The following is a 228404-nucleotide window of genomic DNA, read 5'->3' on the forward strand; positions in this document are numbered from 1 at the left end:
ATGTGCGACAGCGGGTTGAGCTGCTCGTGGTGCGAGAGAATGGTTTCCAGCTCGCGCTGGTAGCCCGCCGTGGTCGCCAGCTTGCCCGGCTCCATCAGCGGCGAGCTGCCGTCCTCGGCCGCGACGCCGGGGAAGCCGGTGAAGGTGTCGAAGCCGACGATGCGGCGATGCCGGTTGAACGGCTCGTAGATGCCCCGGAAAGACGTGAACAGCGCCGCGTTCTGGCCCCAGCGGGTGCCGAAGTCGAACACCACGCCCTGCACGTCCAGGATCTGCCGGTACAGGAAGTCCATGAACAGGATGCGCGACAGGTTCTTCGCATCCAGGAACAGGCCCAGGTTGGCGAGCAGCTGGTCGTTCGGGATGGTGGTGTTCTTCAGGCTGTCGACCAGCCCGCCGCGGGATGCGGACTCGGCCTGGCTGGCCCAGGTCACGTCGGCGACGAGGTCGGCGTTGACGGCGTTCATGCGGTGGCTCCGTTTGCGCTGCCGAAGGGCTGTCGACGACGCGGCTCAGTAGATCATGTTGTGGTCGCGCAGATAGCCCTGCACGGTGCGGATGTTGTCGAGGATCTCCCGCCGCGACAGGGCCGGGCCGAACGGGCCGTCGGGCTCGTATTCGAACGGCAGCCCGACCTCCTCGTCGTCGCCGTAGCGGTAGATCAGGTGGGCATGGTGCTCGAGGCTCTGGTCGATCCAGCGGATGCCGTACTTCTCCGGCTCGGTGTGGAACGGCGAGCCCGGCACCGGGTCGAAACCCGACAGCGACACGAAATCGGGCTGCACCTCCTCGAGGAAGCGGACGGTCCGTTCCACCACGTGGCGGCTCTCGCCGGGCAGGCCGAAGATCAGGCAGACCTTGACCTTGATGCCGTGCTTCTTCAGCAGCTCGATGTAGCGCTTGTTGGCGTCGATGCTCTGCGACGGCTTGTTGGAGATCTCCAGCACCCGGTCGCTGTCGACGCTCTCGATGCCGAGCGCGAGCTCCTTGCAGCCGCTCTGCGCCGCCAGTGCGATCGCCTCCTCCTTGCCCAGCGGCACGGTCTGGCCGCGCCAGATCACGCCGGCCTCGCCGATGGCGCCGATATAGTCGCGCGCCTGCTTGAGGTTGACGGGCACGCAGACCTCGTCGCGCAGGTTGACGCCCTGGATGCCGTACTCGGCCTTGAGATAGGCCAGCTCGGCGGCGATCTGCGCGCCGGTGCGGTACTCGAACTTGCCGGGCGTGTTGTAGATGCAGAAGCGGCAGCGGAAGCTGCAGCCGCGCGAGAAATAGGCGCCGGTTCCCGGCGCCCCGCCGTGCTGGGCGAAGTGCAGGGTGTTGACGATCCGCTCCTTCGGCAGGAAACCGCGGCGGGCGTGGCCGTAGTCGCTGAACGGATGGGGGAGGGTGCCGCGATAGACCGGTTCCAGCCGGCCGGCCTGCCAGTCGGCGATGGCCTGCGCGATCTCGGGCTCTGCGGTGCCGGTGAACACCGTGTCGAAGATGCCGGCGCATTCGTCGGTCTTGTGGTCGACATGGGTGCCGCCGGCCATGTGCACCGACTTCGGATGCAGCATCTTCAGGCCGCGGGCCTGGGCATAGAGTTCAGGCGCGTCGGCAGATTTCATGATCCAGTAGAAATAGAGGTCGCACGCCGGCAGGTCGGCCGGATCCGGCACCTGGCCGTGCCCGCGCGTGTCGATGACCTGCACGCGGGCCTGCGGGAAGCGATCCTCGATCAGGGTCGCGTAGTAGAGCTCCCACAAAGGCTGCAGCTTGGTCGGGTTGGCCCAGTAGGACCACGAGGGAACGACCACACCGATTTCGAACACGTCAGGCTCCAATCCGTTCCGCGTGCGCCGACACTGTTGGATCAAGGTTGAGTTAGGGTTAACCGGCGGTTTGCAGGCCCGCGCGATAGCCGCGCAGGGTGCGGGCCAGGCCGTCGTCCAGGCCGACCGCGGGCTCGAAGCCGAGCTCGGACCGCGCGCGCGCGACGTCGATGCGGCGGCGGGCGGCCGAGCCGGCGCGGTCGTAGCGGTGTGCGATCTCCGCGTCCGCGAAGCCGTCGGCGGCGATCAGGGCGTGCAGGATCTGCAGCACCGTCTGCGAGCGGCCGGCGCCGACGTTGTAGGCGCGGAAGCCGCCGCCTGCGCGGCGCAGCGCCAGCAGGGCCGCGCGGGCGACATCGTCGGCGTGGACCAGGTCGCGCTCGGCGCTGCCGTCGCCCCAGACCTCGATCGGCCGCTCGCGGGCGACGACCCGGCGCATCAGCGCGGGCAGGAAGTGCGCGTGGGCGTCGTCGAAGCGGTCGCCGTCGCCATAGACCATGCTGGGTCGCAGCGCCGTCACCTGCATCGCATCCGCGCCGCCCGCGGCGCACAGGCGCGCCATCGCCTCGACATAGCGATAGGTCCAGCCGATGCCGCGCCAGGGCGTCGGCGGCTCGCCTGCCAGGAAGTCGTCCTCGCGGCTGGGCGCCTCGCTGTCCGGGTAGCCGGTGATGCTGCTCATCACCACCAGGTGGCGGCAGCCGGCGGCGACGGCGGCGCGCATCACCCGGCATGCCATCGCCGCATTGGCGACCAGCGGGCCGACCGGATCGCGCGCCAGCACCGGCGCACTGGCGACGATCCCGGCACAGTGGATCGCGAATTCGGCGCCGCCGATCGCCGCCTGGGCGGCTGCCGGATCGGTCAGGTCGGCCTGCGCCGCGTCGACGTTGTCCGGCATCGTGGCAGGGCGACGGCGGTGGAACACGGCACGGACGGAAACGCCCGGCGCATCGGCCAGCCGCGCCAGCACATGCGAGCCGATCAGCCCGGCGGCGCCGGTCAGCACATAGCGACCGGGCGGGGGCGGGTCAGGCGGCGGAACGGCTGTGTCCGCCATCGCTGACCAGCTGGGCCGGAATCGGCCGGTCGTCGCCGTGCGCGATTACCCAGGCCCAATAGCGCAGTTGGCCTTCGACCAGCCGATAGCGGCCGCCGGGTTCCGCCGGCGGGCACACCTTGATCGGCTTCAGCAGGTCGCCGGACGCCATGTCGCGCGCCAGTTCCGCCGGGCTCGGCACCAGGCCGTGGACGTTGTCCAGCGCTTCCTCGCGGGTGCGCATGACCTTGCCGTGATGCGAGGCCTCGACCGCGATGTCGGCGGGGCGCAGGTCGCGAACGGTGCTGCGGAACAGCGCATCGATCTCGTCGGCGACCCCCGATGGCAGGACCACGTCGACCGCGGCCGCATTGGCGATCAGGTTGGTCTCGCGGCTGGTCATCGGGATCGGCACGACGGCTTCGTCGTGCAGCAGCCACGCCAGCATCGCCTGCGCCGCGGTCACGCCCACGTCGGCGGCGATCCGCGCCAGCTCGACCATGCGCGGGTCCGGGCCCGACGTCCGCCCCTGGCCCAGCGGGCTGTAGGCGATCAGCGCCACGCCGTGGGCACGGGCCCAGGGCAGCACACGCCGTTCGGCGAAGCGCTCGTGCAGGCTGTAGTCCTGCTGGATCGACGCCAGGCAAGGCCCATTGGCCAGCGCGGCGGTCGCGGCGGTCGCGTCATGGCCGGTGCAGTTGCTGAGCCCGATCGCGCGGACCTTGCCTTCCCAGACCAGGTCGGCCATCGCGCCGATGGTCTCTGCGATCGGCACCGCGGGGTCGGGCCAGTGGTTCTGGTAGAGGTCGATGCAGTCGACGCCGAGCCGGCGCAGGCTGCCCTCGCAGGCGGCCTTCACCGCCTCGGGCCGGCTGTTCGCGGCGGAGAACTTGGTGGCGATCACCGCCCGGTCGCGCCGGCCGCGCAGGGCGGCGCCGAGAATCTCCTCGCCATGGCCCTCGCCATAGACCTCGGCGGTGTCGAACAGTGTGATGCCGAGATCGAGCGCGCGGTGGATCAGCCGGCAGGCATCGCGCTCGCCGCCGTCGACCCGCTGGTAGCGGCCGCCGAAACCCATGGTGCCGAGACCGATGCGCGAGACGCAGAGCCCGCTCGCGCCGAGGGGACGGTACAGCATCGATTCAGGCCGCCGCGCGGGGTTGCCGGGCCAGCGCCTGCTCGATGGAAGCGGCGATGGCGGCCTCGGTCAGGCCGGACCGCGCGTGCGCCCACTCCCGCGTCGCCGACAGCATGTAGTGGTCGGCGTCGAGCGCGATCGGGTTGAAGGCGACGCCGCGACCCTGACGCGCCAGCATGTCGCCGACCAGCGAGCCGAGCCCGCCGACAGGGGCGTTCTCCTCGATCGTCACCACGGCGCGGGCCGGGCCGATCGCGGCGAGCAGCGCCGGTGCGTCGACCGGCTTCAGCCGTACCAGGTCGATGACGCGGATCGCGCGGCCGCGCGCGGCCAGCGCCGCCAGCACCGCCAGTGCGCGAGGGCTGAGGAACCCGGAGGAGATCAGCACCGCCTCCGCCGGTCCGCCGTGCACCAGCATGCCGGCGGCGATGTCCGTGCTGCCGCCGTACAGCGGCACGTGGGCTTCCTTGTCCAGCCGGACATAGCCGGGGCCGCGCCGGCGCAGGGCGTCGGCGATCGCCAGCTCGGTGGTCGTCGCGTCGGACGGATCGTAGATCGCGATGTTCGGCAGCGGCCGCAACGCGGCGATGTCGTGCACGCCGTGATGGGTCGGGCCGTCGTTTCCATAGGCCAGCCCGCTGCCGACGCCGACCAGCACCACCGGCAGGCCGGGGCAACAGACGTCGTTGCGGATCTGCTCGTAGCAGCGGCCGACGATGTGGGCGACGATGCCGTAGCAGAAGGCGATCTTGCCGGCGAGCGCCATGCCGGCCGCCACGCTGATCATGTTCTGCTCGGCGATGCCGACGTTGATGGCGCGGTCGGGCCAGGCCTTGGCAATGCTGTCGAGCCCCAGCGCGCCCATGTCGTTGGTCAGCACGACAATGTCGGGGTTGAGGTCCATCGCCCGCTCGATGGCGTCGAAGGCGGCGTCCCGGAACTGGATGGTGTTGCCCATGTCGGGGTGTCCTGGATCAGGCCGCGGCCAGCGCGGCACGGGCGGCGTCGATCTCGTCGCCCTTCGGCATGCGGTGGTGCCAGTCGGGATGGTTCTCCATGAACGGCACGCCCTTGCCCTTGACGGTGTTGGCGATCACGACGGTCGGCGCCGCGGCGGCCGCGTCGCGCACGCGCAGCAGCGGTGCGAAGGTGTCGATCAGGGCGGCGTGGTCGTGGCCGTCGACCTCCACCACCCGCCAGCCGAAGGCGCGCCACTTGTCGGCGAACGGCTCCAGCGCGACGATGGTCTCGGTGAAGTTGGTCGCCGACAGCCGGTTGCGGTCGACGATCGCGACGAGGTTGGACAGCCTGCGGTGGCCGGCCAGCATCGCGGCCTCCCACACCGAGCCCTCGTAACATTCGCCGTCGCCGAGCAGCACCACCGTGCGCCAGTCCTTGCCGTCGAGCCGGGCGGCCAGCGCCTGGCCGACGCCGATGCCCAGCCCGTGCCCGAGCGAGCCGGAGACCAGCTCGGCGCCCGGGATGTTGGTATCCGGATGGCCGGCCAGCATCGCGCCATCGGCGGCGAAGCGGTCGAGCTCGGCCCTGTCGAAATGCCCGATGTCCGCCAACGCCGCGAACAGGGTCAGGCAGGCGTGTCCCTTGGACAGCAGGAATCGGTCGCGTTCCGCCCAGTCCGGCGCGCCGGGGCGATAGCGCAGCATGTCGCCGTAGAACAGCACCGCGGCAATGTCAGCCCACGAGAAGGCAGGGGGCAGGTGACCCTTCTTCGCCTTCAGCGCCGCTTCCAGCGCCATGCGGCGCAGCATGGCCGCCTTGGCGGGCAGCGCATCGATGTCGTTGATCATGATCCCGTCTTCTTCAGAGGTTCGGCCTCGCGGGCCGCCGCCGTGCGGGCCAGGGCGGCACGCTCGGGCGACCAGTCGCGGGTGCCGAAGCGCTTGAGCACCCGCAGCAGTTCGCGGTCCTGCGTTATCGCCGCGCTGTAGCCGCAGCGTTCGCCTGCGGCGACACGCAGGACGGATCCGCCGTCGCCGGCGGCCTGTTGCAGCAGGCGCAGCGTCGCCTGCGATCCGTCCTCGTCGACCTTGTGGCTCGGGGTGACGACCGCGCCGGAAAAGCCCCAGGGCCCTGGCTTGAGCACGTGGTGCACGCCGTTCAGGTCGGAGACCACGACCGGCACGAACGGGCTCGTGAACAGCGAAGGCAGCGCATTGTCGTCGATGCCGAGCAGCGGAAATTCCTCCGCATCGACAAAGATGCAATTGGAGACCAGGTGCGCGGCCAGCCGGTAGCCCTTCTGCTGGGCCAGCTGCACCATAGCCAGCGCACTAGACCCCATCTGCATGCCTTCGTCCTGCTGCACGAAATAGACGTCGGGGCCCATGCTGGCGTTGACCTCGATGATCACCACGCGCGGGCGATAGGTCTGCAGGCCGTGCCAGAGCCAGAAATCGATTCCGTCGACGTCGATCGAAAGCAGGTCGAAGCGCTTCGGGATCAGGCGTGCGCGCGAGCAGGCCGTCGATCGGGTCTGGGCGACCATCTGGTTCATGCAGTGCACGTCGTCGCGCCCGCGATAGACCTTCTGCAGGTCGACGAAATAGTCGCGATAGCCCTCGACCAGCACGCCCGACCAGCCCCGGTCGCCGCACCAGTAATGGGTATTGAGATCGTGACGCCGTCGCCCGCGCCGACGTCGACACACCAGCGGCTCAGCTCTCCGATCCGGTCGAAGATCGCGGCAACGACACCGTCCTCGCCATGCTGGGAGTAATGGTTGTCGCGGTGGTCGTAGAGCCAGGGAAGCTTCATCAGAACGGTCCCTTGAAGTGCTTGTAGACGTCGGCCATCGACGTCTCGCCCGGCAACGGGATGCCGTGGCCTTCGCCGCGGACCAGGGTGGCGGCGCAGTCGACGAAGCGGTCGAGCGACGGATAGAACAGGTCCTCCAGCGCCTTGGCGGTCGGACAGGGGCAGGGCTGCATGCCGAGCGAGCGAACCGGCGCCAGCAACAGGCGCGGGTCGGTCTCCGCCACGATCCGCGACAGCTCGGCGGCGACGCCGAACGCCTGCCAGCTGGTGTCGGCGACCAGCAGCCGGCCGGTCTTGGCCAGGCTGGCCAGCACCAGCTCGCGGTCGATGTGCGAAACCGCGTTGAGGTCGATGATCTCGCAGTCGATGCCGTGACTGGCGAGGTGCCGGGCCGCACGCTTCGCCTCCAGCACCATGATCGAGGTAGCCGCAATGGTGACGTCGCGGCCGCGGCGGACCAGGCGTGTCGCCATCGGCGGGAACGCTTCGTCGCCGTCCTCGTCTTCGAAGGCGAGGTCGTACATAAGCCGGTGCTCGATCGCGACGACCGGGCCGCGGTGGTGCGCGATGGCATGGGCGTAGTCGGTCAGGATCGCGCGCGGGCTCGACGGCATGATCACCGTCAGGCCGGGGTTGTGGGCGAACAGCGACTGCGGGCTCTGCGAATGCTGCGCGCCCTGGCCCCAGCTGCGGCCGACCACCATGCGCACCAGCATCGGCACCTCGTAGAGGCCGCCGAACATGTAGCGGTACTTGGCGGCCAGGTTGACCAGCTGATTGACAGCAAGCAGGCCGAAATCGGCACGGATGTGGGTGTTGATCGGGTAGAGCCCGTTCAACGCCGCGCCGATGCAGATGCCGGTGACGGCATCTTCCGCCAGCGGCGTCTCGATCATCCGTTCCGGTCCGAAGGCGTCGAGCAGGCCGGTGGTTGTGCCGAAGATGCCCTTGTGATCGGTGACCCCCTGGCCAAGGATCAGCGTGTGGTCGTGGTCGGCCATCGCGCTGCGCATGGCGGCGGCGAGGGCGTCGCGATAGGTGTTGCCGGCCGGCGCCGTTTCCGGCGCGGCGACGGCGTCAAGCGGCAAGGCCATCGACATCGGTCAGCAGATCCTCGGCGGTGGGGAAGGGGCTGTTCTCGGCGAAGGCAACCGCCGCATCGATTTCCGCATCGATCGCCGGAGCGAAGCGGGCGACCAGGTCGGCGCGCTGCTGCAGCGGGTCCTGGCCCTGCCAGGCGCACAGGCCGTCGCGGCCGCGATAGCCGGCGTCGAAGTCGAGGCCGGGGCCGACATGCTCGTGCGCCCGGAAGGTGTCGACCACCACCAGGCGCGGCCGGGCGTCGCGGCGCATCTCGTCGACGATCCCGCGGCACACGTCGCGGACCATCACGAAGTCGGCGCCGTCGGAAATCGTGACCGCACCGACGCCATAGCTGCGCGCATGTTCCACCAGTCCATAGGCCTGTCGCTCGTGGCGGTGGGCGTGCACTGCCAACTCGTTGTTCTCGCACAGGAACAGCACCGGCAGGGCGTGCAGCGCGGCGAAGTTGAGCGACTCGTGATAGACGCCTTCCTCGGTCGCGCCGTCGCCGAACACGCACAGCGTCACCTGGCCGCTGCGCCGGTTGCGGGCCGCCAGCGCGCTGCCGACGGCATGCGGGATGGTGCTGGCGACGATGGCCGACGCGCCCATCAGGCCGACATCCGGCGCGGCGAGGTGCATCGAGCCCGCCTTGCCCTTGGCCATCCCGTCGCGGCGGCCATAGAGCTCGGCGAACATGGCGTTGAGATCGCCGCCCTTGGCCAGGTAGAAGGCGTGGCTGCGATAGGTGACATAGGCGGGGTCAGACCGGCGCAGGCCATCGCAGGCGCCGACGGCAACCGCTTCCTGTCCAATCGACAGGTGCACCGGGCTCTGGATGCGGTCGCTGGGGTAGATGTCGATGATGCGCTGCTCGACGCGGCGGATGCGCAAGGTGGCGTAGAACAGGCGCTCGTAGTCGGAGAGCGTGGACGGATCGAGATGACTCGGCATGGCAGGTCCGTTGCTGGGGCGCGCCGGCACCGCCGCGGCGCTTTTCTCGGGGCCGTTAAGGTTAACTGCACGTTGCGCGTGAAAGTTTAAGCAACGCTTAAGTGCAGACCCGTTCGCGGCCCGCGCCGGCAACCATCGCTCAAGTCGTCGCGACGGCCTGTTCCAGCGTCACCGCCACGCCCGCTCCGGCCAGCCTGGCGCGGGTGGCATCCGGGTCGTCAACGAGCAGGCGAACGCCGAACTTCATCTCGAGCAGCGCCAGCGCGCTCAGCGCGGCGGTGTGCTCGAACATGTCGGTCCGTACCCGCTCGACGAAGCGGGCGCGCGACAGCAGCATCGGCCGCGTCGCCTCGTGCGGCTCCCAGCCCGGCACCCGGCGGGCGCCGATGCCGAGCACGAAGAAGTCGCGGTGATCGGTCCGGTTCAGCAGCATGCGCCCCGGTGCGACCGAGACCCAGAAGTCGCAGACATGGCCGGTCTCCTCGAAGGTCTCGCGCGCCGCGGCCATCTGCTCGGTCTCGTGGGCCTCGCGCTCGCCGGCCGGGAACTCCAGCGTGGTCGCCCGCAGCGTCGGCCGGTACTGCTCGACCAGCACCAGTTCGCCGTCGGCGGTCATCGGCAGCGCAACGACGCCGTCGCCGCAGACCAGCCGGTAGTAGGGCGGGTCCATCGAGCCGTCGCGGTCGGGCACCGCCTCGATCGAGAACCAGGGCGTGGAGAACGCAATCGTCATGGTGCGGCGCGGGTGTGGCGGTGTCGGGCGGTCAAGCGACCGCTGCCGGCAGATCGCCGGTTTCCGCCAGCGCCGGGCGGCCCTGCAGGAGGCGAATGGACGACACCTCCAGCCTGCTCGCCTCGCCGTCGGGGGCGAGGTCGCGAATCATCAGCCACTCGGCCTTCGGCGACATGATGGCGAGGTGCACGCACTGCAACCCGTCGTCGGCGACGACGCTGGGCGCTTCGAGCATGGTGCCGTCGCAGACGACGCCAATCTGGATCTTGCCGGCCAGAACCCGGACGTTCGCCGTGATCCATAGCGGCGCCTCGGCAAAGGCACGTGCGACATAGCCGGTATCGAGCGGAATCAGCGTCATCCGCGGCGCGCGTTTCGCCGCGCCGATATCGAGGCCGCCGGGCAGGGCGCGCGCATCCCGGTCGGGAAATTCGCGCACGGTGCGATACTGCGGCAGGGGCACGTCGAAGCTGTCGGGCGGCGTCGCCTTGCCGTTGTCGAACCGGGTGGCCAGCCCGACCAGCTCGGTCGCCAGGTCCAGTTCATAGGCGTCGCCGCGCGCAATCGGCAGGGCGCAGGCGATCGCCCGGTTGACCCCGGCCGGCATGTGGTGCAAGGGGGCCAGCTCGGCGACAAGAGCCTGCAGTGCCAGCGCATCGAACGCCAGATCCGCCGGCTCGGACACGTCGGGCAGCAGGGCCGGCGACAGCTCGCGCCTCAGCCGCACGTGCAGCCGCGCGTACCGTCCGTCGTACAGGGCTTCGATCAGTTGCCGGCATCGTGCCGTCGGCTCGACCTGTGCCGGGGCAAGCAACGCTGCCGCGGATGCGCTTTCGGAAAGGTCGTAGCGCAGGATCGTGCCGTTGCGGGCCCGCAGCACATTGGCGTGGCGGCCGGTCGGAAGCCTTGCGTCCACGAGCGAACCGTCGTCGCCGAACAGCTCGGCGGAGATCCGCCGGCGCAGGAATTGTCGCTTGTCCTCGATCGCCGGGCGCGTTGCCGTGGGCCAGAGCTTGCGCAGGATGCCGGTGGTGATCGAGTCTTTGAAATACGAGTTGTAGAACGCGATATGCCGGATCACGGCGTCGAACAGACGGCGCCGGAACTGCTCCCAATCCTGCGGCGGCTCGCCCACGTCGGAGAGGGCGGATTCGACCAGCGCGCAGAACGCGTCGAAATCCGCACGAAAGCCATCGCGGACGAGGCACAGCCGCTTTTCCTGGAACCGGTTAGCATTGTTGCCCTCATGCAGCCCGCGAACCACCGACAGCCGGTCGATCACGCCGATCTTGCCGCCGATCGCCATCAGCAGCGAATGCAGCGGCTCGCCCAGCACCTCGTCGCGCTTAAATATCTCGAACGCGCGGCAGGCATCCTGCTTGGCCTTGGTACGCCAGGTGGCGAATTCGCCGCTCCAGAAACTCGCCAGGTGGCCGGTGAAGCGCTCCAGCGCCGAGTCCTGCTCGACGGCCCAGTTGTGGCCGACGCTCAGCAATGCTTGGTCGGAATCGTAGCCGAGATAGGACAGCCGGCCGGCACAGGCCGCATGGCCGGGCCGGTCGCGCAGCCAGTCGACTGCATGGCCGATGAACGCAGGCGCAATGAAATCGTCGTCGGCGCAGAACGTGACATAGGGTGTGTTCACCGCCCGGGCGGCGACCTCGTGCAGGTCGATCACCGACAGCGCGTGGTCGCACAGCATGTGTTCGACCGCCAGCCCGCTCGCCGCGATGGTCCGTGCGTTGCGCGCCTTGACCGCGTCGCTGCTGGCATCGACCAGCAGTATGCGACCGACCGAGACATCGGACCGCAGCAACCGCAGCAGGCGATAGACGTAGGTCGGGCGCTCGTAGGTGGTGACGAGAAGCGTATGCTCGTCTCGCAGCGGGTCGCTCATGACGGTCAGGCCGCCTGTCCGCGCCGTTTCTTCATCAGCATCTGCGTTTCCACCGCGCCGGGCAGGTGGTTGGGGCCGGCGTCGTGGATGATCGACGTGCCGGATGCTTCCAGCCGGAACGGGACCTGCAGGAAATGGCGCAGCGCGTGGCAGATCGACTGCCGCGCCGACGGCGGCGCGTCGAACAGCATGAACCCGGAGTTGCCGGCGCCGAGCAGCTTGCCGCCGACGGCGCCCGCGGCACGGGCCGTCTCGTAGATGTCGTCGACCAGCGATGTGCTGACCTGCCGGCTGAGCGAGCGCTTCAGATGCCAGGTCTCGTCGAGCAGCCGGCCGAAATCGTCGAGGCTGCCGGTGACCAGCAGGTCGCGGCCGATCTCGACCATCGCCATCATCTTGCGAACGACCGCCTGCTTGGCCGACAGGTTGTCGATCACGTCCTTGGCGACCTGGCCGCCGAGCCGGCTGACGCCGGTGTAGAACAGCAGCAGCCGTTGCTCGATCGCGCGCTGGCGCTCGGCGGAAAGGATCACCGGCTCGATGTCGATGGTGCCGTCGGTGTTGAAGCGGAACACGTTCAGCCCGCCGATCGCGGCGGCCATCTGGTCCTGGCTGCCGACCGGGTCGCCCATCACGTGCTGCTCCAGCTCGATCGCCTTGGCGGCGAGCTCGCGCTGGGTCAGGCGCTGGCCGCGGAGCGTCAGCAGCGCGTTGATCAGGCCGACGGCAAAGCTTGAGCTGGAGCCCATGCCGGAGCGCGCCGGCAGGTCGCCCTGGTACTGGATCTCCAGCCCGGTGTCGTCGTCGAAGCCGAAGTGGCGCAGGCCCTCGCGCACCGCCGGGTGCAGGATCTCGGAGATCGAGTTGACCTGCTCGATGTGCTTCCAGACCACGCGGTGGCGCACGCCGAAGAACGGCGGCAGGAAGCGGCAGCTGATATAGCAGTACTTGTCGATGGAGGTCGACAGCACCGCGCCGCCCTCGCGCAGATACCATCCCGGATAGTCCGAGCCGCCCCCGAAGAACGAGATGCGGTACGGCGTGCGCGAGATGACGATGGACATCACGCCACCTGTTTCATCGGCTGCGGGATCGCGCGGCCGGCGATGCGGTCGCGGTGGTAGTCGAGCAGGTCGGCGAGAGTCTGGCGCATGGCGATGCGCGGTGCCCAGCCGGTCTCCTGCTGGAACTTGTCGATCGACGGCACCTGCAGGGTGACGTCCGACGGGCGCAGGCGTGCCGGGTCGACCCGGTGCTCGATCGGCACCCGCGCCATGCCCTTCAGGGTCGCAAGAATCTCGCCGACGGTCGTCACCTCGCGGCCGCCGATGTTGTAGACCTCGCCGGCCCGGCATTTCTCCAGCAGCAGCCAGTAGGCACGCACGGTATCGCGCACGTCGGCGATGGTGCGCACGCTGTCCAGGTTGCCGACCAGCACCGGATTGGGCCGCACGCCCGCCTCGATCTCGGCGATCTGCTTAGCGAAGGCGCTCTCGGCGAAGACGTCGCCGCGGCGCGGGCCGGTGTGGGTGAACATGCGGGTGCGCACGATGTGCAGGCCGTAGGACAGGCCGTACTGCAATGCCACCATGTCCTCGCCGACCTTGGAGACGGCGTAGGGGCTGGCCGGTCGCATCGGGTTGTCCTCGCGGATCGGCAGCTCGTCCTCGCGCACCTGGCCGTAGACCTCGGACGACGAGCAGATGTGGATGCGCGGCCCGCCGTTGTCCCAGGGCCCGCAGATCCGCACCGCATCCAGCAGGTTGGTGGTTCCGATGACGTTGGTGTGCAGCGTGTCGGCCGGGGCGCGGAAGCTCTGGTCGACATAGGACTGCGCGGCCAGATGGAAGATCCGGTCGGGCCGCACCGCGCGCATCAGCTCGATCAGCGAGTTGAGGTCGCGCAGGTCGCCCTGGTGCAGGGTGACGCGGTCGAGGATGGCGGCGATGTTGTCGCGCGGGCTGCGCCAGCGGATGAGCCCGTGGACTTGGCAGTCGGGATGCTCGGCAAGCAGGTGTTCGGCCAGATGGCTGCCGACCATGCCGGTGATGCCGGTGATCAGGATATTCATGCCGCAGCATCCTCCCTGAGGAACGAATGGGCGCGGAAGTAGTTCTCGGGCGTGCCGATATCGAGGAACGCCGCCTCATCGACCCAGCCCGCGAGACCCTTGCCGACCATGGCCGGCAGCACGTCGCGCTCCAGCGACACCACCCGGTCGGCAGGAATGCCCGCCAGCACCGAGCGCGAGAAGACATAGGCGCCGGCGTTGACATAGCCGGGCCCGATGCCGGCCTGCTTCTCGCGGAACGCCACGATCTGGCCGGCGTCGTCCAGCGTGACGCCGCCGAAGGCCTCGCGGTCCTCGCGCCACGCCAGCAGCATGGTGGCCTGGGTATTCGGCCGCGTCGCATGGGCCTCGACCAGCTTGCGCAGGTCGGCGCCGGAGAAGCTGTCGCCGTTCAGCACCAGCACGGTGCTGGCTTCCAGAGCCGGCAGCGCCTGCCGCAGCGCGCCGCCGGTGCCGCGCAGCGGCCAGTCGCGGATATAGCGCAGCCGGGCGCCGTGGCAGCTCGCGCCCATCTTCTCCACGATCATCTGCGCGCCATAGCCGACGCACAGCAGCACGTCGCGGATGCCGGCGCGGGCGAGATGGGCGATCTGGTAGTCGAGAAAGGGCCGGCCGTTGATCTCGGCCAGCGGCTTCGGCCGGTCGGAGACCGCCGACTTCAGCCGGGTGCCGTAGCCGCCGGCGAGGATGATCGCGGTGGTCGCGACGAGCGGGTTGGTCTTGGCCATGATGATGCTTTCAGGCGGCCGCGGCGACACGGCCGGGGCCGTCGCTGCGATACCAGGCGATCGTCTGGGCGATGCCGGCGTCGAGCGGGGTTGTTGCGTGGAAGCCAAGCAGCCCCGCCGCCTTGGCGGTGCTGAACTGGCGGGCGCGGATGGTGCGCGGCTTGCTGGCATCGAAGCGCACGTCGGCATCGGCATAGCCGTCGACGTCAAGCGCGGTCTGCAGGATCTGCCGCACCGAGACGCTGGTCCCGCTGGCGATGTTGACGGCGAGATGCTGCGCCGGGTGGCGGAAGGCCGCGAGCAGGCCGGCGACGAAGTCGTCGATGTAGATCAGGTCGCGCTCGTCGAGGCCGTCGCCCCAGACCTCGAGCGGGTCGTGCCGCTCGATCACCCGGCGGATCAGCGCCGCCGTGACGTGGCTGGCGCCGAAGTCGAACTTGTCGCCGGGGCCGTAGACGTTCGACGGCCGCACGATCACCGTCTGCATCGCCGGCGTGATCTTCTCGGCATAGGTCCGGCACAGCACTTCGGTGTAGCGCTTCATCCAGCCGACCGGGAAATAGACGTCGGGCGGGTCGGCGAGGAACATATCGTCCTCGGCGAGCGGCCGGTCGCCCAGGTCGGGATAGGCCGCGCCGCTGCTGACGAACAGGGAAGCGGCCGACGCCGGCCTGGTGGGCGGCCTCGAGCAGGCCTGCGTTCATGAAAACGTTCGGGTTGACGTGGACCATCGGCGTCCGGGTCATCACCGCGGCGCCGGCGGTGTTGGCGGCGCAATGGATGACCGCGCCGACGCCCTTCACCACCGCGGGGCTTGCGGCGGGATGGGTCAGGTCGGCGCGAACCCAGTCGACCTGGGGATGGTCGAAGGCCGGCGGCCGCTTGCAGTGGTGCGCCCGCACGCGATGGCCCTGGGCAGCCAGGGCACGGGCGACCGCGCCGCCGATGAAGCCGGTCGCGCCGGTGACCAGGATGGGGTGGGGACTTGTCATGCTGCTGTGCTTCGCGGGTTCTGGTGGCGGACAGCCCGGCAGGACGGCGGTGTGGACTGCCTTTGAGGCAATCTGTCGAGCCTAGGGTTAAGTTTGTCCTAAGCCACCGCCGCCTGTGCGCCGGCATCGGCGAGCTCCAGCAGCTGGCGCGCCAGCGGCGTGCCGCGGGCGGCATCCATCACCGCCGCGACGTCGCCGGCATGGGTGGCAAGAAGCGTGGCTTCCTCGGCATTCACCGTGATCCGACCGTCGGCGCTGAATCGCATCCGTGCCTTTACCCGCAGCCAGCGGCGAAGCATCAGCCCGGCCAACCGAGGCCGGCCGAGCCGGTCCGCCAGACCGACGGCAAGCGGGAGATAACGCAGCGCGAAGACCAACGCGTCGCGCGCACAGGCGAGATAGAGGCCGAGCGCGCGCGCCTGCACCGCGCTTTCGTTGCCGAGGTTGATCGACAGCAGCAGCACATATTCCAGCGTCTCGGTGTCGCGCGGCGCGAAGCCGACGGCCGCCGACATCCGCCGCAGGGCTGTCGCCGCGTCCTGCCGGCGAAAGGCCAGGAAGGCCGCCATGGCGGCGGCCCGCGCCCGCAGCGCGCGCTGCGCCCGGCCGTCGGGTGCGGCGGCGGCGCATCGTGCGTGCGCGGCGTCGCCGCCGGCGAGGACGTCGCGCATCAGTGCGTCGACGAAGGGAAATCGTCGAACTCGTGGGTCAGGCCGATCAGATAGGGCCGCCGGTCCAGCGTCGGTGCCGCGCCGTCGGCGATCGCGGCCAGGACCCGCTCCGCCAGCCGATGGCGGTTGCGGGCCAGCAGGAAGCGGCCGATCTCGAACCAGACCGCCAGGCTGTCCGGTGTCGCTTTCCGCGCCCGGTTGAGCGCCTGCATGACCCGGCCGCGAACCCGCGCCCGGCCGGCATCCTGCAGCCTTAGCAGGTGGGACGAGGCGTCGCCGATCGCCGCATAGGCGGCCGCGGCGATGCGCTCGGCGACCTGCGGCATGGCCGGCGGTCCGTCAACGGTTGCGCGTACCGCCGAACGCAGCAGCGTCGCGCGATGCGGCCCTTGATAGCCGGTCAGATGCACGAACTTGACCACTGCGCAGCCTGCCTCGGACCGCGCCGGCGCGCGCACGCGGCGGCGTGCCGTCCACGATCTCCTCCCAGCGCAGCCCGCTGCGCACCATCGCCGCCAGGAACTGCAGGTAGCGGCGCAGGCGCAGCACGCCGGCGGCACCGCTCGGATAGGCGCGGTCGAGTGCGGCGCCAAGAGCCGGCGCGGCTGGTCGAAGGCATCGCGGTGTGCCGGATAGGCCGCCAGTGCGGCTTCCACGTCGCGCGCGACCCGGCCGTCGCGGTAGGGCAGCAGCCCGCATTCCGCGCTGTCGAGCAACAGCGGCAGGGCGGAATGCTCCGGCGCCAGCACCAGCGTGCCGCGCACCAGCGCGTCGACCTGGCGGCCGAGCAGGGCGTGGCTGGCACGCGACGAGGTGAGCGCAAACTTCGCCTGGGCAAGCAGGCCGAAATAGGTCGGGCGGTCGAAGGCGCGCCCGAGCAGCCGCACGTCGTGCCGGTCCGCGACGCGGGTCGCCTCGGTGTAGCGGCTGTGCTTGTCGGGGAAGAAGGCGCCGTCGATGCTGCCGGTCGCCAACAGGTCGATCGGCCGCGGCGTCGCGGCGAGGCCGACGGCGAACGGCGCCTCCGGCAGATCGGTCAGCGCCGCCACCCGCTGCAGGATTTGCGTGCCGGTGCGATAGCCGAGCTCGGCGTGGTCGCCGGAATTGCCGGTCAGGATCACGTCGATCGCGTCGAGTTCGCCGCCGCGGGCGGCCCAGTAGAACTCGATGTCGGTGGTCAGCGCCACCTTCGGCGCGGGCAGCTGCAGGATCGCGCGCGGCAGGATCGACAGCTGGTCGATCAGCACCAGCTTCGGCATCGCGCCCAGCACGCGCGCCAGCGCCTCCGGCGGCGTATCGATGCCGATGCAGATGTCGACCTGGCCGGGATTGTGGCCGACGACGGTGACCGCCGTGCCGAAGCTGCGCTTCAGCCGGTCGGCGAACGCGTTCCGTACCGCGCTGGTGGTGTAGTAGAGCAGCGGACCGTCCGGCGCGCCGCGTGCCGCCGCCAGCAGGCCGATGCCCGGGTGCGACGGTGCCACGGCCGCCAGCCGCCGGCTCCAGCGATCGGCGGCGGCGTCGCCGCCGGTCAGCCAGCTGGCCAGCGCCGCCACGAACAGCGTGACCGGCGTGGCGCAGTCCGCCGGCACGGCGTCGAGCCCGGCGGCTTCGTTGCCGGCCATCGCCAGCGCGGCCGCGCGGATGTCCGGCCGGTCGGCGGCGAGCCGGATCGCGGACAGGAAGTCGGCGGCGCGCAGCGCCTGCAGCGCGCCACCGTGGCGCGCAAGCATCGCCTCGGGCGAAATCCGATAGGAGAACATGGGTTATGGATGCGCGGCCGGGCTTTCGGCTTGGTTAACCACGACGGCCGCGGCGCAGAGCGCTCTGCCACGATCTGCGGAATTCGAGACTTCTTTGAGACAGAATCGAAACGAATTGTCTTTCGCGTTTACGGACCGATCAAAAGTTGTGGGGCAGATATTCGTCATGCGTGGGGCACTGGGCGACTGGTGAAGGCATGGATCAGTTTTTGTTAGATCGGTCTGCGGGTGTTTGGCATAAGTTCCAAATGAACCCGAACGGGAATGCCAAGACGGTGACGCGCCTTCCGATGCTCTCCCGCTCCGCGTCGGCGCCCGTCATCGCCGTTGTCGACGACCGCGCCACCAATCGCGCCGTTCTCGGCCGTCTCGCCGCCAGCCTCAGCCCGCGGGTCCAGGTCCGCCCGTTCGACAATCCGGTCGACGCGCTGGAATGGATGGCGACGTCCGACGTCGACCTGGTCATCACCGACTTCAAGATGCCGGCGATGAACGGCGCCGACTTCATCCGGCGCCTGCGCTCGCTGCCCAAGTGCTACGACGTGCCGGTCGTCGTCGTCACGGTCTATGAGGAGCGCGAGCTGCGCTACAAGGCGCTGGACGCCGGCGCCACCGATTTCCTGATCAGCCCGCTGGACCACCGCGAGTTCCGCGCCAGGGTCAGCAACCTGCTGATGCTGCGCCAGCAGCAGGAGATCATCCGCCGCCGCGCCGCCAGCCTGGAAGAGCGTCTGCAGCTGACCAACCAGCTGCGCGCCGACGAGCACAGGCTGTCCAGCATCAAGATCAACGCCATCGTCGACGCCTTGCCGGCGATCGTCACCGTGCGCACCGGCAACGGGGTGATCGTGCTGGCCAACAAGGCGTGCCGCAACCTGTTCGGCCGCGACATCCAGATCGTCGGCCGGTCGTGGAACGACCTGCGCGCGCTGATCGACGGCAGCGACCATTCGCTCTACGACGAGCGCATCCGCCGCGGCGAGCTCGGCTGCTCCTTCGAGGAGGAGATGGTCGATGCCGGCGGCCGCCGCGCCGTGTTCATGACCAGCAAGGTGCCGCTGAAGATCGAGCCGGAGAGCGAGGTCCACATCCTGACCGTGTCGTGGGACATCACCGACCGCAAGCAGGCCGAGCACCAGCTGCTGGCGGCGAAAACCGCGGCGGAGGCGGCGAACCGCAGCAAGAACGAGTTCCTGGCCAACACCAGCCACGAGCTGCGCACGCCGCTGAACGCCATCATCGGCTTTGCCGAGATCATCGCCTCGGAGCTGCTCGGGCCGATCGGCAACAAGCGCTACCAGGAATATTCGCGCGACGTGGTCGGCAGCGCACGCTTGCTATTGCAACTGATAGACGACATCCTCGACATTTCGCAACTTGAGGGCGGCAGGCTCTCGCTCAACGAATCCTGGGTGCATCTCGGCGACGTGGTCGCGGCCGTGGCGGGCGGCTTCGCGCTGAAGGCCGACGAGACGCAGATCGCCCTGGAACTCGATGTCGAGGAAGGCCTGATGCTGTTCGGCGACGAGCGAAGGCTGAAGCAGATCTTGAACAACCTGCTCTCCAACGCGTTCAAGTTCACCCCGCCCGACGGCCGGGTCACGCTGCGCATCGCCCGCGACGCCGCCACGTCCGGCGTGGTGCTGAGCGTCGTCGACACCGGCGTGGGCATCGCCGAGCGCGACCTGGGCACCGCGATGGCGCGCTTCGGGCGTATCGGCCACGCCGACCTGGCCGCGGCACCGGGAACCGGCCTGGGCCTGCCGCTGGCCAAGGAACTGGTCGAACTGCACGGCGGCACGCTGACGATCGAGAGCGAGGTCGGCGTGGGCACCCAGATCCGCATCGAGTTCCCGCCCGACCGCGGGCTCTGGCACGCGGAAAACGGGTCAGAATAGCGCGTCTGATGTTCAGCCTGGTCACCAGGAAGCTGCGGGAACGCCCGGACAGCGAGCACGAGCAGGCGATCGTCCGCCTGGTGCTGGTGTTCGTGCTGTGGGCGTATCTGTCGGTGATCGGCAACCTGACGCCGTTCGAGCACGGCTCCTACCTGCTGACCATGATCGTCGCCGGGGTCTATCTGGCGCTGTCCGTGGTCTATCTCGCCCTGATCTGGATCCGGCCGCAGCCTTCGCCGCTGCGCCGGCTGGCCGCGATGGTCACCGACATGACCACACTGGGGCTGGTCATCCACTTTTCCGGAACCAGCGGCGCGGCGCTCTATCCGATCTATCTGTGGATCACCTTCGGCAACGGCTTCCGTTACGGCAACCGCTACCTGGCGGCCTCCGCGCTGGGCAGCCTGGTCAGCTTCGCGCTGGTCTTCGCCTTCACCGATTTCTGGCTGGAGCGGCCGTATCTGTCGGGTGGACTGATGCTCGGCCTGCTGGTGCTGCCGGCCTATGTCGCCAGCCTGATCCGCAAGCTGACCGAAGCCAAGGCCCAGGCCGAGGCGGCCAACGTGGCCAAGAGCCAGTTCCTGGCGACGATGAGCCACGAGCTGCGTACGCCGCTGAACGCGATCATCGGCATCGGCGGGCTCCTGCAGAAGACCTCGCTGAACGCCGAGCAGAGCGACATGACGCGCACCATCGGCGCCTCCGCCCGCGCGCTGCTGTCGCTGATCGACCGCATTCTCGACTTCTCGCGCATCGAGGCCGGGCGGATGCCGCTGGAGGTCGTCGACTTCGACCTCTACCGCGAACTCAGCGACCTGGAGCGGATGATCCGGCCGCAGGCCGAGGCCAAGGACCTGGCGTTCCAGGTTCTGGTCGATGCGCATACGCCGTACCGCGTCCGCGGCACCACCGCCTGCCTGCGCCACATCGTCACCAACCTGGCGGCGAACGCGGTCAAGTTCACCGAGTCCGGCCATGTCCGCATCGCGGTCTCGCCGGTCGAGGTGGCGCCGGAGCGCGCCCTGCTGCGCATCGAGGTGATCGACACCGGCATCGGCATCTCGGAAGAGGCGGTCGACCGCATCTTCGACCAGTTCACCCAGGAGGACCAGGCGATCGCACGCCGTTTCGGCGGCGCCGGTCTCGGGCTGGCGATCTGCAAGCAGCTGACCGAGCTGGTCGGCGGCCGCCTCGGCGTCGACACCAAGCTGGGCGAGGGCAGCCGCTTCTGGGTCGAGCTGCCGTTCGGCCTTGCGGCCGCGAACGACAGCCGGCCGGCCGCGGTGACGCCGATCTGGGTCGGTACCGCCGTTCCGGCGCAGGCCGAGGACGTGGCCGCCGGACCGGTCGTCGCCGTCGAATCGGTCGAGGCGGCACTGGCCCAGCGCGACAGCCTGGCCGGACGGAGCAAGGCCGCGGTGATCGTCGAGCCGGCGGCGCGCTGCCGCAACCATGCCCGCGAACCGCTGGTGGTCGCCGACGCGGCCTTCGAGGCGCGGGCCGGGGGTGCCGGGTGGAGCGGCATGCGCTGCATCCTCACCGGGCCGGCCGATGCGGAGCAGTTGGCCAACGCCGACCACTTCTGCCGCACCTTCGGGCGCGGCGAGGGCCGCGCCGATGCGATCGGCCCCGACCAGGATGGCGCGGAGGCCGTGCCGACCCGCATGCTGCGCATCCTCGTCGCCGAGGACAACCCGGTGAACCGGCGCGTGATCGCGATGATCCTGCGCCGCGCCGGCCACCAGGTCGACCTGGCGGTGAACGGCGACGAGGCGTCCGACCTGCTCGGCGGCGCGCGCTACGACATCGCCATTCTCGATGTGAACATGCCGGGCATCAGCGGCGTCGATGTGGTCCGGCTGTTCCGGTTCCAGGAACTCGGCAGCCAGCGCACCCCGATCCTGGCGCTGACGGCCGACGCCACCGAGCAGACGCGCGAGACCTGCCTGGCCGCCGGCATGGACGAGGTGCTGACCAAGCCGGTCGAGCCCGACGCGCTGCTTGCCTGCGTGCACCGGCTGACCGCGACGCCGGTCCGCGCGGCGCAGGCCGAGGATTATGCCGCCGCGCAGGACCGCGATGCCGCCCAGGCCAGCGTCACCGACCTGACCGCGCATCCGCGCTTCCGCGCCGGTCAGACGCCGGTGATCGATCGGCCGGCGGTCCAGGCGCTCAATGACCTCGACACGACCGGCGTGTTTTTGCGCGAAGTGATCGACGAATTCCTGGCCGACGCGGCCCAGCTGATCGAATCGATGGGCCGGTCGGCCGACGAGCGCGACGTGGCCGCGCTGCGCGACACCGCCCATGCGCTGAAGAGCAGCGCCGCCCATGTCGGCGCGCTGCGCATGCAGTCGATCTGCTCGGCGTTCCAGCGCGCCAGCCGGCGCGAGAACCTGGCGATCGCCGGCGAGACCGTGGAGACGCTGCGCCAGGAACTGGAGACGTACCAGCGGGCGATCGGCAGCGAACTGACCGGCATGACCGAGGGCGACCAGCGGCTGTAGGGGTTCAGCCGCGGTCCCCCGCATGCATCGGATGTCGCGCTCGGGCCCCCCGGCCGCCTCCCGTTCCCGCGCTTCGCCCCGCGGGAGAGGCCGCGCTCAGCAGATCCCGGCGCTGCGCTTGTCCTGCGCCGCCGCCAGCCGCTCCATCTTGCGCACGTCGCGCTCGTCCACCTGCAGCGCCACGTCGACCCAGCTCTCGGTGATGTCGACCAGCTCGCGGTGGGTCACCGGCTGGATGGTGTTGCGCGCCGCATAAACCGCCGCACGGGCGTGGAACTGCCGTTCGCGCCGCGCGATGAACTGCGACACCGCTTCCTCGCCTTCGCCGTCCTCGGCCAGGATGTCGACCAGGCCCATGCCGTGCAGCTGCTCGGCGGTGTAGATCTCGCCGCTCAGCACGATCCGCTCGGCGAGCGTCTGGCCGACGCGCCGGGTCAGGAACGTCAGCGCGCCCATGCCCGGGAACATGTTGAACAGCACCTCCGGCATGCCGAACTTGGCGCTGCGTTCGGCCACGATGATGTCGTTGGCCAGCACCGCCTCGAAGCCGCCGCCCAGCGCGTCGCCCTGCACCAGCGTGATGCTGACGTAGTTCTGCGCCCGCTTCATGGCGCGGGCGAACTGCACGTCGATGCACAGATGCGCATAGGCGCGCAGACCGGCGCGGTCGCGGTTGCGGATCAGGCTGGCGATCCGCGGCAGGTCGCCGCCCAGATTGAAGATGCCCGGAATCGCCGAGGCGGTAACCAGATAGCGGATCGGCACCTCGGTGGCCCCCGGGTGCTGGAAATGCCGGTCGAGCCGGTCGAACACGCGCAGCATGTCCTCAAGCAGGGCCGGCGTGGAGCTCGGCCGATCGGTGGGGTTCAGATACTGCCACAGCGCCTGCTGCTTGGAGTCGTAGAGCAGTTCGAGCTGCGACAGCCCGCGCTTCTCGAGCAGCCAGGGCAGGATATGCCGATCCGCCTCCTGGCCCGGGTCGTGCTCGCGGACGACCGCCGGGCCCGGCATGACCGGCATGACCTGCTCGGTCGGCACAGCGGATGTGACACCGCGTGGCGTGATTGCATTCATGGTTGTTCCCCTATTGCTAATCGATCCCAGCATCACAACCATGGGGCGGTGCGCCCGGCGAAATCAAGAGTTCAATTTATTTCAAATTGTATGTGACACTCCCGTAATTTAGTAATGGCACGCTCTCGTATGTCAGCCATTAACCTATTGATCTTGCGGGAAACCAATATTTCGGAGCTGTAATGCAATTTCCGTTAGTACATCGGGGTCGTCGATAGTGGAAGGTGACTTGTACGGCTGGCCATTTGCAATTTTTTGCATCGTTCCACGCAGAATCTTCCCTGACCGTGTCTTTGGTAAACGTTCGACAATTCCGACATGTCGAAAGGCTGCCACCGGCCCGATTTCATTGCGCACCCGTGCGACAAGTTCGTCTGCTACCGTGTCTGCCCCGTGCTGTGCGCCATCCTTCAGCACGACAAGGCCCAGCGGCAACTGGCCTTTGAGGGAATCGTCGACCCCGAACACCGCGCACTCGGCCACCGCCGGATGGGCGGCCAGCACCTCCTCGATCGCGCCGGTCGACAGCCGATGGCCGGCGACGTTGATGACGTCGTCGATACGGCTCATGATGTGCAGATAGCCGTCGCCGTCGACCAGGCCGGCGTCGCCGGTCAGGTAGTAGCCGTCGTAGCGGGCGAGGTAGGACTGGCGATAGCGTTCGTCGGCGTTCCACAGCGTGGGCAGCGTTCCCGGCGGCAGCGGCAGGCGGATCGCGATGTTGCCGATGTGGTCCGGCGCCACGGCGCCGCCGTCCTCGTCCAGCACGCGCACGTCGTAGCCGGGCACCGCGACGGTGGGCGAGCCGGGCTTGACCGGCATCGGCTCGATGCCTAGGCAGTTGGCCGCGATCGCCCAGCCGGTCTCGGTCTGCCACCAGTGGTCGATCACCGGCACGCCGAGCTTGGCCTGCGCCCAGGTCAGGGTGTCGGGGTCGCAGCGCTCGCCGGCCAGGAACAGCGTGCGGAACCGGCCCATGGCGTAGCGGCCGAGGTGGCGGCCGTCGGGATCCTCCTTCTTGATCGCCCGCAACGCCGTCGGCGCTGTGAACATGACACGGATGTCATGTTCGGAAATCACCCGCCAGAAGGCGCCGGCATCGGGCGTGCCGACCGGCTTGCCCTCGTACAGCAGCGTGGTGCTGCCGTTGATCAGCGGCCCGTACACGATATAGCTGTGCCCGACCACCCAGCCGACGTCCGACGCGGCCCAGTAGACCTCGCCCGGACGCACGTCGTAGATGTGCCGCATCGACCACGCCATGGCCACCGCGTGCCCGCCGTTGTCGCGCACGATGCCCTTCGGCTGGCCGGTTGTGCCCGAGGTGTAGAGGATATACAGCGGGTCGGTCGCCCGCACCGGCACGCAGTCGGCAGGCGCCGCGGCCGCCTCGGCCTCGCGCCAATCGCGGTCGCGGCCCGGCACCATCTCCGCCGCCAGCCGCTCGCGCTGCAGCACGATGCAGCGGTCGGGCTTGTGGCGCGCCAGCTCGATCGCCTTGTCCAGCAGCGGCTTGTAGGCGACCACGCGGGTCGGCTCGATGCCGCAGCTGGCCGAAACGATCACCTTCGGCGTGCAGTCGTCGATGCGGTGGGCCAGCTCGGCGGCGGCGAAGCCGCCGAACACGACCGAGTGGACCGCGCCGAGCCGTGCGCAGGCCAGCATCGCAATCACCGCCTCCGGCACCATCGGCATGTAGACGATGACCCGGTCGCCCTTGCCGACTCCCTCGGCACGCAGCGCGCCGGCGAAGCGCGCCACCCGGTCGCGCAGCTGGGCATAGCTCAGCACCGACTTGGTGCCGGTCACCGGGCTGTCGTGGATCAGCGCCGGCTGGTCGCCGCGGCCGGCGGCGACATGCCGGTCGACCGCGTTGTGGCAGGTGTTGAGCTCGCCGCCGACGAACCAGCGGTAGAACGGGGGATTGCCGTCGTCCAGCACCCGGTCCCAGGGCCGCGACCAGTCGATCGCGTCCGCGGCCTCGGCCCAGAAGCCTTCGGGATCGGTCAACGAGCGGCTATAGGCCTCCGCATAGGCTCCCATGGCGCTTTCCTCCGCATCGATTCTTGGTCTTGCTTCCGGTTCGCTGACGGTCGGGCAGGGGGCTGCGGCACGCGCGGGACCCCACGCGCCCTCAGCCCCGCGCCGCCAGCGGCGTCACCGGCCTCTGCTCCGCGCCGCGATAGGCGCTGAGCGGGCGGATCAGCTTGTTGTTGGCGCGCTGCTCGAACACGTGCGCGGCCCAGCCGGTGATCCGGCTCATCACGAAGATCGGGGTGAACATCGGGATGTCGAAGCCCATCAGGTAGTAGGCCGGCCCGGTCGGGAAATCGAGATTGGGGTGGATGCCCTTCTCGGCGATCATGGTCTCGGCCAGGGTCGTCGACATCCGCACCCACTTGTCGCCGCCCTTGATCGCCGCCATCCGGTGAAAGGCCTGCGTCATCGTCGGCACCCGGCTGTCGCCGCTGCGGTAGACCCGGTGGCCGAAGCCCATGATCTTGCGCTTCTGCGCCAGCGCGTCGAGCATCCACTCCCGTGCCCGGTCGGGGTCGTCGATCTCCAGCATCATGTGCATCACCGCCTCGTTGGCGCCGCCGTGCAGCGGCCCCTTCAGCGCGCCGATCGCGCCGGTGATCGCCGAATGGATGTCGGATTCGGTCGAGGCGATCGTGCGGGCTGTGAAGGTCGAGGCGTTGAACGAGTGTTCGGCATAGAGGATCAGCGAGATGTCGAAGCAGTTGACCACGTCGGCCGGCGGCACCTCGTCGAAGCACATGTGGAAGAAGTTCTCCGCCATCGACAGGTCGGCGCGCGGCGGGATCGGGCTCAGGTCGTTGCGCAGGCGATAGTCGGTGGCGATGATGGTCGGAATCCGCGCCAGCATCCGCATCGCCTTGGCCATGTCGGCCGCCGGGCTGTTGTCGCCGGCCTGGGTGTCCTCCACGCCGAGGAAGCTCACCGCCGTGCGCAGGGTGTCCATCGGGTGCGCGTCGTTGCGGAAACGGCCGATCACCGTCTGCAGTTCGTCGCTGATCTGGCGCTCGGCCCGCTCGGCCCGGCAGAAGGCGTCGAGCCGGGCGCGGTCGGGCAGGTCGTCGTGCAGCAGCAGGAAGGCGACCTCCTCGAAGCTGCAATGGTCGCTCAGGTCCTGCACCGCATAGCCGCGATAGGTCAGCGCGTTGGTCTCGACCATGACCTTCGACACCGCGGTGACGTCGGCCACCACCCCGGCCAGGCCGTACTTGATGTCTGCGTCGTCGGTCACGGCAGGTCCTCCCCCGATCGTTCTTTCATTCTGCCTGCCGCGCGTCCGTCCGAGTCATGCCCGGGCTTGTCCCGGCCATGACGAAGAGCACGTGGACCGGCTTGCGCGGCTACACCTTGAAGTTGAAGATGGACTGGTCGAAGTCGTTGTAGTCCTCGTAGCGCAGCAGGGCATAGAGGTCGCGGCGGTGCTGCATGCGGTCGAGCAGGCCGGACTGCGTACCCTTCTCGATGATCTCGCGCAGGCCGTCCTCGGTCGCCTTCATCGCCAGCCGCAGCGTCGTCACCGGATAGATCACGACGTTGTAGCCGAGGTCGGCGAGCTGGTCGGCGGTGAGCAGGTCCGACTTGCCGAACTCGGTCATGTTGGCCAGCAGCGGCACGGCCAGCGCCTTGCGCATCGCCGCGAACTCCGAGGCGTCGGCCATCGCTTCCGGAAAGACCATGTCGGCGCCGGCATCGACATAGGCCTTGGCCCGATCGATCGCCTTGTCCAGCCCCTCGATGGCGCGGGAGTCGGTGCGCGCGATCAGCACGAAGTTGGGGTCGCGCTTGGCGTCGGCGGCGGCGCGGATGCGCCGCACCATCTCCGCCGTCTCGACCACCGCCTTGTTGTCGAGGTGGCCGCAGCGCTTCGGCGCGACCTGGTCCTCCAGGTGACAGCCGGCCAGGCCGCGCTCCTCCATCGTCCGGATGCTGCGCGCGGCGCTCATCGGCTCGCCGAAGCCGGTGTCGCAGTCGACGATCGCCGGCAGGTCGGTGGCGCGGGCAATCTGCTCGGCCCGGCCGGACACCTCGGTCAGCGTGGTCAGGCCGATGTCGGGCAGGCCGAGGTCGGCCGAAAGCACCGCGCCGGAGACGTAGACGCCGTCGAAGCCGATGTTCTGGATCGACATCGCGACCAGCGGCGAGAAGGCGCCGGGAAAGCGCAGCAGCCGGCCGCTGGCCAGCGCGGCGCGGAAGTCGGCCCGCTTCTGCCGGGCGTCCTTGGTGGTGAACAGCATCAGAACAGCCCCTTCGCCGGGTTGGACTGCAGGCGGCCGGGCGCCAGCGCCACGTTGAGCTCGCCCATCCGCGCGGCCGGCACGTCGGGCAGCGCCTCGACCGCGGCCAGGAAGCGGTCGCGCTCCGCCTTGTCGACCACGCCCTCGGTCAGCGTGTCGAACTTGCCGATGTAGTCGGGCCGGCGGAACGGCGCGGCGCCCAGCGAATGGGCGTTGGCCACGGCCAACTCGTCGACCAGCTTGGAGCCGTCGGCGAAAGTCACCTCCAGCCGGCCGCCGAACGCCTTCTCCTTCGCGTCGGTGGCGTGGTAGCGCCGGGTCCATTCCGGCTCTTCAACCGTGCGGATCTTGTGCCACAGCCGCACCGTGTCGGCCCGGTTGGCCCGCTCGGGCGCGTAGGAGCGGACGTGGTGCCATTCGCCGTCCTGCAGCGCCACCGCCAGGATGTACATGATCGAATGGTCCAGCGTCTCGCGGCTGGCCTGCGGGTCCATCTTCTGCGGGTCGTTGGCGCCGGTGCCGATCACATAGTGGGTGTGGTGGCTGGTCCTGAGCAGGATATCGCCGACCTTGTCCCAGTCGCCGCCGGTGCGCGCCCGGATCTCCTTGCCGACGCGGAAGGCGAGGTCGATCAGTGCCTGGCTCTGATACTCGGCCGAATGCTGCTTGGTATAGCTGTCGAGGATCGCGCGCTTCGGCTCGCCCGGCTCCGGCAGCGGCACGTGATACTCGGCCTTGGGCCCGTCGAGCATCCAGGCGATCACGCTGTCCTCGCCCTCGTAGATCGGCGAGGGCGCGCCTTCGCCGCGCATGGCGCGGTCGACCGCCTCGATCGCCAGCTTGCCGGCGTGGCTGGGCGCGAACGCCTTCCAGCTGGAGATCTCGCCCTTGCGCGACTGGCGCGTGGCGGTGGTGACGTGCAGCGCCTGCTGCACCGCCTGGTAGATGGTGTCGACGTCGAGGCCGAGCATGGCGCCGATGCCGGCCGCCGCCGACGGGCCCAGGTGGGCGACGTGGTCGATCTTGTGCTTGTGCAGGCAGATCGCCTTGACCAGGTCGATCTGCACCTCGTAGCCGGTGGCAAGCCCGCGCATCAGCGCCTTGCCGTCGCAGCCCATCTGCTGCGCCACCGCCAGGATCGGCGGGATATTGTCGCCGGGATGCGAATAGTCGGCGGCGAGGAAGGTGTCGTGGAAGTCGAGCTCTCGCACCGCGGTGCCGTTGGCCCAGGCCGCCCATTCGGCGCAGAAGCGGCGGTCGCCAGGGAGGCCGAACACGGTCGCACCGCCGGCGCGCGGATGCGCCTCCGCCTGCGCGCGGGCGGTCATCACCGGGCGCCGGTTGACCGAGGCCATCGCCACCGCCGCATTGTCGATGATGCGGTTGACGATCATCTCGGCGACGTCGTCGTCCACGTGCACCGGGTCGGCCGCCACCTGCGCGATCTTGTAGGCCAGCTGCCCGGCCTTCGGCAGGCGGTCCTTTTCCGGGTGGACGGTGACGACATGGGTCTTCATCGGCGTTGAATCCTGATCGCTGAGGGGCGCTTGCATCTTCCGGCATTCGGGCGCGAAAGCAAATCCGGATTGTGCTGAAACGGCCAGTCTGTAAAGTTCGCACGATACGCAGTTGCGATTTTGCGAAGTTGTGAATCGATGGACGATGCCAAGCTGTTTCTCGGCCACAAGCTGAAGGCGCTGCGCGACGAGCGCCGGCTGACCCAGGCCGATCTCGCCGGCCGCCTCGGCCTGTCGCTGAGCTACGTCAGCCAGTTGGAGAACAACCAACGGCCGGTGACGGCGACCGTGCTGGTGGCGCTGAGCCGCGCCTTCGGCATCGACGTCGGCGAGTTCGCCGAGGACGACCACGAGCGCATCGTCGCCGACCTGCGCGAGACGCTGGGCGACCCGATCTTCGCCGGCCAGGCGCCGGGGCTGCAGGAGATCAAGCAGGTGGCCGCCACCGCGCCCAACGTCGCCCGCAGCCTGATCGTCATGCATCGCGAGACGCGGCGCCTGCGCGAGCGGCTGCGCGCCGTCGACGACAGCCTCGCCTCGCCCGACGGCGGCCAGGAGGGCGCGCTGCTGCCCTATGAGGAGGTCCGCGACTACTTCCACTACCACAACAACTACGTCGACGGGCTCGACCGCGCGGCCGAGCTCATGGCCGAGCAGATCGGCATCGGCGGCGAGGACAACGGCCGGCTGCTGGCCGACGTGCTGCGCCGCGAGCTGGACGTGCGCGTCGCCATGAACCTGGACGACCCGTCGGCGCAGCGCTTCTGGCGTTTCGACCGCAGCGCCGGCGTGATCGCGATAAACCCGGCGCTGGACCGGCCCAGCATCGCCTTCCTGCTCGCCCACCAGGTCGGCCTGCTGCGCCACGGCCGCGAGATCGACGCCATCGTCGCCGGGTCGGAGCTGGTCAGCGCCGACGCGCGCGCGATCTGCCGGATCGCGCTGGCCAACTATTTCGCCGGCGCACTGCTGATGCCCTATGGCCGGTTCCTGCAGCAGGCGCGCGAGCTGCGCCACGACCTGGAGCGGCTGCAGCTGGCGTTCGGCACCAGCCTGCAGCAGGTCGCCCACCGGCTGAGCACGCTGCAGCGGCCGAGTGCGCGCGGCGTGCCGTTCTTCTTCGTGCGCGTCGACCAGGCCGGCAACATCACCAAGCGGCACAGCGCGACCTCATTCCAGTTCGCGCGCTTCGGCGGAACCTGCCCGCTGTGGAACGTGCACCAGGCCTTCGTGACGCCGGGCCGCTTCCTGGTCCAGCTCGCCGAGATGCCCGACGGCAAGCGCTATCTCTGCATCGCCCGCAGCGTGGTCAAGCGCGGCCGCGGCTATCTGGAGCAGGACCGGCGCTACGCCATCGGGCTCGGTTGCGAGTTCGCCCATGCCGGCGAGCTGGTCTATGCCTCCGGTCTCGACCTCGACGACGCCCGCTCCTACGTCAAGATCGGGGTCAACTGCCGCATCTGCGAACGGGTCGAATGCCCGCAGCGCGCCTTCCCGCCGATCGACCGCGCGATCCTGCTTGACCCGAGCCGGCGCGACGCGGTGCCCTACGCGTTCTGATCGCGTCGGCCGGGCGGAGGGTCGCGGCAAGGGAAGGGGGGGAGGCTGCGTGCCGGAGCTGCCCGACATCGAGGCCTATCTGCACGCGTTGCGGCCGCGGATCCAGGGCCGCACGTTCAAGGGCCTGCGCATCGCCAACCCATTCCTGCTGCGCAGCGTGACGCCGAAGCCGGACGCGCTCGCCGGCCAGCCGGTGGCGGTGCTGCGCCGCATCGGCAAGCGCATCGCCATCGGGCTGGCCAACGACCACTGGCTGGTGCTGCACCTGATGATCGCCGGCCGGCTGCAATGGCGCGATGCCGAAGGGGCGGCCATACCGGGCGGCCGCGGCGGCCAGGCGGCGTTCGATTTCGACGGCGGCACGCTGCTGCTGACCGAAGCCGGCACCAAGCGGCGCGCCGCGCTGCACCTGGTCGCGTCGGCGGCCGAACTCGCGGCCCACGATCCCGGCGGCATCGAGCCGCTGGCGTGCGGCCGCGACGCCTTCGCCGCGCGGTTGCGCGCGGCCAACCACACGCTGAAGCGGGCGCTGACCGATCCGCAACTGTTCAGCGGCATCGGCAACGCCTATTCCGACGAGATCCTGCTGCGGGCCCGGCTGTCGCCGGTGACGATGACCGCGAGCCTGGACGACGCCGCGGTGGCGGCGCTGCACGACGCCACGGTATCGACGCTCACCGAATGGCGCGACCGGCTGTGCGCCGAGGCCGAGCGGGCCTGGCCGGCCAAGGTGACCGCCTTCCGCGACGACATGGCCGCCCACGGCCGGTTCGGCCGGCCCTGCCCGCAATGCGGCGCGCCGATCCAGCGCATCCGCTACGCCGACAACGAGACCAACTACTGCCCGCGCTGCCAGACCGGCGGCAAGGTGCTGGCCGACCGTTCGCTTATCGCGCCTGTTGAAGCAGGACTGGCCGCGCACGCTGGAGGCGCTGGAGCAGGCCGGGCTGGCGAAGCGCGGCGGCGGCCGCTAAGACGACGTCTGCGATGTTCGCCTTCTCTCCGTCATTGCGAGGCGCGACGCGACGCGGCCATCCGGCGGACCCGCTGGAGGGCCGGTGCGCCGGCCCGGCTTGCCGCGCCGCCGCCGTCGGCGCGCAGTGACGGCAGACCAAGTGGCAGGGACCGTAACCGCATGAACCGACCCAACTTCCGACACGGCGGCGCGCTGCTGGCCGAACAGCTGGCCCGGCTCGGCTGCGAACGCGTGTTCTGCGTGCCGGGCGAAAGCTATCTCGCCGCGCTGGACGGACTCTACGACCAGGCCATCGACGTGGTCACCTGCCGGCACGAGGGCGGGGCGACGGTGATGGCCGAGGCCGACGGCAAGCTGACCGGACGGCCCGGCGTCGCCTTCGTCACGCGCGGCCCCGGCGCCACCCACGGCAGCGTCGGCGTGCACATCGCCCGGCAGGACTCCACGCCGATGATCCTGTTCGTCGGCCAGGTCGGCCGCAGCATGCTCGACCGCGAGGCGTTCCAGGAGGTCGACTACCGCCTGTTCTTCGCGCCGCTGGCCAAGTGGGTCGCGCAGATCGACCGCGCCGATCGGATCCCCGAATATGTCGCCCGCGCCTGGTCGGTCGCCATGGCGGGGCGGCCCGGCCCGGTGGTGCTGGCGCTGCCCGAGGACATGCTGAGCGGCCCCGCCGAGGCGCCGCTGCGCCCGCCGGTGCCGACGCCGGCGGTGGCGCCGGCGCCCGACGCGGTCGCTGCGGTGGCGGAACGGCTGGCTTCGTCCCGCCGGCCGGTGGTGCTGCTGGGCGGCAGCCCGTGGTCGGCGGCCGGCCGCGACGCGATCCAGCGCTTCGCCGCGGCGTGGTCGATCCCGGTCGCCGCGGTGTTCCGCCGCCAGGACCATATCGACAACGCCCATCCCTGCTATGCCGGCGACTACGGCATCGGCGCCAATCCGAAGCTGGTCGAGCGGGTGGCGCAGTCCGACTGCGTGCTCGCGCTGGGCCCGCGGCTGGGCGAGATGACCACCGCCGGCTACAGCCGCTTCGACCCGGCCCGCACCGCCGAGACCCTGATCCACGTCCATCCGGACCCGGCCGAGCCGGGCAGCGTGTTCCCGGTGGCGCTGGCGGTAGCTGCGGCGCCCGACGCCTTCGCTCGGGCGCTGGCCGATGTCGCGCCGCCGCAAGCGGTTGCCTGGGCGGGCGCGGCAGACGCGGCGCATGCCGAATACGCGCGCTGGAATGCGCCGGTCGACAGCCCGGGCGACGTCAGGCTCGCCCACGTCGTCGCCTGGCTCGCCGCCAACCTGCCGGAGGACACCATCGTCGCCAACGGCGCCGGCAACTACAGCGCCTGGGTGCACCGATTCCACCGCTATCGCCGCCATGGCTGCCAGCTGGCGCCGACCAACGGCTCGATGGGCTACGGCCTGCCCGCCGCGGTCGCGGCCAAGCTGCGCCACCCCGACCGCACCGTCGTCGCATTCGCCGGCGACGGCTGCTTCATGATGGCCTCGCAGGAACTGGCCACCGCGGTCCAGCACGGCGCGGCCATCGTCGTCGTGATCGTCAACAACGGGCTCTACGGCACCATCCGCATGCACCAGGAGCGGGCCTATCCGGGCCGGCGCATCGCCACCGACCTCGCCAACCCGGACTTCGTCTCGCTGGCGGCGGCCTATGGCTGCCACGGGGCGCGGGTGACCCGCACCGACGACTTCCCGGCGGCGTTCCGCGCGGCCTGCGACAGCGGCCGGCCGGCGGTGATCGAACTGGTGGTCGACCCCGAGGCGATCACCCCCACCACAACCCTCAGCGCAATCAGGGCTTCTGCAGGATGACGGACCAACTGACCATCGAACCGGTCGCCGCGCACCACAAGGCGCAGTGGCTGACGCTCTATGCCGGCTATGCCGACTTCTACCACTCGCCGCTGGGGCCGGAGGGCGCGGAGGTCGTCTGGGGCTGGCTGATGGACCCGGGCCACGTGTTCGAGGGCCTGGTCGCGCGCCAGGACGACCGGCTGGTCGGGCTGGTCCACTTCCGCGCGATGCCGAGCCCGCTGCGGGCCAAGGACGCAGGCTTCATCGACGACCTGTTCGTCGATCCGGACCGCCGCGGCACCGGCGCCGCCGAGGCGCTGATGCTGGCGGTCTACGACATCGCCCAGGCCCGCGGCTGGCCGCTGCTGCGCTGGATCACCAGCGACAGCAACTACCGCGCCCGCGCCGTCTACGACCGCATCGCGGTCAAGTCGCAATGGGCGATGTACGAGAAGAAGTTCGACCCGACCGCCTATTAACCGCGCGGCACCGTTTCCGATTTACCGATTCGAATCCGGCCGCCCGTAATCTGGCGCCCCCGGTCCGGCGGAGACTCGAACATGGCCACCTGCCTCGACTACGCCAAGATGGCGATCGCGACCTACAACGCCACGCCCAGCCAGTACAGCGCCAGCCCGCCCGGCTACATGGTCGACGACTGGACGGTGCAGAAATTCGTGCAGGGCGGGCTGCTGGGCAGCGGCTTCCAGGGCGCGATCTACAACAGGGACCGCGACTGGGTGGTCAGCTTCTGCGGCACCAACCCCGGCCAGAAAGGCAAGTTCTTCCAGGACCTGCTTGCGGACATGAAAATCGCGGCCCGGCTGATTCCGTCGCAGGCGACCTGCGCGATCAACCTGACCACCGTCGCGCAGGCCTTCGCCCGGCGCGGCGGCGGCCGCGTCTCGCTGACCGGCCATTCGCTCGGCGGCGGGCTGGCGCAGGTGTGCGGCGTCGCGCTGGACCTGCCGTTCTGCACCTTCAACGCGCCGGCGATGCGCGGCGCCATCGAGGCGTCGCGGCTGCCGCAGGTGCCGGGCTTCGTTCCCGGCAGTTCGCTCATCAACATGGCCGCACGTTATCTGTTCGTGAAGCCTCAGGCGCTGCCGCCCGGCACCACCAGCGGGCTCAACTTCCGCCTCGACAGCGACCGGGTCAGCTCGCATCTCGGCGGCAACGACCATATCGGCACCCATGTCATGCTGCCGAACGTGCTGCGCGAAGCCGGGCTGATGGGCGCGCACGGCATCGCCGGCTGCTGGCAGGCGGTGCTCGAATCCGACTGGGCCTTCATCGACCCGTTCGAGGCGCTGGCAGCCTGACGGCCGCGCCGCTCAGTCGCCGGCGACGAAGGCGTCCCAGGTCCAGGCGCCGGACGCCTCGTCCATGTGGAAGCAGGCGCGATAGTCCACCGGCGAGCGGAAGTCGTCGGACAGCAGCCAGCCCTCGTGGGCGCCGTCGGCCGTCTGGACGCGCACCCAATAGGGCGCAAGCGGGTTCTCGGGGTCGAAGCCGCTGCCGTTGTCGACGATGCGCGTGACGTCGTGGTCCAGCGTGGCGACCACCGCGCTGGCGGCGTCCGGCCCGGCGTGCATCGGCACCGCATCGCCGATGACGACGATCACCTCGAACACGTCCCATTCGACCGGGTAGTCGGCGTAGAAGGTGTAGGGCGCGCAGAAGTCGCGCAGCGCACCGGCCTCGTCGTGCCAGAACGATCCGCCAAGCTCCAGCGCCGTCTGCAGCTGCCGCCAGTATTCCGGGCCCAGCCACGGCGTCTCGTCGTCGCCCTCGAGCCAGGCGCGCAGCGTCTCGCGGCCGCCGTCGCCGCCGAAGCTGAGCACGATGTGCGGGTCGGCCAGCGCGACCACCGCCTCGACGTCGCGGGCACGCACCGCTGCCAGCAGCGCGTCGCGCAGGGTCGCCAGCTCCGGCACCTCGCTCGCCTCGTCGACCGGCATCGCCCGGAAGGGCTCGGCCGCGGCGGGCAGCGCCGCCGTGGCGGCAACGACGCCGAGAACCAGCCACGACGCCGCCGATTGTTTCACTCTGTGCAACGAAACGTCCCTTTCTGGCCGCATTCTCATCGGCCGCTGAAATAATCGCCGGCCAAGATGGCCACGCATCGTGGCGGAATTCCGTTCGCCGGCTCAGGCGCCGCGCAGGTGGGCGATCACCGCGTCGGCGATCATGCTGCAGACCCGCTGGTTCGATTCCTCGGTCATCGCGCCGACATGCGGCATCAGCAGGGCGTTGGGCGCGTCGGCCAATGGCGAGGCGCGGTCGAACGGCTCGGTCTCGAACACGTCCAGCGCCGCGCCGGCGATCCGGCCCGCCTTCAGCGCCGCGGCCAGCGCGCGCTCGTCGACGATGCCGCCGCGCGCGGTGTTGATCACGATCGCCCGCGGCTTCATCAGCGCCAGCTCGGCCGCGCCGATCAGGTTGCGGGTCGCATCGGTCAGCGGCACATGCACCGACAGGATGTCGGCCTCGGCCAGGATCCGCGCCAGCGACGCCGGCTCGGCGCCGCGGGCCCGCCAGACCGGATCGTCGTCGGCGAAGGCCGGATCGTGGGCGATCACGGCGAGGCCCATGCCGCGCGCCCGCTCGGCCAGCGCCATCGCGACGTGGCCGAAGCCGACCAGCCCCAGCGTCTTGCCGAAGATCTCGCGGCCCATCAGTTCCAGCCGCGGCCATTCGCCGGCGCGCAGCCGGTCGCTGACGTGGTACGTGCCGCGCATCAGCACCAGCATGGCGCCGATGGCCAGCTCGGCCACCGAGATCGCGTTGGCGCCGGTCGCCGGCACCACCTTGATGCCGCCGGCCGCACACAGCTCGGTGTCGATGTTGTCGAGCCCGACGCCGAGCCGGCCGATGATGCCGAGGTTGCGGGCGGCCGCCAGCAGCGGCGCGCGGACCTGGGTGGCATTGCGCACGATCAGCGCGCGACAGCCGCCGACCGCCGCGTTGAGCCTTGCCGGATCGGCGAACAGCTGCGGGTCGTAGTGGACCGTGAAGCCGTCGCGCAGGCGGTCGATCGCGGCGGGCTCCATGAACTCGGAGATGACGATATCGGGCATGGCCTCCCTACAGGCATGGTGTTCGATGTCGGCATTGACCGGCCCGCCGGCGCCGACAGAATGGGGTTGGGAGGAACCGCCATGTCAAGCCGCGTACTGACTGCCGACGACCTGCGCTTCTGGGACGACAACGGCTATGTCGTGGTGCGCGAGGCCGCGCCGCCCGCCAACGTGCAGGCCGTGATCGATGCGATCTACGAATTCACCGGTTTCAGCCCGGACCGGCCGGAGGAATGGAACCGGCCGGCCGCGCGCAGGAACGGGATGGAGGAACTGAACGGCGCCGGGATGGTCGAGATGTACCACCATCCGGCGATGTGGGCGAACCGACAACTGCCGCGGATCCACGGCGCCTTCGCCGATATCTGGGACACAGAGGCGCTGTGGGTGACCATCGACCGGGTCAACTTCAACCCGCCGCAGCCGGACGGCGGACGCTTCGCCGGCTTCATCCACTGGGACATCGACACCTCGGTCGAGCCGCTGCCGTTCGACGTGCAGGGCGTGCTGGCGCTCACCGACGTGGCCGAGGGCGGCGGCGGCTTCCAGTGCGTCCCGGGCATGCCGCGGCTGTTCCCGGAGTGGGTAAAGAGCCAGCCGCCGGACCGCGACCCGAACCGGCCGGACATGGCCGGCCTGACCGTGCGCGCGGTGCCGCTGCGCGCCGGCGACCTGCTGATCTGGAACAGCCAGCTGGCGCACGGCGTCGCGCCGAACCGCTCGTCGCGGCCGCGGATGGCACAGTACATCGCGATGTCGCCGGCGCAGGAAGACAACGCGGCGGCGCGGCAATGGCGGATCGACAGCTGGCTGCACCGGCTGGCGCCGCAGGGCGACCCGTTTCCCGGCGACCCGCGCGAATGGGAACGCAGGCACGGCACCACCGCCGCGCTGACCCCGCTGGGCCGCCGGCTGCTCGGACTCGACCGCTGGCGCGAGCCCGGTGCCGCGGCGGCGGAGGCCGGCAGCATGACCCTGGACCAGGCCCGCGGCCGCTATCGCGCCACGCCCGGCTTCGCCAGCTGACAGCGGCCGGCCGCAGCGGCCGGCTCAGCCGCCGTCGGTCTCGTTCCGGTCCAGCACGCGGGCCTCGAAGCGACCCAGGGCGAACAGCACGACGAACGCGATGCCGGCGGTCACCGCGGCCAGCACGTAGAGCCCGGTGCCGCAGGCGGTGCCGATCGCGCCGGCCAGCCACATGCTGGCGCCGGTGGTCAGCCCGCGCACGTTGCCGCGCGCCTGGATGATGGCGCCCGCCGCCAGGAAGGCGACCCCGGCGGTCACAGCCTCGACGATGCGGATCGGGTCCAGGCTGGCATGGTCGTCCTCCTGCTTGAACTCGGCGAAGATCTCGAAGGTCAGCACGGTGAAAGCCGCGGCGGCCAGGGCGACAAGCACGTGGGTGCGCAGGCCGGCCGGTTTGTTGCGCAGCTCGCGGTCGATGCCGAGCACCGCCCCGAGCGCGACCGCCACGCCCAGGCGCAGCGCCATGTCGTGCCAGGGTATCGTGGTGGCGGAAAACAGGGTTTCCAATCGCTTGCCCGTCGCAGCCGAACCGGTCTGCCATTCAACGGCGTTGGAGGCCGGCGGTTCCCGGGCGGGATGGGATCGGGCCGTCAGCGGCCGACGACCACCGCGTCCTTGGCCAGGGCGACGATGTCGCAATTGGCGTCGTCCGCGCCGCGCTCGATCACGAACAGCGTCATCGGGCCGTCCACCGGCATCATCGGGTGGTGCCAGACGCCACGGCGCAGGTTGAGGCCCTGGCCGGGACCGCACAGGAATGCGCGCACGTCGTCAGGGCCGGGCGCCGCGACATCGGCCGGCGCCACCACCGCCACATAGCGGCCGGCGTCCAGCGGCATGAAGGCCTGGCTGCCCTTCGGGTGCCGCTCCATCATCGTCAGACTGCGCGGCAGCTCGAACCGGCGGGTGCGGTAGAGGTGGACCAGCGGCCGGCCGCCGGCCTCGGCCACGTCGATGCCGGCCAGGTCGGCGAAGCGCTCGGTATAGCCGTCGTTGATGACGTCCGGCGCGGACAGATCGACCGCCAGCACGTCGCCGAACGGCGCGAAGGCGTCGGCGGTCAGCGGCTTCGGGTCGAGGATGCGCCAGCCCGCCATCAGCCGGCGGCCCGCCCGAACAGGCGCAGACGGCTGACGCCGCCGTCCGGGTGCAGGTTCAGCCGCACGTGGCTGACCGACCCCAGGGCGGCGATCGCCGAATCGAACACGTGGTTGCTGTCGGCCGCCATCGCCTGCTCCGGCAGCAGCACCGGCCAGTGCATCGCCTGCGCCACCGCCGCGTCGTCGGGCAGCCCCGGCGGCAGCAGCCCGGCGTTGATCGAGCAGCGCGCCGGGAAGTTGCCCTTGAAGTGGTTGGTGTCGATCTCGATGCGGCGGATCTCGCCGGGATGGCCGAGGGCCAGCACGCACCAGTCGAAGCCGGGCTCGCGCCGCCGCCGCGTCTCCCAGCCGTCGCCCATGTTCGGCGCGCGACCGGGCTTCAGCATGTTCACCGGCACGCCGAAATGGGCGTCGTTGCAGGCCACCGCGCGGCCGCCGTGCAGCAGCGCGCCGAGGTCGAGCAGCTCGTCGCGGTCGACCGCCGACCAGTCGAAGGCGACGCTGCCATAGGCGCGCAGGCGGGCGACGCCGCCGTCGGGCCAGATGTGCAGGCGCAGGTGGCTGACCGGGTGCGGGTGGTCGACGGCGACGAAATGGTGCGCGCTCGGCCCGAGCGCGACGTGCGGTACGATCTGCACCCAGGCCCCGTCGGCGGCCGACTCGTGGTCGGACAGGCAGGCCTCCAGCGAGGCGGCCGGCGGGTAGTTGCCGGTGAAGTGCGACGTGTCGATGTCGACGCCGTGCAGCACCCCGCGCGCCGCCAGCCGCACCACGCAGTGGTCGTGGCCCGGCTCGCGGCGCCGTCGTGTCTCCCAGCCGTCCATCCACTTGCCATGGGCGTCGTAGCGACCGGCCTCGAACACCGGCGGCTCCGGCTTCAGCAGCCGTGCCTTGGCGCCGAAGAACTCGTCGCTGGCCTCGACGGCATGCGCGCCGAGCTGGGCGTCGGCCAGGTTGGGATAGCGCCGGGCGAATTCGGGGATGTCGGCCGGGGCGGCAGTGGCGGTCATGGCAGCAGGTCCTGGAGCCGGAGGAGGGCGATCTTCTTCACTTCCGCGAGCGCAGTGGCGAACTCGGTCTCGCGGTCGTTGTCGAGGCGGCGGGCGAAGGCATCGAGGATCTCGGCGCGCGTCCGGCCCTTCACCGCCATGATGAAGGGAAAGCCGAAGCGGGCGCGGTAGGCCGCGTTCAGCGACTGGAACCGCGCGAACTCCGCCGGCGTGCAGCGGTCGAGCCCGGCGGAGGCCTGCTCCCGGCGCGAATCGGCGGTGAGCTCGCCGGCGACCGCCAGCCGGCCGGCGAGGTCGGGATGCGCGTCGATCAGCGCCTGCTGGCGCGCCCGGTCGGCAGCGTCGAGCACCGCGCACATGGCCGCGTGCAGGCCGCCGGCGCCGTCCTCGGCGGGGCCGATGCCGCCGTCCCACGTCGCCTCGGCGATCCAGGGCGAATGCTCCCACACCCCGCCATAGGCCACGACGAAGCCGGCGCGGTCGCAGGCGCTCGGCCTAGCCGGCATAGGGATGCCGTGCGCGCCAGTGGCGGGCGATGTCGATGCGGCGGCAGCACCAGACGCGGTCGTGCGCCAGGACGTGGTCGATGAACCGCTCCAGCGCGGCGATGCGGCCGGGCCGCCCGACCAGCCGGCAGTGCAGGCCGATCGACATCATGCGCGGCGTTTCCGCACCTTCCTCATAAAGAACGTCGAACGAGTCTTTGAGATAATTGAAATATTGCTCGCCAGAGTTGAATCCCTGGATGGCGGCGAAGCGCATGTCGTTGACGTCCAGGGTGTAGGGCACGACCAGATGCGGCGTGCCGTCGACCGCGACCCAGTGCGGCAGGTCGTCGTTGTAGTCGTCGGCGTCGTAGAGGAATCCGCCGTGCTCTACCACCAGCCGGCGGGTGTTCGGGCTGGTCCGGCCGGTGTACCAGCCGAGCGGCGGGCCGCCGGCCGCACGGTCCAGCGCCTCGACCGCGCGCCGGATGTGGTCGCGCTCCACCGCCTCCGGCACATACTGGTAGTTGATCCAGCGCCAGCCGTGGCTGCAGATCTCGTGGCCGTCGGCGACCATCGCCCGGATCGCCTCCGGGTGCCGCTCCGCCGCCATGCCCACCGCGAAGATGGTCAGCGGCACCTGCTTGCGGGCGAACAGCTTCAGGATGCGCCAGACCCCGACCCGGCTGCCGTAGTCGTACAGCGACTCCATACTGACGTGGCGCATGCCGTGCACCGGCAGCGCGCCGACGATCTCCGACAGGAAGGTTTCCGACGCCGGATCGCCGTGCAGCACGCTGTTCTCGCCGCCTTCCTCGTAGTTCAGCACGAACTGTACCGCGATGCGGGCGCCGCCGGGCCAGTCGGCCTGCGGCGGGTTCGGGCCATAGCCGATCAGGTCGCGGGGGTAGCTGGATTCGGTCATCCGGGTCTCGATCGCAAGGAAGGCGGGCCGCCATGCTGCGCGTGCCGTCGCCCGCGATCAAGCCGGTTTCCGCGCCAGGCGCAAGTGCGATCGCGGCCGTTGCGAATGTTTGACACTGCGTCGGGCGGGTGATCACATTGCGCCGCACAATCTTGTGGATCGCCATGGGCCGCCTCACCACGCACATCCTGGACACGGCTCGGGGCTGCCCGGCAGCGGGCGTCAACCTCAGCCTCGAGCGCGTCGTCGACAATGCGCTGATCGCGCTCGGCAGCTTCGCCACCAACGCCGACGGCCGGGTCGACCGCCCGCTGCTGGAAGGTGAGGCAATGCAGGTCGGCGACTACGAGATCCTGTTCCGGGTCGGCGACTATTTCGCCGCCAACCGGGTGCCGCGGCCGAACGGCCCGTTCCTGGACCTGGTACCGGTAAGGTTCCGCATCGCCGACGCCGACGCGCACTATCACGTGCCGCTGCTGCTGTCGCCCTACGGCTATTCCACCTACCGGGGCAGCTGAGCCGTGACCGCAGCGAACCCCATGGGCGGCGCGGCGCCGGTGCGCTTTCTGCTCGGCCGCGAAACGGTGACGCTCGCCGACATCGACCCGACGACGACGCTGCTGGAGTTCCTGCGCGGCCGCGCCGACCGCAAGGGCACCAAGGAGGGCTGCGCCGAGGGCGATTGCGGCGCCTGCACCGTGGCGGTGGGCGAGCCGGCGGACGGCCGCATGCGCTATCGCGCGGTCAATGCCTGCATCCAGTTCGTCGGCGCGCTGCACGGCAAGCAGGTGCTGACGGTGGAGGACCTGCAGGGAGCGGACGGCGCGCTGCATCCGGTCCAGGCCGCGATGGTGGCCCAGCACGGCTCGCAGTGCGGGTTCTGCACGCCCGGCTTCGTGATGTCGCTGTTCGTCGCCTTCGCCGACGGCACCCGCCTGGGGCGCGGCGCCATCGGCGATACGCTGGCCGGCAACCTGTGCCGCTGCACCGGCTATGGCCCGATCCTCGCCGCCGCCGAGGCGATGTTCGACCTGCCGGCGCCGGACGACAGCGGCCGCACGCCGGACGCGGCGCAGATGCGGGCGCTGGCCGAAATGGCGGCGGAGCCGCTGGTCGGCCTGTCCCGCGGCGGGCGGCGCCTGCTGGCCCCGGCCTCGGCGGACGGCCTCGCCGCGCTGCTCGATGCCGAGCCCGACGCGACCCTGCTCGCCGGCGGCACCGACGTCGGCCTGTGGGTAACCAAGCAACTGCGGCGGCCGCAGACGGTGATCCACACCGGCCGCGCCGCGGACCTGGCCCGGATCGCGGTGACCGACGATGCGATCGTCATCGGCGCGGCGGCACGGCTGGCCGATGTCGCGCCGGCGATCGCCGCCGACTACCCGGCCTTCGGCGAGATCTTCCGCCGCTACGGCTCGGTCCAGGTGCGCAACGCCGGCACCCTGGGCGGCAACGTCGCCAACGGCTCGCCGATCGGCGACGGGCCGCCGGGCCTGATCGCGCTGGGAGCCGAACTGGTGCTGCGCCGCGGCGCCGCACGCCGGCGCATCGCGCTGGAGGATTTCTTCATAGATTACGGTAAGCAGGACCGGCATCCAGCTGAATTCGTTGAACAGATCGTTCTGCCGCGCCCGCGCGGCGGCAGCCTGTTCCGCATGTACAAGATTTCCAAGCGCTTCGACCAGGACATCTCGGCCGTCTGCGGCGCCTTCGCCATCGGCCTGGCCGACGGCGTCGTGACATCGGCACGGGTCGCCTTCGGCGGCATGGCCGGCACCCCGCGGCGGGCGCACGCGTGCGAGGCCGCGCTGGCCGGCAGGCCCTGGACCGAGGCGGGCATCGCCGACGCGCTGGCGGCGCTCGACCGCGACTACGAACCGCTGACCGACATGCGGGCCAGCGCCTGGTATCGCCGCGAGGCGGCTCGCGCCCTGCTGTTGCGCGCCTGCCAGGATTCCGGCGACGGCGGGCCGCAGAGCGTGCTCGCCTGCGAGGCGGCGTGAGCGGCGCGAGCCAGGGCGGCGACGCCCGCGCCGTCGGCCGCGCGCTGGCGCACGACAGCGCGCACAAGCACGTCGCCGGCACGGCGGTCTATATCGACGACATGGCGGAGCCGGCCGGCCTGCTGCATGTGCAGTTCGGCGGCAGCGCCCATGCCCATGCCCGCGTGCTGGGCGTCGATGCCGCCGCGGCGCTGGCGATGCCGGGCGTGGTCGCGGTGCTGACCGCCGCCGACATCCCCGGACGCAACGACGTCAGCCCGTTCGCGGGCGACGATCCGCTGCTGGCCGCGGGCGTGGTCGAGCATGTCGGCCAGCCGGTGTTCGCGGTGGTGGCGGAAAGCTACGAGGCCGCGCGCCTGGCCGTGCGCAGGGTCGAGGTCGCCTATGCGCCGCTGCCGGCGGTGCTGAGTGTCGATGAGGCGATGCGGCTGGCACACTATGTGGCCGATCCCTACGAGATGAGGCGGGGCGACGTCGAGGCCGCTCTGGCCGGCGCGCCGCACCGGCTGAAGGGGCGGGTGACCATCGGCGGCCAGGAGCATTTCTACCTGGAGGGCCAGGTGGCGCTGGCCCTGCCGGGCGAGGACGGCGAGATCACCGTGCACAGCTCGACCCAGCATCCGACCGAGGTCCAGCACGTGGTTGCCCGCGTGCTTGGATTGCCCGACGCGCGGGTGGTCGCCGAGGTCCGGCGCATGGGCGGCGGCTTCGGCGGCAAGGAAAGCCAGGCCAGCTTCGTCGCCGCCGGCGCGGCGCTGGCCGCCCGCGCCACCGGCCGTCCCTGCAAGCTGCGGCTGGACCGCGACGACGACATGACGATGACCGGCAAGCGCCACGGCTTCGTCATCGACTACGACGTCGGCTTCGACGACGACGGCCGCATCGCCGGCATCGAGTTCGTCCAGGCCGCCGACTGCGGGCGGTCCACCGACCTGTCGCCGGCGATCGCCGACCGCGCCATGTTCCACGCCGACAACGCCTACTACCTGCCGGCGGCGCGCATCCGCTCCTACCGCTGCAAGACGCACACGGTCTCCAACACCGCCTTCCGCGGCTTCGGCGGGCCGCAGGGGATGGTTGGCATCGAGCGGGTGATCGACGACATCGCGCTGGCGCTCGGCCGCGACCCGCTGGCAGTGCGCCGCATCAACCTCTATGGCGGCGAGGGCCGCGACGAGACGCCATACTTCATGAAGGTGGAGGACAATATCCTCCCCGAACTGATTGACGAGATTGAAAAAAGTGCCGAGTACCACCGCCGCCGCCAGGCTGTGGCGGCGTTCAACGCGGCCAACCCGGTGCTGCGCAAGGGGCTGTCGCTGACGCCGGTGAAGTTCGGCATTTCCTTCACCACGACCCACCTCAACCAGGCCGGCGCGCTGGTGCATGTCTACACCGACGGCAGCGTGCACCTGAACCACGGCGGCACCGAGATGGGCCAGGGGCTCAACGTCAAGGTGGCGCAGGTGGTGGCCGACGCGCTGATGATCGACATCGGCCGGGTGCGGATCACCGCGACCTCCACCGACAAGGTGCCGAACACCTCGGCCACCGCCGCCTCGTCGGGCTCGGACATGAACGGCATGGCGGCGCTGGCCGCGGCGACGACGATCCGCGAGCGGCTGGCCGCCTTCGCCGCGGACCATGCCGGCGTCGCGCCCGCGGCGGTGCGCTGGAGCCACGACCGCATCGAGGCCGGCGACATGTGCTGGTCGTTCGCCGAACTGGCGGCCGCCGCCTATCTCGCCCGCGTCTCGCTGTCTGCGACCGGCTATTACCGCACGCCGAAAATCCACTGGGACCGGGCGGCGGCGCGCGGCCGGCCGTTCTACTATTTCGCCTATGGCGCGGCGGTCAGCGAAGCGGTGATCGACACGCGCACCGGCGAGAACCGCATCCTCAGGGTCGACATCCTGCACGACGTCGGCCGCTCGCTGAATCCGGCGGTCGACCTGGGCCAGGTCGAGGGCGGCTTCATCCAGGGCTTGGGCTGGCTGACCACCGAGGAGCTGTGGTTCGACGAGACCGGCCGGCTGCGTACCCACGCACCATCGACTTACAAGATCCCGGCCTGCAGCGACCGGCCGCCGGCGTTCAACGTCCGGCTGGCCGCGGGCATCGCCAACCGCGAGGAGACCGTCCACCGGTCGAAGGCGGTGGGCGAGCCGCCGCTGATGCTGGCGATCTCCGCCTGGCTGGCCCTGTCGGACGCGGTCGCCAGCGTCGGCGGCCACCGGGTGCCGCCGCGCCTGGACGCGCCGGCGACGCCGGAGCGCATCCTCGCCGCCGTCCACGACGTCCGCCGCCGGGCAGCCGAACCCGACGCACGCCGGGCCGCCGAATGAGCGGGCTGCTCGTCGACATCCGGGCCTTCGGCGACCGGCCGGGCGTGCTGGTCACCGTGATCGCCGCCGACGGCTCGACGCCGCGCGGCACCGGCACCACGATGATCGTCGACGGCGACGGGCGCATCGCCGCCGGCACCATCGGCGGCGGCGCGCTCGAGCTGCGGGTGCTGCACCGCGCGGCCGCGATGCTGGCGGAGGAGGGCGGTGCCGAGGCGGCGCAGTTCCCGCTGGGCCCGGAGCTCGGCCAGTGCTGCGGCGGCCGGGTCGAGCTGCTGTTCGAGCGGCTGCCGCTGACGCTCGACGCGCGCGACGGCATTGCCTTCGTCACCGCCCTGGAACCGCGGGTCGATCGGCGCCTGGTCGACCGCGGCGGCCTGGCGACGCTGTTGGGCGGGTCCGCCTTCAACGACACCCGCGCGGCCGTCGTCCGCGGCACGGACGGCCGGCGTTGCCTGGTCCAGCCCGCACACCGGCCGCGCCAGCCGCTCGCCGTGTTCGGGGCCGGCCATGTCGGACGTGCCGTCGTGCGCGCGGTGGCGCCGCTGCCGTTCCGCGTCACCTGGATCGACGACCGGCCGGGCCAGTTCCCGGTGCCGCCCGAGCCCGGCGTCGCCTGTATCACTTCCGCGGTTCCCGAACGCGAGGTGGCGGCGCTGGCCGAGGGCGCCTTCGTCCTGGTGATGAGCCACACCCACGCGCTCGACTACCGCATCTGCCGGGCGGCGCTGCTGCGCGAGGATATCGGCTATATCGGCCTGATCGGCTCCGACACCAAGCATGCCCGCTTCGTCAAATGGGCGCGTGCCTATGGCCTGACCGACGACCGGATCGCGCGGGTGAGCTGCCCGATCGGCCTGCCCGGCATCGGCGGCAAGGACCCGGCGGTGATCGCCGCCTCGGTCGCCGCCGACCTGCTGATGCGGCTCGAGCGCCGGGCGGCGACGCGCGAACCCGACGCCAGCCTGCGGGCCGCGTCATGACCGAGCCGCTGCTCGCCATGCGCGGCATCACCAAGCAGTATCCCGGGTGCCTGGCCAACGACGCGGTCGACCTGACCGTGCTGCCCGGCGAGATCCACGCCCTGCTCGGCGAGAACGGCGCCGGCAAGTCCACCCTGGTCAAGACGATCTACGGCATCGTCGACGCCGACGCGGGCGAGATCCGCTGGCGCGGCGCGCCGGTGCACATCGTCAACCCCAACGCCGCGCGCCGGCTCGGCATCGGCATGGTGTTCCAGCATTTCTCGCTGTTCGACGGGCTGACGGTGCTTGAGAACGTGGCGCTGGGTCTGCCGGGCCGAGGGGCGACACGGGCGCTGGCCCGCGAGATCGTCGATATTTCAAGAAGCTACGGCCTGCCTCTGGATCCATCGCGCGAGGTCCATGCGCTGTCGGTGGGCGAGCGCCAGCGCATCGAGATCGTGCGCTGCCTGCTGCAGGACCCGCAGCTGCTGATCATGGACGAGCCGACCTCGGTGCTGACGCCGCAGGAGGTGACCGAGCTGTTCCGCACCCTGCGCACCCTGGCGGCGGAGGGGCGCGCAATCCTGTACATCAGCCACAAGTTGCAGGAAATCAAGGACCTGTGCGAGACGGCGACGATCCTGCGGCAGGGCCGCGTGGTCGCCAATTGCGATCCGCGCCAGGAGAGCACGGCCAGTCTGGCGCAGATGATGATCGGCGACGAGCTGGCCCCGCCGGGAACCCATGGCGAGCCGTCGACGGCGGCGCCGGTGCTGTCGCTGCGCGGGCTCTCGGTCCGCAGCGAGGACCGCTTCGGCATCGACCTGCAGGCGATCACGCTCGACATCCGGCCGGGCGAGATCCTGGGCATTGCCGGGGTCGCCGGCAACGGCCAGGTCGAGCTGCTGCGCGCGCTGTGCGGCGAGACGCTGTGCCAGCGCGCGGACGAGATCGTGTTCGCCGACCGGCCGATCGGCCGGCTGGGACCGCGCAAGCGCCGCGAGCTGGGCCTTGCCGTGGTGCCGGAGGAGCGGCTGGGCCACGCCGCCGTGCCGGCGATGGACCTGACCGAGAATGCCGTGCTGACCGGCTATGCGCCGATGAAACTGGTCGCCGGCGGGCTGATCCGGATGGCGCCTGCGCGCAACTATGCCCGCTCGGTGGTCGAGCGGTTCGACGTGCGCACCGCCGGCATCGGCGCGGCGGCGGCCAGCCTGTCCGGCGGCAACCTGCAGAAATACGTCGTCGGCCGCGAGGTGCTGCAGGACCCGGCGGTGCTGGTCGCCTCGCAGCCGACCTGGGGGGTTGACGCCGGCGCCGCCAGCGCCATCCGGCGGGCGCTGCGCGCGCTCGCCGAACGGGGTGCGGCCGTCGTGGTCATCTCCCAGGATCTCGACGAGCTGATGGAGATCAGCGACCGCATCGCCGTGATCAACGTCGGCCACCTGTCCGAACCGCAGCCGACCGGGGCGGTGACGGTCGAGGGCCTGGGCCTGCTGATGGGCGGCGTCCACGGCGGCACCGCGCAGGCGGCGGAGGCCGCGCCATGATCCGGCTGGAACCGCGCCCGGCGCCGTCGCGCGCCTGGTCGTTCGGCACGCCGGTGCTGGCGGTGATCCTGACCGTGCTGGCCGGTGCCGCGCTGTTCTGGGCGCTGGGCTATCCGGCCGGCGAGGCGCTGTACCAGTTCTTCGTCACGCCGCTGGAAAGCCGCTACATGCTGGGCGAACTGGCGGTGAAAGGCACGCCGCTGGTGCTGATCGGCATCGGCCTCGCCATCGGCTTCCGCGCCGGTGTCTGGAACATCGGCGCCGAGGGCCAGCTGCTGATGGGCGCGCTGGGCGGCGGCGCGGTCGCGCTGGCGTTCTGGGACGAGGACGTGCCCGGGCTGCTGGTGCTGATGTTCGCCGCCGGCGCGGCCAGCGGCGCGGCCTATGCGGCGATCCCGGCGCTGCTGAAGACCCGCTTCAACGTCAACGAGATCCTGTCGAGCCTGATGCTGACCTACATCGCCGTACTGGTGGTCAGCATCATGATCTACGGCCCGCTGCGCGATCCGGAGGGCTATGGCTTTCCGCAGTCGCGCATCTTCCATGAGGCCGCCAGGCTCGGCCCGATCCTGGACGGGACCCGGCTGCACTTCGGCGCGGTGATCGGCCTCGCCGTCGTGCTGGCGGCCTGGCTGGCGATGTCGTCCAGCCTGTTCGGCTTCCAGGTGCGGGTGATCGGTCAGGCGCCGCAAGCCGCCCGCTATGCCGGCTTCAGCCAGACTCGCATGGTCTGGATCACGCTGCTGCTCAGCGGCGGGCTGGCCGGGCTTGCCGGCGCGATCGAGGTGGCCGGCCCGATCGGCCAGCTCAACGACGCGATCTCGCCCGGCTACGGCTTCACCGCGATCATCGTCGCCTATCTCGGCCGGCTGCATCCGGTCGGCGTGTGCATTGCCGGCATCGTCATCGCGCTCAGCTATATCGGCGGCGAGAACGCGCAGATCGTGGTCGGCATGCCGCTGGCGGTAACCGGCGTGTTCCAGGGCATGCTGCTGTTCTTCCTGTTGGGCTGCGACCTGCTGATCCGCTACCGGGTCAGGCTGTGGCTTCCGTCCAGGATTGGACAGGGCTGATGGACATCCTGGTCCAGGTCATCGTCACCACCATCGCGGCCTCGACGCCGCTGATCTTCGCCGCGGCCGGCGAGCTGGTGGTCGAGCGCTCCGGCGTGCTCAATCTCGGTGTCGAGGGCATGATGCTGATCGGCGCGGTCTGCGCCTTCGTCGCGACCATGGAGACCGGCAGCGGGCTGATCGGCATCGTCGCCGGCCTGGCCGGCGGGCTGCTGGTGTCGCTGATCTTCGCCGTGCTGACGCTGGTCACGCTGGCCAACCAGGTGGCGACCGGGCTGGCGCTGACCATCTTCGGCGTCGGCGCCAGCGCGCTGATCGGCGAGGCCTATGTCGGCCGGGCCTATGACGGCCTGCCCGGGCTCGACATCCCCGGCATCAGCGACCTGCCGGCGATCGGCCCGATCCTGTTCTCGCACGATATTCTGGTCTATCTCGCCGTCGCCATGGTCGGCGCGGTGTGGTGGTTCCTGTACCGCAGCAAGGCCGGCCTGATCCTGCGCGCGGTCGGCGAATCCCACGACGCCGCCCATGCCATCGGCTATCCGGTGATCGGCATCCGCTTCGGCGCCGTCGCGTTCGGCGGGGCGATGTGCGGCCTGGCCGGCGCGCATCTGTCGCTGTCCTACACTCCGCTGTGGCAGGAGGGGATGTCGGCCGGCCGCGGCTGGATCGCGCTGGCGCTCGTGGTGTTCGCCGCTTGGCGGCCGTGGCGGCTGCTGCTCGGCGCCTATCTGTTCGGCGCGATGCGCATGCTGGAGCTGCACGGGCAGAGCGCGCTTAACATCAACGTGCCCTCGCAGCTATTCTCGATGCTGCCCTATCTGGCCACGGTGATCGTGCTGGTGATCATCTCGCACGATGCCCTGAAGGTGCGGCTGAACGCGCCGGCCTGCCTGGGGCTGCCGTTCCATCCGCGCGGTTGACTTCCGGCGCGGCGGATGGATTTCCAGCGGCGGGCGGCGAGGGGAACGGACCGGGAGCGGCGATGATCTATCTCGACCACATGGCTACGACCCCGCTGGACCCGGCGGCGATCGCGGCGATGGCGCCCTGGGTCAGCGGCGCGCGCTTCGGCAACCCGCACGCCATCCTGAACGCACCGGGCCGGCTGGCCGAGGCCGCGGTCGACGAGGCCTATGCCGCGGTGGCGGCGCTGATCGGCGCCAGCCCGGCGGAGATCGTTCTGACCTCCGGCGCCACCGAATCCAACAACCTGGCGCTGATCGGCGCCACCGCGCCCGGCGACCACCTGATCACGGTGGCGACCGAGCATCCCGCCGTGCTGGCCGTCGCCGAGGACCTGCGCGAGCGCGGCCGGACGGTGACGGTGGTGGCGGTCGACGGCCACGGCCGCGTGTCGGCCGACGCGATCGCCGATGCCTTCCGGCCGGAGACCCGGCTGGTCTCGGTGATGGCTGTGAACAACGAGACCGGGGCGCGCCAGCCCGTCGACGCCATCGCCCGCGCCTGCCGCGACCGCGGCATCCTGTTCCACACCGACGCCACCCAGGCGCTGACCACCGGCCGCATCGACGTCGGCACCACGCCGATCGACCTGCTCAGCCTGTCCGGCCACAAGCTCTATGGCCCGCAGGGCATCGGCGCCCTGTTCGTGCGCGCCGGCGTGGCGCTGAAGCCGCTGTTCGTCGGCGGCGGCCAGCAGGCCGACCGGCGCAGCGGCACCGTGCCGGTGGCGCTGGCCGCCGGTCTGGGCGCCGCCTGCCGTGCCGCGATCGCCATGCGCGACGACGAAGGCGCCCGGCTTCAGACGCTGCGCGAGCGGCTGTGGCAGGGCCTGGCCCGGGCGGTGCCCGGCATCCGCCGCACGGTGCCGGCGGACCTGAGCAACCCGGCCTGTCTGCATGTGATCGTGCCGGGCATCGACGCCGCCGAGGTGCTGCTCGACCTGCCCGAGGTGGCCGCCTCCACCGGCTCCGCCTGCGCGTCGGGCGGCAAGTCGCCGGTGCTGAAGGCGATGGGGCTGGGCCCGCGCGAATCCTTCGGCGCCCTGCGCCTCGGCCTCGGCCGTTTCACCACCGCCGACGAGATCGACCGGGCGGTGGCATTGCTGGCCGGCGCGATCGGAACGGTGCGCGCAGACCGGCCGGCAGCCGAATAGCCGCCGTCCCGGACCGGAGCCCGCGCTTGGAGACGTTGATCACAGACTGGCTGAGCGCGATCGTGCGCTGGTTCCACGTGATCGCCGGCATCGCCTGGATCGGCTCGTCGTTCTTCTTCATCTTCCTCGATGCCAGCCTGCGCAAGGAGAGCTGGCAGCAGGAGGGCATCGCCGGCGAATCCTGGCTGGTGCACGGCGGCGGCTTCTACAAGGTCGAGAAATACATGGTGGCGCCGGCGCGGATGCCGGCGGTGCTGCACTGGTTCAAGTGGGAAGCCTATTCGACCTGGCTGTCCGGCTTCGCGCTGCTGGTGCTGCTCTACTACGTTTCCGCCGGCGTCTATCTGATCGACCCGGCGGTGGCGGCGCTGACTCCGATGACCGCGACCGTGATCGGCATCGGCTCGCTGGTGTTCGGCTGGATCGTCTACGACCTGATGTGCCGGGCGCTGCGCGAGCACAACGACTGGCTGGCGATCGGCGGCGGGCTGGTGCTGGCCGCGGTCGCGGTGGGCTACACCAAGGTGTTCGGCGGGCGCGGAGCCTTCATCCACACCGGCGCGCTGATCGGCACCCTGATGGTCGCCAACGTGTTCATGGTGATCATCCCGAACCAGCGCAAGGTGGTGGCCGACCTGATCGCCGGCCGCAAGCCCGATCCGGCGCTCGGCAAGCAGGCCAAGCAGCGCTCGGTGCACAACAACTACCTGACGCTGCCGGTGCTGTTCATGATGGTCAGCAACCACTATCCGATGGTCACCGGCCATCCGTACAACTGGGCGCTGCTGATCGCCATCGGCATCACCGGCGGCGTGATCCGGCACTGGTTCAACGTCAAGCACCTGACCGGCCGGCGGCTGGACTGGCTGTGGGCGGTCGCCGCCGTGCTGGTGGCCGGCATGTTCGCCTTTTCCGCCTGGCGGCCAGACCGGGTCGCGGTCGACGACCCGCAGGAGCTGGTGCTGGCCGACGTGTTCGCGGTGGCGCAGCAGCGCTGCACCGCCTGTCATTCCGCCAATCCGACCGATCCCAACTTCCAGGTCGCGCCTGCCGGCATGATGTTCGACACCGCCGCCCAGTTCTATGCGGCGCGCGACAAGGTATTCAGCCAGGTTTCGACCGGGGTGATGCCGCCCGGCAACCTGACCGGGCTGACCGAAACCGAACGCGCAACGATCGTCGGCTGGTACGAGGCCGGGGCGCGGCAGGACTAGCGCGGCCGGGCAGGGCGTCCGGCCGCGCGCCAGTCCTTCCCGCTCAGCTGTGCGGGGCGGCGGAGATGTCGAACTGCGGCACGGCGGTGGTGGCCGCCGGATCGCGCTCGATATCCGACCAGTTGACCTCCGACTGCTGGATGTTGCCGGAGATGTCCTCGTTCCAGAACTCGACCACCTGCGGGGTGATGTTCAGGTAGAGGCGACCGTCGACGATGCGCCACAGCGACGGGTTGGCCGGTACCTTGCCGCCCTGTGCCACGCCATAGGCGCAATGGCCGTCATAGGCCGGCGCGAAGGCGGCCGGATCGGCGGCGAAGCGGTCGCGGTTCTCGGCGCTGGCGAACGCCCAGGTGGCGCCGTTGTACTCCGCGGTGAAGGCCTTGCTGCCGGCCACCGGCGCCGGCTGCTGCTGGCCGACCGCCGCCTGGTCGAGGTCGAAATAGGCGACGACGTCGTAGCCGCTGACGGCAAAGCCGGTCTCGTCGACATATTGCTCGCCGGCCAGCGCGGGGACCGAAATTGCGGCGGACAGGCCGAGGGCGACGATGGCGGACGGGATGGAGCGGGTCATCGGTGGAACCTCCTTATCGCTCGGGTTATGTCGCTCATATGTCCGCCGGCCGCGGCCCGACAAATCACCGGCCATCAAGCTCGCGTGCGTCGTTCGTGACGTCCGCCGGCCGCGTTGACATCGGCCCGGCCGCGGCCTACTCAGCCACCCGTCCGCCAACGCACACGTGAGAATCCGTGTCTGGCACAGGCGCGTTTCCCGCGATCTATCGCTCCGATGTCCCAGCGCCGACGCCCGGAGAGCCACCGACGATGCCGCAACCGCTGCGCAATGCCGACCTGATCGCCCGGCGCCTCGCCGCCGCCGGCTGCCGGCACGCCTTCGGCATTCCCGGCGGCGAGGTGCTGACGCTGTGCGACGCCCTGGCCGCGGCCGGGCTGCGCGTCGTGCTGGTCAAGCACGAGAATGCCGGCGGCTTCATAGGCGAGGGCGTGCAGCACATGACCGGCGCGCCGGCGGTGCTGTTCGCCACCCTCGGCCCCGGCGTCGCCAATGCGGTCAACGTCGTCGCCAATGCCTGGCAGGACCGCGTGCCGATGCTGTTCCTGACCGGCTGCGTCGACCCCGCCGACGCCGCCACCTATACCCACCAGGTGTTCGACCACAGCGCGCTGCTGCGCCCGATCACCAAGGCCAGCCTGACAGCGGTTGACGGCGCGGTCGGCGCGATCGTCGACAAGGCCATCGCCATCGCCACCGACGGCCAGCCCGGCCCGGTGCACCTCGACGTGCCGATCGGCGTCGCCCAGGCCGCGGCGGGTCCCGAGCCGGCGCCGCGGCCCGCGCCCGCCGCGGTCGGCCCGGCGCCCGGCGCGGCACTGGAACAGGCCCGGGCCTGGTTTCGCGACAGCCGGCGGCCGCTGCTGATCGCCGGGGTCGACGCGCTCAACGACGGCTCGGCCGCGGCCGTCGCCGGCTTCGCCCGGCGCCACGCGGTGCCGCTGATCACCACCTACAAGGCCAAGGGCATGCTCGACGAGGCCGACCCGCTGGCCCTCGGCGGCGCCGGGTTGTCGCCGAAGGCGGATGCGCTGCTGCTGCCCTTCGTCGCCGACAGCGACCTGATCGTGCTCGCCGGCTACGACCCGATCGAGATGCGGGCCGGCTGGCGCGCGCCGTTCCCGGCCGACGCCCGCATCGTCGAGTTCGCCGCGGTGCCGAACACCCACGGCATGCACCGCGCCGGGATCGCCTTCGCCTGCAACGTCGCCGCCGGCCTCGAAGCGCTGGCGGCCGCCGGCGGCCGCGCCGACGCGTCGGTCCGGCCCGATGCCGCGCCGCTGCGCCGGAAGCTGGCCGACGCCTTCGCCGTGCCGCAGCGCTGGGGCCCGCACCAGGTGTTCGCCACCGCGCGCGCCAGCCTGCCGGCCGACACGGTCGCCACTGCCGACAGCGGCGCGCACCGCATCCTGCTCAGCCAGATGTGGCGCTGCCCGGCGCCGCGCACGCTGCTGCAGTCGAGCGCGCTGTGCACCATGGGTTGTGCCGTGCCGCTGGCCATCGGCGCCAAGCTGGCCGCGCCGGACCGGCCGGCGGTCGCCTTCGTCGGCGACGCCGGGCTGGAGATGGTGCTGGGCGAGCTCGCCACCGCGCGCGACCTGAAGCTGCCGGTGATCGTGATCGTGCTGGCCGACCGCTCGCTGGCGATGATCGCACTGAAGCAACGGCGCAGCGGCTTCGCCGACCTGGCCGTCGACTTCGGCGCCACCGACTTCGCCGCGGTCGCCGGCGCGCTGGGCGGCCATGGCGCCCGGGTGGCGGATGCCGGCGCGCTGGCGCGCGAAATCGATGCCGCGCTCGGCCGCCGCGACCGTTTCACCGTGATCGCCTGCGACATCGACGGACGCGACTATGACGACGCCTTCTAGGCCGACCGCCAGGGGCCACGTCGCCCACGCCCCGGTACACGCACTGCAGGGGCGCGACCCGCGGGTAGATTTCTTCCGCGGGCTGGCCTTCGTCATCATCCTGATCGCCCACATCCCGGCCAACGAGGTCGCGCGCATCATCCCGGCCCGCTGGGGCCTGTCCGACGCGACCGAGATGTTCGTGTTCATGTCCGGCTATGCCGCTGGCATCGCCTTCGGCGGCGTCTACCTCAAGGTCAGCTGGACACTGGGCACGGCGCGGACCCTGTTCCGCACCTGGCAGGTCTATGTCGGCCACCTGCTGCTGTTCTTCTTCCTGGCCATGCTGCTGGCCGCGGCCAACAAGCTGTTCGACACCCGCGACTATGTCGGCTTCCTCAACCTCGGCTACTTCTTCGAGCACGGCACCGACGCGATCGTCGGCCTGTTCACGCTGCATTACGTGCCGAACTATTTCGACATCCTGCCGATGTACATCGTCATCCTGCTGCTGATGCCGGTGTTCATGGGGCTGGGTCGCATCCACCCCTGGCTGGCGCTCGGTTTCTGCGTGGCGCTGTATGCCTACAACTGGGTGACCGCGATCGGCGACCTGCCCGGCGAGATCCAGCCGCCGGCCGAGGTCCGGCCGGAATCGGACCGGCGGTGGTTCTTCAACCCGTTCGGCTGGCAGCTGATCTTCTTCACCGGCTTCGCGCTGGCGATCGGCTGGCTCAAGCCGCCGCGCTTCTCATGGCCGCTGATGGGCGTGGCCATCGCCTATGTGCTGCTGTGCATTCCGCTCGGCCACTGGCAGTGGCGCAACGCGCTGATCGAGGACTGGCCGGCATTCGGCAGCTTCTGGGACCTGTTCTACGCCAAGTCGGTCGACGACCAGCCGGCCTTCGCCAAGACCAACCTGTGGATCGCACGCTACGCCCACTTCCTGGCGCTGGCCTACATCACCGTCACCGTGCTGCACGGACGCGAGCACAAGCTGAAGACCGGGCTCGGCGCGATGATCTCGCAGTGCGGCCGTCAGTCGCTGCCGGTGTTCCTGTTCGGCATGGTGTTCTCGCAGCTGGCCGGCATCATGCTCGACCAGATCAACACCAATCACTGGGACATCCCGACCTGGCAGGTGGTGCTGGTCAACCTGTTCTGGATCGGGATGCTGGTCGGTCTGGCCTATCTGCTCGGCTGGCTGCAGAAATCGCCGTGGAAGGCGGTGAAGCGCCAGCCGGCGCCGCAGCATGCCCCGGCGCATGCGGCAGCGCCCGCGCCGGCCACGCCGCCGGAACGGGCGCCGAGCCCCGCCGAGTAGCCGGCTCAGTCGGTCGCGGCGGCGTCGGCGGCGATCGCGGCCAGAATCGCGTCGAGTTCGCCGGCCATGCTGTCCAGCGCGGCGCTGCCATAGGGCGCGAACACGGCCGAGGGCTGGCGGTAGGTGATGCGCGCGGTGCCGTCGGCATTCTCGGTCAGGTAATAGCGCAGCGGCGCCTCGATGCCGGCGGGAATGCTGGCCTCGAGCATGCGCACGGCGAAGTCGTTGCGATAGGTCTCGATCACCGCATTGCCCGGAATCTCGATGCCGCGCCCGGCGGCGCCGCGGCTGGCGCTCGGCTTGGCCAGCACCAGCATCTCGTGCGCCTCGATCGCCGCGACCATACGGTCGTAGAGGGCATCGAAGCCGTGCGGCGTCTCGATCTCGACGATTCCCGGATAGGGATAGTCGGCCGGGTCGGCCTGGGCCGCTCCGCCGACGGCAATGGACAGGCCGATGGCGGCCAGCATGGCGCGGGTCATGATTTCCTCCCTTGCTTGTTCGGGCCGCCTGCGCGGCCGGGTCGCCGCCTATTCGGCGGCGTGCGGCACGGTCCGTCCGGGGAAGGCCGCGTCGCCCGCGGCGTCCTGCAGGCGCGCCAGGCGGCCGAGCGCCCAGGCGTTGACCGGCCGGCGCGCCAGCCGCACCTGCAGCAGGCGTCGGCAGAGCTCGTCGGCGCCGGCGGCGGCCGTGCGGTCGATGAGCTGGCGCACGAACACGTCGCGCTGGGCATGGCTGCCGCCCAGCATCGGCAGGGCGTCCAACGTCGCCGCCAGCGCCCGCGCCGTGCCAAGGTCGGCCGGGTTGCGCGCCCCGGCACAATAGGCTTGCCCATAGGGCAGGGCGGCGGAAGCGAAGACCGGCGCCTGGTCGCCGGCGGCCCGGGTCGCCCGCTGCATGGCGGCGATCATGCGGTCCGCCTCCGGCCAGCGGTCGTTGGCGACCAGCGCCATCAGGTAGTGCAGGGCGGCGAAGCCGAGGGTGGTGTCCTCAGCCCGGCGCACGCACTTCTCGACCAGCTCGTCCCAGCGATGGCCGACGTCGACACCCTCGGCCTGCAGCCGCACCAGCAGCGAGATGCCGTTGGTCAGGTCGCGGAAATCGTCGGTCCGGTTGGCCCGCACCTTCTCGTCATAGACCGAAAGAACGCCGTCGAACTCATTGAAATCAAGCAGGAACAAAGCCCTGTGCCAGGCGATGTGATAGGCGAGGTTGCCGGTGCCGGCGATGTCGGCCGCGCCGCTGTCGAGCCAGTCCAAGCCGCCGCGCGCATCGTCGCGCGCCTCGTAGACATGGGCGACCGCGTGGAAGGCCCAGGCGTCGTCGTGGGCGAGGTCCAGCGCATGGCAGCCGATGCGTTCGGCATCGGCCAGGTCGCCGGTCTCCTCCAGCCCGAAGGCATGGCAGCCGTTCAGATAGCCGGCGCCCGGCACGTCGTCGGTCCAGGCCGGCAGCAACGCCGTGGTCGAGCGGCGCATGCCGGCGGGGTCGCCGATCATGAAGCGGATGCCGTGGACCAGCTTGGCGGCATAGCCGTCCAGCGGCCACCGGTCGAGCGCGTCGGCCAGCCGGTTGGCGGCGCTGGCGAACCAGCCGTCGCAGAAGATGGCCAGCGCCTCGACGTAGATCCGCTCGCGCGCGGTGCCGCCGCGCTCGGCCAGCACCCGGCGCGCGACGGCAAGCGATTCGCGGGCGGCGCCTCGCAGCTCCTGCCGGCCGAGGATCAGCGCGCAGAATCCACGCGCGCAGTGGCCGAGCAGCAGGTCGGGGTCGGCGTCGGTCACCGTCTTCAGCCGCGGCGCCGCGTCGGCGCCATGGGCCATGAAGCGGGTGACGAAAGCGTCGTAGCTGCGCACCGCTTCGGCATTGGCGGCGGTCATCGCCAGGCCGCGGCTGTCGTGGAAAATCTCGCTCAACGTCCTGCCATCCCGTCCTTGCCCTGGCGGTCGCGCCCGCGCACCGGCCGCCCCCTATGGCCCGGCGGCCGGGCCAATGCCAGTTAAGCCCGCGTAAAGCGCTGAATGGAAAGCAACAGTTGTCACACCGCCGTGACGACAAAGTGACGCCTGCGGGCGCGATCTGACGCGGTCTGGCCATGGGCGGCAGGGCAAGCAAGTGCTATGCCTGACGCGCGGATACGGATGACGACGGGTCGGCATGTCGACTGCGACGGAGAATATCGGCCGCGCGCCGGGCCTGCTTGCCGGCCTGCCGGCGGCGAGCCTGGCGGCGGCGGCAGTCGGCGCCGCGCTGCTGGCCGGCGGCGCGCTGGCGCTGGACCAGGCCTATGACTGGCGCCGCGCGGCGCAGCTCGCATTGGGTGCCGCGCTGGGCCTGACCCTGTACCACGCCGCCTTCGGCTTCACCGCGGCGTGGCGCCGTTTCATCGTCGAGCGGCGCGGCGACGGCCTGCGGGCGCAGATGCTGATGCTGGCCATCGCCGTGGCGCTGTTCTTCCCGGTGCTGGCCGAAGGCACGCTGTTCGGCCGCCAGGTCGGCGGCTTCGTCAACCCGGCCAGCACGGCGGTGATGATCGGCGCCTTCGTGTTCGGCATCGGCATGCAGCTGGGCGGCGCCTGCGCCAGCGGCACGCTGTTCACCGCCGGCGGCGGCAACGCGCGCATGGTGGTGACGCTGGCCTTCTTCATCGTCGGCTCCGTCGTCGCGACCGCACACCTGCCCTGGTGGCGGACCCTGCCGAGCCTGGGTCCGGTGTCGCTGCTGCGTGCGGCCGGCTGGCCGGCGGCGCTGGCGGCCAACCTGGCCGTCTTTGCCGCCATCGCCATTGTCACCCGGTGGCTGGAGAAGCGCCGCCACGGCAGCGTCGCGCGGCCGCCGCAGCCGGCGCGCCGGGGGCTCGGCCGGCTGCTGCAGGGGCCGTGGCCGCTGCTGCTGGGCGCGGTGCTGCTGGCGCTGCTCAATTTCGCCACCCTGGCGCTGACCGGCCGGCCCTGGGGCATCACCTCGGCCTTCGCGCTGTGGGGGGCGCAGCTGTTCGACGCCGTCGGCATCCCGGTGCGGGACTGGCCCTACTGGGCGAACCAGGCCGGCCGCATCGACGCCGGACCGTTCGCCGACACCACCTCGGTGATGAACTTCGGCATCATCGTCGGCGCGTTCATGGCGGCGGGGCTGGCCGGGCGGTTCGCGCCCTCGCTGCGCATTCCCGCGCGCTCGCTCGCCGCGGCGGTGCTCGGCGGGCTGATGCTGGGCTACGGCGCACGGCTGGCCTATGGCTGCAACATCGGTGCCTATTTCAGCGGCCTCGCTTCCGGCAGCCTGCACGGCTGGGTCTGGCTGGTGGCGGCATTCGCCGGCAACGCCGTCGGCGTGCGCCTGCGCCCCTGGTTCCGGCTGTAGCGATGGACTTCCGGCTCAGCGAGGAGCAGCGCGCGATCCGCACAATGGCGCGCGACTTCGCCGCCAACGAGATGGCACCGCAGGCCGCGCGCTGGGACGCGGACGGCATCTTCCCGATCGCCACGCTGCGTGCCGCGGCCGGCCTCGGCATGGCCGGCATGTTCGTGCCGGAGGACGACGGCGGCAGCGGGCTGGCGCGGCTCGACGCCGCGCTGGTGTTCGAGGAGCTGGCCCGCGCCTGCCCGTCGACGGCGGCTTTCCTGTCGATCCACAACATGGTCGGCTGGATGATCGCGACCTATGGCGACGCGGCACAGAAGGCCCGCCACCTGCCGGGCATGATGCGGCTGGACACCGTGGTCAGCTATTGCCTGACCGAGCCCGGCGCCGGATCGGACGCGGCGTCGTTGACCACCCGCGCCGTGCGCGACGGCGACGCCTATGTGCTCAACGGCGAAAAGTCTTTCATATCAGGCGGATCGGTTGCCGATCTCTATGCGGTGATGGCGCGCACCGGCGGTGCCGGCGCCGACGGCATCTCCTGCATCCTGGTCGAGAAGCCGTCGCCCGGCCTCGGCTTCGGCAAACTGGAGAGGAAGCTGGGCTGGCACAGCCAGCCGACGGCCGCGGTGGTGCTCGCCGACTGCCGGGTGCCGGCGGCCAACCGGCTGGGCGCGGAGGGCGAGGGCTTCCGCATCGCCATGCGCGCACTCGACGGCGGGCGCGTCAACATCGCCGCCTGCTCGCTGGGCGGCGCCGCCGCCTGCCTGGACCTCGCCCTCGACCACGCCCGCCAGCGCCGCCAGTTCGGCCGCCCGATCGCCGACTTCCAGGCGATCCAGTTCAAGCTGGCCGACATGGCGACCGAGCTGGAGGCCGCCCGGCTGATGGTGTGGCGCGCCGCCGCGGCGATCGACGCCGACGACCCCGAACGCAGCCGGCTCTGCGCCATGGCCAAGCGGCTGGCCACCGACCTGTGCTTCGGCATCTGCAACGCCGCGCTGCAAATCCACGGCGGCTACGGCTACCTGCAGGACTTCCCGATCGAGCGTTACGTCCGCGACCTGCGCGTCCACCAGATCCTGGAGGGCACCAACGAGATCATGCGGGTGATCGTCGCCCGCCGGCTGCTGCAGGACTGAGCGGCCCGGCGCTCAGGCCAGGCCGTAGGCGGCACGGATCGCCTTCGCCCAACGCGGCTTGGGATCGGGCAGCGCGAGATGCAGCAGGCAGAACCCGTCCCAGCCGGTCCTGTTGTCGCCCAGTGGCGGTGGCGGCGCCGTACGCCCGTGGCGGATGTCGTTGACCGCCGGTCTCGTCACCATGCATTCCCAACAGCAGGAAACGTAGCGGCTTTCTTCGGGCTCTTCCGGCCCTGCGTGGGACAGGTGGATCGCCATCGCCCAGCAGCGGGCGAACAGCGGCAGCATGAGATCGTCGCCCTCGTTGCCGTGGCCGTGGAAATAGCCGTGGCCGGGGTTCAGGCCCTCGAGCTGCTCCAGCGCCGGCGCGAAGAACATCGGCCGGCCGCAGACGCGGCAATGCCAGCCGTCGCCCTTCCACAGCGTGATACGTCCCAGTTCGCTCGGCCCCGCCATCTTCGCGCCTCCCATCTCCCGCCGCGATCGCGGCGCCGGTGTCATAGCACGCCGGCCGCCGCAAACGCCCGCAACGGCACAGATTCCCGATTGTCGGCCAATCCCGGATCGCCTAGCTTTCGGCGATGATCGAACGCGACGAAGCCCTTGCGCTGGCCTCGGGGGACGGGCCGGCGCTGGATGCGTTATGCCGGCGGGCGGCGGCCGTCCGCGATGCGGCCTGGGGCCGCGTCGTCACCTACAGCCGCAAGGTCTTCATCCCGCTGACCACCTATTGCCGCGACGACTGCGGCTATTGCGCCTTCGTCAGGCGGCCCGGCGACCCCGGCGCATCGCTGCTGAGCCCGGATGCCGTGCTGGCCATCGCCCGCGCCGGCCAGCGGGCGGGCTGCAAGGAAGCGCTGTTCAGCCTCGGCGAGAAGCCGGAGCTGCGCTATGCCGAGGCCCGCGCCGCGCTGGCCGCCCAGGGCCACGACCGGCTGATCGACTATCTCGCCGCCATGTGTGCGCTGGTGCTGCGCGAGACCGGGCTGCTGCCGCACGCCAATCCCGGCACGCTGGACGCCGACGACATCCGGCTGCTGAAGCCGGTGACCGGCAGCATGGGCATGATGCTGGAATCGACCAGCCGCCGGCTGACCCGGCCCGGCATGGCCCACCACCGTTGTCCGGACAAGGTGCCGGTACAGCGGCTGCGCACGCTGGAGCGGGCCGGCGAGGCCGGCGTGCCATTCACCACCGGCATCCTGATCGGCATCGGCGAGACCTGGGGCGAACGCATCGACGCGCTGCTGGCGATCCGCGACGCCCACCGCCGCCACCGCCACATCCAGGAGGTCATCGTCCAGAACTTCCGCGCCAAGCCGGGCACCGCGATGGCCGACCATCCGGAGCCGGACCACGCCGACATGCTGCGCACCATCGCGGTCGCGCGCCTGCTGCTCGACCCCGAGATCGGCGTGCAGGCGCCGCCGAACCTGGCCGACGCCTTCGGCGACTATGTCGGTGCCGGCATCAAGGACTGGGGCGGCGTCTCGCCGGTGACCGCCGACCACATCAACCCGGAGCGGGCCTGGCCGCTGATCGAGCGGCTGCGCGCCGCCACGGCTGCTGCCGGCTGCAGCCTGCGCGAGCGGCTGACGGTCTATCCGGCCTACATCGCCAGCGCCGAGCGCCACCTGGACCGCGCGATGCGCGAGCCGGTGCGCCGGCTGGCCGGCGCCGACGGGCTTGCGGCGGTGCCGGCATGAGCCTGATCGTCGACCATCGCCAGCGCAGCGCGGAGCAGTGGCTGCGGCTGGCCACGCCGGCGATCGCGCGCATCCTCGACCGGGCGCTGGCGGACGAGACCCTGTCGGAGGACGAGGGCGAGGCCCTGTTCGGCGCCGACGGCGACGACCTCGGCGCGCTGCTGGCCGCCGCCGACACGGTGCGCAGGCGCCGGGTCGGCGACGACGTCAGCTTCGTGGTCTGCCGCAACATCAACTTCACCAACATCTGCTACATGGGCTGCAAGTTCTGCGGCTTCGCCAAGCGCCGCGACGACCCCGGCGCGGAACTGCTGAGCCTGGACGAGGTCGCCCGCCGCGCGGTCGAGGCGCACGACCGCGGCGCGACCGAGGTCTGCATCCAGGGCGGCCTGCATCCGAAGATCGACGCCGGCCACTATCGCCGCATCGTCGAGGCGGTGATCGCGGCGGTGCCGGCCATGCACATCCACGCCTTCTCGCCGTTCGAGATCTGGTACGGCGCCGCCAAGGCCGGCGTGCCGGCGGCCGCGTTCATCGCGGAGCTGAAGGCGGCCGGCCTCGGTTCGATGCCGGGCACGGCGGCGGAAATCCTCGACACCGAGGTGCGCCGAAGGCTGACCCGCGACAAGCTGACCGCCGACGAATGGGTCGCCATCATCCGCGCCGCCCATTCGGTGGCGATGCCGACCACCGCGACGATCATGTACGGCCACATCGACGGCCCGCGCCACTGGGCCCGCCACATCGGCCTGATCCGCGCCATCCAGCGCGAGACCGGCGGCTTCACCGAGTTCGTGCCGCTGGGCTTCATCCACTACGATTCGCCGCTGTACCTGAACGAGCCCGGCGTGCGCCCCGGGCCGACCGCGGCGGAGCATGTGCGCATGCACGCGGTCGCGCGGCTGATGCTGGCCGGCGCGATCGACAACATCCAGGCGTCGTGGGTGAAGCTGGGGCCGGACTTCGCCCAGGCGATGCTGGACTGCGGCGTCAACGACCTGGGCGGCACGCTGATGAACGAAAGCATCAGCCGCGCCGCCGGCGCCCGGCACGGCCAGGAGGTGACGCCGGCCGAGATGGTCGCCATCATCCGTGGCGCCGGCCGGCGGCCGGTGCGGCGGACCACGCTGTACGAGACGGCCGAGACCTACGACGACCACGACCCGCCGGCGCAGGCGCCGCTGGTGCCGCGCACGGCCGCCGACGCGGCAGGCCGCCATGGCTGACATCGTTGTCATGGCCGGCGGGGTCGGCGGCGCCAAGTTCGTCGACGGGCTGGCGCAGACCGCCGGGCAGCCCCGGCTCACGGTCATCGGCAACACCGGCGACGATGCCGAATTCCACGGGCTGTGGGTCTCGCCCGACATGGACATCCTGACCTACACGCTGGCCGACGTGGTCGACCACGCCAAGGGCTGGGGCTATCGCGGCGACAGCTTCGCAAGCCAGGAGCGGCCTGCGCGCTCGGCAACGACACCTGGATGAACCTGGGCGACCGCGACCTCGCCGCACCACCTCCTGCGCACCCAGCTGCGGCGCGCCGGCACACGGCCACCGCCATCGCCGGGCGGATTGCCCGTGCGCTGGGCGTCAGGGCCACCATGCTGCCGGCCACCGACAGCGACATCCAGACCCTGATCGAAACGCCAGGCGGCACGCTGAACTTCCAGGAGTTCTTCGTGCGCGACCGCGCAGGCCGCCAGTCCGCGGCGTGCGCTTCGACGGCGCGGCGGCGGCGGAGCCGGCGGAGGTGGTGGCCGCACTGACCGGCGCGCGGCTGATCCTGATCGCGCCGGTAACCCGGTGGCCAGCATCGGCCCGATGCTGGCGGTGCCAGGCGTGCGCGCCGCGCTTGCCGCGCGGCGGCGCCTACGGATCGCGGTCAGCCCGATCGTCGGCGGCCGCTCGCTGAAGGGCCCGTCCGACCGCATGCTGCGCAGCCAGGGCCTGCGGTCCGACCCGGCCGGCGTCGCCGCCTGCTACGACGGCTGATCGACTACGCCATGGTGGTCGACGTGCGCGACAGCGCCATGCCGCCGCCCTGCGTGCCCGCGGCGTTGCCGTTGCGGTCACCGACACCGTGATGCGCGACCGCGCCGACCGCGCCGCTTCGCCGCGGAGTGCTCGACTGGGCCGAGGCGCCGGCCACGCCGTTCCGACGCAGCGCATGAGCGACCTGGTCATCGTCGTGCCGGTCAAGGATCCCGCCGGCGCCAAGCAGCGGCTGGCGGCGATGCTGCCGCAGCGATCCGCACGCGCTGGCGCTGCGGCTGCTCGACCGCACGCTCGGCGACCTCGCCCGCTTCGCGCCGGAGGTCGACCGGCTGGTGGTGTGCGACACCGAACGCCTGCGGCCAGCAGCCGAACGGCACGGCGCCGCCTTCCTGCGACCGGCCGGCGAGGGGGAGACGACGGCGGTGGAGCGGGCGGCGGCCTGGAGCATCGCGCGCGGCTATGCGGCACAGCTGGTCATTCCCGCCGACATGGCCCGGCTCGACCGCGCCGACGTGCGCACGCTGGTCGAGGCGCCGCGGCTGGCGCCGAGCCTGATCCATGTGCCCGGCGGTCGGCGACGACGGCACCAACGCGATCCTGGCGAGCCCGCCGGACGCGATTCCCTGTCGTTTCGGCGCCCGCTCGTTCGACGGCTACCTGGCGCGGGCGCGCGAGGCCGGCATTCCCTGCCGGGTGCTGCGGCTGTGGCCACTCGTGCTCCTTTATCGACACGCCCGACGACGCCCGCGCTTTCGTCGACGACAACCCAGAGGACCTGATCGCCCGATGGCTGACCGAGCAGCTGGCGCCGGCCGAGTCCTGATCGAGGCCATCGCCGGCCGCGACTGCAGGCCGGCGACGACCTGGGCGCGTCTGCAGGAGCCGCGGCGGAACAGGGCGTGGCTGCGCGACGACGACGTGCTGGCGGTGGCGCAGAAGGCGGTTTCAAGGTGGAGGGCCGCGTGGTCCCGCTGGCGGGCGTCGCGGTCGGCGACGAGGCCGCGGCGCTGGCGGTGCGCACCGGCAAGGACGCGGCCAAGGTGCAGCTGATCCTCGATGAGCGCCGCGGTGCTGCGTGCGACCGCGCGGACGGCAGACCGCGACGGCGTGATCATCGTGCGGCATCGGCTCGGCTTCATCTGCGCCAATGCCCGGAATCGGCGAGTCAACGGTGGAACAACAGGTTGTGTGTGTTGCCCGCATGATCCCGACGCCAGCGCCGACGCCATCCGTGCACGGATCGCGGCACATAGCAGCTGTGCCGTCGGCGTCGCGGTCACCGACAGCTTCGGCCGGCCGTGGCGGCTGGGCCAGGTCAACGTCGCGATCGGGCTGGCCGGGCTGCCGGCGCTGCGCGACCTGGCCGGCAGCGCCGACGCCGACGGCCGCCCGCTGAAGGCGACCATGCCGGCGCTGGCCGACGAGATCGCCGCCGCCTCCGGGCTGGCGGTGGCCAAGGCCGGCCGCACGCCGGTGGTGCTGCTGCGCGGCCTCGACATGACCGGCGCGGCGCAACCCGCCGCCGCCCTGCTGCGACCAGCCAAGGAGGACCTGTTCCTATGACCGAGCAATCGAAACCGGTGGCCATCGTCGGCGGCACCGGCCCGCAGGGCCGCGGCGTCGCGCTGCGGCTGGCAAAGGCCGGCATTTCCGTCGTGATCGGCTCGCGCGAGGCCGCACGGGCGGCCGAGGTGGCGGCCGAGCTCAACGGCCGCCTCGGCAACGCTGCGGCGCCGATCGCCGGCGCCGACAATGCCGGCGCGCTGGCCGACGCCCGCATCGTGATGCTGGCCGTGCCCTATGCCGGCCACGACGCGACCCTGCAGGCGATCCGCCCGCATCTGGCCGGCAAGGTGCTGGTCGACCTGGTGGTGCCGCTGCGCGCCGGCGACCCGAAGGCCGTCGACATGCCGGCCGAAGGCTCGGCGACCGAGCGCGCGCAGGCGCTGGTCGGGCCGGAGGTACCGGTGGTCGGCGCGTTGCACAACGTCTCGGCAACGGTGCTGAACGACATCGACCATCCGATCACCTGCGACATCCTGATCGCCGGCAACGACGTCGAGGCGAAGAAGGAGGTGGCCGCCCTGATCGAGCGGATGGGGGTCGCCGTCTACAACTGCGGACCGGCAGAAAATGCGCGCTGCATTGAGGCTTTGACGCCGATCCTCATTCGGCTCAACATATCGAAAGCGACGCCATTCAAGCACGCCGGAATCAGGATCTGGCCCGAGGGCCACTGACCGGCGCCGCACGCACACCGACAGCGACACGGGGGAAGCCAGCGATGGAATTCGGCATCTGTTTCAAGGGAAGCATCGATCCGCAGCGCACGGTGGCGCTATGCAAGCAGGCCGAGGAGGCCGGCTTCACCTATGGCTGGTTCTACGATTCGCATGTGCTTTGGCGGCAGTGCTTCGTGACCATGGCGATGGCCATGGAGCACACCCGCAACATGAAGTTCGGGCCCTGCGTCACCAACCCGGCGGTGCGCGACTGGTCGGAGGCGGCCTCGATCTTCCTGACCCTGGCGGTGCAGGCGCAGAACCGGGTCCTGGTCGGGCTCGGCCGCGGCGACAGCTCGCGCCGGGTGATGGGCCACAAGCCGGCGACCGTCGGCCGGATGGTCGAGTTCGCCGAGAAGCTGAAGGCGATGGTGCGCGGCGACGAGGTGACCTACGACGACAGCCCGAACCCGATCCAGTTCACCTGGTCGAACGGCTATGAGCTGCCGGTCTGGATCGCCGCCTATGGCCCGAAGGCGCTGGAGGCGGCCGGCACCGCCGGCGACGGCCTGATCATCCAGCTGGCCGAGCCGAGCCTGTGCAAGTGGTTCACCGACCAGGCGGTCGCCGCCGGCAAGGCCGCGGGCAAGGACATGTCGGGCTATCAGGTGATGTCGGCCGCGCCGGTGTGGGTCGGCGACATGGAGAAGGGCCGGGAGCAGACCCGCTGGTTCCCGGCGATGGTCGGCAACCACGTCGCCGACATCGTCGAGAAGTACGGCAAGGACACCCACCTGGTGCCGGACAGCTTCACCGCCTATATCGAGCGCCGCAAGGGCTACGACTACAAGAAGCACGCCGACAAGGACGCCGACCACCTGGACTTCATCACCGACGACATCGTCGAGGCGTTCTCGATTCTCGGCCCGGCGGAGGCCCATGTCGAGAAGCTGCAGCAGCTGGAGGCGGCCGGCGTCACCCAGTTCAACATCTACCTGATGTGCGGCGAGGAGGAGCGCCAGCTCGCCGAGTATCGCGAACATGTGATCCCGCACTTCCGGTAGGGTTGGGCTCCCTCGCACAGACAACGGGCGTCATGCCCGGCCCTGAGCCGGGCATCTCGGGGGGAAGGAGCCCCGTCCCGAAGAAATCCCCGGGACTAGCCCGGGGATGACGCATTGGGGGTGAGATGACGCGACGCGGGCGGACGCAGGAGCCAGATAGCGCGAGCCGGCGCCCATGCGGCTGATCCTGCGCAGCCCGTCAGCGGTGTTCGGAATCGCGATCATCCTGCTGACCGTGCTTGCAGCAGCCTTCGCGCCCTGGCTGGCACCATACGACTACAAGGAACAGCTGTTCGAGGGGCTGACGCTGGAAGGCTCGCCGCTGCCGCCCGGCGGCGACTTCCTGCTCGGCACCGACACGCTGGGCCGCGACCTGCTGAGCCGGATGATGTTCGGCGCGCGCACCTCGCTGATCGTCGGCGTCGTCTCCAACGGCGCGGCGGTGCTGATCGGCGCCGCGCTCGGCGCCGTCGCCGGCTATCTGCGCGGCCGCGCCGGTGCCGCCATCATGCGCTTCACCGACCTGATGATGGCCTTTCCCGCGCTGCTGCTGGCGATCGCGCTGGCGGCGATCATCGGGCCCAGCTTCTGGATCGTCGCGCTGGTCATCGCGCTGGTGAACTGGGTGCAGGTCGCGCGCGTGATCTACACCGAGACCACCGCGCTGGCCGAGCGCGAATATGTCGAGGCGGCGCGAGCGCTGGGCGCCGACCACCTGCGCATCCTGTTCGTCCACATCGTGCCGCACCTGGTGCCGACCATGCTGGTCTGGGCGACGCTGGGCATCAGCACCACAGTGCTGCTGGAAGCGACGCTGTCGTTCCTCGGCATCGGCGTGCGCCCACCGGAACCGTCGTGGGGCAACATCATCTTCGAGAGCCAGAGCTACTTCTCCAGCGCGCCCTGGCTGGTGTTCATCCCCGGCTTCGCCATCCTGGCGCTGGCGCTGTCGTTCAACCTGGTCGGCGACGCGCTCAGGGATGCGCTGGACCCGACCCAGCGGGGGCGGCGCTGATGGGCCTGTTCCTCGCGCGGCGGCTGGGCCAGGCGGTGCTGATCCTGCTCGGCGTCTCGATCATCACGTTCCTGCTGGTCTACCTGATCCCGGCCGACCCGGCGCGGATGATCGCCGGCCGCAATGCGACCGAGGACACGGTCGAGTCCATCCGCCGCCAGCTCGGGCTGGACCGCTCGCTGGTCGAGCAGTACGCGATCTATCTGGTCAACCTGCTGCAGGGCGATTTCGGCCGCTCGTACATGCAGCGCACCGAGGTCGGCGAGCTGCTGCTCAGCCGGCTGCCGGCGACCCTGCAGCTGATGGCCGGCGGCATCTTCTTCGAGCTGCTGATCGGCATTCCCGCCGGCGTGGCGGCGGCGGCGAACCGCGGCCGTTTCGTCGACCGCGTGGTGATGTTCTCCGCCTTCGTCGGCGTGTCGGCGCCGCAGTTCCTGGTCGGCATCCTGCTGCTCTACGTGTTCTCGGTGCAGCTGGGCTGGCCGCCGCTGCGCGGCTACGGCGCGCTGGAGAACCTGCTGCTGCCGGCGCTGACCCTCGGCATCCTCGGCGGCGGCTGGTATGCGCGGATGATGCGCTCGGCGATGGTCGACGTGCTCCGGCGCGACTACATCCGCACCGCCCGCGCCAAGGGCGCCGGCGCCGGCCGCATCCTGGTCGTGCACGGCATGCGCAACGCGATCCTGCCGATCGTCGCGATGATCGGGCTCGACATCGGCATCTTCATGTCGGGCGTGGTGGTGGTGGAATCGGTGTTCGGCTGGCCCGGCATCGGCCAGCTGGCCTGGCAGGCGATCCAGAAGCTCGACATCCCGATCATCATGGGCGTCACGCTGGTCGCCGCGCTGGCCATCGTGATCGGCAACCTGATCGCCGACCTGGTCGCGCCGCTGATCGACCCGCGGATCAAGCTGAGGGGGTAGGTGGCGAAAGGACGGTCGCGGAGATAGTTGACTCCGTCAACTAATTGGCGCTCCAATCGGTCAACGCAACGGGGTGTCCATGCCATGACCGTCCTCGTGCAGCCCGAACCCGCGGCTCAGCTGCGCCGCTTCAACCGCTTCTACACCCGCCGCCTGGGCCTGCTCGGCGAGCATTTCCTGGAAAGCCCCTACAGCCTGGCCGAGAGCCGGGTGCTGTACGAGATCGGACACCGCACCACCGCGACCGCGGCGGTGCTGCGGGCGGAGCTGGGCCTCGACGCCGGCTATCTAAGCCGCATCCTGCGCCGCCTGCAGGCCGACGGCATGGTCGCCCGGCGCCGCGACGAGGCCGACCGCCGGCAGTACGGGCTGTGGCTGACCGACGCCGGCCGGGCGCTGTTCGCCCGGCTGGAGGCGCGCGCGCAGGCGGATGCGACGGCCATGCTGGACCGGCTTTCGCCGGCGGAGCAGGACCGGCTGGTCGACGCGATGGCGATGCTGCAGCGCAGGCTGCAGGACGCGCCGGCCGACGCGGACGACTCAAGCATCGTGCTGCGGCCGCACCGGGTCGGCGACATGGGCTGGATCGTCCACCGGACCGCCCTGATCTACGCCGAGACCCTGGGCTGGACCGGCGCCTTCGAGGGCGTGTTCGCGGAAATCGTCGGCCGCTTCCTCACGCGCTTCGACCCGGCGCGCGAACGCGCCTGGATCGCCGAGCGCGACGGCACGATCCTGGGCGCGGTCTTCCTGGCCCGCGACAGCGACGCGGTGGCACGGCTGCGCATGCTGTACGTGGAGCCGGCGGCACGCGGCCACGGCGTCGGCACCCGGCTGGTCGACGCGTGCATCGCCTTCGCCCGCGCCAGCGGCTATCGCCGCATCGTGCTGTGGACCTACGACATGCTGGCATCGGCGCGCCGCATCTACCAGGCGGCCGGCTTCGCGCTGGTCGACGAGGTCGAGGAAGACGCCTTCGGCCATCGCATGCGCAGCCAGAGCTGGGCGCTGGAGCTGTAGCCGCACCGCCGCACGGCCGAAAGCCGCCGGAAATCGCACGGCGAGGCACGATCCTTGCGACGACGGCTTGCGGCACACCGGCCGCCATTGCTCTAATGGCGCCCAGCGGCATTCACGACACATCACGAAAGAACCACGGGGGAGAGCATTCATGCGCAAGCTTCTGATCGCCACGACCGCAGGCCTGGCGCTGGCACTGGGCGCCGCGGCGGCCCAGGGCCAGGACGCGCCGATGGGCGGCCAGATGATCGTCACCTACAACGACGACGTCTCCACCCTCGACCCGGCGATCGGCTACGACTGGCAGAACTGGTCGATGATCAAGAGCCTGTTCAACGGGCTGATGGACTATGAGCCGGGCACGACCAACCTGGTGCCGGACCTGGCCGAGAGCTATGAGATTTCTGACGACGGCCTGACCTACACCTTCCATCTGCGCGACGGCGTGACCTTCCACAACGGCCGCGCACTGACCGCCGCCGACATCAAGTATTCGATCGAGCGGACGGTGAACCCGGAGACGCTGAGCCCGGGCCAGGGCTTCTTCTGGATGATCGACGGCTTCGATGCCGCCGCCGCCGGCGAGACCACCGACCTGAGCGGCATCACCACGCCGGACGACGCCACCGTGGTGATCAGGCTGTCGCAGCCCAACGCCACCTTCCTGCACGTGATGGCGATCAACTTCTCGTTCGCCGTGCCGCGCGAGGTGGTCGAGCAGTACGGCGCCGATTTCGGCAAGCATCCAGTCGGCACCGGCGCCTATGCGCTGACCGAGTGGGCGCTGGGCCAGCGGCTGGTGTTCGACCGCAACCAGGCCTACTACCGCGAGGGCCTGCCGAAGCTGGACCGCATCGTGTTCGAGGTCGGCCAGGATCCGTCGGTGGCCTTGCTGCGGCTGCAGAACGGCGAGGTCGACATCCTCGGCGACGGCATCCCGCCGGCCAACTTTGTCGAGGTGTCGCAGAATCCCGACTATGCCGACCAGATCGTCGAGGGCGGCCAGCTGCACACCGGCTATGTCACCATGAACGTGCTGATGCCGCCGTTCGACGACGTGCGCGTGCGCCAGGCGGTCAACATGGCGATCAACAAGGACCGCATCGTGCGCATCATCAACGGGCGCGCGGTGCCGGCCAACCAGCCGCTGCCGCCGGCGATGCCGGGCTACGACCCCGACTACGCCGGCTATGCCTACGATCCGGACGGCGCCAAGGCGCTGCTGGCCGAGGCCGGGCTGGCCGACGGCTTCGACACCGAGCTCTACGCCATGAACACCGACCCCAACCCGCGCATCGCCCAGGCGATCCAGCAGGACCTGGCCGCGATCGGCATCCGGGTCGAGCTGCAGACGCTGGCGCAGTCGACCGTGATCGACGCCGGCGGCCAGCCGGACCAGGCGCCGATGATCTGGTCGGGCGGCATGGCGTGGATTGCGGATTTTCCCGATCCGTCAAACTTCTACGGGCCGATCCTCGGCTGCGGCGGCGCGGTGCAGGGCGGCTGGAACTGGGCCTGGTACTGCAACGAGGAACTCGACGCGATGGCGGCCGAAGCCGACGCGATGACCGACCCGGCCAGGGCCGACGAGCGGCTGGCGCTGTGGAGCCAGGTCTACGCCCGGGTGATGGACGATGCGCCCTGGGCGCCGGTGTTCAACGAGCAGCGCTTCACCTTCCACTCCGAGCGGATCGGCGGGCCGGACGCCATCTTCGTTGACCCGGTCCACATCCCGGTCAACTACGACCACGTGTACGCCCTCGATGCCCAGTAAGGCCGCGCACACGATCCACGCCCACGACCACCACTTCGGCTGGGACAACAGCTTCCAGCCGAAGCTGACGGTGGCGCCGGGCACCACCATCGCCTTCGAGACGGTGGACGCCTCCGGCGGCCAGCTGTCGCCGGCGTCGACCGTCGCCGACGTGCCCGGCCTGGATTTCGGCCGGGTCAATCCGGTCACCGGCCCGGTCTATGTCGACGGCGCGCAGCCAGGCGACACGCTGAAGATCACGCTGGAGGGCTTCGCGCCCTCCGGCTGGGGCTGGACCGCCAACATCCCCGGCTTCGGGCTGCTGGCCGACCAGTTCAAGGAACCGGCACTGCACATCTGGAAGTACGAGCCGGACCTGAGCGCGCCGGCGCTGTACGGGCCGGGCGCGCGCATTCCGCTCAGCCCGTTCGCCGGCACCGTCGGCGTGGCCCTGGCCGAGCCGGGGCATCACAGCGTGGTGCCGCCGCGCCAGGTCGGCGGCAATGTCGACATCCGCGACCTCGTCGCCGGCAGCGTGCTCTACCTGCCGGTCGAGGTGCCGGGCGCGCTGTTCTCGATCGGCGACACCCACGCCGCCCAGGGCGACGGCGAGCTGTGCGGCACCGCGATCGAGAGCCCGATGGCGATCACGGCGACGCTGGACCTGATCAAGGGCGGCGCGCCGCGTTTCCCGCGGTTCGAGACCGCCGGCCCGGTCGCGCGACAGCTCGACCGCTCGGGCTACGACGTCACCACCGGGGTCGGGCCCGACCTGATGGAAGGCGCCCGCGCGGCGGTGTCGCAGATGGTCGAGCTGCTGGCCAGGCGCACCGGCATGGCGCCGGTGGAGACCTACATGCTGTGCAGCGTCTGCGCCGACCTGCGCATCAGCTGTATCGTCGACGTGCCGAACTGGATCGTCTCGCTGTACTTCCCGCGCGCGGTGCTGGAGTAGCGGCCCCGGCCGAGCCGCAGATGCTGGACGGGACGGCTGGGACAAGCCTGCTAGCGGTCGACGACCTCGCCGTCGGCTTCAACACCGATTCCGGCCCGGTGACGGTGGTCGAAGGCGTCAGCTTCGCGGTCGAGGCCGGCCAGACGGTCGGCCTGGTCGGCGAATCCGGCTGCGGCAAGAGCGTGACCGCGATGGCGGTGATGCGGCTGCTGGCGACGCCGCCGGCGCGGATCGAGCGGGGCAGGGTACTGCTGCAGGGCAAGGACCTGCTGGCGCTGTCGGAGCGGGCGATGCAGGCGGTGCGTGGCGACCGCATCGGCATGGTGTTCCAGGAGCCGATGACCAGCCTGAACCCGACCTACACGGTCGGCGCCCAGCTGGTCGAGGCGATCCGCCTGCACCGCAGCATCGCCAGGACGGCGGCGCGGGCCGAGGCTGCCGCGCTGCTGGACCGGGTCGGCATCGGCGCGGCCGAGCGCCGGCTGCGGCAATACCCGCACGAGCTGTCCGGCGGCCTGCGCCAGCGGGTGATGATCGCCATGGCGATCGCCTGCCACCCGCAGCTGCTGATCGCCGACGAGCCGACCACGGCGCTGGACGTGACCATCCAGGCCCAGATCATGGACCTGCTCGACACGCTGCGGCGCGAGCGCGCGATGGGGCTGCTGCTGATCACCCACGACCTCGGCGTGGTCGCCAACTATTGCGACACGGTGCTGGTGATGTATGCCGGGCGCATCGTCGAGCGGGCCGGCGCCGCCGACCTGTTCGCGCGCCCGCGGCACCCCTATACGCGCGGGCTGCTCGATTCGATCCCGCGGCTCGGCGTCCGGCGCGCCGTGCTGCCCAGCATTCCCGGCATGGTGCCGAGCCCGGGCCGGCGCGGCACCGGCTGCCCGTTCGCCGACCGCTGCAGCCGCGCCATCGAGCCCTGCCGCGTGGCGATGCCGGCGCTGGCACCCGACGACGACCCGCACCGGGTCGCCTGCTGGAACCCGGCGGGATGAGCGCCCTGCTGCAGGTCGAAGGACTGGCGCGCAGCTTCCGCACCAAGGACGGCGGCACCATCCATGCGGTCAACGGCGTCGACCTGACGCTGGCGGCGGGCGAGACGCTGGGCATCGTCGGCGAGTCCGGCTGCGGCAAGTCCACGCTCGCCCGGCTGATCCTGCGGCTGGTCGCGCCCGGTGCCGGCCGGGTGCTGTTCGACGGCGACGACCTCGCCCGGCTGTCGCCGGCCGGCCTGCGCGCCCGCCGCCGCGACATGCAGATCGTTTTCCAGGATCCGTTCGCCTCGCTCGACCCCCGACTCACGGTCGGCAGCATCGTCGCCGAGCCGCTGGCGATCCACCGCATCGGCACGGTCGCGGAGCGCCGGCGGACCGTGCACGGGCTGCTGGAGCGGGTCGGCCTGCCGGCGGACGCGGCGGCGCGCTACCCGCACGAGTTCTCCGGCGGCCAGCGCCAGCGCATCGGCATCGCCCGCGCCATTGCCCTGCGGCCGAAGCTGGTGATCGCCGACGAACCGGTCTCCGCGCTCGACGTCTCGATCCGCGCCCAGATCCTGAACCTGCTGCAGGAGCTCAAGGCCGAGCTCGGCCTGTCCTACATCTTCATCTCGCACGACCTGTCGGTGGTGGAGCATGTCAGCGACCGGGTCGCGGTGATGTATCTGGGCCGGATCGTCGAGCAGGCGACGGCGGAAGCGCTCTATGCCCGCCCGCGCCACCCCTATACCCGCGCGCTGATCGCCGCGATCCCGCGGCCGGAGCCGGGCACGCGGCCGGATCGGGCGGCGCTGGGCGGCGAGCCGCCGAGCCCGGAGCGGCCGCCGCCGGGCTGCGGCTTCCATCCGCGCTGTCCATGGGCGCAGGCCCGCTGCGCGGCCGAGGCGCCGGCGCTGCGGCCGTTGCCGGCCGGGCCGGGCGGGCACCTGGCTGCCTGCCATTTCGCGGAGGCGATCGCCGCCGGACGGCAGGGCGGCTGACGGCGGCGCCGGGGGTGGCGCCGGGGGTGGCGGGCCTATTCCGCCGCGTCGCCCTGGGTCTGCTCCAGGGCGTGGATCGCCTCGTTGAAGCCGTCCAGAGCCAGCTCGAAGCTCAGCGGTTCGCCGGTCTTCTGGAACACGGTCACGGTCACGGCCTCGCCGGTCTCCAGCTCGCTGAGCAGGGAATCGATGGTCTGGCCGTTCAGGCTGATGACGTGGCCGTCGATGATCTTGTAGCCGACGGTCCAGACCAGCGGATCGTTCTCGTCGACCTGGATGGTGATCGGGCTCTCGGCGTCAATGAAAGTGGAGTTCACCGCGATGCGGATCTGGCGGGCCAGGCCGTCGTCGCGCTGTTGCAGCACATAGCCCAGCGCCTGCGGGCCGTTCGACTTCTGCACGGCACAGAAGTCGACGCCGAATTCGTCGGTGCCGCAGCCGGCCGCCCAGTCGCTGGCCTCGTTGACGCTGCTCAGATCGACGGATTGCGCCGGCGCGACGGAACCCGCCACCGTCAGCAACAACGCCGCAAGCGCGCCGCCAAGACCGCAAAGCCGCCCGTTCATTACACGACCCCTGTCGCTCGTTCGTACTTTTTTAATGAACAGACCGTAAGGCCGGCCGCGGCGGACCGCAATATCCAAATTCTCAGAATTCGCGCCGAATGTATTAAGACTATTACATTATTTCGAGAAATCGCTGTCAGTTCAGCGAGATGGCTCGAACATAGTGGTCGTCCGCCATCCCTTCGAAGATCTCGCTGACGGCCGGGTGGGCGACCGGCCCGTTCTCCGCATCCGGCACCAGATTCTGCTCCGAGACATAGGCGACATAGGGGCCGTTCGCGCCGACCGCGAGCAGGTGGTAGAAGGGCTGGTCCTTGTGCGGGCGCACCGCGGCCGGAATCGCCTCCCACCATTCCTCGGTGTTGGCGAAGGTCGGGTCGACGTCGAAGATCACGCCGCGGAAGGGATGGATGCGGTGGCGCACGATGGCCCCGATCCGGAACTTGGCCTCCCGCTGCCCCGGCGCGACCTGGTTGGGCTGCGATTCTGTCACGGCAGCAATGTTGGGCCACGGCCGGCAGCCGGCAAGAGCTATTAGATGGCCAAAGCATGAAACCCGCGGCCACCCGCCGCCCCAAGGCCGCCCCCCGGCCGCATTGCCGGCGCGGACGGAACGCGCTATGCAGGGCGCGGCCGTCGCACGGGTCCCCGTAGCTCAGCAGGATAGAGCGACAGATTCCTAATCTGTAGGCCAGAGGTTCGAATCCTCTCGGGGACGCCAGCGGTTTTCTACCAAGACCGATGGCGAACGCGGCCGGGCAGGTCTTGTCCCGCGACGCTTGCGTTGAACCGATCCGCGCTTCACCGCGACCTCCCGATTGAGGCGACATTGTGTCGGCCTGATCGAGGAGGGCTCGAAGATGAAGACCACGCTGCGCATGACCGTTCTGGCGATGGCGCTGACCGCCGGCGCCGCGACCGCGAACGCCAACGATCCGGCCGGCTCGACCGCGCCGCCGGTGCCGCGCGACACCGGTGCGCCGGCCGTGCTGGTGCCGATGCCGACGCTGCCGGGCGGACCGAATTTCGTCGGCGGCGCGCCGCAGCTGCCGCCGGTGCCGCCGACGGGCGGCGCCCCGGCGCTGCGCGATGCCGCCGACGACCACGCGGTCGACCTGATCCTGCTCGGCGCCTCCGACCTGCGCTATCCGCACGACGTCTGCTACGGCATGATCACCTGCTGCAACTCGTTCTGGGTCCAGGGCTGCGATGCGAACCAGTTCGAGAACATCTGCACCTACTACGGCGGCGAGGTCGTGGTGCAGACCTTCAGCGACGGCAGCCTGAACTACGAGTGCTACGAGGCCGAGTGACCGGCCGACGCGGCGGCGCACGGTCGGGAACCCCGGCCGGACTGCGCCGTTGCTCTCCCCCAGGGAGTGCGTCGACGGGGGCGTCTGGCACTCGCCGTGCATGGCTTTCCGCAGATGGCGGCGGAGCGACGGCTGGATTGTCCGGACCGTCCTGTGCCAAAATCGGCCCAGGCGCCGCCAACGGACCGGAGGGGAAGGCACTTGCAGTTCGACGAGATGAAGGGCTTCGACGGCATCTGTCGCGGCCCTTACGCCCAGGTCGCCGAATGGCTGGCGACCGCCTCGCCGGACTCGCTGAACCTGAAGCGCCACGAGGCGGAGCTGCTGTTCCGCCGTATCGGCATCACCTTCGCGGTCTACGGCGAGGGCGGCAATCCCGAGCGGCTGATCCCCTACGACCTGATCCCGCGCATCCTGGCCGAGAGCGAGTGGAACCTGATGGCGCGCGGCCTGGAGCAGCGGGTGAAGGCGCTGAACGCCTTCGTGCGCGACTGCTACCACGACCGCGACATCATCCGCGCCGGCCGCATTCCCGAGCGCCTGGTGCTGCACGACGACAGCTTCGTGCCGGAGATGCAGGGGTTCGACGTGCCCGGCGACGTCTACTGCCACATCGCCGGCATCGACATGGTGCGGGTCTCGCCCGACGAGTTCTACGTGCTGGAGGACAACTGCCGCACGCCCAGCGGGGTCTCCTACATGCTGGAGAACCGCGAGATGTCGCTGCGGCTGCTGCCGGAGCTGGTAGGCGCCTACGACCTGATGTCGGTGTCGCAATATCCGGAGGAGCTGCTCGACAGCCTGATGTCGGTGCCGCCGCCGAACTGCCCGGCCGAGCCGACCGTGGCGATCCTGACCCCCGGCTCGCTGAACAGCGCCTATTACGAGCACAGCTTCCTGGCCGACGAGATGGGAATCGAGCTGGTCGAGGGCGTCGACCTGATCGTCGAGGACGCCGTGCTCTACATGCGCACGACCCAGGGGCTGCGCCGGGTCGACGTGCTGTACCGGCGCATCGACGACGACTTCCTCGACCCGCTGACCTTCCGGCCGGAGTCGGTGCTGGGCGTGCCCGGGCTGATGGCCGTCTACCGCGCCGGCAACCTGACGCTGGCCAACGCGGTCGGCGCCGGCATCGCCGACAACAAGGCGGTCTACATCTACGTGCCGGAGATGGTGCGCTTCTATCTGGGCGAGGAGCCGATCCTCAGCAACGTGCCGACCCACAACTGCGCCGAGCCGGACGAGCTGGCCTATGTGCTCGACCACATCGGCGAGCTGGTGGTGAAGGAGACCCACGGCTCCGGCGGCTACGGCATGCTGGTCGGCCCGCGCTCGACCCGCGCCGAACAGGAGGCCTTCGCCGCCAAGCTGAAGGCGCATCCGGCGGCCTATATCGCCCAGCCGACGCTGGCGCTGTCGACCTGTCCGACCTTCGTCGACGAGGGCGTGGCGCCGCGCCATGTCGACCTGCGCCCGTTCGTGCTGACCGGGCGCGAGACCCGCATCGTGCCCGGCGGGCTGACCCGGGTGGCGCTGCGCGAGGGCTCGCTGGTGGTCAACTCGAGCCAGGGCGGCGGCACCAAGGATACCTGGGTGGTGCGCGACCCCGGCGGGGCGGCCGGCTGATGCTGGGGCGCACCGCAGGCAACCTGTACTGGCTGGCCCGCTACATGGAGCGGATGGACTACGTCGCCCGGCTGCTGGAGGTGGCCCAGCGGATGGCGGCGCTGACCACCGCCGGCGCGATTCGCGGCAACGAGTGGCACTCCGCGCTGATCGCGGCCGGCTGCGAGCCCAGCTTCCTGGAGCGCCATCACGAGGTCACGCCGCAGGCGGTGGTCCACTATCTGGTGCGCGACCCGGCCAACCCGTCGAGCATCTGGTCGTGCATCGAGGCCGGCCGGGCCAACGCGCGCTCGGTCCGCGCGGCGCTCACCGTCGACACCTGGGAGGCGATCAACGGCACCTGGCTGGAGCGCGACAGCGTGCTCAGCCAGGACGTGCTGCCGGAACGGCTCGGCAGCCTGATCGACTGGGTGAAGATGCGCTCGGTGCTGTTCCGCGGCGCCTATGCCAGCACCATGCTGCGGCGCGACGCCTATCACTTCGTCCGGCTCGGCTCGTTCATCGAGCGGGCCGACAACACGGCGCGCATCCTCGACGTCAAATACCACGTGCTGCTGCCGAAGGAGGAGAATGTCGGCGGCGGCCTGGACTACTACCAGTGGACCGCGATCCTGCGCGCGGCCTCGGCGGTGCGGGCCTATCACCTGGTGTTCAAGGACCGGGTGCAGCCGTGGAAGGTGGCCGAGCTGCTGATCCTGCACAGCGAGATGCCGCGCTCGCTCAGCGCGGCCTATGAGGAGATCGTCGGCGTCCTCGACCGGCTCGGCACCGAATATGGCGGCCACTACGGCGAATGCCACCGGCTGGCCGGCGAGTTCCATGCCCGGCTGCGCTTCGGGCGGATCGAGGCGATCTTCGCCGCCGGGCTGCACGAGTTCCTGACCGAAGTCATCGACCACACCCACGAACTCGGCCGCCTGGTGACCGAGTTCTACCTGATGGACTGAGCCCGATGCGCCTGCGCATCCGCCACCGCACCGTCTACCGCTACGACCAGCCGATCGCCTATGCGATCCAGTCGCTGCGGCTGGCGCCGCGCGACTTCGACGGCCAGCGGGTGGAGCACTGGTCGGTCAGCGCGACCGAACGGCGCCAGCCGCTGACGACCTATCTCGACGGCTACGGCAACCGGGTGATGCTGCACACCCGCAACGAACCGCACGAGCAGACCGAGATCGACGTGTCGGGGGTGGTCACGGTGGACGACCGCCACGGCGTCGTCGCCGGCGCGCCGGAGCCGCTGCCGCCGCTGTTCTACCTGCGCCACACGCCGCTGACGGCGGCGGATGCGGCGCTGACCGCGTTCGCCAACGCGGCCGGGCAGGGCGGATGCGCGCTCGACCGCGTGCACCGGCTGGCCGGCGCGATCGCCGAGCGGGTCGCCTATCGCGGCGGCGAAAGCAACGCCCACACCACCGCCGCCGAGGCCTTCGCCGCCGGCGCCGGCGTGTGCCAGGACCACGCCCATGTGATGATCGCCTGCGCCCGCGCGCTCGGCCACCCGGCCCGCTACGTCAGCGGCTACCTGCATGTGGGCGACGGCGACCAGGTGTCCGACGCCAGCCACGCCTGGGCCGAGGTCCATGTCGAGGATCTGGGCTGGGTCGGCTTCGACCCGTCAAACGGCGTCTGCCCCACCGACCGCTATGTCCGCACCGCGATCGGCCTTGACTACTGGTCGGCGGCGCCGATACGCGGATTGTGGCGCGGGCAGGCGGACGAGAAGATGTCGGTGGCCGTCCAGGTCTCCGCCGCCGATTCGGCGCAGTGACCCGGGCCGCAGCGGCCGACACCCGCCCTTGGAGGCTTTCGAATGACCTATTGCGTGGGGCTGTGCCTGCGGGACGGGCTGGTGCTGCTGTCCGACACGCGCACCAACGCCGGCGTCGACAACATCTCGTCGTTCCGCAAGATGCACGTGGTCGAAGAGCCGGGCGAGCGGGTGATCGTCGCGATGACCGCCGGCAACCTGGCCATCACCCAGGCGGTGATGTCGCTGGTGACCGAGGGGCCGAGCGGGCCCGGCGACGAGACGGCGGAGACGCTCTACAACGTGCAGAGCATGGTCGGCGCCGCCCGGCTGGTCGGCAACGCCATCCGCAAGGTGCACGACATGGACGGGCCGGGGCTCAGCGCCCACGACATCCGCTTCGACGTGTCGGTGCTGCTGGCCGGCCAGATCGCCGGCCGGCGCATGCGGCTGTTCCAGATCTACGCCGCCGGCAACTTCATCGAGGCCGAGCCGGAGACGCCGTTCCTGCAGATCGGCGAGCACAAATACGGCAAGCCAATTCTCGACCGGGCGCTGTCCTACGACACCGACCTCTACGACGGCGTCAAGCTGGTGCTGGTGTCGATGGATTCGACCCTGCGCTCCAACCTGACCGTCGGCATGCCGATCGACCTGCTGGTCTATCGCCGCGACGCGCTGAAGGTGGAGCTGCAGCGCCGCATCAACGACGAGGACGCCTATTTCCAGAGCCTGCGCGAGGGCTGGTCCAACGCGCTGCGCGAGGCCTATCTGGCGATCCCGCCGCCGGACTGGAAGCCCGCGGCGCGCGGTTGAACGGCACGGCCGCCGCGACTACCCTCGGCCGGCCGGGCGTGGCGAAATGGTAGACGCAGCAGACTTAAAATCTGCTTCCGCACTGCGGAGTGCCGGTTCAAGTCCGGCCGCCCGGACCATGCACCAAATACATGTTTCTTTTGCATTTCCCATAAATCTGTCCGTAACGAGTGGGCGCTAACAATCCGCTCAGCGTCAGCTTTGAGTTTCCCAGACATGCGGACCCAACTGTCCTCTGCCTCGCGTCCCGCGACGAAACCCGTCGCGGCAACCGTCACCCCTGTCGACGAGATCAGGACGGCGATCGCCGATCTCGAGAAGGACCTCGCGATGATCCGCGAGGTCGCGGGGCGCATCCAGCAGATCGCGGCCCAGACCAACCTGCTGTCGCTGAACGCGACCATCGAGGCGGCGCGGGCCGGCGAGGCCGGTCGCGGCTTCGCCGTCGTCGCCGGCGAGGTGAAGGCGCTGTCCGGCAACACCCGCGAGGCGACCGACCAGATCGGCGACGTGGTCAGTGGCGTCGAGCGCCGGATCAACGCGATGAAGCGCGCCCTGACCGGCATCGAGGCCACCCAGGTGCAGCCCGGCACATGGCCGGCGGCGACCGGCAATCCGCTGGGGCTGACCGAGCACCAGATCGCGCTGATCCGCGACAGCTTCGCTCAGGTCGCGCCGATCGCCGACGAGGCGGCCGCGCTGTTCTACAGGCGCCTGTTCGAGATCGCGCCCGACACCCGGCGGCTGTTCAAGACCGACCTGAAGGCGCAGGGCCGCAAGCTGATGGCCGCGCTGAAGACCCTGGTCGCCGGCATCGACCGACCGGAAACCATCCTGCCGACGCTGGCGCAGATGGGAGCGCGCCACAAGGGCTACGGGGTCAGGACCGCGCATTTCGACTCCGTCGGTCGCGCCCTGATCTGGACCCTGGAGCAGGGCCTCGGCGGCGCGTTCACGCCCGAGGTGGAGACGGCGTGGACCGCGCTCTATGGCGCGGCGTCGGATGCCATGATCGCGGGCGCCGCCGGCCACTGAGCCGGCGGCCGGCCATCCGGCCGGGTCAGCCGATCAGCGCCAGCAGCAGGCGCGGCCGTAGCCGCGGCCAGATGTCGGCCTGCCGGAAGCTGGGCCGCGCCCGGAAGGCCGCATAGCACGCCGCCGCCCGCGGCCGCGCGTCGATCGCCCGGCCCAGGCCGCAGAACTGCATCCGGGCCAGGAACACCGTCCACAGCACGTGGATCGGCCCATAGTCCGACGACGGATCGAAACGGCCGTCGGCGATGTCGCGTTCCAACCCGTCCAGCATCGCCAGCGCGCGCTCGCGCAGTTGCTCGAACCGGGCCCGGGCCGTGGCCGGGTCGAACGCGGCCACCCGCTGGGCGAACACCGCGGCCCGCTCGCGATAGGCCGCCGCCAGTTCCGGATGGCGCTCGGCGCGGGCCAGCAGCATGCGCCGGATCGCCTCCAGCCGCCGCGGCAGCAGGCGCCGGGCCAGCGGGTTCCAGCGCATCAGCCAGCCGAAGGTCAGCGCGTCGATCGGAAAGCCATAGTGGGCGGCCAGCCGGCCAGCGGCGGCCTCGTCGAGGATGGTGCCGGGGAAAGCGGCCAGCAGGATGGCGCGGCTGTCGGCCAGCACCCTCTCGCCGACCCGGAGGCACGGCACGGTCATCGCCGGGTTGAGCCGCACATAGGCCGGCTCCTGATGCTGCAGGCGGCGATGGATGTCGATCGGGCGGGCGCAAAAGGGGATGCGCGCTTCCGTTAGCGCCAGCCGCGCGATCATGGAATAGTAGGACGACGGCGCGTGGAACAGCTCCGGCGTGCCGGTTCCGGCATCGGCCGCGATGCCCGGATGAATGCCTGTGCCGCCGTCCATCGCGTGCCCCTCGCTGTTGCTCGGCGGAACCGCCACCCGCGACAGGCTAGGGCGCGCCGGCTAACGCGCGGTTAGCGGCGGCCCGCCGGTCAACCGACCGGCGTCCGCACCGGCTTGCCGGCGAAGTGCAGGGCGATGTTCTCGACGGTCAGGTCGCCCATCGCCGCGCGGGTGGCGTGGGTGGCGCTGGCCACGTGCGGCTGCACGACGACGTTGGGGAAGGTCAGCAGTTCCGGGCGCACGTCGGGCTCGGCGGCGAAGACGTCGAGGCCGGCGCCGGCGATGCCGCCCGCCTGCAGCACGGCGATCAGGTCGTCCTCGTTCACCACCGAACCGCGCGCGACGTTGACGAAAAAGCCCTTCGGCCCCAGCGCCTCCAGCACCGGCCGGTTGACGATGTGGCGGGTCGCCTCGCCGCCGGGGCAGATCGCGATCAGCATGTCGGCGTCGCGCGCCATCGCGGTCAGGTCGGCGTAGAAGCGGTAGGGCACGTCGTCCTGCGCATGGCGGCCGTGATAGAGGACGGTGCAATCGAATGCGGCGCAGCGGCGCGCGATCACCTTGCCGATCCGGCCGAGGCCGAGGATGCCGACGGTCATGCCGCTGAACCTGGTCTGCAGCGCCATCATCCCCTCGGCCTTCCAGCGGCCCTCGCGGACATAGCGGTCGCCCTGCGGAATCGCCCGCGTCACGGCCAGCGCCAGGCCGACGGCAAGGTCCGCGACGTCGTCGTTCAGCACGTCGGGCGTGTTGGTGACGATCACGCCGGCCTTTCGGGCGGCGTCGAGGTCGATGGCGTCGACGCCGACGCCGAAGCACGAGATGATCTCCAGCTTCGGCAGTCGCGCGATCATGGCCGCGCTGGCGCCGTCGTGGCCCGTGGTCGCGATCGCACGCAGGCTCGGCGCCAACCGGTCGATCAGCGCATCGCGGTCGCCGGCTTCCCAGATCTTGTGGCAGGGGAAGGTGGCGACCAGCTTGTCCAGCGTGTACTGCGGCATCTTGCCGGCGATCAGCACCTCTTGCGACATGGCGGCTCCTCGGGCTTGCGGGATGGGCGGACGGGGCGCCGCGACGTCATTCGCCGAGGGCGAACTCGAGCAGGCTGTCCCATTCGTTGCGATAGGTCCGGGCGCGGCGGTCGGCCAGCTCGCCGATGCCGAGCCCCTCGGCCGCCGCGGCGCCATAGAGGCTGGTTTCGCGCAGGCGTGCAACCACCGGATAGGGATGGGCGGCGAGGAAGGCGTCCAGCCGTGCGTTCAGGGTGCTGCGGGCGCGCAGCCGGTTGGCTATGAAGCCGATCCGCCGCTTGCCCTTGCGCACCTGTTTCAGCGGCGCGATCTGCTCCAGAAACCGCCGGGTGCCGTCCTCGTCCAGGATCGACGGCAGCACCGGGATCAACAGGCAGTCGCAGTCTGCAACAAGGTCGCGGGTCAGCTTGCGCTTCATCGCCGCGACGCCGTCGACCACCAGCACGTCCAGCTTGCGCGGCGCGTCCAATTCGCCGTCCGCCATGTCGAAGCCGCGGATCGCGGCCGCATCGGCCGGCCGCCGGGCCAGCCAGCTGAGCGAACCGCGCTGCGGGTCGATGTCGGCCAGCCCGGTACGCAGCCCCCGCCCGGCGCAGAAGGCCGCCAGAGTGGTCGCGATCGTGGTCTTGCCGCTGCCGCCCTTGATGTTCGACACGCTGATCGTAAGCATGGCGCCACCATAGGAAGCCGGGGCATATTGGAAAAGGCCGATATGGCGATCACAGCGGGAGAACGAGCGATGCCCTTCGACCAGCCGAAACGCCTGGCCGCGACTCTGGCCGGACTCGCCATCGGTGCGGCCGCCGCGCCGGCGCTGGCCCAGGATTCGCTGCTGCCGCTGGTCGGGGCGAGCCGGCATAGCGAGGGAGCCGAGACCTATGTCTTCCAGTGCCTGCTCGGCGGGGTCGACGGCCGCGGCGGGTTCGTCGGCTATGAGGAGGCCGCGCCACGCATGCAGGCGTCGGCGCCGATCCGCTGGGTCGACCTCGCCGGCGTGGAAGGGACGGGCACATCGAACCCGCCGGTGCCGATGGACATACCGTGCGAATATGCCTACGTCAGCGACGCAGGCCCGGCGCCCGCAGGCATCGGCGGCTATGTCGGCGTGCCCGGCGACTGGAATCCGCTACCGGCCGCGCTGGCGCTGCACAGCCCGCAGAGCCAGACCTACAGCGCCGCCGCGCTCGACTATTTCGCCTCGATCGCGCACCCGACGACGCAGGCGACGCTGACCCAGGTGATCCGTACCGACCTCGAAGGCGACGGCGTCGACGAGGTGCTGATCACCGTGAAGGACGATTCCGACGGCTGGCCGACCACGATTCACCCGGGCGACCACTCCGCGATCCTGCTGCGGCGGTTGCGCGGCGGCACGGTGGAGACCGTCGTGGTCGACGGCGAGTTCTACGACGCCTATTACGAGTTCGCGGCGCCGACCGAGTTCGAGGTGCTGGCGGTCGCCGACCTGAACGGCGACGGAGTCGCCGAGATCTTCGCCCGCGCCGACTACTACGAAGGCTCCAGCTTCACCGTCTATCAGCTGGTCGGCGGCCAGCCGGTGCTGGCGTTGTCCTGCGGCTGCGGCTCCTGACCGCGGCCGTGCTCGGCCTCGGGTTGGATGTCGCCGCGGCAGCCTGCCTGGCGGTCGCGATCGGCGCACTGATCCAGTCGGTCGCGGGCTTCGGCCTGGGCCTGCTGTCGGGACCGGCGCTGGCCGCGCTCGACCCCCGGCTGGTGCCGGCGCCGGTGCTGCTGGTCACCGTCGCGCTCGGCCTGTTCGTGATCCTGCGCGAGCGTGGCGCGGTGGCCTGGCGCGAGGTCGGGCTGGCGACCGGCGGCCGGCTGGCCGGCTCGCTGGCCGCCGCGGCGGTGCTGGCGTCGGTCAACCTCGCCCTGTTCTACGTGGTGTTCGGCGCCATGGTGCTGATCGGCGTCGGCCTGTCGGTGGCCGGCCTGCACGGCCGGCTGAATGCCCGCAACCTCGTGCTCGCCGGCGTCGGCTCCGGCGTGATGGGCACCTTCGCGTCGATCGGCGCGCCGCCGGTGCTGCTGCTGTACCAGGGCGCCGACCTGCTGCGGGCGCGCGGCACGCTGGCGGTCTTCTTCGGCTGCGGCGCGGCGATGTCGCTGGTGGCGCTGGCGGCGTTCGAGCGGGTCGGCGAGGCCGACCTCGCCTATGCCGCGATGCTGCTGCCGGCCGTCGGCCTCGGCTTCGCGCTGGCGCCGGCGGTCGGGCGCCGCGTCGACAATCGCCTGCTGCGGTGGTTCGCGCTGGCCGTCAGCACGGCCGTCGCGGTCTATCTGGTCGTGCGCGGAATCGCCGGCCTGGCCGACTGAGCCGGCTCAGCGCCGGAAGCGGATCAGGCTGGAATGGGGCGGGATTCGCCCGGCCATGCCGCGGTCGCGCGTCGCCACCGCCGCCAGCACGCGCACGACCGCGCCATGCTCGTCCACCCACGGCAGCAGCAGGCCGCTGATCTGGTCGGCGCCCGGGTCGCTGAACGCGCAATGCACCAGCAGCGGGCCGCGCGCCGCCACGCAGGCACGGAAGATCGCGCCGAGGAACGGCCCGAACGGCGCCGGCAACGCCTCGATCGGACGGTTGGTCAGGTCGGCCGACAGCCGCCATGCCAGTTCCGACCCGAACAGGCGGAATGCCGGCGCGCCGGTGTCGGCGCAGACCTCGGCAACGGCGAGCCAGCCGAGCGCCGGGCGCAGCAGTTCCGGCTCCAGCCGGCGCGTGCGCGGCGGTCGACCGTCGCCGGCGCCGCATTGCTGCCAATAGGTGTAGGCGCAACGAAGAATCGCGTGCTGCAGGTCGTCGGCTACCGGATTCAACTTGATCAGCGGCCAGCCGGTCAATTTCACATGGTCGTTGCGAAGAACCAGATCCTGGATGGACTGCAACAGGGAATCCGCAATACCGCTATTGTTAATTGCGCCGATATTCTCAATATTTACCGGCCGCGCAAGCGAGCGCATGATCATTTTGCAGGAACTCTGGCCGATTATGGCTGGTGGGGGATGGCCGACTAGATCGCGCTGATGCTAGACACGAAGATGACGCGCGGCAAGCGCCCACAGCGATTGTTTGCGTGAAAGGTTCGTCATTGTGGAAGACTTGTAAAAGTCGCCACACTTCCGCCGGCGGGCGCGGCGACCGCGACGCGCTTGCCCGGCCCGGAGCGCACGATGGAATACGACCGCTACCTGCAGCTCGACCGTGTGCTCGACGCCCAGCGGCCGCTGACCGGCCAGCACGACGAGATGATGTTCATCGTCATCCACCAGACCACCGAGCTGTGGTTCAAGTGCGCGCTGCACGAGCTGGACGCCGCGATCGCGCACATCCGGGCCGACCGGCTGCAGGCGGCGGCGAAGATCCTGGCGCGGGTGTCGCGCATCCAGTCGCAGCTGATCCAGTCGTGGGACGTGCTGTCGACGCTGACGCCCGCCGACTACCTGACCTTCCGTTCCGCGCTCGGCAGTGCCAGCGGCCTGCAGTCGGTCCAGTACCGGCTGCTCGAGTTCCGGCTGGGCGCCAAGGACGCGACGCATGCCCGCCGTGCCGACGAGCCGACGCAACGCGCCCGGCTGGACGCGGCGATGGCGGAACCGAGCCTCTACGACGAGGCAATCCTCGCGCTCGGCCGGCAGGTGCCGATGGACGGAGCGGCAGGGCCGCGCGACTGGCGCGTGCCGCATGCGGCAGACCCGGCCGTCACCCGGGCCTGGATGGTGGTCTACCGCGATACCGAGCGCTACTGGGACCTGTACGAACTGGCCGAGAAACTGGTCGACCTCGCCGACTGGTACCAGCAATGGCGTTTCCGCCACCTGACCACGGTGGCGCGCATCATCGGCTTCAAGCCGGGCACCGGCGGCACGGCCGGCGTCGCCTATCTGAAGCGCGCGCTGGAGCATCGCTTCTTTCCCGAGCTCTGGGACGTGCGCACGGCGCTCTGAGCGGGCAGGGCGGCGCGGCAGCAGACCCTTCGCGCATCGTTAACCAATCCGATGCGCGAGATCGGCTAAGCTGCCGTCTCCCTCTCGCAGCCGAGCGCCGATGCAAGACAACGACGATCCGTACCAGATCCTGGGCCTCGGCCGCACCGCGTCGAAGGACGACGTCCGCCGCGCCTTCCGCGTCGCCGCCAAGGAATGTCACCCCGACCTCTATCCCGACGACCCGGTGCGCGCCGAGCGGTTCCGCCGCATCTCCTGGGCGCACGGGCTGCTGACCGACGACGCGGCCAGGCAGCGCCACGATGCCGGCCAGCGCCAAGCGCCGCCGCGGCCCCAAGGGCGGCAGCAGCAGGCGTCGTCCCGGCCGTCGGGCGAGGCAAAGGGCGGCAAGCGGTTCCGCTTCCCCGGCATCCGTGGCGCCGACGTGCGCTATGCGCTGCAGGTGAGCGCCGCCGAGGCACGGTCGGGCGCCACCAAGGCGCTGCAGACCGCAGACGGCCGTACGCTGAAGGTGAAGGTCCCGGCCGGCACCGCCGACGGCCACCAGCTGCGGCTGCGCGGGCAGGGGCTGCCGGGCAAGTTCGGCGGCGAGGCCGGCGACGCGCTGGTCGCCCTGCAGATCGAACTGCCGTCGGGCTTCCGCCGCGACGGCGACGACGTCCACTGCGAGGCCGACGTGCCGCTGGCCGCGGCGGTGCTCGGCGGCAAGGTCGCGGTTGAAACGCTCGAGGGCGCGGTCAACCTCAGCGTCCCGGCCGGCAGCAACGCCGGCACCGTGCTGCGGCTGCGCGGCCGCGGCGCCCGCCGGGAAGACGGTACCCGCGGCGACCAGATGGTGCACCTCCGCCTCGTGCTGCCGGAGCCGCCCGATCCGCGGCTGTCGGCGCTGCTGCGGCAGTGGGCCGAAGAGTCGACGGCCGCCAACGCACGATGATATGAACGGGCCGTGCCGCGGCCTCGGTCACGCGGGCCTCGATTCCGCCACAAAGGATCTAGATTTGTGGCGAGCCGATCAGCCGATGGAGTTCGGGCCATGAGATTCGCCACTGTCGCCTTCTCGATATCGTGCGCGCTTGCCGCGCTGCCGCTGGCCGCCGCCACGGCGATGACGTCGAACACGCCGGCCACCACCAACACCAGCAGCGGCGGCACCTCGGCGACGGCGGGGCTGATGGCCCAGGCGCAGGCCGCGGTCGACGCCGGCGACTACGCGAACGCGATCGCCGCGCTGAACCAGGTGGTGGCCGCCGAGCCGGGCAATGCCGACGCCCTCAACCTGCTCGGCTACTCGACCCGCTCGCTCGACCGCTTCACCGAGGCGATGGGCTTCTACGAGCGGGCGCTGGCGATCGACCCGGAACACCTGGGCGCCAACGAGTATTACGGCGAGCTGCTGATCAAGATGGGCGACATCGAAGGCGCGCAGGAGCGGCTGGCCGTGCTGGACGAGGTCTGTTTCCTCGGCTGCGACGAATATGACGCGCTGGCCGAGGCGATCGACGCCTATATGAACGCCGAATAGAGGCCCTACCGTACCAGCGCGGTCGGCGCCGTCTGCATCTCCGGCAGGTAGCCGGCATTGGGCACGATGACGATGTCCATCGGCTCGGTCTTGCCGCGGATCTCGACCTGGTCGGTGACATAGCCGTCGACCGGCAGGCCGGCGAGGTCGGCGACGCTGCGCGCCATCACCAGGTCCGCCCGGTACTCCTTGGTCAGGGTTTCCAGCCGGCTGGCGGTGTTGACCGAGTCGCCGATGGCGGTCAGGCCGATGGCCCCGGCATAGCCCATCTCGCCGACGATCGCCGGGCCGACGTTGATGCCGATGCCGACCCGGATCGGCCGCTTGAGCTCGTCGGTCAGCGAGGCGTTGAGTTCGCGCATGTTGGCGGCAATCAGCCGCGCGGCGTTGATCGCCTCGCGGCAGCCGCGTTCGGCGTCGCCCTCGACCCCGAACAGCGCCATCACGCCGTCGCCGATGAACTTGTCGAGATGCCCGCCGGCGGCCTCCACCGCCATGCCCATCGCGCGGAAATAGCGGTTGAGGATGAACACCAGGTCGTAGGGCAGCCGGTTCTCCGACAGCGCGGTGAACCCGCGCATGTCGGCGAAGAGGATGGCGATCGCCCGTTCCTGACCCTGCCGCATGCTGCCGGCGCGATGGCCGCTGACCGCGGTGGCGCTCGGCGGCAGCAGCGTGGTCACGGTCAGGTCCGCCACCGGGAAGGTCTGGCACGCCAGCCTGACGTTTGGCGGCGCGCCGATCCGGTCGAGCACGCGCCGTTCCTCGGCGGTGGCCGGCGGCAGGCCTTCGCCGCCGGCGCCGACCCGCACCCGGCAGGTCGAGCAGCGCCCGCGGCCGCCGCAGACATGGGCATGAGGCACGTTGTTGGTGCGGCTGACGTCGAGGACGCTGAAGCCGAGCGGCGCATCGAAGCTCGGCCCTCCGGCATAGCTGATGCGGAAGCGGTGGCGGCGCCGGTCGCGCAGGATCAGGCCGAGCCGTGCCAGCACGGTCGCGACCAGCAGGCCGGCCATCACGCCGAGCGTCCAGTCCTGCACGCTGGCGAGAACGGCGATGCCTTCGTCGTCGGGGAAGTCGATCCGCCGGACCAGGCGGGCATAGGCCTCGTCGTTGGCGGCGATCGCCGCCAGCTCGCGGCCCATGCTGGCGAAGCCGGCGAGTGCCGACGCCGGAATCAGCACCGCCAGCGCCAGCAGCCACGGCGCAAAGCGGCCATAGCGCGGCTTCAGCCGCAGCCAGAAATGCAGCCCGATGCAGCCGTGCACCCAGGCGGCCAGCAACGCCGCCGTCTGGATGACGGCCTGCCCCGGTGCCAGCACCCACAGCACCAGGACGACATAGATGTAGTCGACGGACTGGTCGATCAGCGATTCGGCGCCGCGGGTCGCCACCACGTGCTCCAGCACCAGCACCGGGATCGCCAGGCCGAGCAGCAGCTGCATGGCCTCGAGCGGGCGGATCTCGCGCATCCGGCGGCGCATCAGCAGGCTCCACAGCGCCAGCAGCATGTGGACGACCAGGCTGCCGTAAAGCAGGAACTGGCTGACCGGAAAGCTCCACACCGCCGCGAAGATCTGCTCGACCTCGGCCGCGGTGCGCAGCGAATAGAGCCCGACGGCGTGATTGAGGAAGTGCGTGAGGATGTAGGCGAACAGGACCAGCCCGGTCGCCAGCCGGATGCGCCGCACCATCGCAGTCACTTGTCCTGCCGGCGGTTTTCGGTCATTGAAGCGCTCAGTCTCAGCCGCGGCCCGTTCGGCGTGAATGCGGGTATGCCCCTGACACCGGATTCCATTCTGCGATGACCGTCTTGATGATCGCTGCTTTGGCCCTCGCTGCGGCCGGCACTGGCTATGGCGCGATCGTGGCTTTCATGTACACGCGGCAGCGTGCCCTGCTTTACCACCTCTCCCGTGTACGGCCAACGCTCGTCGATCACGACCTGCCCCGCATGCGCGAGGCCACCGTGCGTACCGCCGACGGGCTCGACCTGCTTGCATGGTACGCGCCGCGGACCGTCTCGGATGCGCACGTCCTGGTCTATTTCCACGGCAATGCCGGCACCCTGAACGAGCGGGCGGACAAGCTGCGCCCTTATCTGGAGGCCGGACTCGGCGTGCTGGCGGTGTCATGGCGCGGCTTCGGCGGCAATCCCGGCCGGCCGACCGAGGAAGGGCTCTATCGCGACGCCGACGCGGCGATCGAACTGCTCGGCGCGATGGGGCACCCGCCGCAGGACCTGGTGCTGTACGGCGAGTCGCTTGGCACCGCCGTCGCCACGCGATGTGCGGTCGAATATCCGGTCGCGGCGCTGGTGCTCGAGGCGCCGCCGCTGTCGATCGTCAAGATGGGACAGTGGCGCTATCCCTGGCTGCCGGTCGGGCCTTTGACCAAGGACCGCTTCGAGACCGACCGGCGCATCCAGCAGGTCAGGTGCCCGATCCTGATCATGCACGGCCGCAACGACGGCGTGGTCCCGTTCGAGATGGGCCAGACGCTGGCCAGGCTCGCCAACGGGCGTGCGGTTTTCCGCCCGTTCGACGAGGCGCACCACACCAACCTGCACGAGTACGGATCGGATCGCCACGTTCTGGACTTCCTGGCCGAACTGGGTCTCGCCACCGCGCCGTAATTGCTTGACTTGCCAGAATTCCCACCCCTACCGTAATCGCGGCTCCGGGCCTCTGACGCCCCCACGCGCCGACGGCGCCCGGTCCGCAAACTGGCCCGGTAAACGGGCCGTTGCTCTGTTGGGGAGGACATCCATGATCGTCCGTTTGGCCGCAGCGTCGGCCGCCTTGCTTGCGTCCACGGCCCTGGCCGGCGGCGCCTTCGCCCAGGAACATGTCATCTGGAACGACGACGGCACCGTCACGCTGCGTGCCGATCCGGAATACAAGTTCGAGATCACGGTCCCGCAGGAACAGCTCGGTTCGCTGTTCGCGCCGGACTACAAGCCGTTCGAGGGCGAGACCGTCACGGTGCTGACGCTCGATTCCGGCCCGATGGGCGGCATTTCCGGCCCGCTGTTCATGTTCCGCCCGATCTGGGAGGAACTCAGCGGCGGCACGCTGGAGATCGCGCTGACGCCGATCTCGGACCTCTACGCCAAGATGATGCTCGACCTGAACCAGGGCACGGGCCTGTACGACTCCATCATCGTCGGCGCGTTCTTCTACGGCGACCTGGTCGCCAACGGCTACATGATCCCGATCGACGACTACATGGCCTCGGGCGAGTACCCGCAGTGGTCGTACGACGTGATGCCGGATTCGCTGCGCAACCTCTACACCTGGGGCGGCGTCGGCTACGGCGTGCTCAATGACGCCGACGGCCAGGTGCTCTACTACCGCAGCGACATGCTGAACAATCCGGAGCACCAGGCGGCGTTCAAGGCGGAATACGGCTACGACATGCCGGTGCCGCCGCGGACCTGGCAGCAGCTGCTCGACATCTCCAACTACTTCAACGGCAAGAACTGGGACGACCACGACCCGGATCCGGACAGCGGCACCGTGCTGCACCTGAAGGTCGGCGAGCAGGGCCACTATCACTTCCAGTCGCTGTCGGCCTCGTTCGCGATGACCCCCGGGCCGGAGCTGGATCGCTACCACAATGTCTACTGGTTCGATCCGGAGGACATGACCCCGCTGATCAACAGCCCGGGCCATGTCGCGGCGCTGGAGTTCCTGCAGCAGCTGCACGCCACCGGGCCGCAGGCCCAGGTCGGCTGGTCGCTGGGCGAGGCGTGGGACTATTTCCTGCGCGGCAAGGCGATCTTCGTGTTCTCGTGGGGCGACGTCGGCTCGCTGTGCCAGGACGAGAGCCGCTCGGTGATCCGCGGCAACTGCGCCGCCGCCGTGCTGCCCAGCTCGGACACGTACTGGGACATGGAAAACAAGGCCTGGGTGGAGACCGATGATCCGGGCTTCGTCGGCAACACCACCGGCGGCTCGTGGCACGGCATCATCTCCGCCTTCTCCGATGCGCCGGACGCGACCTATTCCTTCCTGTCGCTGATGGCGATCGAGGAAAGCTCGAAGTGGCTGGCAACTTACGGTTGGAATGGCGTCGACCCGGGCTACTCGTACCAGTTCCTGCCGCCGGACGGCACCGCCGACCTGCAGGCCTACCTCGATGCCGGCTGGGCCGAGAACGACATCGTCACCTACAGCCATGCCTATGCCCTGAACTACAACGCGCCGACGATCCTGACCTACCTGCGGATCCAGGGTGCGCCGGAGTACTGGGACATCATGGACAAGAACCTGTCGGCGGCGATGAGCGGCGAGAAGACGGCGCAGCAGGCGCTGGACGACACCGCGGCCACCTGGGAGGAGATCACCGACCGGATGGGACGTGACGGCCAGCTCGAGGCCTATCGGACCGCCATCGGCTACGGCCAGTAGGAACCCTGGCGACCTGACGAGCGACCGCCCCGTGCACGGCCCACGGCCAGGCGCGGGGCGGCGCTTCTCTCCAACCCGAACATTCCGGTCACCGATGCACGCGACGCCTGCCGATACCGCCCGGGCGGCCGGGGACGACTGACATGCGCTGGAAGGGCAAAGTCGGCACCCTGTTCCTGATGCCGGCGGTGATCTGGGTCCTCGTCTTCACCATCTTCCCGCTCGGCTATTCCCTCGTGCTCAGCCTGCACAAGGTGGATTCCAAGGTCGAGGTGGTGGGCCGCGAGACCGTGCCGGTGCTCGACGACGCCGGCAACCCGGTGCTGAAGCCGAATGGCGAGCCGCGCACCCGGACCGAGGTGATCCGCGAACTGAATCGGACCTACACCTGGAACGACTTCGCCAACTATACCCGTGCGTTCGGCGACCAGCAGGTCCACGACGCCGCCACCTTCACCGGCATCTTCGTTGTGGCCGGCGTGCTGATCGAGATCCTGCTCGGGCTGCTGCTGGCCTATCTGTTCAACCGACCTATGATCGGCCGCGGGCTGATGCGGTCGATCATGATCCTGCCGATCTTCGCGACGCCGATCGCCATCGGCTACCTGTTCTTTACGGTGTTCTACGAGGAGGGCGGGCCGCTCGAATGGACCGGGCTGCCCTGGCTATCGGACCCGACCATGGCCAAGATCTCGGTCATCCTGGTCGACATCTGGCAATGGACGCCGTTCTGCTTCCTGGTGTTCCTGGCGGCGCTGCAGGGCATCCCGGAGGAGCAGATCGAATCCGCCAAGCTCGACAGCAGTTCCAACTGGGATCTGTGGCGCTCGGTCATCCTGCCGGCGCTGAAGCCGATCATCGTGATCGTCGGGCTGCTGCGCTTCGCCGAGGCGCTGAAGCTGTTCGACATCATCGCGACGTTGACCAAGGGCGGACCCGGCACCGCCACCCAGTCCTACACCTATTATGCGTATAACGCCGGCTTCAAGCTGCAGGACTACGGCTATGCCTCGGCGCTCGCCTTCCTGTTGCTGATCGTGGTGATGATCATCGTCACCTTCTTCTTCCGCTTCCTGCGGCAAACCTATGACTAGGCGGCGCAACGAGGCGGGCCGGTCGGACTCGTCGCTGGCGGTGGCGCTCTATTCGCTGCTCGCCATCATCATCACGCTGATCTTCTTCTTCCCGCTGTACTGGGCGATCTCGAACAGCCTGCGCGAACCGGCGGAGACCTTCACCGTCGCCGGCATCGGCTTCCCGTTCCTCGACTTCCAGCCGACGCTGGACAACTGGCTGGCCGAGATCGAGGTGAAGGAGGCCTACAACTCGTTCTTCAACAGCATCATCGTGTCGTCGGGCTCGACCCTGATCGCGCTGGCGCTGGGCCTGCCGGCCGCCTATGCGCTGGCCCGCTTCCGCTTCACCAAAATCAAGAACAAGGACCTGACGGTCTGGTTTCTGTCGCAGCGCGTGCTGCCGCCGGTTGCGACCGCGGTGCCGTTCTTCTTCGTCTTCACCACGCTCGGCATGCAGGATTCGCTCTACTCGCTGATCCTGATCAACGCCACCTTCATCCTGCCGTTCGTGGTGGTGATCGTGCGCCAGACCTTCCAGGACCTGCCGATCGAGCTGGAGGAGGCGGCCCTGGTCGACGGCGCTTCGCACCTGCGCGCCTTCGTGCGCATCGCGGTGCCGCTGGCCGCGCCGGCCATCGCCGCGTCGGCGCTGATCATGTTCGCCTTTGCCTGGAACGAGTATCTGTTCGCGCTGATCCTCAGCCTGACCGAGGCCTCGGTGATGCCGACCCACATCGCCGGCGGCGCCGACACCCGCGGCGTGCAGTTCTGGTTCGTCGCGGTGCGGTCGCTGATCGCGATGGTGCCGCCGGTGCTGCTGGCGCTTTTCGCCCAAAGGTATATCGTTCGCGGTCTGACCCTGGGTGCCGTGAAGGGCTGACGCGCCACGATGAATACCGAGATGACGTCCGTGCTGATCCGGCCGGCCAGGCCGGAGGACGGCCGTGCCATCGCGCGCGTGCACGTCGAGGCCTGGCGCGACGCCTATGCCGGCATCCTGCCGGCCGGCTATCTGGTGCGCCGGATCGAGCGCCACGCGGCGGCCAGCCTGCCGCGGCCGTCCGCGGCGACCGGGCGATCCGGCCGGCGGAGCGCCACGCTGGTCGCCGAGCTGGACGCGGTGGTCGGCTACGTCACCTTCGGGCCGGCCCGCCACGTCGCCGACCCGGCGACCGGCGAGATCGCGGCGCTTTACGTGCGGCCGGACGCACAGGGCAGGGGACTGGGCCGCGCGCTGGTCGAGACCGCGTTGCAACGCCAGTTCGCCGCCGGCTGCCGGGCGGTCGAGGTCGAGGTGCTGGCGGAGAACCCGGCGCGCCATTTCTACACCGCCATGGGGGCGAAGCTGGTCGGCGAGGGCGCACACCGTTTTGCCGGCCGCATGCTGCCGGTCGCCTTCTACCGCTGGGCCGCGCCATAGGGCGGCGGCCGGGCGACCGACCTACCCGGATTTTTGTGCTGGCCAGCGTTGCCGCGGCGGCGTATTCGGGCGCTCTCATCTGCCCGAATCACGCCGCACCGCGAGGGTCCCGTCATGCCGGCCGACCAGCATGATCACATTCTCATTCTCGATTTCGGCAGCCAGTTCACCCAGCTGATCGCGCGCCGGGTCCGCGAGGCCGGCGTCTATTGCGAGATCTGGCCGTTCGATGCCGCCGAGGACCGCATCCGCGCCTTCGCGCCGCGGGCGATCATCCTGTCCGGCGGCCCGGCCTCGCTGACCGGCGCGGAATCCCCGCGCGCGCCGCAGGCGGTGTTCGCGCTCGGCGTGCCGATCCTCGGCATCTGCTATGGCGAGCAGGCGATCTGCGACCAGCTCGGCGGCACGGTCGAGCAGGGCGACACCCGCGAGTTCGGCCGCGCCGAGGTCGAGGTCACCGCCGCCTGCACCCTGTTCGACGGCGTCTGGACGCCGGGCGAGCGCCATCCGGTGTGGATGAGCCACGGCGACCACGTCACCGCGCTGCCGCCGGGCTTCGTTGCGGTGGCGCGCAGCCGCGGCGCCCCGTTCGCCGCCATCGCCGACGAGGACCGCCAGATCTACGGCGTGCAGTTCCACCCCGAGGTGGTACACACGCCCGACGGCGCCCGGCTGCTGGAGAACTTCGTGCGCAACGTCGCCGGCTGCCGCGGCGACTGGACCATGGCCGCGTTCCGCGACGAGGCGATTGCCGCCATTCGCGCCAAGGTCGGCGCCAGCGGCCGCGTCATCTGCGGGCTGTCCGGCGGGGTCGATTCCAGCGTCGCCGCGGTGCTGATCCACGAGGCGATCGGCGAGCGGCTGACCTGCATCTTCGTCGACCACGGCCTCTTGCGGCTGCACGAGGCCGACGACGTGGTCGCCCTGTTCCGCGGCAGCTACAACATCCCGCTGGTGCATCGCGACGCCTCCGAGCTGTTTCTCGGCCGGCTGGCCGGCGTCGAAGACCCCGAGCAGAAGCGCAAGATCATCGGCAACACCTTCATCGAGGTGTTCGAGGAAGAGGCGGCCCAGATCGCCGATGCCGACTTCCTGGCCCAGGGCACGCTCTACCCCGACGTGATCGAGTCGGTGTCGCCGACCGGCGGGCCGAGCGCCACCATCAAGTCGCACCACAATGTCGGCGGCCTGCCGGAGCGGATGCGGCTGAAGCTGATCGAGCCGCTGCGCGAGCTGTTCAAGGACGAGGTGCGCGCACTGGGCCGCACGCTGGGACTGCCGGAGCGCATGGTCGCCCGCCATCCGTTCCCCGGCCCGGGGCTGGCGATCCGCATTCCCGGCGCGGTCGGCCGCGCCCAGGCCGACATCCTGCGCAAGGCCGACGCGATCTACCTGGAAGAGATCCGCGGCGCCGGGCTGTACGACGCCATCTGGCAGGCCTTCGCGGTGCTGCTGCCGGTGCGCACCGTCGGCGTGATGGGCGACGCCCGCACCTACGACCAGGTCTGCGCGCTGCGTGCGGTCACCTCGACCGACGGCATGACCGCGGAGTCCTACCCGTTCGAGCACGCCTTCCTCGCCCGCGTCGCCACCCGCATCATCAACGAAGTCGACGGCATCAACCGCGTCGTCTACGACGTCACCTCGAAGCCGCCGGGCACGATCGAGTGGGAGTGAGCCGTGCGATGCGGGTGAGGCCGTGATCTACCATCTGGCCAGGCAGGGCGACTGGGCTGCGGCGCAGGGCGGCGGCGGCTATGGCGGCGGCGCGCAGGACCGGCGCGACGGCTACATCCACTTCTCCACCGCGGCGCAGATCGTCGAGAGCGCGGCAAAGCACCGCGCCGGCGAGCCCGACCTGCTGCTGCTGGCGGTCGACGAGGCGCGGCTGGGCGACGCACTGCGCTGGGAGGCATCGCGCGGCGGCGCGCTGTTCCCGCATCTCTACGGCACGCTGGCGCCGGACGCGGTCGCCTGGACCGCGCCGCTGCCGCTCGGCCCGGACGGCAGGCACGTCTTTCCCGCGCTGCCGGACTAGGGAAGCGCCGGCAGCCGGCCGATGGAAAGCCGCTCGATCACACGGTAGGTCTGGCCGTCGAGGTCGACCAGCCGCAGGCCGACATAGGCGCGGGCCGGATTGACCCGCGCGACCTCGGCGCTGAGCGTCAGCACGCCGTAGCTGGGCACGTCCAGCACCACCCGGTATTCCTCGCCGATGCGGAACGCGCGCGGGCTGGCGGCGCGGGCGATGACGCCGACGCCGAGGCCGCCCAGGCTGATGTCGATGATCTCGACCGGCAGGTCGCCGATCCTGGCCGTCAGCCGCGTGGGCCGGCGCCGGTCGCGCCGCCGCTCGATGCGCGCATAGCCGACCAGATGCCTGCGGATCATTGCCCGGTCCTTTCGCCCGAAAACGCCTCATTTGGCCCAGGAGGCGGCCATAATTGAAATGTATATGGGCATCGATTAAGGAACCTTTCACGAAACGGGACAGGGATACGTCAATGATGCGCGACCGGGCCCGAAGGTTGATGGCGACCGCCGGCACCACCGGCCTGGCGGCCTGTGCCGGCCTGGCGGCGGGGCTTGCCGCCGCGCCGGCGGCGGAGGCGGCCCAGCGCTATGCCCTGCTGGTCGGGGTCACCGACTATCCCGCGCTCGACGAACGCATGTGGCTGCACGGACCGGCCAACGACGTCGCGCTGATGGAGCAGGTGCTGCTGCAGCAGGGCTTCACCCCCGACGCGATCACCGTGCTGTCGCAGGGCGAGACCAGCGAGGGCGAGCCGACGCGCGCCGCCATCCTCGGCGCGATCGACGGCTTGATCGACACCGTCGCGCCCGGCGACTTCGTCTATCTGCACTTCGGCGGCCACGGCTCGCAGCAGCCGGCCGCGGCCGATGCGGGCGAGCTCGACGGCTTCGACGAGATCTTCCTGCCCAGCGACGTCGGGCCGTGGGACGGCCGCCAGGGCACCGTGACCAATGCCATCGTCGACGACGAGCTGCAGCCGCGCATCGCCGCGTTGCGCGAGGCCGGCGCCTTCGTCTTCGCCGTGTTCGACAGCTGCCATTCCGGCACCATGCTGCGTGCGGTCAACGCCGGCGAGATGGACCGGCGGCTCGACCCGTCTCTTCTGGGCATCCCCCAAGACGCGATCGCGGCCGCCCAGGCCGCGGCGGTGCACACCCGCGGCGGCGCCGCGGCGGTAGAGTCGATCCTCGACGGCGAGACCGCCCGCGGCGGCGGCGACGCGTCGCTGGGCGGCTATGTCGCCTTCTACGCGGCGCAGACCACCGAGACCACGCCGGAGCTGCGGCTGCCGGCCGGCGATCCGAACCGCCAGACCTACGGCCTGTTCAGCTACACGCTGGCCAGCGTGTTCGCCGCCCATCCCGGCATCACCTATCGCCAGGCCGCCCAGCAGGTGCTGGTCGACTATGTCGCCGACAACCGCAATGCGCCGACCCCGCTGTTCGAGAGCGACGGCGTCTCGCTCGACGCCGTGCTGCTGAGCGGCACGCCGGCCGACGAGGTGCGGCAGTGGCCGGTGGCCGAGGACCGCGGCGGCTGGCGCATCCCGGCGGGCCGGCTCAACCAGCTCGACCAGGGCGCGGTGCTGGCGGTCTATCCCGACGCGCTGGCCGGGCCCGACGACGCGCCGCTGGGTTATGTCGAGGTCGACAGCGCCCAGATCGTGCACAGCATCGTGCTGCCGGTCGCCTATGGCGACCTGCCGGCGATGGACGAAATCCCGGAGGGCGCCTTCGCCCGGCTGGTCGACGCCCATTATTCGGTGGCGCTCGCCGTCGCGCTGCCGGAGCAGCCGGCCGAGGCCGACCCCACCGACGCGCCGGCCTGGGCGGTGCTCGACCGGCTGATCGACGAAGGGCTCGACCAGGTCGCCATCACCTGGGTGCCGGGGACGGAGAGTGCGGACCTGCGCCTGCACATCGCCGACGGCCGGTTGTGGCTGCTGCCGCCGTCGGGCGAGATGAGCGCCGCCAGTGCCTACCTGACCATCCCCGAGGACGGCAACGCGATCGCCTTCGCCGAGTTCGAGGAGGACCTGGAGGACAACCTGCGCAAGGTCGCGCGGGTCAACGCCCTGTTCTCGCTCGCCGACCAGCTGGCATCGACGGCGATCGGCCGCGAGCTGACGGTCGACCTGTCGGTGCAGCGGCGCGACGGCACGGTCGAGGCCTTCGCCCTCGGCGACTTCCCCGCGCTCGCCGACGGCGACGTCATCACCTTCGCCGTCACCAACAGCTCGAACCAGGTCGTCGACCTGACCGCGCTGTTCATCGACAGCCAGTTCGGCATCGAGCCGTGGTTCCCCTACCAGGGCGAATCCAACCGGATGAATCCGGGCGAGACGCTGTCGTCGCAATTGGAAGTGAACGTGTCGACCGTCGGCGTCGAGCGCTTCCTGTTCATCGCCGCCGGCGTCCAGCCCGGCGCGCCGCGGGCGGACTTCTCGTTCCTGGCGCAGGCCGGGCTGACCACCCGCGCGCTCGGCACCTCGGGGCTCAGCGGCGCCACCATCGCCGACGTGCTCGCCGATGCCGGCGTCGACGTGGCGGCCACCCGCGGCGGCGGCCGGCCGGCCATGTCGCTCGCCACCATGTCCAGTTTCAGCTGGACCGTGATACCGGACCAATAGCAGAAATCGGCCTTATCCATGCCATAGAGGCATGCTGGAATCCGAGCATCGGAATCGAAGGGAGCTCCCAGATGAAACGACTCCATACGACAGCCCTCTCGTCGCTCGCCGCCCTGGCGCTGCTGGCCGGCGCCGCGCAGGCCGAGAGCGTGACCAATGCCGACACCGGCGCGTCCCTGGACGACGCCGCCATCGCGGCCGTGCAGGACATGGGCCTGGCACAGCAGCTGGCGGCCCAGGGGCTGGAGAGCGGCGACGCGATCCTGCTGATCGCGGCGGCGCGCATCGCCAATCAGGTCGCTGCGGTCAGCAACGACGACATGGTCCCGCGCGATCCTGAGATGGGTAGCGGCGAGGGCTCGCCGGGCCTGCACACCGCCGCGGAGATGCTGGCGGCGGCGCGCGAGCTGGCCGGCGACCGGCCGGACCTGATCGGCCTGATCGAGGACGCCGAGGCCGAGGGTTCGCGCGGCAGCGTCTACGGCTCGGGCTACTACGACGGCTACATCGACGGCGGCATCAACCTCTACTACGACGAGGCGTTCTACGGCGGTGAGCAGGCGGTGGTGACGCTGCAGGGCCACAACCCGTCGGACATCGACCTGTGGATCTACGACGAGTACGGCAACCTGATCTGTTCCAGCACCGGCTATTCGTCGAACGAGAGCTGCTCGTGGACGCCGCGCTGGACGGGCGATTTCACCATCCGCGTGGAGAACGAGGGCCACCCGCAGGGGACCTACTTCACGCTGTGGACCAATTGAAGGGCCGCGCCCCTTCGTGCAACAGGGCGGGCCCGCACGGCCCGCCCTATTTGTCGGGGCCGGCTCAGCTGTCGGCCCAGCGGCGCAGCAGGTTGTTGTAGGCCTTGCAGCTGCGGTCCGCCGCAGCCTCCAGCGGGCCGGGTCCATGCGCAGTCAGTGCGTCGCGCACCATGGCCAGGTCGGCCAGCAGCTCGCGCCGCCCGTCATCGCGGACATGGCTTTCCACCCAGGTGACCGCGACCAGGCGCTCGCCCCGCTCGACCGGCGCGACCCGGTGCAGGCTGGTCGACGGATAGACCACCGCACTGCCGCGCGGCAGCTTCACCTCCTCGTCGGCGACCGCACCCTCGAGCACCAGCGCGCCGCCGTCGTAGTCGCCGGGGTCGTTCAGGAAGATCGTCACCGACAGGTCGGTGCGCAGCGCCTGGCCGCCCGGCCGCATCAGCGCATCGTCGACGTGCCAGCCATATTCCATGCCGGGCCCGTAGCGCGACAGCAGCGGCGGCGCGATCCGGCGGGGCAGGGCGAAGCGCTGGAACCCGGGGTCGCGCCACAGCGCATCGCCGATCAGCCGGTTGAGCCGGTCGGCCTGCTCCGGCGTCTTCTTCAGCTGGCGGTTGCGCTTGACCCGCCGGGCCAGCGCGCCTGCCGTCTCCCGCCCGTCGACGAACTCGCCCTGCTCGAACGCGGCCAGCACCTCGGCGAGTTCGCCGGGGCGCAGCACGGCATCGAGCAGGGCCATGCGCACGGGGCGTCAGGATCCCGGCGTCAGGATCCGTCCTTCCACTGGCCGTCGCTGTCGCGGCAGGCCGCGTCGCGGCTGGCCTCGCCGCTGCCGTCGCGCATCACCGACACCTCGTACTCGCGGCAGTAGATGCCGATGGCGCTCTGATAGGTCCGCAGCGGCGTCACGGTCCCGTGCATCCCGGTCGCCGGATTCTGCCAGCTCTCGGACTCGCCGCTCGCGCGGGTCTCCAGGGCGAGCTGGATCGCGCCGTTGATGGCGCTGCGGTCGCTGGCCTGGACCACCGGGCCGGCGGCCGGCGCGCCGGTCTGGCAGCCGGCGAGCAGGGTCATCGCGCCCGCCGCCACCAGAGACGTCAGGACCTTGTTCTGGCTTGAGTCGATCATTGTCGCTTCCGCCTTTCTTCTCGTTGTTCCGGACGGCGCATGGCGCGATGCGCGGGCACATGCCGGTGCCCGCGCCGCGCGCCGCGCTCGCGATGCGATGGCGACTATTGCCATCCGCTGCCGATCAGTTCCATCTCCTGCTCGCGCGTCAGGTTGGGCCCGACCTGGTTGAGCGCGCCGGAGCCGGGCACCTGGCCGCCGAGGATGAGGTAGCCGCCGCTGGCGCCGCTTTCGCCAGCCTCGCCATAGGGGCCGGACTGGCCGCTTCCGCCCGAACCGCCGCTGTGACCGGAGCCGCCGCTTTCGCCCGACTCGCCGCTGTCCCCGGACTCGCCGCCGTGGCCGGATCCCCCGCTGTCGCCGCCGCCGGAGCTGCCGCCTTCGCCGCCACCGGAACCGCCGCCGCCCGAGCCGCTGCTGCCGGAGCCGCCTTCGCCGCCGCTGCCGCCGTCGTCATCGCCGCCCTTGTTGTGCACCAGATAGCCGTCGGCGAAATAGCTGTGATCGCCGTCGAGGATCAGGTTGTAGACCCGGGTCGCCGGATCGGCGTCGAAGGCCTCGATCGCATGCAACGACGCATAGCTCAGGCGCAGCTCCGGCTCCGGCGCCAGCACCACCGCGCCGCGCACCTGCGGCTCGCCCAGGCGGACAAGGGCGCGGGCCAGCGCATCGCCGACCTGCAGGCTGCCGACCGCGAGTTGCGCGGTCTCGCGCCGGGTGGCGACCGGATCGATCGCCTTCCAGCCCTCGCGCGTCATGAACGGATGCTCCGCCGTCACGAAGGCCGGGCCGCCGTTCAGTGCATAGAGCTTGCGGCCGTCCAGCCGCGGCCGCTCCACCCGCACGACCCGATTGGCCTTGCCGTTGCGCCCCATGACCAGGGCACCGACCGGGATGCGCTCGATCGCGCAGCTCTGGCCGTTGGCCAGCAGCACCTGCGTGCCGGCCACGAAGCAGCTCGACGCGTAGGCGGTGTTGAAGAAATGGCCGTCGTCCAGCGACGGGACGGTCAGCGGCATGCCGACCAGAACGATCGCAAGCGCGCTGGTCGTCGCCAGCAGCCTGCGCTTGTTACGTGAATTGCTTGCCCGCACCTGCCTGTCCTCCGTTTCACCCGATTGTCACGATTGGAAGATGCCAGGACAACACGGGCGTTAACGAATCCATCCGGCCCGCGGCCGAAATATTGCCGCCAGCGCAAAAAAAAGGCGCCGCCGGCTGGACCGGCGGCGCCGATGCGAGGCAGGAACGCGGTGCCGCTCAGGACTGGTGGCTGGCGATCTTCGCCATCAGCGCGTCGCGCTCGGCGCCCTCGGGGGCCGCCTCGGCCGCGCGCTGCCAGGTCTCGCGAGCCCGATCGACCTGGCCGGCGCCGAGATAGGCGTCGCCGAGCCGGTCGATCACCGTCCAGTCGCCGTCGAACATGTTCAGCGACCGCTCATAGTCGGCGATGGCCAGGTCGTACTCGCCGCGCTGGAAGTGCACATAGCCGCGCGTATCGATGAAGGTCGGCGACGGATGCACGTCGACCGCCTGCTCGGCCAGGTCCAAGGCCTCGTCCAGCCGGTCGTGGCGCGAGGCCAGCATCCAGGCCAGGTTGTTCATCGCACCCGGGTAGCCGTCGGTGATCGCGCGCCGATACCACTCCTCGGCGGCGGCGAAGTCCTGCGGCACGCCCAGGCCGTTCTCGTAGAGGTAGCCGAGGTTGCGGATGGCGTAGACGTCTTCCTGTGCCGCGGCCGATTCGTAGAGCTGCAACGCGCGGGCATAGTCCTGTGCCACGCCTTCGCCGCGCTGGTACAGCACGCCGAGCTTGGTCTGCGCGAAGGGCAGGCCGGCCTCCGCCGCCTCCGAGAACCACTCCGCGGCCTGGCTGAGGTCGCGCTCGACGACGCGGCCCGATTCGTACATCAGGCCGAGATTGACCTGGGCGCGCGCGTCGCCGCTCTCCGCTGCCGTGCTCAGATAGTCGAAGGCCCGGTGCTCGTCGCGCTCGACGCCGCGGCCGGTCAGGTACATCTGACCGATGTAGTACTGCGCGCTCGCATTGCCCGAGTCGGCGAGCGGCGCCAACTCCTCATAGGCGGTCTCGAAGTCGCCCGAGTTGAACGCGTGCACGCCCGACAGATAGCCCGCCCGAGCCGCGACGGGCGTTGCCACGACGAGCATGAGCGCGAGGAGAGCGCGGTGCATGCCTTTGATCCCTTCCAATGATTGGCCACGGCACGTGGCGATGGTGCGTGTTTGCCCGTCCATTGTGGCGGCGTTACGGCACCGCCAAGGTCTTCCGCCGGCAAATCCTCACCAGAGTCTTAATAGAGAAACGCGCCGGGTGTTATTTATAATGTGAGAGAAAGCGGCAATTCGATGCTGCAGCCGTTGCCGCAACAAAATCATCGCCCGGCCGACAATTCGCCTCAGTTGGCCGGCACTCATTGCCGATCAAGACAATGCGCACGGCCCGCCGGCCTACAGAGCGGGCGCGCGGTTCGGTGGAGAACTTTGACATGCTCAAACTGGTGGCGGCTTCGACCCTGGCGCTGAGTGCGCTGGCAGCCTCGATTCCCTTCGCGCATGCCGGCAACGGCCGGCCCGGCGACGACCATTGCGGCATGCAGTTCGCGCCAGCCGCCGACGCCATGCAGGCCCTGACCGCGGCGTCGCTGGCGTCCGCCCGCACGCTTTCGCTGGCCTCCGAGCTGGCGCGCTATGGCACAGCCAACGCTTCGGCCTCGGCCCTGCTGGTGGCGGCCGGCATGATCGAGGATCTCGACGTCGCCGCAGTGCCCGGCTCCGCGCTATCGTTCACCGGCGCCGAGGCGCTGCTGGCCGATGCGCGCACCCTGGCCGGCGAGGACGCGGCGCTGGTCGCACTGATCGACGACCGGCTCGAGGCCGGCGACCGCGGCAGCGTCTTCGACGTCGAGCCGATGACCGGGCAGGGCGGCGAGAGCTGGGTCGACGCCGGCGATTCGTTCCTGTTCACCCGCACCTACGACGACGATACCGATGCGGTGCTGACGTTGATCGCCGGCACCGGCGACGCGCTGGACGTGCGGGTGCTCGGCGCCGACGGCGAACTGCTGTGCGAAGGCGCGCTGGTCGACGGCGCCCACAGCTGCGTCTGGCCCGCGGTGGCCGGCCTCAGCTACGACATCCAGATCACCAACCAGGCCGAGAACTCGGCGGCGTTCACGGTCTGGACGAACTGACGCAGGGGATGCCTGTCTCCCATGCCGGCGCGCGCCGGCCGCCGTCCAGCCCCCGTGGCGGGGCGGCGGGCCGGATGCGCGCAGCCGTGTACCTCGGCGTCGGATCGGCCTGACCGTGGCCGCGCCCCGTTCCCAGGAACGGGGCGCGGCTTTTTTGCGCAGCAATTGCGACTGCCGCCGAATGTTGATAGATCATGCCATTGTAAATCACAGTTTCGGGCCATTCCTCCCTGGATTGTGCCGATTGTCGACACAATCCCCGGTGAGAGTGCTCACAGGACGGGAAGGACGGGTGGTCCACCGTTGCTGCCCAGCGGCCAAGGCTTGCCACCGGTTTCGCGCATGGTCCGCTGTTCGCCAAGACCACTTACTGGAGGTTTCTCGATGAAGACGATGTTCCGCGCGACGGCCGGCCTTGCCATTGCGGTTCTGGCCAGCACCGCGCTGACCGGTCTCGCTTCGGCCGAGACGGCGGTCAACGCGACCGACGACAAGCCGCTCGGCGCCGAGACGGTGCAGCCGATCCACGAGCTGACTCTCGCCCAGCAGCTCGCGATCTACGGCGTCGAGAACCAGGACGCGATGTCGCTGATCGTTGCCGCGCAGATCATGGACAAGTACCTGCTGTCCGACAGCGACGTGCAGCCGCGCGACAACAACGGCGCGGTTCCGGACGGGACCGCTCCGATCATCGCCAGCGTCGGCGACATGCTGACCGCCGCCCGCGACCTGGCCGGCGACCGCCAGGATCTGCTGGCCATGATCGACGACATCGAGCAGGGCGGCTCGCGCGGCAGCGTCTACGGCGAGGGCTCCTACGAGGACTGGATCGGTCCGTACGACTCGGTCGCCTATGACGAGGGCTTCTTCGGCAACGAGCAGGCGATCGTCACCCTGAACGGCTGGGACGACACCGATCTCGACCTCTATGTCTACGACGAGTACGGAAACCTGATCTGCCAGAGCGTCGGCTACAGCTCGTCCGAATATTGCGAGTGGACACCGCGCTGGACCGGCAACTTCACCGTGGTCGTCTACAATAACGGCGGTATCGAGAACAGCTACTCGCTGTGGACCAACTGACCTGTCCGACGGGCGCCGCTGGCCGGCGCCGACGGCGAATGCGCGGGCGGCCTTCGGGCCGCCCGTTTCGTTTCCGGGCGGGAGGTCAGGGCAGGCGGATGATGCGCGGGCCGGTGCTGGCCAGCGCCGGCGTCGAATCGGCAGGCGCCGGCGTCGTCGTCTGGCCGCGCAGCACCTGCGGCGCGCCACCGGCGGCCGGCGCGATGCGCAGCATGTGCTGCGACCCGGCCTCGGCGATCGGGCCGGAGACGGTCGGCTGGGCCGGACTCGAATCGACCACCACCGGCAGGTCCAGCGTCTCCGACGGCAGGCAGTCGAGCGACATGGCGCTGCCCATTTCCTCCAGCCGCGCCGCGACCGCGCAGACATAGGGGCGCTGATAGCGTTGGGCGCTGGAGTGGTAGTAGGCGACCGCGTCGGTCCACGACCCGGTCATCGCATAGAGCCCGAGCAGGAACTTGGCGGCATAGTCGGCGTTGAGCGCGGGATCGAGCCCGTCGGCGGGATCGGCGAACGCGTCGGGGTGCCAGCGCAGGTTGATCTGCATGCAGCCGACGTCGATCGAGGCCATGCCGCCGGCACGGAGCTCGGTCAGCGCCGCCGCGGCACTGGCGCGGTCGTCGAAGAATTTCGGCGTGCCCTCGGCGTTCAGCACGAACGGGGTCAGCCCGGATTCGACCATGCCGATCGCCAGCAGCACATCGGCCGGCACCTCGTGCGCCGCCGCGGCGGCGGCGATCGCCGGCTCGCAGGCTGCAGGCAGGGCAACGCCGGCCGCCGGCGCTTCGGCCACGGTGCCGTCCTCGGGATCGAGCGACACGACCAGCGGATCGGCCGAAGCCGCGGTCACGCAGCCGGTTGCCGCGAACAGGGCGGCGGCGATGCGGGCGAGGACGAGCGGGCCAGGGGTCATGCCGGCACGATGCCGGCACAGGGTTAGTTTTCCGTCAACGCGGCGCGCTCAGCGCTTGCGCGCCAGCGTCAGGCCGTCGCCGACCGGCACCATCGACAGGCTGACGCGGTCGTCGGCGTGCAGCGTGCGGTTGAGGTCGCGGATCGCCAGGGTATCCTCGTCGGACAGGGTCTTGTCGGCGACCTTGCCGCCCCACAGCACGTTGTCGATCATGATCAGGCCGCCGCTGCGCACCAGCGTCAGGCACTGCTCGTAGTATCTCAGGTAGCCGGTCTTGTCCGCGTCGATGAAGGCCAGGTCGAAGCTGCCGGCCTGGCCCGCGTCGATCAGCGCCTGCAGCGTCTCCGCCGCCGGCGCCAGCCGCAGGTCGATGCGCCCGGCGACGCCGGCCTCTTCCCAGTAGCGCCGGCCGATCGCGGTGGTCTCCGGGTTGATGTCGCAGGCGACCAGCAGGCCGTCCTCCGGCAGCGCCAGCGCCACCGCCAGTGCGCTATAGCCGGTGAAGGTGCCGACCTCGATCGCCCGGCGCGCGCCGACCAGCTCGGTCAGCAGCGCCATGAACTGCCCCTGCTCCGGCGCGATCTGCATGCCCGACCAGCGCATCGGCGCCGTTTCCAGACGCAGCCGGCGCAACACGTCGGGCTCGCGCACCCCGTTGGCGAGCAGGTAGGCATAAAGCGGCTCGGTCACATGGATCGTACGGCTCGTCATCGCTTCCCGTTTCCCACCGCGGACACGGCGAATCGCCCTGGCTCGCCGGCATCTTACTGCCGCCCGCCCGATAGGCCAGCCCGGCTTCCCGCCGCGGCGGCGTGCGACCGAGCCGGCGCAACGGTTTGGCTTGTCCGCCTTCGGGCGACTGCTTATCTTCCGCTCGCGCTCGGGGCGTAGCTCAGCTTGGTAGAGTGCTTGCTTTGGGAGCAAGATGTCGCTGGTTCGAATCCAGTCGCCCCGACCAGCGATTGCCGGTCCGACCACGGCCGGCCGAAACCGACCGCCAGCAGGGAACCGCCACGCGATGGACGTCAGGATCTACCAGCCGGCCAAGACCGCCATGCAATCCGGCCGCGCCAAGACCAAGAGCTGGGTGCTGGAGTTCGAGCCGACCGCGCCGCGCACCCACGACCCGCTGATGGGCTGGACCAGCTCGCGCGACACCCGCCAGCAGTTGCGGCTGACCTTCCCCACGAAGGATGAGGCGGTGGCCTATGCCCGGGCGCACGGCCTGATGTACACGGTGTTCGAGCCGAAGGAGCGGACGGTCCGCCCGAAGGCCTATGCCGACAATTTCGCCTACGGCCGCAAACAGCCCTGGACGCACTAGGCGAACCGCATCCGCATCGGGCACACTGCGCCCGCGCCGGCCCCGTAGCTCAACAGGATAGAGCAACGGCCTTCTAAGCCGTAGGTTGCAGGTTCGAGCCCTGCCGGGGTCGCCACGCCCGCCGGCGACACTGCGCCGTCAGCGATAGGAGCGGTCGACCGCCACCGCCTTGACCAGCGCGAACACCGGCTTGCCCGGCGCCAGCCCGAGTTCGTGCACGGCGCGCACCGTCACCCGCGCCCAGATCACCGAATCGCCGCAGGCGATGGCCACGTCGGCCTGAGCCGGACCGAACGGCACCAGGGCGCGCACGCTGCCCGGAATGATGTTGCGGATGCTGAGGCCGCTGGGCTCGCTGACCGCGATCGCCACGTCCTGCGGGTCGATCCGCAGGCGCACGCGCGCGCCGACCGAAGCCGGGAAGCCCGGCACGCGGATCACGCGTCCGGCCAGCCGCAGCTCCAGCATCTCGTGCACCAGGTCCTTGCCGCAGACCTGGGCGTCCAGCACCGTGCCGCCGTCGACGGCGACGAAGCGGGCATGGTGCTCCTCGCTCTGCGACAGGGCGGAGACCGGGCCGGCGGCGACGATGCGGCCGCCGTCCATCATCAGCATCCGGTCGGCGATGCGCGCCACCTCGCGCAGGTCGTGGCTGACGTAGAGCATGGTCAGGCCGAGACGGTCGCGCAGCTCCTCGATGAACGGCAGGATCTGCGCCTTGCGCGCGGCGTCGAGCGCGGCCAGCGGCTCGTCGAGCAGCAGCACCTCGGCGTCGGCCAGGATGGCGCGGCCCAGCGCCACGCGCTGGCGCTCGCCACCGGACAGCCCGGCCGGGCGGCGGTCGAGCAGGGCGGCGAGGCCGAGCAGCTCGATCACCAGCTCCGGCTGCGGTCCGCCAGCGCCGCGCCGCGACCGGCGCCGGCCGTAGAGCAGGTTGTCGCGCACGGTCATGTGCGGGAACAGCCGGCCCTCCTGGAAGACATAGCCGACGCGGCGGCGCTCCGGCGCCAGCCGGATGCGCGCAGCGGCGTCGAACACCACGCTGCCGCCGATGGCGATGCGGCCGCGCGAGGGCCGGTCGAGGCCGGCGACGCAGTTGATCGTGGTGGTCTTGCCGCAGCCGGACGGGCCGAACAGCGCGGTGATGCGGCCGGGCTCGGCCGCGAACGCCACGTCGAGCGCAAACGCGCCGCGCGTCAGCGCGATCTCCGCCTCGATGCCGGGCGAAGCCGCCATCAGCGCTGCCCGATCCGGCGCGCCACCCGGCGGGCCAGCAGTTCGGAGGCGAACAGCGCGGCGAAGGCGACCACCAGCGAGACGATCACGATCCGCAGCGCGGCGTCCTCGCGGTCGGGCTGGTTGGCATATTGGAACAGCAGCAGCGGCAGGGTCTGGGTCTCGCCGGGGATGTTGCCGACGAAGGTGACGGTCGCGCCGAACTCGCCCAGGCAGCGGGCGAAGGCCAGGATCGAGCCGGTGACGATGCCGGGCAGCATCAGCGGCAGGGTGACGGAGCGGAAGGCGTCGGCCCGCCCGGCGCCGAGCGTGCGGGCGGCCTGCTCCAGCCGGCCGTCGACCGCCTCCAGCGACAGCCGCACCGCGCGCACCAGCAGCGGGAACGCCAGCACCCCGGCCGCCACCGCGGCGCCGACCCAGGTGAAGGCGATCTCGATCCCCAGGGTGTCGTGGAGCCAGCCGCCGATCCAGCCGCGGCGGCCGAACGCCAGCAGCAGCACATAGCCGACCACTACCGGCGGCAGTACCAGCGGCACGTGCACGATGGCGTTGAGAATGCCGCGGCCGGGCAGGCGGCTGCGCACGATCACCCAGGCGACGCCGACGCCGAGCGGCACGCTGACCAGGGTCGCGACCGCGGCCACCCGCAGGCTCAGCCACAACGCCTCGGTCTCGGCCGGCCCCAGCCAGTCACCCATGGCAGTGCCGGCGCGGGCGCCGATCGGGCCGGGGGGCAGCGGCGCGCCGCGCTTGTTCACAAATCTGTGATCGCGCGATCGAGGTGACGGCCGGTGGCCTGCGCGACGGGACAAACAGGGTCTCGGCACGCGCCGCGACGCCGATCCCGTCGCCCGCGCGACGCAGTTGCCGGCAGCCGGTCGCCCATGGACATGAAGGCCAATTCATCAACCGCATCTCCGTTCTCGCGACGGTGCCGAAGCCGGGCGCCGACGTCGGCAAAGGCACCGGTCGGCGCGCGGAAACTGCAAAAACCACAGGAAACAGGCCGCTGGCATCCGACGTGCATGTGATTGCCCAAGGTCCGGTCCTGTGATAGGCACGGAACAAGGACGGTCAAAACCAACAAATATCGGCCGTCCGCAACAGGGACAATCGCGAGGGAGCGACATCATGCGAAAATCCACGTGGCTTGCGGCAGCACTCGGCGTCGGCGGAACTTTGGTTGCCGCGAATGCCTATGCCGGTGCCGATCTGGATGCGATCATGGCCCGCGGCAGCCTGGTCTGCGGCGTCAACGTCGGCCTGGCCGGCTTCAGCATCCCGGACAGCCAGGGCGTGTGGACCGGCCTCGACGTGGACTATTGCAAGGCGGTCGCGGCGGCCCTGTTCGGCGATGCCGACAAGGTCAGCTACGTGCCGCTCAGCGCACAGCAGCGCTTCACCGCCCTGCAGTCGGGCGAGATCGACATCCTGTCGCGCAACACCACCTGGACGCTGACCCGCGACGCCTCGCTGGGCATCAACTTCGCCGGCGTCACCTTCTATGACGGCCAGGGCTTCATGGTCCCGGCCGCGCTTGGCGTGACCAGCGCCAGCGAGCTCGACGGCGCCACCGTGTGCGTGCAGTCGGGCACCACCACCGAGCTGAACCTGGCCGACTACTTCCGTGGTGCCGGGATGAGCTTCGAGCCGGTTGTCATTGAAAGCTTTGACGAATCCAAGACCGCGTTCTTCAACGGCCGCTGCGACGTCTACACCACGGACGCCTCCGGCCTGGCCGCCATCCGCGCGGTCGACGCGGCCAATCCCGACGACTACGTCATCCTGCCCGAGATCATCTCGAAGGAGCCGCTGGGCCCGGCCGTCCGCCAGGGCGACGACCAGTTCTTCAACATCGCGAAGTGGGTGCTGAACCTGCTGATCGAGGCCGAGGAATACGGCATCACCTCGGCCAACGTCGACGAGATGATGGGCAGCGACAACCCGAACATCCAGCGCCTGCTCGGCGTGTCGCCGGGCATGGGCGAGCTGCTGGGCCTGTCCAACGACTGGGGCGTCAACGTCATCAAGGCGGTCGGCAACTACGGCGAGATCTTCGACCGCAACGTCGGCCCGGACACGCCGCTGCGGCTGGAGCGGGGCCTGAACGCCCTGTGGAGCCATGGCGGCATCATGTACGCGCCGCCGATCCGCTGACCGGATGAGTGCCCGGGGCCCGTGCGCGGGCTCCGGGCGCCACTCCATATGACCATGATCATATCGCGGCGCGCCGGAACATGACGGACGTCACCCGGCAGACGCGCCCTGCAGCCGGCGGCTTCCTGACCAATCGGGCGGTTCGTGCGGTCGTCTATCAGGTCGTGCTGATCGCCACCGTCTGCCTGATCGGCTGGTGGCTGGTCGACAACACGCTGACCAACCTGGCGCAGCAGAACATCGCCTCCGGCTTCGGCTTCCTGACCGACCGCCAGGCCGGCTTCGCCATCAGCGAATCCGTCATCGACTACGACGAGTCCGACAGCTACCTGCGCGCCTTCGTCGTCGGCCTGCTCAACACCATCAAGCTGGCGCTGGTCGGCATCGCGCTGGCCACGATCCTGGGCACCGTCATCGGCGTCGCACGCCTGTCGCACAACTGGATGATCCGCAAGATCGCCTCGGCCTATGTCGAGACGGTGCGCAACATCCCGCTGCTGCTGCAGCTGATCTTCTGGTTCACGATCCTCGGCGAGGTGCTGCCGCACCCGCGCGAGGCGATGAATCTGCTCGATGCCGTCTTCGTCAGCAACCGCGGCATCTTCACGCCGGCGCCGGTCGATGCGCTCGGCTGGTGGCTGCTGGTGCTCGGCCTGGCGCTGTCGGTCCCGGCGGTCAGCTATTTCCGCAGGGTCGCGCAGGAACACCAGGACCGGACCGGCGAGGCCTGGCATGTGGGCTGGATCTCGCTCGGCATCGTGGTCGGCCTGGCCGCGCTCGGCTGGCTGATCGGCGGCGCGCCCACCGAATTCTCGGTTCCCGAGCTGAAGGGCTTCAACTTCCAGGGCGGCATGTGGATCTCGCCGGAGTTCCTGGCGATGCTGCTCGGGCTGACGCTCTACACCGCCGGCTTCATCGCCGAGATCGTGCGCAGCGGCATCCTGGCGATCAGTCACGGCCAGACCGAGGCGGCGATGGCGCTGGGCCTGAACCGTGGCCGCACGCTGCGCCTGATCATCCTGCCGCAGGCGATGCGGGTGATCATCCCGCCGATGACCAGCCAGTATCTCAACCTGACCAAGAACTCGTCGCTGGCGATCGCGATCGGCTATTTCGACCTGGTCTCGGCGATGAACACCAGCCTGAACCAGACCGGCCAGGCGATCGAGTGCATCGCCATCGCGATGTCGGTGTATCTGGCCATCAGCCTCAGCATTTCGTTCTTCATGAACTGGTACAACGCGCGCGTCGCGCTGAAGGAGCGTTAGGATGGCGACGCAGGACACGGCTGCGGGCCGGCCGGCGCTGCCGGCGTGGGCGCAGTGGCTGCACCGCAACCTGTTCCCGAACTGGTGGAACGGGCTGCTCAGCCTGGTCGCGATCTACCTTGTGGTCGAGCTGGCGCTGTCGCTGCTCGGCTGGGGACTGATCGACGCGGTGTGGAGCGCCGCCGACCCGGAGGCCTGCAAGGCGGAAGGTGTCGGCGCCTGCTGGGCGGTGATCCACGACAAGTACCGCTTCATCCTGTTCGGCCGCTATCCGTTCGACGAGCAATGGCGGCCGCTGATCGCGACGATGATCTTCCTGGGGCTGATCGTTTTCAGCTGCATGAAGATCGCCTGGAAGCCGTGGCTGGCCCTGGTCTGGGTCGCCGGCCTGGCGATCTGCGCCGGCCTGCTGTACGGCGGCTTCCTCGGCATGGAGCTGGTCAACACCGAGCTGTGGGGCGGCCTGCCGCTGACGCTGATCCTGTCGGTGGTCAGCTGCGTGCTGGCCTTCCCGCTGGCGATCGCCCTGGCGCTGGGCCGGCGCTCGGACATGCCGGCGATCAAGGCGGTCTGCGTCGGATTCATCGAGCTGATCCGCGGCGTGCCGCTGATCACCGTGCTGTTCATGGCCTCGGTGATGCTGCCGCTGTTCCTGCCCTCGGGCGTCACCATCGACAAGGTGCTGCGCGCGCTGGTCGGCATCACCCTGTTCGCCTCGGCCTATCTGGCCGAGGTGATCCGCGGCGGGCTGCAGGCGATGCCGCGCGGGCAATACGAGGCGGCCGATGCGCTGGGGCTGAGCTACTGGCAGAAGATGGGGCTGATCATCCTGCCGCAGGCGCTGAAATCGGTGATCCCGCCGCTGGTCAACACCTTCATCGGCACCTTCAAGGACACCTCGCTGGTGGTGATCATCAGCCTGACCGACCTGCTGCTGGCGGCCAAGACGGCCACGGCCGATCCGAACTGGCGGCAGTTCTTCGTCGAGATCTATGTCTTCGTCGCGCTGATCTACTTCGTGTTCTGCTTCTCGATGTCGAAGTACAGCCAGTGGCTTGAGAAGGACCTCAGCCGCGGCCAGCGCCGCGACGCGCGGACCAAGACGGTGACGCAGAAGGTCAAGGACGACCTCGCCGCGCGCGGCGAGGGCCGCATGATGCCGTGAACGGCGCGGACGGGAAGGGGGAAAAGGCAGCATGAGCGCAGTCGAGCAGGCACCGGCACCGGAATTCGAGACCGCGATCCAGTTGGTCGACGTCAACAAGTGGTACGGATCGTTCCACGTGCTGCGCGACATCAACCTCAGCATCGCCCGGCGCGAGAAGGTGGTGGTGTGCGGACCGTCGGGTTCCGGCAAGTCCACGATGATCCGCTGCGTCAACCGGCTGGAGGAACACCAGTCCGGGCAGATCATCGTCGACGGCATCGAGCTGACCAACGACCTGAAGAACATCGAGGCGATCCGCCGCGAAGTCGGCATGGTGTTCCAGAGCTTCAACCTGTTCCCGCACCTGACCGTGCTGGAGAACCTGACGCTGGCGCCGCGCTGGGTGCGCAAGACGCCGCGCAAGGATGCGGAGGAGGTGGCGATGCACTACCTCAAGCGGGTCCGCATCCCGGAGCAGGCCAACAAATATCCCGGCCAGCTCAGCGGCGGCCAGCAGCAGCGCGTCGCCATCGCGCGGGCGCTGTGCATGCAGCCGCGCATCATGCTGTTCGACGAGCCGACCTCCGCCCTCGACCCGGAGATGGTCAAGGAGGTGCTCGACACCATGGTCAGCCTGGCGGAGGAGGGGATGACGATGGTCTGCGTCACCCACGAGATGGGCTTCGCCCGTCAGGTCGCCGACATGGTGGTGTTCATGGCCGACGGCGAGATCGTCGAGATGGGGCCGCCGGACAGCTTCTTCGACAACCCGCGCGAGGACCGCACCAAGCTGTTCCTCAGCCAGATCCTGCACTGAGCGCAGGACCGGCCGGCACCTTCCCGGCCAGCAGCCCGAGCCAGCGCTCGAGCCGGCGCCGGTTGGCGCCGAGGTCGGAATAGCCGATCCGCGAGCGGCTGTAGAGCGCCAGCGTGCTGGCGCCGCTGCCGAGGTCGACATAGGCGACCGCGATGTCGTCGGCGAAGCGGAACACCGCCGTGCGCTGGACCAGGTCCATGCCGTCGGCATCGTCGTGCACCACCTGCAGCCGCGGTTCGCCCGCCAGCACCGCCCGCCACGCGTCGCGCAGGGCCGCGACCGGCAGCGCGAACGTCGGCGGCAGGCCGTCCGGCGCGCGGTTGCAAAAGCCTGGTGGCGCGATCAGCCAAGAATTCGGCCGGTTGCGTTCGGGGATGGCGTGCCAGTCCACCGTCGTCGCCTCCCTCAGTGCGGCGGCGGGCCGAGCTCGGCGTAGTCGGCGTCGAGCCGGCGGATGACCGCGGCGGGATCGTCGATCGTCGCCGTCTCGCGGCGCACCGCGACGAAGCCGGCCCGCTGGTACATCGCCAGCGCCCTCGGGTCGTCGAAGCTGCAGGTGTTGACGGTGACCTTCGCGGTGTCGCCCTGCCATGCCTGCCTGATCGACCAGCCCAGCAGGTAGCGCCCGAGCCCGCGGCCCTTGAACCCGTCCATGAGCCCGAGAAAGCGGATGTCGGCGACGCGGTCGCGGCGGCGGTCGATCTCCATGAAGCCGGCCGGGTTGCCGCGCACGTAGAGCACGAACACCTCGACCCGCGGATCGTGGATCACAGCGCACAGCCCGGCGCGGTCGAGCAGCCTGCGCTCGTACCACAGCCATTGGCGGCCGATGGTGTCGTGCAGGAAGCGATAGAATACCGGGTCCGGCTCGTGCAGGCGCAGGATCGCGTGCGGCACCGCCGGCACCGGCAGCGGCAGCGCCGCCGGCGGCGCCTCCATCTCCAGGTAGGTCACGGTGACCTCGCGCTTGCCGGCCGGGTCGGCCGCCGCCGGCGCCTGCAGCCAGCGGTGCATGACGTTGTGCGCGTTCAGGCCGTAGCCGAGCGCGCGATAGAAGCCCTCGGCCGGGCGGTTGGTCGCCCGCACCATCAGCTGGCACTTCGGCATGCCGCGCTCGGCCAGCCAGGCTTCCGCCGCCGCCACCATCCGGCGGCCATAGCCGCGGCGCTGCCGGTCGGGCCGCACCGCCACATAGTAGAGCCAGCCGCGGTGGCCGTCGTGGCCGACCATGGTCGACGCGACCACCTCGCCCAGCGCCTCGGCGCCGACCAGCAACGCGCCGTGGCCGGTCTCGCGCAGCCGTTCGATATCGGCCTGCGGCGGATTCCAGGCGGTGATCAGGCCGCAGTCGCGCCACAGCGCGGCCAGGGCCGCGTCGTCGGCAGCGGTCGCCTCGCGTACGGCGAAGTGGATCGGCGCCACGCTCATCGCGGCCGGCCCGCCGCGGCGGTGCGGGTCACGGCTCGACCGGGTTGGGGCCGGGCAGCCCCCACTCGGCCCACGAACCGTCGTAGACGGCGCCCCGGTCCTGCCCGACCAGGAAGGCGCCGAGCGCGAGCGCACAGGCCGTGATTCCGGATCCGCAGGAAAACACCGGCGGCGCGTCGAGGTCGACGCCGGCCGCTGCGAAGCGCCGGCGGATCGCCTCGGCCGGCACCAGCGTCTTGGCGACCGGATCGATCAGGTCGGTGTACGGCACGTTGCGGCTGCCCGGAATGTGCCCGCGGCGCCGGCCCGGCCAGACCTCCTCGGCGGCGCCGGCGAAGCGCTCCGGCGCGCGGGCATCGACCACCGCGCCGGCATCCGCGGTCCGCTGCGCCTTGACCGCATTCATGTCGCGGACCAGTTCCGAGCGATACTGCACTGAAAAAACGCGCGTTTCTACGACCGGCAGTTCGTCGCTCACGCGCCGGTTCTCGGCCAGCCACTTCGGCAGGCCGCCATTGAGCACGGCAACCCGGTCGTGGCCGAAGACGCGGAACATCCACCATGCCCGCGCCGCCGACATCAGGCCGTAGACGTCGTAAACCACCACCATACTGCCGTTGCCGACGCCGAGGGCGCCGACGGCCGCGGCAAAATCCTCCGGCGACGGCAGCATGTGCGGCAGGGGCGAGCCGCGGTCCGAGGTCGCGTCGATGTCGAAGAAGCGAGCCCCGGGAATGTGCCTTGCGCCATATTCCGCCCGCGCGTCCCGCTTCGCCGCCGGCAGGTGGTAGCTCGCATCCAGCACGCAGAGATCGGCATCGCCGAGGTGGTCGGCCAGCCAGCCGGTCTCGACCAGCGCTTCCGGACGGTCGTAGCCCGCGCTCACGCCAGATCCTCCGCGAAGGCGACCGTGACCCGCCGGTTCTGCTTGCCCTTGCTGGCGATCTTGACCACGGCGACCGCGCCGATCTCGCCGGTGCGCGCCACGTGGGTGCCGCCGCAGGGCTGCAGGTCGCGCCCGGCGATGCGCACCAGCCGCACCCGGCCGCCGCCGACCGGCGGCTTCACCGCCATCGTCTTCACCAGTTCCGGCTGCGCGGCCAGTTCCGCATCGCTGATCCATTCCGTCGTCACCGGGTCGTCGGCGCCGATCAGGGCGTTGAGCCTGTCGGTCAGCGCGTCCTTGTCCGGCGGCGCGCCGTCCATGTCGAAGTCGAGCCGGCCCTTGTCGGCCGCGATCTGGCCGCCGGTGACCGGGTAGGGCAGCAGCGCCGACAACAGGTGCATGCAGCTGTGCATGCGCATGTGCCGGTGGCGCCGGTCCCAGTCCAGCGCCATCGTCACCCGGTCGCCGGCGGCGGGCAGGGCCTGGCCTTCCGCCGGCACCAGCACGATCTCGCCCGGCGCCTCGCCCTTGACCGCGGTTGCGATGGCGACGGTGCGGCCGTCGGCGAGCGTCAGCGTGCCGCTGTCGCCGGGCTGGCCGCCGCCGGTGGGATAGAAGATGCTGCGGTCGGTCACGATGCCGCCGCGGTCGTTGACCGCCAGCACGACGGCCTCGGCGCTGCGCAGATAGGGTTCGGCGGCAAACAGGGCCTCGGTCACGGCAGCCTCCCGCTCATTCCATCCAGTCCGGCACCGGCAGCTTCTTCTCGCGCAGGAAGGCCGGGTTGAACAGGCGCGACATGTAGCGCGATCCGGAATCGCACAGCATCGTCACGATGGTGTGGCCGGGCCCCATCTGCCGGGCCAGCCGGATCGCGCCGGCGACGTTGATGCCGCTGGAACCGCCCAGGCACAGGCCCTCGTCCTTCAGCAGCGCGAACACCTGCTCGACGATCTCGACATCGCCGATCTGGTAGGCCTCGTCGATCGCCGCGCCGTCCAGGTTGGCGGTGATCCGGCCCTGGCCGATGCCCTCGGTGATCGACGACCCCTCCGCCTTCAGCTCGCCGTGCTTGACCCAGCTGTAGATTGCCGCGCCGAACGGGTCGGCCAGCGCGATCACGACCTCCGGGTTGCGCGCCTTCAGCGCCGCGCCGACTCCGGCCAGCGTGCCGCCGGTACCGACGGCGCTGACGAAGCCGTCGACCTTGCCGCCGGTCTGTTCCCAGATCTCCGGCCCGGTCGTGCGTTCGTGGCCGCGGCGGTTGGCGGTGTTGTCGAACTGGTTGGCCCAAAAGGCGCCGTGCGGCGCGGAGGCGGCCAGCTCCTCGGCCAGCCGCCCGGACAGCTTCACGTAGTTGTTGGGGTCGCGATAGGGCACCGCCGGCACCTCGCGCACCTCGGCGCCGCACATGCGCAGCGTGTCCTTCTTCTCCTGGCTCTGGGTGTCCGGGATCACGATCACGCTCTGCAGCCCCAGCGCGTTGCCGACCAGGGCGAGACCGATGCCGGTGTTGCCGGCGGTGCCCTCGACCACGATGCCGCCGGGCTCGATCTGCTTGCGCTCCAGCGCGTCCTGGATGATCGCCAGCGCGGCACGGTCCTTGACCGATCCGCCGGGGTTCATGAACTCGGCCTTGCCGTAGATCTCGCAGCCGGTGATCTCCGAGGCGCGCGCAAGCCGGATCAGCGGTGTCCGGCCGATCGCGTCCAACAGGCCGCTGCGCACGCCGAGGTCGGTTGCCGTCATCGCCAGCGCTCCTTCACTTCGTCCAGATGCAGCGTCAGCCACTGCAGGCCGATGATAGCCAGCGCATTGGCGATCTGGCCGGTGTCGATCCGCCGCATGGCGTCGCGGCGGTCGAGCACATGGACCCGGATGTCCTCGTGCTCGTGGTCGAGGCCGTGCACGCCGCCGAGGCCCGTGGAATCGGCCCGCGCGCAGATGAAGGTGACGATCTCGTTGGTTCCGCCCGGGCTGGTCAGATAGCGGCAGACCTCGATCGGATCGTGGATCGCGCAGGCGGCCTCCTCCAGCGATTCGCGCCGGGCCACGTCGACCGCGTCCTCGCCCGGCTCGACCAGCCCCGCGATCACCTCCAGCTGCCACGGCGACAGGTCGGACAGCAGGGCGCCGCTGCGGAACTGCTCGATCAGCACCACCGCATCGCGGGCGGGGTCGTAAGGCAGCACGGCCACCGCCGGCCGCCGCACGAAGATCTCGCGCTCGATCTCCGCCGTCATCCCGCCACCGAACAGGCGGTGGCGAAGATTGAGAATATCCATCTGGAAGAAACGTTTATAGGCCGTTCTTCGCGCAATGATCTCGACGTCGGGGCCGTTGCGGGCCATCGTCGCGCCTCCTCGTCGCCGCCGTCGCGCCGGCCCGGCCTACGCCGCGGCGAACTCGCGTTCCAGCTCCGCCAGCTCGGCGCCGCCGGCCATCAGCGTGCGGATTTCCTCGCCCTTCAACTCGTCGGCGGTGCCGGCGCCGATCACCCGGCCGCGGCTGAGGAAGGTGAAGCGGTTGGCGATCAGCTTGGCGTGCAGGTCGTTGTGGGTGATCAGGATGATCGCCACGTCGCTGTGGTCGTGCACGCGGCGGATCATGCGCAGCACCTCCAGCTGCTGTTTCTGGCCCAGCGCCGAGGTCGGCTCGTCCAGGATCAGCACGTTGGCGCCGAAATAGACGGCCCGGGCGATGGCCAGCGTCTGCCGCTGGCCGCCCGACATGGTGCCGATCGGCTGGTTCGGATCGGCCACGTCGATGCCGAGCTTGGCCATCTCCGCCTTGGCGATCGCGGCCATCTGCGGCATGTCGAGCCAGCGCAGCGGTCCGGCGCCCTTCCTGATCTCGCGGCCCATGAAGAAATTGCGGGTGACCGACATCAGCGGGACCAGGGCCAGGTCCTGGTAGACCGTGCCGATGCCGGCCGCCGCCGCCGCACGCGGCGAGGTGAAGTGGACCGGCCTGCCGTCGATCAGGATCTCGCCCTGGGTGGGCTCGTGCACGCCGGACAGCGTCTTGATCAGCGTCGACTTGCCGGCGCCGTTGTCGCCGAGCAGGGCATGCACCTCGCCGCGATAGGCTTTGAACGAGACGTCGGCCAGCGCGATGATGTTGCCGAAGCGCTTGCCGACGTTGCGCACTTCGATCAGCGGAGTGTCGGCCATGCTCAGCTCCCCCCGGTGATGCGCCGGCGGATGAAGGTGTTGAACGCCACCGCCATCAGCAGGATGCCGCCCAGGAACACGCGGTACCAGTCGCCGTCGATCGAGGTGTACTGGAAGCCGAGGTTGACCATGCCGTAGATCAGCGCGCCGAGGCAGGCGCCGATCACGCTGCCGTAGCCGCCGGTCAGCAGCGCGCCGCCGATCACCGAGGCGGCGATCGCCTCCAGGTCCTTGAGGTTGCCGCGGGCCGCGTCGACCGAGCCGCCGTCGAAGGCCTGGATGGCGCCGAAGATGGCGGCGCACAGCGCGGTGAACATGAACAGCGCGATCTTGACCGCGTTGACCGGCACGCCGACCGAGCGGGCCGAGTTGGCGTTGCCGCCGGAGGCGTAGATCCAGTTGCCGGCCCGCGTCCGCGCCAGGATCCAGGTCGCGGCCAGCGCCAGCACCGCCAGCCACGCCAGCGACATCGGGATGCCGACCTCGATGATGTTCTCGCGGTTGCCGCGCACGAACACCGTCTCGACCGTGAACAGGTCGCCGCCGAACAGCCAGGCGAAGAAGTCCTCGTCGCGCATGTGCGAGATGCCCTCGACCTGGGTGTCGCCGTGGAACAGCCGCATCGAGACCAGCATCAGGCCGCGCAGCAGGAACAGGAAGGCCAGCGAGACGATGAACGAGGGCAGGCGGCTGACCACGACGATCGTGCCGAGCACGAAGCCGATACCCATCGCCAGGCTGAACGCCAGCAGGATGGCCAGCCAGGACGGCAGGCCGCCATTGACGATCAGCATCGCCAGGATGGCACTGGAAAAGCCGATCATCGAGCCGATCGACAGGTCGAACTCGCCGCCGATCATCAGCAGGCAGGCGCCGATCGCGATGATGCCGAGCTGCGCGCAGACCTCCAGCCAGTTGAACAGCCCGCTGATCGAGAACATCCGGCTGTCGGCCGCCAGCAGGAAGAAGACGATCAGGATCACGGCGCCGGAGACGGCGCCGAGTTCGGGCCGGGCCAGCAGGCGCGAGGCGAACGATGGCTTGTAGATCCGCTCGTCGGCGGCGGGCTGGGCCGCCGGCGCGGCCGCGGTAGCTTGGCTCGACATGTGTTTCACCCGGCTTGCCTGCACGATCTCGTGCGCGGCGCGTCAAGGTCGCGCCGCGGCGCCCGGCCGGCGTCGACATGCGACGGCGCCTGCGGTGGCGCACGCCGGTCGGCCGGGGCGCCGGGGCGGCGGCACTGGCACCGCCCCGGCAGGGGTCATGTCCGCGACGCGTGCGTCAGCGGTAGGTGCCGGCCAGATCCATGACCATGGACGCGTTGTCCTTGGTCACGAAGCCGGGGCCCGACGGGATGTCGGCGCCGGGCAGCAGGCCGTACTTGTTGTAGAGGTCGAGCACGATGATCGGCAGGTAGCCCTGCAGATACTGCTGCTGGTCGATGGCGAAGGCGACGTCGCCGGCCTCGATGCCCTCGACCACGCCCGGAGTCAGGTCGAAGCAGCCCAGGTGGACCTGCCCGGCCAGGCCGAGTTCCTGCAGCGCGGCGCGGGCGGCCTCGCACACATGCGGGCCGGCGGCCAGCAGGCCGTCGATGGTCTCGTCCGACGACACGGCCGCCGCGGTGCGGGCCTTGATCTCGGCCGGATCGTTGGTCACGTCGATCATGTTCAGCTCTTCGCCCAGGCCGTCGGCATAGCCCTGGCAGCGCTGCTCCAGGGCGACGTTGAACGCCTCTTGGTTCAGGCACAGGCCATGGGTGACGCCCTCGGCCTTGGCGCGCGCACCGCCGGCGGAGCCCGCCTCGTATTCCGGCTGGCCGACATGCATCAGCACGCCCAGCGAGGCCGCGACGTCGGCGCCGGAGTTGATCGAGACCACCGGGATGCCGGCGGCGACGGCCGCCTTGATCGGGCCGCCGAGGATGTCGGCGTCCGGGATCGAAACGACGATGCCGTCGGGGTTCTGCGCGGTCGCGGCCTCGACGATCTGGCCCATCTCGACCAGGTCGCCGGCCGACGGGTGGCGGTATTCCATCGTCGCGCCGACCGCGGCCGCGGCATCCTCGGCCCCGCGCTGCACCACAGGCCAGAACGGATCGGTGCCGGCGGTGTGGGTGATCACGATATAGTTTTCGGCGGCCGCCGCACCGGCGAATGCGACACTCAGCGCCGTCGCGGCGCACAGCCTCATCGAGAGCTTCATCAGACTACCTCCCATTGCAGTCGGTGGTTGTTGTGGCGTTCGATCGGGACGTTCCGTGCCCGGTCGCGGCCGGAACTGTCAGCAATCTGGCCGGCTTGTAAACCCCATTTTTGGCTTGCCGCGAAGCGTAAGACAAGCGGGTGCGGATGCCGGCCGCCGCCCCGCACCGCCGCACCCGCATCGCGATGCGGTCACGGTCGCGGTTTGACAGATCGGGTTCGGCTCGAAATAATCCCCCCTGGCGAGACGAGGCGCCCGTGCCAAATCCCTCGCTCGAACCCACCCCGATCAGCAAAAAAGAACGACAAGCGTGACAGAGACGAGTTCTTTCCGGATCGGGCGAATAACATCGGGATGCTATCGCCCCTCCATGAACTCGCAGACAAGCCCCATACGAGTCCTCAAAACAGGAGACGTCGATGTCTGAGAAACCCTGGTGGAAATCTGCCCATCCCGCGCTTCCGGAAGTTGCCGAGCAGCTGCGACGGGAAGAGATCGGCCGGCGGGAATTCGTTCGGACCGCGACGCTGCTCGGCATGAGCGCCGGCGCGGCCTATGCGCTGGCGGGCGAGCTCTCCGGCACCGGCATCGCCGGCAAGGCGCAGGCGCAGGACGGCACGCCGCAGATGGGCGGCAGCCTGCGCGTCGGCATGCGGGTGCAGGAGATGAAGGACCCGGCGGTGTTCGACTGGACCGAGAAGTCGAACCAGGCGCGCCACATTCTCGAATATCTCGCCCACACCGACGAGAACAACGTCACCACCCCCTATCTGCTGGAGAGCTGGCAGCCGTCCGAGGACCTGAAGACCTGGACGCTGAACCTGCGCCAGGGGGTGAAATGGAACAACGGCGACGACTTCGTCGCCGAGGACGTGGCCCACAACTTCCGCCGCTGGATCGACCCGGAGACCGGCTCGTCGAACGCGGCGCTGTTCTCGCCGCTGCCTGAATCCGGCATCGAGGTCGCCGACCCGCACACCGTTGTGCTGCACCTCGACAAGCCGCTGCTGGCGGTGCCGGAGAACCTGTACAACTACCCGACCGCGATCGTGCACCGCAGCTTCGACGAGATGGGCGCCGACCTGGAGGCGAACCCGATCGGCACCGGGCCGTTCGAGCTGGCCGAGTTCGCGGTCGGCGGCATCTGCCGCCTGCGCAAGCGCAACCCGGCCGACTACTGGGGCGACGAGGTCTATCTCGACGAGATCGTCTATTCCGATTTCGGCGAGGGCACCGGGCCGACCGTGCAGGCGCTGCTCGCCGGCGAGGTCGACACGGTCTACGAGATCGGCATCGACGAGATCGCCATCGTCGAGGAACACGCCGACCTGGAGGTGCTGCAGGCGATCACCGCCCAGACCGGCGTCGCGCGGATGCGGGTGACCGAGGCGCCGTTCGACGACGTGCGCGTGCGCCAGGCCGTCGTCGCCTGCATGGATCACGCCCGCCTGCTCGACGTCGGCTACCAGGGCCGCGGCGCGCCGGCCGAGAACCATCATGTCTGCCCGATCCACCCGGAGTATTTCGCGCTGCCTCGGCTGCGCCAGGATTACGACCGGGCCCGGGCGCTGTTGGCCGAGGCCGGCCATGGCGACGGCCTCAACATCACCATCGACGTGCGCAACGCGCCCAGCTGGGAATCCAACACCATGCAGGCGTTCAAGGAGATGCTGGAGCCGGCCGGCATCAACCTGACGCTGAACGTGATGCCGGACTCGCAGTTCTGGGAGATCTGGGACAAGACCCCGTTCGGCTTCACCGCCTGGACCCACCGCCCGCTCGGCGTGATGGTGCTGAACCTGGCCTATCGCAGCGGCGAGGCCTGGAACAGAGCGCCTATGCCAATCCGGAGTTCGATGCGGCGCTCGACGTCGCCAACGGCATCGTCGACCCGCTGGAGCGGGCCAGGCAGATGGAAGCGGTCGAGACCATCCTGCAGAACGACGCGGTGGTCGCCCAGCCGCTGTGGCGCGCGGTGTTCACCGCCGCCAACCGGCGGGTGATGGGCGGCGCTGCCACCCGACCTTCTACCACCAGTTCAACAAGGTCTGGCTGGGCGCGTGACCGCCGCCGCGCAAGCGGCGAACGCCGGCGGCGCCGCGGCGCGCCGCCGGAGCGGCCCGGCAGGACGCGGGCCCCGCCGCCATGCATTCGGGTTGCACGCGGGGCCGGGCACGGCCCGGCCGGCACCGCGGCGGGCTCGGTCGATGCGATGATCGCGCTGATCGTCCGCCGCATCGGCCTGACCCTGCTGACCATGCTGGTGGTCTCGATCCTGCTGTTCCTGATCTTCGAACTGCGGGTCGACCAGGTCGCGTTGAAGGTTCTCGGGCCATACTCGTCGCTGGAGCAGCGGCAGATCTGGCTCGAGAACAACGGCTATTTCGACCCGCTGTGGCAGCGCTACCTGCGCTGGCTGGGCGGGGCGCTGGTCGGCGACTTCGGCGAATCGGTCCAGTTCAAGCGGCCGGTCAACGAGGTGCTGTGGCCGCGCCTGGGCAACACCGCGCTGCTCGGCGCCGTGGCGATGGCGGTGATCATCCCGCTGTCGCTGGCTCTCGGTGTCCTCGCCGGCATGCGCGAGGGCTCGGTGCGCGACCGGGCGATCTCGGTGACCGCGATCGTCACCACGTCGATCCCGGAATTCGCCAGCGCGATGTTCCTGATCGCGATCTTCGCGGTCGCGCTCGACAACGTGCTGCCGGGCACCACCAGCATGGCCGACGGCATCAGCGCGCGCGAGCTGGTGCTGCCGGCACTGGTGCTGATCCTCTACGACTTCGGCTATGTGGCGCGGATGACGCGGGCCTCGATGGCCGAGGTGATGACCACCCACTACATCCGCACCGCGGTGCTGAAGGGGCTGCCGCGCAATCGCATCATCATCAAGCACGCGCTCAGGAACGCGCTGATCCCGCCGTTCACGGTGATCATGCTGCAGTTCAACTGGCTGCTGTCGGGCGTGATCGTGGTCGAGGTCGCCTTCGCCTACAAGGGCTTCGGCTACCTGCTGTTCGAGGCGGCGAAGAACGACGACCTCTACGTGATCCAGGCCTGCACCATGGTTGCCGTGCTGGTCGCGGTGGCGACCCAGACCATTTCCGACATCGGCTACGGGTTCCTCAACCCGCGGATCCGGTTCGGATGAGGGCCGCGCCATGACCACGCAGGAGCATCGCCTGTCCGACGGCACCGTGGCCCGGCCCGGGGGCAGCGGCCGGCGGGCGCTGGCCCGGCTGTGGGCGCAGGTCGCGCTAATCCGCGAATCCCGGGTCGGGCTGGTCGGCGTCGCGATCATCGGCTTCTGGATCGTCGTCGCCTGCCTTGCCGACCTGATCGCGCCCTACGACCCGAATGCCAGCGTCAGCAGTCGGTTTGTCGACGTGTTCTCCAGCGCGCCGATCAGCCCTGGCGCCTACGACAGCCTGCAGGTGCGCGTCGACGGACTGCCGGCGGGCTATGCGCTGTCGCAAGGCGCCGCCGCGGACGGCGGCTGGATCGTGCCGGGACGCGACGCCGCCGCGGCGACGCTGACGCTGCCTGAGGGCGCCGGCGGCACCGTGACGCTGACGCTGGCCGCCCGCGACGCGGACGGCCCGGTCAGCGCCGGCAGCGTCACGGTCGACATCGACGCCGCGCTGGCGGCGCGCACGGCGGAGCAGGCGGAACCGGACCCCTATGCCGCCTATGGGCAGCAGCAGGGTCAGCAGCAGGGTCAGCAGCAGGGTCAGCAACAGGACTACAGCAACGCATACGGCCAGACTCCGCAGCCGGACGAGGCGGAGCAGGGGCCGGCCTCCATCGCCGTCGACCTGACCCAGGGCCTGCCGATCTGGTTCGCCTTCGGCACCGACCACCTGGGCCGCGACATCCTCTCGCGCATCATCCACGGCTCGCGCACCGTGCTGATCTACGCGCCGCTCGCCACCTTCTGCGCCTATGTCGTCGGCATCCTGCTCGGCCTCGCCGCCGGCTATTATCGCGGCTTCATGGACACGGCGCTCAGCTTCGTCGCCAACGTCATCCTCGCCTTCCCGGTGCTGGTCCTCTACATCATCACCATCAGCCTGATCGGCGCCTCCGGCATCAACATCGTCATCGCCGTCACCTTCGCCAGCGCGCCCGGCATCATGCGCATCGTGCGCGGGCTGACCCTCGACCTGCGCAACCGCGAATACATCGCCGCCGCCCAGACCCGGGGCGAAAGCGCCTGGTACATCATGCTGGTCGAGCTGCTGCCGAACGCACGCGGCCCGCTGATCGTCGATGCCTGCCTGCGGCTCGGCTATGTCACCATCACCATCGGCGTGCTCGGCTTCCTCGGCCTCGGCCTGCCGCCGCCGGACCCGGACTGGGGGGGCATGGTCAATGCCGCCCGCGAGAACGGCGCGCTCAGCAACATGCACACCGCGCTGTTCCCGTGCCTGGCCATCTCCTCGCTGGTGCTCGGCCTCAACCTGCTGGCCGACGGCCTGCGTGAAGTCTCGTTGAAGGATTGAGCGGAATGGCCGAACGGACGGGACCGCCGCTGCTGGAGATCGAGAATCTCTGCATCTCCTATTTCACCCGGGCCGGAGAGATCCCGGCGGTGATCGACTTCAGCCTGACGCTGGACGCCGGCGAGGCCGTCGGTCTGGTCGGCGAGTCCGGCTGCGGCAAGTCGACCGTGGCGATGGCGGTGATGCGCTATCTCGGCAAGGCCGGCCGCATCGTCGGCGGGTCGCTGCGCTTCAAGGGCCGCGACATGCTGGCGATGTCGGAGGAAGAGCTGCGCCAGCTGCGCGGGGCCGAGATCGCGATGGTCTATCAGGAGCCGATGGCGAGCCTGAACCCATCGATGAAGATCGGCGAACAGCTTGTTGAAGTACCGATCTTTCACGAGCGGATCGGACGGGCGGAAGCGCGGGATCGCGCGCGCCGCATGCTGGCCGACGTGCGCCTGCCCGACCCCGACCGGGTGATGGATGCCTATCCGCACCAGATCTCCGGCGGCCAGCAGCAACGCGTGGTGATCGCGATGGCGCTGCTGTCCAACCCGTCGCTGCTGCTGCTCGACGAGCCGACCACCGCGCTCGACGTCACGGTCGAGGCCGGCATCGTCGAGCTGATCGCCGAGATCAGCGAGCGCTTCGGCACCGGCATGCTCTACATCTCGCACAACCTGGGCCTGATCCGGGAGACCTGCGACCGGCTGTGCGTGATGTACTCCGGCCAGGCGGTGGAAACCGGCAGCATCGGCGCCGTGTTCGACCGCTCGCTGCACCCCTATACCCGCGGCCTGTTCCGCTGCATCGCGCTGCCCAGCGCCGACCGCTTCGCCCGTCCGCTGACCCCGATCCGGGGCAACCTGCCGCTGCCGCACCAGCGGCCGCCGGGCTGCTTCTTCGGGCCGCGTTGCGACCACTTCGAGGCCGGCCGCTGCGATGCCCGGCCAATCGACATGGAGCGCGCCGGCGGCAGCCACGCCGTGCGCTGCCTGCGCTGGCAGGAGATCGACTGGACTGCCGGCCAGGGCGAGGCGGTGGCGTTCGAGCCGGTCGACCCGGGCCCGCCGGTGCTGCAGGTGCAGGCGCTGAGCAAGCACTATGCGGTCGGCGAGGCCGGCATGGCCGCGGTGGTTGGCGGCGGCGCCGTGCGCACGATCAAGGCGAACGAGGACCTGACCTTCACCGCCCACCAGGGCGAGACGGTCGCGATCGTGGGCGAGTCCGGCTGTGGCAAGTCGACCTTCGCCAAGGTGCTGACCGGGCTGGAGACCGCGACCGACGGCAAGCTGGTGTTCATGGGCGAGGACATCGCGCAGACCGAAGTGCAGAACCGCTCCTCGCAGCAGATCAGCGATCTGCAGATGGTGTTCCAGAACCCGTTCGACACGCTGAACCCGAGCCAGACAGTCGGCGCCCAGATCGCCCGGGTGATCCGCAAATTCGGCATCGAGCGGGATCCCGGCAAGGTGCGCGGCCGCATGCTCGACCTGCTCGACCTGGTCAAGCTGCCGCGCGACTTCGCCCGGCGCCGGCCGCGCCAGCTCAGCGGCGGCCAGAAGCAGCGCGTCGGTATCGCGCGGGCATTTGCCGGCGAGCCGAAGACGGTGATCGCCGACGAGCCGGTCTCGGCCCTCGACGTCTCGGTCGCGGCCGCGGTGACCGGGCTGCTGCTCGACCTGCAGCGGCGCAACCGGACCACGCTGCTGTTCATCAGCCACGATCTCGGCGTCGTCCGCTACCTGGCCGACCGCATCGTGGTGATGTACCTGGGCCGGATCATGGAGCAGGGTGCGGCGCAGCAGATCTTCGAGCCGCCCTACCACCCCTATACCGAGGCGCTGCTGGCCGCCGCGCCGGTGGCCGATACCCACGTCGACAAGCGCCGCATCATCCTCGAGGGCGCGCTGCCCAGCCCGCTGGATCCGCCGAAGGGCTGCCCGTTCGCCAGCCGCTGCCCGCGCAAGATCGGCGCCGTCTGCGATACCACGCCGCCGCCGGTGCAGGAGGCGGCGGCAGGGCATCGGATCGCCTGCCACATCCCGTTGGACGACCTGCGCGCGGTGGCGCCGGTCTTCACCGTCGCCGGCGAGCCGGACCTGGCGGCGGAATAGCCCGCCGGCCGTTCACGCGTAGGGCGTTCCGTCCTTGCGCCGGAAGGTGCCGCCGGCGTTGCGCTGCGGCAGGTCCAGATCGATGTCGGAATAATGGGCGTCGTCGTCGGCCTTGCGGCTGCCGATGTCCAGGAAGACGACCGGCTGGTCGGTGCGGTTGACCAGATGGTGCCCGTTGGCCTCGCCCGCCTTGAATCCGGCGCACATGCCCGGCGCCAACGGCGTCTCGCCGTCGTTGGTCACCAGCGTCGGTGTGCCCGACAGGACATAGACGAACTCGTCCTCCTGCGTGTGCCAGTGCCGCTGCGACGACCAGGTCGCCGGCGGCAGCGTCACCAGGTTGACGCCGAAGTCGTTGAGGCCGAACTCGTCGCCCAGCTTCGCCTTCGCCTTGCCCAGGCAGGGCTGGTCGAACGGCGCCGGATAGCCGGCGCCGAGCCGCACCGCCACATCGGCCGCCGCAATCGCGATTTTCTTCGTCATGTCAGTCCATTCCCCCGATTTTCTCGTGTGTTTTTCCGGCCGCGGGCGCGGCCGACCGGCCGGGCGCGTCGCGGCGGAGGCCGGCGCCCGGGCCGCCGCACGGTTCTAATGTGCGCGCCGGCACCGGGCATGCAACAATGGCGATCGATGCCGGCGCACGCGCCCGTCCCCGGCCGGCAGACAGGGAGAATGGAATGAGGACCCGGCTTCGCCTTTCCCTCGCCGCGCTCGGCTGCGCCGCCGCGCTCGCGCTGCCGGTCGCATCGGCCGCCGCGTTCTGCGGATTCTACGTGGCGCAGGCCGGCACCAGCCTGTTCAACCAGGCCTCCAAGGTGGTGCTGGTCCGCGACGGCGACCGCACCACGATCACCATGGCCAACGACTATCAGGGCGAGCTGACCGAGTTCGCGATCGTCATCCCGGTGCCGTCCGTGCTGGACCGCGACCAGATCGACGTCGCCGAGCCGGCGGTGATCGATCATCTCGACGCCTATACCGCGCCGCGGCTGGTCGAGTATCACGACTTCGATCCCTGCAACATCCCGATGCCCACCGCCGCGCCGCTGCTCACCGACTCCGCGCCGCAGCCGGAACTGCGCGCCAACTCGCTGGGCGTGACCATCGAGGCGCAATACACCGTCGGCGAGTACGACATCCTGATCCTGTCGGCCGACGAGAGCGCGGGCCTGCAGCTCTGGCTGTCGGCCAACGGCTACCAGGTGCCGCAGCGGGCCGAGCCGGTGCTGCGCCGCTATCTGGAGGCCGGCATGAAGTTCTTCGTCGCCCGGGTCAACCTGAAGCAGCAGACCAGCCTCGGCTTCAGCTACCTGCGCCCGCTGCAGATCTCGTTCCGCTCGCCGGCCTTCATGCTGCCGATCCACCTGGGCATGATCAACGCAGCCGGCCCGCAGGAGCTGTTCGTGTTCGCGCTCAGCCGGCGCGGCCGGGTCGAGACCGCGAACTACCCGGTGCACGAGTTGCCGGCGGGAGTGGGCGTGCCGCTCTACATCGAGGACGAGTTCGCCGACTTCTACAAGGCCCTGTTCGACCTGCAGGTCGAGAATGCCGACATGCGTGCGGTGTTCCTGGAATATGCGTGGGACATGAGCTGGTGCGACCCCTGCGCCGCCGATCCGCTCTCCGACGCGGAGCTGGCCGCGCTCGGCGTCGACTGGCTGGCCGGCGGCGACGGTGCCGCGCCGGACGTCCACGTCACCCGCCTGCATCTGCGTTACACCGCCGAGGCGTTCCCCGAGGACCTGATGTTCCGCGAGACCGACAACCGCGAGAACTTCCAGGGCCGCTATATCCTGAACCATCCCTGGTCGGGCGAGGCGACCTGCCCCGAGGCCGAGGCCTATCTCGACAACCTGCCGGACCGCTTCCGCGACGAGGCCGAGAATCTGACCCGCCTGACCGGGTGGGACTTCGATACCATCCGCCAGCGGATGGCACAGACCGGCCAGGCGTTCTGAGCCGCGCACATTTTCCTGGGGAGGAATCATGAAACGATCCGAGATCAATGCGATCCTGGCCGAGGCCGAGGATTTCCTGCGCGAGCAGCGCTTCTTCCTGCCGCCGTTCGCCGCCTGGGGTCCGGACGACTGGGCCGGCATGGGCGAGGAAGCGCGCGAGATCGTCGACAACCAGCTCGGCTGGGACATCACCGACTTCGGCACCGGCGACTTCGGTCAATGCGGCCTCGCCCTGTTCACGCTGCGCAACGGCTCGGTGGCCAACGTCAAGTCCGGCACCGGCAAGACCTATTGCGAGAAGATCGCGGTGATGCGCCAGGACCAGCGCTGCCCGATGCACCACCACTTCGTGAAGGTCGAGGACATCATCAACCGCGGCACCGCCCCGCTGGCGATCACGCTGCAGGAGGCGGACGGCGACGGCCGGCCCAGCGACCAGCCGGTAACGGTCAGCATGGACGGAGTCCGCCGCACGGTGAAGGCGGGCGACACGGTGGTGCTGCGCGCCGGCGAGAGCATCACGCTGCTTCCGGGCTGCTACCACGCGCTGTGGGCGCCGGAAGGGGAGGTGATGTTCGGCGAGGTGTCGGTGGTCAACGACGACCACGCCGACAATCGGTTCCTGCAGCCGGTCGGCCGGTTCCCGGAGATCGACGAGGACGAGGCGCCGCGCCGCCTGCTGGTGCAGGACTACGGGCGCTACTGGCGGGCGTGACCGGTCCCGGCGGGTCGCGGGTACGCCGGGCCCGCCCCGACGAGGCCGCAGCCCTGACCGCGCTGGCGCGGGCGTCGAAGGCGGTGTGGGGCTATCCAGCCGCCATGCTGGCCCGCTTCGCTGCCGAGCTGACGATCACGCCGGCCGCCATCCGCGACCTGCCGGTGTTCGTCGTCGCCGGAGACGACGACCGTCCGCTCGCCGTCGGCGCGATCGGCGAGGCCGACGGCACGGCCGAGATCGCCTTCATGTTCGTTGCCCCCGGCGCGCTGCGCCGCGGTTTCGGCAGGCTGCTGTTCGCGCGACTGGCGGCCGAAGCGCGCCAGCGCGGATACCTCAGGCTGGCGATCCAGGCCGACCCCCACGCGGTCGGCTTCTACGAAAGGATGGGCGCGGTCCGGATCGGCGAATCCGAGTCGGCCTCGATTGCGGGCCGGATGCTGCCGGTCTTGGCCTACGCGCTCTGAACCGGGCGGCGGCCACGCCGGCGCCTCCCGGCTGCCGGAATGTTCCGCGCCGGAGCCATGGAAATGCCGCGCGACGGTGCGATCATTCGCACAATGCGCCGGCCTGCCCGGCCAGAGACACTCTCACATTTCCGGAGATTCCCATGCGAAACCTGACGAAGGCGGCGCTGCCGCTCGCCCTGATCCTGTGCGCCCAGGCCGCCCAGGCCGCCTTGCCGCCGGAACACCAGCGCGCCCGTGAACTGGATGCCATCATCAACAGCATGGACGTGCTCGACCAGCTGCAACACCAACCGATCGACAGCATCGAGTATGTCGGTACCGATCTCTATCGGGTCGCTGCCGGCTCCTGCTCGGTCGAGGTGCGGATCGTCGACCGGCCGGCCGACGAGCAGATCGTCGGTCCGCGCGTTTTCGACATCGAGATCGAAGAAGGCGTCTGCGAGTAGGCGGGGGCCGCCCTACGCGCCGCCGCCGAGCCAGAGCCGTACCAGGTTGGCACGGGCGTTCTCGATGCGCAGGCGCGCATCGGTGCGACCGCACGACTCGTCGAGCAGGGATAACGCGGCGTCGAGGTCGCCGAGGACCTCGCGCCGCTCGGCGCTCGGCGTCAGGCTCTCGACCCAGCCGACGGCGACCAGCCGAGTGCCCCTGGTCACCGGCGCCACCGAGTGGACGTAGCGGGCCGGATAGAGCAGCAGGTCGCCGGCGGCGTGCTTGTGGCTCTCCCAGCCCGCGTTCGATTCGACGATCAGTTCGCCGCGGTCGTAGTCCAGAGGGTCGCTGAGAAACAGCGTGAAGCCGAGGTCGACGCGGTGCGCATCGGCGCTCGCCGCGACGACGTGGCGGCCCTGGCCCATGCCGCCCGTGTGCCGGCTGATCGTCAGTCGCAGGATCCGGCGGGGAAGGGCGGCCCGGAAGAAGCCGGCATGGCCCATCAGGGCGCTCGCGATCCGGCGCTCGGCCGCGTCGCCGGCGCCATGCAACCCGCAACCGCATGTCGCTTCGCTGCCGCGGTTCGGCGCGGCGACGGCGCAGCGGACGGCGGCAAGGGCGTCGGCATCGAGCACGGATCGGAGCAGGGTGGTCATGGTTCTGGTCTATCGCGAATGCGAATTATTTGCAATCAAGGACGCGAGGCGCTAACTAGCACTTGCCGGCGCGACCCGACGGTTGGCCGCAGGCGGCTTTCCCCACGGCGGGCCGGCGCCGATGCGGCGTCCCGGCGGATGCCGGCGCGGCGACGGCGTCAGTGGAAGTCGCGGGACGGGAACAGCAGTCGCGCCTGGTCGCGGGGATGGGCCGGGCGCGGTGTGGCGCGGGGGATGGCAGGCGTGCCGTCTCCCGCGCCGGTCGGCGCCAGGCGGGCAGCCGGCCGTCCCGCCCTGCCGCCGCGCGGATCGGCCGGATTCGGCCGGCGCACCTCGTCGGCGCGATCGAGCGGGACCGGCACCGGCGCCCGCAGTTCCGACAGCCGGTCCAGCGATGGCGACAGGTCCTCCAGCCGCGACGAGATGATGTGGATCACGCTGTCCTCGCGCTGCATGCGGCCGCGCACCAGCAGCAGCCGGCTGCGCATCACCGTCTTGCGGTAGCGGGTGAAGGCGTCGGGCCAGACGATGACGTTCGCCCAGCCGGTCTCGTCCTCGATGGTGATGAAGATGACGCCGCTGGCTGTGCCGGGCCGCTGGCGCACCAGCACCAGCCCGGCGACGGTGACCCAGCGGCCGTCGTCGACGTGCAGCAGCTCGGCATTGGGCGTCACCCCGGCCGCGGCCATCTCGCCGCGCAGCAACTTCAGCGGATGGTCGCGCAGGGTCATCCTCAGCGCGGTGTAGTCCTCAACCACCTCCTCGCCCAGCGGCATCTCCGGCAGCGGCGTCGCCGGTTCCGCCCCGCGCTCCGGCGCCTCGGCATGGGCGAACAGCGGCAGCGGCGCCTCCCTGGCCTGGCCGAGCCCGCGCACGGCCCACAGCGCCTGCCGTCGCGAGAGCCCCATCGAGCGACAGGCGTCGGCACGGGCGAGGATGGCCAGGCTGCGCGGCTGCAGGGCGGCACGCCGCCACAGCGCCGCCGGGTCCGGATAGCCGTTGCCGCGGACGGCGACCAGGCGCTCCACCTCGTCCTCGCGCAGCCCCTTGATCTGGCGCAGCCCGATCCGCAGCGCCATCGCGCCGCCGGCGCCGTGCTCCAGCGTGTAGTCCCAGCGCGACATGTTGACGTCGGCCGGCAGCACCTCGACGCCGTGGTTGGCGGCATCGCGCACGATCTGGGCCGGGGCGTAGAAACCCATCGGCTGGCTGTTCAGCAGCGCGCAGGCGAAGGCGGCCGGGTAGTAGCATTTCAGCCACGACGACACATAGGCGAGCAGGGCGAAGCTGGCCGCGTGGCTCTCCGGGAAGCCGTACTCGCCGAAGCCCTCGATCTGGCGGAAGCAACGCTCGGCGAAATCGGCGTCGTAGCCGTTGGCGATCATGCCTTCGGTCATCTTGCGGTAGAAGTGGTGGATGGTGCCGGTCTTGCGGAAGGTGGCCATCGCGCGCCGCAGCTGGTCGGCCTCCTCCGGCGTGAAGCCGGCGCCGACGATGGCGATCTTCATCGCCTGCTCCTGGAACAGCGGCACGCCCAGCGTCTTGCCCAGCACCGCCTCCAGCGCCGCCGAGGGGTAGGTCACCGTCTCCTCGCCGTTGCGGCGGCGCAGATAGGGGTGGACCATGTCGCCCTGGATCGGCCCGGGCCGGATGATCGCCACCTCGATCACCAGGTCGTAGAAGGTGCGCGGCTTCATCCGCGGCAGGAAGTTCATCTGCGCCCGGCTTTCGACCTGGAACACGCCGATGCTGTCGCCCGCGCACAGCATGTCGTAGACGCGGGGGTCCTCGGTCGGCACCGCGGCGATGTCCGGGATGGCGACGCCGTGGTGGTCGGCGAGCAGGGCGAAGCCCTTGCGCAGGCAGGTCAGCATGCCCAGCGCCAGCACGTCGACCTTGAGGATGCCGAGCGCGTCGATGTCGTCCTTGTCCCACTCGACGACGGTGCGGTCGTCCATCGCCGCATTCTCGATCGGCACGATGTCGTCGAGCCGGTCGCGGGCGATGATGAAGCCGCCGACATGCTGGCTGAGATGGCGGGGGAAGCCGATCAGCTGGCCGGTCAGCTCCAGGGTCATCGCCACCCGCGGCGCGCCGGGGTCGAGGCCGGCCTCGCGCACCCGCTCCTCCTCGACCCCCTCCGAGCTCCAGCCCCAGATCTGGCCGGCCAGCGCCGAGACCGCATCCTCGGAAAGCCCCATCGCCTTGCCGATCTCGCGCACCGCGCTGCGCGCGCGATAGCTGATCACGGTGGCGGTCAGCCCGGCGCGGTGGCGGCCGTATTTGGCGTAGATGTACTGGATCACCTCCTCGCGCCGCTCGTGCTCGAAGTCGACGTCGATGTCCGGCGGCTCGTTGCGGGCGGCGGAGATGAAGCGTTCGAACAGCAGGTCGACCGCGGTCGGGTCGACCGCGGTGATGCCGAGGCAGTAGCACACCGCCGAGTTGGCGGCGGAGCCGCGGCCCTGGCACAGGATGTTCTGTTCGCGGGCGAAGCGGACGATGTCGTAGACGGTCAGGAAATAGGCGGCGTAGTTGAGCTGGCCGATCAGCGCCAGCTCGTGGTCGAGCTGGGCGCGCACCTTGTCGGGCACGCCGCGCGGGAAGCGCCAGGCGGCGCCCTGCGCGGTCAGCGCCTCCAGCGCCGCCTGCGGGGTGGGATGGCCGGCCATCACCTCGTGCGGGTATTCGTAGCGCAGCTCGTCCAGGCTGAACCGGCAGCGCCCGGCCAGCGCGCAGGCGTTGGCCAGGGCCTCGGGGTAGCGCGCAAACAGGTCGGCCATCGCCTCGCCGGCCTTCAGGTAGCGCTCGGCATTGGCCTCCAGCCGCCAGCCGGCGTCGTCGACGGTGCATTTCTCGCGGATGCAGGTCAGCGCATCGGCCAGCGCCTTGCGCTCGGGCCGGTGGTAGAGCACGTCGTTGGTGGCGACCAGCGGCACGTCGAGCGCGTCGGCCAGCGCCGCCATGCGCGCCAGCCGGCCGGCGTCGCGGCCCGTCATGTGCGCCTGGGCGGCGAGGTGGCAGCGGCGGCCGAAGGCGCGGGCGAGTCCGGCGGCATGGTCGCGCCAGGCCGCGTCCACCGCTTCCGGCAGCAGCAGCACGATCTCCAGCCCCTCGCCGTGCTCGGCCAGGTCGGTCGGCGTCAGGTGGCATTCGCCCTTCGGCGCGCGGCGGCGGCCCAGCGTGATCAGGCGCGATAGCCGGGCATAGGCCGACTTGTCGGTGGGGTAGGCGAGCACGGCATTGCCGCAGGTGAAGTCCAGCCGCGCGCCGACCACCAGCCGGATGCCGGCCGCCTTGGCCGCCGTGTGCATGCGCACCGCGCCGGCCAGCGTGTTGCGGTCGGTGACGGCGATCGCCGCCAGCCCCAGCGCCGCCGCGGTCTCCACCAGCTCATGCGCGTGCGACGCCCCGCGCAGGAAGGTGAAGTTGGTGGTGACCTGCAGCTCGGCATAGGCGGTCATGGTCGTCTTCCGGCCAACGGGGAACAGCCTGCGGCGCTGCGGGGATGCGCAGCCGGGATGGAGCGGCGCGAAATCCGCGTCATCCCCGTAAGCGCTCTCCGTTCCCGGATTGCGCTGCGCTCCATCCGGGCTGCGGCGCCGGGCGGCCTAGTCGAAGACGCCGTGGACATACCAGCGGGTCTCCGGCGCGGTCGGCGAGGGGGCGCGGGCGAGCCAGAGCCGGCGGCCGTCGGCGAGCTCGACCCGGTAGTAGTCGCGCACGGCGTCCTCGCCCGGCTCCAGCGGCGCGCGCCACCACTCGGGCACGATCCGTTCCGGCCCCTCGGCACGGACCACCGCCAGGCTCTGCCGGCGCCAGGACAGGCGGACCGGCGGGTCGGCCGGGCTCGGCGCCAGCGCCGCGACGGGCTCGGGCCGGCGCAGCAGGCGGAGCGGGCGCGAGGCGCGCAGGGCCGCCATCGCCGGCCAGGCGCTCGGCCGTGCCGGGATCGCCGCCGCCGGCCGGCGCGCGGCCGCCCGCTCGGGCCAGTGGCTCTCGCGCGGCACCCAGCGGAACACGCGCTCCCCGCCCAGCCGGTTGGCCAGCCGGTCGACCAGCGCCTCCACCGCGGGGTCGAAGCCGGCGCGCGCGCCGGCCAGCAGGGCCGGGCCGAGGCTGCCGCCGAGCCCCGCCTGCCGCACCACGAAGGGTTCCACCGCCAGCGCCGACAGGCGCAGGGCGTCCAGCCCGAAGCCGGGGTCGATCCGCTCCAGCCGGTCGCGGAACAGCCGCATCCAGTGGGCCGGGTCGCGGGTCGGCCGGCCGGCGCCGACCCGGACCGCGGAGACGTGGCCGTCGACGCCGTAGGCCTGGAACAGCAGCTGGCGTGCGCCGAGCCCGGCTCGCTCCAGCTTGCGGGCGAGACCGGCGAGCAGGTGTTCGAGCCCGCCGGCGATCGCCTCGGCATGGCCGATCGGCTCGGCCAGCGCCAGCCGCACGCTGTGCGCCGGTGCGGGCAGGGCCGGCGAGACCGGCTCGTCGAGCCGGCCCAGCGCCTGGTCGAGCCGGCGCAGCAGCAGGCCCTCGAAGCGATGCGCCAGCGCGGCGCGCGGCACGGCCGCCAGTTCGCCGATCCGGCGCAGGCCGAGCCGGGCGAGATCGGCGGCCTGCTCCGGCGCCAGCCGCAGCGCCGCCACCGGCAGCGGTGCCAGCGCCGCGCCGGGATCGTCCTGCGCGCCGAGGCAGAAGGGCTGGCCGGCCGGATCGCCATAGCGGGCGAGCGCCCAGGCCGCGCCCGGCGTCGCCGCCAGCGCGGCGCGCGCCGTGAAGCCGAGATCGGCCAGCGCCGCCAGCAGCCGGCGCAGCAGTACCCGGTCGCCGCCGAACAGGTGGCCGCAGCCGGTGACGTCGAGCCAGATCCCGGCCGCGCCGCCGGGCTCGGCCCCGCCGTCGGCGACCAGCGGGGTGAAGCGCGAGCACCAGCGGACGAGCCGGCGGCGGGCGCGCGCCTCCAGCACCGGGTCGGCCTGACGGACCGCCAGCCCCGGCTCCACCGCGCGGGCGTCGCTCAGGCTCATCCCCGGCACCACGCCCTCGGCCAGCGCCCGCGCATCGGCCGCATGGACCAGCCGCCGGTTGCCCCGGTCGGCGACCAGAACCAGCGGCGCCGCAGGGTGGGACGCCGCGCCGGCGCCGCCATCCGCGCGCGCGGCCGGTTTGGCGGGCGGATGGGTGGCGGCGGAGCCCACACGAGCCGTCGGATGGGCCGCGGCAGCGGGGGGCGCACGACGCGAATCCCTTCCTCGGGACGGGGGAGGGTGGGGAGGGGGCCCGGCATCGGCGCCGGAAGGCGCCCTCGTCCCGGTCAAGAGGCCGCCTGCCTGCGCGCCGCGCCGGGCGGCACCGGCCTGCGTCACCCCCCCTCCTCGATGCTCCCCCGCGCCGGGGGAGGAGGGATGTCCCGTCTGTGCCTGTTGGACCGCGGCGGCGGTTGAGGCCGGGGGTGCCGGCCGTTCCGCGCCCGGGCCGCGGCCCTCAGCCGGCTGCGGCGCTTCGCAGGGTAGGCCCCCGCCGCTTCTCCCATCCGCAGGGGAGCGCTGCGCCAGCTCCGTCGCGAAGCGGGGCAACCACAGCGAGATCACCCGTCGCATGATCCACCTCCACCGTCCACTGGCGGCAGGCACCGCTGCGGCTGCGGGTCAGCGCCAGCCGCCAGCGCGAACGCCGGCCCATGTCATCGCCCCCACCGTCATCGCCCCCATCGTCGTCGCTCCCGATGCCGGCCCTGGCCCCCTTTTCGGCGTCGAAGCCGGCATCGTCACCGGGGGGAGGGGCCGGCCGCACCCGCCAGCGCGTCACCGCCGCGCTGGCGCCGAGAGCGGAAACCGGCGCCGCGTCATCGTCGTCCGCCGCGGCCATGCCTTGCCGGGATGGGGGCCGGGATGGGGGCCGGGGCGGGGGCGGGCGCAGCAGCAGGGCGATGGCGCCGCCCTGGCCGGCGGCGAGCTGCAGCCGGCGGCTGGCGGTCAGGTCGATGCCGTCGCGCACCCGGAACTCGCCGACCACCGCCGCGACGCCGCGGCAGCGCAGGCATTCCTCCATCGCCCACAGCCGGTCCTCGCGCCGCGGCGCCTCGACCAGGATCAGCCGGTCGATGTCGAGCCCCCGGCCGGCAAGGCCCGGCGCATGCAGCCCCGGCTCGGGCGCGCACCAGAACACGGGCCCGCCGTCGCCCGGCCGGTCGCCGCGGCCGGCCGCCGCCTCGCCGGCGACCAGCCGGCGCAGCAGGTGGACGACGAAGCCCGTGCCGGCGCCCTCGACCGGGCCGACCACCTCGTGCAGGCAGCCGAACTGCAGGCCGCCGCCGGGCAGGCGGCGATCGATCCCGGCCACGCCCAGGCGCAGTGTGCCGCCTCCGTTCGCCGCGGCCTCCGGCCCCTCGATCCGGGCGATGCGCGCGCGCAGCTCGGCCAGGGCGACATGTCTGGGTGCGTTCTCCATATTCCCTTTTTGTTCTATATCGGGTGCTGTCCGCGGTCAATCGCAAGTTTCCGTTATGTTCCACGTGAAACGCCGGCGGATTGCCCCCCGCAGCAAATCCCGGCAGGGTGGCCGCGAATCGCGACCGCACCCACAGACGGCAGACCATGAAGATCGACGGCACCGCCACCCGCACCATCTGGGTCAACGACGACGGCTGGTCCGTCGGCATCATCGACCAGACCCGCCTGCCGCACGCGCTGGTCCGCGAGACCCTCAGCGACCTCGACCAGGCCGCCCACGCCATCCGTGCCATGCTGGTCCGCGGCGCGCCGCTGATCGGCGCCACCGCCGCCTACGGCCTGGCGCTCGCCATGCGGGCGAACGCGTCCGACGCCGCGCTCGCCGGCGCATACGACACGCTGCTCGCCACCCGGCCGACCGCCGTCAACCTGCGCTGGGCGCTGGACGACATGCGCGGCCTGCTGGCCGACACCCCGCCGGACGGCCGCGCGGCCGCCGCCTATCGCCGCGCCGCGGCGATCTGCGACGAGGATGTGGCGATCAACGCCGCGATCGGCGACCACGGGCTCGACCTGATCCGCCAGGCCGCCGCACGCAGGCCGGCCGGCCGGCCGGTCAACGTCCTGACCCACTGCAACGCCGGCTGGCTCGCCACCGTCGACTGGGGCACGGCCACCGCGCCGATCTACAAGGCGCACGACCGCGGCATTCCCGTCCATGTCTGGGTCGACGAGACCCGCCCGCGCAACCAGGGCGCCTCGCTGACCGCCTACGAACTCGGCCATCACGGCGTCGCCCACACCGTGATCGCCGACAACACCGGCGGCCATCTGATGCAGCACGGCATGGTCGACCTGTGCATCGTCGGCACCGACCGCACCACGCGAACCGGCGACGTCTGCAACAAGATCGGCACCTATCTGAAGGCGCTGGCCGCCCGCGACAACGCCGTGCCGTTCTACGTGGCGCTGCCGTCGCCGACCATCGACTGGACCATCCGCGACGGGCTCGCCGAGGTGCCGATCGAGCAGCGGTCCGGCGACGAGGTGGCGCGGATCAGCGGACGCGCCGACGACGGCCGCATCGTCACCGTCCAGGCCTGCCACCGGACGGCAGCCCGGTCGCCAACTATGCCTTCGACGTCACGCCGGCGCCTGGTCACCGGCCTGATCACCGAGCGCGGCATCTGCCCCGCGACCGCGGATGGCCTGGCCGCGCTTTTCCCCGACCGCGCCGCATGATATCCGGGGTCGCGCATGACCCCCACCGATCGCCCGCGATCCGTCGATCGCCACAGAATTGCCCGGAAGCGGCCGATTGCCGCCGCAGCCGTCCCCGTTCGCAGTCCCCGAAGTCCGCAATGACCAGACGTCTCATCGCATCCGCCCTGCTGTCCCTGGCCGTCGCAACGACGGCGGTGCCGCCGATCGCCACCGCCCAGGACGACACCGCCGCCCTGGCCCTGAATGCGGTATCGACCGCCCCGACCACGCAGAACAGCTGGCGGCTGACGCTCGAATTCGGGCGTGCCGACCGTTCGGCGACGGCCAACGCGCGCTCGGTACGGGCGCCGAGCCTGGCCGTGCACGAGGTCGAGATCCTCGGCCCGGACGGCCGCGCCGCGCCGTTCATCGTCCATGCGGTCGGCAGCCCCGACGGCAACAAGCTGACGGTCATGGTCGAGTATTTCGGGCCGGCGCCGCTGGTCGACAGCGACCGCTATGCGCTGCGCATCGTCGGCGAGGACAGCGTCGCCGCCGACCGGGCCGAGGTCGCCTTCGACTCCCTGCCGCCGGCCCTGGTCAGCCCGGCCGGCGGCTGAGGCAGGCGCCGAACCCTACAGCGCTGGAGCGTCGTTCGGTCGCCTCCTGCCGCCGCGCGGCTGGCCTAACTGTGATGCGTGGCCGCGTCGCAACCAAGGTCCGAGGCATCATGTCCGTTCGGTCGCCGTCCCTCTCCAGGCGGGCGTTGCTCGGCGTCGGCGGCGCCGCCGATCGCGCTCGGCGCGGCGCGCGTCGGTCGCGTCCGGGCCGCGGAGCCCGCGCCGCTGGTGCTGCGGCCCGCGCCGGGGCTGCTGTCGATGGTTGCCGACGCGCCGGCGACGGCGATCTGGGGCTATGGCGGCACCGTGCCGGGACCGCTGCTGCGCCTGCGCCAGGGCGAGACGCTGGCCGTGCGGCTGGAGAACGGGCTCGACCAGCCGACCACGATCCACTGGCACGGCATCCGCATCGACAACCGGATGGACGGCGTCGCCGGAATGACCCAGGACGCGGTTCCCCCCGGCGAGGGCTTCGACTACCGCTTCACGGTGCCGGACGCCGGCACCTTCTGGTACCACCCGCACAACCGGTCGTGGGAACAGGTGGCGCGCGGGCTGTACGGCGTGCTGATCGTCGACGAGACCGAGCCGCCGCAGGCCGACCGCGACGTCCTGCTGGTGCTGGACGACTGGCGGGTCGGCCAGGACCTGCAGATCGACGAAGCCAGCTTCGGCTCGATGATGGACTGGAGCCACGCCGGCCGGCTGGGCAACCTCCTCACCGCCAACGGCCGCAACGAGGCCCGCGTCGCCGTGCGGTCGGGCGAACGGGTCCGCCTGCGGCTGGTCAATACCGCCAACGCCCGGGTGCTGGAACTCGCGCTGGCCGACCACAGCCCGGTCCTGATCGCCGTCGACGGCCAGCCGGTGACGCCGCGCCCGGCCGGCGGAACGCTGGCGCTCGCCCCCGGCCAGCGCGCCGACCTGATGGTCGACATGGCGCTCGCGCCCGGCGCGTCGGTTCCGCTCGAGGTCCGGGTCGGCGACCAGCGCCATCCGGCGGCCTGGTTCGACTACGAGGCCGGCACTGCCGTGCGCGACCACCCGCTCGACGCGCCGCTCGCCCTTGCCGTCAACGGCCAGCTGGCCGCACCCGATCCGTCCGCGGCCCTGGTCGTGCCGCTGGCGATCCAGGGCGGGGCGATGGGCCACATGCCCGACGGCACGCACCCCGGCGGACACATGAGCATGATGGGCAACGACGGCAGCGGCCTGGTCTGGGCGCTGAACGGGATCGCCGGCATGCCCGGCCGGCCGCTGTTCGACGTGCCGCGCGGCCGCCATGTCGTGATCGAGATGGTCAACGACACGGTCTGGCCGCACGCCATGCACCTGCACGGTCACCACATGCGCGTGCTGGCCGGCAGCGACATGGGCGGCAGCGACGCCTGGCGCGACACGGTGCTGATCGAAGCGGGGCAGAGCGCACGCGTCGGCCTCGTCGCCGACAACCCAGGCCAGTGGATGATCCACTGCCACATGCTGGAGCATCAGGCCGGCGGCATGGCGACCTGGTTCCGGGTCGGCGCCTGACCGCGCCGGCCGCCGCCGGCCCCGCGCGCTTCAGCCCGCCTTGCCCGCCGCCGTCGCGGCCGGCACCTCGACCAGCCGGCCGGAGCGCACGTCGTAGATGTAGCCGTAGACGGGGATCGACCGCGGCACCAGCGGGTGGTTGCGGATGCGCGCCACGTCGGCGACCACGCTTTCGGCCTGGTCCCCGATCGTCAGCCAGTCGACATAGGCCGCCTCGTGCGAGCCGGGGCCCTTGCCGGTGTCGTGCCAGCCAGGCGTCGATGTGGTCTCGGGCTGCTGGCCAGCGGCCCGCGCATGATCTCGTCGGTGAAGGTCTCCATCCCGCAGTCGCTGTGGTGGACGACGAACCACTCGCGGGTGCCGAGCAGCTTGTACGAGATCACCAGCGAGCGGATGGCGTCGTCGCTGGCGCGGCCGCCAGCGTTGCGGATCCCCATGTGCGTCTCGCCCTCGGCCAGGCCGGCGAACTTGGCCGGGTCCAGCCGGGCGTCCATGCAGGTCAGGATGCGCGAACCGCCACGCCGGCAGCAGCCCGCCCGCGCCCTTGTCGCCGAACGTCGCCGCATAGCGTGCGTTGGCATCAGTACTTCGTCGACGAGATCGCTCATCGGTTTCCCTCGCGTTTACGCTGCGCGGCCGCCTGTCGCGGTGGAGACAGGCCGCAGCCCGGTATCAGGCTCCTGGAGCAGGCGCGCAGCCAGCGCAGGTGAGGTGATGCCCACAGGGCATCGAAGTCAACAATGAGTCACGACAGTGATTGTGAAAAAACACAAACAACATTCTTGTTGAGCAGTACTGCATTCGGACGGCCGGCTGGCGGTCCGGCGGCGCGCGCATAGGCGAAGGTGAGGGCTCGGCGCACCGCACATGAAATCGGTCCACAGGATCGTACGAGTTGCCGGACCGCCGGTTCGATGAAACAGTCACCCAGTCGTCCAGACCCGCCTGAGATAAATCAAACAAGACAATCAAGGAGTTGTTCAATAGATCAGCGGGCTTTTCGGCGTCGCTCGCGGCGCTGGCCATCCTGCCTACATACCGGCCGTCGCCCAGGGCCGGGTGCCCTATGCGGTGTTCCGCTTCGCCACGGATCGCAGCGGTGGCTGATCGAGCCTTCGCCAACGGGCCGCAGGCCGGCTGCCGCGGTGCTGAAGCGCGGCGACCAGGTCCGCGCCGGGCTGCGCCTGACCCGCAGAGCGGCGACCTCGACGCGGTGATGGGCCTTCTCGCCAATGGCGAGCGCGTGCCGCTGCGGATCGCAGGGCTGAGCGCCGGCATTTCGGCGGTCACCGACCGGCGTGCGAGGTTCGCGGTACCGTTCGCACGGAGACCGGGCGAGGAGGAGGTCGAGACCAGCGCCGACGCCATCAGAGCCGGCCGGCGCGGTCGTCATCGGCGGCGCCGCGAGGACGCTGCTCGGAACGAAGCGTTCTTCCTCTGATGGTCGTCACGCTGGTGATTGCCGGTACCATCAACGATACAATCGCCGATATCATGGCACCGCGTGCCTGCGGCGACCGTCGCCATCGACAGCGAGGGCGGTGAAGGCGGCGACAGCGCGGACAGCGCGGCGGCGACGACGGCGAGAGCACGGGTGGAGACGATGGCGGCGGCGAGGGCGGTGGCGAGAAGGTGGCGGCAGCGAGGGCGGTGGCCCGGGCGGCCAGGCCGCGCCCTGCGGTCGCCACGTCCGTGTGCGTGACCGCATCCCGCCTGCCGGATGACACCGTGGACGTGAACCGTGGAATCGCCGATCCGCCGCGCCGAGCCGGGCGACGCGGCGGCCCACAACGAGCGGGGTCAACCTCGCCGGCGAGGGCATGCCGCACTACCTGTGGTGCAGATGGCGCAACCGGGCGAGGATGCCGAGGCGGTCGGCCGGCGCCGCCGAAGCGAAAGTGGCGCGACGAGATCTACGTCGTCGACGAGGTAAGTGGCGTGGTCGCCGGCCTGACCGGTTATGCGATCGCGGCGGTGCCGCCGCCGATCCCGACGACATGCCGGCGATGTTCCGCCCGCTGCAGGAGCTGGAGAACACTCGCGCCCGCCACCTGGTACGTCAACGTGCTGGCGACATTTCCGGCGCATCGCGGCAAGGGCTGGGGCAACCGGCTGCTCGACCTGGCCGAGGCGATCGCGGCGGCGCGCAGGCTTGCCGGCACCTCAACATCATCGTTGCCGACCGCAACGACGGCGCCCAGCGGCTCTACGGCCGGCGCGGCTATGTCGAGGCGGCGCGGCGGCCGATGGTGAAGCAGGGCTGGCAGAGCGCCAGCGACGCCTTCGTGCTGCTGAAGCGGCCGGCCTGAGGCCCGCGCTCAACCGGCGACGATCGCGGCCAGCTCGCGCCGGTGCTCGTGCATGCGCAGGAAGGCCTGGTAGCGCCGATCGAAGTGCGCGACCTGGTCGACCGCCAGCGGCTGCTGGCGGTGCGCACCATCGCCCGGGCCGCCGCGGCGGGCGACTGGTGCAGGCCGCAGCCGCTGGCCGCCAGGATGGCGGCGCCGAGCAGCACCCCGTCCTCCTGCTCGGGCAGCACCACCGTGCAGCCGGTGGCGCTGGCGTAGAGCTCGACCAGCAGCGGGTTGCGGGCATGGCCGCCGGTCAGGTGCAGGTGGTCGATGCGAAAGCCCTGGGCGTTCATCGCATCGATGATGTGGCGGGTGCCGTAGACGATGGCGAGGCAAGTGGCGAAATAGAGCCGGGCGAGCGCGTCGTCCGACGCATCCATGGTCAGACCGCTAACCACGCCGCGGGCGTGGGCGTCGGCCAGCGGCGAGCGGTTGCCGTGGAAGTCCGGCAGCACCATCAGCTCCGGGTCGAGCCCGAATCCGTCGGCCCGGCGCAGCGCCGCCACCCGCTCGATCAGCGCCCGGTGCGCCGCAGGCGTCGGCGTGCCGCCGTGCAGCTGGATGACGTGATCGAGCAGCGCGCCGGTGGCGCTCTGCCCGCCCTCGTTCACCCACATGCCCGGCACCACGGCGCCGAGATAGGGGCCCCAGACCCCCGGAATGAAACGCGGCTCCGGCGACAGCGCCATGTGGCAGGTCGAGGTGCCGGCGATCAGGCCGATGCGGTCGTCGACCGGGCCGCCGTCGGCGGCACCGATGGCGGCGCCGAGCACGCCGAGCACGCCGGCATGGGCGTCGATCAGCCCGGCCGCGACGACGCAGTCGCGGCCGAGACCGAGCGCTTCGGCCGCCGCGGCGCTCAGCCTGCCGATCGGCCGGCCGACCGGGGTGGCCCGCGCCGGCACGCCGGTGCGGGCGCGGCCGTCTTCCAGCCCGACCGCAGCCAGGAAATCGTCGGGCCAGGGTGCGTCCTCGTGGCCGAGATAGCCCCATTTGCAGGTCAGGGTGCAGGCGGAGCGGGCGGCGTCGCCGGTGCACTTCCAGGTGACGAAGTCGGCCAGGTCGAAGACATGGGCGGTGCGCGCCCAGGCCTGCGGCCGCTGCCGCTTCACCCACAGGCATTTCGGCACCTGCATCTCCGGCGACATCACGCCGCCGACATGGCGCAGCATGCGATGGCCGGTGGCCGTGCATTCCTCGGCCTCGGCGACGGCCCGGTGGTCGGCCCACTGGATCACGTTCCAGCGCGGATCGCCGTCGCCGGAAATGCACACCGGCGCGAAACCGCCGTCGAGGAATACCAGCGTGCAGGAGGTGGTGTCGACGCTGAGCCCGCGCACCGCGGCGGGCGCGATGCCGGCTTCGGCGACCGCGCGGCGCATCGTGGTGCAGATTGCCGCCCAGATCTCGTCCGACGACTGCTCGCGATGGTCCTTTTCCGGCCGGTTGACGGCGATGTCGGCCGTCGCGCGCGCCAGGATCGTGCCGTCCGCGGTGACGATGGCCGACCGTACGCTGGCGGTGCCGATATCGATGGCGGCGACGCAGGCGTCGCCGGAAGCAGGCGTGGTCATGCGCTCGTTCCCCGGCCGGCGAGCCGCAGGACGGCGGCCTCGGAGCCGCTTTGTGCTTGCATTGCCGGGCCGCTGTGGTCAACTCCCATCACCATTCTCGGGCTGCGACAGCCGGGCGAACCGGCGCGGCCAGCCACTGCGGCAATGACAGCGACCACGCTGAAGGGGGCGACCATGCTGAAGGGGAAGGCATGCTGAAGGGACTCGATCCGCTGCTGAATGCGGACCTGCTCCACACCCTGCGCGCCATGGGCCATGGCGACGACATCGCCATCGTCGACGGAAACTTCCCGGCGGCCACCATGGGCAGGCGTCTGATCCGAATGGACGGCCACAGCGCCACGCGCGTGCTCGACGCCGTGCTGTCGGTGATGCCGCTCGACACCTTCGTCGAAACCGCGGCCTGGCGGATGGAAGTGGTCGACGACCCCAGCGCCGTGCCGCCGATCTGCACCGAGTTCCAGGACTGCATCGATCGCGCGGAAGGCAAGGGCCGCTTTTCCCTCGGCTCGCTGGAGCGCTTCGCCTTCTACGAGCAGACCAGGGCGTGCTTCGCGGTGGTGGCGACCGGCGAATCCAGGCTCTATGGCAACATCATCCTGCGCATGGGCGTGATTCCGCCGAAGGAGTGAGCATGATCGCGCGACTTCGCCTCGCCCTGGTCGCCGCCGCCGCGGGCTTCGGCCTCGCCGGCTGCGACAGCCCGCCCCAGCTCGGCGTGCTGACGCCCTATGGCGAAGGCTATTCCGACGGCTGCGACAGCGGCTATGCCGATCTGGGCCTGGAGGCGTTCGACTACCAACGCGGCGGCGTGCTGGGCGGCGTGTTCGGCGGCGACTACGGCGCCGGCTGGGAAAAGGGCTACAGCGACTGCCAGGCGTTCATGCGCGCCGCGGCGCTGTGAGCGACATCACAGCACGCGCCGACAACGCCAGACCGCATATTCTTGTTGATTTGCAGAGCGATACGACAGGTTTCTGCGATCTGATCGGTGGCGGGGCGGCGCGTGGCGGTTGCCGGCGCGGTGTCGCGCGATCTGCCGGCGCGCGGCCTGCGTATCCCAGTGATCGGGTGCATTTCGGGCTTGCCGGGTCCCGGTTGCTGCAAGCGCCTGCGCCAGGCAGGCACCGGCAGGCCGAGCGAGGAAACACACCATGAACCGCGATGACGAAACCATCTCGACCGGCCGCCGCACGTTATTGGGCGGCATCGGTACGCTGACCCTGACCGCCGGCGCCGTCAGCCTGCTCGCCGCCTGCCAGAGCGGGCGGTCGGCGACGCCGGCCGCCGGCGCGGCGGTGGATGCCGAGACCGACAGTGCGACGCTGAATTTCGCGCTCGGCCTGGAGCACGAGGCGGTGGCGGCATATCAGTTCGCCCTCGACTCCGGTGTCCTGCGGCCGGAAGCGCAGGCGGTGGCGAGCCTGTTCCAGGGTCACCACCAGGGTCATCGCGATGCGCTGGCGGCGACCGTCGCCGGCCTCGGCGCGGTCCCGGTCGAGGCCAAGGCGATGGCCGACTACGCCGCCTCGCTGAACGTTGCATCGCTGGCGAGCCAGAACGACGTGCTCGCCTTCGCACGCACGCTGGAGCTGCAGGCGGCCAACGCCTATCTGGGCGCGATCCCCAGCCTGGGCGACCGCGAGCTGGCCAAGGTCGCCGCACGCCTCGCCGCCGACGAGACCATGCACTGGACCGTACTGGCGCAGGCGACCGGCGAGCCGCTGCCGACCGGGCCGCTGACATTCGGCGCCTGACGCCGCCCGCGTCCGGCATGGGCCGCCGAGCCGGCGCGCCGCCACCGCGAGGCGCTGGCGCCGCGCGGCCGCACTCACTGTCGCGTGACCCGGTGACGCCCCATTCGCGCTGTTCGCTGGCAGGCGATTCCACTAATGTTTCTGCCGCGAATCATCTCATGGAGCGGTCCCCATCTCACTCGCTTTGGACATCGTACGCCGTGGCGCCGGCGCGCTGGCCATGGCCGTCGGCATGTGGCTCGGCAGCGCCGATGCCCAGGTGTTCGACGGCCCGCGCGTGGCGCTGGTCATCGGCAACGGGGCGTATGAGAATGCCGGGGCGCTGAACAACCCGCGCAACGACGCGGTGTCGATTTCCGGCGCCCTGCGTTCGCTGGACTTCGCGGTGATCGAGCGGCTGGACGTCGACCGCGAGGGCATCTTCGATGCGCTGCGCGAGTTCAGCGCGGCGCTGACCCCGGGCAGCCTGGCGCTGTTCTACTATGCCGGCCACGGCGTGCAGGTCGACGGCAGCAACTACGTCATTCCGACCGACGCCCGGCTGACCGGCGACAGCGACCCGGACCTGGAGGCGGTGAATGCCAGCGACATCCTCGGCATCATGGAGGCGTCAGGCGCGCGGCTGAGCGTCATGGTGCTGGACGCCTGCCGCGACAATCCGTTCCCGGAGCTGGAGAACCGCGCCGACCGCGGCCTCGCCGTCATGGACGCCGGCTCGGCGCAGACGCTGATCGCCTATGCCACCGCGCCCGGCGCGGTCGCCGACGACGGCAACGGCGTGCACAGCCCCTATTCGCAGGCGCTGCTGCAGGTGATCCGCGAGCCAGGGCTGGAGATCGGCCTGGTGTTCCGCAAGGTGCGCCGGCTGGTACGGGAATCGACCGGCGGCGTGCAGATCCCGTGGGTGTCAGGCACGCTGGAGGACGAGTTCTTCCTGACCCCGCCGAATGCGCCGCCGGACGCCTCGACCTCCGACGTGCTGGCCTGGCAGTCGATCCAGCAGATCGGCGATCCGGCCCCGCGCGCCGACGCCCTGCGGCACTATCTCGAGCGCTTCCCCGACGGCCGCTTCGCTATGCTGGCGCTGCTGCAGTTGCGCGACCTGGGCGTCGCCGGCGCGCCGACAGCGACGGGCACCGGCCAGAGCCAGAGCCGGGCGCTGACCTCGGACCAGCTGATCGAGCGCGAGCAGACGCTGCCGGTCCTCGACCGGCAGCGCGTGCAGCAGGCGCTGAAGCTGGTCGACCTCTACTACGGCGACATCGACGGCATGTTCGGGCCGGGCACGCGCGAGGCGATTCGCCGGTTCCAGCTGCGCGTCGCGGCGTCGGCCACCGGCTACCTCACCGACGAGCAGTGGCTCGGGCTTTCGGTCGCCGCCGCCGACCAGGCGGCACAGCGGGCCTTCGAGGTCGCGACCGAGGCACGCGCGGCCCGGCAGCGGGCAATGGAGTTCGCCGCCGGCGGCGGCGCCATCACCGGCAACTTCTCCGATGGCGCCTATACCGGCGAGCCGCTGGCCGGGCAGGGCGTCTCCTACGGCGTGCTGGGCCTGTCGGCCGGCGACGTCTTTGCCGGCGAGTTCCAGAACGGGCGCGCGGTGATGGGGGTGTGGACCTTCGCCAGCGGTGACAGCTATTTCGGCACCCTGCTGGACGGCCTGCCGCACGGCTTCGGCGTCTACCAGTTCGCCTCCGGCGGCGAGATCGCCGGCCAATGGGCCGGCGGCGCCGTCGAGGGCTATGCCATCAGCAGCGACTACGAGGGCCGCAAGATTGCCGGCACCTGGCACGGCAACGTGCCCGACGGCTATGGCGTGGCGCAGATGCCGGACGGGGCGCTGGCCCGCGGGCTGTGGACCGGCGGCGAGCTGGCCCAGGCGTTCTAGCCGCGGCCGGCGCGCCGGCCCCGCTCAGCCGTCGGCGTCGCGGGCTGCCGCCAGCGCCTTGGCCTGCTCGACCCATTCCTCGCGCTCGATCCGCCCCTTGAAGGCGAGCTGGTCGTTGACACGGTCGATGTCGGCCGGGCTGAAGGCCGCGATCTGCGCGAAGCGGGTGATGCCGAGGGCATGCAGCTTCGCTTCCAGCACCTTGCCGATGCCCTTGATCCGGGTCAGCGGGTCGGGCTCGGCTGACGCAGCGTCCGACGCCGCCGCGCCAGCCGGGGGGCCTGCCGCCGGCGCCCGTTGCAGCCCTTCCAAGTGCCGGTATGCTTCGCGGCAGTTGGCCAGCTCGGCGCTCAGTTCCGAGACGCGCAGCTCGCGCTCGGCCATCCGTTCCCGAGTCGCCGCCAATTCGATCCGCAGCTGCTGCACCACCACGTCGGACGGGGCCGGCTGCCCTTCGGCCCGGGCCCGTTCCAGCTCCGACGCCAGCGCCGCGGCCTTCGCCTGCGCCGACTCCAGGTCCTCGCGCAGCACCATCAGCTGGGTCTCGCGCTCGGTGGCGCGGTCGCGCACCTCGCCCAGCTCGCCGCAACTGGTCGCGCTCGCGCTCCAGCACGGTGACCCGCGCCAGGGGGCGAGCTGGGCCTCGCTGCGCGAGCCCGCCGTCATCCGCAACCAAAGCCAGGCGATGGCGGCGCCGAGCACCAGCGCCGCGATCAGCCAGACCAGGATCTCACCGAACAGATAAACCAACGCCGTTCCCCCGCTACCGCTCCCCGGGCTCCACGATGAACTCGATCCGCCGGTTGCGCGCGCGCCCGGCCTCGGTCGCGTTGTCGGCGATCGGCACCAGGTCGCCGTAGCCGGCTGCGATCAGGCGGTCGGCGGCCACGCCGCGCGCGACCAGCGCATCGACCACCGCCCGGGCGCGCGCCTCGCTCAGGGCCAGGTTCTCCGCCGCGTCTCCGCTCGAGTCCGTATGGCCGCTGACCTCGATGTCGTTGTCCGGGCAGCGCAGCATGGTCGACGCCACCGTTTCCAGCAGCGCCGTGCTCGCCGGATCCAGGGTCGCACCGCCGTTGACGAAGCGCACGCTGCCGTCGCGGACCAGCCCGTTGAGCGCGGCCTGGCAGGCATCCGCGTCGATCGCATCGTCCGGCGTCGCCGCCACGGGCGCTCCGCCGAGCACGGCGATGTCGATCTCCACCGGAACGCCGGCGTCAGGGCCGAGCACGGACGCAAGAGCCGACCGCACCACGTCGGCAAGCGCCGGATCCGCCACCGTGCCGGACACGGTGAGGCCGGCGGCGGAATAGCGGATCTCGGCCTCCTGCATGCCCGCGGCCTGGCGGATCAGCGCGGCGGCCACGACCGCCCATTCCGGGTCCGCCAGCCCGGGCGCGATCGTCAGGCCGGCGGTATCGACCACGGCCGTGCCTTGGCGCTGGGCCAGGTCCGCCAGTTCGGCGCGGGTCGTCCTGTCCGGCACCACGCCGGTCAGCGTCAGCCGGTCCGGCGCGCGCGAGATCGCCAGGGCATAGTCCTGCGGCTGCAGCAGTTCCAGCGTCACGCTGGCGGGCCGGCCTTCGCGGTCGGCGAAGGCCGCGCCGATCGAATCGCGGGTCGCGGCGTCCGCGACCAGGCCTTCCAGGACGATGCCGTCGGCGGTCAACGCGGCGGTGCCGTCGACCAGCTGGGCGCCCTGTTCCACAAGCTGCAGGGCGATGTCGCGCCAGTCGGGCAGGGCGGTACCGCCGGCGATCGTCAGTTCCAGCGCGACGTCCTCGACCCGCGGCAGCGAATGGGCGAGGGCGGACAGCGCGTCAAGCGCGTCCTGGTCCGGCACCTCGCCGCGCAGCGTCAACGCGCCGTCGTGCATCGCCGCCATCAGGGGATAGTCGCGGGCGGGGGCGACCTCGACGGCGGAGACGACGCCGGCGACGCCGCGCAACCCCGCAACCAGCGTTGCCGCCCGCGCGCTCTCCGCCTCGTCCGGCGCCTCGCCGGACAGCACCACGGTCCGCCCGTCCATCGCCACCGCCGCCCAGTCGATGCCTTGGCCGCGCAACGCGCCCTGGCTGCGGCCGGACAGGTCGGCCTCGACGTCGCGGATCGCGGCGATCGGCGCGAATACCAGCAGCGCAATGGCCAGGGCGACCGCTATCATCAGGCCCGCGCGCATTCCCTCCGCCTTGCTCGGGCGGCCGTTGCCGCCGGGCCTGCAGGATAGCGGCTGCGGCGCGGGCACAGCAAGCATGCGCCGTCGCTCGGCCTCTCCGCCGGGACGCGTTCGCGGATGCATTATCGCGGAATGTTGCGCCCGCGGTCAGCGGCGCAAGATGGCTCCCCGGGACGGACTCGAACCGCCGACAAGGTGGTTAACAGCCACCTGCTCTACCAACTGAGCTACCGGGGACCGGAGTTTTCGACAGGCGGGCTTTTTCCGCGCTCGACCTGTCCGTGTCAAGAGCAAACTGGGCGGGCATGCCCAGCCGGGCGGACCGGACGGCAGGCCCGCCGGGCCGGATTCAGTACTGGACCGCCGCACCCTTGCGCCGCGCCATCGCCGCGCGGTCGGCCTCCGCCGCCACCGCGGACAGCGTCTCCGCCAGCGCGCGGTTGCCGTCGCGCTCGGCGCGCTGCGCCAGCGCCCAGTTCATGCTCGCCTCATGCTCCAACTGGCGGAGCAGTGCGACGTCGTCGATGTGTCGTGCGGCCTTCATTGTCGTCTGATCCCTGTTCCGGCGCCGCCGTGGCGGACCGTGCCTGACTCGTCTCGCGCCCGCCGGGGCGCCGCCTGGCCGGACAGTGGCATCGCGATGGTTAACGAACGGCTATCAAGTAAATTCAAACTACAGACATGCCATTGCGTGTCGACGACAGCAGACGTCGCGGATCCGCTCGTCCGTCGACACATACGCTAACCAGTTGTGATGATACATATTATTTCTGCCGGAGGTGCCCCGCCGCCGTGTGGGGGGACGTGCGGCGGGGCTGGCAGGTGTCAAGACGGCAACCGGAAAGTCGCACGATGTCTTAACGGTTTATTTATCACCATTTGTCGCGCGTTGCGCAATACTCATCTGACCGATATTAAACTTCTTTAACCACAATTTCGTGATCAATTTCCCAACAAATCGATGGACTTGCCGCCCGCCGCGGATGCCGCTACACAGCGCCGATGACGGCCCTCGATCCCGCCTCGTCCCCACACGCGCCGCGCCCGGTGCGGCGCAGCCTGATGCGCGGCCTGCGCCGCCGGTGCCCGGCCTGCGGCCGCGGCCGGCTGTTCGCCGGCTATCTGCGCGTGGCGGCGCAGTGCACCGAGTGCGGCGAGCCCTGCGGCCGGATCCGGGCCGACGACATCCCGGCCTACATGACCGTGCTGCTGGTCGGCCACATCGTCGTGCCCGCGCTGTTGCTGGTCTACCAGAACTTCAAGCCGGACATGTGGGCCAGCATGCTGTTCTGGCCGACGCTGACGCTCGGCCTGACGCTGGCGCTGCTGCCACGGATCAAGGGCGGGACCGTCGGCGTGATGTGGGCGCTGCGCCTGCGCGGCGACGAGCTCCAGTAACGCGCCGCCGCCGCCCGGCCCGGCGGCGGCTCAGGAAACATTAAGCCTTCGCCGGCAGACTGCGGGCCGTCCCCTCGAAACAGCCGCCCGCGGAGCGCTGTCATGCTGCTTGGAGAATCGCTGGTCGCCTACGGCTTCGTCAGCCAGCAGGACGTGGACCGCGCGATCGAGCGCCAGCGCGTGCAGGGCGGCCGGCTCGGCGAGAACCTGATCGCGTTGAACCTGATCAGCCGCGAGGTCCTCGACGCCGCTCTCAACGTGATCCCGATCGCGCCGAAGTCGATCGCGGAGACCGGGCTGTCGGAGACCGCGCTGCTGCGCCTCATGCTGAAGGCGATGCTGGTGGTCGGCGACAACACCGCCGCGCGCATCCGCAACACGATGAAGCTGCCCTACACGGTGGTGCGCGACCTGTTGCAGATCGCGGTCGAGCAGAAGCTGATCGAGGCGATGGGCGAGGAGTCCAGCGACGGCATCCGCCGAGGCGAGATGCGTTTCGCCACCACTCGCCTCGGTCGCGACTGGGCCACCGAGGCGCTGGCGCAAAGCCAGTATATCGGCGCGGCCCCGGTACCGCTCGAGGCCTATACCCGGCAGGTGATCGCGCAGCGGCTGTCCAACGAGCGTATCGACGCCAATCTGGTGCGCGAGTTCTTCGCCAACATCGTCGTGCCGGAATGGCTGATCCGCAAGCTCGGCCCGGCGGTCAACTCGGTGCACTCGATGCTGCTCTACGGCAGTCCCGGCAACGGCAAGACCACCATTGCCGAGCGGGTGGCGAAGATGTTCCAGAACATCATCTTCATTCCCCATGCCGTTGAAGTGGAAGGGCAAATCGTCAAACTGTTCGATCCGTCGGTGCACCGCGAGTTCGAGCCGGCGCGGTCGCGGTCGTCCGACGGCCAGCGCGTGTCCGAGGTCGCGCGCGACCGGGTCACCGACAGCTTGCGGCGCGAGGAACTGGACGCGCGCTACGCGCCCTGCTACCGCCCGATCGTGATGACCGGCGGCGAACTCACGCTGGAGATGCTCGACCTCAGCTACAGCGACGCCGGCTTCTACGAGGCGCCGCTGCACATGAAGGCGATCAACGGCACCTTCATCATCGACGATTTCGGCCGCCAGCTGGTCACGCCCGAGCAGCTGCTCAACCGCTGGATCGTGCCGCTGGAAAGCCGGGTCGACTATCTGAAGCTGCACACCGGCAAGAGCTTCCAGATCGCCTTCGACGCCTTCGTCATCTTCTCGACCAACCTGCACCCCAGCGACCTGATGGATCCGGCCTTCCTGCGCCGCATTCCGTACAAGATGAATATCCCCAGCCCGTCGATCGAGGTGCACAAGACGATCTTCCGCGCCGTCGCCAAGGCAAGCGGCCTCAGCCTCACCGACGAGATCTACAACATGATCTACGAGGAACTGCACATGAAGCGGGGCGTCCCGCTGGCGTCCTACCAGCCCAAGTTCATCGTCAACCAGGTCGTCGCCTCGTGCAAGTTCGAGGGCATCGCGCCGGAGTTCACCGTCGAGCGCATCACCGATGCGCTCAGCAACCTGTATGTCGACGAGAAGGACGAGGACGCCTACAAGACCAAGGCCAACGGCATCGCGCGCGCCATGGCGGCGGAATAGGGCGGCACGCGCGGCCCAATTGCCTCCCTCGGCGCCATTTGGCACACTTGCGCCGATTCAGCATCCCAGCAGGGGGACATGTCGTGCCGAAAGCCACTGGACCGTTGACCGCGCTCGCGTTGGCTGCGGGCGCCGCCACCACCGCCGCGGCCCAGCAGGGCTCGCCGCTCTCGGCGCAGTCGGTTGCCGACGCCTTCGGCGCCCTCGGCATCCAGACGCAGATCGGCACCGACGACTACGGCGATCCGTATGTCGAGCTGACGCCGGGCGGCGCGCTGCCGACCGACTTCGGCTATGTGCAGTTCTGGGAATGCGACCAGGCCGGGCTGTGCGACAGCATCCTGATGGTCGCCGGCTACCGGCCGCAGCGGCGCCCGGTGCACCTGGACAAGATCAACCAGTGGAACGTGGAGCACCGCTGGATCCGCGCCTATGTCGATAGCGAGAACTACGTGATCGTCGACATGGATCTCAGCGGCTACGGCGGCATCACCCCCGACGCGCTCAACACCCAGGTCACCCGCTTCGTCGGCAGCGTCGCGGACTTCGCCGCGTTCATCCAGCGCTAGCGCATACTGCGTCCCCTTGGACGCAAACAAGAGCCCGAACCTGTTGGAATCGATCGGCTTCGCTCCGGTCGGACGATCCCGTCCCGCCGGAGGTTGACCCAGGGCGCGCGCCGCGTCGCCGTCAGTTGGCCGTCCCCTCGCTGCCCTCGGCGCCGTCGACGTCGGCATCGCCGTCGTCATGGATGAACTGCACATACTGCACGTCGCCGGCCAGCAGGCTTTCGGCCGAGTAGTTGGCCCGACCGTAGGACCCGATCGCCACCCAGGGCGCGTTGTCGGCCAGGCTGAACGACGCCGGCATCGCATAGCTGTCGAGGAAGGTAATCCGCACCGTCGCCATCTGGCTGGTCTGGTCGATCTCCAGGAATTCGATGCGCAGGACCTTGCGAAAATCCACGGTCATCGACGCGCGATAGGCGGTGACATTCAGCGCGGCGACGTCCTTCACATAGAGGCCCTCGAACGGCAGCTCGCCGTCGACGGTGCCGATCACGCCGTCCGCCAGCGCGACCCCGCCGGTCGCAAGCCATGCCCCGATTGCCCAAGCCGCACCCGTCGCCCGCATCAGCGCATCCCCTCCATGGCTGGCCCGCGCCCGCTCGCTGCGCGCACGGGCTCGATTTCCCCACCTTCGCCCCATCCTGGCCGCAATGACATGACAGCAGATGTCGGACCATCGGGCGCGTTCGAATCGAGTGTGCTTGTTGGCAACATTCTGTGCAAGACGCACGCGCGGCACCGGTTATACCCGATGGCAACACTTGCCGAATTATAACTTTGCCAATAGTTTGGACCGGACTCGTTGCGCGTTGCGCGCGTTGCAGCACATCCAATCCCAACCGGGCCGGTCCAGGCCGCATGCTACCAGAGGGCGTTCGGGGAGTTGAGCAGTGATTGAAGTGCGAGAGATGCTGGGCCTGAGCCGGACCTACCTGCGCGGCGGTTGCGCGTTGGCCGGTCTTGCCGTCGGTCTGCTGGCGTCGTCGACGGCAATGGCGGAAGCGCCGGTGAGCGCGGCCGAACCGGTCGACGGGACGCAGGTGCAGGTGGACCAGGCGGCGCCGCAGGCGGCCGCTCCCGAAATTGTGACCGAAGCGGCCGACCCGACCGCGGCGGTCGAGGCCGATGCGCCGGAGCTGGCCGCGGACGGCCCGTCCGATCCGCTCGGCCAGGCGCTGCTGCAGTTGCTCGGGCCCGGTTCGGGGCACGAGGATTCCACCATCGCCGCGTTCTATGCCAGCCGCAACTATGCCCCGGTGTGGGTCGCGGCCGAGGGGCTGACCCCGGCCGGCGACGAGCTGTTCGCCACGCTGTCCGACGCCGCCAGCGACGGCCTGCACCAGGACGACTATCTGCACGACCCGATCTATTCGCGGCTTGACGTGGCGGCGCCGCAGACCCGGGCCGAGCTCGAGGTGCAGATGACCGACGCCTTCCTGCGCTACGGCACCGACCTGATGCAAGGCCGGTTCCGCCAGCGCGAGGCGACGTCCGCGATGCGCGACTTCACGCCAGACGCCGACCTGACCCAGCCGCTGCGCTATGCGGCGGATACCGGGCTGGTGGGCGATACGCTGCGCAGCCTGGCGCCGCCGCATGCCGAATATCACGCGCTGCGCGACGCGCTGGCCGGCTATCGCGCGATTGCCGCGGCCGGCGGCTGGCCGCAGGTGCCCGACACCGGCGCCAGCCTGGAGCCCGGCGCACGCGGCAGCGCGATCTCCGCCCTGCGCGCGCGGCTGGCCGCCACCGGCGACTATGTCGCGCCGGCCGAGGGCGTCAGCGACGACACCTATTACGACCGCCAGCTGGCCGATGCGGTCGAGGCATTCCAGGCGCGCCACGGGCTGCTGGAAGATGCGGTCGTCGGGCCGCGCACGCTGTCGGCGCTGAATGCGTCCGTCGACTACCGCATCCGCCAGATCGAGGCGTCGATGGAGCGCTGGCGCTGGTACCCGCGCGACCTCGGCGACAAGCATCTGTTCGTCAACGTGCCGGAGTTCATCGTGCGCGGGGTCGACGGCGATGCCGAGCCGCTGGTCATGCGCGTCGTGGTGGGCACCCAGCGCAACCAGACGCCGATCTTCAACGACACGATGGAGTACGCCCAGCTCAACCCGTACTGGAACGTGCCCCAGAGCATCGCCGACAACGAGTACCTGCCGGCGCTGCGCAACGATCCGTTCTACCTGCTGAACCAGAACATCCGCATCCTCTCGGGCGGACGCGAGATCAACCCGGTGCTGGTCGACTGGTCGTCGGTCTCCGGGCGCTTCCCCTATGCGCTGCGGCAGGAGCCGGGCGGCGGCAACGCCCTCGGCCGGATCAAGTTCATGTTCCCGAACGGTCACTCGGTCTACATGCACGACACGCCGTCGCGCAGCCTGTTCGAGCGCACCGCGCGGTCGTTCAGCCACGGCTGCATCCGCCTGCAGGATCCGATGCGGATGGCCGGCTTCGTATTCAACGGCCAGTACACGGAGGAAGAGGTCGAGGCGATGATCGCCAGCGGTCGCACCCGCGACGTGATCATGGACCATCCGATCCCGGTCTACATCGGCTACTTCACCGCCAGGGCGAACGAGTCCGGCACCGTCTCGTTCTTCGGCGACATCTACGAACGCGATACGGTGCTGATGCAGGCGATGAACGACGCGATGCCGGAGCCGCCGATGCAGGTGGCCGAGACGGCGAGCGAGCAGGGCCTGAACTGAGTTCGCAGCCGACCACGTGATTGTGCGAGAGGGGGAGCCGCGGCTCCCCCTTTTCGTTGCGGGCGCCGGCCTCCCCGGACACGCGCCGCGTCCCGGCGGTTACCGGCTGAGCTGGCCGTCCAGCGGGCCGGCGACCGGCGGCGAAACCGGTTCCGCGCCGAAATTCGGGTTGACCTGGAACTGCTGCAGGTTCTGCGGAACGGTCTGCCCGACGCCGCCCGGCGGACTGGTGGCCGAATAGGCCGGGTCCCAGGTGCAATCCGCCTGTTCGCCGGTCACGTCGGTGGTCGGCGGCGTCCCCCCGTAGATGTTGTTGCAGATGAAGCAGCCGTCGGCGTAGCAGCACCAGCACAACGAGCCTTCGCAGCCGGACTCGCTGCTGTCGTCGAACCGGTCGGCGATGCAATCGCCATAGCTGCCACCGACCGTGGGCCTGCGCTTCAGGGCCTGGCTTTCGCTGGTCGAAGCGACGAGCAGCGCGAGGGCCGACAGCAGTGCGAGAGCGGGCAGGGTCGTTCGCGAAAGCCGGCCATCCGTCGCGCGGCCGGGTCGTCCGGCACGGGCACGCATGGCGCACTCCTCACCGAAACCGTTCACCGGGCGCACTCTATGCCCGGCCGGCTTTGCCGTCGAGTCCCGGTCTGGCGCCCGGCCTGGCGCCCACAGCGAGCCGAGTCAGGCGAAGGCCGCGCCGCTCGCCCGGCGCACCGCTTCGGCCCAGCGGGCGTGGTGCCGGGCCGCCTCCTCAGCCGGCATCGCCGGGTCGAACCGCCGGTCGGCCTGCCAGCGCGCGGCCAGCGCGCCCAGGTCGTCGAACAGCCCGGCTTGCAGGCCGGCCAGCATCGCCGCCCCCAGCGCGGTCGATTCCAGGTTCCGCGGCCGCTCGACCGGAATGCCGGCCAGATCGGCCAGCGCCTGCATGGTCCAGTCGTTGGCGGTCATGCCGCCGTCGACCCGCAGGCTGGTGGCGTCGGCGCCGTCGCCGCGCATCGCCTGCAGCAGGTCGCGGGTCTGCAACGCCACCGCCTCCAGCGCCGCCCGCACCACTTCCGCGATGCCGGTATCGCGGGTCAGCCCGAAGATGGCCCCGCGCGCGTCGGGGTCCCAGTAGGGTGCGCCGAGCCCGGTGAACGCCGGCACGAACACGACCGCGCTGTGCGGGTTGGCTGCACGCGCCAGCGCCTCGGTCTCGCCGGCGCTGGCGATCAGCTTCAGGCCGTCGCGCAGCCACTGCACGGCGGCGCCGGCGATGAAGATGCTGCCCTCCAGCGCATAGGTCGGCCGGCCGGCCAGCCGGTAGCCCATTGTCGTCAGCAGCCGGTTGCGCGAGGGCAGGGGGCTGTCGCCGGTGTTGATCAGCGCGAAGCAGCCGGTGCCATAGGTGCTCTTGATCATGCCCGGCGCGAAGCAGCACTGGCCGATCAGGGCGGCGTGCTGGTCGCCGGCGACGCCGCCCAGCGGAATCGCGGCGCCCAGAACGTCCGCCGGGATGGAGCCGAAGTCGGCGGCGCAGTCCGCCACCTCCGGCAGCAGGCCGAGCGGCACGCCGACCGCATCGGCAAGCTCGGCGCTCCATTGCTGCTCCTTGATGTCGAACAACAGCGTGCGGCTGGCGTTGGTGGCGTCGGTGCGGTGCACCGCCCCGCCGGTCAGCTTCCAGATCAGCCAGCTGTCGATGGTGCCGCAGGCCAGCCGACCGGCCTCGGCCGCTGCCCGCGCGCCGTCGACGTTGTCCAGCAGCCACGCGATCTTCGTCCCCGCGAAATAGGGGTCGAGCACCAGACCGGTGCGGGCCTGGAAGCGGTCGGCGCCGCCGTCGGCCGCCAGCCGCCGGCAGGCATCCGCCGTGCGCCGGTCCTGCCACACGATGGCATTGTGCACCGGCTTGCCGGTCTGCCGGTCCCAGACCACCGTGGTTTCGCGCTGGTTGGTGATGCCGGCGCCGACGATATGCAGCTCCGGCCTGCTGGCCCTGGCCGCGGCGATGGCCTGCCGGCACACCGCGACCGTGTCGGCGAAGATCTCGTCGGCATCGTGCTCCACCCAGCCGGGGCGCGGATAGATCTGGCGCAGCTCCTTCTGGGCCGTCGCCACCGGCCGCAGCGCGCCGTCGAACACGATCGCCCGGCTGCTGGTTGTGCCCTGGTCGATGGCCAGGATGTGCGCGTTGTCAGGCACCGGCTCCTCCTCCATTGTTTTGGCGCAGTCTACGGCCCGCGCCGGACGGCGTGAATGGAGGAAGTGCCGCCATGACCATCCCCGTGCCGGACCCCGCGCTGGTCGAGCGGCTGGCCGCGATCTCGACCGCCACCCTGACGATGCAGCTGCTCAAGCGCGGCATTCGCAACGTCTGGATGCGCGGCGTCCGGCCGCTGCAGCCGGCCGCGGGCCGCGTCGTCGGCCCAGCGGAAACGTGGCGTTTCGTGCCGATGCGCGAGGACGTCTCGACGGTGGAGAGCCTCGGCCTGCCGGGCAACTCGCGCGAGGCGGTCGAGGCCGCGACGCCGGGCAGCGTCGTCGTCGCCGACGCCTGCGGATGCAGCGCCGCCGGCGTGATCGGCGACATCCTCGCCGCCAGGCTCGGCCGCCGCGGCATCCGCGCCATGGTCACCGACGGCGCCGTGCGCGATGCGGCCGGGGTCGCCGCGACCGGGCTGCCGGTGTTCGCCGCCGGCGCCGCCGCGCCGGCGACGATCTCTGCCATCCATTTCGCCGAGCGCAACGGGGCGATCGGCTGCGGCGGCGTCATGGTCCGCCCCGGCGACCTGATCGTCGCCGACGGCGACGGCGTGGTCGTGGTGCCGCAGGCGCTGGCGCCGGCGATCGCGGCCGACGGCGGCGCGCAGGATGCGTTCGAGGACTGGGTGGTGGAGCAGGTCGGCCGGGGCAGGGCGCTGCCCGGGCTCTATCCGCCCAGCCCGGAAACCCGGGCGGAGTACGAGGCGCGCGGCAAGGGCTAGGCCCAGGGCACGGCGGAGATGATGAAGCCCACCGCCGACAGTGCCGCCAGCAACGCGGCGGTGCCGGCGATCAGCTTCACCAGCGAGAACGGCCGCTGGCCGTAGACCTTGCCGGTGCGGCCGTTGACCGAGAGCCGGAACGTCTTGCGCTCGAAGCGGTAGTGGGTGATCCAGACCGGCACCAGGATGTGCTTGAAGGTCTGGTTGCTGTAGTTGGTGCGGCTCCAGTGGATGCGCTGGCGCTGGCCGCCGATGTCGCGCCGGATCCAGTCGGTGATCGTCGCCTGCATGGTGCGGTCGGCGCGGGCGAAGCCGTCGCGGACGCCGATGGTGTGGTTCTCGGCCCGGAAGCCGGCGAGGAATTCGGTCTGGTAGGTCTCCAGCTCGCGCAGCGGCCAGGGCGCCAGGCCGTCGCTGAATTCGGCCGACACCGAGCGCGAGCCGGAAACCACCACGTCGTCGAAGCGCCCGCTGACGGTGCCGGTGACCTCCTTCCACACCGTGCGGCGGTTCTTGCCGGAGCCGACACGGGTGCCGCGGGCGCCGGAATAGGCGGTCGCGGTGTCCGCGTCATAGGTCCAGAACGGCACGTAGATGCCGTGGAAGTGGCTTGCCTGGGCCTCCTCGGCGATGTCGTTCGGCGCGAACCAGCGCGATTTCAGCCAGCCGTGCATCGCATCGTGCGCCCGGCCGTGATCGAGCGCGAAAGGCAGCAGGCCCTGCGGCACGATGCGGCGGAACTGCCGCACGTCGCCGACCAGGGCGGCGTCGCAGAACGGACAGATGCGCGCATGCTCGTCGGCATGGAACTCGATGCTGGCGCCGCAGCGGGTGCAATCCACCGACGGCGCCTCTTCCGCCGCCAGGGAGGCCATGTCGCGTTCCAGTCCCTGGCCATAGGGGTTCTCGACCTGGGCGGCGGCGTCGTCGACATGCGGGACCGGGCTCTGCGACCCGCAGTGGCCGCACGACAGCCGGGCCGATCCGGGGTCGAAGCGCAGGTTGGCGCCGCAGGCCGGGCAGGGGAAGGCGCGCCGGTCGTGGGCGAGGTCCTCGCCGTCCTCCCGCGCCGCCCGTTTGCGCTCGGCGCGCCGGCCGATCGCGTGCAGCGTTCCGGAATCCTGCGACATCGTTCAGTCGTCGCTCAGTTCCGCCAGGATCCGGAACACGATCTCGAGCCGTACCATCAGAGCGGAAAAGGCGTAGCCGAAATCCTCGAACCAGAGCCAGTCGATGTAGAAGCTCCAGGTGACGGCACCGCCGAGCGCCCACAGGAAGAAGCGGACGAACCCGCCCAGCCGCGAGCGCTTGGTCAGGCTGTCGCCGTGGAACTCGCGGTGCCCTTCCATCGCTAGCACGAAGCCGCGCAGCATGCGCACGCCCAGCACGCCCAAGAGCGCGGCACAGCCGAGCCCGCTCAGCACCAGTGCCGTCAGTTCCCCTGCCGCCATCCCGCCGCGTCCTCTGCCGTTCCCGCTGGCAATCAACAGCCTGCGAGTGGACATGACAACCGTGTCATCCCGATGGCCGACGGCATGCGGCCGGCCTGCGGCAATCCGTCCGCGCCGGCGCGGCCACCGCCGGGTGGCGCGCGGCCGGACGTTCGTTATGCCTCCCCGCGGTGCCGCGGCGGCGTTGGCGCCCCCAGGGGGGGGGGGTGGCGCGATCAGCGGCCGGCCGCCGCCGCGACCGCGGCCGTGGTATCGAAGAAGTCCTCGAACGCCGCGATACGGTCGCCGCGGACCTGCCAGACGTGCGCGAAGGCGGTCTGGTAGCCCCTGCCGGTGGCGAGCGCCGTGGCGGCGAAGTCGCCGATGGCGACCACCCAGTCGCCGTCGGCCACGATCCGGCGGATGGCGAGGCGGTCGACGACGACGTGCGCGGCCAGCTGCTCCGCCCAGCGCGCGACCCCGGCCTTGCCCGCGTAGCGGCCGAAGTATCCGGCGCCATCGGGCCCGTGCACGATCCAGGTCACGTCGTTCGTCAAAGCGGCGATGATCGCCGCGATGTCGCGGCGGGCGAAGTCGTCATAGACCTTGCGGACGCGCTCGGTCGGAGTGGGCGAAGTCATCGGAAGCTCCCGGTTGCAGCGGATACCGGAAGCAACGGCCGGGGCGGCCGAACGGATGCAGCGGCTGCGCGGCCGGGCCGGGACAGGCGGATCAGGCCTTCTCGCGCCGCTTCACCGCCACCCAGCGGCGTTCCATCTCGTCGAGGTCGACCGCGGCGATGTCGAGCCCGTCGGCGGCCAGGCTCTGTTCGACGGCGCGGAACCGGCGGGCGAACTTGTCGTTGGTGCGACGCAGCGCCGCCTCCGGGTCGACCTTCAGGAAGCGGGCGAGGTTGGCCACGGTGAACAGCACGTCCCCCAGCTCGTCCTCGAGCCGGTCGAGACCGGCGCCGGCATCGAATTCCGCCCTTAATTCAGCGACTTCCTCGAGGATCTTGCCAAAAACCGGCTCCGGCTCGGTCCAGTCGAAACCGACCCGCGCGGCCCGTTTCTGCAGCTTCTCCGCCCGCATCAGCGCCGGCAGCGCCAGCGCCACGTCGTCCAGCGCCGAGGCTGCCGCGCCGCCGCGCCGCGCGCGCTCGGCGCGTTCCTCCGCCTTCTGCGCTCCTGTGATCGGGTCTGGTGCGCGGCGTCGCGCGCATCGGCGTCGGCGAACACGTGCGGATGGCGCTTGACCATCTTGTCGGCGATGGCGCCGGCGACCGCGTCGAAGTCGAACAGGCCGGCTTCCTCGGCCATGCGGGCATGGAACACGACCTGCAGCAGCAGGTCGCCGAGCTCGCCCTTGAGGTCGTCGTGATCCTCGCGCGCGATCGCGTCGGCCACCTCATAGGCTTCCTCGACGGTATAGGGCGCGATGGTCGCGAAGCTCTGCTCGACGTCCCACGGGCAGCCGCCGTCGGGGTCGCGCAGGCGCGCCATGATCTCGAGCAGGCGGTCGATGTTGCGGGTGCCGTCGCTGGTCATGCCGGACTCCGTTCTGGGCCCGGCGTTTCTATCAATCGCATCGCGAGGGGGGAACCGGCGCGACGCCGGTCATGTGCGATCCGATGATCGCATAATTTATATTATGGAAAAATATATAGCTACGTCGCTGCGTCAGGCGACGCGGCGCAGCCCACCGCCGCCGAGCGGCGTTGCGGCATCGAAGCGGATCTGCGGCATGGCCGCGGCGTGGCCACAAGCCCGTCGTAGCCCGGCTCGATTCGACGGACACAGCGCGGCCACCGTGTCGTAGTCCATCGTGTGGTTCATGTGGGTCAGGATCGCCCGGCGCGGCCGCACCCGCGCGATCCAGTCCAGCGTCTGGGCGAAGTGCGAATGGGTGCCGTGCGGCTCCATCCGCAGGCAATCGACGATCCAGACGTCGACGCCGTCGAGGATCGCGAACGCCGTCTCATCCAGTTGGTTAAGGTCCGTCGAGTAAGCGATTGGCCCGAAACGGAAACCAAGCGACCGCCGCGGTCCGTGCTCCTGCCAGAACGGCACCACGTCGACATCGCCGACGCTGAACGGCCCGGCAATGGCGGCACCGGCGAGCCGCGGCCCATAGGAGTCGAGCCCGGCGATCTCGACGAAGCCGTAGCCGAAGCGCCGGTGCAGGATCGCCAGCGTGTCCGGATCGGCGCAGGCGGCCAGCGGCGCGCGGCCGGCGGTCAGCGCACGCAGGTCGTCGATGCCGTGGCAATGGTCGGCATGGGCATGGGTGAACAGCACCGCATCGAGCTGCGGCAGCCCGCCGACCGACAACGCCTGCTCGCGCAGGTCCGGCGACGCATCGACCAGGATGCGCGTGCCGCGCTCGGATCTGACCAGGATCGACGCGCGGCGGCGCCGGTTGCGCGGGTTGCGCGGGTTGCACGCACCCCAGTCGCCGGTGGCCAGCGGCACGCCGCTGGAGCCGCCGCAGCCGAGCACGGTGACGCGCATCAGCCGATTCCGGCGGCAGCCGCCGGTATCGCGCCGACGGCGCGGGGGAACAGGCGGAAAGTTGCGGGCGGTCTGGTCCATCAGGTCCTGCGGCGGCATGTCCTTCAGGCCGGCGACCACCTCCGCCGTGTGGCGGACGAAGGCCGGCTCGTTGCGCTTGCCGCGATGCGGCACGGGGGCAAGATAGTGCGTCCGTTTCCACCAAGAGTTGGTTAACGGGCACGCAGTCGCGCACGACTGCCCGCAGGTCCTCGGCGGTCCTGGAAGGTCGCGATCCCCGACATCGAGATCATGAAGCCGATCCTCAGCGCCGCCTCGGCCAGCGCGCGGCCGCTGCTGAAGCAGTGATCACGCCGGTCAGCGGGCGTTCGGCATGGTGTTCGGCCAGGATCTGCGCCGTGTCGTCGTCGGCGTCGCGGGTGTGCACCACCAGCGGCAGGCCGGTCGCCTGCGCCGCGCGGATGTGCGCGCGGAAGCAGTCGATCTGCGCCGCGCGCGGGCTGTGGTCGTAGAAATAGTCGAGTCCGGTCTCGCCGATCGCCACCACCTGCGGGTCCGCGGCCAGCGCCGTCAGCCGCTCGACGGTGGTTCGCCGCTCCTCCTCCGCCGCCTGTGCGGATGCACGCCCAGCGAACAGGCGACGTCGTCGTGCCGCGCCGCGATCGCACGCACCGTCTCGAAGGTGCGCAGCTTGGTGCCGATGGTCAGCATGCCGGTCACGCCGGCCGTGCGCGCCCGCGCGACCACGTCGTCGGCATCGTCGCCGAAATAGTCGAGGTGGCAGTGGCTGTCGATCAGCATCGGCGGGCCATTGCGCGCCTCCTCGGCGACATAGCGTGGAACACTGGGCGGGCGCCGGCAGCGCCGTGCCTCCGCCGCCAGCCACCGGCGGGGCCATAGGCGGTCAGGTCGCGGGCGCCCTCGCCCACGGCCAGCTGGTCGAGGATGCGGCCGGCCGAACCCGGCATCACCGGCTGGCAGAGGATCGCGATATGGCGGATCGCTCCGGCCACATACAGCACCGTCGCCATCCGGGCCGGGTCGGTCTTGCGCAGCGCCCACGGCGCCTGGCGTCGACGAAGCGGTTGGCCTCGCCGACCAGCTCGAACACCAGCTCCAGCGCGCGATGGAACACCGCGCCTCGAACGCGGCCCGCACCGTCGGAGCTGGCCGGTGGCGCAATGGCGCAGCAGGGCCGTCCTCCGCGCTCAGCGGCAGGTTACTGCGGCACCTGGCCGGCGCAGTTCTTGGCGATCATCGACAGGCACGCGCCACCAGGTGTTGCCGAGGTCGTTGGCGAGATCGCTGTTCATCCGGCCGATCATCGCCCGGCGCGAGAAGTCGCCGTCGTTGCCGAACGGCACCTCGCGCAACAGGAAATAGCGCACCGGGTCGAGTCGAACTCCTTGCCGACCAGCGCGACCGGGTCGATCACGTTGCCCAGCGACTTCGAGATCTTCTGGCCTTCGTTGGTCCACCAGCCATGGGCGAAGACGGCGGCGCGCGGCGGCTCGACGCCGGCCGGACATCGCAGAACGCCGGCCAATAGACCGTATGGAAACGAGAATGTCCTTTCCGACCAGTGCAGGTCACGGCCAGAACGTCTGATAGAGGCGCCGGATTGCCGGTCGGGGATAGCCGACCGCGGTGATGTAGTTGGTCAGCGCGTCGAGCCAGACATACATCACATGGGCGTCGCTCGCCGGCACCGGGGATGCCTCAGTCGAAGGTGGTGCGCGAGACCGACAGGTCCTTCAGTCCGCTCCTGACGAAGCTGATCACCTCGTTGCGGCGAGATCCTGGCGCGATGCAGTCCGGGTTGGCTCGTACCAGGCCAGCAGCCGGTCCTGCCAGGTCGACAGCCGGAAGAAATAGGTCGGCTCCTCGACCCACTCCACCTGGCGCCGCTCGGCCCGCGGCGCACGCCGTCGCCGCCGACGGTGGTCTCGGACTCGGCGTAGAACGCCTCGTCGCGCACGGCGTACCAGCCGGCATAGCTGTCCAGGTAGATGTCGCCGTTCGCCTGCAGCGCGTTCAGATCGCCTCGGCACGAGACCTGTGGTGCGGCCTGCGGTGCGGATGAAATCGTCGTTGCTGACGTCAAGCGTGGCCGCCAGCTCCCGGAAATTCCTGGAAACCCGGTCGGTGAATTCCTGTGCAATGCCGGCGGCGCGGGCCGACTTCTCGATCTTCTGGCCGTGCTCGTCGGTGCCGGTCAGGAACATCACCTGATAGCTGTCCAGCCGCTTAGCGGGCGAGCGCGTCGCAGGCCAGCGTCGCAGGCGTGGCCGATGTGCGGCACGTCGTTCACATAGGATCGCGTCGTCAGGTATCAGCGACGCGGCTCTGCGGCCATCTCGTGCTCCATCGATCGGCATCCGCGCGTCCGGTTATCCCCTGCGTTACCTGCTGCGCCGCTTCGGCGGCGTCGATCACCGCGAGAACCGCCTGTTTGCGGTCGAGATTCAGTGCGTTGGTCTCGGCGAACCAAGCGCGCGCCTTGTCCCACACCTCAAACCAGGGATCAAGCGCGCTGCCGCCGGCCAGCCTTGCGTTGACCTCGCCCTCGCGGGCCAGCGGCGGCGCCGCCTCGCCGGTGGCAGCGCCCCGCACCAGCCGGCCGATCCAGCCGGCGAACAGGCCGGTGAAGGCGGCGAACGGCGCCTCGTCGCCCGACGCGCCCGCCGCCTCGGCGAAGGCGATCGCCCGGCCGACGTCGTAGTCCGGCATCGCGCCCATCAGTTCGATGAAGTCGACATAGAGCGCCGCGGCGCCCTCGTCGAGCAGCGCCAGCGCCTGCCCAGGGCTGCCGTCGGCCAGCCGCACCGCCAGGCTGCACTCGTCGGCAGCCGCGTCCGGCGCATGTGCCGCGACCACGGCCCGGGTCTGCTCGTCGCTCAGCGGCGCCAGCGCCAGCTGGCGGCAGCGCGAGCGGATCGTCGGCAGCACGCGGCCGACCGCGTTGGCGATCAGGATCAGCAGCACCCGCGGCGGCGGCTCCTCCAACACCTTCAACAGGGCATTGGCCGAGCTGGCGTTGAGATCGTCGACCGCGTCGACCAGCACCACCCGCCAGCCGCCCTCGCCGGAGGTCAGGCGCAGGAACTGCACCGCCTTCTGCGCCATCTCCATCGGGATCACGCCGCGCCGCCGGTTGCGCTTCTCGTCCCATGGCCGCTCCAGCACCATCAGGTCGACATGGCCGCCGGATGCGACCCGGCGAAAGGTCGGGCTGTCCGGCGGCAGCGCAAGCGTCGTCGGCCCGTCGTCGAACAGGCCGGCGCCGGCCGGCTGCGCACCCTGGGCCAGCACGAAGCGGGCCAGCCGATAGCCCAGCGTCGCCTTGCCGATGCCCGGCCGGCCGCACAGCATCACGGCATGCGGCATGCGTCCGCCGTTCCACAGGTCCAGCAGCAGCGCCTCCGCCGCCGCGTGGCCGACCAGGTCGGCGGTCCCGCGCGGATGGTGTTCCGTGTGGATTTCGGTCATGGCTGCGGCCAGTGTCCCAGCTTGGCCCGGCCGCGTCTACGCGTGTCCGCCTGGCAGGCCCAGACGCTCCGCCACCACCGCGCGGATGCGCGCCGCGACCGTGTCGACGTCCGCGTCGGCGTCGACCATGACGCAGCGCTGCGGGTTCAGCGTGACGATGGTGGCGAATCCGTCGCGCACCCGCGCGTGGAAGGCGCGGTCCTTTCGCTCGAAGCGGGCCGGGGCCACGCCATCGCGCGACCGCGCCCGTGCCATGCCGACCTCGACCGGCAGGTCGAGCACGATGGTCAGGTCGGGTTCGAAGTCGCCCAGCACCAGCCAATAGAGCTCGGTGAGGCGGCCGAACGAAATGCCGCCCGCCGCGCCCTGATAGGCCACGGTGGAATCGGCGAAACGGTCGCACAGCACCCAGCGTCCGGCCGCAAGCGCCGGCCGCATCGTCCGCGCGACGTGATCGAAGCGGGCCGCGAAGAACAGCAGCGTCTCGCTCCACGGCAGCCACCGATCGGGCTCGCCTTCGACCAGCAGGCGGCGGATATCCTCGGCGCCGGGCGAGCCGCCGGGCTCGCGGGTCTGCAGCACCGGCTGGCCCTGGCTCTCGAGCCACTCGGCCAGGCGGCGCAGCTGGGTCGACTTGCCCGCGCCCTCCCCGCCCTCAAGGGTGATGAAACGGCCGCGCGCTGTCACGCGGCGCGCCCGACGCCCGATGCGCTCGCTGCGGGCCGGCCCGCGGCACTCATCCGAGCACGAAGTGGCTCAGCGTCGCCCAGATCTTGCCGAACACGCCGGCTTCCGCCACATCGGCGGCGGCATAGACCGGAAACACGCGCTGCTCGATCCCCGGCGCGGTCACCACCAGGCGCGCGACCTCGTCGCCGCGCCGGATCGGCGCCGGCACCGGGCCGTCATAGACCACGGCGACCCGCATCTCGTCGCGCTGCGCCTGCGGGATGGTCACCCGGATCGGGTCGGTGACCATCAGCGGCACGGTCTCGCGCTCGCCCAGCCAGACCTCGGCATTCTCGACGCTCTCGCCCGGCTCGAACAGGTCGACCACCTCGAACTCGCGGAACCCCCATTCCAGCAGCCGCTCGGCCTCGTCGGACCGGGCCTGCTGGCTTTCCATGCCGTTGATCACCAGCAGCAGCCGCCTGCCGTCACGCTCCACCGAGCCGACCAGCCCGTAGCCGGCCTCCTCGGTGTGGCCGGTCTTCAGCCCGTCGGCGCCCATGTTGCGATACAGCAGCGGATTGCGATTCTGCTGGGTGATGTCGTTGTAGCGGAACTCGCGCTCGGCGAAGATCGGGTAGTAGTCCGGGAAGGTCTGGATGATGTGGCTGGCCAGGATCGCCAGATCGCGCGCCGTCATCAGGTGCTGCGGATCCGGCCAGCCGGTGGAGTTGCGGAAGGTGCTGCGGGTCAGTCCGATCTCGTGCGCCTCGGTGTTCATCGCCTCGGCGAAGGCGGCCTCGCTGCCGGCGATCGCCTCGGCTGCGACGATGCAGGCATCGTTGCCCGACTGGACGATGATTCCGCGCAGCAGGTCCTCGACCCGCACCCGCTGGCCGATCTCCAGGAACATCGACGAGCCGCCGCGGCGCCACGCATTCTCCGTCACCGTCATCTCGTCGTCCATGTGCAGCCGGCCGTCGGCCAAGCGCGAGAAGATCATGTGAACGGTCATCAGCTTGCTCATCGAGGCCGGCGGCATCAGTTCGTCCGCATTGGTCTCGGTCAGTACGGTGCCGGTGGTGAGGTCGACGAGGATCGCCTCGCGCGCCGTGGTCACCATCTCGATGGCGCCGGCCGGGCGCAGGACGACGGCCGCAACGGCCAGCGCGACCGCAGCGGCCAGGGCTCGCATCGACTTCGCGGTCTGCATCGTCAGCATCCTCCCAGATCGGGCACCGGCCGCCGCGGCCGGCGCGCCTAGTCCGCGGCGGGCGCGGCCGAAGCCGACTGGCCCGGCGGAACCGACAACAGCTCGACACGGACCTGGGCCAGTCCGGCCGGCTTGAAGCCGAGCATCTCGGCCGCACGCTCCGACACGTCGATGATCCGGCCTTCGCTCAGCACACCGCGGTCGGTGATCCGCAGCGTCACTTGGCGGCCGTTGCCGAGGTTGGTCACCCGCACGATGGAATCGAACGGGAAGCCGTTGTGCGCCGCGGTCATGCCGTAGCGGTCGAAGATCTCGCCGCTCGCGGTGCGGCGTCCGTGCGCGCCGCGGCCGTACCAGGACGCCACGCCCTGCTCCACCTCCAGCACCGCGCCGCCCTGCAGGGCGGCCGGCGCCAGCGCGGAATCGCCGGAAAGGGTCGGATCGGCGCTGCCGCTGCTGCTTTCCTGCACCGCGCGCGCCGTCTCCACGAGCAGCTTCGATGTCGAGCAGCCGGCAACCAGCGCCGCCGCTGCGACCAGGGCGCCCACGCGCGCGCCGATGCGCCGGACAGTCATCCGCCCTGCCCCGCTCAACCGCCCGGCGCGCCGAGCGGCTGGCTCTGCACCGGCACCACCGGGGTGGCCGGCGGCGGCCCGGGCTCGCCATTGTCGACCACGGGCTGCGGCGCCGGCGGCTTGGTACAGCCGGCCGCGGCCGCAGCAAGGCAGACCGCCAGGGCCGCCGCCCAGCCCCCGGAGACAATGCCCATCCGCTCCTCCACTATGCATGCGCTGCCGAAGCCGGCGCGATTCGCTGCTGGCCGAAGTCTAAGCCCGCGGGACGCCGGGCAGCAAATTACAGCGTCCGCCGGACACGTCCGCACATGGGAGGGCGCAATGACGGATGCGCAGAACGACAGCGCCGGGGTGGTCGCCGTGACCGGGGCCGCCGGCGGCATCGGCGGCGCGCTGGCGGCCGGATTCGCCGCCGCCGGCTGGCGGGCGCTGGCGATCGACCGGACCGCACCCGCAGCCGTTCCGCCGGGGGTGACGCCGGTCGCGCTCGACGTGACCGATACGGCTGCGGTCGCCGCCTGGGGCGACGGCCTCGGCCGGCTCGACGCCCTGGTCAACGCCGCCGGGGTGATCCGCCGCAACGACGAGTTCGATCCGGCGGTGTTCGCCCAGGTGGTCGACATCAACCTGAACGGCGCCATGCGCATGTGCATGGCGGCACGGCCGGCGCTGGCCGCGTCGCGCCGCGGCGCCGTCATCAACATCGCCTCGATGCTCAGCTACTTCGGCGGGCCGCTGGTGCCGGCCTACACCGCGTCGAAGAGCGGCATCGCCGGCCTGACCCGCGCGCTTGCGGTCGCCTGGGCGGCGGACGGCATCCGGGTCAACGCCGTGGCGCCCGGCTGGATCGCCACGGCGATGACCGCGCCGCTGCGGGCGGACGACGCGCGCAGTCGCGGCATCCTCGACCGCACGCCGATGCGCCGCTGGGGCAGGCCCGAGGATCTGGTCGGGCCGTGCCTGTTCCTGGCGAGCGATGCCGCCGCCTTCGTCACCGGGACATTGTTGCCCGTCGACGGCGGCTATGCCGCCATGTGAGGATCGCGGGCGACCCACAGACGCAAGCACAGGAGCCGCGCCATGCCGCCGCTGAACGAAGCCGCCATCGGCGATGCGATGATGCCCTACCAGCTGCCGATGCCGGCGGAATCGGTGCCGGAGATCGTGGTTCCGGGGGCGATCCCCACCGACGAGCGGATCTGGGTGCCGCAGGCGGAATCGGTCTCGTTCCGGCCGCTGTGCCTCAACGTCACCCAGGGCTACTGGGTCAACCTGCTGCGGGTGCGCAAGGCCGGCGTGCTCAGCCGCCACCGCCATCCCAACCCGGTGCACGGCTTCGTGCTGCGCGGCAGCTGGTACTATCTGGAACACGACTGGAAGGCGGAGGAAGGCGGTTATGTCTACGAGCCGCCGGGCGAGACCCACACGCTGGTGGTCCCGCCCGACGTGCCCGAGATGATCACGCTGTTCCAGGTCAACGGCGTGATGTTCTATGTCGATCCTTGGGGAAAGCCAGTGGGTTACGAGGATGTCTTCACCAAGATCGACATGTGTCGCAAGCACTATGAGGCGATCGGCCTGGGGCGGGACTATGTCGACCAGTTCATCCGGTGAAGACGCCGCGCCGCCTTACCGCGCCGCCTGCACCCGCAGGAACGCGATGATGTCGTCGCGGTCGGCGGCGACCGAGACGGCGAACGGCATCAGCGCACCGGGCAGATAGGCGAACGGTCCGGCGAGCCAGCCGTCGAGCGTCGCATCGTCCCAGACCAGCCCGGAACCGCGCAGCGCGGCGGAGTAGCCGTAGCCGTCGACGCTGCCGGCGGGCCGGCCGTAGACGCCGCCGAGACGCGGGCCGACCCGGTCGGTATCGAGCGAATGGCAGGCGCCGCAGCGGCTGGTGAACAGGCTCTCGCCTCTTGCCGGATCGGCGGCCGTGGCCGCGCGTCCCGCGAACAGCGGCAACAGCAGCAGCGCCACCGTTGCCAGACGGCACAATGTCTTCATCGCAAGTCTCCGGAATGCGGCCGGCCGGACCCGCGAGGCCCGGCCGGCCGAAGTGGCGGGATCAGGCGCCGAAGGCGAAGGCGCCGGTGGGCAAGGCGTCGCCCACCGCCGTCGTCAGGACGGTCCAGTGCATGGTCTCGTCGGCGACAAGCTGCGCCACCAGCCGGGCATGGTCCTTGTCCGCCAGCGTTGCGAGGGTGCCGACATAGGCGTTGACGGCAGCCCCTTCCAGCTGCGCCGCCAGCTTGAGGATGTCGAGCTCGCTGGTCAGCGCGGCGGCGCCGATGTCCACCGCATAGTCCTCGATCGACTTGGCCTCGACCGGCTCGGCGCCGATCGCGCGGATCACCGCGATCAACTCGTCGCGATGGCCGATGTGGTGGCCCTGGAACAGCCGGGCCACCGGCAGCACGCCGGCGGAAAGCAGGCCGCTGCCGGCGGCGATCTCGTAGGCGGCGATCGCCTCGTGGTCGAGGCCGAGAATGGCGTTCAGCGCGATCGCGTCCGCCTCGGTCGGCCCGGCAGCGGCACGGGTCGGACGCGCGCCGCCGGCAAGCAGAGCCAGCGCGGCGGTGCTGAGCGCGACCTGGCCGGCACCGCGCAGCAGGCCGCGGCGCGGGACCGAGAGCTGTTCGCTTCGGGTGTCGTTCATGGCGTTGTTTCCCCTTCTGGCCGGGCCGTCTCAGGCGGCGCGGGCCGCGGCCGACAGCACCACCGGAAAGTCGATGTCGGTGCCGACGGCGTGGTTGAAGTAGTTGGTGAACAGGTTGAGCGCGACGTGGGCGATCAGCTCCACGATCTCGGCCTCGCCGTAGCCGGCCAGCCGGATGGCGGCGATGTCGCCGTCGCTGGCGTGGCCGCGCTCGCGCACCAGCTTGCGGGCGAAGCCGAGGGCCGCCGCGACCTTCGGGTCGCTGGCGTCGCCGTGCAGATTGCGGCGGATCTCGTCGTCGGCCAGCTTCAGCTTGCGGCCGATGGCGCTGTGCGCCGACGCGCAGTAGTCGCAGCCGTTGGCGCCGGCCACGGCGAGCGCGATCTGCTCGCGGAACGCCGGCGCGAACGTGCCGCCGGCCAGCGCGGTGGCGAAGCCGAGATAGCCCTCCAGCGCGGCGGGCGAATGGCCCATGGTGCGCAGGATGTTGGGCACGCCGCCGAGCTGGCGGCCGATGGCGGCGAACAGCTCCAGCGTCTTGCCCTGGGCGGCATCGGGCTGGATTGCGGGGATGCGGGGCATCGGTCTGGTCCTTTCCTTGGTCGGCGCGACGGTGCGCCCGACGCAGGTGGAAAGGACCGGACGCCCGATCAATCCGGCGCGGGGAAAACGGGCCGTTCGGTCAAGCCATCGGGTCGATCGGTCAAGTTTCGGCGACCGACGCCTGGCGCAGCGCCCGCGGCGACTGGCCATAGCGGGCGGCGAAGGCGCGGGTGAAGCCGGCGGCCGAGGCGAAGCCGGTCTTGGCGGCGACCACCTGGATCGGGTCGCGGGTGCGCGCGACCAGCGCATGGGCGCTGCAGCCGCCAGTCGGCCAGGTAGCGCATCGGCGCCACGCCGACGATCGTGCTGAAATAGGCGGCGAACCGGCTGCGCGACATCGCCACCGCGCTGGCCAGCGACGCCAGGGTCCAGTCGCGCTCCGGCGCGCCGTGGATCAGCGCCAGCGCGCGGCCGATCCGCGGATCGGCCATCGCACCCAGCACGCGGTCCAGGTCCTCGTGGTCCTGGGCCGCCGCCCGCACGGATTCGATGAACAGCACCTCCGATAGCCGGATCAGCGAGCCGCGCGCGCCCGGCTCGTCCTGGGAGCCGGCCTTGGCCACCAGGCCCAGCACGCCGTCCAGCAGCGGATGGCGCGCCCGCGCCGGCGCCGACACCCGCAGCAGCGTCGGCAGTGCGCGCAGCAACGGATGATCGACCCCCTCGTCATAGGTGAAGTGGCCGCAGATCAGATGGGTCTCCTCGTTCGCGCCGGCCTGCGCCGCGCCCCAGACCAGCGGGCCGGCGCCGTCGAAGCCGCTCTCGGCCACCACCCGGTCCAGCGCCACCGGCTCGCGCCCGGCCCGGTCGGCGATCACATGGGCGGCGCCGCGCGGCACCAGCACCAGCTCGCCCATGCCGAGGTCGGCGCCCGCCGCGCCGTCGCTGGCCACGTGGCAGCGCCCCTGCACCACCAGGTGGAAGCGGATCGCCTGGCGATAGGGCGGCACCGCGATCGCATAGGGCGCGGTGAAGCGCGTGCGGAAATAGAGCGTCGCCCGCAGCTCGATGGTGTCGAGGATGTCGTTCAGCACGTCCATGGCCGGCCCGTCCGCTGGTTGGACCGGCATTCTTGCACCAGGCTGCCCGCTCACGGCCACTCACGAGCGCGACAGCCGCGGCGCGGCGCTACTCCGCGAACCAGGCGTCGGCGGCCTCGTCGAGGATCGCGTCCTCGCTCAGCTGGTTGCCGTTGGTCAGGAACACGAACACCGTCCCGTCGGCCGGGTAATAGCGCAAGTCGGCCTCGAAGCCGTCATAGCCGCCGGAATGGCCGTACCAGGCGCCCCAGCCGTCGGTCTCGATACCCATGCCGTAGCCGTAGGTCGGCTCTGCCGCGGTGCCGGCGGTCATCGCGGCGACCAGCTGCGGCGGCAGCAGCCGGCCGTCGCGGAACAGCGCGAAGGCGAAGCGCTCCAGGTCGGCCGCGGTCGTCACCATCGGACCGTCGCCGAGTTCGCTCGCCCACGACTGCGCGCTGACGTCCTCGCCGTCCATATAGCCGCGGGCCAGCGGCACGCCGCGCGGCGCGCCGACCGTGCTGGCGGTCATGCCCGCCGGCCCGAACACCTTGGCCTGCAGCGCCGCATCCAGCGAGCCGGCCAGCCGTTCCAGCACATGGCCGAGAATGACGTAGTTGGTGTTGCAATATTCGAAGGTCGCGCCCGGCGCGGCATAGGCCGGCTGGTCGTAGGCGAAGGCGATCGCCTCGGCCGCGCTCCAGTGGCGCTCCGGCTCGTCGTAACTGGCGTCGAGGAACGGATCGTCGAGATAGTCGACCAGCCCGGAGGTGTGGCTCAGCAGCTGCGCCACCGTGACCCGCTCGACGTTGTCCAGTCGCGCGATGCCGGGGATGTCGTCGACATAGGGCAGCACCGGCGCATCGAGCGCCAGCGCGCCGTCGGCGACATAGGCCAGGATCGCGGTCGCCACTACCATCTTGCCGACCGACGCGACGTAGAACCGGGTGTCGGGCGTCACCGCGGTGCGGCCCCGCAGTTCGGCCAGACCGGACACCACCACCGCGTCGCCGTCGTCCGACCCGACCAGCAGGACGCCGCCATCGAGCGCCTCTTCGGCAAGGAAATCGTCGAGTACCGCCTGCAGCGCAGCGTCGTCGGCGCGGACCGGCCCGGTCCCCGCCAATGCACCGGCCAGGCCCAGGACCGCGACATTGCGCAGGAAGTCGCCCATGTTCCGCACCGCTCTCGCGCGCGCCGCCAGCCGGCACGCCAACCCTGGCAGCGTGTCATCCAACGGTGAGAAACTGGTGAATATCCCGGTGCGCTGCGGCGCCGGCGTTCGGGCCGGCGCGCGCTCAGACCACGCGGACGTTCTTGAACTGCCAGGGATCGTCGCGGTCGAGGTCCTCTGGGAACAGGCTCTCCCGTCCGGCCAGCGGCGTCCAGTCGGTGAACGCGCCGGTCATCGGGCCGAGATAGGGTTCGGCCAGCTCCAGCACCCGCTCGTGGTCCATCTCCTCGGCCTCGACCACGCCGCGGCGCGGGTTCTCGATCGCCCAGACCATGCCGGCAAGCACGGCCGCGGTGACCTGCAGCGAGGTGGCGTTGTTGTGCGGCACCAGGTCCCGCGCCTCCTCGGTCGAAAGCTGCGAGCCGTACCAGTAGGCGCCGTTGGCGTGACCGGCCAGCAGCACGCCCAGCTCGTCGATGCCCTCGGTGACGTCGTCGACGATCAGCCGCTTGGTCGCCTGCTCGCGGAACGCCTTGCCGTTGAATTCGTGCAGCGACAGAACGGCGTCGTCGCACGGGTGATAGGCATAGTGCACGGTCGGCCGGTAGCGCACCGCGTCGCCATCGCGCTGGGTCAGGTAGTCGGCGATCGAGATCGCCTCGTTGTGGGTGATCAGGAAGCCATGGAACGGCCCCTCGATCGGCGTCCAGGTCCGGCAACGCTGCGCGGCGCCCGGGCGGTTGAGGTAGATCGCGGCGCCGCAGCCGCCGTGGTGGCGGCCGCCGTCGGGCGGGAAATGGCGCTCGTGCGTGCCCCAGCCCAGCTCCGCCGGCTGGCAGCCTTCGGAGATGAAGCCGTCGACCGACCAGGTGTTGACGAACTCGCCCGGCCGTTTCGGCTCGTCGGTCACCTGGGTCGCGCTCGGCGATGTGGATCGCCTTGACGCCGAGGCCGGCGGCGAGCGCCGCCCAGCCGGCGCGGTCGGCCGGCGCCGCGGCCGGCATGCCGGCCGCCTCGGCGATGTGCAGCAGCGCCCGCTTGACGAAGTGGCTGACCAGGCCGGGATTGGCGCCGTGGGCGATCACCGCGGTCGGCCCCTCGCCGTGGCCGCGCTTGGCGGCCAGCGCCTTCTCGCGCAGGGCATAGTTCGAGCGCTCGCTCGGCGTCAGCCGCGGATCGGTGTAGCCGCCGGGCCAGGGTTCGATGCAGGTGTCGAGATAGAGCGCGCCGATGCGCTGGCAGATGGCGATCAGGTCGATCGAGGAAACGTCGACCGACAGGTTGAGCAGGAAGTCGTCGGCGCCGAGCCGGCTGGCGATCTCGCCGGCCAGGTTCTCGCGGGTCAGCGTGATCTGCTCGAATGCGATGCCCTGCAGCTCCGCCTCGCGGCGACCGAGCGGATCGGCCGAAATGATCGTGATGCGGTTCTGGCTGATGCCGATGTGGCGCTGGACCAGCGGCAGCACGCCGCGCCCGATCGAGCCGTAGCCGATGATCAGCAGGCGGCCCGGGAAATCGATGTGCTTGATCGCTTGCACCATGGCGCGGTTCCTCTCGGTCGATCTGTCCGGTCCGCCGTCAAGCCATGCGGTTCAACACCCTTGCGCGCCCGACACCGAAGCGGGGCGACGCCACGGACGCATGGGCGATGGCGGGGTCCGGAAGCAATGAACGGTCGGGCGATGCCTCCTGCAACAGCACGTCGCCGGGCCGAAATCAACCGCCAATGTCTGCCAGGAACATCGAACCGGGTGCGACGCCGGTGACCAGCAGGTGGTCGCGTGCCCGCGTGCAGGCGACATACAGCAGGTGCCGCTCGGTGCTGATCACATCGTCGATCCCGGCGTCCTCACCCAGCGCGGCGATGCGGCTGGCCAGCGGCAGAATGCCCTCGTCGCAGGCCATCACCGCTACCGCGCGGAACTCCAGGCCCTTGGCCAGGTGCATCGGCCCCAGCGCCACGGTGCCGCCGGCCGCGCGTGCCGCGGCGGTCAGCGGCGTCGCCTCCAGCCCCGCCGCGGCCAGCGCCAGCCGGGCGCGCTCGAACTGGTCCGGGGTGCGCACGAACAGGCCGATCTCCTCCGGCCGCACCTGGGCCGACACCGCCTTCAGCCAGGCGCCGACGCGCGCGATCTCCTCCTCGGCATCGGCGCACAGCGCGACCGTCGGCCGCGGCCCGTTGAAGGCGGAGACGGTGCCGGCGCGCGGCTCCTCGATCCCGTCGGCGTCGGCCATCGCCGCGGGCAACAGCCGGTCGGCGCGGGCGCGGATCTGGTGCGATGTCCGGTAGTTGATCGACAGCCGGTGGGTGCGCCCGCGCACGTCGATGCCGAGCGCAAGCCAGGAGAAAGGCTGGCGGAAGATGCGCTGGCCGAGATCGCCGGTGAAGAACAGCCCGTCGTCGCGCCGACCGCCGGCGGCGGCCAGAAAGCGCAGCTCGGCGATGCCGATGTCCTGCGCCTCGTCGACGACGATGTGTTCCCATGGCGGCGGCGCACCGGCGGCGTAGTGCTCGGCCAGCCGCACGAACATGCCGCCCTGGGTGACCATGTGCTCGGCCTCGAGCGCGTCCCAGACCCGCGTGAACACGCTCCACAGCCGCTTGCGCCGCTTCGGCCCGGCGTGGGCGTGGACGCCGCCCAGGGCGAAGTCGCGATAGGTGCGCCAATCGCGGATCTGGAAGGCGTCGACCACGCCCTCCCATTCGTCCATCAGCACGGCAAGCCCCAGCCCCGGCTCGGCATGTGCCGCCATCAGGTCGCGGATCGTGCGGGTCGGCGCGATCGACGGCGGGCCGAAGACGGCCGCGTAGAGGTCGCGCACCACCGCGCCCAGCGCCTTCGCCTCGATCCGGTTGCGCACCGCCGGCTCGCCCTCGGTCATCATGTCCAGCCGGGTCGACAGGTCGGCCGCCAGCGACGGCCAGAACGTGGTCAGCAGTATCCGGGCCGCCGGCGCCCGCCGGGCCAGGAACACCGCACGGTGCAGCGCGACCACGGTCTTGCCGGTGCCGGCAGAGCCGGAGATGCGGGCCGGCCCGTCGTAGCTCCGCTCCACCAGCTCGCGCTGCATCGGGTGCAGGAAGGTGGTCCAGCGCGCCCACGGATAGTCCAGCGCGCGGGCCAGTTCGTCGACATTGGCCAGCAGCCGGAACCGCCGCCCGGCATCGGGATGGGCGAACGGATCGGCGTCGACTGCCGCGGCCGGCGCCGGCGGCGGCGTGCCGCCGGTGGCGAGCTGGAGCAGCGCCTCGGACGCCTCCTGCGGCAGGTGGCCGACCAGATCGAGCAGGCCGTCCTCGCCGACGCGGCGCACCGCGCCCAGCCATTCGGCCGGCACGCCGTAGGCCAGCATGGTCTCGTCGTCGACCGCGGCGAACAGGCCGCCGCCGGTATCCTGCGCCGTGTCGTCGCCTGCCTCCACCCGCTCGCGCACCTCGACCAGCTGCGCCGCCCGGTGGACGTTGGCGGTCGATGCGGCGGCGCATCGCCCACTGATAGGCGGCGTCGTGATGGTCGACATAGCACAGCAGCAGGCTGGCGGCGGTCTTGTGCACGATCAGGCGCAGGTCCTGACTGACCCGCACCGACCAGAAGTTCGGGTCCCTGCACCGCTCGACCCGGTGCAGCTTCAGCGCCGGGCTGTTCGGATCGAGCTGCAGGTCGAAGGCCGTGGTCTTGGCGGCCTTCTGCTCCTGCGCCGTCAGCCGGGCCAGGCTCTCGGTGAAGCTGTCTGCGATGCGGAACTCCATGCGCTCAGCCGCCGCATGGCCGGGCGCCGTCGTCGCCGCCGGGTCGTACCGCCGCCCGCGTCCTGCCCCTTGCTGCCAAACCCGCATACCCCCGTCGTGCCGCGGCGCCCGCCCCACGGCCTGTCGATGGCCCGACCCTATCGCCGCGCAGGGTCGATGCCAAATACGATGGCAGGCCGCCTTGCCGCACCGCCGCGCCGCGGACGCCACGCCGTCATGGCGCGGCGCATGGCGCCGCCCTATCCTGGCCCACCCCAACCGGGAGGTTCCCCATCGTGAGCGACACCTCGGCCCACCCTGCGCGCCCGCATCCGGTCTACGATGCGCCGTTCGCGCCGCAGTCCGGTCCCCTGCGCACCGACGAGACGGTCTTCGCCTTGAACTACATCGCCCACCATGTCGGGCGGATCTAGCGCCGCGCTGGAGCAGATCGCCGCCAGTCTGCGCAACGCCGACGGGACACGCTAGCGCGAGGCTGCCGCCCCGGACCGCGTCAGTCGAACACGGTCAGGCCGATGATCATGTTCACCGTGTCGTCGTCGTCCGACAGCGGCAGCAGGACCGACTGGAAGCTGCTGTAGGGCCGCTCGGCCGACCAGTAGACCCCGCCGGTGGACATCCACGGCTCGCGCGTGGCCACGATGGTGTCGCCGATCGAACACAGCCGGTCGGCCGAGGCCTTGTCGGTCTTCTCGTGCAGGAAGGCGCCGGTCCAGTCCAGGCCCAGCGAATCCACCTGCGCGGTGCCGAACAGCCGGACGCGGTAGCGCCGCGCTCGAACGGCGCATCGGCGAACACGTCGACCAGCAGGATGTGCGGCAGCAGCGCCTTGGCCGCGGCCGGGTCGAAGTCGCGGCGGGCCGGCATCCGCCGGTCGCCGCGCAGGCCCTGCCACATGTCGTGCAGCGCACGCAGCGGCGGCAGGCATTCGTCGTGCGTCAGCCTGCGCGAATCGCGGATCGGAAAGGTCCAGTCGGCTTCAAGCATCCGTTCGCGTCGTGGTTGGCCGGTGCGCGGGTTGCGTGGTCGCCAGCGGCGGCGGCGTTGCGGGGAATCGGTGGGAGGGCAGATTCGGCGACGACAGTACGACACTGCGCGAAACGGCGCCCGTTGTCTGTGCCGGGATGCCGGGGGTGGCGGACGGTCCGCCATGCCCGGTGTCGCCGCGCGCAGGCATCGGGATCGTCGCGACTTCTTCCCTTACCAGGTCGGCCCGGACAGACTGTTCTTCGCCAGGTGATCCTCGCAGTGGAACACGGTCGTGCCGCGTTCCCACTGGTCGTCCCGGGTCCACAGATACAGGATCCTGTGCAGCCGCAGTGCGTCCACCTTCGGGCCATATTTCGGTGTGCTGGCCAGGTAGCGATAGACGTCCATGCGCTCCCAGGCATCGAACATCTTGCCGAAGGTGGTGCTGCTGCCGGTCATCAGCTGCAACTGGGTTGACCAGGTCGTCTCCAGTCCCTTGATGATCGACAGTTCCTTGGCGATCAGCCCCTGCTTGTAGTGGGCGTTGATTTCGGTGGCGCCGGTCATGTCGGCGGTCAGGTTCTCGCGCGGCATATTCCAAAACGCCAGGTCGAGGCAGTGGGTCAGTTCGCGCCAGCACGCAGGCCTGGTGCGGACCGGAAAGCTGCGATGTCTTGAGATGGATGGTGGTTGCGTCGATCGCCGAGCCGTGGGCGTCAAGCGACGGCATTTCCACACCGCGTGCGCCCGCCAGCTTTGCCGATCTCCGAATTGCCGCCCCGCTGGGTGGCGAGCAGCAGGACCAGTCCGTCGTGGAACGTTCGGGCACCGTGAGCATGAGTGTCCTCCGGCAGCCGCGGCGCGCGCGGCAATGGAACCACCCCCACGCTTCCGCCATGCCGCAAGCGTCGGCGCTTGTCCATGACGGCCGCGGCCGCGGCCCGCCACCGCCCGTTCCGGCCATCGCCGGCAAGACGCACGATCGCGCGCCGGCGCAGGCGGCAATGCCGCGCCGGCCAAGGGCGTTTTCGGTCAACCGTCCTGAAAGCCGCCGTGTGTTGTCGTGCAGCGAAGAATGACGGCAACTGCAACAGCCGGTCCCGCGCCAGGCCTGCCGCAACCCGAAAGGTACGAGCCATGAGAAGCGCCTGCGTCGCCCTGACCGCCGCCGTGCTGGCGCTGGCCGGCTGTCAGAGCAACAACGACGCCGACAACGCGGAACGCGCCGCTGCGGCAGCCGCGGTGCAGGTGCAGGCGGCGGCCCAGCCGCAGGCCGCGACGACCGGCATCACGATGGAAACGGCGTCGTACCTCGAAGTGCGGGAGGAAAATTCGGGCTCCACGACGGTCCTGCGCAAGGACGCGGAGGGTCGCTGGTGCAACGACGGCAACGGACGATCGCTCCTCGCCTCCGGCAGCGGCCGGCGATTCACGCTGTCGTACGACGAGGCTGGGGACTTCGTGATCGATCTCGACGCCAGTACGGCGGTCTACCTGGGCAACGACGAGCCGATCACCTTCCGCCTCGCAAGCGTACGCTGAGGCCGCTGCCACATCCGGCTTGCCCGCCTCGCCCCGCTCTGCTAACGCACTGAAATCATTGCATCGGATGGGTGGCCGAGCGGTTTAAGGCACCGGTCTTGAAAACCGGCGGGCGTTCACGCGCCTCGTGGGTTCGAATCCCACCCCATCCGCCACTTGGACCGTGTCCGCCCCGCCATGACGGCGCCGCCCGCGCGCAACCCATGGCCATGGCGGCGGCCGGCGGTATGATCCGTGCCTGGCATCTGCCGCGCATCGTCGGCCGGGGGGAGGAACCATGGAAGCCATCGCATCGCTCAACAGCTTTGCCCGGCTGGTATCGAATGCCGTCTACGATTTCCGGCGCTTCGCCCGCGCCTCGTTCGTCTACGGCCGGCGCAGCCGCGAGAACCAGCGCGCGATGCTGCACATCCTGTTCCACTCGATCGAGCACGGCCTGTCGCTGAGCGCACCGCGGCCGGGCTTCGGCCAGGACAAGGTCGCGTCCCTGCTGCGCAAGACGCGGGCCTATGTCGCCGCGTTCGGCAGCGATGCCTCCGTGCAGTCGGCGCTGAAGGTGCTGGACGCCTATGTGGCGTTCAACCGGGCCGCCGGCGTCGACGTCGATGCGCTGGCCGCCGACCTCGACCGGCTCGACGCCGAGATCGCCTTCCGCGACGCGGCGGTGCACGGCGGCACCGAGGAGGTCGCGGCCGAAGACATCCGCCGCTTCGCGTCGTTCGACTTCAACGCCTTCATGGATGCCCGCCACAGCGTGCGCCAGTATGCCGACCGGCCGGTCGACCGCACGATCATCGAGAAGGCGGTGCGCGCCGCCCAGCAGGTGCCGTCGGTCTGCAACCGCCAGACCTGCCGCGTCTATGCCTTCACCGAGGCGGACGACAAGGCGCGCGTGCTGTCCTACCAGTCGGGCAACCGCGGCTTCGGCCACGAGATCGGCGTGGTCATGATCGTCACCGCCAACATGGCGCACATGAACCTGATCGGCGAACGCTACCAGCACTGGATCGACGGCGGCCTGTTCGCGATGGCGCTGGCGCTGAGCTTCCATGCCCAGGGGCTGGGCGCCTGCATGCTGAACTGGAGCGTGACCAAGGACATCGACCGGGCGATGCGGGCCTGCGTCGGCATCCCCGACAACGAGGCGGTGATCACCATGATGGGCGCCGGCCACCTGAAGGACCGCTTCCGCGTGCCCTGCTCGCAGCGCAAGCCGCTGGCCGACGTGCTGGTGCTGAACCCCGCGCTCGACACGGCAGCCCCGACCGTGGCGCGCTGAAGCGGCCCGGCGCTTCGCGTACTCCTGACGACCGGCATCCGCCGGTCCGCGCGGCTACCAGCAGGTGTAGCCGCCGTCGGCCAGCACGATCGAACCGGTCATCAGGCTGGAGGCGTCGGAGGCCAGGAAATGCACGACCGAGGCGATCTCGTGCGGCTGGCCGACCCGGCCCATCGGCGTCATGTCGAGCCAGGTCCGGTACATCTCCGGGTTTTCCTTGATCCCGAAAGCGGTCAGCGGGGTCTCGATATAGGTCGGCGCGACCGCGTTCACCCGCACGCCGCGCGCGGCCCATTCGGCGGCCAGCGAGCGGGTCAGCTGATGCACCGCCGCCTTGGAGGCGTTGTAGAAGCTCTGCGGCTGCGGCTTGTTGACGATGAAGCCGGACATCGAGCCGATGTTGACGATCGAGCCCCTGCCGCGGGCCAGCATCGCCTTGCCGAAGGCGCGGCAGCACCAGAACACCCCGTCGACGTTGACGTCCATGTGGAACCGCCAGTGCTCGTCGCTGGTGTCCTCGGCGCGGACATCGCTCCTGGCGACGCCGGCGTTGTTGACCAGCACGTCGACCCCGCCGAGTTCCGCCGCGACCTCGGCGGCAACGCGGTCGACATCCGCCGACTTGGTGACGTCGAGACGCTTGCCGACCGCCTTCCGCCCGTTGCCGGTCAGCGTCGCCACCGCGGCCTCGACCCGCTCCTCGACCATGTCGGCGACCACTACGGTCGCCCCGGCCTCGCCCAGCGCCTCGGCGCAGGCGAGCCCGATGCCCTGCCCGCCGCCGGTAACGATGCAGACCCGCCCTTCCAGGCTCAGCTTCTCCCAGTACATGTATCCGCTCCGTGGTGAACGCGCCGCGGTCAGGCCGCGGCAACCCGGGTCGGCAGCGCGATGCCGTCCCGGTCGAAGCGGTAGATCCGATCGGACTTGGGTGTGAGAAAGATCCGGTCGCCGTGCCGGACGCCGAACTCGCCGTCCGCGCGTGCCGTCAGCGTGCCGAGGGCGTCGGTGGCGACGTGAAGGAAGGTGTCGGAGCCGAGATGCTCGGCCACCGTGACCGTGCCGGGCCACGCCCCGCTTTCGGTCGACATGGCAAGATGCTCGGGCCGGACGCCGATCGCGTGCGCGCCGTGCCTGGCCGCTTCCGGCCCCTCGATGAAGTTCATCCGCGGCGACCCGATGAAGCCGGCCACGAACCGGTTGGCCGGCGTGTGATAGAGCTCGAGCGGACTGCCGAACTGCTCGATGTTGCCCCGCTGCAGCACGACGATGCGGTCGGCCATCGTCATCGCCTCGACCTGGTCGTGGGTGACGTAGATCATCGTCGTCTTCAGCTGCTGGTGCAGCTCGGTGATCTCCAGGCGCATGTTGACCCGCAGCGCCGCGTCCAGGTTCGACAGCGGCTCGTCGAACAGGAACGCCTTGGGTTGGCGCACGATGGCGCGGCCGATGGCGACGCGCTGGCGCTGGCCGCCGCTGAGCGCGCGCGGCTTGCGGTCGAGATACTCGGTCAGGTTCAGGATGCGCGCCGCCTCCTGCACCTTGGCGTCGCGGGCGGACTTCTCGACCCCGGCCATCTTCAGCGGAAAGGCGATGTTGTCGCGCACGCTCATGTGCGGATACAGCGCATAGGACTGGAACACCATCGACAGCTGGCGCTTCGCCGGCGGCGCGGCGGTCATGTCGTCGCCGTCGAGCAGGATCGTGCCGGAGCTCGCGTCCTCCAGCCCGGCGATCAGCCGCAGCAGGGTGGACTTGCCGCACCCCGACGGCCCGACGAACACGACGAACTCGCCATCGTTGATCGACAGACTGATCTCGGGAATGACCGTGACCGGGCCGAAGCTCTTGGTGATGTTCTCGAGAACGATGCTTCCCATGATCGCGCCCCCTGTCCTCTTACTTGACCGCGCCGAACGTCAGCCCGCGCACGAGCTGCTTCTGGCTGAACCAGCCGAGCAGCAGGATCGGCGCGATCGCGAGCGTCGACGCGGCCGACAGCTTGGCCCAGAACAGGCCTTCCGGGCTGGAATACGAGGCGATGAACGCGGTCAGCGGCGCCGACTTGGCGGCGGTCAGGTTCAGCGTCCAGAACGCCTCGTTCCAGGCCAGGATCACGTTCAGCAGCAGGGTCGAGGCGATCCCGGGCACGGCCATCGGCACGAGGACGTACACGATCTCCTTCCACAGGATCGCGCCGTCCATGCGCGCCGCCTCGAGGATGTCGTTCGGGATCTCCTTGAAGTAGGTGTAAAGCATCCAGATCACGATCGGCAGGTTGATCAGCATCAACACCACGGTCAGGCCGATCTTGGTGTCGAGCAGGTCCCAGTCGCGGAACAGCAGGTACATCGGCACCAGCACGCCGACCGCCGGCATCATCTTGGTCGACAGCATCCACATCAGGATGTCCTTGGTCCGCCGCTCCGGCGAGAAAGCCATCGACCAGGCCGCCGGGATCGCGACCAGCAGCGCCAGCAGGGTCGAGCCGATCGAGATGATCACCGAGTTGAGGAAGTGCTTGAAGTAGTCCGACCGGGTCTGCACCTCGGCGTAGTTCTCCAGCGTCCAGACCTGCGGCAGCAGGCTGGGCGGGCTCTGGATCGCCTCCGGCTCCGGCTTGAAGCTGGTCAGCACGGTCCACAGGATCGGGAAGAAGATCAGCAGGCCGACCAGCCAGGCCAGTGCGGTGAAGACGACCTTGCGCTCGGTGGTGACTGCGCGTGCCATAGCTCGCCTCCCTCAGGCCTCGAGGTTCTTGCCGATGACGCGGAGCAGGATGATCGCGACGATGTTGGCCAGGATGACCGCCACCACGCCGCCTGCCGAGGCGCTGCCGACGTCGAACTGCAGCAGGCCCTGGACGTAGACCAGGTAGGAGATGTTGGTGCTGGCGGTGCCCGGCCCGCCGTTGGTGGTGACCAGGATCTCCGCGAAGACCGAGAGCAGGAAGATGGTCTCGATCAGGATCACCACGGTGATGGCGCGGGCCATGTGCGGCAGGATGATGTAGAAGAACCGCGACAGCGCGCCGGCGCCGTCCATCTCCGCCGCCTCCTTCTGTTCCTCGCTCAGCGACTGCAGCGCCGTCAGCAGGATCAGCGTTGCGAACGGCAGCCATTGCCATGCAACGATGATGATGATCGAGCCGAGCGGGAAATCGGCCAGCCAGTCCAGCGGCTCGAGACCGAGCGCCTTGGCGATCCAGGCGAAGATGCCGTTGACCGGATGCATCAGCATGTTCTTCCAGACCAGGGCCGACACCGTGGGCATGACGAAGAACGGCGCGATCACCAGCAGCCGGACGATGCCCTGGCCGAAGAACGGCTGGTCGAGCAGCAGGGCGAGCAGGATGCCGCCGATGATGGTGATGACCAGGACACCCGCCACCAGGATCAGGGTGTTGCCCATGGCATCGAAGAAGGCCGGGTCGGAGAGGAAGAACTCGTAGTTCTGGATGCCGGCGAATTCCTCCATGCCGGGCATCAGCAGGTTGTAGCGCTGGAACGAGAACCAGATGGTCATCGCCAGCGGCACGATCATCCATGCGAACAGCAGGAGGACCGACGGCGCCAGCATCGTACGCGCCAGCGAACGGGTGTGCAGCGTAGCCATCGCTCTTCTCCTGGTCGGTGACGACGGGAGGGGCGTCGCGGATCACCGGGCCGCGCGCCGTCGCGCGGAGAATTGGGCTGCCCGGTCCCCGGTCCGTGCTGGGGGAGGAAGGACCGGGGCCGGACAGCCCGCCAGGGAGGAGGGCCGTCTACTGGATGTAGCCGCCGCGGGTCATCTCACGCTCGGTCAGCTGCTGTGCGTTGGCCAATGCCTGGTCGACCGAGGTCTGCCCGGCGAGCGCGGCAGCGAACTGCTGACCCACGGCGGTGCCCAGCCCCTGGAATTCGGGGATGGCCACGAACTGGACGCCGACATAGGGCACCGGGTCGACCGTCGGGTTGTTCGGGTCGGCGGCGTTGATCGAGTCCAGCGTCATCTGGGCGAACGGCGCGGCGGCCAGGTATTCCGGGTTCTCGTACAGCGAGGTCCGGGTGCCCGGCGGCACGTTGGCCCAGCCTTCGTTGGCCGCGACCAGCTCGAGATAGTGCTTGGACGTGGCCCAGGCGATGAACGCCTCGGCTTCCGCCTGCTTCTGCGAGCCGGCCGGAATGGCCAGCGACCAGGCCCACAGCCAGTTGGCGCGCTTGCCGAGCCCGTTGTCGGGTGCCAGCGCGAAGCCGACCTGGTCGGCGACCTGGCTGTCGTTCGGGTTGGTCACGAAGGACGCGGCGACGGTCGCGTCGATCCACATCCCGCACTTGCCCGACTGGAACAGCGCCAGGTTCTCGTTGAAGCCATTCGACGACGCCCCCGGAGGGCCGGCGTCGTTCATCAGGTCGACGTAGAACTGCAGGGTGTTCTTCCAGGCCTCGGTGTCGAATTGCGGCCGCCAGTTCTCGTCGAACCAGCGCGCGCCGAACGAGTTCGACATCGCGGTGATGAAGGCCGCGTTCTCGCCCCAGCCGGCCTTGCCGCGCAGGCAGACGCCGTAGATCTCGTTGTCGCGGTCGGTCATCGCGCGGGCGGCCTCGGCGATGAAGTCCCAGGTCGGCGCATCCGGCATCTCCAGGCCGGCCGCCGCCATCAGGTCCTTGCGGTACATCACCATCGAGCTTTCGCCATAGAACGGCGCGGCATACAGCGTGCCGTCGACCGACAGGCCGCCGCGGATCGCCGGCAGCAGGTCGTCGACGTCGTAGTCGGCACCGAGGTCGTCGAGCGGGACCAGCCAGCCCTGCTTGGCCCAGATCGGCACTTCGTAGGTGCCGATGGTCATCACGTCGTACTGGCCGCCGTTGGTGGCGATGTCGGTGGTGACGCGCTGGCGCAGGATGTTCTCTTCCAGGGTCACCCACTCCAGCTCGATGCCGGGATTGGCCGCGGTGAAGTCCTCGGTCAGACCCTGCATGCGGATCATGTCGCCGTTGTTCACGGTGGCGATGGTCAGCGTGGTCTGCGCCGTGGCCGCACCGGCCAGCGCCAGGGTGGCGCATGTGGCGACGAGGAATACGCGCTTGGTCATCTCATCCTCCCATGGGGCGCTATTGATTGCGCTTTTGCTATTTCGATGGGCAATTATTCACGCCATGCGCATGCGAGTCAAGCGGCAGGCGCGACAAAGCGCCGCCGGACTGACGCTCAGCCGGTGAGAGATTGCCGTGCGGCTGGGAGATTTCTCAGCGGTGCGCCAGCAGGCCGCGCGCCATCGCCTCGTCGGTGATCAGCCCGTTGATCAGGCGGCGCCGCGTCGCCGCCAGCACGCCGGGCAGCTTCTTCTCGCCCTTGGCCACGCCGACGACGAGCGAGCTCTCACGCGAAGGAATCGGCGCGCTGGCGACCCGGTCGTTGGTCGCCCCCTTGATCAGCTGGCCCTCGGCGTCGAACGCCCAGCCGACGATCTCGCCGATCGCGCCGGCCTTCTGCAGCGCTTTCAACTCTGCCTCGGTGACGAATCCATCGACCAGCAGCGGCGCCTCCGGGCCGAGATCGCCGATGCCGACCAGCGTGAAGTCCGCCTGTGCCGCGGTCTCCAGCGTGCGGTGCACCAGCGCCTGCTGGTGCAGCAGCGCGCGTTCCTCGGCCGTCGCCGAGATCACCGGCAGCGGCAGCGGAAAGCAGCGCGCCCGGGTCGCGTTGGCGATGTTGAAGATCACGTTGTAGTAGGCCGCCGAGCCGTCGGGCGCGATGCTGCCGGTCAGCGACACGATGCGGTGCTGCGGGCAGTTCATCGGCGCCAGCCGGTCGATCGCCGCCTTCAGCGTGCGCCCGGTGCCGATCGCCATCACGATCGGCGCGACCGTCGACAGGTGCCGCTCGATCTCGCCCGCCGCCGCCTCGGCCACGCCGATGGTGTTGTCGGACGATTTCGGGTCGCTCGGCACCACCTCGACATGGTCCAGCGCGAAGCGCGACTTCAGCTCGGCCGCCAGCGACAGGCAGGAGGCGATAGGATGGGCGACGCTGACCTTGATCAGGCCCTCGGCCATGGCGAACGCGACCAGCCGCTGGGCAGACTGGCGCGATATGCCGAACTTGCCGGCAATCTCGTCCTGGGTATTGCCGGCGACGTAGTAGAGCCAGCCCGCCCGCGCCGCGTCCTCCAGCCTCTGCTCGTCGTGTTCCTGCCTGGCCGTCATCTCACTCCGTCCTGCCCGTGATTTCCATGCAGCCGCCCTCATCTGCGCATTTCATCTTAATGGCAAACGAGATTTTGCCCAGCCTGGACTACTATTGCCCGGAGCCGGAGCGGCCGATCCTTGGACTCAGGCGAGTTCCTCGATCGGCGTGAACGGCAGGTCGATGCCGAATGCCCGCGGGCCGAACACGGCCAGCGCCTCGGGCGTGCGCATGATCGGCGGCACGCTGACGCCCATTACGGTGACCCGCTGGCCATAGCGCAGCCGCTCGGTGGTGATCGCCTCGCCGGTCTCGCTGTCCAGCACGCAGATCAGGTCCGGCACGATCGCGCGGACCCGGCCGTCGACCGTCGCCAGCAGGTTCTCGTTCTGGAACCGGATCACCATGGTGCCGGCCCAGTCGTCGAGTCCCTGGATATGCGCCTCGCCGATGGCAAAGCCGTGCTGGGTGCGGCGGTTGACGTCGGCCAGCTTGCCCCGGAACAGCACGCGGGCATGGGCATAGTGGGTGCGGCCGAAGGCGGCGACCATGGCGTCGAACACGTCGCGATGGCCGGCACGCGCCTCGCGCATCGCCCGGCCCAGGCCGAGCGTCAGGCTCAGCGTGTTCGGCACCGACACCCGCCGCGCCGCCGCCCCGTCCATCGCATATTCCGCGATCGAGGTGTGGCCGCCCATGCGGATGGTGACGCCACGGGCGATCCACTCGACCATCTTGGCGTTGCCGGATTCGATGACGACGCTGTCGCCCCACTCGTTGACGATCGCCATCGGCGCCGCCGGCACGCCATAGACGTTGAACGTCTCCATCTGCAGCTCGGGGAAGGCGCGGCCCATGCCGTCGGCGTCGACCACCGGCAGGCCGCGCCGGGCGGCGATCATCAGCGGCGAGGTCGAGTTGACGCCGCCGGCCTCGAACGGGATCACCGCGTCGGCCTTGCGGCCCAGATGCCGCTCCAGCACCTCCAGCGCCCAGACATATTCGTCGCCGTTCGGCACCTTCTCGATCAACACCGTCGGCGCGCCCATGCTGCCGACCGCGATCACCAGCGCGTCGTCGGCCACCTCGTCCAGCCCGATCAGGGTGACCGGCCCGTGCGCCTGCATCGCCTCGCGGGCCAGCAGATAGCCGATATAGGGGTCGCCGCCACCGCCGGTGCCCAGCACCGCCGCCCCGCGCGCGAGATCGGCCAGATCGTCGATCGTGATCAGGCTAGGCATCGGCGCGCACCCTCACGGCAAGCGCCGGCCGGGCCGCACGCACAGCCTTGCGTCCTTCGAGACGCCGCCCTGCAGGCGGCCCCTCAGGATGAGGAACGCCGGCAACCGGCATCGCGCCCCATGCCGCCCTGGCATCGCCCGCCAACGCAAAACCGGCACCGCCCCCTGCCCCGCCATCACCCCTGCACCGTCCCCGCCTCATCCTGAGGAGGCGTCCGCAGGACGCCGTCTCGAAGGCCACACCGCCCGCGGCCCCGCCATCGCCCCTGCACCGTCCCCGCCTCATCCTGAGGAGGCGTCCGCACGACGCCGTCTCGAAGGACGCACCGCCCGCGGCCCCGCCGTCGGGTCCCGCCTCGCCCATCAGCCCATCCGTTCGATCGGGGTGAACGGGGCGTCGATGCCGAAGCCGACCGGGCCGAAGATCGCCAGCGCCTCCGGCGTGCGCATGATCGGCGGCACCGCCACGCCCATCACCGTCACGCGCTGGCCGTAGCGCAGGGTCTCGGTGGTGATCGGCTCGGCGGTCTCCGAATCCATGATGCAGATCAGATCGGGCACGATCGCCTTCAGCACGCCGTCGACGCGCGCGGTCAGGTTCTCGTTCTGGATCTCGATCTCCATCACGCCGGGCCATTCGTCGAGGCCCTGGATCTTGCACAACCCGGCGGCGAATCCGGCCCGGGTCTCGCGGAAGATGTCGACGATCTTGCCGCGATAGATGATCTTGCCGAACGAATAGGGCGTCTGCGGCAACAGCTCCAGCAGCGCCGCGAACGGGTTGACGTGGCGCTCGCGCGCCTCGCGGATGCAGCGGCCGATCTTCAGCGCCAGCGTCAGCGTGTTCGGCACCGATGTGCGCTTCACCTCGGCGCCGGTCATGGCGTATTCCGAGATGTAGGCGGCGCCGCCCATGCGGATGGTCACCCCGCGTGCGATCCACTCCATCATCTTGTTGTCGCGGGTCTCGACCAGGGTGCAGTCGCCATATTCGTTGGTGATCGCCATCGGCGTGCCGCTGACGCCGTAGACCGCGAAGGTCTCCATCTGCAGTTCGGGAAAGGCGCGGCCCATGCCGTCGGCGTCGACCACCGGCAGGCCCAGCCTGGCGCCGACCACCAGCGGCATGGTCGAGTTGATGCCGCCGATCTCGATCGGCATGGTGGCGAACGCCTTCCTGCCGAGGTGGCGTTCCAGCCGCTGCAGCGACTTCACCGCCTCGTCGCCGCGCGGGATCTTCTCCACCAGCACAGTCGGCGCGCCCATCATCGCGGTCGGCAGTACCAGCGCGTCGTCGGGCACCTCCGTCGGATCGACGATGGTCACCGGCCCGGCCTCGTCCATCGCGTGCTCGACCATCAGCCGGCCGATATAAGGGTCGCCGCCGCCGCCGGTGCCGAGGAATGCGGCGCCGCGGCAAAGGTCTTTCAGGTCTTCTCGGTCAAGCTGGAACATGTCGGTTGGCGCTCATCGGGTTGTTCGGACTCGGGATCGTCAGCACGAGGCACGCAGCGGCTCGCGATCACTGACGAGGCGTTCGCATGCCGGCCTCACGCCATCGCCAGGTCGCCGACCGCCTTGACCCGGATGCGGGTGGCGGACGACGGCAGATAGGCCAGCGGCACCTCCTCGATGTCGACGATCTGCACCGTCTCGGCGCGCGCGCCGGCGCCGACCGCCTTTTCCGTCGCCTCCGCCTTGGCCTGGCGCAGCGCCTCGTCGCGGCCCAGCCCCTCCAGCGAGAACACGCGGTCGACCTCGCCGCCGACCTGGGCGATCGCCGCGCCGATGGCGTTGGCCACGGCCATGTGCTCCGGCTTGACGATGTCCGAGGCCGACGGCAGGTCGCGCGACAACAGGATCGCGCCGCCGCCGACCAGGATCACCGGCAGCGGCTCGGCGCTGGTCTTCATCCGGTCGACCGCCTCGTCGACCATGCGGTGCATGGTGGCGATGGCGGCGTCGACGACCGCCGGCTTGACGTGCGCCACCCGGGCGCGGTCGCCGATGTCCTCCAGCCCGGCGGCGACCACGATGTCGGTGGTGGTCAGCACGTCGCCGCCGAACACCAGCGCCTTCTCGGTCAGCTCGTAGCCGACCGAATCCGGCCCGATGCGGGCGCCGTCGTCGCGCACCAGGCTGCCGCCGCCCAGGCCGATCGCCAGCACGTCGGGCATGCGGAAGTTGGTGCGCACGCCGCCGATGTCGACCGCGACCGAGCTTTCGCGCGGAAAGCCGTGCAGCAACATGCCGACGTCGGAGGTGGTGCCGCCGATGTCGACCACCATCGCTTCCTTCGCCTTGGCCAGGAAGGCGGCGCCGCGCATCGAGTTGGTCGGGCCGGAGGCGAAGGTCAGCACCGGATAGCGGGCGACGTGGTCGGCGGTCATCAGCGTGCCGTCGTTCTGGCTGATGTAGAACGGCGCGGCGATCTTCAGGGTATTCAGGGCCGAGCGGAAGCTGTCGACCACCCGGTTCGCCAGGTCGGCCAGGCAGGCGTTCATGATCGTCGCGTTCTCGCGCTCCAGGAAGCCGACGCGGCCGATCTCGTGGCTGACCGAAACGGCGAGTTCCGGCACCTCCTCCTGCAGGATCGCGGCCGCCCGCAGTTCCATCTCGTTCTTCACCGGCGAGAACACCGAGGTCACCGCGGCGGCGCGCAGGCCCCTCGCCTTGATGTCGCGGGCGGCATCGCGCAGCGCGCGCTCGTCCAAGGGCGCGATCTCGCGCCCGTCGAACTCGTTGCCGCCGTGCACCAGATAGCGGTGATAGCCCAGGGTCTGGCCCAGGTCCTTCGGCCAGTCGACCATCGGCGGCAGCCCCTTGGTCGCCGGCAGGCCCAGCCGCACGGCGGCGACCTCCAGCAGGCGCTTGCGCTCGACCACCGCATTGGTGAAGTGGGTGGTGCCGATCATCACCGCCTGGATATCCGCCGGCCGGGCGCCGCTGGCGTCCAGCACCGTGCGCAGCGCCGCCATGATGCCGCTGGAGACGTCGGCCGTGGTCGGCGTCTTGTGCGAGGCGACGACCCGCAGGCCGTCCATGAGCACGGCATCCGTGTTGGTGCCGCCGACATCGATTCCCACGCGCATATCGGTCTTGTCAGCCTCTCTGATTCGTCATCCCCGGGCTCGTCCGGGGGATCTCCAGGGAAAGGAGCGCCGTCGGCAGCAGATCCCCGGAACAAACCCGGGGATGACGCGCACGGCGGAAACGGGGTGAAGGGGTCGCGTGCACGGCGCGTCTCACTGCGGCAGCAGCGCGGTGCCGGCGGCGGGCCAGGCCACCGCGACCCGGGCCTGGTCGGGCAGCACCGCACGGTCGCTGCGGTTCGGCGCCTCGGCGACGATGATCTGGCCGTCGATGTCGAGACGATAGCGGATGAAGGCGCCCTGATAGCTGTGGTCCAGCACCCGCGCCGTCAGCCGGTTGAGGTCGGCGGCGCTCGCCGCCTCCGCCTCCGGCCCGACCAGCACCCGCTCCGGCCGGATCACCAGCGCGACTTCGGCCCCGGCGTTCAGCGGTCCGTTGCGCGGCGCCTTGACCTGGTGCGGGCCGATGCCCAGCCGATAGCCGTCGCCGTCCGGCGCCTGCACCGTGGCAACAAGGATGTTTGACTCGCCGATGAACTCGGTGACGAAGCGGCTCGACGGGTGCTCGTAGATCTGCTGCGGCGTGCCGACCTGGGCGACCACGCCCTTGTTCATCACCGCGATGCGGTCGGACATGGTCAGCGCCTCGCCCTGGTCGTGAGTGACGTAGAGCGTGGTGATCCTCAGCTCGCGCTGCAGGTTCTTGATCCAGTACTTCATCTCCTCGCGCAGCTTCTTGTCGAGCGCGCTGAGCGGCTCGTCGAGCAGCAGGATGCGCGGCTCGGTGATCAGCACGCGGGCCAGCGCCACCCGCTGCTGCTCGCCGCCGCTGAGTTCGCGCTGGAAGCGCCGCTCGTAGCCGGCCAGCCCGACCTGCTCCAGCGCCGCGGCCACCTGCTTGCGGATCTCCGCGGGCGGACGCCGGCGCAGCCGCAGGCCGAAGGCGATGTTGTCGAACACGTTCATGTGCGGGAAGATCGCGTAGTTCTGGAACACGATCCCGATGCCGCGCTTCTCCGGCGGCATGAAGGTGACGTCGTTGCCGCCGATCAGGATCGCGCCGGAGGTCGGCTGCACGAAACCCGCCACCATCCGCAGCGTGGTGGTCTTGCCGCAACCCGACGGCCCGAGCAGCGAGAAGAACTCGCCCTCCTCGACCTTCAAACTGGTCGGCAGCAGCGCCTGGGTGTCGCCATAGCGCTTCGACAGCTCGACGATCTCGACGTTCGACAACGGCAGAATCCCTCAGCTTGGGCGGGAGCGGCCGCCCGCCCCCGGACAGGGGACGGGCGTGGCAGGAGAACACTGGCGCGGGGCAAGGGCCAATCCGCGAACAAGGCGCGATGGCGCCCGCCCCGGCGGTTGCGCAAAGCCGCGATCCGCGCGGAACGCGGCCTTGCCGGGGCGGGTCGGCACGGGAACGGACCGGACGAACGCGTCGTGGGTCAGCCGGCGAAGATCTCGTTCACCGTCTCGACGATCTCGTCCTCGTTCTCCAGCCACCAGTTCCAGTCCGGGATCCACAGCCCGTCGACCGCGTCGGCGGTGTTCTCGACCCCGTGGGCGGCGAGGTTCTCATGCACCGCCGCCTCGCTGTGGGTCGGCCGCAGGTAGAACACGCCGTCGAACTTGGTGATGAACTCCGGGTCGAGCCGGCGGTTGAGCAGAGCCATCGCCAGCTTCTTCTGCATCGGATCGGAATAGCGGCTCAGCGTCTGGGTCTGGGTCAGGATCGGCTTGCGCTGCTCCCACATCATCGGCGCCACCGGCACCCCGGCTTCCTGCTGCATGTAGACCTCGCCGTCGACATGCACGCCGATGGTCGCCTCGCCGCGTTCGATCAGCGTCGACATGTTGCCGGTGAAGTCTGAGATCTTCATCGGCATCGCCCGGCGCATCGCGTCGAGGCCGGCCTCCATGTCGTGCTCGTCCTCGCCGAAGATGGCGGCCGCCGTCATGAAGAACGCCATGAACAGCGTGTTCGACGTGATGTAGGTGGCGCGCTTGTCGCTGTACTGGTCCTGCCAGAAGTCCTCGAAGATCGCCGGCGCCGGGTCGGCCAGGTCGGTGCGGTAGGAATAGCAGTAGCGCCCGAACGCCCAGGTGATGCCGACGCCGTTGTTCAGCGCGAACGGCCACACGCCGGCCGCGTTGGGCACGTTGGCGATGATCTCCTCCTGCGACAGGAAATAGTCGCCGGCCCGCGCGGTCTTGAACATCTCCGGCAGGTTCCAGTTGGTCGACGCATAGGGCGGGTTTTCCGGCCCGCCGGCGACGAACTTCGGGAACCAGGGCCAGGTGCTGTCGTATTCGACCTTGCAGTTGAAGTCGCGCTCGAAGTCGTTGATCAGCAGCTCGCGGATGTTCTCTTCCCAGAAGCCGCCCCATTCCGCGATCGGCAGCGTGGCGCCGCCGGCGTCGAACACGCCGCCGTCGTAGGACACGTCCTGGCTCCAGGCGTGGTTGATGTTGAACAGGTGGACGCCGGCCGCCGCCGCGCCGGCACCGGCCAGCACGCGGCGCCGGGAAACGCCGTTGTCCCCGGCCGCCGCCGCGCCGCCTGCTTTGGTCTCGTCTCGCTTCGCCATGTTCCGTCTCCCCTCTCGGTTTGGCATTGCTTGTCCGGCCGTTGCGGTCGCCCGCTCAGCCGGCGAAAATCTCGTTCACGGTCTCGACGATGTCGTCCTCGTTCTCCAAATACCAGGCCCAGTCCGGGATCCACAGGCCCTCGATGGCGTCGGCCGAGTTGACCACGCCCTTGCTGGCCAGGTTGTCCGGGATCACCGCCTCCTTGTGGGTCGGGCGCATGTAGAAGGTCTCGCCGAACGCCTTGATGAACTCCGGGCTCAGCGTGCGGTGCAGCAGCGCCAGCGCCAGCTTCTTCTGCATCGGCTCGGAATAGCGGCTGATCGTCTTGGTCTGGGTCAGGATCGGCTTGAACTCCTGCCAGACCATCGCGTCGACCGCGACGCCCTTGTCGACCTGGTTCCAGACCTCGCCTTCCCACTGCACGCCGATGGCGACCTCGCCGCGCTCGATCAGCGTCTGCATGTTGCCGGTGAAGTCGGAGATCTTCATCGGCATCGCCGCTTCCATCGCCTCGTAGCCGGCGTCGATGTCGTCGGTGCCGCTGCCGAACACGCCCGACGCGGTCATGAAGAACACCATCTGCAGGGTGTTCGAGGTGATGTAGGTGCCGCGCTTGTCGGCATACTGGTCCTGCCAGAACGACTTGAAGTCGGTCGGTGCCGGGTCGGCCAGGTCGGTCCGCCACGCATAGCAGTACTGGCCGAAGCCCCAGGTGACGCCGATGCCGTTGGCGGTGGCGAACGGCCACACGTTCTGCGCATTCGGGCAGTTCGCCGCGATCTCCTCCGGCGTCAGGAAGAAGTCGCCGGCGCCGGCGGTCTTGAACATCTCCGGCAGGTTCCAGTTGGTGATGTCGTAGACCGGCTGCTGCGGCCCGCCGGCGACGTATTTCGGGAACCAAGGCCAGGCGCTGTCGTAGGAGATCTGGCAGTTGAAGTCGGCCATGAACTGGTCGAGCAGGTTGGCGCGGACGAACTCTTCCCAGAAGCCGCCCCACTCGCCGATGTTCAGCGTGGCGCCGCCGGCGTCGAACACGCCGCCGTCATAGCTGACGTCCTGGCTCCAGGCGTGGTTGATGTTGAACAGGTGCACGCCCGCCGCGGCCGCACCGGCGCCGGCGAGGACATGGCGCCTGGAGACGCCCGTCCTCGTCGCGGCCACCCCGTCGCCGCCCGGCGCGCTCGGTCCCCGTTTCCCGGCCATGCTCCCTCTCCTCTCCCTGGCAAGCAGCGGCCAGCCGCGGCATGCGGCCGTCAGCTGAACTTGATTCCCCCGAAGTTGCGCATGTTGACCAGCTTGGCGGTGATCAGCATCGACACCACCACCAGCAGGATCGCGAAGATGCCGGCCGCCGCCGCAGTCGGCTCGAACTTGTAGCGAAGCGAGATGTACAGCGCGATCGGCAGCGGCTCCAGGTTCGGCGTGCTGAGGAACAGCGAGACGTCGAACTGGCCGAACGACACGATGAAGGCGAAGATCGCGCCCGCCGACATGCCGGCGCCGATATTCGGCAGCGTGATCTTGCGGAATGCGGTCCACGGGCTCGCGCCCAGGCTGCGCGCCGCTTCCTCCAGCGACGTGTCGAAGGCGACCAGCGCCGCCGACACCGTGCCGATCACATAGGGGCAGGTCACCAGCACATGGCCGATCACCAGCCCAGGCAGGCTGCGCGCCAGCCCGAGGTCGGTGGTGACGTAGAACACGTACAGCGCCAGGCCGAGCACGACGCCCGGCAGGATCAGCGGCGACAGGAAATACGCCCGCAGCAGGTCGCGGCCGGGAAAGCGGTAGCGCGACAGGACGATCGCCGCCATCGTGCCGAGGATGGTCGAGATGACCATGGTGACCAGCGCCAGCAGCAGGCTGAACAGATAGGCGCTCATCCAGGTGTCGGAGGTCAGGAAGTCGATCACCCAGCGCAGCGACAGCCCCTGCGGCGGGAATTCCAGGTAGTCGCCGGAGTTCAGCCCGGCCAGCACCACGATCACCACCGGCAGCAGCAGCACCACGAAGGCGATCCACGCGCCGATGCGGAACGGCAGGGCGACGTCGGCCTCCGCCCAGCGGCGGCCCGGCCGGACCCGGTGCGCCGGCCGTTCGCCGGATACCGCCGCGCCGGCCATCAGGTCCGCCCTCCCGCCGTGCGCGCGGCATAGCGCTGGTAGACCACCACCGCCAGTACGCTGGTGGCGAACAGCACCACCGCGATCGCCGCGCCGAACTGCCATTTCCCCAGCTCGGCGATCTGCTGGTAGATGTGAATCGGCATCACCACCACCTTCCACCCGCCCATCAGCGCCGGCACCACGTAGGAGCTGATCGAGATCGCGAACACCAGCAGCGAGCCGGCCAGCACGCCCGGCATCGACAGCGGGAACACGATCCGCCAGAACGCCGTGCGCCGGGTGGCGCCGAGGCTGCGCGCGGCCTCCTCCAGCGAGGGATGGATGCCGCGGATGATGCCGATCAGCGACAGCACCATGAACGGCAGGGTGAACTGCACCAGGCCCACCACGACGCCGGTGAAGTTGTACATCAGCGGCAGCGGTTCCTTGATCCAGCCGGCGCGCAGCAGCGGCCCGTTGATCAGCCCGTTGTCGCCCATCAGCACCATCAGCCCGTACAGCCGGATCACCATATCCAGCTGCATCGCGCACAGCACCAGGATCATGTAGAAGGTGTTGCGCGCGGGATGGGCCGTCTTGGCGATCATGTAGGCCAGCGGGTAGCCGAGGATCAGCGTGATCACGGCGACCAGGCTGGCCATGCCGATCGAGCGCAGCGCTGCCCAGTAGTAGGTGCTGCGGGTGAAGAAGCGCGCGAAGTTCTCGAAGGTGAACTGCCACTGCGGCTCGACCACGCCGGCCATCGGCTCGTCGATGCTGATCAGGAACAGCGACACCACCGGCAGGATGAAGAAGATCAGAAAGAAGGCGAAGGCGGGCAGGATCAGCCAGAACACCTTGCTGCTGGTCAGGAACGAGCGGAGGTTGCGCCCGAATCCGTCGAGCGCAACGGCATCGGCCGCGGTCGCCGTCACCGTGCCATGCCCCCGCCCCTCACGCGCCGCGCGACCGTCACGCCGCTATTCCGCCGCCTGCTTATGCGCCGCCATCGCCGGCATGTCGTAGCCGACCACCGGCTTGGCCGGCGGCGGGGCATAGGCGACGCGGCTGTGGCTGATGCCCATGTCGATCAGCGCCGAGGCCAGCCGCACCGCCGCCGGCACCGGGTCGATCACCGGAATGTCGTAGCCGCGGGCGAGCAGCCCGTCGCGCACCGCCTCGGCGCAGCCGAGCATGCCGGTGCAGCCGAAGATGATGGCGTCGGCGCCATCCTGCTCCACCGCCAGCAGCGCCTGCTCGGTCAGCGTGCGCTTGGTGATGCCGAGGTCCCCTTCCAGCGCCAGCACCGGGATATCGACCGCGCGGGTCGAGGCGTATTTGTCCCAGCAGCCATAAAGCTTGGCCTGGTTCTCGAACTGCACCCGCAGCCGCTTCAGCACCGTGATCACGCTGAAGGTGTGGCCCAGCATCGCGGCCAGGTGCATCGCCGCCTCGCAGGGTCCGAGCACCGGAATGGACACGCACTCGCGGCCCGCCTTCAGGCCGGGGTCGCCCATGCAGTCGATGATCACCGCCTGGGCGCCGTCGCGCTCCGCCTCGATGATCTTCGCCACCGTGTCCGGGATGGCGAGCATCTCGTCATACTCGCACTCGATCGAGGCGGGGCCTCGGTCGATCTCGACATGGCTGATCAGCGTGCCGGGACCGGCCAGCCCGTCGAAATCGGATTTCTTGCGGAAACCGTGGGTGGTGATCGGCGTTACGACGCGGATGTGCTTGGTCATGACCTGCTCCCCCTTCGCCGGTCCGGGATGCCGGACGGCGGACGCGCCATCATTCCGCCGTCCGGGGCCGTTGCGGGGCGGCCCCCGATGGCGGCCCGGGTCAGATCGACGCAAGCCGCGTGCCACGCCAAGCTGAAACGATACGGCGCCAACGGCAGGTTAGACCGGGCTACGGCGTCCTGCAATTGCCGAAATCTTGGGCAGCCGAGCCGCGGCCGCACCGCGCCGGATCACGCCGCAGCCAGGAATGCCCGGTAGACCGCGGCGATCTCGTCGACCGCGGCCGCCAGCAGCCGGCCGCCCGCCTCCGGCGTGGCCAGTCCGGGCGCCGAGCCGATGCGGCCGTCGGGATAGCGACGCCGATAGTCCTCGGCGTCGAAGAAGCTGCCGGCCGGCGCGACCTCCGGCTCCAGCGGCACGTCGCGGATCGCCTCGGCATGCAGGTATTGCGTCACCGCCACTTCCGACGGGGTCGCGTGCATGCCCTCCTTGTCGCCGTAGAGCTCGCGGCTCAGCGCGGCCACCCGCGGACCCTGCCACCAGTTGACCAGGCGGCAGGCCACCGCCGCGCCGTTGCCGGGCCCGCGCAGGCTGGACTGGGCATAGACCTCGGAAAAGGCCGTCGTCACCGGCGCGATGTTGCCGCCGTGGCCGTTGACGAACAGGAAGCGGGCGAAGCCGTTGCGGGCCAGCGAGTTCACCCAGTCGCACAGCGCCGCCACCATGGTCGACGGCCTGAGCGTGATCGAGCCTGGAAACGCCAGGTGGTGCTGGGCCATGCCGACGTTGAAGGTCGGCGCCACCATCGCGCCGGCGCGCTCGCCCACGCCGCGCGCGACCGCCTCGGCGCAGATCGCGTCGGTGCCGATCACGCCGTTCGGGCCGTGCTGCTCGGTCGAGCCGACCGGCACCACGATGCCGGTCGAGCGTGCGAGATAGGCCTCGACCTCGGGCCAGGTGCTCAGTTGCAGCAGCACGGCGCCCCTCCCGGCCGCTCAGGCCATCGCCTCCAGCGGCACATAGTCCATGTCGAGCCCGAAGATGCGGGGGCCCCACACCGCCAGCGCCTCGGGCGTGCGCATCACCGGCGGCACGCTGACGCCGACCACCTTGACCCGCTGGCCGTATTTCAGCCCGTCGGCGGTGATCGGCTCGGCGGTCTCGCGGTCCAGCACGCAGATCAGGTCCGGCGCCATCGCCAGCGTGCGCGCGCCGATGCGGGCGTGCAGATACTCGTTCTGGAACACCACCTCCATCCGCGTGTCGCTGCCGTCCAGCGCCTGCAGCACCAGCCGGCCGATGGCGAAGCCGCGGGTGGTCTCGCGCAGCAGGTCGACGATCTTGCCGTCGAACAGCACCCGGCAATGGCGCGGCGGCGCGGCCTGGGCGAAGAACGTTTGCAGCGCGGCGAACGGGTCGGCGTGGGCGGCGCGGGCCGCGCCGATCGCCCGGCCGATCTCGAGCGCCAGCGAGATGGTGTGGTGCACCGACTTGGCCTTGGCGTCGCGCCCGCGCATCGGATACAGCGTGATCTCCGCCTTGCCGCCCATGCGGATGCACACCACCCGCGCCAGCCACTCCGCGGTCTCGTTGTCGACCGCGTTCACCACCACCTCGTTGTCGTGCTCGTCCTTGATCACGACGGGGCTGCCGGGAATGCCGTAGATGCCGAAGGTGGTCATCTGCAGCTCCGGGAAGGCGCGGCCCATGCCGTCGGCGTCGACCACCGGCAGGCCCATCAGCGAGCCGACCACGCACGGCAGGGTGGCGTTGACCCCGCCGGCCTCGATCGGCATCACCGCCACCGCCTTCTCGCCGAGCAGCTCCTCCGCCTTGCGCACCGCGGCGACGGCGGAAGGGCCGCTGGGGAAGCGCTCCACCAGCACCGTCGGCGCGCCCATGTTGGCGACCGGGATCACCAGCGCGTCGTCGTCGAGGTCGTTGGGATCGATCAGCGTGACCGTCTTCCCGCCGGCCAGCTGCTGCTGCAGGATCAGCCGCCCGACATAGGGATCGCCGCCGCCGCCGGTGCCGAGGAACGCGGCGCCGCGGGCGAAATCGTGCAGGCAGTCCAGCGTCAGTTCCATGGCTACGCTCCGTTCAGGCGGTGGCGCCGGCGAGGTCGCCGACGGCCTTGACCCGCACCCGCACCGCGCCGCCGGGCAGATAGGTCAGCGGCACCTCGTCCACCTCGATGATGCGGACCGAGCCGTCGCGCGCGCCGGCGGCGACGGCGCGGTCGGTCGCCTCCTGCCGGGCCTCGTCCAGCGCCGCGTCGCGGCCCTTGGCATCGTAGGAGAAGACGCGGTCGACCTCGCCGCCGACCTGGGCGATCGCCGCGCCGATGGCGTTGGCGACCGCCGCATGCTCCGGGCGGTCGATGCGGGCGACACCGGCCAGCGGCCGGTCGACCAGCACCCCTCCGCCGCCGACCAGCACCACCGGCACCGGCTCGGCGCTGGTCTTCATCCGGTCGATGCCCTCTTCCAGCATGGCATGGATGCGGTCCATGCCGGCGGCCACCGTCGCCCGGTCGATCCCGGCGAGACGGCCGGCATCGCCCATCGACGCGGCGCCGGCGGCCACCGCGAGGTCGGACGCGGTCAGCACGTCGCCGCCGAACACCAGCGCCTTCTCGGTCAGCTCGAAACCCACCGAATCCGGCCCGATGCGGGCGCCGCCGTCGCGGACCAGGCTGCCGCCGCCCAGGCCGATCGACAGCACGTCGGGCATGCGGAAATTGGTCTTCACCCCGCCGACGTCGACCGCGATGGCGGATTCGCGCGGGAAGCCCTGCGCCAGCACGCCGATGTCGGTGGTGGTGCCGCCGATATCGACCACCACGGCCTCGTCGAGGCCGGACAGGAAGGCCGCGCCGCGCATCGAGTTGGTCGGCCCGGAGGCAAAGGTCAGCACCGGGAACCGCTCGACGAACTCCGCGGTCATCAGCGTGCCGTCGTTCTGGCTGATAAAGAACGGCGCGGTGACGCCGAGCTCGCCGAGCGCGCGCCGGAAGGCGCCGACCACCCGCTGCGACAGGTCCATCAGCGAGGCGTTCATCACCGCCGCATTCTCGCGCTCGACCATGCCGATGCGGCCGATCTCGCTGGACAGGGTGACGTGGGCGTCGGGGATCGCGTCGCGGACGATCTCCTCGACCCGCTTCTCCATGTCGTTGTTCATCGGCGCGAACACCGAGCTGACCGCGACCGAGCGCAGCCCCCTGGCCTTGATGTCGCGCACCGCCGCCATGATCTCCGGCTCGCGCAGGGCGGAGATGCGGCGGCCGTCGAACTCGTAGCCGCCGTGCGCCATGTACACGTTGCGGCCGACCCGCTCGACCAGGTCGGCCGGCCAGTCGACCAGCGGCGGCAGGCTCGTCGTCGCCGGCAGCGCCAGCCGGATGACCGCCACCTCGATCAGGCGGCGGCGCTCGACGAAGGCGTTGGTGAACTGGGTGGTGCCGATCATCACGCTGTCGAGCGTGCCGGCGGCCACGCCGGCCCCGGCCAGCACGTCGCGCACCGCTGCGACGATGCCGCCGCCGACATCGGCGGTCGTCGGCGCCTTCACCGAGGCGACGACGCGGTCGCCGTCCAGCAGCACCGCATCGGTGTTCGTCCCGCCGACATCGACCCCGATCCGCACGACAGCACCCCCCGTCCCCGTTCGTGCCGCCATCATGCAAAGATCGGCCCGCCGCTCGCCAGCAAAAGCTGGCATCGCCCTGCACGGCATCGGCGGCTACCCTGCCGCGGGTCGCGGCCGACGCGTCGCAGGGAGGGAAATCGCATGAGCATCATGGACAAGTTCTCGATGGCCGGGCGCGTCTCGATCGTCACCGGCGGCAACCGCGGCATCGGCCGCGCCATCGCGCAGGGGCTGGCGGAAGCAGGCTCGGCGGTGGTGATCGCCGCCCGCGACACCGCCAGGAGCGCGGCGGCGGTCGACGAGCTGCGCCGGGCCGGCGCAACGGCGATGGCGGTCGAAGTCGACGTCGCCGACCGCGCCGCGCTGCAGGCGATGCTCGATACGACCCTGGCCGAATTCGGCCAGGTCGACACGCTGGTGAACAATGCCGGCATCGGCTTCCATGCCGACGCGCTGACGCTGCCCGACGACGACTGGCAGCGCCTGTTCGCGATCAACCTGGAGGGCGCCTGGAAGGCCAGCCAGATCGTCGGCCGCCACATGGTCGCGCGCGGGCGCGGCAGCATCGTCAACATCGGCTCGATGTCGGGGATGATCGTCAACCGGCCGCAGTGGCACGCCCCCTACGGCATCTCCAAGGCGGCGCTGCACCACATGACCCGGTCGCTGGCGGCGGAGTGGGCGACCCGCGGGGTGCGGGTCAACGCCATCGCCCCCGGCTATGTCCGCACCGAGATCGCCAGCACGGAATACGAGGACTACCGCCACTACTGGAAGGACGAGGTGCCGATGCAGCGCTACGGCAGCGTCGACGAGATCGCGCCGATCGCCCTGCTGCTGGCCAGCGACGCCGCGTCCTTCGTCACCGGCTCGGTCTACGTGGTCGACGGCGGCTACACCCTCTGGTGAGAGCGGCAGGCAGCCGCCGCGCGCAAGAAAAAAAGCGCCGCCCGGTGGCCGGGCGGCGCCTTCAGTCGAGCGGGCGCGCGCGGAGTGCGCCCCTCCCCCGTTATTCCTCCGCCAGTGCCGCCGGGAAGCCGAGGATGTCGATATACTCGGCGTTGTATTCCTCGAAGTGGTTGGCGCATTCGGCGTCGCACAGCGCGATGTACTTGCCCTCGGCGGCGTCGTGCAGCCGGGTGCCGGCGATCCACGGGAAGCCGCGATAGCCGGTCTCGTCGATGTAGGTCTGGCCCTTGGTCACGGTCCACACCGCGAACAGCTGCACGGTGGCCGGGGTCTCCGAGCCCTTCAGCACGAACAGCCGCGACGCCAGCTCCAGCGGGATGCTCTCGCCCAGGCCGAACTGCAGCGTGGTCACGCCGTCGCGCTCGATCATGCGCTGGGTGGTGTGGAAGTTGACCAGGCAGGCGATGGCGTATTCGCCGGCGGCGACCGCCTGCAGCACGCGCGACTGGCCGCGCTCGAACACGGTCTCGTTGTCGCGCATGTCGTGCAGCCAGGCGATGTGGCGCTCGCGCTCCTGCGCGTCGTACTGGAACGCCTGGCCCTTGTTGCGGGCGTCCATCACCACCTGGCCGCGCCACTTCGGATCGGCGCAGTCGGCCCAGGTGGTCGGCACGTCGTCGCCGACCAGCTCCGGGTTCCAGGCGATGCCGCGGGTGTTGCCGGTGGTGGCGAGGAAGCGGCCCTCCGGGTCCATCGCCGCCGGGTCGATCGCCGGCCAGTCGGCCGGCAGCGAGGCGGCGACCTCGTTGTAGTCGAACGGCGGCATCACGAAGGCGCCGTCGTCCCAGTACTGCTGCTCGAATTCGCTGGCGACGTGCATGATGTCGTAGGGCGGCAGGATGCCCTGCTGGATCTCGATCAGGTAGCGGCCGAACGGGCCGACGCCGGTCTCGCGGGTGTACTCGATCTCGGTGATCCACGGGAATTCGGCCTGGAACGCGGCCAATGCCGCCGCGGCGTCGTCCTCGGTCCAGTCCATCGCGATGGCGAGCTTGCCGCCGCGCGCCTCGACCTCCGCCTGCGCCTGGGCAACCAGCTGCTCGAACGCGCTCTGCGCCGAGGCCGCCGCCGGAAGCAGGCAGACCGCGGCGGCACCCGAGAGACGGGCCCACCACTTCGAATCCATCGACATGTCGCCCTCCTTAGTTTTTTTCCAAAGCTAATTTACCTCGGTAGATTCGCGCCCGGCCGATCCCCGGAGTCAATAGGTGATTTTCGAGTCGCTGCCGTCGGCGGCGCGAAGCGGCACCGGCCGACCCGGCCTATTCGGCCACGTCGCCGTGCTCGCTGACCGGTTTCGGCGCCTCGTCCGGGCGCCGTTCGACGGCGCGCGCGACCGCCTCGCGCCGGCCCAGCAGCAGCAGCCACAGGACGACGGCGAGCGCGCCGCCGATCGCCACCGGGGCCTGCGGCCCGAGCCACTCGGCCAGGCCGCCGATCGCCAGAGCGCCCAGCGCCGGGCAGCCGCGCGCCAGCAGGGCATAGAGGCCGAGCACGCGCCCGCGCATCGCCGGCGCCACCGACGCCTGCACCAGCGTCTGCACCGCCACGCCCTGCACCACCAGGCAGAAGCCGGCCACCGTCAGCAACGGCAGCGCCAGCCACAGCCAGGGGACCAATGCGAAGGCCGCCACCGACAGGCCGATGGCCAGTACGTTGGCCACGACCACCCGGGTCAGGCCGCTGACCCCGCCGGGCCGCCCGGCCAGCCACAGGCCAGCCAGCGTTGCACCGAGGCCGTTGGCGGTCAGCAGCAGCGTCAGGCTGCCGATGCCGCCGGCAAACACCTCGTCGGCGAAGGCCGGCAGCAGCTCGAGGAATGGCCGTACCGCCAGCGCGATCACGATCACCACCACCAGCAGCAGGGCGATGCCCGGGGCGGAAAAGGCGTGGCGCACCCCGTCCGCCGTTTCGCGCAAGAGACCGCGCCGCCCGGCCCTGGCCGGCGTCATCGGCGCCACGTCCATCACCTGCAGCGCGACCAGGAACAGCACGTAGGTCGCCGCCGCCACCGCGAAGGACAGCACCGGCCCGCCCCACAGCATCAGCGCGCCGCCGACCGCCGGGCCGACGAACCGGGCGGCGTTGAAGATGATCGAGCTGATCGCGATCGCCGACGGCAGGTCGCGGTCGTCGACCAGGTTGTAGACCAGCACCATCCGCGCCGGCCGGTAGAACGCCTGGGCGATGCCGCGCAGCAGGGTCAGCACGGCCAGGATGCCGATGGTCAGCGCGCCGAAGGCGGTGAACAGGGTCAGCGCCAGCGACACCAGCACGGCGGCCACCTGCACGCCCTTGACCAGCTTCATGTAGTCGCTGCGGTCGACCACCGTGCCGGCGATGGCGCCGATCACCACGGTCGGGAACAGGTCGGCGAAGCCGATCACGCCCAGCCAGAAGGCGGATTCGGTCAGCTGCCAGGTCAGCCAGCCGATGGTCACCCGCTGCGCCCACTCGCCGAGGTTGGCCAGGATCTTGCCGCCGGAGTAGAGGGCGAAGTCGCGGTTGCGTGCCAGCCGCACGACCGCGGAGAAGTCCGTTCCGCCCAACGCCCGCAAGATGCGCATGGGCGCTATCTAGCGGTTTCGCCGGGGGAAGGCGACGCGAATCTTGTGTGCAACAAAGCTAAGCAAGAAAGCTATGTCCATTAGCGTTTTGGCGGCTCGCCGCTTCCACCCTTTCGCCGCGGTCCGGATGCCGCACGGCGCACTCGCCAACCGGCGGCGATCGGTGGATGATCCGGCACCGTCGCCGTCGGCGACGCAGCCGCTGGAGGGGCGCATGTGCCGCAACATCCGCACGTTGCACAATTTCAAGCCGCCGGCCACCGACGCGGAGGTGCGCGCCGCCGCCCTGCAGTTCGTCCGCAAGCTGAGCGGCGGAACGCGGCCGTCGCAGGCCAACCGGGCGGTCTTCGACCGGGCCGTCGACGAGGTCGCCGCCGCGGCGCGCAGCCTTGTCGACGGGCTGGTGACCTCGGCGCCGCCGCGCGACCGCGCGGTCGAGGCCGACCGGGCCCGTGCGCGCTCGGCGCGGCGCTTTGCCGGCAGCGGCGCGGCATGATCCGCGGCCACAGCGATATGCGGATGCGACAAAGCTAATCGCCAAAGCCAATTTCCCAAGCTATCATGCGCCGATGAACGCCTCTCCCGCCGCCGACGCCGGCCCGCCGACGGGCGCCCTCGCCGGGCTCATCGCCTCGTCCTTCGCCCTGTCGCACGACGCCGACGACGACGCGCGCCGCGAGATCCTCGACATCCTTGCCGTTGCCGCCGCGCTGAAGCCGGTGGCGGCGATCGGCTTCGACACCGATGCCGAGCGGCTCGACCGCTATACCGGCGCCGCCGAGCGCTGCGGCCTGGTCGTCGCACCGTGCCGGCCCTGGGTCTCGCTGGGCGAGTTCGACCGCGTGCCGCGCTGGTTCGTCGAGGCCGTGCTGGCGGCGCGCACGCGCAAGCGCCTGGTTGCAATCAGCGCCTGCCCGGAATTGCTGGCCCGGCTGGCCAACTGCCGCACCGCCACCCTCGATGCCGCCGAGGAGGCCGGGCTGCTCGGCTATCCGCCCTGCTGCGTCGCCGACCATGCCGTGCGTCGCGCCGCCATGCAGCGCGACCTGGCGGCGGCGACACTGGCGGCCGGCCAAGGCGATCCGCAGCGGGCCGGGCGCCTGGCCGCGGCCGGCTGGCTGCCGCACGGCTTCAGCGGCGGCGCACTGGCCGAGGCGCGCTGCGGCCGGCTCAGCGGCCTGCTGATGTGCCGCGAATGCGCCGCCGACCCGCTCAGCCCGGCGATGCGGCTGGAGGCGTCCTACGCGATGCTCGCCGACCGGATCGGCTTCGACGCCGTCCGCCCCGCCGCCACCCCGTTCGACGGGCCCCGCCCATGACCGACCAGTCGATCCGCCGCCACCTCGCCGCGCTGGAGGCGGCGGGCGAGTTGATCCGCTTCACCGCCGAGATCGACCCGGACGAGACCCTGTCCGCGGTCAGCTGGAAGGCCTTTTCCGAGCGCGGCAAGAGCTGTCTGTTCGACCGGGTCAAGGGCCACCCGGATTGGCGCGTGGCCAGCCAGATCGTCGCCAACCGGCGCAAGTGGGGCGTCGCGCTCGGCGTGCCGGAGGCGGAGGTGGTGGCAACGCTGGAGCGGCGCATCGCCCGCCCGCTCAACCCGGTGCTGGTCGACGCGGCAGACGCCCCGGTGAAACAGGTGGTCGAGATCGGCTCCGAGGTCGACCTGACCCGGATCCCGGCGATGTGGACCTCGGAACGCGACCCCGGCCGCTACATCGCGTCGGGCATGTGCATCATCAAGGATCCCGACACCGGCATCCGCAACATGTCGGTGCACCGCGCCCAGGTGGTCTCCGCCAACACCACCGGCTACCTGATCTGCCCGCGCCAGGCGCTGAAGATCTTCCAGCGCTACGGCGAGCTCGGCCGTCCGATGGAAGCGGCGATGGTGATCGGCGGCCATCCGCTGATCATGTTCGCCGCCGGCTATGTCGCGCCCTACGGCCAGGACGAGCTGCACATCGCCGGCGGCCTGCTCGAGGACCCGATCCGGCTGGTCCGCTGCGAGACCATCGATATGGAGGTGCCGGCCGAGGCCGAGCTGGTGCTGGAGGGCGAGCTGGTGCCCGGCGAGCGCACGCCGGAGGGCCCGTTCGGCGAGGTCACCGGCACTTACGCCCAGGAGGGCTCGACGCCGCTGTTCCGGGTCAAGGCGGTGACGCGGCGCGCCGACCCGATCTTCTATGCCATGCAGTGCGGACTGCCCCCCAGCGACACCCACTCGATCATCTGCGCCACAATCGAGATGCGGCTGTGGCGGCACCTGCAGGACGTGTGCGGCGGGCTGGAACTCGACGACTTGCGCTGCCTGGCGACGATGTCGCCGATGATGGTGGTGATCAAGCTCAGGCCCCAGTTCGCCGGCCAGGCGATGTCGGCGCTGACCGCGGCGCTGTCCAGCCCCTACCTCCACCCAAAGGTGGCGGTCGCGGTCGACGCCGACATCGACGCGTCGGACCCGCGCCAGGTGTTCTGGTCGATCGCCAACCGGGTCGACGCCGGCCGCGACGTGCAGAAGGTGGACTCCACCCGGGTCTTCACCCTCGACAACGCCTCGCCGATCGAGGAGGGCCGCAGCGCGATGTACCGGATGGGCACCAAGGTGATGATCGATGCCACCCTGCCCGCCGAGGCCGGTGCCGCCGACCTCGGCGGCTATCCGTTCGGCGCCGGCGGCGACGCGTTCGACCTGGAGCGCTACCTGTGAGCGGCGACGGTCCCGCCGCCAGCCTGCGCGAGGCCGTCGAGCGGCTGGCAGCGGCCGGCCGCCTCGCCGAGATCCGCGCACCCGTCGCCGATGCGGCCGAGGCGCTGCGCGTCGCCCGCGCGGTCGACTTCCGCCGCGCCCAGGCCAGCCGCATCGCGGCGGGACCGGGCGGCAGGCCGGCGGTCGCGGCGGTCTACGCCGACCGGGCGCGGCTCGCCGCGGTGCTGGGCGGACCGGCCGACGGCCTGCCGGGCTGGCTCGGCGGCCGGCTGGAACGGCCGGTCGACCCGCGTCCGGTGGCGGCCGCCGACGCGCCGCTGCTCGCCACCCGCGACGCCGCCGCGCCGGATGCCGGCGGCGGCCTCGGCGCGCTGCTCGTCGTGGCGCAGCCCGGCAGTGCCGCCCCGCTGCTGGCCCTGGTCACCGCCGGCCGCGATACCGAAGCCGCCTGGCGGATCGGCCCGCTGCCCTGGCGGCTGCGCAAGGCCGCCGCCGCGGCCGCGCAGCAGGGCGCATCTGCCGCGCTGGTATTCGGCGCGCCGCCGGCCGCCCTGGTCGCCGCCGCGCTGGCCGGCGGCGCCGCCGGCGACGCCCTGGCCCAGGCCGGCGGCATTCTCGGCGCCGGCCTGGCCTGCGTGTTGCCGAGCAACGATTCGCCGCCGCTGCCGGCCGAGGCGGAGATGGCAGTGCACGGCGCGCTCGCCGGCGACGGCGATGCGCTGCGGCTGGTGCCGGGCGGCGTCGTCGCCCGCACGGCACCGGTGCTGCACCTGATGGGCCGGCCGGATACGGCGACCGAGCTGCTGGCGCTGGAGGCGCTGGCGGCGGAAACCGTGCTCGCCCGCCATGTCGCCACGGTGGAGGGCGGCGTCGACGTGATCGACGTCGTGGTGTTCCCGGAGACCGCCAACCGGGTGGCGGCGCTGAAGATCCGGCCGCGCATCGGCGGCCAGTCGAAGACCGCGCTGATGGCGGCGCTGTCGTCGCCGCACCTGGCGCCGGAGATCGCCATCGGCGTCGACGAGGACGTCGACGTGCGCGACCTGCGCGACATCGTCTGGTCGATGGCCAGCCGCCTGCACGGCGAGATCGACGTGGCGACCATCGGCAACATGGCGATGGGCGCCGTCGACCGCGCACCGGCAGCCGCGGTCCGCGCCGGCACCAAGTGGTTCGTCGATTCCACCATGCCGCCGCTGACCCAGGCCGAGAAGCGCGCCGGTTTCGCCCGCGCCATTCCGAAGAACCTCGCCAGCGTCAGGCTGGAGGACTTCCTGCCGGACTAGACATCGCGGATGGCCAGCGTCGGCGGCGTTCGGCCCCAGTCCCCGAAGCACGTCATGGCCGGGCTTGTGCCGGCCATCTCCACCGGACGGCGCGCGGAACGGCGCAAGATTCCCGGCACAAGGCCGGGCCTGAGGACAGCCGTCAGCCGATCACCGGCAGCGGCTCGATCGCATAGCGGTGGGCGATGCGCCGGCCGAGCACCGGGTCTTCCAGCGAGACCTCGAACGCGGTGGCGAACGCGATGCCGCCGTGGACCGGCAGGGTGCCGCAGTACATGGCGGCGCCCGGCCCCAGCGTGCCGCCGGACTTGCCGTAGCGCTCCATCAGGTCCGCCGGCGGACGCATCGCCGCCAGCGTGCCGTCCTGGTACAGCCGCGGCGCGCCGTCGATGGTCGCCTCGGCCCGCAGCGCGATCCGGTCCCAGTGGTCGTGCACGTCGTCCAGGCGCCACAGCGTCTGCGACACCGGCTTGGCGCACAGCTGCTTCGACAGGGTCACGCCGGTCGCCTCCAGCACCCGGTCGGTGTGGTCGGAGCCGACACCGACCCAGATGCCGTCGTCCATGAACACCAGCACCGCCTCGGCCTCGCCGGTGGAATCGGTGCCGGCGACCTGGATGCGGTCGGCCGTGGTCAGATTGGCGGCGGAGACCCGGTAGAAGCACGGGGTCGTTGCCGGCGGCTTGACCCCCAGCGCGGCCAGTTCGGCGATGTGCTCGTCGACCTTGGCCTGGTCGCGCCCGGTCCAGCCGGCGATGACCAGCGTGCCGATCGCGCAGCTGCGCCGCTCCACCCTGTCCCTGAACGTGCAGGCAAATGTCAGCGCCTCGGATGCCATCGTCCGCGATCTCCCCGAATCCCCCGCCCTGCGGGCGTCATCCCATTGACAGCCACGATAAGGTACCTTTAGAAATTTGCGAAGTCCCAAAGGTAATTTGAGTGTCCAACATGCGTCGACAGTATCAGGAACCGGTCCGTTGAAGGCGGAGAACCCGGCCGCGGCGGCCAACACCCCGCCCACCGTCTCCTCGCCCGAGCTACTGGTCGAGGGTTCGGACCTGGCGTTCCGCACCTTCGTCCACCGGCTGCTCGCCTTCTCGGCGCGGCTGGAGGCGGTGCGCTCCGGCTTCGCCTCGATCATCGGTCTGACCGGCATCCAGTATACGACGCTGATCTCCATCGCGCACCTGCAGGGCGAGGAAGGCGTCGGCGTGACCCGGATCGCCGAGGACCTGGGCCTGACCGGGTCCTTCGTCACCCTGGTCAGCGGCCAGCTGGTCAAGCTGGGGCTGGTCGACAAGCAGCCCGACGAGCAGGACCGCCGCCGGGTGCGACTGACCGTGACCGCGAAGGGCCTGCAGCTGCTGTCCGACCTGGCGCCGGCGCAGGCGGAGGTCAACGACCTGTTGTTCCGGCCGCTGGACAAGGACGCGTTCCGCGCCCTGAGCTGGTTGATGGGCGAACTGATCGCGTCGGGCGACGAGGCGGTGGCCCTGGTCGACTATCTCGCCGGCGGCGGCGCGACCCCGGCGTCCGGCATCCGCGAGCGGTGAGCGCGGCCATGCACCCGGCCGTGAGCGGCCGAACAGCCAGGGAGAACCGGCAGTGATCAAGACCGGTGCCGAACACCTCCAGTCGCTGCGCGACGGCCGCAGGGTCCACATCGACGGTACCCTGGTGAAGGATGTGACGGTCGACCCGGCGTTCCGCCGTTCGGTCGCCTCCGTCTGCGGCCTCTACGACGCCCAGCACCGCCCCGAGCTGCGCGCGACGCTGACCTATGCGCCCGCGGACGGCGACGGTGCGGCCAACCGCATGTGGCAGATGCCGACCAGCTATGACGAACTGGTCGGCCGCCGCCAGGCGCTGGAGCAGTGGTCGGCGCTGCACGCCGGCTTCCTCGGCCGCTCGCCCGACCACGTCGCCTCGTGCATCACCGGCATGGCGATGGCGCCGGAGGTATTCGGGCCGGAGCGCGGCGCGGCGCTCGCCGCCTACTACCGCTATGCCCGCGACAACGACCTCTATCTCACCTACGTCATCATCAACCCGCAGGCCAACCGCGCGCTCTCGGCCGGCGAGCAGCAGACCGACGATCTCGTCGCCGGCATCGTCGACCAGGACGCGGCGGGTCTGACCATCCGCGGCGCCAAGATGCTGTCGACCGCCGGCATCATGGCCAACGAGGTGCTGGTCACCACCATCCAGCCGCTGAAGCCGGGCGAGGAGCGCTATGCCGTTTCCTTCGCCATCCCGATGAACGCCCCCGGCCTGCAGATCCTGTCGCGCAAGTCCTACGAGGCGGCGTCCGACAACGTTTTCGACAGCCCGCTGTCCAGCCGCTACGACGAGAACGACGCGGTGCTGTATTTCGACGACGTGCGCGTGCCGTGGGACCGGGTGTTCGTCGCCGGCGACGTGCGGCTGTGCCTGGCCCAGTTCCACGACACCCCGGCCCACGTCTACCAGAACTACCAGGCGCAGATCCGGCTGATGGTCAAGCTGCGCTTCCTGGCCGGCATCGCCCACCGCATCGCCGAGGTCAACGGCATCCTCGGCTTCCCGCAGGTGCGCGAGATGCTGGGCCAGATCGCCGCCGAGGTCGGCATGGTCGAGGGCCTGGTCGCCGGCATGGAGGCCAAGGGCGGCCATCGCGGCGCCTACTACCTGCCCGACCGGCACACGCTGTACACGGCGCAGGTGCTGACCCAGCAGCTCTATCCGAAAATCACCACCGCGATCCGCGAGCTGGCCGGCGGCGGCATGATCATGCAGCCCTCCTCCGCCCGCGACTTCGCCAGCCCGGAGCTGGCCGCGCTGATCGGGAAGACCCAGCAGTCGCCGGCGGCCAGCGCCGAGGAGAAGGTGAAGTTCTATCGGCTGGCCTGGGACGCGATCGGCTCGGAATTCGCCTCGCGCCACCTGCAGTACGAGATGTTCTATGCCGGCGCCGCGTTCGTCACCAAGGGCCACTCGTTCCGCTGCTTCGACTGGCAGCGCTCGGCCGCCATGGTCGACGGCTTCCTCGCCGGCTACGACCTCGACGGCGTGCTGGCCGAGAAATCGAAGGGCGCCAAGGGCGTCGCCGCCTGAGCCGGGGAAAGCGCATGACCGTCAACAAGGCCCATCTCGAATTCCATCCGGTCGACCTGAAGGACGGCTGGGAGACGCCGCCGGGCTATCCGCAGGGCCTGGAGCAGAAGATCCTGGCCGGCGCGCTGGACGAGGCCGGCAAGGCCGGCACCCGTACGCGCCTTTTGCGCTTCGACCCCGGCGCGTACACCACCGCGCCCTTCGTCCACGACTATTGGGAAGAGGTCTATCTCGTCTCCGGCGACCTGTTCGTCGGCAGCGACGCGCAAGGCAAGGGCGGCGAGCGCTTCGCGCCCAACACCTATGCCTGCCGGCCGCCCGGCGTCTATCACGGCCCGTTCCGCTCCGAGGGCGGCTGCCTGCTGCTGGAGGTCCACTATTACGACAATGCCTGAGCGCCTAGCCCGGACCGCGCAGGCCGCCTGCGCCCGCACGCCCCGCATCGGGCCTGGCTGCCGGGCCCGGCCATGGCGCTGAGCGAGGCCGGCGCACGCGGCTGGCACCGCTACGTGCTGGGCAACTCCGGCAACCTGCTGCCCGGCTTCATCATCGCGCTGGCCGTGCTGCTGGTGCTGGTGCCGCTGGCGGTGCTGCTGATCTTCAGCTTCCGCTCCGGCACCCCCTGGAACCCGGGTCCGTTCACGCTGGGCAACTACACCGGCGCCTATGGCGACGGCCAGACCTACACCATGCTCGGCAACACGCTGGTGCTGGCGCTGTGCGGCACCGCGATCTCGGTCAGCCTGGCGGTGTTCTTCGCCTTCCTGACCGAGCGGACCGACATGCCGTTCCGCAACGTCGCCTGGATGCTGCTGCTGGTGCCGATCGCCATCCCCGGCATCCTGTTCGCGATCTCCTGGACCTTCCTGCTGTCGCCGCGCATCGGGCTGTTCAACGTCTGGATGCGCGATGTCCTCGGGCTGTTCGGCTGGGAGATGCGCGAAGGCCCGCTGAACATCTATTCGATGGGCGGGCTGATCTTCCTCGACGGCCTGCGCGGCGTGACCACGGTGTTCATGATCATCGTCGGCGCCTTCCGCACGATGGACCCGAACCTGGAGGAGGCCGCGCGCATCTCCGGCGCCAGCAACCGGCGCACCTTCTTCCGCATCCTGCTGCCGCTGCTGACCCCGGCGATCATGGCCGGCGGCATCTACAGCTTCATGACCAGCCTGGAATCGCTGGAGGTGCCGCTGGTGGTCGGCCTGCCGGGCGAGGTCTACGTCTTCTCCTCATACATCTACTTCTCCACCCAGCGCTTCTCGCCGCCGCAATACGGCATCTCCGCGGCGCTGGGCGCCACCTTCCTGATCCTGTCGATCCTGCTGGTCTGGTGGTACCGGCGCCAGGCCGGGCGGCTCGGCCGCTATGTCACCATCACCGGCAAGGGCTATCGCCCGCGCATCGTCAAGCTGGGCAAGTGGCGCTATCCCTGCTTCGCGATGGTGGTGCTGTACACCCTGCTGACCATCGTGGCGCCGTGCCTGATCCTGCTGTGGAGCTCGCTGCAGCCGCTGTATCGCCCGCCGACCTGGGAGCTGCTGCAGACCGCGAACCTGCGCAACTACGCCGAGATCTTCGCCGACCCGAAGATCTGGGACGCCACCCTGAACACCATCCTGGTCGCGGTGGTCGCCGGCACCCTGACCATGGCCATCGCGCTGATCGTCGCCTGGGGCGTACAACGCATGCGCTTCCGCGGGCGCGGGGTGGTCGACGGCATCATGTTCCTGCCCAACGCCATCCCCGGCGTGATCGTCGGCGTCGCCATCATCATCGTCTTCACCCAGCCGCCGATGGCCGACCTGTCGCTCTACGGCTCGATCTGGATCATCGTGCTGGGCCTGGTCGTGCACTATCTCGCCTTCGGCACCCGCACCATGAACGGCGCGGTCGCCCAGCTGCACGTCGAAATGGAGGAGGCGGGCAAGGTCTCCGGCGCCAAATGGCGCACGGTGATGCGGCGCATCGTGCTGCCGCTGCTGCTGCCCAGCTTCATCAGCGGCTGGATCTGGGTGGCGGCGCACGCGCTGCGCAACTTCTCGATCCCGGTGCTGCTGTCCAGCCGCGACAGCCGCATGCTGTCGGTCGAGCTGTGGCACGCCTGGGACGACGGCGACCCCGGCAGGGCAACCGCGCTGGGCGTCCTGCTGATCGTCGCGCTGGTGGTGTTCACCGTGATCGGCCGCATGCTGGTGGTGAAGTTCAGCCGCCAGCAGGGCTAGCCGGCCGCCGGCGCGCTACCGCGCTGTACATCCGCCACAATCGCGGGCAACGCTGCCTGGAGAGACGGCGGGGTGCGGGGCAGGCGATGGCGCGGTGCGGGTTCCGATCGATGCGGCGGCGATGCGGCGCGTTCGCGCTCGCGGCCGGCCTCGGCGCCGCGGCGGCACCTGCCGTGGCCGGCGACATGGCGCGGGCCGAAGTGATCGGCTTTTCCGTCGACGGCGCCTTCGTCGCGGTCGAGGAATATGGCGTGCAGGACGGCTCCGGCTCGTTCTATTCCGCCATCGAAGTGCTCGACGTCGCCGCCGACCGCCCGGTCGATGGGGCGCGGGTCGCGGTGCTGCTCGACTACGAGGCGATGACGGAGGCCGAGCGCGACGACGGACTGGCCATGGCCCGGGCGCAGGCGCGCGCCGCGGCGGCGCCGACGCTGGCCGCCAGCGGCATCGTCGACGGCAATGCCGGCACGCTGGTGATCGCCCGTCCGCCCAGCGACCTCGACGCGCCGCCGCATACGGTGCGGATGTCGCTGGGTGCCGCGTTCAATCCCTACTGGATGCAGGACCGCGAAGTGCTGCAGCTCACCGAGCGCCCGGCCGACGCACCGGACTGCCCGGACTATGGCGAGCCGCCGATGCTGTTCGCGCTGACCCTGACCCTGGACGAGGGCGCGACGGTTGCGCTGCACGACGACACCGCCCTGCCCGCCGCCCGCGGCTGCCCGACCGGCTATCGCATCCACAGCGTGATCGCCTACCTGCCCGGCCTGCCCAGCCAGGCCGAGTGCTGCCGCGGCCGCACCACTGCGCTGCTGGTGCTGGTGCAGCTGACGCGCCCCGGCTTCGAGGGTCCCGACTGGCGCTTCGTGCCGGTCACCGCCGTGGTCGAAGGGATGCCCTGACCGCCGGAGCGCAAGCCGGCTCCCCCATGCGTCATGCCCGACGGCGCGGCTGGCGGGCGATTGGGCAATGACCGACTTGGTTTGATCGCACGACGCCGTAGCCCGGATTGAGCGCAAGCGAAATCCGGGACCTCGCCCCGAGACCGCCGCCCCGGATTGCGCTGCGCTCCATCCGGGCTACGCGGCGGTGCCGATAAGGGGTCAGGCCAGCGCCGCTACTGACGGTCAGCCGCCGTTCCCGTCGTCATCGTCATCATCGTCGTCGTCATCATCGTCGCTGGTACCGCCACCGCCGCCACGGCCGTTGTCCTCAAGCTGCGCCAGTACCGGCAGGAACACGCCGAGCAGCAGGTCGTCCAGCGCGTGCTGCGGCCCGACGACGGAGCGCATGTCGACCCAGGTCGGCGCGCCGTTCAGCGCGTCGTAGATCACCGTGGCCACGGTCGCGCCGAGCGCCTGGCCGTCGCCGGCGCCGAGAAAGCTGACAGCGACCGGCACCGCGCCGGGCTGGTCGAGGTCCTGGCCGCACAGCAGCCGCACGCGCGGATTCTGGCCGAACATGCTGGCAAGCGCCATCTGGGCGGCCTGCTGCGAACTGACCGGCCCCGACGGCGGCGTCGAATAGATCTGCAGTGCGGCGCGCCCGTCGGGCGACGTCAGCAGCACGCCGACCGCGCCATATTGCTGCAGCGGCGCCGCCTGCCAGTCGGGCGGATGGTAGAAGGTCAGGATCGGCGCGCCCGGATGCACGAACAGGCGCCAGCCGGGCTGCGGCGCATAGATCTGCGAGCTGAGCGGCTGGCGGCCGTTGGTCAGGTCGAGCAGGCGCTGCAACCCCGGGTCCGGACACTCCTGCGCCGAGGCATGGGTTGCGGCGAGCACGGCCAGCGCCGACGCGACCGCCGTCGCCTGCAGCGCACGCCGCACATGATCGAATCGCCCGCCGGAACGCCGTCCGCCGATCCGCATCGCATTCCCCTCCACACCCGCCGACTCTGCCGCCGCAACGGCCCCCAGGATAGCACCGTCGCCGCCAATGCTGGCCGCCCGACTGTGGCGGAATCGCGGCAGCCGACGCCGCAGCGCGGATGGAGCGTGAACGAAATCCGGGATCCGGCCCCAAGACCGCCGGCCCGGATTGCGCTGCGCGCAGTCCGGGCTACGATGGCGGGCGATTCTCCGGGGGCATGGCGCATGGGCATCTGGCCGGGCAGCCGCGGCAAGGCATTCCGCAAGTCGACCGAGGGTAAGCTGGCCGGCCTGCTTGCCCGCCACCGCATCGGCTGCGTGATCGACGTCGGCGCAAACACCGGACAGACCGGGCAGATGCTGCGGCGCATCGGCTTCGCCGGCCGCATCGTCTCGTTCGAGCCGGGGCCGGCCGCCCACGCCGCGCTGAGCGCCGCCGCGGCCGGCGACGCCGGCTGGACCGTCGCGCCGCGCACGGCCGTCGGCGCCGAGCGCGGCACGATCACGCTCACCCTGTCCGAGGCCAGCGACAGGTCGAGCGCGTTGCCGCCACCGACGCGCGATGCGCGCCCTGCCCCGCACACGCGCCACCGGCACCGCCGTCGCGCCGGTGACCACGGTCACGCCATCGTCGCCGACCACTGCCGCGCCGGCGAGCGCCTGCTGCTGAAGATCGACACCCAGGGCATGGAGATGGCCGTGCTGGCCGGCGCCGAGCCGGTGCTCGACCGCATCGACGCGATCCATGTCGAGATGTCGCTGCTGCCGCTCTACGAGGGCGAGCCCGACTACCTCGCCATCCTCCAGCACCTGCACGCCCGCGGCTTCCGCCCGGCCATGCTGACTGAACGCACCTTCAGCGAGGCGCTCGGCCGGCAGCTGCAGGTCGACGGCCTGTTCTTCCGCGACGCCTGACGCGGCGCCTGCGCCCGGCGTCATGCCCGGTTTCGATGCGGGGCGCCCCGTGCCGCATGGGCGAGCCTGGTGGAGATTGCCGGACAAGCCCGGCAATGACGTGCGTGGTTTGCGGAACTGGCGTAACGACCGTAGCCCGATGAAGCGCGAGCGAAATCCGGTAGGTGCTGTGGTGGCGCCACCCCGATTGTGCTGCGCTCCATCCGGGCTACGGGGTTGTGGACTGTGCAACGGCCGTAGCCCGGATGGAGCGTGAGCCAAATCCGGTCCTTGCAGCGGCGCCGCCGTCCCCGATCGCGCTCACTGCCTGTCCGGGCTACGGGCGCTATCAGGGCAGCACCTGACAGCGGTCCTCGGGGACCTGGACGTAGACCCGCTCGCCGAGCTGGAAGCGGTCGTAGGGGTTGAGCGACACCTTCAGCTTGCGTTCGCCGACCGTCAGCTCGCCGTCGATGTAGCCGCCGAGGAACGACAGGTGGCTGATCGTGCCCTCGAACACGTTGCTGCGGTCGGCCGGCGCCTCGCGGGTGCAGATCGGCGCCTCCGGTCGGATGATGACGGCGGCGGCGCTGTCCTTGGTCACGCCGGCGGCGCGCGACGAGCGGACCAGCCCGCTGTCGGTGGCGACGGTGACGCAGCCGTCGGCGCCGCATTCGGTCACCCGGCCCTCGATCACGTTGACGACGCCAAGGAAGCCGGCGACCACCCGGCTGGGCGAGTTGGTGTAGACGTCGTGCGGCGAGCCGACCTCGATCAGCTCGCCCTTCATGATCACGCCGATGGTGTCGGACATCGCCAACGCCTCGAGCTGGTCGTGGGTGACGAAGAAGGCGGTGATGCCCAGCGCCTCGGTGATCTCCTTCAGCTCGATCCGCATCTCCTCGCGCAGCTTGGCGTCGAGGTTGGACAGCGGCTCGTCGAGCAGCAGCAGCTTCGGCCGGCGCACCAGGGCGCGGGCCAGCGCCACCCGCTGCTGCTGGCCGCCGGAAAGCTGCGGCGCGGCCCGGCTGCCGTAGCCGTCGAGCTGCACCTTCGCCAGCGCCTCTTCGACCCGGCGGCGGATGTCGGCGCGCGACAGGTGCTCGCCGCGGGCGCCGTGGCGCAGCGGGAAGGCGACGTTCTCGAACACGCTCATGTGCGGCCAGATCGCGTAGGACTGGAACACCATGCCGATCGGGCGCACGTCCGGCGGCACCATGACGCCGCGCTCGGCCGAGAACACGCACTGGTCGCCGATCCAGATCTCGCCGCCATGGGCGTGCTCCAGCCCGGCGACGCAGCGCAGCGCGGTGCTCTTGCCGGAGCCGGACGGGCCGAGCAGCGTGAAGAAGCTGCCCTCCGGCACCTCCAGCGAGATGCCGCGCAGCGCCTCCACCGTCTCGTGGTCGGCGACGTAGGATTTCCGCAGGTTGACGATGCGGAGCACTATCGCGGTTCCATGGCAAGGCCGTCGTCGCGACCCGCCGTGGGCGGCGTGGCGATCCCGGGGTGTCGCACCGGCGATGGTGCCGCGGTTCTTGATTGCCGCGGCGCCGCGCGCCTCGCAATGACCAAGGAAGGCATGTCGCCGCTCACTTCTGCGGGATGTAGGCGACCGCTTCCATCTCCACCAGCATGTCGTCGGTCTTCAGCGAGACGACGGCGGAGGAGCGGGCCGGGCGCGGCTCGGGCACCAGCTCGACATAGACCTCGTTGAACGCCTTCCAGTCGGCGGCGTTCTTCAGGAACACGGTCACCTTCAGCAGGTGGGCGAGCGAGCTGCCGGCGGCATCGAGCACGTTGGCGATGTTGGTGATGCAGCGCCGGGCCTGGTCGCGGATGTCGCCCATCTGGCCGGTCTCGCGGTTGCGGCCGGCCTGGCCCGAGGTGAACACCAGGTTGCCGTAGACCATGGCCTGGTTGAACGGCCCGGTCGGCGTCGGTGCGCCGTCGGTCCTGATCGGGCGCTTCTCGAGCGTGTCGTTCATGTTTGCCTCGTCGTTGGCGGGCGCCGGCACGTCGCCGGCCAGCTTCTCCACCGTGGCCCGGGCGACCGCATCGTCCACCTCCGGCGCGCCGCCGCCGACGCCGATGGCGCCGATACAGCGGCCGTCGCGGAAGATCGGATAGCCGCCCTTGTTCAGCGTGACGCCGCCGGGGATGACCTCGGTCAGGCTCTGGGCGAACAGCGGCCGGTCCTCCCACTTCTCCAGCAGCTCGGCGGTCGGCTTGCGGAAGGCGGCGGCGAGCCGGGCCTTGCCCATCGCCATATAGGGGCCGTGCCAGGTATCGGGCTTGCCGCGGGCAACCAGCACCGGATGGCCGGCCGCGTCCAGGATCGCCACCGTCACCGTCGCGTTGCGGGCCGCGCCCTCGGCCCGGGCGGTGGTGACGTAGCGCAGCGCCTCCTCGAACTCCAAGCCGCCGCTCCCTCGATCACGCCGTCGTGCAATCGCGGCCCTATGCCGCGCGGATGTAGTTGTCGGCGTTGGCGCCGAGCAGCTTGCGCAGCGGCTCGTTGCCCAGCTTGTTCTCCCACGCGATGATGTTGTCGACCGAATGCGGCCAGTCGCACTCCGGATGCGGGAAGTCGGACGCGTACATCAGGCACTGGTCGCCGAGCACGTCGATCACCGCCTTGGTCATGTCGGGGCCCTCGTGGGTCTCGATGCAGCAGAACACGCGGCCCATCTTGACATATTCGCTGGGCAGATGCTGCAGCGGCCTGACCGTGCCCTTGACGTAGCTGACCTGGCTGTCCAGCCGCAGCACCCAGTAGGGCAGCCAGCCATGGCCGGTCTCGGCGAAGCCGACCTTGATGTTGGGATGGCGGTCGAGGATGCCGCCGGCGATGACATAGGCCAGCAGCCGCTGGGCGCCCCACGGATGCGCGGCGGTGCGCGCGATCGCCGCGTTGCCCCAGATGTCGCGATAGCCGGGGAAGTAGGGCGGCTCGTAGAAGAAGCTGTGGTGGATGATCGGCAGGTGCAGGTCGTTCATCACCTGCCACAGCGGCTCCAGGTCCGGGTCGTCGATCGGCATGCCCTCCGGCAGGCAGGGCCAGACGCACGACACCCAGCTTTCGTTGCCCAGCCGCTTCAGCTCCTTCACCGCCCATTCGACGTTGCCGCCCGGCGCCAGGAACAGGCCGCGCAGCCGGTCCTTGTAGCCGCTGCAGAAGTCGGCCATGTAGGTGTGGAAGGCGTCGTACAGCAGGCAGGTCAGGCTGGGGTCGAGCGCGGTCGAGGCCGAGGCCCAGGTGCCGGGGATCAGCACGTTCACGTCGACGCCCTCGGTGTCCATGTCCTTGATGCGGCCGTCGGGATTGTCGTGCTGGATGCGCTCGGCGCACTGGTGCTGCGAAACGTTCTCGACCCGGCCCTCGACGGCGCCCTTACCGCCCTTCTCCGCCTTCTCCGCGCCCGCCTTCTCGCCGGCGATGCGGTTGTAGGGGATCGGCTTGACCTTGATGGTGTGCCACGGCTCGGTCGGATGGCCGCGCCCGGGCGGGGAATTCATCTCGCGCTCATAGGGCTTCAGCTCGTCCCAGCGGTCCTTCAGGGTCTGGCTGGCATAGCGATAGAGCACCTCCAGCGAAGGCGTCACGTGGCTGTCGACGTCGATGACCCGAAATCCCTTGCGCACGGCAAACTCCCCGTCAGATCCGGCCGGCGGCCGCGGCCGCCGGCTTCCGCATTCCCGTTCGATCCTCAGGTTAGCCAAGGATCGCGCGAAACAATAGCTTTTTTCTTTCGCGAAGTGACAAAGCTAATTTTCGGCGGCAAATCGGACCGCACCCATGCGCGACCCAGTGTCAGCCGTCCTTCCAGCGCCGGACCAGGCCGGCATCGATGTCGAACAGGTCGAGCGCGCGGCCGACCGCGTGGTCGACCAGCTCGGCCAGCGTCTGCGGCCGCGGATAGAAGGCCGGCATCGGCGGGGCGATCACCGCGCCGATGCGCGCCGCGCGCAGCATCAGCTCCAGGTGGCCGGCATGCAGCGGCGTCTCGCGCGGCATCAGCACCAGGCGCCGGCATTCCTTCAGGCAGACGTCGGCGGCGCGGACGATCAGGTTGTCGTCGTAGGAATTGGCGATACCGCTGAGCGTCTTCATCGAACAGGGCGCAATCAGCATGCCGTGGGCGCGGAACGAGCCGCTGGCCGGGCCGGCGCCGATGTCGCGGTAGTCGTGGACGACGTCGGCCATCGCCCGCACCGCGGCCGGGTCGACGTCGGTCTCGTCGACGATGGTGCGCAGCGCCGAGGGCGACAGGATCAGGTGGGTCTCGACGCCATCGACCGCCCGCAGCGCCTCCAGCGCGCGGATGCCGTAGATGGCGCAGGACGCCCCGGTGATGCCGACGATCAGGCGGCGCATGCCCGGATTCCCTCGGCGCGGCGGTGCTGTCGCCCGGCAATCGCAGGCGTCATCGCGCGCCGCCGGCAGGGGGCGTGGCGTTCCGGGGCCGCTGCCGCGCCGTTCTTGCGGTTGCTCCGGATTGCCACGCCGCTCCGCTGCTCGCAGTGACGACGCGAGAACACGGGGTTATTCCGGCGCATAGTCGCGCGGCGCCTTGTCGATGCCGCGGGCGCGCCGCTCCTCGACCAGGCGCTGGAACTGGGCGCGGGTCTGCTCGATCGACTCGATCGGATGTTCGAGGAAGCCGTCGTTCGGCCAGCTCACCGTCGCCTCGTATTCCTTGGCATACATCTGCGCGCGCAGGGTGACCGGATGGAACGGCTTGGCCCGGACCCGGCGCAGCGCATTCAGGTCGATCGGCCCCTTGATGGTGGCCTCGCCCGCGCCGTTGATCTTGTTCAGCACCGAGCCGTCGAAATTGTGGATCGCGCTGTCGCCGTGGCTGCCGTGCAGGCCGCGCAGCGCGCCCTCGTACATGCCGATGTTGGCCATGGCGAGGAAGCACTTGTTCTCGTAGGCGCGCGCGGTGCGCAGCGCCTCCCAGTTGCGCACGTCGCCGTGGCTCATGTTGTGCGGCTCCGAGGTCAGGTGGCACAGCACCTCGGCGCCGTTCATCATCGTGCAGCGGGCGTTCTCGGGAAAGCCGAGCTCGCCGCAGGTCAGCAGCCCGATGTTGCCGATCTCGGTCCGCGCCACCGGGAACAGCGCCTCGCGCCCGAAGCGGCGGACGAAGTCGGAATAGATGTCCGAGGGGGTCGTGTAGGGGAAGACCCAGGCATTGTTGTTGTTCTTCCAGTGCTTGATCAGGACCTTGCCGTCGGGGCCGATCAGGCAGGAGCAGTTGAAGAAGCGGCCGGGATAGGCCTCGTGCACCTCCAGCAGGTTGGCGGCGATGTAGACATTGCGCTGCTTGGCCTTCTCGCCGATCAGGTCGGTGTAGGGGCCGGGGATGGTGGTGCTGATCCGCATCCAGTCGGCCAGTTCCATCCGGTGCCAACGGGCGTTGATGGCGTATTCCGGCAGCACGATCAGCCGCACCTCGGAATTGCCGAAGGCGGTGATGTAGTCGATCATCTGGAAGATGCGCTCGAGATTGGCGCGCACGTCGACGTCGCGCTGCGCATCGTCGTCGCGCGACACTTGGCGCGAGCGCGTCTGCAGGCAGGCCACCTCGTAGTTCAGCTGCTCGGCCATCCTCGTCCCGTTCCCCCTCGTTCGGCCCGGCCCGCGGCGACCGGGGCGCGATCATGCTATGCCGGCCCGCCGCGGTCCAGGGCGGCGACGTCGGCCGAGCGGCGCCGGTCGGCAAAGGCGGCAAGCCCGTCGGCGTCGCGTCGGCACGCCTTGACCGAGCCGAAGGTCTGCCAGCCGACCGGCATCGGCCGGACGTCGGGCTCGGAATCAGCGAT

The 228404-nt window shown here is 70.5% G+C and carries 222 protein-coding genes, 6 tRNA genes and 6 pseudogenes (2 of these 234 only partly in view); 110 read left to right on the top strand and 124 right to left on the bottom strand.

All coding sequences use genetic code 11. The features are described 5' to 3' along the window. The 18 genes and pseudogenes from R3F55_04145 to R3F55_04230 form a co-directional block, all read right to left on the bottom strand. On the bottom strand, positions 1–467 hold the 5' portion of the coding sequence (locus R3F55_04145; GenBank protein MEZ5666622.1) for a crotonobetainyl-CoA--carnitine CoA-transferase. 301 nt of this gene lie to the left of the window's left edge; the window shows 467 of its 768 coding nt (coding positions 1–467); its start codon is at positions 465–467; its stop codon lies beyond the left edge, outside the window. A gap of 45 nt (positions 468–512) precedes the next feature. Then, on the bottom strand, positions 513–1814 hold the full coding sequence (locus R3F55_04150) for a radical SAM protein (GenBank protein ID MEZ5666623.1): 1302 nt from the start codon (positions 1812–1814) through the stop codon (positions 513–515). A gap of 58 nt (positions 1815–1872) precedes the next feature. Further along, positions 1873–2874: an NAD(P)-dependent oxidoreductase gene (locus R3F55_04155; protein MEZ5666624.1), complete on the bottom strand. Its 1002-nt coding sequence runs from the start codon at positions 2872–2874 to the stop codon at positions 1873–1875. Then, positions 2846–3991 (bottom strand): aldo/keto reductase, encoded by a 1146-nt coding sequence (locus R3F55_04160; GenBank protein MEZ5666625.1) that lies wholly within the window; start codon positions 3989–3991, stop codon positions 2846–2848. Before R3F55_04160 ends, R3F55_04155 begins: the two co-directional genes overlap by 29 nt. A 4-nt stretch (positions 3992–3995) precedes the next feature. Beyond that, positions 3996–4949 carry a transketolase C-terminal domain-containing protein gene (locus tag R3F55_04165; GenBank protein MEZ5666626.1) on the bottom strand — a complete coding sequence of 318 codons (954 nt, stop codon included), beginning with the start codon at positions 4947–4949 and terminating at the stop codon, positions 3996–3998. A 16-nt stretch (positions 4950–4965) separates the two neighbouring features. After that, positions 4966–5799: a transketolase gene (locus R3F55_04170; protein MEZ5666627.1), complete on the bottom strand. Its 834-nt coding sequence runs from the start codon at positions 5797–5799 to the stop codon at positions 4966–4968. Further along, positions 5796–6659, bottom strand: coding sequence for a hypothetical protein (locus tag R3F55_04175; GenBank protein ID MEZ5666628.1), 864 nt, complete (start codon positions 6657–6659; stop codon positions 5796–5798). The genes R3F55_04170 and R3F55_04175 overlap by 4 nt, the downstream gene beginning before the upstream one ends. 106 nt (positions 6660–6765) lie before the next feature. Next, positions 6766–7866, bottom strand: coding sequence for a transketolase C-terminal domain-containing protein (locus R3F55_04180; protein MEZ5666629.1), 1101 nt, complete (start codon positions 7864–7866; stop codon positions 6766–6768). Further along, a complete protein-coding gene (locus R3F55_04185; protein ID MEZ5666630.1) occupies positions 7844–8803 on the bottom strand; it encodes a thiamine pyrophosphate-dependent dehydrogenase E1 component subunit alpha in 960 nt (319 codons plus the stop codon). Before R3F55_04185 ends, R3F55_04180 begins: the two co-directional genes overlap by 23 nt. A gap of 139 nt (positions 8804–8942) precedes the next feature. Then, the gene (locus R3F55_04190) at positions 8943–9536 is read right to left on the bottom strand and encodes an NUDIX hydrolase (GenBank protein MEZ5666631.1); all 594 of its coding nucleotides are present in this window, start codon (positions 9534–9536) and stop codon (positions 8943–8945) included. Between the two features lie 31 nt (positions 9537–9567). Continuing rightward, the gene (locus tag R3F55_04195) at positions 9568–11433 is read right to left on the bottom strand and encodes a TIGR00180 family glycosyltransferase (protein ID MEZ5666632.1); all 1866 of its coding nucleotides are present in this window, start codon (positions 11431–11433) and stop codon (positions 9568–9570) included. Between the two features lie 5 nt (positions 11434–11438). Next, complete coding sequence (locus R3F55_04200) at positions 11439–12497, bottom strand: kinase (GenBank protein ID MEZ5666633.1); 1059 nt, start codon at positions 12495–12497, stop codon at positions 11439–11441. Next, positions 12497–13504, bottom strand: coding sequence for a GDP-mannose 4,6-dehydratase (locus tag R3F55_04205; GenBank protein MEZ5666634.1), 1008 nt, complete (start codon positions 13502–13504; stop codon positions 12497–12499). Before R3F55_04205 ends, R3F55_04200 begins: the two co-directional genes overlap by 1 nt. Continuing rightward, the gene (locus tag R3F55_04210; protein ID MEZ5666635.1) at positions 13501–14232 is read right to left on the bottom strand and encodes a nucleotidyltransferase family protein; all 732 of its coding nucleotides are present in this window, start codon (positions 14230–14232) and stop codon (positions 13501–13503) included. Before R3F55_04210 ends, R3F55_04205 begins: the two co-directional genes overlap by 4 nt. Before the next feature lie 10 nt (positions 14233–14242). Continuing rightward, on the bottom strand, positions 14243–14884 hold the full coding sequence (locus tag R3F55_04215) for an NAD-dependent epimerase/dehydratase family protein (protein MEZ5666636.1): 642 nt from the start codon (positions 14882–14884) through the stop codon (positions 14243–14245). A 13-nt stretch (positions 14885–14897) separates the two neighbouring features. Then, positions 14898–15224: pseudogene (locus tag R3F55_04220) on the bottom strand (NAD(P)-dependent oxidoreductase). Between the two features lie 98 nt (positions 15225–15322). Continuing rightward, positions 15323–15895, bottom strand: coding sequence for a hypothetical protein (locus tag R3F55_04225; GenBank protein MEZ5666637.1), 573 nt, complete (start codon positions 15893–15895; stop codon positions 15323–15325). Continuing rightward, on the bottom strand, positions 15895–17658 hold the full coding sequence (locus tag R3F55_04230; protein ID MEZ5666638.1) for a hypothetical protein: 1764 nt from the start codon (positions 17656–17658) through the stop codon (positions 15895–15897). Before R3F55_04230 ends, R3F55_04225 begins: the two co-directional genes overlap by 1 nt. Before the next feature lie 290 nt (positions 17659–17948). Here R3F55_04230 and R3F55_04235 point away from each other — a divergent pair, with 290 nt between their 5' ends. Together R3F55_04235 and R3F55_04240 are read left to right on the top strand one after the other, a co-directional pair. Next, complete coding sequence (locus R3F55_04235) at positions 17949–19556, top strand: ATP-binding protein (GenBank protein ID MEZ5666639.1); 1608 nt, start codon at positions 17949–17951, stop codon at positions 19554–19556. 8 nt (positions 19557–19564) lie between these two features. Next, positions 19565–22063 carry an ATP-binding protein gene (locus tag R3F55_04240; GenBank protein ID MEZ5666640.1) on the top strand — a complete coding sequence of 833 codons (2499 nt, stop codon included), beginning with the start codon at positions 19565–19567 and terminating at the stop codon, positions 22061–22063. A 96-nt stretch (positions 22064–22159) separates the two neighbouring features. On the opposite strand, the gene R3F55_04245 is transcribed toward R3F55_04240, so the two are convergent. From R3F55_04245 to R3F55_04265, 5 genes are all read right to left on the bottom strand, one after another. Then, a complete protein-coding gene (locus tag R3F55_04245; protein ID MEZ5666641.1) occupies positions 22160–23083 on the bottom strand; it encodes a crotonase/enoyl-CoA hydratase family protein in 924 nt (307 codons plus the stop codon). 198 nt (positions 23084–23281) lie between these two features. Beyond that, positions 23282–25180, bottom strand: a complete 1899-nt coding sequence (locus R3F55_04250) for a propionyl-CoA synthetase (protein ID MEZ5666642.1) — start codon at positions 25178–25180, stop codon at positions 23282–23284. A gap of 91 nt (positions 25181–25271) precedes the next feature. Further along, complete coding sequence (locus R3F55_04255) at positions 25272–26405, bottom strand: bifunctional 2-methylcitrate synthase/citrate synthase (GenBank protein MEZ5666643.1); 1134 nt, start codon at positions 26403–26405, stop codon at positions 25272–25274. 109 nt (positions 26406–26514) lie between these two features. Then, positions 26515–27408 carry a methylisocitrate lyase gene (gene prpB / locus R3F55_04260; GenBank protein ID MEZ5666644.1) on the bottom strand — a complete coding sequence of 298 codons (894 nt, stop codon included), beginning with the start codon at positions 27406–27408 and terminating at the stop codon, positions 26515–26517. Further along, positions 27408–28925 (bottom strand): MmgE/PrpD family protein, encoded by a 1518-nt coding sequence (locus R3F55_04265; GenBank protein MEZ5666645.1) that lies wholly within the window; start codon positions 28923–28925, stop codon positions 27408–27410. The genes prpB and R3F55_04265 overlap by 1 nt, the downstream gene beginning before the upstream one ends. A gap of 138 nt (positions 28926–29063) precedes the next feature. On the opposite strand from R3F55_04265, the gene R3F55_04270 reads away from it, so the two are divergent. The 4 genes from R3F55_04270 to R3F55_04285 all read left to right on the top strand — a co-directional run bounded on the left by R3F55_04270 (position 29064) and on the right by R3F55_04285 (position 34589). Continuing rightward, positions 29064–30485, top strand: coding sequence for a short-chain fatty acyl-CoA regulator family protein (locus R3F55_04270; GenBank protein ID MEZ5666646.1), 1422 nt, complete (start codon positions 29064–29066; stop codon positions 30483–30485). A gap of 49 nt (positions 30486–30534) precedes the next feature. Then, positions 30535–33285 (top strand): thiamine pyrophosphate-binding protein, encoded by a 2751-nt coding sequence (locus R3F55_04275; GenBank protein MEZ5666647.1) that lies wholly within the window; start codon positions 30535–30537, stop codon positions 33283–33285. Next, positions 33282–33746 carry a GNAT family N-acetyltransferase gene (locus tag R3F55_04280; GenBank protein MEZ5666648.1) on the top strand — a complete coding sequence of 155 codons (465 nt, stop codon included), beginning with the start codon at positions 33282–33284 and terminating at the stop codon, positions 33744–33746. The genes R3F55_04275 and R3F55_04280 overlap by 4 nt, the downstream gene beginning before the upstream one ends. Before the next feature lie 81 nt (positions 33747–33827). Then, positions 33828–34589: a hypothetical protein gene (locus tag R3F55_04285; GenBank protein ID MEZ5666649.1), complete on the top strand. Its 762-nt coding sequence runs from the start codon at positions 33828–33830 to the stop codon at positions 34587–34589. A 12-nt stretch (positions 34590–34601) separates the two neighbouring features. Here the strand turns inward: R3F55_04285 and R3F55_04290 are convergent, their stop codons facing one another. Both R3F55_04290 and R3F55_04295 read right to left on the bottom strand, forming a co-directional pair. Next, positions 34602–35324, bottom strand: coding sequence for a hypothetical protein (locus R3F55_04290; GenBank protein MEZ5666650.1), 723 nt, complete (start codon positions 35322–35324; stop codon positions 34602–34604). Positions 35325–35417: 93 nt separating this feature from the next. Beyond that, entirely contained in the window at positions 35418–36347 is a 930-nt protein-coding gene (locus R3F55_04295) for a hydroxyacid dehydrogenase (protein MEZ5666651.1), read from the bottom strand. 81 nt (positions 36348–36428) lie between these two features. Between R3F55_04295 and R3F55_04300 the strand changes: the two genes are divergently transcribed. Next, positions 36429–37373, top strand: coding sequence for a phytanoyl-CoA dioxygenase family protein (locus tag R3F55_04300; protein MEZ5666652.1), 945 nt, complete (start codon positions 36429–36431; stop codon positions 37371–37373). 24 nt (positions 37374–37397) lie between these two features. On the opposite strand, the gene R3F55_04305 is transcribed toward R3F55_04300, so the two are convergent. The 5 genes from R3F55_04305 to puuE form a co-directional block, all read right to left on the bottom strand. Then, positions 37398–37880: an MgtC/SapB family protein gene (locus R3F55_04305; GenBank protein ID MEZ5666653.1), complete on the bottom strand. Its 483-nt coding sequence runs from the start codon at positions 37878–37880 to the stop codon at positions 37398–37400. Between the two features lie 83 nt (positions 37881–37963). Next, positions 37964–38470 (bottom strand): ureidoglycolate lyase, encoded by a 507-nt coding sequence (locus tag R3F55_04310; protein ID MEZ5666654.1) that lies wholly within the window; start codon positions 38468–38470, stop codon positions 37964–37966. Beyond that, positions 38470–39483, bottom strand: coding sequence for an allantoicase (gene alc / locus R3F55_04315; protein ID MEZ5666655.1), 1014 nt, complete (start codon positions 39481–39483; stop codon positions 38470–38472). The genes R3F55_04310 and alc overlap by 1 nt, the downstream gene beginning before the upstream one ends. After that, positions 39480–39989 carry a 2-oxo-4-hydroxy-4-carboxy-5-ureidoimidazoline decarboxylase gene (gene uraD / locus R3F55_04320; protein ID MEZ5666656.1) on the bottom strand — a complete coding sequence of 170 codons (510 nt, stop codon included), beginning with the start codon at positions 39987–39989 and terminating at the stop codon, positions 39480–39482. The genes alc and uraD overlap by 4 nt, the downstream gene beginning before the upstream one ends. Then, positions 39979–40893, bottom strand: coding sequence for an allantoinase PuuE (puuE, locus tag R3F55_04325; GenBank protein ID MEZ5666657.1), 915 nt, complete (start codon positions 40891–40893; stop codon positions 39979–39981). The genes uraD and puuE overlap by 11 nt, the downstream gene beginning before the upstream one ends. A gap of 164 nt (positions 40894–41057) precedes the next feature. On the opposite strand from puuE, the gene uraH reads away from it, so the two are divergent. The 9 genes from uraH (at position 41058) to R3F55_04370 (ending at position 52162) form a co-directional block, all read left to right on the top strand. After that, entirely contained in the window at positions 41058–41411 is a 354-nt protein-coding gene (gene uraH, locus R3F55_04330) for a hydroxyisourate hydrolase (protein ID MEZ5666658.1), read from the top strand. Between the two features lie 3 nt (positions 41412–41414). Next, positions 41415–42896, top strand: coding sequence for a xanthine dehydrogenase small subunit (xdhA, locus tag R3F55_04335; GenBank protein MEZ5666659.1), 1482 nt, complete (start codon positions 41415–41417; stop codon positions 42894–42896). After that, positions 42893–45241 carry a xanthine dehydrogenase molybdopterin binding subunit gene (xdhB, locus tag R3F55_04340; GenBank protein MEZ5666660.1) on the top strand — a complete coding sequence of 783 codons (2349 nt, stop codon included), beginning with the start codon at positions 42893–42895 and terminating at the stop codon, positions 45239–45241. Before xdhA ends, xdhB begins: the two co-directional genes overlap by 4 nt. Further along, complete coding sequence (xdhC, locus tag R3F55_04345; protein MEZ5666661.1) at positions 45238–46224, top strand: xanthine dehydrogenase accessory protein XdhC; 987 nt, start codon at positions 45238–45240, stop codon at positions 46222–46224. The genes xdhB and xdhC overlap by 4 nt, the downstream gene beginning before the upstream one ends. Further along, positions 46221–47756: an ABC transporter ATP-binding protein gene (locus R3F55_04350; GenBank protein MEZ5666662.1), complete on the top strand. Its 1536-nt coding sequence runs from the start codon at positions 46221–46223 to the stop codon at positions 47754–47756. Before xdhC ends, R3F55_04350 begins: the two co-directional genes overlap by 4 nt. Then, the gene (locus tag R3F55_04355) at positions 47753–48829 is read left to right on the top strand and encodes an ABC transporter permease (GenBank protein MEZ5666663.1); all 1077 of its coding nucleotides are present in this window, start codon (positions 47753–47755) and stop codon (positions 48827–48829) included. The genes R3F55_04350 and R3F55_04355 overlap by 4 nt, the downstream gene beginning before the upstream one ends. Then, positions 48829–49752 carry an ABC transporter permease gene (locus tag R3F55_04360; protein MEZ5666664.1) on the top strand — a complete coding sequence of 308 codons (924 nt, stop codon included), beginning with the start codon at positions 48829–48831 and terminating at the stop codon, positions 49750–49752. Before R3F55_04355 ends, R3F55_04360 begins: the two co-directional genes overlap by 1 nt. 62 nt (positions 49753–49814) lie before the next feature. Beyond that, entirely contained in the window at positions 49815–50948 is a 1134-nt protein-coding gene (locus R3F55_04365) for a cysteine desulfurase family protein (protein MEZ5666665.1), read from the top strand. A gap of 26 nt (positions 50949–50974) precedes the next feature. After that, the gene (locus tag R3F55_04370; GenBank protein MEZ5666666.1) at positions 50975–52162 is read left to right on the top strand and encodes a urate hydroxylase PuuD; all 1188 of its coding nucleotides are present in this window, start codon (positions 50975–50977) and stop codon (positions 52160–52162) included. Positions 52163–52205: 43 nt separating this feature from the next. Here the strand turns inward: R3F55_04370 and R3F55_04375 are convergent, their stop codons facing one another. Further along, positions 52206–52736: a YHS domain-containing (seleno)protein gene (locus R3F55_04375; GenBank protein ID MEZ5666667.1), complete on the bottom strand. Its 531-nt coding sequence runs from the start codon at positions 52734–52736 to the stop codon at positions 52206–52208. 251 nt (positions 52737–52987) lie between these two features. Between R3F55_04375 and R3F55_04380 the strand changes: the two genes are divergently transcribed. Both R3F55_04380 and R3F55_04385 read left to right on the top strand, forming a co-directional pair. Next, entirely contained in the window at positions 52988–54604 is a 1617-nt protein-coding gene (locus tag R3F55_04380; GenBank protein MEZ5666668.1) for a thiamine pyrophosphate-binding protein, read from the top strand. Continuing rightward, positions 54588–55907 (top strand): OpgC domain-containing protein, encoded by a 1320-nt coding sequence (locus tag R3F55_04385; GenBank protein MEZ5666669.1) that lies wholly within the window; start codon positions 54588–54590, stop codon positions 55905–55907. Before R3F55_04380 ends, R3F55_04385 begins: the two co-directional genes overlap by 17 nt. Positions 55908–55912: 5 nt before the next feature. On the opposite strand, the gene R3F55_04390 is transcribed toward R3F55_04385, so the two are convergent. Together R3F55_04390 and R3F55_04395 are read right to left on the bottom strand one after the other, a co-directional pair. Then, positions 55913–56389: a DUF302 domain-containing protein gene (locus R3F55_04390; protein MEZ5666670.1), complete on the bottom strand. Its 477-nt coding sequence runs from the start codon at positions 56387–56389 to the stop codon at positions 55913–55915. 48 nt (positions 56390–56437) lie between these two features. Beyond that, positions 56438–57823 carry a tetratricopeptide repeat protein gene (locus R3F55_04395; GenBank protein MEZ5666671.1) on the bottom strand — a complete coding sequence of 462 codons (1386 nt, stop codon included), beginning with the start codon at positions 57821–57823 and terminating at the stop codon, positions 56438–56440. 241 nt (positions 57824–58064) lie between these two features. On the opposite strand from R3F55_04395, the gene R3F55_04400 reads away from it, so the two are divergent. Next, complete coding sequence (locus R3F55_04400) at positions 58065–59267, top strand: YeeE/YedE family protein (GenBank protein MEZ5666672.1); 1203 nt, start codon at positions 58065–58067, stop codon at positions 59265–59267. Between the two features lie 2 nt (positions 59268–59269). After that, positions 59270–60409, top strand: a complete 1140-nt coding sequence (locus R3F55_04405; GenBank protein MEZ5666673.1) for an acyl-CoA dehydrogenase family protein — start codon at positions 59270–59272, stop codon at positions 60407–60409. Between the two features lie 12 nt (positions 60410–60421). On the opposite strand, the gene R3F55_04410 is transcribed toward R3F55_04405, so the two are convergent. Then, on the bottom strand, positions 60422–60865 hold the full coding sequence (locus R3F55_04410) for a hypothetical protein (protein MEZ5666674.1): 444 nt from the start codon (positions 60863–60865) through the stop codon (positions 60422–60424). A 125-nt stretch (positions 60866–60990) separates the two neighbouring features. On the opposite strand from R3F55_04410, the gene cofG reads away from it, so the two are divergent. The 5 genes from cofG to R3F55_04435 are packed head-to-tail and all read left to right on the top strand — an operon-like array spanning position 60991 to position 64107. Beyond that, entirely contained in the window at positions 60991–62115 is a 1125-nt protein-coding gene (cofG, locus tag R3F55_04415) for a 7,8-didemethyl-8-hydroxy-5-deazariboflavin synthase CofG (GenBank protein MEZ5666675.1), read from the top strand. Then, the gene (gene cofH / locus R3F55_04420; protein ID MEZ5666676.1) at positions 62112–63341 is read left to right on the top strand and encodes a 5-amino-6-(D-ribitylamino)uracil--L-tyrosine 4-hydroxyphenyl transferase CofH; all 1230 of its coding nucleotides are present in this window, start codon (positions 62112–62114) and stop codon (positions 63339–63341) included. Before cofG ends, cofH begins: the two co-directional genes overlap by 4 nt. After that, positions 63334–63600, top strand: a complete 267-nt coding sequence (locus R3F55_04425) for a 2-phospho-L-lactate transferase CofD family protein (GenBank protein MEZ5666677.1) — start codon at positions 63334–63336, stop codon at positions 63598–63600. Before cofH ends, R3F55_04425 begins: the two co-directional genes overlap by 8 nt. After that, positions 63597–63881, top strand: a complete 285-nt coding sequence (locus R3F55_04430) for a hypothetical protein (protein ID MEZ5666678.1) — start codon at positions 63597–63599, stop codon at positions 63879–63881. Before R3F55_04425 ends, R3F55_04430 begins: the two co-directional genes overlap by 4 nt. 37 nt (positions 63882–63918) lie before the next feature. After that, on the top strand, positions 63919–64107 hold the full coding sequence (locus R3F55_04435; GenBank protein ID MEZ5666679.1) for a hypothetical protein: 189 nt from the start codon (positions 63919–63921) through the stop codon (positions 64105–64107). Positions 64108–64111: 4 nt separating this feature from the next. Here R3F55_04435 and R3F55_04440 read toward each other — a convergent pair whose 3' ends face one another. Next, the gene (locus R3F55_04440; protein ID MEZ5666680.1) at positions 64112–64456 is read right to left on the bottom strand and encodes a hypothetical protein; all 345 of its coding nucleotides are present in this window, start codon (positions 64454–64456) and stop codon (positions 64112–64114) included. Between R3F55_04440 and R3F55_04445 the strand changes: the two genes are divergently transcribed. The 12 genes from R3F55_04445 (at position 64443) to R3F55_04500 (ending at position 75049) form a co-directional block, all read left to right on the top strand. After that, entirely contained in the window at positions 64443–64889 is a 447-nt protein-coding gene (locus R3F55_04445) for a hypothetical protein (protein MEZ5666681.1), read from the top strand. The genes R3F55_04440 and R3F55_04445 overlap by 14 nt on opposite strands. 183 nt (positions 64890–65072) lie before the next feature. Beyond that, a complete protein-coding gene (locus R3F55_04450; GenBank protein ID MEZ5666682.1) occupies positions 65073–65315 on the top strand; it encodes a hypothetical protein in 243 nt (80 codons plus the stop codon). Then, entirely contained in the window at positions 65227–65673 is a 447-nt protein-coding gene (locus R3F55_04455; GenBank protein MEZ5666683.1) for a coenzyme F420-0:L-glutamate ligase, read from the top strand. The genes R3F55_04450 and R3F55_04455 overlap by 89 nt, the downstream gene beginning before the upstream one ends. Further along, the gene (gene npdG, locus R3F55_04460) at positions 65670–66350 is read left to right on the top strand and encodes an NADPH-dependent F420 reductase (GenBank protein ID MEZ5666684.1); all 681 of its coding nucleotides are present in this window, start codon (positions 65670–65672) and stop codon (positions 66348–66350) included. Before R3F55_04455 ends, npdG begins: the two co-directional genes overlap by 4 nt. 44 nt (positions 66351–66394) lie before the next feature. Beyond that, complete coding sequence (locus R3F55_04465; GenBank protein MEZ5666685.1) at positions 66395–67396, top strand: TIGR03842 family LLM class F420-dependent oxidoreductase; 1002 nt, start codon at positions 66395–66397, stop codon at positions 67394–67396. Between the two features lie 175 nt (positions 67397–67571). Continuing rightward, positions 67572–68411, top strand: a complete 840-nt coding sequence (locus R3F55_04470) for an ABC transporter permease (GenBank protein ID MEZ5666686.1) — start codon at positions 67572–67574, stop codon at positions 68409–68411. After that, on the top strand, positions 68411–69334 hold the full coding sequence (locus R3F55_04475) for an ABC transporter permease (protein MEZ5666687.1): 924 nt from the start codon (positions 68411–68413) through the stop codon (positions 69332–69334). Before R3F55_04470 ends, R3F55_04475 begins: the two co-directional genes overlap by 1 nt. 84 nt (positions 69335–69418) lie before the next feature. Further along, positions 69419–70354 carry a helix-turn-helix domain-containing GNAT family N-acetyltransferase gene (locus tag R3F55_04480; protein MEZ5666688.1) on the top strand — a complete coding sequence of 312 codons (936 nt, stop codon included), beginning with the start codon at positions 69419–69421 and terminating at the stop codon, positions 70352–70354. 151 nt (positions 70355–70505) lie between these two features. Next, positions 70506–72128: an ABC transporter substrate-binding protein gene (locus R3F55_04485; GenBank protein MEZ5666689.1), complete on the top strand. Its 1623-nt coding sequence runs from the start codon at positions 70506–70508 to the stop codon at positions 72126–72128. Then, positions 72118–73062 (top strand): acetamidase/formamidase family protein, encoded by a 945-nt coding sequence (locus tag R3F55_04490; GenBank protein MEZ5666690.1) that lies wholly within the window; start codon positions 72118–72120, stop codon positions 73060–73062. Before R3F55_04485 ends, R3F55_04490 begins: the two co-directional genes overlap by 11 nt. A gap of 20 nt (positions 73063–73082) precedes the next feature. Continuing rightward, positions 73083–74069 (top strand): ABC transporter ATP-binding protein, encoded by a 987-nt coding sequence (locus R3F55_04495; protein MEZ5666691.1) that lies wholly within the window; start codon positions 73083–73085, stop codon positions 74067–74069. Beyond that, the gene (locus tag R3F55_04500; GenBank protein ID MEZ5666692.1) at positions 74066–75049 is read left to right on the top strand and encodes an ATP-binding cassette domain-containing protein; all 984 of its coding nucleotides are present in this window, start codon (positions 74066–74068) and stop codon (positions 75047–75049) included. The genes R3F55_04495 and R3F55_04500 overlap by 4 nt, the downstream gene beginning before the upstream one ends. 35 nt (positions 75050–75084) lie before the next feature. Here the strand turns inward: R3F55_04500 and R3F55_04505 are convergent, their stop codons facing one another. Together R3F55_04505 and hspQ are read right to left on the bottom strand one after the other, a co-directional pair. Continuing rightward, on the bottom strand, positions 75085–75615 hold the full coding sequence (locus tag R3F55_04505) for an invasion associated locus B family protein (GenBank protein MEZ5666693.1): 531 nt from the start codon (positions 75613–75615) through the stop codon (positions 75085–75087). Between the two features lie 136 nt (positions 75616–75751). Further along, on the bottom strand, positions 75752–76108 hold the full coding sequence (hspQ, locus tag R3F55_04510) for a heat shock protein HspQ (protein ID MEZ5666694.1): 357 nt from the start codon (positions 76106–76108) through the stop codon (positions 75752–75754). A gap of 151 nt (positions 76109–76259) precedes the next feature. Between hspQ and R3F55_04515 the strand changes: the two genes are divergently transcribed. From R3F55_04515 to R3F55_04550, 8 genes are all read left to right on the top strand, one after another. Next, positions 76260–76336: transfer RNA gene (locus tag R3F55_04515), tRNA-Arg, on the top strand. A gap of 139 nt (positions 76337–76475) precedes the next feature. After that, a complete protein-coding gene (locus R3F55_04520) occupies positions 76476–76928 on the top strand; it encodes a hypothetical protein (GenBank protein ID MEZ5666695.1) in 453 nt (150 codons plus the stop codon). Between the two features lie 216 nt (positions 76929–77144). After that, positions 77145–78557: a circularly permuted type 2 ATP-grasp protein gene (locus R3F55_04525; GenBank protein ID MEZ5666696.1), complete on the top strand. Its 1413-nt coding sequence runs from the start codon at positions 77145–77147 to the stop codon at positions 78555–78557. Continuing rightward, the gene (locus R3F55_04530; GenBank protein ID MEZ5666697.1) at positions 78557–79504 is read left to right on the top strand and encodes an alpha-E domain-containing protein; all 948 of its coding nucleotides are present in this window, start codon (positions 78557–78559) and stop codon (positions 79502–79504) included. Before R3F55_04525 ends, R3F55_04530 begins: the two co-directional genes overlap by 1 nt. A 5-nt stretch (positions 79505–79509) precedes the next feature. Beyond that, the gene (locus R3F55_04535) at positions 79510–80328 is read left to right on the top strand and encodes a transglutaminase family protein (protein ID MEZ5666698.1); all 819 of its coding nucleotides are present in this window, start codon (positions 79510–79512) and stop codon (positions 80326–80328) included. 42 nt (positions 80329–80370) lie between these two features. Next, on the top strand, positions 80371–81123 hold the full coding sequence (locus tag R3F55_04540; protein MEZ5666699.1) for a peptidase: 753 nt from the start codon (positions 80371–80373) through the stop codon (positions 81121–81123). Between the two features lie 32 nt (positions 81124–81155). After that, a tRNA-Leu gene (locus tag R3F55_04545) sits at positions 81156–81242 on the top strand. A gap of 97 nt (positions 81243–81339) precedes the next feature. Then, positions 81340–82158 (top strand): methyl-accepting chemotaxis protein, encoded by an 819-nt coding sequence (locus tag R3F55_04550; protein ID MEZ5666700.1) that lies wholly within the window; start codon positions 81340–81342, stop codon positions 82156–82158. Positions 82159–82183: 25 nt separating this feature from the next. Here R3F55_04550 and R3F55_04555 read toward each other — a convergent pair whose 3' ends face one another. The 3 genes from R3F55_04555 to R3F55_04565 form a co-directional block, all read right to left on the bottom strand. After that, positions 82184–82999, bottom strand: coding sequence for a glutathione S-transferase N-terminal domain-containing protein (locus tag R3F55_04555; GenBank protein MEZ5666701.1), 816 nt, complete (start codon positions 82997–82999; stop codon positions 82184–82186). Between the two features lie 89 nt (positions 83000–83088). Next, positions 83089–84030 (bottom strand): 2-hydroxyacid dehydrogenase, encoded by a 942-nt coding sequence (locus R3F55_04560; GenBank protein MEZ5666702.1) that lies wholly within the window; start codon positions 84028–84030, stop codon positions 83089–83091. Positions 84031–84076: 46 nt separating this feature from the next. Beyond that, entirely contained in the window at positions 84077–84700 is a 624-nt protein-coding gene (locus R3F55_04565; protein ID MEZ5666703.1) for a ParA family protein, read from the bottom strand. A gap of 69 nt (positions 84701–84769) precedes the next feature. Here R3F55_04565 and R3F55_04570 point away from each other — a divergent pair, with 69 nt between their 5' ends. Further along, a complete protein-coding gene (locus R3F55_04570) occupies positions 84770–85621 on the top strand; it encodes a hypothetical protein (protein ID MEZ5666704.1) in 852 nt (283 codons plus the stop codon). An 8-nt stretch (positions 85622–85629) separates the two neighbouring features. Beyond that, positions 85630–86367, top strand: a complete 738-nt coding sequence (locus R3F55_04575) for a sulfite exporter TauE/SafE family protein (protein MEZ5666705.1) — start codon at positions 85630–85632, stop codon at positions 86365–86367. A gap of 6 nt (positions 86368–86373) precedes the next feature. Here the strand turns inward: R3F55_04575 and R3F55_04580 are convergent, their stop codons facing one another. Beyond that, positions 86374–86868, bottom strand: coding sequence for a PAS domain-containing protein (locus R3F55_04580; protein ID MEZ5666706.1), 495 nt, complete (start codon positions 86866–86868; stop codon positions 86374–86376). Here R3F55_04580 and R3F55_04585 point away from each other — a divergent pair. The 4 genes from R3F55_04585 to R3F55_04600 all read left to right on the top strand — a co-directional run bounded on the left by R3F55_04585 (position 86839) and on the right by R3F55_04600 (position 89518). Further along, the gene (locus R3F55_04585) at positions 86839–87066 is read left to right on the top strand and encodes a hypothetical protein (GenBank protein MEZ5666707.1); all 228 of its coding nucleotides are present in this window, start codon (positions 86839–86841) and stop codon (positions 87064–87066) included. The genes R3F55_04580 and R3F55_04585 overlap by 30 nt on opposite strands. A gap of 156 nt (positions 87067–87222) precedes the next feature. Beyond that, positions 87223–87996 carry a tryptophan 2,3-dioxygenase family protein gene (locus R3F55_04590; GenBank protein MEZ5666708.1) on the top strand — a complete coding sequence of 258 codons (774 nt, stop codon included), beginning with the start codon at positions 87223–87225 and terminating at the stop codon, positions 87994–87996. A 100-nt stretch (positions 87997–88096) separates the two neighbouring features. Beyond that, complete coding sequence (locus tag R3F55_04595; protein ID MEZ5666709.1) at positions 88097–88930, top strand: DnaJ C-terminal domain-containing protein; 834 nt, start codon at positions 88097–88099, stop codon at positions 88928–88930. Positions 88931–89029: 99 nt separating this feature from the next. Beyond that, positions 89030–89518, top strand: coding sequence for a tetratricopeptide repeat protein (locus R3F55_04600; protein MEZ5666710.1), 489 nt, complete (start codon positions 89030–89032; stop codon positions 89516–89518). A 5-nt stretch (positions 89519–89523) separates the two neighbouring features. On the opposite strand, the gene R3F55_04605 is transcribed toward R3F55_04600, so the two are convergent. Next, a complete protein-coding gene (locus R3F55_04605; GenBank protein ID MEZ5666711.1) occupies positions 89524–91212 on the bottom strand; it encodes an adenylate/guanylate cyclase domain-containing protein in 1689 nt (562 codons plus the stop codon). 260 nt (positions 91213–91472) lie between these two features. Here R3F55_04605 and R3F55_04610 point away from each other — a divergent pair, with 260 nt between their 5' ends. The 7 genes from R3F55_04610 (at position 91473) to R3F55_04640 (ending at position 98464) form a co-directional block, all read left to right on the top strand. After that, positions 91473–92153, top strand: a complete 681-nt coding sequence (locus tag R3F55_04610) for an alpha/beta fold hydrolase (protein ID MEZ5666712.1) — start codon at positions 91473–91475, stop codon at positions 92151–92153. Positions 92154–92286: 133 nt separating this feature from the next. Beyond that, positions 92287–93930, top strand: coding sequence for an extracellular solute-binding protein (locus tag R3F55_04615; GenBank protein ID MEZ5666713.1), 1644 nt, complete (start codon positions 92287–92289; stop codon positions 93928–93930). Between the two features lie 143 nt (positions 93931–94073). Continuing rightward, a complete protein-coding gene (locus R3F55_04620; GenBank protein ID MEZ5666714.1) occupies positions 94074–95024 on the top strand; it encodes a sugar ABC transporter permease in 951 nt (316 codons plus the stop codon). Further along, positions 95017–95886, top strand: a complete 870-nt coding sequence (locus R3F55_04625; GenBank protein ID MEZ5666715.1) for a carbohydrate ABC transporter permease — start codon at positions 95017–95019, stop codon at positions 95884–95886. The genes R3F55_04620 and R3F55_04625 overlap by 8 nt, the downstream gene beginning before the upstream one ends. A gap of 21 nt (positions 95887–95907) precedes the next feature. Then, entirely contained in the window at positions 95908–96426 is a 519-nt protein-coding gene (locus R3F55_04630; protein MEZ5666716.1) for a GNAT family N-acetyltransferase, read from the top strand. Between the two features lie 114 nt (positions 96427–96540). Further along, positions 96541–98103 (top strand): glutamine-hydrolyzing GMP synthase, encoded by a 1563-nt coding sequence (guaA, locus tag R3F55_04635; protein MEZ5666717.1) that lies wholly within the window; start codon positions 96541–96543, stop codon positions 98101–98103. A 22-nt stretch (positions 98104–98125) separates the two neighbouring features. Further along, positions 98126–98464 (top strand): DUF952 domain-containing protein, encoded by a 339-nt coding sequence (locus R3F55_04640; protein ID MEZ5666718.1) that lies wholly within the window; start codon positions 98126–98128, stop codon positions 98462–98464. Here R3F55_04640 and R3F55_04645 read toward each other — a convergent pair. Beyond that, positions 98461–98817: a PilZ domain-containing protein gene (locus R3F55_04645; GenBank protein MEZ5666719.1), complete on the bottom strand. Its 357-nt coding sequence runs from the start codon at positions 98815–98817 to the stop codon at positions 98461–98463. The genes R3F55_04640 and R3F55_04645 overlap by 4 nt on opposite strands. A 116-nt stretch (positions 98818–98933) precedes the next feature. On the opposite strand from R3F55_04645, the gene R3F55_04650 reads away from it, so the two are divergent. After that, positions 98934–101090 carry a caspase family protein gene (locus R3F55_04650; GenBank protein MEZ5666720.1) on the top strand — a complete coding sequence of 719 codons (2157 nt, stop codon included), beginning with the start codon at positions 98934–98936 and terminating at the stop codon, positions 101088–101090. Positions 101091–101161: 71 nt separating this feature from the next. After that, positions 101162–101854 (top strand): hypothetical protein, encoded by a 693-nt coding sequence (locus R3F55_04655; protein ID MEZ5666721.1) that lies wholly within the window; start codon positions 101162–101164, stop codon positions 101852–101854. 64 nt (positions 101855–101918) lie between these two features. Here R3F55_04655 and R3F55_04660 read toward each other — a convergent pair whose 3' ends face one another. The 4 genes from R3F55_04660 to R3F55_04675 form a co-directional block, all read right to left on the bottom strand. Then, positions 101919–102596, bottom strand: a complete 678-nt coding sequence (locus tag R3F55_04660; protein MEZ5666722.1) for a Fe2+-dependent dioxygenase — start codon at positions 102594–102596, stop codon at positions 101919–101921. A gap of 26 nt (positions 102597–102622) precedes the next feature. Then, entirely contained in the window at positions 102623–102985 is a 363-nt protein-coding gene (locus R3F55_04665; GenBank protein MEZ5666723.1) for an RT0821/Lpp0805 family surface protein, read from the bottom strand. A gap of 104 nt (positions 102986–103089) precedes the next feature. After that, the gene (locus tag R3F55_04670) at positions 103090–104079 is read right to left on the bottom strand and encodes a Hint domain-containing homing endonuclease (GenBank protein ID MEZ5666724.1); all 990 of its coding nucleotides are present in this window, start codon (positions 104077–104079) and stop codon (positions 103090–103092) included. A 166-nt stretch (positions 104080–104245) separates the two neighbouring features. Further along, complete coding sequence (locus R3F55_04675; protein MEZ5666725.1) at positions 104246–105178, bottom strand: tetratricopeptide repeat protein; 933 nt, start codon at positions 105176–105178, stop codon at positions 104246–104248. A 314-nt stretch (positions 105179–105492) separates the two neighbouring features. Here R3F55_04675 and R3F55_04680 point away from each other — a divergent pair, with 314 nt between their 5' ends. Together R3F55_04680 and R3F55_04685 are read left to right on the top strand one after the other, a co-directional pair. Beyond that, positions 105493–106197 (top strand): hypothetical protein, encoded by a 705-nt coding sequence (locus R3F55_04680; GenBank protein MEZ5666726.1) that lies wholly within the window; start codon positions 105493–105495, stop codon positions 106195–106197. A 384-nt stretch (positions 106198–106581) separates the two neighbouring features. Then, positions 106582–107280, top strand: a complete 699-nt coding sequence (locus R3F55_04685; protein ID MEZ5666727.1) for a hypothetical protein — start codon at positions 106582–106584, stop codon at positions 107278–107280. An 85-nt stretch (positions 107281–107365) separates the two neighbouring features. Here R3F55_04685 and R3F55_04690 read toward each other — a convergent pair whose 3' ends face one another. Together R3F55_04690 and R3F55_04695 are read right to left on the bottom strand one after the other, a co-directional pair. Continuing rightward, positions 107366–108193 carry a transglycosylase SLT domain-containing protein gene (locus tag R3F55_04690; protein ID MEZ5666728.1) on the bottom strand — a complete coding sequence of 276 codons (828 nt, stop codon included), beginning with the start codon at positions 108191–108193 and terminating at the stop codon, positions 107366–107368. Positions 108194–108241: 48 nt separating this feature from the next. Further along, positions 108242–108904 (bottom strand): class I SAM-dependent methyltransferase, encoded by a 663-nt coding sequence (locus tag R3F55_04695; GenBank protein MEZ5666729.1) that lies wholly within the window; start codon positions 108902–108904, stop codon positions 108242–108244. Between the two features lie 170 nt (positions 108905–109074). On the opposite strand from R3F55_04695, the gene R3F55_04700 reads away from it, so the two are divergent. The 3 genes from R3F55_04700 (at position 109075) to R3F55_04710 (ending at position 109632) form a co-directional block, all read left to right on the top strand. After that, positions 109075–109151 (top strand) — tRNA-Pro (locus tag R3F55_04700). Positions 109152–109211: 60 nt separating this feature from the next. Beyond that, a complete protein-coding gene (locus tag R3F55_04705) occupies positions 109212–109517 on the top strand; it encodes an ETC complex I subunit (GenBank protein ID MEZ5666730.1) in 306 nt (101 codons plus the stop codon). Between the two features lie 38 nt (positions 109518–109555). Then, a tRNA-Arg gene (locus R3F55_04710) sits at positions 109556–109632 on the top strand. Positions 109633–109655: 23 nt separating this feature from the next. On the opposite strand, the gene modC is transcribed toward R3F55_04710, so the two are convergent. Next, entirely contained in the window at positions 109656–110753 is a 1098-nt protein-coding gene (modC, locus tag R3F55_04715; protein ID MEZ5666731.1) for a molybdenum ABC transporter ATP-binding protein, read from the bottom strand. Next, positions 110753–111451, bottom strand: a complete 699-nt coding sequence (gene modB / locus R3F55_04720) for a molybdate ABC transporter permease subunit (GenBank protein MEZ5666732.1) — start codon at positions 111449–111451, stop codon at positions 110753–110755. The genes modC and modB overlap by 1 nt, the downstream gene beginning before the upstream one ends. 83 nt (positions 111452–111534) lie before the next feature. On the opposite strand from modB, the gene R3F55_04725 reads away from it, so the two are divergent. From R3F55_04725 to R3F55_04745, 5 genes are all read left to right on the top strand, one after another. Then, positions 111535–111807 carry a hypothetical protein gene (locus R3F55_04725; protein MEZ5666733.1) on the top strand — a complete coding sequence of 91 codons (273 nt, stop codon included), beginning with the start codon at positions 111535–111537 and terminating at the stop codon, positions 111805–111807. Positions 111808–111884: 77 nt separating this feature from the next. Next, positions 111885–112910, top strand: a complete 1026-nt coding sequence (locus R3F55_04730; GenBank protein ID MEZ5666734.1) for an amino acid ABC transporter substrate-binding protein — start codon at positions 111885–111887, stop codon at positions 112908–112910. Positions 112911–112990: 80 nt separating this feature from the next. Further along, positions 112991–114178 carry an amino acid ABC transporter permease gene (locus tag R3F55_04735; GenBank protein MEZ5666735.1) on the top strand — a complete coding sequence of 396 codons (1188 nt, stop codon included), beginning with the start codon at positions 112991–112993 and terminating at the stop codon, positions 114176–114178. 1 nt (position 114179) lies between these two features. Continuing rightward, positions 114180–115343, top strand: coding sequence for an amino acid ABC transporter permease (locus R3F55_04740; protein ID MEZ5666736.1), 1164 nt, complete (start codon positions 114180–114182; stop codon positions 115341–115343). Between the two features lie 31 nt (positions 115344–115374). Next, complete coding sequence (locus R3F55_04745) at positions 115375–116142, top strand: amino acid ABC transporter ATP-binding protein (GenBank protein ID MEZ5666737.1); 768 nt, start codon at positions 115375–115377, stop codon at positions 116140–116142. Here R3F55_04745 and R3F55_04750 read toward each other — a convergent pair. The 9 genes from R3F55_04750 to R3F55_04790 form a co-directional block, all read right to left on the bottom strand. Further along, positions 116123–116533 (bottom strand): DUF1499 domain-containing protein, encoded by a 411-nt coding sequence (locus tag R3F55_04750; protein ID MEZ5666738.1) that lies wholly within the window; start codon positions 116531–116533, stop codon positions 116123–116125. The two genes, R3F55_04745 and R3F55_04750, sit on opposite strands and share 20 nt — an antisense overlap. Before the next feature lie 14 nt (positions 116534–116547). After that, positions 116548–117570 (bottom strand): GNAT family acetyltransferase, encoded by a 1023-nt coding sequence (locus tag R3F55_04755; GenBank protein MEZ5666739.1) that lies wholly within the window; start codon positions 117568–117570, stop codon positions 116548–116550. A 28-nt stretch (positions 117571–117598) separates the two neighbouring features. After that, complete coding sequence (locus R3F55_04760) at positions 117599–118456, bottom strand: rhodanese-like domain-containing protein (GenBank protein ID MEZ5666740.1); 858 nt, start codon at positions 118454–118456, stop codon at positions 117599–117601. After that, entirely contained in the window at positions 118453–119175 is a 723-nt protein-coding gene (locus R3F55_04765) for an alanyl-tRNA editing protein (GenBank protein MEZ5666741.1), read from the bottom strand. Before R3F55_04765 ends, R3F55_04760 begins: the two co-directional genes overlap by 4 nt. A 13-nt stretch (positions 119176–119188) precedes the next feature. Then, positions 119189–120205 carry a cysteine synthase A gene (locus R3F55_04770; GenBank protein ID MEZ5666742.1) on the bottom strand — a complete coding sequence of 339 codons (1017 nt, stop codon included), beginning with the start codon at positions 120203–120205 and terminating at the stop codon, positions 119189–119191. Then, a complete protein-coding gene (locus R3F55_04775) occupies positions 120202–120807 on the bottom strand; it encodes an NUDIX domain-containing protein (GenBank protein ID MEZ5666743.1) in 606 nt (201 codons plus the stop codon). Before R3F55_04775 ends, R3F55_04770 begins: the two co-directional genes overlap by 4 nt. A 39-nt stretch (positions 120808–120846) precedes the next feature. Then, positions 120847–121629: an ATP-binding cassette domain-containing protein gene (locus R3F55_04780; GenBank protein ID MEZ5666744.1), complete on the bottom strand. Its 783-nt coding sequence runs from the start codon at positions 121627–121629 to the stop codon at positions 120847–120849. Between the two features lie 2 nt (positions 121630–121631). Continuing rightward, positions 121632–122735 carry an ABC transporter permease gene (locus R3F55_04785; GenBank protein ID MEZ5666745.1) on the bottom strand — a complete coding sequence of 368 codons (1104 nt, stop codon included), beginning with the start codon at positions 122733–122735 and terminating at the stop codon, positions 121632–121634. A gap of 175 nt (positions 122736–122910) precedes the next feature. Beyond that, on the bottom strand, positions 122911–123834 hold the full coding sequence (locus tag R3F55_04790; GenBank protein MEZ5666746.1) for a sugar ABC transporter substrate-binding protein: 924 nt from the start codon (positions 123832–123834) through the stop codon (positions 122911–122913). A gap of 419 nt (positions 123835–124253) precedes the next feature. On the opposite strand from R3F55_04790, the gene R3F55_04795 reads away from it, so the two are divergent. The 4 genes and pseudogenes from R3F55_04795 to R3F55_04810 all read left to right on the top strand — a co-directional run bounded on the left by R3F55_04795 (position 124254) and on the right by R3F55_04810 (position 130432). Then, positions 124254–125837, top strand: a complete 1584-nt coding sequence (locus R3F55_04795; GenBank protein MEZ5666747.1) for an ABC transporter substrate-binding protein — start codon at positions 124254–124256, stop codon at positions 125835–125837. A 209-nt stretch (positions 125838–126046) separates the two neighbouring features. Then, positions 126047–126982, top strand: coding sequence for an ABC transporter permease (locus R3F55_04800; GenBank protein MEZ5666748.1), 936 nt, complete (start codon positions 126047–126049; stop codon positions 126980–126982). A 697-nt stretch (positions 126983–127679) separates the two neighbouring features. Further along, positions 127680–128333 (top strand): annotated as a pseudogene (locus R3F55_04805) (ABC transporter permease). 5 nt (positions 128334–128338) lie between these two features. Beyond that, a complete protein-coding gene (locus R3F55_04810) occupies positions 128339–130432 on the top strand; it encodes an ABC transporter ATP-binding protein (GenBank protein ID MEZ5666749.1) in 2094 nt (697 codons plus the stop codon). A 12-nt stretch (positions 130433–130444) separates the two neighbouring features. On the opposite strand, the gene R3F55_04815 is transcribed toward R3F55_04810, so the two are convergent. Next, positions 130445–130915: a cupin domain-containing protein gene (locus tag R3F55_04815; GenBank protein MEZ5666750.1), complete on the bottom strand. Its 471-nt coding sequence runs from the start codon at positions 130913–130915 to the stop codon at positions 130445–130447. Between the two features lie 194 nt (positions 130916–131109). Here R3F55_04815 and R3F55_04820 point away from each other — a divergent pair, with 194 nt between their 5' ends. From R3F55_04820 to R3F55_04835, 4 genes are all read left to right on the top strand, one after another. After that, positions 131110–132390, top strand: a complete 1281-nt coding sequence (locus tag R3F55_04820; protein ID MEZ5666751.1) for a DUF2330 domain-containing protein — start codon at positions 131110–131112, stop codon at positions 132388–132390. A 28-nt stretch (positions 132391–132418) separates the two neighbouring features. Continuing rightward, complete coding sequence (locus tag R3F55_04825) at positions 132419–133105, top strand: D-lyxose/D-mannose family sugar isomerase (GenBank protein ID MEZ5666752.1); 687 nt, start codon at positions 132419–132421, stop codon at positions 133103–133105. Then, entirely contained in the window at positions 133102–133572 is a 471-nt protein-coding gene (locus tag R3F55_04830) for a GNAT family N-acetyltransferase (GenBank protein MEZ5666753.1), read from the top strand. Before R3F55_04825 ends, R3F55_04830 begins: the two co-directional genes overlap by 4 nt. Before the next feature lie 143 nt (positions 133573–133715). Further along, the gene (locus tag R3F55_04835; GenBank protein ID MEZ5666754.1) at positions 133716–134021 is read left to right on the top strand and encodes a hypothetical protein; all 306 of its coding nucleotides are present in this window, start codon (positions 133716–133718) and stop codon (positions 134019–134021) included. 12 nt (positions 134022–134033) lie between these two features. On the opposite strand, the gene R3F55_04840 is transcribed toward R3F55_04835, so the two are convergent. The 4 genes from R3F55_04840 to R3F55_04855 all read right to left on the bottom strand — a co-directional run bounded on the left by R3F55_04840 (position 134034) and on the right by R3F55_04855 (position 141107). Next, a complete protein-coding gene (locus tag R3F55_04840; protein ID MEZ5666755.1) occupies positions 134034–134642 on the bottom strand; it encodes a Fe2+-dependent dioxygenase in 609 nt (202 codons plus the stop codon). Between the two features lie 179 nt (positions 134643–134821). Then, entirely contained in the window at positions 134822–138127 is a 3306-nt protein-coding gene (locus R3F55_04845) for an error-prone DNA polymerase (GenBank protein MEZ5666756.1), read from the bottom strand. Between the two features lie 147 nt (positions 138128–138274). Continuing rightward, positions 138275–139855: a DNA polymerase Y family protein gene (locus tag R3F55_04850; GenBank protein ID MEZ5666757.1), complete on the bottom strand. Its 1581-nt coding sequence runs from the start codon at positions 139853–139855 to the stop codon at positions 138275–138277. A 286-nt stretch (positions 139856–140141) separates the two neighbouring features. Continuing rightward, positions 140142–141107, bottom strand: a complete 966-nt coding sequence (locus R3F55_04855) for a hypothetical protein (GenBank protein MEZ5666758.1) — start codon at positions 141105–141107, stop codon at positions 140142–140144. Between the two features lie 146 nt (positions 141108–141253). On the opposite strand from R3F55_04855, the gene mtnA reads away from it, so the two are divergent. From mtnA to R3F55_04870, 3 genes are all read left to right on the top strand, one after another. Then, positions 141254–142351 carry an S-methyl-5-thioribose-1-phosphate isomerase gene (mtnA, locus tag R3F55_04860; protein ID MEZ5666759.1) on the top strand — a complete coding sequence of 366 codons (1098 nt, stop codon included), beginning with the start codon at positions 141254–141256 and terminating at the stop codon, positions 142349–142351. Between the two features lie 119 nt (positions 142352–142470). After that, entirely contained in the window at positions 142471–142932 is a 462-nt protein-coding gene (locus R3F55_04865) for a hypothetical protein (GenBank protein ID MEZ5666760.1), read from the top strand. Between the two features lie 228 nt (positions 142933–143160). After that, complete coding sequence (locus R3F55_04870) at positions 143161–144465, top strand: multicopper oxidase family protein (protein ID MEZ5666761.1); 1305 nt, start codon at positions 143161–143163, stop codon at positions 144463–144465. A 30-nt stretch (positions 144466–144495) separates the two neighbouring features. On the opposite strand, the pseudogene R3F55_04875 reads toward R3F55_04870, so the two are convergent. Next, a pseudogene (locus R3F55_04875) lies at positions 144496–145073 on the bottom strand (carbonic anhydrase). Positions 145074–145681: 608 nt separating this feature from the next. Between R3F55_04875 and R3F55_04880 the strand changes: the two are divergent. Next, positions 145682–145906: a hypothetical protein gene (locus R3F55_04880; protein MEZ5666762.1), complete on the top strand. Its 225-nt coding sequence runs from the start codon at positions 145682–145684 to the stop codon at positions 145904–145906. Between the two features lie 556 nt (positions 145907–146462). Then, positions 146463–146774: a hypothetical protein gene (locus R3F55_04885; protein ID MEZ5666763.1), complete on the top strand. Its 312-nt coding sequence runs from the start codon at positions 146463–146465 to the stop codon at positions 146772–146774. Here the strand turns inward: R3F55_04885 and R3F55_04890 are convergent. After that, entirely contained in the window at positions 146687–148390 is a 1704-nt protein-coding gene (locus R3F55_04890; GenBank protein ID MEZ5666764.1) for an FGGY-family carbohydrate kinase, read from the bottom strand. The two genes, R3F55_04885 and R3F55_04890, sit on opposite strands and share 88 nt — an antisense overlap. Positions 148391–148581: 191 nt before the next feature. Here R3F55_04890 and R3F55_04895 point away from each other — a divergent pair, with 191 nt between their 5' ends. The 4 genes from R3F55_04895 (at position 148582) to R3F55_04910 (ending at position 152035) form a co-directional block, all read left to right on the top strand. Next, the gene (locus R3F55_04895; GenBank protein ID MEZ5666765.1) at positions 148582–149022 is read left to right on the top strand and encodes an RbsD/FucU family protein; all 441 of its coding nucleotides are present in this window, start codon (positions 148582–148584) and stop codon (positions 149020–149022) included. 2 nt (positions 149023–149024) lie between these two features. Beyond that, a complete protein-coding gene (locus R3F55_04900) occupies positions 149025–149294 on the top strand; it encodes a hypothetical protein (GenBank protein MEZ5666766.1) in 270 nt (89 codons plus the stop codon). Between the two features lie 250 nt (positions 149295–149544). Further along, positions 149545–150147 carry a ferritin-like domain-containing protein gene (locus R3F55_04905; protein MEZ5666767.1) on the top strand — a complete coding sequence of 201 codons (603 nt, stop codon included), beginning with the start codon at positions 149545–149547 and terminating at the stop codon, positions 150145–150147. Positions 150148–150367: 220 nt separating this feature from the next. Continuing rightward, complete coding sequence (locus tag R3F55_04910) at positions 150368–152035, top strand: caspase family protein (protein ID MEZ5666768.1); 1668 nt, start codon at positions 150368–150370, stop codon at positions 152033–152035. Between the two features lie 24 nt (positions 152036–152059). On the opposite strand, the gene R3F55_04915 is transcribed toward R3F55_04910, so the two are convergent. The 4 genes from R3F55_04915 to R3F55_04930 all read right to left on the bottom strand — a co-directional run bounded on the left by R3F55_04915 (position 152060) and on the right by R3F55_04930 (position 154755). Further along, positions 152060–152785 (bottom strand): hypothetical protein, encoded by a 726-nt coding sequence (locus R3F55_04915; GenBank protein ID MEZ5666769.1) that lies wholly within the window; start codon positions 152783–152785, stop codon positions 152060–152062. 13 nt (positions 152786–152798) lie between these two features. Next, the gene (locus R3F55_04920) at positions 152799–154214 is read right to left on the bottom strand and encodes an OmpA family protein (protein ID MEZ5666770.1); all 1416 of its coding nucleotides are present in this window, start codon (positions 154212–154214) and stop codon (positions 152799–152801) included. 158 nt (positions 154215–154372) lie between these two features. Further along, a tRNA-Asn gene (locus R3F55_04925) sits at positions 154373–154448 on the bottom strand. A gap of 112 nt (positions 154449–154560) precedes the next feature. Then, positions 154561–154755: a hypothetical protein gene (locus tag R3F55_04930; GenBank protein MEZ5666771.1), complete on the bottom strand. Its 195-nt coding sequence runs from the start codon at positions 154753–154755 to the stop codon at positions 154561–154563. 518 nt (positions 154756–155273) lie between these two features. Here R3F55_04930 and R3F55_04935 point away from each other — a divergent pair. From R3F55_04935 to R3F55_04945, 3 genes are all read left to right on the top strand, one after another. After that, complete coding sequence (locus R3F55_04935; protein MEZ5666772.1) at positions 155274–155609, top strand: DUF983 domain-containing protein; 336 nt, start codon at positions 155274–155276, stop codon at positions 155607–155609. A 102-nt stretch (positions 155610–155711) separates the two neighbouring features. Beyond that, positions 155712–157241 (top strand): AAA family ATPase, encoded by a 1530-nt coding sequence (locus tag R3F55_04940; protein ID MEZ5666773.1) that lies wholly within the window; start codon positions 155712–155714, stop codon positions 157239–157241. An 83-nt stretch (positions 157242–157324) separates the two neighbouring features. Then, positions 157325–157810 carry a YbjN domain-containing protein gene (locus tag R3F55_04945; GenBank protein MEZ5666774.1) on the top strand — a complete coding sequence of 162 codons (486 nt, stop codon included), beginning with the start codon at positions 157325–157327 and terminating at the stop codon, positions 157808–157810. 121 nt (positions 157811–157931) lie between these two features. On the opposite strand, the gene R3F55_04950 is transcribed toward R3F55_04945, so the two are convergent. Continuing rightward, positions 157932–158375, bottom strand: a complete 444-nt coding sequence (locus tag R3F55_04950) for a hypothetical protein (protein MEZ5666775.1) — start codon at positions 158373–158375, stop codon at positions 157932–157934. 325 nt (positions 158376–158700) lie between these two features. Between R3F55_04950 and R3F55_04955 the strand changes: the two genes are divergently transcribed. Next, positions 158701–160524 (top strand): L,D-transpeptidase family protein, encoded by a 1824-nt coding sequence (locus R3F55_04955; GenBank protein ID MEZ5666776.1) that lies wholly within the window; start codon positions 158701–158703, stop codon positions 160522–160524. 99 nt (positions 160525–160623) lie between these two features. On the opposite strand, the gene R3F55_04960 is transcribed toward R3F55_04955, so the two are convergent. Together R3F55_04960 and glpK are read right to left on the bottom strand one after the other, a co-directional pair. Continuing rightward, positions 160624–161094 carry a hypothetical protein gene (locus R3F55_04960; protein MEZ5666777.1) on the bottom strand — a complete coding sequence of 157 codons (471 nt, stop codon included), beginning with the start codon at positions 161092–161094 and terminating at the stop codon, positions 160624–160626. A 105-nt stretch (positions 161095–161199) separates the two neighbouring features. Next, entirely contained in the window at positions 161200–162702 is a 1503-nt protein-coding gene (gene glpK, locus R3F55_04965; GenBank protein ID MEZ5666778.1) for a glycerol kinase GlpK, read from the bottom strand. A 71-nt stretch (positions 162703–162773) separates the two neighbouring features. Between glpK and R3F55_04970 the strand changes: the two genes are divergently transcribed. Continuing rightward, a complete protein-coding gene (locus tag R3F55_04970; protein ID MEZ5666779.1) occupies positions 162774–163484 on the top strand; it encodes a ribonuclease activity regulator RraA in 711 nt (236 codons plus the stop codon). On the opposite strand, the gene R3F55_04975 is transcribed toward R3F55_04970, so the two are convergent. The 13 genes and pseudogenes from R3F55_04975 to R3F55_05035 all read right to left on the bottom strand — a co-directional run bounded on the left by R3F55_04975 (position 163481) and on the right by R3F55_05035 (position 173564). Further along, positions 163481–164614 carry a primosomal protein N' (replication factor Y) - superfamily II helicase gene (locus R3F55_04975; GenBank protein MEZ5666780.1) on the bottom strand — a complete coding sequence of 378 codons (1134 nt, stop codon included), beginning with the start codon at positions 164612–164614 and terminating at the stop codon, positions 163481–163483. The genes R3F55_04970 and R3F55_04975 overlap by 4 nt on opposite strands. A 3-nt stretch (positions 164615–164617) precedes the next feature. Then, entirely contained in the window at positions 164618–164935 is a 318-nt protein-coding gene (locus R3F55_04980) for a hypothetical protein (GenBank protein ID MEZ5666781.1), read from the bottom strand. 215 nt (positions 164936–165150) lie between these two features. Next, entirely contained in the window at positions 165151–165555 is a 405-nt protein-coding gene (locus tag R3F55_04985; GenBank protein ID MEZ5666782.1) for a nuclear transport factor 2 family protein, read from the bottom strand. A 91-nt stretch (positions 165556–165646) separates the two neighbouring features. After that, positions 165647–166461 (bottom strand): annotated as a pseudogene (mazG, locus tag R3F55_04990) (nucleoside triphosphate pyrophosphohydrolase). Between the two features lie 132 nt (positions 166462–166593). Then, a complete protein-coding gene (locus R3F55_04995) occupies positions 166594–167598 on the bottom strand; it encodes an MBL fold metallo-hydrolase (GenBank protein ID MEZ5666783.1) in 1005 nt (334 codons plus the stop codon). 130 nt (positions 167599–167728) lie between these two features. Next, positions 167729–168061, bottom strand: a complete 333-nt coding sequence (locus R3F55_05000; GenBank protein ID MEZ5666784.1) for a TatD family hydrolase — start codon at positions 168059–168061, stop codon at positions 167729–167731. Continuing rightward, positions 167995–168225: a TatD family hydrolase gene (locus R3F55_05005; protein ID MEZ5666785.1), complete on the bottom strand. Its 231-nt coding sequence runs from the start codon at positions 168223–168225 to the stop codon at positions 167995–167997. The genes R3F55_05000 and R3F55_05005 overlap by 67 nt, the downstream gene beginning before the upstream one ends. A 119-nt stretch (positions 168226–168344) precedes the next feature. Then, positions 168345–169735: pseudogene (gene metG / locus R3F55_05010) on the bottom strand (methionine--tRNA ligase). Positions 169736–169749: 14 nt separating this feature from the next. Beyond that, positions 169750–170913: a DNA polymerase III subunit delta' gene (locus R3F55_05015; protein ID MEZ5666786.1), complete on the bottom strand. Its 1164-nt coding sequence runs from the start codon at positions 170911–170913 to the stop codon at positions 169750–169752. Between the two features lie 36 nt (positions 170914–170949). Continuing rightward, entirely contained in the window at positions 170950–171600 is a 651-nt protein-coding gene (gene tmk / locus R3F55_05020; protein MEZ5666787.1) for a dTMP kinase, read from the bottom strand. Between the two features lie 49 nt (positions 171601–171649). Then, positions 171650–172795 carry a D-alanyl-D-alanine carboxypeptidase family protein gene (locus R3F55_05025; GenBank protein MEZ5666788.1) on the bottom strand — a complete coding sequence of 382 codons (1146 nt, stop codon included), beginning with the start codon at positions 172793–172795 and terminating at the stop codon, positions 171650–171652. A gap of 47 nt (positions 172796–172842) precedes the next feature. Then, the gene (locus tag R3F55_05030; GenBank protein MEZ5666789.1) at positions 172843–173370 is read right to left on the bottom strand and encodes a septal ring lytic transglycosylase RlpA family protein; all 528 of its coding nucleotides are present in this window, start codon (positions 173368–173370) and stop codon (positions 172843–172845) included. Between the two features lie 14 nt (positions 173371–173384). After that, positions 173385–173564 carry a hypothetical protein gene (locus tag R3F55_05035; protein MEZ5666790.1) on the bottom strand — a complete coding sequence of 60 codons (180 nt, stop codon included), beginning with the start codon at positions 173562–173564 and terminating at the stop codon, positions 173385–173387. 127 nt (positions 173565–173691) lie between these two features. Between R3F55_05035 and R3F55_05040 the strand changes: the two genes are divergently transcribed. Next, entirely contained in the window at positions 173692–174408 is a 717-nt protein-coding gene (locus R3F55_05040) for an SDR family oxidoreductase (GenBank protein ID MEZ5666791.1), read from the top strand. A 42-nt stretch (positions 174409–174450) separates the two neighbouring features. Next, positions 174451–174984 (top strand): 2,4'-dihydroxyacetophenone dioxygenase family protein, encoded by a 534-nt coding sequence (locus tag R3F55_05045; GenBank protein ID MEZ5666792.1) that lies wholly within the window; start codon positions 174451–174453, stop codon positions 174982–174984. Positions 174985–174999: 15 nt separating this feature from the next. Here R3F55_05045 and R3F55_05050 read toward each other — a convergent pair whose 3' ends face one another. From R3F55_05050 to R3F55_05080, 7 genes and pseudogenes are all read right to left on the bottom strand, one after another. Then, complete coding sequence (locus R3F55_05050) at positions 175000–175377, bottom strand: c-type cytochrome (GenBank protein MEZ5666793.1); 378 nt, start codon at positions 175375–175377, stop codon at positions 175000–175002. Positions 175378–175438: 61 nt separating this feature from the next. After that, a complete protein-coding gene (locus tag R3F55_05055) occupies positions 175439–176029 on the bottom strand; it encodes a ferritin-like domain-containing protein (protein ID MEZ5666794.1) in 591 nt (196 codons plus the stop codon). A 30-nt stretch (positions 176030–176059) separates the two neighbouring features. After that, positions 176060–176611, bottom strand: a complete 552-nt coding sequence (locus tag R3F55_05060; protein ID MEZ5666795.1) for a carboxymuconolactone decarboxylase family protein — start codon at positions 176609–176611, stop codon at positions 176060–176062. Positions 176612–176679: 68 nt separating this feature from the next. Continuing rightward, entirely contained in the window at positions 176680–177672 is a 993-nt protein-coding gene (locus tag R3F55_05065) for an AraC family transcriptional regulator (protein MEZ5666796.1), read from the bottom strand. 88 nt (positions 177673–177760) lie between these two features. Beyond that, the gene (locus R3F55_05070) at positions 177761–178825 is read right to left on the bottom strand and encodes a serine hydrolase domain-containing protein (protein MEZ5666797.1); all 1065 of its coding nucleotides are present in this window, start codon (positions 178823–178825) and stop codon (positions 177761–177763) included. 124 nt (positions 178826–178949) lie between these two features. Next, positions 178950–180366 (bottom strand): annotated as a pseudogene (locus tag R3F55_05075) (saccharopine dehydrogenase C-terminal domain-containing protein). Positions 180367–180541: 175 nt separating this feature from the next. Continuing rightward, a complete protein-coding gene (locus R3F55_05080) occupies positions 180542–182347 on the bottom strand; it encodes a 3'-5' exonuclease (GenBank protein MEZ5666798.1) in 1806 nt (601 codons plus the stop codon). 504 nt (positions 182348–182851) lie between these two features. Here R3F55_05080 and R3F55_05085 point away from each other — a divergent pair. Then, positions 182852–182989 (top strand): hypothetical protein, encoded by a 138-nt coding sequence (locus R3F55_05085; GenBank protein MEZ5666799.1) that lies wholly within the window; start codon positions 182852–182854, stop codon positions 182987–182989. Between the two features lie 80 nt (positions 182990–183069). On the opposite strand, the gene R3F55_05090 is transcribed toward R3F55_05085, so the two are convergent. Continuing rightward, the gene (locus R3F55_05090) at positions 183070–183312 is read right to left on the bottom strand and encodes a hypothetical protein (GenBank protein MEZ5666800.1); all 243 of its coding nucleotides are present in this window, start codon (positions 183310–183312) and stop codon (positions 183070–183072) included. A 464-nt stretch (positions 183313–183776) separates the two neighbouring features. Further along, a complete protein-coding gene (locus tag R3F55_05095) occupies positions 183777–184139 on the bottom strand; it encodes a hypothetical protein (GenBank protein ID MEZ5666801.1) in 363 nt (120 codons plus the stop codon). An 89-nt stretch (positions 184140–184228) separates the two neighbouring features. Between R3F55_05095 and R3F55_05100 the strand changes: the two genes are divergently transcribed. The 4 genes from R3F55_05100 to R3F55_05115 all read left to right on the top strand — a co-directional run bounded on the left by R3F55_05100 (position 184229) and on the right by R3F55_05115 (position 186366). Beyond that, positions 184229–184624, top strand: coding sequence for a hypothetical protein (locus R3F55_05100; GenBank protein MEZ5666802.1), 396 nt, complete (start codon positions 184229–184231; stop codon positions 184622–184624). 58 nt (positions 184625–184682) lie between these two features. Next, the gene (locus tag R3F55_05105; protein MEZ5666803.1) at positions 184683–185087 is read left to right on the top strand and encodes a hypothetical protein; all 405 of its coding nucleotides are present in this window, start codon (positions 184683–184685) and stop codon (positions 185085–185087) included. 65 nt (positions 185088–185152) lie between these two features. Further along, positions 185153–185242: transfer RNA gene (locus R3F55_05110), tRNA-Ser, on the top strand. 122 nt (positions 185243–185364) lie between these two features. Beyond that, positions 185365–186366 (top strand): nitroreductase family protein, encoded by a 1002-nt coding sequence (locus R3F55_05115; GenBank protein MEZ5666804.1) that lies wholly within the window; start codon positions 185365–185367, stop codon positions 186364–186366. A gap of 54 nt (positions 186367–186420) precedes the next feature. On the opposite strand, the gene R3F55_05120 is transcribed toward R3F55_05115, so the two are convergent. The 18 genes from R3F55_05120 to R3F55_05205 all read right to left on the bottom strand — a co-directional run bounded on the left by R3F55_05120 (position 186421) and on the right by R3F55_05205 (position 206957). After that, a complete protein-coding gene (locus R3F55_05120; GenBank protein ID MEZ5666805.1) occupies positions 186421–187197 on the bottom strand; it encodes an SDR family oxidoreductase in 777 nt (258 codons plus the stop codon). Positions 187198–187226: 29 nt separating this feature from the next. Then, complete coding sequence (locus tag R3F55_05125; GenBank protein ID MEZ5666806.1) at positions 187227–188246, bottom strand: ABC transporter ATP-binding protein; 1020 nt, start codon at positions 188244–188246, stop codon at positions 187227–187229. Positions 188247–188265: 19 nt separating this feature from the next. Continuing rightward, positions 188266–189096, bottom strand: a complete 831-nt coding sequence (locus R3F55_05130) for a carbohydrate ABC transporter permease (GenBank protein MEZ5666807.1) — start codon at positions 189094–189096, stop codon at positions 188266–188268. Between the two features lie 12 nt (positions 189097–189108). Beyond that, positions 189109–189981: a sugar ABC transporter permease gene (locus R3F55_05135; GenBank protein ID MEZ5666808.1), complete on the bottom strand. Its 873-nt coding sequence runs from the start codon at positions 189979–189981 to the stop codon at positions 189109–189111. A 148-nt stretch (positions 189982–190129) separates the two neighbouring features. After that, positions 190130–191443, bottom strand: a complete 1314-nt coding sequence (locus R3F55_05140) for a sugar ABC transporter substrate-binding protein (protein MEZ5666809.1) — start codon at positions 191441–191443, stop codon at positions 190130–190132. A gap of 154 nt (positions 191444–191597) precedes the next feature. Beyond that, positions 191598–192557, bottom strand: a complete 960-nt coding sequence (locus R3F55_05145; protein ID MEZ5666810.1) for a sugar-binding transcriptional regulator — start codon at positions 192555–192557, stop codon at positions 191598–191600. A gap of 126 nt (positions 192558–192683) precedes the next feature. Beyond that, the gene (locus tag R3F55_05150) at positions 192684–193778 is read right to left on the bottom strand and encodes a DUF917 domain-containing protein (protein MEZ5666811.1); all 1095 of its coding nucleotides are present in this window, start codon (positions 193776–193778) and stop codon (positions 192684–192686) included. 363 nt (positions 193779–194141) lie between these two features. Next, positions 194142–195233 (bottom strand): DUF917 domain-containing protein, encoded by a 1092-nt coding sequence (locus R3F55_05155; protein ID MEZ5666812.1) that lies wholly within the window; start codon positions 195231–195233, stop codon positions 194142–194144. A 95-nt stretch (positions 195234–195328) separates the two neighbouring features. Then, the gene (locus R3F55_05160) at positions 195329–196870 is read right to left on the bottom strand and encodes a hydantoinase/oxoprolinase family protein (protein ID MEZ5666813.1); all 1542 of its coding nucleotides are present in this window, start codon (positions 196868–196870) and stop codon (positions 195329–195331) included. 153 nt (positions 196871–197023) lie between these two features. After that, positions 197024–198103, bottom strand: a complete 1080-nt coding sequence (locus R3F55_05165; protein ID MEZ5666814.1) for an ABC transporter ATP-binding protein — start codon at positions 198101–198103, stop codon at positions 197024–197026. 212 nt (positions 198104–198315) lie between these two features. Next, entirely contained in the window at positions 198316–199458 is a 1143-nt protein-coding gene (locus R3F55_05170) for an ABC transporter substrate-binding protein (GenBank protein ID MEZ5666815.1), read from the bottom strand. A gap of 55 nt (positions 199459–199513) precedes the next feature. Then, positions 199514–200662 (bottom strand): ABC transporter substrate-binding protein, encoded by a 1149-nt coding sequence (locus R3F55_05175; protein ID MEZ5666816.1) that lies wholly within the window; start codon positions 200660–200662, stop codon positions 199514–199516. Positions 200663–200712: 50 nt separating this feature from the next. Continuing rightward, the gene (locus tag R3F55_05180; protein ID MEZ5666817.1) at positions 200713–201582 is read right to left on the bottom strand and encodes an ABC transporter permease; all 870 of its coding nucleotides are present in this window, start codon (positions 201580–201582) and stop codon (positions 200713–200715) included. Continuing rightward, positions 201582–202499 carry an ABC transporter permease gene (locus tag R3F55_05185; protein MEZ5666818.1) on the bottom strand — a complete coding sequence of 306 codons (918 nt, stop codon included), beginning with the start codon at positions 202497–202499 and terminating at the stop codon, positions 201582–201584. Before R3F55_05185 ends, R3F55_05180 begins: the two co-directional genes overlap by 1 nt. Positions 202500–202544: 45 nt before the next feature. Next, a complete protein-coding gene (locus R3F55_05190; protein MEZ5666819.1) occupies positions 202545–203309 on the bottom strand; it encodes an aspartate/glutamate racemase family protein in 765 nt (254 codons plus the stop codon). 230 nt (positions 203310–203539) lie between these two features. Further along, complete coding sequence (locus R3F55_05195; protein MEZ5666820.1) at positions 203540–204286, bottom strand: creatininase family protein; 747 nt, start codon at positions 204284–204286, stop codon at positions 203540–203542. An 18-nt stretch (positions 204287–204304) separates the two neighbouring features. After that, positions 204305–205396: a DUF917 domain-containing protein gene (locus R3F55_05200; protein ID MEZ5666821.1), complete on the bottom strand. Its 1092-nt coding sequence runs from the start codon at positions 205394–205396 to the stop codon at positions 204305–204307. Between the two features lie 13 nt (positions 205397–205409). After that, positions 205410–206957, bottom strand: coding sequence for a hydantoinase/oxoprolinase family protein (locus R3F55_05205; GenBank protein MEZ5666822.1), 1548 nt, complete (start codon positions 206955–206957; stop codon positions 205410–205412). A 144-nt stretch (positions 206958–207101) separates the two neighbouring features. Here R3F55_05205 and R3F55_05210 point away from each other — a divergent pair, with 144 nt between their 5' ends. Next, positions 207102–207869, top strand: coding sequence for a glucose 1-dehydrogenase (locus tag R3F55_05210; protein MEZ5666823.1), 768 nt, complete (start codon positions 207102–207104; stop codon positions 207867–207869). A 100-nt stretch (positions 207870–207969) separates the two neighbouring features. Here R3F55_05210 and R3F55_05215 read toward each other — a convergent pair whose 3' ends face one another. Both R3F55_05215 and R3F55_05220 read right to left on the bottom strand, forming a co-directional pair. After that, the gene (locus R3F55_05215) at positions 207970–209061 is read right to left on the bottom strand and encodes an extracellular solute-binding protein (GenBank protein ID MEZ5666824.1); all 1092 of its coding nucleotides are present in this window, start codon (positions 209059–209061) and stop codon (positions 207970–207972) included. A 130-nt stretch (positions 209062–209191) separates the two neighbouring features. Next, entirely contained in the window at positions 209192–210496 is a 1305-nt protein-coding gene (locus R3F55_05220) for an MFS transporter (protein ID MEZ5666825.1), read from the bottom strand. Positions 210497–210710: 214 nt separating this feature from the next. On the opposite strand from R3F55_05220, the gene R3F55_05225 reads away from it, so the two are divergent. The 4 genes from R3F55_05225 (at position 210711) to R3F55_05240 (ending at position 214492) form a co-directional block, all read left to right on the top strand. Continuing rightward, positions 210711–210992: a DUF2277 domain-containing protein gene (locus R3F55_05225; protein MEZ5666826.1), complete on the top strand. Its 282-nt coding sequence runs from the start codon at positions 210711–210713 to the stop codon at positions 210990–210992. Positions 210993–211065: 73 nt separating this feature from the next. Next, the gene (locus R3F55_05230; protein ID MEZ5666827.1) at positions 211066–211815 is read left to right on the top strand and encodes a hypothetical protein; all 750 of its coding nucleotides are present in this window, start codon (positions 211066–211068) and stop codon (positions 211813–211815) included. After that, positions 211812–213206 (top strand): UbiD family decarboxylase, encoded by a 1395-nt coding sequence (locus tag R3F55_05235; GenBank protein MEZ5666828.1) that lies wholly within the window; start codon positions 211812–211814, stop codon positions 213204–213206. Before R3F55_05230 ends, R3F55_05235 begins: the two co-directional genes overlap by 4 nt. Beyond that, positions 213203–214492 carry a UbiD family decarboxylase gene (locus tag R3F55_05240; GenBank protein MEZ5666829.1) on the top strand — a complete coding sequence of 430 codons (1290 nt, stop codon included), beginning with the start codon at positions 213203–213205 and terminating at the stop codon, positions 214490–214492. The genes R3F55_05235 and R3F55_05240 overlap by 4 nt, the downstream gene beginning before the upstream one ends. 142 nt (positions 214493–214634) lie before the next feature. Here R3F55_05240 and R3F55_05245 read toward each other — a convergent pair whose 3' ends face one another. Next, positions 214635–215330 carry a DUF2848 domain-containing protein gene (locus tag R3F55_05245; GenBank protein ID MEZ5666830.1) on the bottom strand — a complete coding sequence of 232 codons (696 nt, stop codon included), beginning with the start codon at positions 215328–215330 and terminating at the stop codon, positions 214635–214637. A 139-nt stretch (positions 215331–215469) separates the two neighbouring features. Between R3F55_05245 and R3F55_05250 the strand changes: the two genes are divergently transcribed. The 5 genes from R3F55_05250 (at position 215470) to R3F55_05270 (ending at position 220712) form a co-directional block, all read left to right on the top strand. Then, positions 215470–216045 (top strand): MarR family winged helix-turn-helix transcriptional regulator, encoded by a 576-nt coding sequence (locus tag R3F55_05250; protein MEZ5666831.1) that lies wholly within the window; start codon positions 215470–215472, stop codon positions 216043–216045. Positions 216046–216097: 52 nt separating this feature from the next. Further along, positions 216098–217585, top strand: coding sequence for a 4-hydroxyphenylacetate 3-hydroxylase N-terminal domain-containing protein (locus R3F55_05255; protein MEZ5666832.1), 1488 nt, complete (start codon positions 216098–216100; stop codon positions 217583–217585). Between the two features lie 14 nt (positions 217586–217599). Beyond that, the gene (locus tag R3F55_05260) at positions 217600–217980 is read left to right on the top strand and encodes a cupin (protein MEZ5666833.1); all 381 of its coding nucleotides are present in this window, start codon (positions 217600–217602) and stop codon (positions 217978–217980) included. Between the two features lie 72 nt (positions 217981–218052). Further along, positions 218053–219810, top strand: coding sequence for an iron ABC transporter permease (locus R3F55_05265; protein MEZ5666834.1), 1758 nt, complete (start codon positions 218053–218055; stop codon positions 219808–219810). Between the two features lie 110 nt (positions 219811–219920). Beyond that, positions 219921–220712 carry a DUF2259 domain-containing protein gene (locus R3F55_05270; GenBank protein ID MEZ5666835.1) on the top strand — a complete coding sequence of 264 codons (792 nt, stop codon included), beginning with the start codon at positions 219921–219923 and terminating at the stop codon, positions 220710–220712. 225 nt (positions 220713–220937) lie between these two features. Here R3F55_05270 and R3F55_05275 read toward each other — a convergent pair whose 3' ends face one another. Next, positions 220938–221681, bottom strand: coding sequence for a hypothetical protein (locus R3F55_05275; protein ID MEZ5666836.1), 744 nt, complete (start codon positions 221679–221681; stop codon positions 220938–220940). Between the two features lie 225 nt (positions 221682–221906). Between R3F55_05275 and R3F55_05280 the strand changes: the two genes are divergently transcribed. Further along, positions 221907–222596, top strand: coding sequence for an FkbM family methyltransferase (locus R3F55_05280; GenBank protein MEZ5666837.1), 690 nt, complete (start codon positions 221907–221909; stop codon positions 222594–222596). A 328-nt stretch (positions 222597–222924) separates the two neighbouring features. On the opposite strand, the gene R3F55_05285 is transcribed toward R3F55_05280, so the two are convergent. The 6 genes from R3F55_05285 to R3F55_05310 all read right to left on the bottom strand — a co-directional run. Beyond that, on the bottom strand, positions 222925–224022 hold the full coding sequence (locus tag R3F55_05285) for an ABC transporter ATP-binding protein (protein MEZ5666838.1): 1098 nt from the start codon (positions 224020–224022) through the stop codon (positions 222925–222927). 145 nt (positions 224023–224167) lie between these two features. Continuing rightward, positions 224168–224995, bottom strand: coding sequence for a Rid family hydrolase (locus R3F55_05290; protein ID MEZ5666839.1), 828 nt, complete (start codon positions 224993–224995; stop codon positions 224168–224170). A 40-nt stretch (positions 224996–225035) separates the two neighbouring features. Further along, positions 225036–226220: an amidohydrolase family protein gene (locus R3F55_05295; protein MEZ5666840.1), complete on the bottom strand. Its 1185-nt coding sequence runs from the start codon at positions 226218–226220 to the stop codon at positions 225036–225038. A 169-nt stretch (positions 226221–226389) separates the two neighbouring features. Beyond that, a complete protein-coding gene (locus R3F55_05300; protein MEZ5666841.1) occupies positions 226390–226953 on the bottom strand; it encodes a UbiX family flavin prenyltransferase in 564 nt (187 codons plus the stop codon). Between the two features lie 168 nt (positions 226954–227121). Then, the gene (locus R3F55_05305; protein MEZ5666842.1) at positions 227122–228189 is read right to left on the bottom strand and encodes a nitrilase-related carbon-nitrogen hydrolase; all 1068 of its coding nucleotides are present in this window, start codon (positions 228187–228189) and stop codon (positions 227122–227124) included. Between the two features lie 56 nt (positions 228190–228245). After that, a protein-coding gene (locus R3F55_05310) for a gamma-glutamyltransferase (protein ID MEZ5666843.1) crosses the window boundary here: on the bottom strand, positions 228246–228404 show its 3' portion. It continues 1386 nt past the right edge of the window; only the last 159 of its 1545 coding nucleotides appear in the window; the start codon falls outside the window, past its right edge — the gene reads right to left on this strand; the stop codon is at positions 228246–228248.

Source organism: Alphaproteobacteria bacterium, from assembly GCA_041396705.1.
Lineage (GTDB): Bacteria > Pseudomonadota > Alphaproteobacteria > CALKHQ01 > CALKHQ01 > CALKHQ01.

Coding starts and splice junctions, on each gene's coding strand:
- R3F55_04155 (MEZ5666624.1), bottom strand. CDS start 2,874: ATGGCGGACACAGCCGTTCCGCCGCCTGACCCGCCCCCGCCCGGTCGC.
- R3F55_04160 (MEZ5666625.1), bottom strand. CDS start 3,991: ATGCTGTACCGTCCCCTCGGCGCGAGCGGGCTCTGCGTCTCGCGCATC.
- R3F55_04165 (MEZ5666626.1), bottom strand. CDS start 4,949: ATGGGCAACACCATCCAGTTCCGGGACGCCGCCTTCGACGCCATCGAG.
- R3F55_04170 (MEZ5666627.1), bottom strand. CDS start 5,799: ATGATCAACGACATCGATGCGCTGCCCGCCAAGGCGGCCATGCTGCGC.
- R3F55_04180 (MEZ5666629.1), bottom strand. CDS start 7,866: ATGTCGATGGCCTTGCCGCTTGACGCCGTCGCCGCGCCGGAAACGGCG.
- R3F55_04185 (MEZ5666630.1), bottom strand. CDS start 8,803: ATGCCGAGTCATCTCGATCCGTCCACGCTCTCCGACTACGAGCGCCTG.
- R3F55_04190 (MEZ5666631.1), bottom strand. CDS start 9,536: ATGACGATTGCGTTCTCCACGCCCTGGTTCTCGATCGAGGCGGTGCCC.
- R3F55_04195 (MEZ5666632.1), bottom strand. CDS start 11,433: ATGAGCGACCCGCTGCGAGACGAGCATACGCTTCTCGTCACCACCTAC.
- R3F55_04200 (MEZ5666633.1), bottom strand. CDS start 12,497: ATGTCCATCGTCATCTCGCGCACGCCGTACCGCATCTCGTTCTTCGGG.
- R3F55_04205 (MEZ5666634.1), bottom strand. CDS start 13,504: ATGAATATCCTGATCACCGGCATCACCGGCATGGTCGGCAGCCATCTG.
- R3F55_04210 (MEZ5666635.1), bottom strand. CDS start 14,232: ATGGCCAAGACCAACCCGCTCGTCGCGACCACCGCGATCATCCTCGCC.
- R3F55_04225 (MEZ5666637.1), bottom strand. CDS start 15,895: ATGCGCGACGTCCTCGCCGGCGGCGACGCCGCGCACGCACGATGCGCC.
- R3F55_04230 (MEZ5666638.1), bottom strand. CDS start 17,658: ATGTTCTCCTATCGGATTTCGCCCGAGGCGATGCTTGCGCGCCACGGT.
- R3F55_04235 (MEZ5666639.1), top strand. CDS start 17,949: ATGCTCTCCCGCTCCGCGTCGGCGCCCGTCATCGCCGTTGTCGACGAC.
- R3F55_04240 (MEZ5666640.1), top strand. CDS start 19,565: ATGTTCAGCCTGGTCACCAGGAAGCTGCGGGAACGCCCGGACAGCGAG.
- R3F55_04245 (MEZ5666641.1), bottom strand. CDS start 23,083: ATGCCGGTCATGCCGGGCCCGGCGGTCGTCCGCGAGCACGACCCGGGC.
- R3F55_04250 (MEZ5666642.1), bottom strand. CDS start 25,180: ATGGGAGCCTATGCGGAGGCCTATAGCCGCTCGTTGACCGATCCCGAA.
- prpB (MEZ5666644.1), bottom strand. CDS start 27,408: ATGCTGTTCACCACCAAGGACGCCCGGCAGAAGCGGGCCGACTTCCGC.
- R3F55_04265 (MEZ5666645.1), bottom strand. CDS start 28,925: ATGAAGACCCATGTCGTCACCGTCCACCCGGAAAAGGACCGCCTGCCG.
- R3F55_04270 (MEZ5666646.1), top strand. CDS start 29,064: ATGGACGATGCCAAGCTGTTTCTCGGCCACAAGCTGAAGGCGCTGCGC.
- R3F55_04280 (MEZ5666648.1), top strand. CDS start 33,282: ATGACGGACCAACTGACCATCGAACCGGTCGCCGCGCACCACAAGGCG.
- R3F55_04285 (MEZ5666649.1), top strand. CDS start 33,828: ATGGCCACCTGCCTCGACTACGCCAAGATGGCGATCGCGACCTACAAC.
- R3F55_04295 (MEZ5666651.1), bottom strand. CDS start 36,347: ATGCCCGATATCGTCATCTCCGAGTTCATGGAGCCCGCCGCGATCGAC.
- R3F55_04300 (MEZ5666652.1), top strand. CDS start 36,429: ATGTCAAGCCGCGTACTGACTGCCGACGACCTGCGCTTCTGGGACGAC.
- R3F55_04310 (MEZ5666654.1), bottom strand. CDS start 38,470: ATGGCGGGCTGGCGCATCCTCGACCCGAAGCCGCTGACCGCCGACGCC.
- alc (MEZ5666655.1), bottom strand. CDS start 39,483: ATGACCGCCACTGCCGCCCCGGCCGACATCCCCGAATTCGCCCGGCGC.
- uraD (MEZ5666656.1), bottom strand. CDS start 39,989: ATGCCGGCTAGGCCGAGCGCCTGCGACCGCGCCGGCTTCGTCGTGGCC.
- puuE (MEZ5666657.1), bottom strand. CDS start 40,893: ATGACCGAATCCAGCTACCCCCGCGACCTGATCGGCTATGGCCCGAAC.
- uraH (MEZ5666658.1), top strand. CDS start 41,058: ATGGGCCGCCTCACCACGCACATCCTGGACACGGCTCGGGGCTGCCCG.
- xdhC (MEZ5666661.1), top strand. CDS start 45,238: ATGAGCGGGCTGCTCGTCGACATCCGGGCCTTCGGCGACCGGCCGGGC.
- R3F55_04350 (MEZ5666662.1), top strand. CDS start 46,221: ATGACCGAGCCGCTGCTCGCCATGCGCGGCATCACCAAGCAGTATCCC.
- R3F55_04355 (MEZ5666663.1), top strand. CDS start 47,753: ATGATCCGGCTGGAACCGCGCCCGGCGCCGTCGCGCGCCTGGTCGTTC.
- R3F55_04360 (MEZ5666664.1), top strand. CDS start 48,829: ATGGACATCCTGGTCCAGGTCATCGTCACCACCATCGCGGCCTCGACG.
- R3F55_04365 (MEZ5666665.1), top strand. CDS start 49,815: ATGATCTATCTCGACCACATGGCTACGACCCCGCTGGACCCGGCGGCG.
- R3F55_04375 (MEZ5666667.1), bottom strand. CDS start 52,736: ATGACCCGCTCCATCCCGTCCGCCATCGTCGCCCTCGGCCTGTCCGCC.
- R3F55_04380 (MEZ5666668.1), top strand. CDS start 52,988: ATGCCGCAACCGCTGCGCAATGCCGACCTGATCGCCCGGCGCCTCGCC.
- R3F55_04385 (MEZ5666669.1), top strand. CDS start 54,588: ATGACGACGCCTTCTAGGCCGACCGCCAGGGGCCACGTCGCCCACGCC.
- R3F55_04390 (MEZ5666670.1), bottom strand. CDS start 56,389: ATGACCCGCGCCATGCTGGCCGCCATCGGCCTGTCCATTGCCGTCGGC.
- R3F55_04400 (MEZ5666672.1), top strand. CDS start 58,065: ATGTCGACTGCGACGGAGAATATCGGCCGCGCGCCGGGCCTGCTTGCC.
- R3F55_04405 (MEZ5666673.1), top strand. CDS start 59,270: ATGGACTTCCGGCTCAGCGAGGAGCAGCGCGCGATCCGCACAATGGCG.
- R3F55_04410 (MEZ5666674.1), bottom strand. CDS start 60,865: ATGGCGGGGCCGAGCGAACTGGGACGTATCACGCTGTGGAAGGGCGAC.
- cofG (MEZ5666675.1), top strand. CDS start 60,991: ATGATCGAACGCGACGAAGCCCTTGCGCTGGCCTCGGGGGACGGGCCG.
- cofH (MEZ5666676.1), top strand. CDS start 62,112: ATGAGCCTGATCGTCGACCATCGCCAGCGCAGCGCGGAGCAGTGGCTG.
- R3F55_04425 (MEZ5666677.1), top strand. CDS start 63,334: ATGGCTGACATCGTTGTCATGGCCGGCGGGGTCGGCGGCGCCAAGTTC.
- R3F55_04430 (MEZ5666678.1), top strand. CDS start 63,597: ATGAACCTGGGCGACCGCGACCTCGCCGCACCACCTCCTGCGCACCCA.
- npdG (MEZ5666684.1), top strand. CDS start 65,670: ATGACCGAGCAATCGAAACCGGTGGCCATCGTCGGCGGCACCGGCCCG.
- R3F55_04465 (MEZ5666685.1), top strand. CDS start 66,395: ATGGAATTCGGCATCTGTTTCAAGGGAAGCATCGATCCGCAGCGCACG.
- R3F55_04470 (MEZ5666686.1), top strand. CDS start 67,572: ATGCGGCTGATCCTGCGCAGCCCGTCAGCGGTGTTCGGAATCGCGATC.
- R3F55_04475 (MEZ5666687.1), top strand. CDS start 68,411: ATGGGCCTGTTCCTCGCGCGGCGGCTGGGCCAGGCGGTGCTGATCCTG.
- R3F55_04480 (MEZ5666688.1), top strand. CDS start 69,419: ATGACCGTCCTCGTGCAGCCCGAACCCGCGGCTCAGCTGCGCCGCTTC.
- R3F55_04485 (MEZ5666689.1), top strand. CDS start 70,506: ATGCGCAAGCTTCTGATCGCCACGACCGCAGGCCTGGCGCTGGCACTG.
- R3F55_04490 (MEZ5666690.1), top strand. CDS start 72,118: ATGCCCAGTAAGGCCGCGCACACGATCCACGCCCACGACCACCACTTC.
- R3F55_04495 (MEZ5666691.1), top strand. CDS start 73,083: ATGCTGGACGGGACGGCTGGGACAAGCCTGCTAGCGGTCGACGACCTC.
- R3F55_04500 (MEZ5666692.1), top strand. CDS start 74,066: ATGAGCGCCCTGCTGCAGGTCGAAGGACTGGCGCGCAGCTTCCGCACC.
- R3F55_04505 (MEZ5666693.1), bottom strand. CDS start 75,615: ATGAACGGGCGGCTTTGCGGTCTTGGCGGCGCGCTTGCGGCGTTGTTG.
- R3F55_04520 (MEZ5666695.1), top strand. CDS start 76,476: ATGAAGACCACGCTGCGCATGACCGTTCTGGCGATGGCGCTGACCGCC.
- R3F55_04525 (MEZ5666696.1), top strand. CDS start 77,145: ATGAAGGGCTTCGACGGCATCTGTCGCGGCCCTTACGCCCAGGTCGCC.
- R3F55_04530 (MEZ5666697.1), top strand. CDS start 78,557: ATGCTGGGGCGCACCGCAGGCAACCTGTACTGGCTGGCCCGCTACATG.
- R3F55_04535 (MEZ5666698.1), top strand. CDS start 79,510: ATGCGCCTGCGCATCCGCCACCGCACCGTCTACCGCTACGACCAGCCG.
- R3F55_04540 (MEZ5666699.1), top strand. CDS start 80,371: ATGACCTATTGCGTGGGGCTGTGCCTGCGGGACGGGCTGGTGCTGCTG.
- R3F55_04550 (MEZ5666700.1), top strand. CDS start 81,340: ATGCGGACCCAACTGTCCTCTGCCTCGCGTCCCGCGACGAAACCCGTC.
- R3F55_04555 (MEZ5666701.1), bottom strand. CDS start 82,999: ATGGACGGCGGCACAGGCATTCATCCGGGCATCGCGGCCGATGCCGGA.
- R3F55_04560 (MEZ5666702.1), bottom strand. CDS start 84,030: ATGTCGCAAGAGGTGCTGATCGCCGGCAAGATGCCGCAGTACACGCTG.
- R3F55_04565 (MEZ5666703.1), bottom strand. CDS start 84,700: ATGCTTACGATCAGCGTGTCGAACATCAAGGGCGGCAGCGGCAAGACC.
- R3F55_04570 (MEZ5666704.1), top strand. CDS start 84,770: ATGCCCTTCGACCAGCCGAAACGCCTGGCCGCGACTCTGGCCGGACTC.
- R3F55_04590 (MEZ5666708.1), top strand. CDS start 87,223: ATGGAATACGACCGCTACCTGCAGCTCGACCGTGTGCTCGACGCCCAG.
- R3F55_04595 (MEZ5666709.1), top strand. CDS start 88,097: ATGCAAGACAACGACGATCCGTACCAGATCCTGGGCCTCGGCCGCACC.
- R3F55_04600 (MEZ5666710.1), top strand. CDS start 89,030: ATGAGATTCGCCACTGTCGCCTTCTCGATATCGTGCGCGCTTGCCGCG.
- R3F55_04605 (MEZ5666711.1), bottom strand. CDS start 91,212: ATGGTGCGGCGCATCCGGCTGGCGACCGGGCTGGTCCTGTTCGCCTAC.
- R3F55_04610 (MEZ5666712.1), top strand. CDS start 91,473: ATGCGCGAGGCCACCGTGCGTACCGCCGACGGGCTCGACCTGCTTGCA.
- R3F55_04615 (MEZ5666713.1), top strand. CDS start 92,287: ATGATCGTCCGTTTGGCCGCAGCGTCGGCCGCCTTGCTTGCGTCCACG.
- R3F55_04620 (MEZ5666714.1), top strand. CDS start 94,074: ATGCGCTGGAAGGGCAAAGTCGGCACCCTGTTCCTGATGCCGGCGGTG.
- R3F55_04625 (MEZ5666715.1), top strand. CDS start 95,017: ATGACTAGGCGGCGCAACGAGGCGGGCCGGTCGGACTCGTCGCTGGCG.
- R3F55_04630 (MEZ5666716.1), top strand. CDS start 95,908: ATGACGTCCGTGCTGATCCGGCCGGCCAGGCCGGAGGACGGCCGTGCC.
- guaA (MEZ5666717.1), top strand. CDS start 96,541: ATGCCGGCCGACCAGCATGATCACATTCTCATTCTCGATTTCGGCAGC.
- R3F55_04645 (MEZ5666719.1), bottom strand. CDS start 98,817: ATGATCCGCAGGCATCTGGTCGGCTATGCGCGCATCGAGCGGCGGCGC.
- R3F55_04650 (MEZ5666720.1), top strand. CDS start 98,934: ATGCGCGACCGGGCCCGAAGGTTGATGGCGACCGCCGGCACCACCGGC.
- R3F55_04655 (MEZ5666721.1), top strand. CDS start 101,162: ATGAAACGACTCCATACGACAGCCCTCTCGTCGCTCGCCGCCCTGGCG.
- R3F55_04660 (MEZ5666722.1), bottom strand. CDS start 102,596: ATGGCCCTGCTCGATGCCGTGCTGCGCCCCGGCGAACTCGCCGAGGTG.
- R3F55_04665 (MEZ5666723.1), bottom strand. CDS start 102,985: ATGATCGACTCAAGCCAGAACAAGGTCCTGACGTCTCTGGTGGCGGCG.
- R3F55_04675 (MEZ5666725.1), bottom strand. CDS start 105,178: ATGCACCGCGCTCTCCTCGCGCTCATGCTCGTCGTGGCAACGCCCGTC.
- R3F55_04680 (MEZ5666726.1), top strand. CDS start 105,493: ATGCTCAAACTGGTGGCGGCTTCGACCCTGGCGCTGAGTGCGCTGGCA.
- R3F55_04685 (MEZ5666727.1), top strand. CDS start 106,582: ATGAAGACGATGTTCCGCGCGACGGCCGGCCTTGCCATTGCGGTTCTG.
- R3F55_04690 (MEZ5666728.1), bottom strand. CDS start 108,193: ATGACCCCTGGCCCGCTCGTCCTCGCCCGCATCGCCGCCGCCCTGTTC.
- R3F55_04695 (MEZ5666729.1), bottom strand. CDS start 108,904: ATGACGAGCCGTACGATCCATGTGACCGAGCCGCTTTATGCCTACCTG.
- R3F55_04705 (MEZ5666730.1), top strand. CDS start 109,212: ATGGACGTCAGGATCTACCAGCCGGCCAAGACCGCCATGCAATCCGGC.
- modC (MEZ5666731.1), bottom strand. CDS start 110,753: ATGGCGGCTTCGCCCGGCATCGAGGCGGAGATCGCGCTGACGCGCGGC.
- modB (MEZ5666732.1), bottom strand. CDS start 111,451: ATGGGTGACTGGCTGGGGCCGGCCGAGACCGAGGCGTTGTGGCTGAGC.
- R3F55_04730 (MEZ5666734.1), top strand. CDS start 111,885: ATGCGAAAATCCACGTGGCTTGCGGCAGCACTCGGCGTCGGCGGAACT.
- R3F55_04735 (MEZ5666735.1), top strand. CDS start 112,991: ATGACGGACGTCACCCGGCAGACGCGCCCTGCAGCCGGCGGCTTCCTG.
- R3F55_04740 (MEZ5666736.1), top strand. CDS start 114,180: ATGGCGACGCAGGACACGGCTGCGGGCCGGCCGGCGCTGCCGGCGTGG.
- R3F55_04745 (MEZ5666737.1), top strand. CDS start 115,375: ATGAGCGCAGTCGAGCAGGCACCGGCACCGGAATTCGAGACCGCGATC.
- R3F55_04755 (MEZ5666739.1), bottom strand. CDS start 117,570: ATGAGCGTGGCGCCGATCCACTTCGCCGTACGCGAGGCGACCGCTGCC.
- R3F55_04770 (MEZ5666742.1), bottom strand. CDS start 120,205: ATGACGGCAACCGACCTCGGCGTGCGCAGCGGCCTGTTGGACGCGATC.
- R3F55_04775 (MEZ5666743.1), bottom strand. CDS start 120,807: ATGGCCCGCAACGGCCCCGACGTCGAGATCATTGCGCGAAGAACGGCC.
- R3F55_04780 (MEZ5666744.1), bottom strand. CDS start 121,629: ATGGCCGACACTCCGCTGATCGAAGTGCGCAACGTCGGCAAGCGCTTC.
- R3F55_04785 (MEZ5666745.1), bottom strand. CDS start 122,735: ATGTCGAGCCAAGCTACCGCGGCCGCGCCGGCGGCCCAGCCCGCCGCC.
- R3F55_04790 (MEZ5666746.1), bottom strand. CDS start 123,834: ATGAAGCTCTCGATGAGGCTGTGCGCCGCGACGGCGCTGAGTGTCGCA.
- R3F55_04795 (MEZ5666747.1), top strand. CDS start 124,254: ATGTCTGAGAAACCCTGGTGGAAATCTGCCCATCCCGCGCTTCCGGAA.
- R3F55_04800 (MEZ5666748.1), top strand. CDS start 126,047: ATGATCGCGCTGATCGTCCGCCGCATCGGCCTGACCCTGCTGACCATG.
- R3F55_04810 (MEZ5666749.1), top strand. CDS start 128,339: ATGGCCGAACGGACGGGACCGCCGCTGCTGGAGATCGAGAATCTCTGC.
- R3F55_04815 (MEZ5666750.1), bottom strand. CDS start 130,915: ATGACGAAGAAAATCGCGATTGCGGCGGCCGATGTGGCGGTGCGGCTC.
- R3F55_04820 (MEZ5666751.1), top strand. CDS start 131,110: ATGAGGACCCGGCTTCGCCTTTCCCTCGCCGCGCTCGGCTGCGCCGCC.
- R3F55_04825 (MEZ5666752.1), top strand. CDS start 132,419: ATGAAACGATCCGAGATCAATGCGATCCTGGCCGAGGCCGAGGATTTC.
- R3F55_04835 (MEZ5666754.1), top strand. CDS start 133,716: ATGCGAAACCTGACGAAGGCGGCGCTGCCGCTCGCCCTGATCCTGTGC.
- R3F55_04845 (MEZ5666756.1), bottom strand. CDS start 138,127: ATGACCGCCTATGCCGAGCTGCAGGTCACCACCAACTTCACCTTCCTG.
- R3F55_04855 (MEZ5666758.1), bottom strand. CDS start 141,107: ATGGAGAACGCACCCAGACATGTCGCCCTGGCCGAGCTGCGCGCGCGC.
- mtnA (MEZ5666759.1), top strand. CDS start 141,254: ATGAAGATCGACGGCACCGCCACCCGCACCATCTGGGTCAACGACGAC.
- R3F55_04865 (MEZ5666760.1), top strand. CDS start 142,471: ATGACCAGACGTCTCATCGCATCCGCCCTGCTGTCCCTGGCCGTCGCA.
- R3F55_04880 (MEZ5666762.1), top strand. CDS start 145,682: ATGGGCCTTCTCGCCAATGGCGAGCGCGTGCCGCTGCGGATCGCAGGG.
- R3F55_04885 (MEZ5666763.1), top strand. CDS start 146,463: ATGCCGGCGATGTTCCGCCCGCTGCAGGAGCTGGAGAACACTCGCGCC.
- R3F55_04890 (MEZ5666764.1), bottom strand. CDS start 148,390: ATGACCACGCCTGCTTCCGGCGACGCCTGCGTCGCCGCCATCGATATC.
- R3F55_04895 (MEZ5666765.1), top strand. CDS start 148,582: ATGCTGAAGGGACTCGATCCGCTGCTGAATGCGGACCTGCTCCACACC.
- R3F55_04900 (MEZ5666766.1), top strand. CDS start 149,025: ATGATCGCGCGACTTCGCCTCGCCCTGGTCGCCGCCGCCGCGGGCTTC.
- R3F55_04905 (MEZ5666767.1), top strand. CDS start 149,545: ATGAACCGCGATGACGAAACCATCTCGACCGGCCGCCGCACGTTATTG.
- R3F55_04910 (MEZ5666768.1), top strand. CDS start 150,368: ATGGCCGTCGGCATGTGGCTCGGCAGCGCCGATGCCCAGGTGTTCGAC.
- R3F55_04920 (MEZ5666770.1), bottom strand. CDS start 154,214: ATGCGCGCGGGCCTGATGATAGCGGTCGCCCTGGCCATTGCGCTGCTG.
- R3F55_04930 (MEZ5666771.1), bottom strand. CDS start 154,755: ATGAAGGCCGCACGACACATCGACGACGTCGCACTGCTCCGCCAGTTG.
- R3F55_04935 (MEZ5666772.1), top strand. CDS start 155,274: ATGCGCGGCCTGCGCCGCCGGTGCCCGGCCTGCGGCCGCGGCCGGCTG.
- R3F55_04940 (MEZ5666773.1), top strand. CDS start 155,712: ATGCTGCTTGGAGAATCGCTGGTCGCCTACGGCTTCGTCAGCCAGCAG.
- R3F55_04950 (MEZ5666775.1), bottom strand. CDS start 158,375: ATGCGGGCGACGGGTGCGGCTTGGGCAATCGGGGCATGGCTTGCGACC.
- R3F55_04960 (MEZ5666777.1), bottom strand. CDS start 161,094: ATGCGTGCCCGTGCCGGACGACCCGGCCGCGCGACGGATGGCCGGCTT.
- R3F55_04970 (MEZ5666779.1), top strand. CDS start 162,774: ATGACCATCCCCGTGCCGGACCCCGCGCTGGTCGAGCGGCTGGCCGCG.
- R3F55_04975 (MEZ5666780.1), bottom strand. CDS start 164,614: ATGTCGCAGGATTCCGGAACGCTGCACGCGATCGGCCGGCGCGCCGAG.
- R3F55_04980 (MEZ5666781.1), bottom strand. CDS start 164,935: ATGGCGGCAGGGGAACTGACGGCACTGGTGCTGAGCGGGCTCGGCTGT.
- R3F55_04985 (MEZ5666782.1), bottom strand. CDS start 165,555: ATGACTTCGCCCACTCCGACCGAGCGCGTCCGCAAGGTCTATGACGAC.
- R3F55_05005 (MEZ5666785.1), bottom strand. CDS start 168,225: ATGCTGATCGACAGCCACTGCCACCTCGACTATTTCGGCGACGATGCC.
- R3F55_05015 (MEZ5666786.1), bottom strand. CDS start 170,913: ATGACCGAAATCCACACGGAACACCATCCGCGCGGGACCGCCGACCTG.
- R3F55_05025 (MEZ5666788.1), bottom strand. CDS start 172,795: ATGCAGACCGCGAAGTCGATGCGAGCCCTGGCCGCTGCGGTCGCGCTG.
- R3F55_05030 (MEZ5666789.1), bottom strand. CDS start 173,370: ATGACTGTCCGGCGCATCGGCGCGCGCGTGGGCGCCCTGGTCGCAGCG.
- R3F55_05035 (MEZ5666790.1), bottom strand. CDS start 173,564: ATGGGCATTGTCTCCGGGGGCTGGGCGGCGGCCCTGGCGGTCTGCCTT.
- R3F55_05040 (MEZ5666791.1), top strand. CDS start 173,692: ATGACGGATGCGCAGAACGACAGCGCCGGGGTGGTCGCCGTGACCGGG.
- R3F55_05045 (MEZ5666792.1), top strand. CDS start 174,451: ATGCCGCCGCTGAACGAAGCCGCCATCGGCGATGCGATGATGCCCTAC.
- R3F55_05050 (MEZ5666793.1), bottom strand. CDS start 175,377: ATGAAGACATTGTGCCGTCTGGCAACGGTGGCGCTGCTGCTGTTGCCG.
- R3F55_05055 (MEZ5666794.1), bottom strand. CDS start 176,029: ATGAACGACACCCGAAGCGAACAGCTCTCGGTCCCGCGCCGCGGCCTG.
- R3F55_05060 (MEZ5666795.1), bottom strand. CDS start 176,611: ATGCCCCGCATCCCCGCAATCCAGCCCGATGCCGCCCAGGGCAAGACG.
- R3F55_05065 (MEZ5666796.1), bottom strand. CDS start 177,672: ATGGACGTGCTGAACGACATCCTCGACACCATCGAGCTGCGGGCGACG.
- R3F55_05070 (MEZ5666797.1), bottom strand. CDS start 178,825: ATGGGCGACTTCCTGCGCAATGTCGCGGTCCTGGGCCTGGCCGGTGCA.
- R3F55_05080 (MEZ5666798.1), bottom strand. CDS start 182,347: ATGTCGACCATCACGACGCCGCCTATCAGTGGGCGATGCGCCGCCGCA.
- R3F55_05095 (MEZ5666801.1), bottom strand. CDS start 184,139: ATGCCGCGCGAGAACCTGACCGCCGACATGACCGGCGCCACCGAAATC.
- R3F55_05100 (MEZ5666802.1), top strand. CDS start 184,229: ATGGTGGTTGCGTCGATCGCCGAGCCGTGGGCGTCAAGCGACGGCATT.
- R3F55_05105 (MEZ5666803.1), top strand. CDS start 184,683: ATGAGAAGCGCCTGCGTCGCCCTGACCGCCGCCGTGCTGGCGCTGGCC.
- R3F55_05115 (MEZ5666804.1), top strand. CDS start 185,365: ATGGAAGCCATCGCATCGCTCAACAGCTTTGCCCGGCTGGTATCGAAT.
- R3F55_05120 (MEZ5666805.1), bottom strand. CDS start 187,197: ATGTACTGGGAGAAGCTGAGCCTGGAAGGGCGGGTCTGCATCGTTACC.
- R3F55_05125 (MEZ5666806.1), bottom strand. CDS start 188,246: ATGGGAAGCATCGTTCTCGAGAACATCACCAAGAGCTTCGGCCCGGTC.
- R3F55_05130 (MEZ5666807.1), bottom strand. CDS start 189,096: ATGGCACGCGCAGTCACCACCGAGCGCAAGGTCGTCTTCACCGCACTG.
- R3F55_05135 (MEZ5666808.1), bottom strand. CDS start 189,981: ATGGCTACGCTGCACACCCGTTCGCTGGCGCGTACGATGCTGGCGCCG.
- R3F55_05140 (MEZ5666809.1), bottom strand. CDS start 191,443: ATGACCAAGCGCGTATTCCTCGTCGCCACATGCGCCACCCTGGCGCTG.
- R3F55_05145 (MEZ5666810.1), bottom strand. CDS start 192,557: ATGACGGCCAGGCAGGAACACGACGAGCAGAGGCTGGAGGACGCGGCG.
- R3F55_05150 (MEZ5666811.1), bottom strand. CDS start 193,778: ATGCCTAGCCTGATCACGATCGACGATCTGGCCGATCTCGCGCGCGGG.
- R3F55_05155 (MEZ5666812.1), bottom strand. CDS start 195,233: ATGTTCCAGCTTGACCGAGAAGACCTGAAAGACCTTTGCCGCGGCGCC.
- R3F55_05160 (MEZ5666813.1), bottom strand. CDS start 196,870: ATGCGCGTGGGAATCGATGTCGGCGGCACCAACACGGATGCCGTGCTC.
- R3F55_05170 (MEZ5666815.1), bottom strand. CDS start 199,458: ATGGCGAAGCGAGACGAGACCAAAGCAGGCGGCGCGGCGGCGGCCGGG.
- R3F55_05175 (MEZ5666816.1), bottom strand. CDS start 200,662: ATGGCCGGGAAACGGGGACCGAGCGCGCCGGGCGGCGACGGGGTGGCC.
- R3F55_05180 (MEZ5666817.1), bottom strand. CDS start 201,582: ATGGCCGGCGCGGCGGTATCCGGCGAACGGCCGGCGCACCGGGTCCGG.
- R3F55_05190 (MEZ5666819.1), bottom strand. CDS start 203,309: ATGACCAAGCACATCCGCGTCGTAACGCCGATCACCACCCACGGTTTC.
- R3F55_05200 (MEZ5666821.1), bottom strand. CDS start 205,396: ATGGAACTGACGCTGGACTGCCTGCACGATTTCGCCCGCGGCGCCGCG.
- R3F55_05210 (MEZ5666823.1), top strand. CDS start 207,102: ATGAGCATCATGGACAAGTTCTCGATGGCCGGGCGCGTCTCGATCGTC.
- R3F55_05215 (MEZ5666824.1), bottom strand. CDS start 209,061: ATGTCGATGGATTCGAAGTGGTGGGCCCGTCTCTCGGGTGCCGCCGCG.
- R3F55_05220 (MEZ5666825.1), bottom strand. CDS start 210,496: ATGCGCATCTTGCGGGCGTTGGGCGGAACGGACTTCTCCGCGGTCGTG.
- R3F55_05225 (MEZ5666826.1), top strand. CDS start 210,711: ATGTGCCGCAACATCCGCACGTTGCACAATTTCAAGCCGCCGGCCACC.
- R3F55_05230 (MEZ5666827.1), top strand. CDS start 211,066: ATGAACGCCTCTCCCGCCGCCGACGCCGGCCCGCCGACGGGCGCCCTC.
- R3F55_05235 (MEZ5666828.1), top strand. CDS start 211,812: ATGACCGACCAGTCGATCCGCCGCCACCTCGCCGCGCTGGAGGCGGCG.
- R3F55_05245 (MEZ5666830.1), bottom strand. CDS start 215,330: ATGGCATCCGAGGCGCTGACATTTGCCTGCACGTTCAGGGACAGGGTG.
- R3F55_05260 (MEZ5666833.1), top strand. CDS start 217,600: ATGACCGTCAACAAGGCCCATCTCGAATTCCATCCGGTCGACCTGAAG.
- R3F55_05265 (MEZ5666834.1), top strand. CDS start 218,053: ATGGCGCTGAGCGAGGCCGGCGCACGCGGCTGGCACCGCTACGTGCTG.
- R3F55_05270 (MEZ5666835.1), top strand. CDS start 219,921: ATGCGGCGGCGATGCGGCGCGTTCGCGCTCGCGGCCGGCCTCGGCGCC.
- R3F55_05275 (MEZ5666836.1), bottom strand. CDS start 221,681: ATGCGGATCGGCGGACGGCGTTCCGGCGGGCGATTCGATCATGTGCGG.
- R3F55_05280 (MEZ5666837.1), top strand. CDS start 221,907: ATGGGCATCTGGCCGGGCAGCCGCGGCAAGGCATTCCGCAAGTCGACC.
- R3F55_05300 (MEZ5666841.1), bottom strand. CDS start 226,953: ATGCGCCGCCTGATCGTCGGCATCACCGGGGCGTCCTGCGCCATCTAC.
- R3F55_05305 (MEZ5666842.1), bottom strand. CDS start 228,189: ATGGCCGAGCAGCTGAACTACGAGGTGGCCTGCCTGCAGACGCGCTCG.